The following is a 226,965-nucleotide window of genomic DNA, read 5'->3' as shown; positions in this document are numbered from 1 at the left end:
CGCAGTCCTGATGAGAGCCGACTCCTCCACACGATGACGTAGACGGATCTACTTCCCCAACCCGCAATAGCAGATCGGTAGAGTTCGCTTCCCGCATTCGAGACTGAATGCGGAGGTAGCGATGAAAACAACAACAGCGTTCACATCAACCGGATCTACATCGGGAATAGCCCGGCAGCGTCTGGGGCGAGACGGCGAGGAATGGGCTGTAGGGGTCCTGCGCTCGCGGGGATATCTGGTTCTTGCCCGAAATTGGCGTGGCCACGACGGCGAGCTTGACTTGATCTGTGTCGAGAGCGGCGCCGTGGTGGCCGTGGAGGTCAAGACCCGGCGTAGTCACGACTACGGTCATCCCGCAGAATCGGTGACACCGGAAAAACTTCGCCGGATAGAGCGCTTGCTCCTTTGCTGGGTGCACACTCAGCGGCCCGCTTGGCTTCGGGCGCGTCGTCGAGTCGATGTCATTGCCTTGACTCTGGACACACCCAGTGGTTCCGTAATTGAGATCCGACGGGACGTGGGTCATGGATGAGAGCCTGCTCGGGGACATCAGCACGGTCATTATCGACGACCAACCCACTCGTCTCGGTAGAGCCCACTCCGTGGCGCTGACCGGGATGTCAGGGTCGATCGTGGAAATCGAGGCCGACATTGGGCAGTCATTGCCAGGGTTTACCCTTTTGGGACTACCGGATCAATCATTGCAAGAAGCCAAAGATAGGATCAGGTCGGCTGCACGCAATTCCGGCCAGGAACTGACCCGTCGCCACCTTACGGTGAACCTCATTCCAGCGAGTTTGCATAAGCGCGGGTCCGTGTTCGACCTGGGTATCGCTATGGCAGCGCTGGCAGCCGATTGCCGCGTCGAAGGCGAATCACGCCCCGTTTTTCTCGCCGCGTTGGGCTTGGACGGCGCATTGCGCCACGCACCTGGAATCCTGCCGGCTGTGATGACGAGTGTTGCGCACGGGTTCACCGAGATCATCGTCTCGGAAGAATCTGCACGAGAAGCGCGCATGGTTCCGGGAGCACACGTACAGGCATTCCGACATCTCTCTGAAGTGATTCGCGCGTTCGGCGGATTCGCTCGTGCCACCGTTAAGACAGACGAGATAAAACGACCGGCGATGGTCGATAGCGTTGTGCCGCGCCCTACTCTGGATTTATCCGACGTAGTTGGCCAGCACGAAGCACGATTCGCCTTAGAAATAGCCGCAGCCGGGGGACACCATCTGATGCTGGAAGGGCCACCTGGAGCAGGGAAAACCATGCTCGCCGAGCGTCTCCCAAGTATCCTTCCTGAACTATCCGACCGTACGGCATTGGAAGCTACTGCATTGCGGTCTGTTGCGTCGCCCGGAGGAAGCGTCTCGTCTTTGGTGCGCACGGCACCTTTCCAAGCGCCCCACCATTCTTCGACAATGGCATCGATCATTGGGGGTGGCAGCGGGATGGCTCGGCCGGGAGCCGTGTCGCTGGCACACGGCGGCGTGCTTTTCCTGGACGAAGCGCCAGAGTTCGACCGTCGTGTCTTGGACGCATTACGACAGCCATTGGAATCGCGACACGTCGAATTGCACCGTTCCATTAGCTCGGTGACCTATCCCGCTTCATTCCAGTTGGTTCTCGCCAGCAATCCATGCCCATGCGGCTGGGACGACGGAACCGGGCGCCGGTGCAATTGCACGTCACTACAACGCCGACGGTATACCTCACGACTCTCCGGACCATTGCTCGACAGGATCGATATTCAGGTCGTCGTTCCACGAGTCACTGCCAGTGAGGTGACGGGACCAGTTGCCGGAGAAACCTCAGCCCACGTGCTTGCACGGGTCCAACAAGCGGTGGACCGGCAACGAGAACGGCTGACTCCGCTCGGCGTCGAGAGCAACATGGAACTGACGGGCACGCTGCTCAAACACCCGAGACTGAGACTCCAACCGAAGGCGTTGACCGCGCTGGACGGCGCATTGGATCGTGGTGAGATGACGGCGCGCGGATACGCACGTGTACTCCGGCTCGCGTGGACCCTGGCAGACCTAGACGGTCGTGACTGGCCAGACGCAGATGAAATTGATACGGCCATGAATCTACGAATGCAACGCGAACGACTGAGGAACGGATCATGACCCAGGCAGGCAACGATAAACCCATCCGCATCGCCCGCGCCGCACTGACCCAGGTGATTGAACCAGCTGATACTTATGGTTCGGTTCTGGTAGACCGCTGGGGACCGGCGAGAACCCTCGATGTCATTCTCAGAAATGATCATCCCTCAGGAGCGGAGTGGCAGTCATTGGGGGAACATGGAGGAAAATTCCGGGATGCCCTCGGCAGATGGCAACGGAAGAAATCGTACGTCAATCCGGAACGAGCCCTGGATCGAATCACCTCGATGGGTGGCGGACTACTCATCCCAGAAGACCCAGAATGGCCCGTAGCACTCGATGATTTAGGACCCCAGAAACCATTGGGGCTCTGGTGGATCGGTCGGCCTGAGGTTCCCTCGTCGACAAAGACCATTGCCATCGTGGGAAGCCGGGAAGCGACGAACTACGGCACCCACGCGACGGAACGCTTTGTGCGATGGCTGGCCGCCCATCACTTCTGTGTGGCCTCCGGCGGCGCCTATGGAATCGATGCGGCAGCCCACCGCGCCGCACTAGACCATGGCACAGGAGAAAATATGCCAACGCTTGCTGTGCTCGCCGGCGGCCTGGATCAGTTCTATCCCGCGGGTAATCATCGTCTTTTGGAACAGATTGTTGAGCACGGCACCGTGTTGTCCGAACTACCACCGGGATTCAGGCCGAACCGCTATCGCTTTCTCCATCGGAATCGACTCCTGGCGTCCTTGTCGACGGCAACGCTGGTCGTTGAAGCTCGCTGGCGCTCCGGTGCGCAAAATACGGCCGGTCATGCACTGGAATTAGGGAGGGAAGTGGGTGCGGTGCCCGGTCCTGTCGATTCGGCTTCGTCAACGGGCTGCCACCGTCTCTTGCGAGAGACTCCGGCGCAATTGATCGCTGATGAGAGCGACTTAGCCGACCTGGTGGGTTGGGACGAGGATCTTCCAGTTGCTGTGGAACCGCACGGGACCGACGAGTCAGGTTCGGTGCTCGATGGGCTCTCTGATCAAGCTCGGATGATTTTTGAAGCCCTGCCGGTACGATCAGGTACCACCATAGATAAGCTCTGTTCGATCACGGGTAGTTCGGCGGGGGAGGTGATGCGCCAACTGGTCCGTCTGCAACGGGCTGGACGCAGCGAGAAAGTCGCCAGTGGGTGGCGCAAGATGGTGGCCTGAAGCGGTGTTGAGCCGCCTTCGCCTCGTCAACATGACACACTGAAAAGATGACACAGCCGGATCAGTCGGCGCCGCTCCTGGCGTTACGTGACGAAGAGTGGATCGAAGATTTCGTCGCGTACTTGCGGCACGAACAGCATCGATCGGAACAGACTGTTCGTGCCTATCGGAGTGACGTCCGCGGCCTGTTGCTGGATATTGCTACCCCTGATCTGGCAACCAAGAACGAAGCTCCTGAGCCACAACTTGGTTCGCTGACACTTCAGGACCTGCGTGGATGGCTGGCCGAGTTGAATCGACGAGGAGTCTCACGTGCCACCGTGGCACGGAAGACTGCCAGTGTACGCGGATTCCTGCGCTGGGCGCGTCGAGAAGGGCTCATTGACACGGATCCATCCGCCAAACTGATGACGCCGCGGAAAGAAAGTCGCTTGCCTCCGACACTGACGACCGCTCAGACGACTCGCATACTTGATGCCACCGCCGCACGGGCTACGTCTGTTCCGCAGGAGGGGCAGGACGAGGGGGAGGACCAGATACGGGCCGCCCTTGCCCTGCGCGATTTGGCCATGCTTGAACTGCTTTACGCCTCGGGCATCCGTGTCGCTGAACTTGTCGGAATGAATCTCTCGAGTGTTGACTCAGTCGATGGCAAGGTTACGGTCATCGGTAAAGGCGACAAAGAACGTGTGGTGCCCATCAACCGGCCAGCAGTCAATGCCGTGACCTCGTGGACGGAACGCGGCCGCCCGCTACTGGTCCGCGCCGAACATACTCCGCCGGATGCGCTGTTCTTAGGAAAACGAGGCGGACGTATCGGTGTTCGTCAAGTGCGGGACGTCGTCAATGATGTCTTGGCGGAGCTCGGAGATACCTCGGCCCGGGGGCCGCACGTTTTCCGGCATACCGCGGCCACCCATCTACTCGACGGCGGGGCGGATCTGCGTTCGGTGCAGGAAATTCTAGGACATTCCTCGTTGCAGACCACACAGCTCTATACCCATGTGTCGATTGAGCGTTTACGACGCGGGTATACCCAAGCGCATCCACGAGCCTGAAGCACAGAGGACCTGAATCGAACACGGACATCGGCAGGTGCGTGCCTCGTGGTGCGTTGCTGCCAGCTATCGTGCATAATGGTGATGAACGTAAGACCTCCTGATCAATGCGGGGATGTTGGGGAAGACATACCGCGCAGTTGAGGGAGGATCATATGTCTGACGCAATGGCTCGTGGAATCCTATACATCCACTCAGCCCCTGCAGCGCTGTGCCCACATATCGAGTGGGCGGTCAGCGCTGTTCTTGGTGCCCAGGACCAGTTGGAGTGGTCGCTCCAGCCGGCGGCCCCGGGTACGTATCGTGCCGAAATCCACTGGATTGCCGCGCCCGGCAGTGGTGCGCAGCTCGCGTCCTCGTTGCGCGGCTGGGCCCACCTTCGGTACGAGATCACCGAAGAAGCTAGCGCAGGCTGCGATGGCTCCCGGTGGTCACACACCCCCGAGCTCGGCATCTTCCAGGCCACCACGGACGTTGGCGGCAACATCATGGTGTCTGAAGACCGCATTCGCTTTGCCTATGAGCAGGGTGCCGGCGATCCTTCCGCCATCTTCCATGAACTGAGCTTGGCGTTGGGAGAAGCATGGGACGACGAACTAGAACCCTTCCGCCAGGCTGCCGACGGCGCCCCCGTGCGCTGGTTGCACCAGGTCGGCTAGTCGTCTAGATTTCGCGTCTCCCTCAACGACAGCGACCTCGGCACACCCGATAGACAGAGGCGGGGCGGATCAGCAAACACAACCTGATCCGCCCCGCCTCTGTATGCGAAATCGAGAGTCAGACGCTCCGGAACACGGCCACCGAGTTGTGACCGCCAAATCCGAATGAATTGCTGATGGCGACCTTCTGTCCCTCGGGAAGTGCGCGCGGGGTACCCGTGACGACGTCCAGCGGGATCTCCGGGTCCTGGTGGTCCAAGTTGATGGTCAACGGAGCCTTGCCTTCGTGCAGAGCCAGCACTGTGAGGATCGACTCGATGGCACCGGATGCCCCCAGGAGGTGACCTGTCTGCGACTTGGTAGCCGAGACGGCGATGTTGTCCACGTGATCGCCGAAGACGCTCTTCATTGCCACGTACTCCGGACGGTCACCGACCGGGGTGGAGGTGGCGTGAGCGTTCACATGGACTACGTCGGTGGGTTCAGCACCGGCGACGCTCAGCGCCTGACGCAGAGCCCGGGCGGCGCCTAGACCCTCGTCATCGGGTGCGGTGATATGGAAAGAGTCGGAAGTAACTGCGGTACCGGCGAGCTCACCGTAGATCCGGGCGCCGCGGGCCCGAGCGTGTTCCTCGGACTCGATGATCAACGCGCCGGCGCCCTCGCCGAGCACGAAACCGTCGCGGTCTTTGTCGTAGGGGCGCGATGCTGCTTGAGGGTCGTCGTTACGCTTGGACAGCGCCTGCATGGCGGCAAAGGCAGCGATCGGCAGCGGGTGGATGGCCGCTTCGGTGCCGCCGGAGATCACCACATCGGCTTCACCGTTTTCGATGAGGCGACGGGCCATATCCAGAGCTTCGGTGCCGGAGGCGCATGCAGAGACAGGAGTGCGTGCTCCACCGCGGGCACCGAGATCCAGCGAGATAGCTGCAGCAGGCCCGTTAGGCATGAGCATAGGCACGGTCATGGGGAGCACACGACGAGGCCCCTTGTTCCGGAGGGTGTCCCAGCCATCGAGCAGCGTCCACACGCCACCGATGCCGGTGCCGAACGAGACCGTCAGTCGTTCTGCTTCCACGGCGTCTTCGCTGAGGCCGGCGTCGGCCCAGGCCTCACGAGCGGCAATCACGCCGTACTGGGTGGTGGGGTCCATGCGCTTGAGCTCAACCCGAGAGAGTTTCTCACCGGGGGCTTCCGCGAGCTGCGCGGCGAATTTGACGGGAAGCTCGTACTCGGCCACCCATTCCTGTTCCAACGGACGGGCACCCGAAACGCCCTGGAGCGCGTTTTGCCAGAAGGTGGGGACGTCAGCGCCGATCGGGGTGGTGGCGCCGAGACCGGTAATGACGGCTTTGCGAGTCATGCAGATCTGCCTTCAATCCTGCGTGGTGCTCCGGATCAGCGGGAGCGGTGGTCAAGGTGGAACGAATCAGGCCCCGTGGTGCCGCGTACGGGTGACGCAGGCGGCACCACGATGGGATCGATTCACCGTCGCCCGAAGGCGAGGGAGGCCGTATCAGGCCTGTGCGTTGGAGATGTAGTCGACGGCGTCGCCCACGGTCTTGAGGTTCTTGACTTCCTCATCCGGGATCTTGACGTCGAAGCGCTCTTCGGCGTTGACGACGATGGTCATCATCGAGATCGAGTCGATGTCCAGGTCCTCGGTGAAGGACTTCTCGGTCTGGATCTCAGCGGTCTCCAGTCCGGTCTCTTCATTGACGATCTCGGCCAGGCCGGAGAGGATTTCTTCCTTGCTTGCCATGTGTGGCTCCTTCGATGGTGTCGATATGGGGTGTTCGGGAGGTTTCCCGGGTCTGTTGCAGAGGCCGGCTCAAGGGAGCCGTACCACCTGGGCGCCGTAGACCAGCCCGGCGCCAAAACCAATCTGCAGTGCCAGGGTGCCGGAGAGTTCCGGGTGCTCTTCGAGCAACCGGTGCATGGCCAGCGGGATGGATGCTGCAGAAGTATTGCCCGCATCGGCAATGTCTCGAGCGACCACGACGTTTTCGGGCAGCTTCAGCTGCTTGGAAAATTCGTCGATGATGCGCATGTTGGCCTGATGCGGGATGAACGCGCTGAGGTCCTCGGAAGTGACACCGGCGGCGTCGAGAGCTTGCTGTGCGACTTTGGCCATGGACCAGACGGCCCAACGGAAGACGCTCGGGCCATCCTGACGCAGGGTGGGCCACAGCTTGTTTTCGGGGTCCACTAGAGCGGAAGTGTCACCGGAGGTGCGTGCCTGTTCCAGGGCATCGCGCATATCCAGCTGGGAGCGCGTCATGGAGATGGTGTCCCAGCGTTCACCCTCCGAACCCCAGACCGAGCGGCCGATACCGGGCTCATCGGCGGGGCCCACGACGACGGCGCCGGCGCCGTCACCCAGCAGAAACGAGATGCTGCGATCGGTGGGGTCGACCACGTCGGAGAGCTTCTCGGCGCCGATCACCAGCACGTAACGGGCCACACCGGAACGCACCAGGGCATCGGCCTGGGCCACGCCGTAGCAATAGCCGGCGCAGGCGGCGGAGATGTCGTAGGCCGGAGCGGGGGAGGCGCCCAAAAGGTGGGCAACCTTAGCTGCCGCGGAGGGGGTGGCGAACGGAAACGTCACGGTGGAGACGAGCACCGCGCCGAGGTCGGAAGCGCTCAGGCCGGCGCGTTCTAACGCCTGTCGACCTGCCGTCACCGCGAGATCGATCAGGGACGTGTCGGCGTCGGCGCGCTGACGGGTGACGATCCCGGTGCGCTGGCGGATCCATTCATCGGAAGAATCGATGGCAGCGACGAGATCATCGTTGGGGACCAGCCGATCAGGGCGCCCGGCGCCGACGCTGATAATGCGGCTACCCGCGATGGGTTCCGACTGGTTCAACGTGACTGTGCTCAATGTGTGTCCTCTAATCGATGGTGCAGTGACTGTGGTGCTGGTGGCGTCAGCTGGTGTGTTCGGCGATGAAGTCGCGGGCGGCGTCGAGATCTTCGGGTGAGGTGATGGCCACGGACGGAACGCCGCGCATCGCCCGCTTGGCGAGTCCCTTCAGGGTGCCTCCAGGCAGCAGCTCAAGGATGCCGGTCACGTTGGCCTCGGTGAGTGATTGCATGCAGAGATCCCAACGCACCGGGGAAGTCACCTGCGAAACCAGCCGCTCGAGGGCATCGGTTCCATCGGTAACGGTGGCACCATCACGGTTGGACAACAAGGTCACGTGGGGGTTTTGGGGCTCCAGAGCCGAAGCCGTGGTCCGTAGCGCATCGACCGCAGGGGCCATGTATTCGGTGTGGAAGGCACCTGCCACCTTGAGCAGGATGACGCGGGCCTTGGCGGGCGGATCTGCGGCGAGGTCATTGAGGCGCTCGAGAGATCCTGCGGCTACGATCTGGCCGCCTCCGTTGATGTTGGCGGGGGTGAGCCCGAAGGAGTCGAGCTTTGACTGTACATCCTTGGCATCGCCGCCGAGCACGGCTGCCATGCCGGTTTCGGCTGCTGCAGCGGCGGAGGCCATCCCGGTGGCTCGGACCCGGACGAAGTCCAGGGCGGCGGCGGGGCTGAGCACCCCGGCCAGGGCGGTAGCTGTGATTTCGCCGACAGAGTGGCCGGCGGTGATCCAGCGTGTGGGCTCCAGCTGGTCGATGTTGAGCGCTTGTGCGGAGAGTAATCCGGCGGCCACGATCAGGGGCTGCGCGACGGCGGTGTCCTTGATAGTGTCCGCGTCGGATTCGGTGCCGTGGGTGACGAGGTCGATGCCGGTGGCGTCGGACCACGCCGTCAGGCTGTCCGCTGCGCCCTCGAGGTCTAACCACGGGGCGAGCATTCCTGGGGTCTGAGATCCCTGTCCCGGGCACACAATCGCAAGCATGCTTCTTACTCTCCCAAAATCCGGCGTCGCTGTTCGTCAGGCGGAGACACCAACCTGCGCACTCTAGATTGTAGGGTTTCTACAAACGTAGTGCAGCGCCGAAAGGTCACGCGCTGACAACAATGTCCTGTATTCGGCTTGTTTATGCCGAAGCATCGTCCTCCTGCAGTCTACCGACTGTCAGCGCGATTTGTAGGACATAGGCATCTCGAGGCGCGAGCGGATCCCAGCCGGTGAGCTCCGCAACCCGACGCAGCCGATAGCGGACCGTGTTGGCGTGGATGAACATCTCCCGGGCCGTGCCTTCCAGCGAATGGCCCAGATCGCAATAGGTGTCGACGGTCTCCAAGAGCGAGTTTCCGGCATCGAGCAGCGGCTGGTACACGCCGGTGCACAGCGCCTGCACGGCGGTGGGATCTCCGCGCAGCGCACGTTCGGGCAGCAAATCCGAGGCAGGCACGGGCCGTGGCGTGCGCGGCCAGGCGGGGGCAGCAGCAAGGCCAGCCAGGGTTTCCTTGGCGGAGGAGTGGGCATCGACCAGGTCAGGAACCACGGAGCCATAGACTACGGGACCGGGCGCGAAGCAGCGGATGAAACGTTCGGCGGTCTCGGTTGCATCGGTCACGGAACCGACGACGAGCACGAGCCGTTCGGAGTGCACACCGATGAGCACTTGGTAGCGGCCGCGGGTGGCCACGCGCCGGATGGACGCGAGCAGGGTGGGCTGGTCCTCATCTGGGGTGGGACCGGCGATGACGAGGTGTCCACAGGTGTTCTTCCATCCGACGGCGGCGGCTCGGGAACGAATCTCGTCGGGGTCCTCACCGCGTAGGACGGTGTCCAGCAACAGGGCTTCCAACCGAGAGTCCCACGCGCCGCGGGTTTCTGCGGCACGGGCGTAAACTTCGGCCAGCGCGAAGGCGATCTCGCGGGAGTAGAACAGGACTGCCTCGCGCACGGTGCCGCGATCGCGTTCATGGACCAGCGCGGGGGCTTGGTTTTCCACGACGTCGAGCACGGTGCGCATCAACTGCAGGGCTCGGTGCAGTGAGACGTAACGAGACAGCTCGGAAGGTGCCTCACCGAAGACCCGGGAGAGCACCATGTTCATGTTGATAGGCGTGGGGTTCGCCAGCCATTCCACGAAGGATTGCAATCCCTGTTGTGCGATGTCGCTGAGTGCGGACCGCTGATCGGCGGGCAGGGAACGGTACCAGGGCAGCGTGCCATCGAGTCGCTGCATGGTGGCGGTCTTCAGCGAGCCCAAATTCGCCGTTAGTCTGCTCAGCGCCTCCGGTGACAGAGGGCGCGGGGCGGCTGGCGAACGTGACTCGGGCATGTGTTGAGCATAAAGCAGAGGCCGGGGTGCGCACTGCGCACCCCGGCCCTGTGTCGCTGAAGGATCAGGCGTCTCCGCCAGCGGTTCCGGAGGTTCCCGCGTTGACGTCGTCGATGCGGTACTGCTGGAACGCCTTGGCGGCGGTTCCGGCCTCGATGGTGCCTTCATCCTCGAGCAGCTGCAGCGCACGAACCACCACGGAGTGGGAGTCGATGCCGAAGTACCGGCGTGCTGCAGCGCGCGTGTCGGAGAAGCCGAACTCGTCGGCACCCAGGGTGGCGAACCGGTTGGGCACGTAGGGACGAATCTGGTCGGGGAGGAGCGTGGCGTAGTCGGTGGTGGCCACGATCGGGCCCTCGGCGTCGGCCAACTGGCGGGTCACGAACGGAACCCGCTTCTCACGGTCCGGGTGCATGAAGGCCTCGCGCTCAGCGGCTACGGCTTCACGGCGGAGCTCGTTCCAGCTCGTGGCCGACCAGACGTCAGCGGAGACGTTCCAGTCCTCGGCGAGGATCTCGGCGGCCTCGATGACCCACGGAAGAGAGACGCCGGACCCCATGAGCTGGACCTTGGGGCCTTCCTGATCGGAGGCGGAGTACCGGTACAGGCCGTTGAGAAGTCCGTCGACGTCGAGGTTCTCCGGCTCATCTGGGTGGATGATGGGCTCGTTGTAAACGGTGAGGTAGTAGAGCACGTCCTTGCCGGAGGTTCCGTCCTCCTGCTTGCCGTACATCTCCTGCAGACCGTGGCGCATGATGTGAGCGATCTCGTAAGAGAAAGCGGGATCGTAGTGCTTCACGGCGGGGTTGGTGCCGGCCAACACGGGCGAGTGGCCGTCCATGTGCTGGGTGCCTTCGCCGGCCAGGGTGGTGCGACCGGCGGTGGCACCGATGACGAAGCCACGGGCCAGCTGGTCGGCGGCGGCCCAGAAGCCGTCACCGGTGCGCTGGAAGCCGAACATCGAGTAGAAGATGTAGACCGGGATCATCATCTCGCCGTGCGTAGCGTAGGACGAGCCGACCGCGGTCAGCGCTGCGGTGGCTCCGGCCTCGTTGATGCCCACGTGGTAGAGCTGACCCTGCGGCGACTCCTTGTAGGAGAGGAACAGGTCGCGGTCCACGGCCAGGTAGTTCTGCCCCTTCGGGTTGTAGATCTTCGCCGTCGGGAAGAACGAGTCCATGCCGAAGGTGCGGGCCTCATCCGGGATGATGGGCACGATGCGCTTGCCGATGTTCTTGTCCCGCATCAGGTCCTTGAGCAACCGGACGAAGGCCATGGTCGTAGCGGCCTGCTGCTTGCCCGAACCCTTGCGCGCCTGCTTGTAGGCGTTCTCGTCCGGCAACGGGAGGTGATCGAAAGTCTCCCGGCGCTCGGGGAGGAATCCGCCGAGCTCGCCGCGGCGCTCCATCATGTACTTGATCTCCGGGGCGTCGGGGCCCGGGTGGTAGTACGGTACGTTGTACGGATCCGCTTCGATCTGCTCATCGGTGATCGGAATACGGTGACGATCGCGGAACACCTTAATGTCCTCGATCGACAGCTTCTTCATCTGGTGGGTAGCGTTCTTACCTTCGAAGGACTTGCCGAGACCGTAACCCTTAACGGTCTGCGCCAGAATCACGGTGGGCTTGCCCTTGTATTCGGTGGCTGCCTTATAAGCGGCGTAGACCTTCTTGTAGTCGTGACCGCCGCGCTTCAGGCCCCAGATCTCGTCGTCCGACATTTCGGAGACCATTTCCTTGGTGACGGAGGAACGACCGAAGAAGTGCTCGCGGACGAAGCCACCGGACTCTGCCTTGTAGGTCTGGTAGTCACCGTCGAGGGTCTCGTTCATGATGCGCACGAGCTCGCCCTCGTTGTCCTGGTCCAGCAGCGCGTCCCATTCGCGGCCCCACAGCACCTTGATGACGTTCCAGCCGGCGCCACGGAAGTAGGCTTCCAGCTCCTGGATGATCTTGCCGTTACCGCGCACCGGGCCGTCGAGTCGCTGCAGGTTGCAGTTGATCACGAAGGTCAGGTTGTCGAGCTTGTCATTGGCGGCGATGTGCAAGGCGCCACGCGATTCGGGCTCATCCATTTCGCCGTCGCCAAGGAACGCCCACACGTGCTGGTCGGAGGTGTCCTTGATGCCGCGGTTGTGCAGGTAGCGGTTGAACTGCGCCTGGTGGATGGCGTTGAGCGGGCCCAGACCCATGGAGACGGTGGGGAACTGCCAGAAGTCCGTCATCATACGGGGGTGCGGGTAGGAGGGCAGGCCGTTGTCGCCCTTCGACTTCTCCTGGCGGAATCCGTCGAGCTCGTCTTCGGAGAGGCGACCTTCGAGGAAGGCACGGGCGTAGTTGCCGGGTGAAGAGTGGCCCTGGAAGAAAATCTGGTCGCCGCCGCCGGGGTGATCCTGGCCGCGGAAGAAGTGGTTGAGGCCCACTTCGTAGAGGGTGGCCTGACCGGCGTAGGAGGAGATGTGGCCGCCGACGCCGACACCGTCACGCTGGGCGCGCTGGACAATCATGGCAGCGTTCCACCGCAGGTAGTTGCGGTAGCGGCGCTCGAGTTCCTCGTCACCGGGGTACTCGGTTTCCTGATCGGCGGGAATGGTATTCACATAGTCAGTGGTGGTGACCATCGGGACGGCTACAGACTTCGTGCCGGCCCGCTGGAGCAGTTGGCGCATGATGTATTCGGCACGCTCGGTGCCGCGGGCGTCGATGAGTCCATCGAAGGACTCGATCCACTCACCAGTCTCCTGAGGATCCTTGTCGGGAAGCTGGTTCGTCAGACCACTCAGAATCTGGGAGCTCTCTTCGGCAGCGCTCACGGTGACCTCTCTATCGGCGGTTGATGTCCGCATCGGATCGGGGTGTCACGGCGGCGCGGGGGATTTTCCTGGCACGCCACCACACACCACAATGGGGTGTTTCCATCTCGAGACTACCGCGTCGGCGCCGGTGGAAAACATATGACGTTAATGTCACGGAAAGCAGTGGACTAAATCGGTGAAGTGCACCACAAGGCGCACCAGTGCCATTATGGTAGAGACACACCGGTATCGCAGTGCGTCCTGGGGCCAGTTTTCAGGGCGCTTCAAGATCTAGAAGGAGCGTTGTGAACCAGACAGAGTCCGCCCAGTCCGCCCAGGAATCTCCCGATGAGGGTGTGGCGGCGAAGCTGGGACTGTCCAGCGGAGACCTCGTGCAGGAACTCGGCTACGATTCCGACGTCGACTACGATTTCCGCGACGCACTGGAAGATGCTCTGGGCGAAGAGCTGCTGACCGAAGAGGACCAAGAGCCGGTGGACGCCGTCATCCTGTGGTGGCGTTCCGACGACGGTGATGTCACTGAGTTGACGGATGCCTTGGTGGATTCCCAGCGTTCGCTTGACGGCGGCCCCGTGTGGTTGCTCACCCCGCGCAATTCTCAGCCCGGCCACGTCAACCAAGCAGACATCACCGAGGCCGCCGGTACTGCAGGTTTCAATCCCACCACCACGGCCGGGGTAAGCCAGGACTGGCAGGCCACACGCCTGGAAACCCGCACCAAGCGGTGACCGAGGTCCCCGCACCCACCGAACCGCGGTTGCGTGACCAATTCGGTCAACCGTGGGCCTGGCCGCCGGCGGCATCGCCGGAAGGTGCGGCGGCCGACGCTGAGGCAGGATCTCTGAACGGGATCTGGCTGGTCTTTCTCCCCGGGGCGTTCACCCCGGTGTGCACCGTCGAGTTGCGGTGGATCGATCAGCTGGCGCAACTGTGCTCTCCTGAGCGCATCGGCGTGCGGGTGATCGCCCCGGACGCCGCCCCCGTGTTGCGGGCCGTCGCCGACGAGCACCAGATCACCACCCCGTTGCTCTCGGATTTCTGGCCGCACGGCGCAGCGGCACAGCGACTGGGCTGTTTCGATTCCGAGACCGGTCGGCCTTGCCGCACCAGCGTGTTGATCACCACAGATGGTGTCGAAATTACCCGTGTGGTGGGAGAACCCGCTCGCCCGCGTACGGTTGAGCAACACGTCGACGCGATGTTGTCAGCAAAACGTCCCGACGTCGGGTAAGATAGCTGGGGTCGCCACGGCGACATGGGTCTTTAGCTCAGCTGGTAGAGCAACTCGTTTACACCGAGTAGGTCATCGGTTCGATCCCGGTAGGACCCACGGCACCTGAACCCCCTGCTTCCCTTTGTTTATAAGGGAGGTAGGGGGTTTTCTGCTGACTGGGGAGGGTCGCTAGGATGCACTCAAATGGTGCATGGTGGTGCATCTTGTTGTCTCCTGTTGCGGCCCAACCGCCACAAAACCGCCACAAGAAGAAGGCTCACCACCCCTGCCCCAGATACCAATCCACGTCGTCATATGGATCCTGCACATCCGCTTCCGCCCGTTTGATTCGGGTGACGTGTTCGGCGTCCATCCAGAGCTGCTGGACGTCGGTGCCGGTGTTGTTGGTCCATCGGAAGTAGACGCGATTACTGGTCCAGGCGGTGACTTTGCCATCTCTGGTGGTGCCGTCGGGGAGTGTGGCGCGCGCGTACGGGTAGCGGCGGTACTGGCCCCTGGTGACTGTGCCGTGGTCAGGGATCCAATCGGGGTAGTACATGGGGCGAGTGTATCCGGGCACAGAAAAAGCCCGCCCCGCCCACCGTCGTCATGACAGTGAGCGGGGCGGGTTCTTTGCGCGGTGGTGGGTGGTCACTCGTCCTCGTGGCGGGCGAAGTCCACAGAGCCGTCTTCGACGTCGGCGAGGGTGTCGGTATCTTCAGCGCGTGGCGTGTAGGTGGTGGCGGTGATGCCTACCGCGCCGCCAACGAAGGCGTACACCGACAAGGCGACAGTGAGCCACGTGGGCTGCCCGAGTTCTGCGGATGCGTACCCCACCTGGATTGCGCCTATGATCACACCGAGGACGGCGTATCCGGCATAGATGGCTTTCCGGTATGCACCGGGGATGGTGTCACGGATGATGGCCTGAGTCATGATTTCTCCTTAGTTGGGGTAGTTGGCGATGCCGAGCATGCGGCAGAACACGGGCCCAGCTTTGCCGTCGAGCTTGCCCTTGTAGGCGCCGCCGTGGTTGCGTCGCTGGAGGTCGAGTACGCGGGCATGAGTGAGTGCCCGGTAGTCGCCGTCCTCGGGGATCTTCGTCCCGGCCCAGTCGTTCATGCGGCGCTGGAGCACGAGCGTCCACCGGTAGTGAGCGTCGGTCTTTGCCCCCCACACGCTGTCGTGGACGAGGGTGAATGGGCGCACCTGCCGGTGCTGGTATCGCTGGATGAGCAGGAACGTGCTGTTGCGGGTGTTCCCGTGTCCGGCTTTGATGCAGATCTGCCGGATGCTCGTCTCATTCCGGACGTGCTTTCCGGTGGCTGGCTTCGGCTTCGGCTTTGGCTTCGAGGTGGAGGCTGTTGAGGTGTTGGATTCTGGCTTTACCGGAGTGTCCGTGCCGACGGTGATGCCCTTGGAAGCCAACCAGGCGGCCGGGTTAATCCAGCCCGGCGCGCCACGCTTACCGGCTGCCGCAATCGGTCGCCCGTGATTCTGTGCGACACCGATGTGACCATGGATTGCGAAGTCGTTCTCGCCGTTCGCACCAGATCCGCCCATGATGCCGATCTGCTGGCCGGCCACTACAGTGTCACCGGCTTTCACATCGATGCGTGCCAGGTGGCCATAGTAGATTCGCATCCGGTCGCCGCCGTGGGTGCCAATGTCGAGCCATACGAATCGGCCGGAGTGGTAGGGGATGCGGTCGCCAGCGCGACCCCGGCCGCGACCAATAGCGGCCACGGTCCCGGCGTGGACGGCGTGCACGGTCACACCAGCCTGTCCGGGGGAGGGTGGCCCGTAGTCAGTGCCAGCGTGCAGGGTTCCCCACCGGGCGCCAAAGGCTGATGTGAAGCGACAACCGCTAGGGAAGGGGGAAGACCACTTACTCATCGGTGTCCGCCTCCTCGTATTCGGCATCGTCGTCGATGGGTTGCTCTGTCGCGTCGAGAGGGACCGCGTTAGATACCCTGTCGGCTTCGTCGATGTCGTCCTCATCGATGTCAGGGACGCCGAAGAGGTCTTCGTCAGTGATGTCGTGCTCAGTCATGACTGCTCCTTAAATGCGAAACCCCCGGCTTAGCGGGGGTCGTCGTCGGGTGTCGGTGGGAAAGTCGGTGGCGGGGTGCCGTGCTGGATCGCGTAGTAATTCCAGGCGGCTTGCGTGCTACTCAGTGCGGTGATCCAGCGCTGCTTGCGGCGGTACACCTCGCGTAACTCTCGCCGGAGCCGGTCGCGCTCGGTGGCGATGGCCTGGGCTTCGAGCTTCTTGCCTTGCCTGGCTTCTTTCCAGGAGTCGTAGAAGCGGATGCCGATGCCGCCGCCGATGAGGGTGACGATGGGAGTGATGATCTGCGCGAGATCCACGGGGGACCTCCTAAACGGTCGGCATCCGGCGCGGGTTGTAGGGTCTGGCGTTCACCCAGTGCAGTCGGACTGCAATGAATAGGACTGCCAGCGTGAGTGCCATGAGTTGCATCCACCGGTTCCCCTCGGCGGTGACGGCAAGGTATGCGGCCATGAGCCAGTACCCGCCCAGTCCGAGCAGGCTGACACCGACTGCGGTCCTCTCCGCCCAGTAGGCCCCGTTAGCGACGGTGATGATTCCGATGAGCCCGCCGAGTGCACAGCACCCGGCGATGATCGTCATGAGAACACCCCCGGCGACATGGTTGATGGTGCCGGGTGGGTGGACGACACTGATTGCGCCGAGAATGGTCATGATGGTGTAGGCGCCGCCGTAGACCGCTGAGATGATCCGGGGTTCATGGAGTCGCGCCCATGCTCTGCGTGGCCACCCATACCCTGCGGCGCGGCGGATGTGTGATTGGGTCATGATTTACCGTCCCAGTAGCTCACAACGCCGACCCAGATATTGGAGGTCGGGCCTTTCACTCGGCCGTAGTGACCGGGCAGGTTGAGGTTTAGCTTCTCGCCGATGCCCATGTCGGCTCGGGAGAGGCGGACGATGCATGTACTGCCACCCCCGGAGATGCCTCCAGCGATTTTCCGGGCCACTAGGGTTTCGTCGGCGGATGCCCAGAGGGTGACCACTGGCAGGGACCGATCCATCCTAAATTCAAGGTCACCAGTGTTATTGATGCGTACCGAGGATGGGATGATCCCGATCGACTGATGCGAGGAGTTGACGTGCAGCTCCGGCCTATTACCAGAGAAGCGAATCACCCCACCCCGGAAGAGCGTTCCCGGCTTGTCGGGGAGGATGGTCGCGTGCGCGTTCTGCCCGTGTTCGTGTGCCATTAGCCCAGCACCTCCGCCACGTCATCCCAGGCCGAGTGGACCACGTACCGGATGTCATCATCGGCCACGGTGGAGGTGTCCCAGGTGCCCCCGGTGTAGTCGATTGCGGCGAGGACGGTCGGGTTTGCGATGACTCGCTCTACCATTTCAGGCCGCACCGTAGTGGGGGAGTCGAGCACGAACCGGGCGTAATTCCGGGCCGGGTCGCGGGGCGGGGCGGTGACGGTCTCCACCTGCTCCCCGTCCTCATCCTCGGTCACCGTGACGGTGGGCTCGGGTGCGGGCCCTGCGGTGATCGACAGGGCATGCTCGATCACCGCACCCTGGGTTCGGTGGCGTAGTTGCTCGTCGGTTTGGATCTCGAAGATTTTCAGTAACTCAGACATGCCAGTCCTTTCTTATCGGTGGTAGCGCAGTCGTAGGATCGGCTGGTCCGTGATTTTGGCGTCCACACCCTCCAGTGCGAAATATGGTTGCTGCGACCCGGTTGGGTGGAAGCTGAAGCCCCGGAAGGTGCCATTTTTAATCGCGTCCAGGCAGGCTTGCGGCAGGTTGAACATTGCACGGGATCCGGAACTAACCGGGATTCCCGCCGATGGCCCTACCCGGTTTGCGACAGGTGGTGCCGCATTGAAAGTGGCTGGACTGGTGTTGTTGGTGTGCCAGTACGGGCGAATGTTTCCACCGCTCGCTGCCGGTGACGCCCTCAGTGTCACGGTGAGAGTCCCGGTTATCAGTTCAGCCCCGGAGAGTGCTTGCGCGATGGTGCGCCCGTTCTCTCCAGCGGCCACTCCACCGACAGAGAGGGCCGAGGTGTAGCCGCCCACCTGTGAGCTGTAAATAGTTCCACTGGGGTGCCTGCCCTGCAGGGGTATCGGCCAGGTGTATTGTGCCCCGTTCTGGTAGGTCTGGTACCAGGTGGGGGTCCAGGAGGTGTGGTAGTCCCTTGTCAGGCCGACCGCATCTGGGTTGCCCGAGTAAGAGTTGCGAGGCATTCCAGTGCCGCTGGAGGCGAGCCCCATGTCGAAAATTGACATCCTGACCTCCGCGAAGCTGCTCGGGAAGCTGATGCCAGTGCCAGAGCGGCGGAGCTGCAGGCCGACGCGGAGAATCCCATCAGACTCAGGCGTGTACCTAATCGACCCTTGAAAGGACCTGCTGGATACGCGCAAGATACCAATAGTGGGGGACGCGAGCACGGGCGCAGACCCATCAAGGGTGGCTTTCAGGTCCAGGAACATTGACACGTCCTCATTGACCGAGAAGGGCCCAATATTGATGAGGTAGGACCGCCCCTTAGCGACGTGGCGCGCCTCACCTTCCATGAATATCACCGCGTTTGAGCTTGACAGGCTGAGGTTTGCCATATTGCGATACCCGTAAGACACCTCAGACCGGGAGAGCGTGTCTAGGACCGCCCCGTCATTGCGGCTGTCGGCCAGATCCCCGAGCAGGTCTTGCCCGCCGAGCAGATACCCTTCCCTTGACGAGACGACCTCGCCACTGATCTGCCCGTCGTGAGTGATCGAGCCGGTCGAATTGCCGTCCGCGTCCCAGAAATTAAGCCCCAGCTCCCCGCCACCGAGGGCGACGGCGGGTATATTCTCTCCCGAGTCGTCGGTGCGGAGGACTTCGAGCCCCTGACCGTTGACCCGGGTCTGATAGGTGGCATCGGATGACCCGAAGTAGGCCTCGTTCTGCCAGGTGGAGTTGGCCCAGATCTCGTCGGCCTGGAGCTTACGCGCCTGCACAGTGCCATCCACCAGGAATTGGCCGTCCGCTAACGACCTGATACTGGGTGACCGAAAAACTTGCTCCGTCTGAGAGCTCGAAGGAGGCTGGGCGCCGTGGCCAAGCCACATCTGCAACTGCGCATAATATACCCCTGTGGCAGGTACCGAAAACGTTCCCTCAGCGCCTACCCAGTCACCCCACCCGCCTGACTCGCCGGTCATAGAATGCACCACACCGCCACTGTCCTGGCTCAGTACCCGGAAGCGGTAGAGCGCACCCGCGGACTGAGCCATCGACTCAATTTTTATCCGGTAGGTCTCCCCCGCTGATAGCGTGAACCTTTCTGGGAAAGCCTCAGTGCCTGCCCCCCTGAAAAGGAACCCTCCCCAGAAACTCGTGTAGACGAAACGTCCAGATGCAATGCTGATGCGGTCAGAAGCCTGGGTGAAATCTACGCCGGGAAGCAAATTAGGTGCGGCCACAATCGCCCGCGACATTGTTGCCACGCGCGCCACAAAATCATTTGCCCAAAACGTGTCAGCAAAAGCGTCAACAAAATTCGCCTTCTCCGTGACGCTCAGGTTCTGTAGTGCCGCGTTCAGTGCGGTCACGTGATTGGCGAACAGGTTGCCCTGGACGATCAACTCATTGACGAGCCCGATGTCCGCGCTGAAGATTTTTGTGATCAGCTCACGGGTCGCCTGGATCTTGCCAACCGTGATCTCATTGTCACCGATCATCGCGCCACCAATGAAAGCCTCCACTGCCTGTAGCCGCTCGGTGACGGTCAGCCGCGACCATAGCGTTTCAAGATACCCAGGGTCGCCGGTGACCATGTGCTCCAGCGCGCCCAGGTTCTCGGCTGCCTCCTGCGCGTTCGTCTCGATCGTCGTCTCAGCAGTCTCCAGCTGCTGAGTCACGTCCCCCAGCGCTTCGACGGCATCCCTGGCCCGCTGGACGGCGGTCTCCAGCTCCAGTGGCTCCGGCATGGACTCGAAGAGGTCTTCGGCGGCCTTGATCCGCGCCTTCGCGTCGGCAATGGCGTCCTGGTATTCCTGCTCACGGACGGCGAACTCAGCCCACTTCTGGTCAGCCTCAGCGCGCGCGTCGTCCAGGTCAGACATGTCCACCATGGGGTCCACCTCTACGGACACCACCGGCGACACCTCGGACTCTTTGCCAGACAGGGTGAGCCACTGGACACAGCAGTGCCAGGTGCCCGCCTGGATGCTGATTGCGACTGTTGAAGTGCCAGGGATCAGCGAGCCGACGACGGTCGCGTACGACGGGACGAAATCAGCCTCCAAAGAAGCATGCACACGACACAGGCGCGCATCAGCAGGCTCAGCACCATCACCCAGAGTCACCCGGATCACGCCCGCCCCGCCCTCAATCAGCGGCTCACCCGGTGCGTCAGGGATAGGACCATCCAAGTACTGCACCAGGTCACTGCTGTACCCATACGCGCCAGACCCGCCGATCCGGGCCACCGGCTTACCCTCACCGTCCACGAAGTTGATCGCGTCATTCGGACCCAGCGTGGTCAGACGAGTGTCCTGCGCCCGTGCGATCCGGTCAATCTCACGACGATACCCAGCCAGGATGCCATACAGCTCGTCAATGGACCGCTTCTCACGCGGGGACAGTTCGCTCATGCTGGCTCCACCTCAATTTCAATGCTTGTGCCCGGGTTGCCGCCATCCCAGGTGCGCGTAATTTCCATGACCCGGACGCGCTGTTCCAAGTCAGATCCGTCAGACAGTTCGCCACGAATATCAATCAGGTCACCCAGGCCGATCTGATCAATCGGAGCACCAGGGGAGTCGGTGACCACCAGGGAAGTAAACTGGAACTCCAGCGCGGCCTTAGCTTTAGCAAGCTCGCGGTCTGCGGCCCGGTCCACCAACTGCTGTGTGCCATGCGAGGACTCGGAGACGGTGCGAGACTTCCGGACCAGACGACGGTGCGACCACTCCCGATCCGCCATCAACGTGGACTCACCCTCACCAGCACCCATAGCGGTGACATGGGTGGCAATATCCCCTCGAGACAGCTCGGGGTGCGAGTGGATGTTCACGCCCAGCTCGAACAGCAGACCACTGCGCACGGTCCCGGCTTTACGGACGGCGCGAATCTCAGGGACCAGCCGGTCCTGGTCATCCCAGGTTGCGGTCTCCCACCAGTCGAACCCGCCCAAATCCCTGATCTCCTCCAGATTCGCGGAGAGGTCACGGGACGACCACGCGTTCAGCTCGTACGGTTCAGGTCCGGCGTCAGGGTGGTGTTCTTCCAGCCAGTTCTCCAGATCGTTCTTCCGTTGCTCGTAGGTCGGGTACAGTTCCTTCGCCCGATCCCTGGACCCCAGAGTCGCCAAATACCGGTCACCAGCAGTAAGCACCCTCTCCGTGGATCGCTGAGTCCACGACCCAGCTCCAATGCCCTCCCATGCCCAATAGAAGACACGCACAGCCCCCGACGCTCCCGTCTGAATATGGATGCCATTCGTGCGCCCCTCACTGGTCGCAGGCCAGCCATTTGACGTAGAGACCTCGCCGACAGTCTTCCGACCGCCAGCCTTAGCGAGCTCCAGGGTGCGCTGCACTAGGCGCTGTTCCCACACGTCCACCCGGTTATCGCGCCGGTCCAAGAACACCTGAGCTTGAGCGATCTGGCCCTGGACGCGCTGCCACATCGCCGACGCCGCCTTACCAACACCCACACCGGCAGTCTCGTCCCCTGTGATGTGCAGCCGGGGGACACCAGAGCGCTCGATGACCCGGTTCCAGATGAACCGCCAAGCACGCAACGCGTCGTAGCCTACCCACTGCTGAGGTGATCGGGTCCACGGCTCATCCTTCGAGAGCGTGGAGAGCCCGAGTGCGCCCGCCTGGAAGTCCTCGGCCAGCGAGTCCGACGACATCAGCGCCGGAGTCAGCCGCCCATTGTCCTCCTCGACAACCAAGATCGTGCCGTACTTCAAGAGCACTGGGTCGCCAGCGGAGTCCTTGCGAGCGTGATACGACGCCGGGACCGTCACGTCGATCATGCACGAGGTGTTCAGTGACCGAGTCAGAGACACCTGGGTAGCAGGCACCTCCCAGTCGAGGACGCCACCACCACGAGCATCCACAGCAATGACGCGCACCAGATCACCAACCCAAATCGATGTTCTCTTCGAAATCCACGCGCAGGTGCACAGCCGAACCGGAGTTGATGCCAAAATTCGACCCGGTGCCGTTGTTCGTGGCACGCAGACGGAAATCTTGCACAGTGCCACGACGGGCAGCCGACACATTCACTTCACCAGTGACAACCAGTGTCGAGCGAACGTAAATACCAGACTGGGCATTCGTGTTGATGTCGATGTCCCAGTTCGTCTGCTGCAGAGATTGACCCATCGACAGGCCAGAGAGCAGACCCGACGACGACACACCCGAGTTGTAAGCACCCATGACAATGGCGGTGATCGTGGCATGAGTCGCCCACGGTGGCACGTCGAAATAGAGGCGCGGACCAATATCCTGGAACGCCGTATTTTGGCCAATGTGGTCCCGTGCCACGACGTTGAGGATCTGCTGGTGCGTGTCCTTGCGGGCCGCGATAGGCCAGGCGAGAACGTCCACCGTGTTGATCGCGGACTGATTCGCGGCGACGTTCACGATGCCGAGCAACACGAACGGGTAGGTGATCGACCGCCACGCAGCGATGCCGTCCTCCGTGTAGCCAGTGGAACTGGGCACGCCTTCCAATACCTGCGGTTCCCAGTAGTCCACACTGTTCGGGTCTTCTGGGATCGTCTCACCCGACACAGCCCGATCACGCACCCGCAAGATCACCGCATCAGTACGACCACCACCAGACCCAGCGGCCCGGATCTGCACATCCACAGCAGACGGCACCCGGAAGCTATACGACTGATTCACGTGCCCCGGATAGCGCGACACGGCCACCACCGAGCACGGCAAAATCCGAACCGACGTCGAATCACCCGGGGTACGAACCAGACCGCCACCACCCGACGCCACCAGACCCGACACTCCACCCGTAGCCACATACGTCAGGGCACGAGCATCAGCAGCGGCATGACGCACACCCGGGGTATCCAACGCCCACACAGCACGATCAGACATTTATTCCTCCTATTGCATGGACGTGAAAGCATCACGCCAAAAAACATCGACATAGCTGGTGCCCGTGGTGTCGTCAGCCTCAAACCATAGATTCGACGTACCAGGCGGGACAGTGAGCTTCGACAAGCGGGTCTTACGAGTCACAGAGCCCGCAACATGCCGAGGCGAGCGACCACCACCACGAAGAATCGCCGTCATCTCCCGACCATCCAAAGTCACCGACTGGTCATGAGCGAGACTGCCCCGATAGCCCGCCTCAAACCCATCAGCCCACACACGCGGATTCGTGCACGGGCCCTGGAAACGGACTCGCACCACAGCCGGACGGTCACCGGCGTTCACAACCGATCCGGCACGAGGCTCGCCCGACACTGTGGACACCAGTGGGAACTCAAACGGGGTCAACCAGCCATCCGTGGACGAAGCAGCCACCACATTCACGCGGGTCGTAGACTCCGACGACCGATAATGCAGCGGGTCTAATTGCTCGAATTGCAGGTCAATCTGGCCGCGACCCAACGCAGCCTGCCAATCAGCCCGAGGCCCAGTAAAACGACCCGGACGACCATAGACCCGATACCAAGTGCCGCCATGGTCAGTGGAATACTCCAGGGCCACCAGCTCACCCGGCCCTGACAAATCCTCCCGCCACGCCCGCTCCAGATGCTCAGCAGACGCCAACACCTCCGCCGTTGACCCCTCTCGGATCGACAGCCCGAAATTCCAGACAGCAGAGCGCGCAAAATCTCGACCAGCAGCGACACCCGACCGCCCCAACCGAGCTGTACGATCCGTGTCAAACTCCATCGTCGGGGGCTCATAATCCGCGATATACAGGCTGTCGTCGCGTTCGCACCCAATCTCAATACCGGCGAATCTAATGTGCATTACTAAGCCCTTCCCGCCTTGCGCTGGGCATGATCGAATGCTGACACGATCTCTCCGACGCCAGCACCCTGCGGCACCTGCATGGTGACGTTCAAGACACTGCCGCCATTAGAGGCGATGACCTTGCCGAGCCTGTCGTAGTCAATGCTCGCCCCGCTCGAATACGAGGCCACAGCTTGCGCCGCCGACCACTGCCGGCCAACACTGCCCCCGGACTCGTAAGCGGCCAGGTGCTGGATGGCTGGGTGGTCTTGGTTGATCAGATCCAGTGCGCGGTCGTATTTCCGGGCATTCTCTTCCCGGATCACCCATTCGCCGTCATCAACTCGCGCGGTGGGCAGGCCGTGGGAGCCGATTCCCAGGATCATGTCTGTTCCCAGGCCCGTATAGGGGAGACGGCCGCCGGTAGCGCGGCGGGGCAGGCGGCCACCGGTGGCGCGGTTGAACTCGGGGCGGAGGATCCCGCGCCCACCCGAGGGTGCCGGAATATTCAGTGTGGTCTTCAACAGGTTCTGACGCACCGTCTGAGTGATCGTCGATGTGCGGTCACGAGCCGTGTGGTTCAGCTGGGATTCAGCCTGTGCCGTGTTCGCGTCGGCGTGCACGGTGGCCTTGCCGTCCTTGATGCCGTCAATGTCCTTCTGCACACCCCACACGGTGCCGTTGTCGTCGACGAGCACGGTCCGGTTCACGCCGTTGATGTTCTCGATACGCTCCTGGACCCGGTGCGTGGTGCCGTTGTCGTCGACCACCACCAGCTCGGTCTTGCCGGTCACCTGGTTGATCTGCTCTTGTACTTCACCCGCGGTCCCGTCCTCGGTGACCACTACGTCGACTTTCTTCCAGTCGGTGATCTCATCGACCGCGGTACCGGTGGCGGTGGCGATCTCCATGGCCGCCGTAGACATCCACGATTCGATGTCCACGCCGGGCGGGATGCCGAGGATTTGCCCGGCGAGTTCGGCGGCCTGGTCCCCGGTCATGCCCATGCCCTCGGCGGTGGTGACGAGGGTGTCGTAGGTGTCCTGGAGGGTGCCCTGCAGCTCATGGTTGGTGGCTCCGGCCTCAGCCTGCGCGGTGGCGAGAGCCCACCCGGAGTCCGCCAGGTCGAGGAAGGCGGCCTGGTTGGCGCGCCCCTTCTCGGTGGTCACGTCCAGGGTGTTTCCGTTTTCTTTCAGGGACTCGGTGAGCCCGTCCATGGACGCCTCAAAGTCGGCGGTGGCCTGCATCTCACTGCGGTTGATCTGGCCGAGCAGGGTGAGTGCGGCGATAATGTCATCCAGGGATGCGGCGGCGTCCTCCGCCGAGTCACCCAGGTCATCCATGCCACCGGCAGCAGCCTCGGCCCCGTCGCCCGCCTCTGGGCCAGCAATTGCGACCTCGCCCATGGCTACGGCCAAGAGCTCCTGTTGGGTCAGGCTCTCCCCGGCCGCGTTCGCGGTGTTGAGGATCGCGTCACGGTACGCGGGCATGGCGTTCAGGGCGTCCTCGGCGCTATAGCCTGCCTCCTCGAAAGCTCCGGCCAGCTCGCGGAACATCTCGGACGCTTGTTCTGTTTGACCACCGGCGAACATGTCAGCCATGGCGGTACCAATATCAGCGAAACGCCCCTCCAAAACCTGCATCTCGGATTCAACACCGATAATCCCGGCCGCCCAGCCGTCGAGACCGTCTATCCAGTCCTTATTCATGACCCGGTCGATAGCCTCACCGATGGTGTCCACGCCGGTGGATACACCAAGGTACTCGTCGTAGTTACCGAAAAGGTTGTCGAGGTTGATCTCGTCGGCGGCCTGTGACATTTCCAGTAGACGGTTGGTGATCGTTTGGACGGTGTCGCCGTTCTTATCCGAGATAACCTCGTCGAGGATTCGGAGCCCGGCGATAGCGATCGCGGCCACACCCGCGGCAATACCCAGGTTTTTGATGAACCCGGCGGTGCGGGGGAAACGTTGGTTCGCCTTGGCGATCTTGGGGAGGAGTCGACCGAACGCGTCTACGGTGTCCATGACGCGGGGTGCCACCAGCAGGAGCCCGCCAGCGGCGGCGAGGCCGACACCTGCCACACCGGACAGGGCGGTGATAGCACCAGTGACTGGGGCGGGCAGGTCAGCGAACCAACCGGCAACGTCGGCGATAGTGTCCGCCACGTCAGCGATCACCGGGAGGATCACAGAGCCCGCGTTGATGGCGGCGTCCTTGATGTTGTTCCAGGCGATAGCGATCTTCGACTCGGCGGTCTCATACCGGAGCTCGGCCTCAGCGGCCAGCGCCGTGTTGTTGGCCCATTCCTCCGAGCCCATGGCGAGCGCGTCGGTGAGCACACCAGAAGCAGAAGCGAGGGACAGCATGGTCGCGGATTCGCGGATGCCCCTCACGCCCAGGTCGCCCAGGATGGCGTTCACGTCGCCACCAGCGGCCGCAGTCTCACCCAGTCCCTGGGAGAGAATCTGCATGGCCTCAGCGGGGCGCTCCTGCCACTTAGCGGCGAAATCTTCGGCACTGACACCGGCGGCGTCAGCCCACCCGATCAGGCTGTCCCCGCCCTCGCGGACGGCGGCGTCAATCTTCCGCATCACCATGGAAATGGCGGTACCACCAGCTTCAGCGTTGATGCCCACCGACGACATGGCGGTTGCCATGGCCAGGGTGTCAGCCTCGGTCATGTTGAGGATCCGGCCCACCGGTGCGATGCGCTGCGCCATGTCCACGATTTCTTTCTCCGTGGTGGCGAAGTTGTTACCCAGGCCGACGATGGTGGAGCCGAGCCGGTCAGCGTCGGAGAAGGCCGTTCCCATGACGTTGGAGAACCGGGCCAGGGCGGTGGCTGCCTCGTCAGCGGAGAGGTTCGTGGTCTCGCCCAGGTCGATCATGACCCGGGAGAAGGACGCCACATCGTCCACGCCGACACCGAGCTGACCGGCCGCTTCGGCGGTGGCCGCGATCTCGGTGTGGGTGGCGGGAAGGGTGCGCGCGAGTTCGCGGAGGTCGCCCTCGAGCTGTTCCATTTGGGCTGCGGTGCCGTCGTTGGTTTTCTGCACCCCGGCCCAGTCGGACTGCCAGTCCATCGCGAATTTTGCGCTGGCTCCAGCGACCGCGGTGATCCCGGCGCCGACCACGGTGAGCCCGGTGCCCACGGTCTGCATGTCCGCGGAATTGTCGCGGATGGCCTGTCCCATGCGGGTCCACCCGGAGGTGGACTTGTTCGCGTCGTCGCCTAGCTTCTTCGTGGATTGGCCGGTCTTGTCGGCGGCGTCGCCCAGCTTGTTGGTGGCCTTCTCGGCCTCACCCATCGCCTTGATGTACCCGGAGGCGTCCGCCTCAAATTTGGCGCGCACCGTGTTCTCGGCCATGACCACCTCCAGGTGTTGTTATTCGGTTGGGGAGAGCCCCTGTTTTTCGAGCCACCAGTCAGGCGCGGACGCCACCGTGGCACTGTCCTGTGCGCTGGTGGCGGGCACCGGGTACGCCTGGGTGCCGTGCGGGATGTCCTTGGTCTGCTCCCGCCACTGGCCCAGGGCTTGGGTGACACCACACACCCGGGTCTCGACCTGATAGCTGGTGGTGGAGCAGGTCTCCCTTGGTTGCCCACAGTCGGGGCAGAGCAGGTCTTGGTAGATGGTCCAGGCGTGTGTGAGCAGGTGATCTTGTGGGGTCCATGACCCGTCACCACCGACCCAGGCGGACGGGGGCCGCTGCCATTGGATGGCGGTGCGGATGAGTGCCCGGGTGGTGGCGGCGTGCTCTTTGGTCAGGACCGTCGCGAGAAAGGCGCGGTGACCTCGGGCTTGCTGTAGGTGGCGGTGGACCAGGCGTTCATGATCTTGATCATTTGGCCTTCACCGATGGTGTTGTGGAAGGCTGCCCACTGGTCGGCGGTGAGTTTCACCCCGCCTGGGAATTCGACGGCGTCGGCGAGGATCCGGTAGTCCCGGAGCGGGTCACCGTTTTTGACGCCCACACCGGCCTTGTCGATTTCGGGGCCAAGGCTGGCGTACACGGTGAGGGTGACGCTGGTGGCTTTGATGCGTTCTGATAGTTCGGCTCCGCGGGCCTCCAGGTCGGACACGTCGACCGTGCTGGCCTCACCGACGGCCAGGTCAGCCTTGACGTCGTCATCGTTCGCCGCCTTGTTGTGGAGTTCGCGGCGAGCCCACTCGTCTTTCAGCTCCTGGATTTCGGCTACCAGTGCCGGGTCGTGGCGTTGCACGGTCACTGTTTCGCGGCGCCGGTGCTTCTTCTCCCCGACCGGGGTGAGCCAGTCTGCGATGTCGAAAGTGTCCGGGTCCGGGGTGTGAGTCTCGGTGGTTTCAGGCGTGTCAGTCACGGGGTGCTCCTAACGTGATCATGGGGCGGGATGGGGTTGTGGGGGTGGCCGCACCGCACCCCATGAAACGGTGCGGCCACCCGGTCTTGAGGGGTCAGGGTCAGCCCTGACCACCACCGGTGCCGGCGGCGACCACACCGTTCTGCTCGGCCTCCTTGACGGTCACCGGGTGGGTGGCCTTGATGTAGCCAGCCACCTGGTCGGCGGACTTCTGCCAGTTGTCGACCTCGATCCGGTAGGCGGTGTATTCGTCACCTGCGGCGAATGGCTCGTCCCACTTCTTGTTGCTATGGCGCTCCACCCAGACAGCCGGGGTTCCCTTCACCTTGAGGGCCTGGAAGACGGCGTCGCCTTCCGGGTCAGCTCGGCCCGGCTCGTCGACGTCGAAGAACCGGAAGGACTCGATGGTGCCTTCGTAGTTGGAGGCGCCGAACGTCTGAGTGTTCGCTTCCTCACAGATGGCGGCTTCGTTGATCGTCTCGGAGCCGGTGGCGCTGATCCGGGTGTTGGCCTGGGTGGTACGGCAGGACGCGTCAATCACGGACGCGCCGTTCAGCTGCTCGGGGGTGAGCCCCTGCAGGTTGGCGACGGGTTCGGTGATGAGCACGACGCGACGGTTCTGTTCGGCGAGGCTGCGCGGGGGGAGTTGGGCGAGAGTGGTAGCCATTACTTGGCCTCCTTCTTAGGAATGTTGTTCGGTGTTGGTTCCTCCACCCGCTGCGTGGTGGTGGCCTTTTTCGCTTTCGCGGATGGGGCAAGTTCGAGGTTGGGGTTCATGGCGACGAGGTGGGCGGGCCACCGGAACACCTCACGATTTGGGTCGTTCTTCCGGTAGGCGCGCACGTAGCCGTCCTGGGTGTGCTGAGACATGGTTGGCTCCTTAGAGTCGTGTGATTTGGGTCCACCAGTCGGTGGGCATGTAGTGGCGGGCTGGCCGTATGTCCGGATCGACCAGGGGGCGGACACTGTTCTGCTGCTCCACGTCTGGGCGGATGATGCCGTCACCCACAGGGCACCCGGTGAGTTGGGGGCGTATGTCGTCGAGTACCCGGAGCACGGTGGTCGGGTCGTGGGCGACCGCTGTGATCGTGAATCGCACGTGCTGCCCGGTCAGGTCGGGGCCGCCGGCCACGGGTTCGTCGTCGATGGCGGTGCCAGGTGAGGGCCACACGACCAGGTAGGGGCGGGGGAGCCCGTTACTGTCGGGGATGGTGGGGTGGCTGTCGGGGACGTGTCCCAGGTAGACGATGGCGCGGGTGCCGACAGCGGCGCGGAGGATCGTGTCGATGTGCGTGTATAGGTCTGCGGACCGGACCGGCATGCTCATTCACCGCCGATCTGTTCGAGTGCTGCCAGCCAGGCCGGGGTCATGGATTCCTGGGCGGGGCGGATGCTGGGGCGGGGCGCCATCCGGGACGTGCCGTGCTCGAGGTAGACGGCGTAATCGGCCCCGGCTGTCACGGTTCCTGTGACGGTGGTGGTGGTAGCGCTGGTGGTGCCGGTGATTGCGGACCGGTGAAACCCGGTGTCCACGGGGGCGCGGCGGCGCGCATCAGATTTCGTGTCCGCCACGGTTTTGATCGTCACGGCCTTGATTCGTGCGACCGCTTGCTGGCCCCGGGCACGGAATGTGCCAGCGTGGGCGCGGATCTCAGAACCAGACACGAGGCCTCCTAGCTGTTGGTGAGGTCGTCCACGCAAGTGAGGTCCCGCTCCCACAGGAGGGTCCCGTGCTGCACGTTGAGCACCCGGAGCGGGCGCCCGAGAAGGTGAGGGTCGCCGTCGTGGCCGTCGGCGTATCCGGTGACAGTGACCACCGGGCCGGCGTCCGTGATCGTCAGATTGGGCACCTGGTCGAGGGGGAGAGTGACCAGGTACTGGCGGGTGTCCACGAGCTGCCCGGCGGCGTCGGCTCGGGCCTCCCGTTTAAGCTCCTGCACCCGGCACGGCACATCCGCTACCAGGGTTTCGCCTGGGGCGAGCTCCCCGGTCTCGTAGTCGTACCCGCCGGCAGGGCCAGTCAGCGTGCAGATGCCGGTCATGGTGGAGTTGGCGACCGGACGGTGGTGAGCGGCCCAACCTTCGGGGATCACAGGCAGGTTCAGAACCATTCGATGCCCCCGTACACGCGCCGCTCCTCAGCCTCACGGCGCCGCCCCACCTCGTCTGCCACGTAAGCGGCGAAGTAGGTTTCGCCCGCCTCCGTATCAGCCTGAGCCTTGTAATAGTCCGCGAGCTTCATCAGCGACGCGGCCACGGCAGGCCCGTCGGTACTGAGGTCCTGAGTGGTGATCTTCTTCGACAGCAGCGCCTCAGACATGGCAATCGTGAGAAGCGCCTTATGGGTCGCCCAGTTCGAGGACCCGTCCCGCTCGTCCAACCAGATCTTGAGGGTGTCGTCGTCAATCAGGTGAGTGGACTCGTCGGCCGGGTTCTCACCCAGGTTCGCCCGGATCAGGCGTAGCTCGGTCGCATAATCCACGGCCACCACCTCCAAGAGAGTCTTTGGGGCGCACGAAGGGCGCTGGCCCGCTATATGACCAGCGCCCCACGCGCGTATTCAGTTATGAGATAGAAGGGGGTCAGCCGCCGTTGGAGGCGTACGTGCCTTCCTTGAAACCGGGGTCAATACCCCAGATGTCACGGCCGCGCCACCAGATGGTGTCGTCGTTGAAGGACCCCTGGTCGACGGGGACCTCGCCACCGCCCACGTAGGAGCCCTGGTCCTTCTTCACCCGGATGTCCAGGCCTTCCAGGCCTTCCACCTGGGTGCGGATCAGGGACGGCAGATCAGACGTGTTCGACTTCAGCAGAGCCCACGCGTTCTGGTTACCGAGACGGTCGGCCAGGGTGTCAGACTGCAGGCGGTGTGCGATCTTCCCATTCAGCGGGTTCGCCTGGGTGGTGACGATGGTCTCGTCATTGGCGCCCGGGCGGCGCACCTCCTCCGTGGTCGGGTTCAGCAGGGCGTCCACGGTGTCGACGAGGCCGTCACCGTAAACGAGGACCAGCTGGTCGCCGCCCACACGATCACCGCGGTGGTTCTTCCGCTCCCGCACCTTCTTCACAGCGGCCAGCAGAGACTCACGGGACAGGGCCACGTTCTCCACTTCCTGGAAGAAGGATGACTGCCAGGCGCCCGCCTGGGTGAGGAGCAGCCCGGTGACGGCGTTCTTCTGTCCGCGCACCGAACCGTTCGCCAGGTAGCGGGGGAAATCCGCGAGCTGAGAGAACAGTCCGTTGATGCGCAGCTCGAAGGTCAGGCCGTAGGTGCGGCCATGCTTCTTGGCACGGTGGAGCAGCTTCTCGATGTACTGCAGGGTGCCAGCCTTGTACTCCTCGCCCTCCTTGACTTCCTCGAACGCGTCCCCGGACCACAGGTCGACCAGCTTGTGGTCGTTGAAGTCGTTGACCTTCATGTCGAACAGGACGGGCTCGAACTCGTTGGTGATGTTCTGGGCGATGGCCAGGGCCTGCAGGGTGAAACCCTTGGCTAGCAGGGCGGTGAAGTCGCTGGTGGTGAATGCCTCCAGCAGTCGGGCGCGGGCGGTGAAGTTCTGTGCGGCCTTGCCCTCCTTGAAGAGCTTCACCGCTTCCAGTACCCGCTCGTTTTCGGTGGGTGCGGCGCGGAATCCTTCGCGCGCCAGATCAATGGTGCTCATTGAAGTGTTCCTCTCTCTGTCAGGCGCCGGACCCGGCGGGGGTGGGGGTGATGATTCCTGCGGGGGCGACCTCTGCCACCCCGGTGCCGGTGCCCTTGGGGGCCGCGGCGACGCCGAAGAAGTTGTCGCCTGCGGTGGCGGTCAGGGTGTTGTTGGCGGCCACGTAGACGGCCTGCCCCTCGGTGAGGGCGCCGGAAACCTCCAGGTCGTAGGAGCCGTTGAGCCAGATCGTGACTCGTTCGCCCTCGACTGCCGTGGTCTGGGCGACGCCGGCGATCTGACCGACACGGACCGGTTCACCGGATTCGATGTCGCGTGGAGCGACCACGGTGATGTGTTCAAAGTGGGTGTAGCGCTGGTTCGTTGCCATGGTCAGGCCTTCTCTCCGAGCTCGGCGAGGATGTCCTCGCTGGTGACAGTCTTGGACTCGGTTGCGGTGCTACCGCCTCCGAGGTTGGGGGTGCCCGCGTCCTGGGCGGCGACGGCGGCCGCCTCAGTGACCTGCTCGGTGAATGCGGCGTGGTCGTAGTCAGCGGACTCGGCTGCACGGTCAGCGGCGGCCAGGTAGAACGCGGGGGCGTCCTTCCCGAAAGCCTCACGCACCGCGTTGCGGGCCTGCTCCTGACGTGCTTCCAGGGCGGCCTTCTCGGCGGCCTCCCGTAGCGTCTTGTTCTCTGCTGCCAGCTGGTCGCGTTCGGCGGCCAGTTCCTTGTTGGTGGCCTCCAGCGCGGCGGCCCGGCTGTTGGCCTCCTCGGCCCGGTTCAGGGCCTCGGTGATGTTGGTGTCAGCCATAATGGCCTCCTCCTCTTCTCGGGGTGCCCCAGCCGGGACTGGCGGGGGATTCTGTTCCTGGATGCGCTGTGCGGCCTCCAGGACGGCTTCTACGCGCCCGCCCCGTCCTGCGACGGTGACGAAGTCTGCGCGATTGAATGGGTCAGGGATGATGCGTTCAATGACGCGGCCGTTCTCGCTCTCGGAAACCTCAGCGACGGCACTAATGGACACACCGATGAACTCGCCGAAGTCATCAATGAACGAGCGCCACTGAGATCCGACTCTCGCCTCGGCAATGAGAGCACCGTCCTCGTAGCGGGCATCCTCTGTGAGAACTCCGACCAGGTTTCGCAGTGACCCTTCTGGACGTTCCATAGTGTCGGCCGCCGTGGAGTGATCCAGGTGCATTTGGGTGCCCCGGGAGAATGCCCGGTCCTGGGCCGCCTGCTCGAGTACGGCGGCGGAGTAGAAACCCGTCGACCCCTGGCCTTCGTCGATAATCCGCACCTTGATGCGGCCGGGGCTGGACTGTGAGACGGTCCCGGTGACCTCTCTGACTGTGGTCTGCATAGCACTCCTCCGGGCATAGAGAAGGCCCCGCCGTAGCAGGGCCTTTCGTTCGTTATCGGTTATTCGCTGCGATACCTCATGCGATGGCATTCACGGCAGACTCGCCAACCTTGTTTCTGGATATAGGTGTTGGCCGGGGTGTACCCATGGCCCTTTGGGCAGTGAGTCTTACGGGCGTTTTGCGCGGCTGGCCCTTCGCCTCGCATCGCGTTCACGCCAGCGGCGACGGGCTCCAGATGCTCGGGGTTGATGCACTGCACGTTTCGGCAGAGATGATCCAATGTGAGACCGTGAGGGATGGGGCCGACTTGCTCCTCGTAGGAGATCCTGTGGGCGAGGCGTCCAGTGTTGTTGACACTGATTATTCCGTAGCCCTCGCGGTTAGTTGCTCCAGTCCATTGCCAGCACCCGTTGTCTAGCTTCAGGTGCGACTTGAGTAGTCGTGTGGCGATAGGTGCGCCCAGAGATTTGAGCGGTTTCTCTATTCCGTCTGCGCCATTCTTTGCCCACCTCGTGTAGTGGGTGGCGCAGTATCCGCGTGCACGGTGAGGCTTTTCGCATCCTTCAATTGAGCAGGTACGCTTTGTGGTAGCCAAAGCAACTCCTAAGTCAGTTGTGGCGGTTAGGCCCGCGCTGAGGTTGCACCCTCTGCGTGGGCCGTTGTTGTAGGTCCAAGTATATCCGATGAGGCTATAGGCTGGTCTGATGGAGACGAACGCGGCGGGCGAGGGGTGCACCCCTGATGGGCACCAGTACCGTGTCGTCGGCGTGGATCTGAAAAGGTTCGGCGGGGCGATGACTCTGGAATGCCGGATCTGCGGTGAGCTGGTGTTCTCACCGGCCGAGAATTACCGGCGGCACATGCTCGACGGCGACTAGCTCGCATGTCATACTGGATGACATGGATACACTACAGCCGGAAGATTCTTTGACAGCCGACATTGCCGCTCGGATCGTATCTCTCCGAGAGAGGGACAACCTGAGTGGCCAATACGTAGCAGATACCTTGACTCAGGCGGGATACAAGATGCTGCGCACGACTTTGGCGAATTTGGAGCGTGGACTACGGAAATCTGTCAGCGCGGCGGAACTTGTTGCCTTCTGCCAATTGTTCAAAGTCCCATTGGAGTACCTGGTCCATGGGACGGGTCTCTGTGAGCATTGCCAGAACAACCCGCCATCGGGTTTTCGTTGCGAGTCATGCGGGCGGATCGGGGACTAGTCCTGCAGGTCTTTGAGCGGGGTCTCGATATAGTGATCCATCCACTCCGGGTTTCGTCTCAGCGTTGACATATCCGACCAGCTGATGTCCCCGTTACGGAGAAGGTCGGCGCGTGCCTTACCAAGCGTTCGATCCTGTGCTTCCGGGGTCAGGTTTTCCCACCAGTCATCTCTCTCAGCAGCGAGGTCCATGTCCGGTTCCTCAATGCCAGTGAACCCGAGTTCCGCCCAGCTCTTCGTCTTGTCCACGAAGACGCAACGCCCTTGTGGATGATCCTCGGGCCCGTAGGCGTCGACCGGCCATTCGGTGCCGTGTTGGGCGAGGCAACTCGAGCAAGTCCGCGCATCCAGTGTTGAGAGCCAGATCCGCGCCGTGATGAGATTGCGATTCTTCAGCGCCGTGTCTTGGTCGGCGATGCGGTGAGCTGTCAACATCTCTGTGCGTGCGATGCGGGTTGCCCGGACTAGGCCACCGTTGAAGGCTCCTTCGGTGCGGCGTAGCATCCGGCGTGCCACCACGTTGGGGTTTGACCCCACCGTGATCCCCCGGATGAGTTCGGCACGGACGGCGGCTGCAGCGGAAGCGGAGAGGCCCACGGCGGCGGAGGTGATCTGTTGTGTGGTGCGAGCCACGATGGCGTCCAGGGCTTCGTCATCCAGGCGACCCAACAGTGCGCCGGGCGCCTCCGGTGGAAGCTGAGACTGCAGGGACGTGTACCGGGTGTTCACGGCGTCCAGGACAGCGTCTCCAACGTCCACGGTGACCCGTGTGCCTGTGTAGACTTCCAGCTCGTCCAACGCCTGCCGTGATCGGGTGAGCGCCTGCGTGAGCCGCTGGTCACGTGCCAACACGCTGGCGGGGATGGCGCCGTCCGCGGTGCTGAGCAGCCGGGCCAGGGCGTCCTCGAACTCAGGGGCCAGCGTGTCCCAGGACTCTATCCACGCCCGGGTGAGGTCCACGACCTGCTGGTCGGTGAGGGCCACGGTGCGGTCGCGGGAGGCACGTACCAGGCGCACCAGATCAGGGGTGATCGTCACGGGTCACCGCCTTACAGGATGGTGGACGGGTCGCCGCCTCGCCGGAGCAGGTCAGCCGCGGACTGGCCGGCAGCCCCTGCTGCGGTGGCGTAGGGGTCCACCCAGTTGCCGTCGTCGTCGGTCACCTGGTCAAGGATCCCGGTGGGGTCTTCGTACCCGAATGCGGCGAGGATCAGCTTCAGCGTCTCCAACGGCGGGAGCTTGTTGGTTGCGTCAGCCTTGCTGATCGCTTCCATCATGCCGTCGGTGTTGATGTCTTCCAGCTCAGCCATGGTGATCTCCACGGCCGGGTCTGTCTTGTCAACGAAAACGGAGACCTGCCGGTCGTCGCGTTGCTCGATACGGCCCTTCAACGGCCCGCGGGGTGCCCGTACGGCGGCCTCCACAGCGAACGCGCACGCGGCACGCAAGTATTTGGCGTGCACCTGTTGGCGGGCCTGCATCTCCAAACGCTGGGGCCGGTCCAAGGTCTCAGCCACAGCGCGGGCGCCCTCTTGGCCCGGGTCTGCGGTGAGGATCGTGACCGTCACACCCAGCGCAGAGGCCACCATGGACGCCACCGGACGACCGGAGTTCGCGTCGAACCGGGCGCCCTGGGTGGAGGGGGCCTGCAGCTCCATCGTCCCGTAAGCGGTGCCACCGGCCTGACCCTGGTAAGCGTCAGCGGCGGCCCGCGCCATCTGGGATTTCCCGCCCTTGTCCTGCATGTGCCAGGCAATCCGGGACAGCGCCCGCATCAGGCGGGTCCAGTCCTCCAGGAACTCCTTGTAAGCGCGCGCCCACGGCATGGCGGCGGCACCATCACCGACACCCCAGGTGCGTTCACGTCCGGCGGCGTTGACCTTCAGGTGGTAGACGGCCGCACCAGTCCCGTACCCCGGGTACCGTTTGCCCGGCCACAGGATCGGCTTTCCCTCCAGGGTGCGGATCTCGTTCACTGGCTGGTGAGACAGTGCCGGATACCAGGCGGCCTTCTGGACGGGCTGCGAGTCGCCGGGTAGTTGCTCCGTCCATTCGCGCAGGTAGAACCACGGCACGAGGTCGTCGCCGGGTTTCTTGTAGATGCGGGTGACCTGGTCGAACATGATCTGTCGCACCTGCACGGCCCCGGTCATCGGGTTCACCCAGTGCCCGTAGAACACGTTCCCATCATCGAACAGGTCGTTCTCGCGGGCCAGGTGAGCATCATGCCCGAACACGGACTCCTGGTTACGCTCATCACCGATGAACGCCTCCACCACGGCGGCCACATTCTGGTGGCCTTCGTCCTCGCCTTTGTCACGGGCGGCGATGGTGATCCCATCACCCACCACGTACCCGGCCCGCACCACCTTGCCCCGCTTCATCAGCGGGTTCATGGTGGAGAACGCGCGCACCAAGTTAGCCTGCGCGAGCAGCTGACCGCGGTCGACGGTGCCGGCGGCAAGGGACGCCCACCCCTGGTCTTCGGCCTGCAGGCGGCGCAGCGTTGCGGCTGTCGCTTCCTCGAGGCGCAGCTCCAGGGTTTCGAGGGTGCCGTTATCGACCAGGGTTTTCCCTTCCGGGATTGCGGCCTCGGTGGAGGTGGTGTCATTACCCAGGATCCAGTCAGTGAGACGTCCCATCATGCCACCTCCAGGTCTTTAGTACGGGCTGATCTGCCAGTCATCGTCGTCGTCGAATAGGTCTTCCAGGTCGCCACCGCCCCGGGTAAGCGGGTGGAGGAGTAGCTGGTTGATCGCCTGCGTCATCGCGTCCACCGTGTCGTCATGGCCACCACCGGACCCGAAGTTGAACATCTCTTCCCGGAGGTCGGACACGTTCGGCACCAGTGCCGCGTTCGGCAGGTGCACGTTCCCCGAGTAGAAGAACGGGGACACGGCGTGGCCGCGCGCGACCTTCCCACCCTCCGGCTCCACCGGGATGATCCCTGGGATAGAACGTTGCAGGCTGTTGATGACGGCAGGCCCGTTCGCTTTGTTCTCCACGAACTTCTGTGTCGCCTGCGGCCATTTCGCTGCCAGCTCTTCGACCGCGCGCACGGACCGGTTGAAGTCCATGCGGCCGCGCACCTGATCCACCAGGTAGACGTCGGCGCCGATCCGCAACCACACCTGGCCGACCACATAGTCGGAGTGCTTGCCGTCAGTGAATGTCAGGTCGAAGGACAGGCACATTTCCTGGTCGGGTCGGTCCATGCCTGGCACCAGGTGGGTGCCGTCTGGGCGGACAGTCCACAACGCGGTGTCGTAGGTGGGGATATCGGCCGGGAAGACGCCGCCCTCGTCGGGGGTAGGCCTACCCATGTAGAGAGACGCCCATGACTTCGGCCCGGTGTCTCGGCGTCGCCGCTCCCACTGTGCTGCCGTCATGCCCCGGGTGGTCTCTAGCCATTCGCCGGGTGCGCGGCCGAGCGGGTCTGTCTCACCTTCGTCCGGGTTGTGGTCTGCGATGGCTGGCACGTTGATGACTCGCCAGTCACCACCGCCGTTCTCCGGTTTGAGGACCATTCCGCCCAGGTCGTCGTGCGCCCACCTTGTCATGGTGATAATGGCGGGGGCGCCGGGGGCGAGTCGGGTCATGGCGACTTCGCGCCACCAGTCCCAGTTGCGCCGCTGGTACACCTCTGATGCGGCGTCTCCGCGCCCCTTGGTTGGGTCGTCGACGATCATCAAGTCAGAGGGTCGCCCAGTGAGAGCTGACCCAATACCAGCAGTGAACACGCCGCCGTCTGACCCTGCGAGCATCCATTCCGATTGGCTGGATACGTCGTCGCGGATAGTGAGTCCTACCTGGTGACCGTGCTCGCGCACGTCGTCGCGGACTGCACGGCCCCACCGGCGGGCCACGCCCGTCTCATAGGATGCGATAGTGATGCGCGTATCCGGCCGTTGTGAGAGCACCCACATCGGGAATCTTCGGGATACGCGCTGGCTCTTCCCCTGCTGCGGCGGACAAGTTATCAGGAGGCGGGCGTCTGGGGTGTTGAATGCCCAGACGAGGACCTCGTCGAACAGGTCCATGAGCGGGGTCTGCTTAGTGGTCGGGTCGAGGGCTTGCGCCATGAAGCCAGGGGTTTCCCAGCGGACGGCGGGCGGGTCGAATTGCTGGGCGACGAGTTCCCAGACGGACGGTGCGGACATCGTGTGCCCTCCGTCCTCCTCAATGCTGTTCGCTCCGCGCCCAGGGTTCGAACCTGGACTGCCAGGGCCAAAACCTGGTGACCTGCCGGTTAGTCGAACGCGGATCGGGGGCACGCGCTCGCAACTGTTTGCGGGGTCGCGAATTACCCGCTATGTCACAGTCTACACTAACCGTCACCCTGATGGGTGCAGGGTGGTGTATGTTCAGGCAGCGGGTTCGCGCTCCATGCTGTCGAGGGTGCGGAGCACGTCGACCGGGTGGTACCAGGAGTACCCGCCTTTCGGTGATTTGATGCGCGGCTCAATCAGCCCCCGCTCCCTCCATTTACGGATCCGTGCCGCGGACACCCGGAGGCCGAGGTAGTGGTGGAGCCATGCGGACAGGTCGGCGGCCCGCATGACCCGAATCTGGCTCATGCGCCATTGCAGGTAGTCGTCCGTGTGGGTGGACTCGTCCTGTGCCTCGGTGAGCCTGTGGGCTGTGCTGACGCCCTGGTGGATGCGGTGCAGGATCTTCGCGGCGTCCGGGTCACGGTGCAGGGTGGGGAGCATCCGGGGCCATTCGATACCGATGTCCCGGGCGAGTTGCCACACCGCAATATTGAGCGCATCCCGGCGCTCGATGCCGCCCCCGCCGCCTTCTTTGTTCCTATTGGCGGGCCGGGCTTCTCCGCGGGCGATGAGGTCCAGGTCGAGGCGCTGTTCGGGGGTGACCTCGTCGAGCCTGGCCTGGGTGTCGTCGATGCACTGGTAGCACACGTAACCGTAGGGGGCTGGCCGCCCGCACTTGGTGGCCCCGGCCTCGCATTGGTGGGTTTCTTCGTCTACTCGCATCCGGTGGCTCCTTGCTGGTTGAGGGTGATGCTGGCGGCGAGCCGGTGGAGTGGGCATAGGTGGGCGTGCCACGCTATCCGGCACCCGCAGAGGTTGGTTTGGTGGCGGATGTAGAGGCGGCCGGGGCGCCCGCACCCGGAGACAGCGCAGGTCATGCCGGGGCCTGTTGTTCGAGGGCCCGGTCCAGGTCGTTATGGGTAAACAACTCCAACCGCTTAGCTCGCGCCGCCTCTCCGGCTTCTTCCGCGGTAACGAATAGCCCGAGGTGGTGCGTTTCCCCTTGATGTCGCACTGCGGCCGCGAACTTGCCGGTTAGCTTGTGGCGAGTCACGCCGCGCAGCCCTGTCGTGCTGTTCTTTCGCTCCGGGCGGAGATGTTGCATATTCTCGCTCCGCGTCACCAGCCGAAGATGGTCAATGTTCACGCAGGTGCGACGGTGGCATCTGTGGTCGATTTCCATTCCCGCCGGGATAGGCCCGCGCTCCTTTTCCCATGCGTACCGGTGGACCTTGACTGCCTTCCCGCCTGTGAAAATCACTCCGTACCCGTCGCCGGTTCGCCACCCTTGCCCTGACTGCGATCCGGTCCAGATGAGGCAGTCTCCTTCACGTTTCACCCTTGACCGCATTGCCTCTGCCGGATCGATGTACCTCCCGGAAGCCACGGGGTCGCCGGTAGCTTTCCACCTGCAGTAGTGCTTGTTGCACCACCCGCGAGCGGTAACGTTCTGTCCGCATCCTTCTATCGAGCACGTGGTCGGGGTGCTGATTACTCCGGCCGACCGCGCTTTCTGGTAGTGCTTCCTGCAGTACCCCTTGGCATAGAAGTTTCGGGTGCATCCCTTTTCGCCGCACTGCTTCGGAATCGTCATACTGCTGCACCTTCAAGCGCTCGGAGTTCTTCGGGGACGATGGTGGCGATCATGCTGGCCTGTTCGGGGGTGAGCTGCAGGCGTTGAATGATCCTGTGTATAACTCCGGCGAACGCGAGCGCTTCGGCCTCCCGGATCTTCACCTGCCGCTCGTCGATGCCAGCCTTGGCGGCGGCGGCAGTCCAGGTTGCCAACTGGTTCTCGGCCTCCCTGAGTAGCTTCCACCAGACGTTCTGCTGCGCTGATTCCACCTTCTTGTCTATTGGCCCCTCGGCGCTCATACCGTACTCGTGCTGCACGACACCCCATGCGAGTTCTTGTTCGCGGAAGTCGCGGACGACGGAGCGTAACCAGATCACTTCGGCGTGCTTGTACTGGATGAGCTGCAGCAGGGTTTCGACAGGGTGGAGTTGGGGCGCGCTGGGGTCAATGGTGCCGAGGACTTCGCGGACTTCGGCTTCCACGACGCGTTCGGTGGCTTTGCGTTTGGCTTGGGGACTGGCGCCGCCGTGGCGTCGGCATCGGGTTGCGCCGCGGGCGGGGTGGGCGCCGCAGGGCTCGCCGTTTTTCTTGCGCGCCCCGCAGATGGTGCGCCCGTTCACGGTCTGACCGGCGGCGAACTTCTTGCTGGTGGTCACTAGTCCTCACCTCCGCTATCGCCGTGGAGCTGGTGCACATTCCCGTCATCGTCAACGTATTTCCAAGTGTCGGAGAGTTTGGGCGCTGTGTCGCTGGTGCATGGCCATGGTTGTAGGTGGCGCACGCACATTTCGTCACTGACCGCGAACGTGCCGGCCTCGTCGCGTACGGCTACTCTGCCTAATTCGTGCTCGCCGCTCATGCCCGGCCTCCTGCCGCCACCCCGCGCACCGGTGTCCCGACGACACTGCATGTCTCGTCGCCGGTGAGTCGTAGTTCGTGGTCGCTTAGGGTGATGTGGACGCCGTCGAGGTATGGTCCGCAGACGACGTGTTCGGTGGTCACGCCGAGGTCTTGTAGCACCCCGGTCACGTCGAGCCCGTCGGCTTGGACGTGGATGCGCTGCCCGATCATGGCGGGGGACAGGTCACGGGTTCTCATGGTTGGGCTCCCAAAGGACGGTGGCAGGCAGTGCGAGTTGGTTGGCGTACCAGTGTCTTTCCGAGTACCAGTCGTTCGGGTCTCTACGGCTCATTTGTGCGACAATTTCGTCAGCGTCGATCACGGCACTGCCCAGGGGTAGTGCACGGAGTTCGTCTACTGTGGTCACTCTTTTCTGCAGGTACGGTAGGGCGGCTTCGAGTGCTGCCCGGGCCTTTGCTGTTGAGTTTTCCCACTCCAGGGTGGTTGCATCTACGGTTTCGCCGGGGTATTCGATCTCGTAGATTGCCCAAGTCGCTATCTCGATGGCCAGTTCGGGGATCTTCATTTCTGCCTCCTTCCGCAGTTGGCACACGTGGTGCGCTGGTCGTCCGGCCCGTAGTCGTGCCCGAAGATCAGGCAGTCGGCTTCTCGCACGTTGTCTTCAATCCACCCGAAGATGCCCACTGTCGCCTCCGTTCGCGTGGTGGTTGAGCCTGGTCAGGCTGGTCTGGTGGTGGGGGAGGGGCTGGTGGAGTTCCTGGTCGAAAGCGAATGAGGCCCTGTTTAGTACCTCTGCGGTTGCTTCAGCCGTCTTGCCGAAGCGAATGAAAAGGTCAATCGATTCCCTGATTGCTTGCTCGCCTCGCAGCCCGTAATACTGAAGCGCTTTAGCCATATCGAGTACCCGGTTGCTCACGTCTCGCCTCCCAGGCGCATGGTGATTGCCATACGGAGGACGGCTGCATGGTTTATGAGGCGACCCGCGTCAACCTGCATTCTGACCGCCATATCTTCGGGTAATCCCTCGGCCTCGCTCATCGCCGCGTGCCCCCACTCCTCCCAGTGGCCACACACCTCCAGCACGGCTTCGAGCGCACGGGCCAACTGCGGGGCGAGATGCCTGTACTCGGCGATCAGGTCGGCGTCCTCATTATTGGTCGGCAGGGATATTTCACAGGCGTCATTGACCGGGTATCCCGTCCACCCTTCCGCATAGACTCGCGCCGGACGGTAGTGAAGGCCGTTATCTGAAACGCTCTCAGGGTCCATCACCCACGGCCCGTCGGTCGCTTTCTCGTCCAGTTCTTTCACCCGTGCCAGCAGGGTGCGGATTGGGTCAGTCATGGTCGGCCACCGCCTCATAGGTCGCCTCGAAGATGTCAGGCTTGCAGGGGTAGAACTCGCCCTGAACTCCGCGGATGATCCAGTCACCCAGGCTTGCCGTCATCGTTCCTTCGAGCGTGTGAATGAATAGCCTCTCATCGAATTTGCTCATCACAACTGGGATCACCTGCCCCTCAGGCGTGACACTCTCTGCCCACCGGCAAATCGCCAGGTGCACACGAATGTCGTCCAAGACCTGCATCGCCTCAATCTCCACAGGCTTCTTGCGGTACTTCATTGGGTCACGCATTGTCTTCTCCGTTCAGTCCGAGGCGGGCAATAATCGCGTTGCGCACCTGGTCCGCCTGTCCTGGGAACATAGCCGAGCCGTTCGCGTAGGTGGCGACGCTCAGCGCGATCAGGTTCGCCGTGCGTTGCTCGTAGGCGAGGGCGAGGGTGGCTTCGGTATTGCGGGCCAGCTCGGATAGCAGCACGGTTTCGTCGGTTAGGCCAGCCTCCGAGATGTAGTGGTCGTTGATCGTCTCGGGGGGAGCGATCTGCGGCCCCTCGTACACGTGCGGATTGCCCTGCATGTCACTCATCGTTCTTTCCTTCCTGCTCTAGCTGGTCGGCGCGGTAGTTCGCGGCCACTTCTCGCATCAGATCACCCACATACACGGGCGAGCCGTCATCACGGCGAAACACGACGAAGGGCATTCGGGTTGAGTCTGCAAAGTCGCACAGCGCCTCCGCTTTCGCTTCCCGGCGCACCTGGTCGAGGAGGCGGTCGAGTGCTTCACTCGGGTCAGCGCTCGTCAGCTCTGGGCGATATGGGCGCGATGTCCACATCCAAGCCTCGAGAGCGTCGCGCACCTCTCCCGTCGTCGGGATATAGTCATTCATTTATGCCCTCCGTACTTGTGATCCAGGTGATTGTGGCAACGCTTGCACCGGGGGTCGTATTGCGATGTATCGGTACTGAAAACAACTAGATAGTCGCCCCGTAGCTCCGTAATCTCGCTAACTCCGCTTCTGCTGTATGACCAATCATTGGCGGGCTTTCCGCAGTCCTTGCAGTCGCGACCGCTAGCAGGTCCTAGCTCCCTGGCAATGCGTAAGTGCACCGCGTTATATGAGGCAGGGTTGGGCGCTGACCTCCAGTGCCCGCAGGATTTTGTTACCCCTGAGCGGAGGTGCGTTCCGTATGTCTCGAAAATTACTCCGCAGTCGCACAAGCACTTCCACTTGCGGGTAGTAATCCTCTCAATGGTTACAATCGCCCCATATCGCTCTCCTGGCTTCATCCACTTGTATCCGGATGGTGGTTTCTCTGTCGGCGTGTACTGCTCACTCACCCTGCTCACCTACTTCCTCTACGTCTGTGACTTCACCGTCGAGCGACTCACTGATGTCAGGCGCATAGTCTGACCAGATTCGCCGCGCTTCCTCGGCGCCTTCAGCCTCCACGAAGTAGATCTCCCTTACGCGTCCCTCCCAGGTGACCTGGAACTCAGGCATCGTTCTCACCCCGCACTTTGTCGAGGTCGAGCACGCCACCAAACGAGGTGATGCGCTCTGGCTTGAGGGTGAGGCGGATGTGTGTTTCGGCATCAAGTCCGGTCCAGTACCCTTCCCTGTCTCGCGTAAGGACTGTCGCAGAAACCCCTTCACCCAAATCCACGTCATAGATAACTGACCCCGGCGTGTCAGGTAGCTCTGGTTTCGGCTGGTGGTCGATCCCCAGGGCGGTGAGAAGGCGACGGAAGCTGGTGACCTCTCCATCCATGACAACATCGCCGCGACTGAGATGGTCGATGGAAACCGAGAACCCATCTGCCACCGCCGCCTCGTGGATCGCCGCTCGTAGTTCGTCGTCTGTCCAGGCCATGTCAGTCCTCCTCCTTTGCGACGATCTTCGCGGGGGACCATCCGGGGCTGAAATCTCCGCTGCCCCGATGCCCCCCGCCACCGGGTTCTATCCACAGCTCCTCGGAATCGCACCAGGCCCACGGGTTGCCACCCGCGTCGAGAATGACTTCGTGGTACAGCGGATCTGGCGGGGTTGTCGATGCCTGCGAGGCTTGCTTGCCCAGGTCGTAGGCGGCGCGGGCGAAAGACGAAAACAGAATCTTGGAGTGCTTCCCCAGGTCATCAAAGAACGTGGACTTGTCTTGGCTCGCGTCCCACAGCTCGGCGATCTTCTCTTCTGTCAGCTCGTGCTCGGTCATGGGGTTTTTCCTTTCGAGGTTTTGCCCGAGTACCAGGGCAGGGCGAGTCCGTCGTTCTCCTGTCGGGGTACAACGTGGACGTGAAGGTGGAAGACGGATTGTGTGGCAGCTGGCCCGATGCTGGTGATGATGTTCGCGTCACCGAGGATGCCCTGGGAGCGAGCGTGGGCAATGTAGGTGGAGGCGTCGTGCATGACCTCCGCCGTGACGGACGGGTCCTCTGCCGCGTCGCGCACATGCTTGCGGGGCATGAAGATCACGTGCCCCTCGGTGACCGGGCTGAGGGGCACGATGCCGAGCGTGGAGATGCCGTTCCACACGGTCTGGTGCGGCTCTGTGCCGTACAAGATCTCACAGAAGATGCAGTTCACGATTCGACCGCCTTCCGGTGTTTGCCTTGTGGTTCTGGTGCCAGGTATTCCCGCCGCGCAAAGTCTGCGCGGTCGAGGGTGGGCTGTATCGCGGCCATGATGAGGGCGCGAATCTGTGCGGGGGTCATGCCTCCACCGCCATCTGATGACCCCACTGTGCGGCGGCACTATCGAAAGTCTCGCCACACGTGCAAGCAGGGAACTGCTCGGTCTCGGTGTAGTCGTGGCAATAGGCGGGGGCCAGAAGATTGTTCATTGGGGTTTCCCTTTCACGGGGTGGTTGTTCCGGTGGTGGTTCACCGGGTGGGTGTTACACACCCAAGCATACACTAACCTGCACTCTTGCGGGTGGTGAGTAGTGCATTTATGGTGCCGTCCTGCAGGTGGGTGGGGCGCCACACGTGGACCTCCTGGCCGGCGGCTTCCAGGTCAGCGATCCACGCTTTCTGATCGGCGGTGAGACGCCCCGACGCCCGCTTCAGCTCAGCCCAGATCACCCGCTGCTGTGTCGGGTGCACCATGACCAGGTCGGGGAACCCGGGAACGGTCCTTCGTGAGTCTGTGACGTGATACCAGCGCCACCCGTGGAGTGTGGCGAGCTGCTGCACCGACCCCTGCAGCTGCCGCTCCGTCATCTGAGCCGCCAACACCGTCGAAGCCACAGAATCGATTCTGGCGGGCTTCACTTCAGCACCGACCCGGTGAGCGAGAAGCGGTCCCGTGAGTTGCGGCGCGCGTTGTTGCACTTGGCGTGAGTCAGTCGGAGGTTTTCGATTACATGGGCGGAGCGGGGGTCACTCACGGGGATGATGTGGTCCATCTCGACCGGCGGATACAAGGGTTCCCCGCAGATCTGACAATCGTTGCCGTCCCTGTCGAGCAGGTCAGCTTCCGTGACTAACTGATTCCCTAGTGGTGGCAGGTTCACCGTCTTCCGAGCTGCTTTGTAGCTGGCCAACCTGTATCGCTCTGGTTTCAGCGATGCCCTGCTCTTGCATTTGCTGGTGCAGTACTTTGCGCTCTTCCTAGATCCGGGCATTTCTCGTCCGCATGCGGCGCACGTTTTCATTGTCGGTCCCTTCTGGGGTGATTCGTCAGATTCGATTCTGTGGGGCTACTGAAGCTGCGGACGAGGAATCCCCCTCACCACGGTTCCCCGTCGCTCTCAGCCCCGGTTCTGTCCGTCCTTGACGGTGTTTCATCGTCTACACCATTCGACACCACAAAATGCACTCCCAGTTTGTCGAGGGGCCGGTCACCGGCTTTGATGTCCGCCCAGCACCCTCCACAGTCGGTTGCTCCGCGGGGGTCGTAGGGGTGGTCGGGGCATGGGGTTGTGGGTTGGGCTACGCCGGGGTGTGGTCTGGTGGTGTCCCAGTGGGGGCCGTCGTTCACGTATAGGTTGGGGGTTCTCATTCGGGGGTCGTCTTGGAGTGCGTAGGCGGTGAGGGCGGCGTGGGCGTGGTGGTAGTTGGCGGCGTGGGGGAGGTCGATGGTTCGGGGGCTGCCTCCGGACGTGGCTGCCCAGGTGGGTCCGGGTTGGTTGGTGGTCCAGTCGGGGCGGAGGGCGAGTGCGTGGTAGTGGAGGGCGTTTGCTTGGTCGGGTGTGCATTGGTGTGGCATTGCGGGGTGTCACCCTTTCGTGTGGTGTGGGGGTTTCTTTTTTCGTCGGTCGTGGCGGTTCTCGCGCCCGTTACGTTCCGTAACGATTTCGACGAAGGAAATCTCATGTTGGTGATTAGAGACCAACGGAACCTTGGTCTACCAAGGTGAGTTAAGTAATCGTTACCGTTACCGTGCATCAATTGGTGCGTAGCGAATTGCGGGGTTGCATTGCGGCCCGGTATGCGGCCCGCATGGGTTATGTGGGGTCTTTTTTCTGTTTGTCCCAGCGGGCGCGTGCCGCTTCTGACCTTTGTTTCTTTACCCTGTCGACGTACTGGCGGGATGGCTGGTAGTCGTCCCAGTCGTGCACTTTGTAGCCTGTTTCGGTGGCCGTCCAGAGACCGACCTTGACGAGTAAGTTGGCCTCTCTTTTTGTGGCGTGCAGGAAGGGTAGTGCGGCGCTCGGAATATCTCCGAATGTGCCCTTGTCTCCGCAGTAGGAGAGTCCGCAAATGTAGGCGAATGCGGCCTTGTGTCCACCGGTGCGGGAGAGCAGTTCTAGGACTTTCGGGTTCGATGGGAGGCGGCTGTCGAGGCGTACCCATGGGAGGACGCTCATTCTTCACCTCCGGGGATTTCGATGACGAGATCGTAGATGGTGTCGTCGTTATCGATGGGCTGGAATGCTGGCTGACTGTCGGGGGCTTCCCCGATGTACTCGATGAGGTCGAGGGTGCGTTTCAGTTCTCCGAGGGTTGTTTTTCCGGGGATGATCTCGAGCTTGATGGTGATCACCGCTTCCTCCTGTGTTCGTAGTGTCTGGTGGTGAGTGTGGTGCCGTCGCCGTAGTAGTCGGCCCATTCGACATCCACGGCCCGCCTGTCTACCCAGTGCAGCCAGACCCAGCCGGTCGATGTGCGGACGGGCCAGAGTGCGAAGAATGAGTGCCAGTCGCTCACTGGTCCTCCTTGGGGTCTTTGACGATGAAGATCGTGTGCGTGTCGTAGTGGCTGGGGTAGGTGCGCTCAGCTCCGGGGCGGAGCACGTCGACCTCGAATTGTCGTGGCCCTTCCATGCGGATCGCCAGTGTGGTGCTCGGGTCAAGCCCGAGCGCTTCCACGGCTTCGATGAGTTGACTGTGGGTGATCTGATGGGGGACTGGTCGGGTGTGCATCAGTAGTAACCTCCTGTGAGTGCTTCTCGGCATCCCATGCGTAGGGTGCTGTTCGGTTCGCCCGCGTGCCGTGCCTCATGGCAGTTGGGGCAGGTGCGGGTGCGTGGTGCGCACAGGTGAAAGCGCGTTTTCATGAGCACGAGCATGTTGGTGGTCTCGATGGCCCCGCATTCCTGGCATTGCAGGTCCCACTCGGTGCGCTTGCCCTCCTGCTCTCGCTTGCCGACGATGCCTGTTGTGCACCCTGGGAGAGTGGGTAGGAGGGCGGGGAATAGTGTGTCCTGCATTAGATCGCCTCCACCTGGTGGTCGAAGCACATGACAGGCTTACGGCGCAGGTGGAATGCGACCAACCAGACTTGTGTGCTCTCGCAGGGCAGGAAGCATGGAGGGTCGCCGTAGTGGTAGTACTCGGTGACGCCTTGCTGGATGGTCCGCCACCCCACAATTACGCCGGTTTCTGCCGGTGCTTCCAGCTCGACGAGACGGGTTCGGAGTAGGCCATACTCGGTACGTCCTGGCTCGGATTTGATCTGGTCCCAGGCAGCCTGTGCTTCGGTGTATATGTGGGCACTGTTCGCAGGCCTCCATGTGATCCGGTCGCGGACCTTATCGGCCGTCCCGCTGATTCGGATCTGCTGGCCCAGGGTGAAGGTGGTCATTTTTCCTCCAGCATGTCGAGTGCGTCGGTCTGGCCGGGCACTTCTTCGTCGATGAATGTGAGAGAGGTGGTTTCGACGTAGCTGTCGTGATCCACGCTCCACGTAATGGTGTTGCCGTCGCGGGTGACCTCATTCCCGGCGTCGCGTAGCTGTTGTGCACGGCGTGTGCATGCAGCCTGCGCGGTGCCATCTGACCAGTGCTTAGCGGCCCTTTCGGTGATTGCTCTACTGACCCTGACTAGGCTCATCACAAATATCCGCTCTCTCTCGCGTGCGGGTGGGTGGCGAATCTTTCCCACACCTGAATGAATTTCTGTAGCTCGGCCCCACTGGTGAATACGGGGGTGGTGCTGCACATGTCTGCCCGCGCCCGCCAGTACTCTGCGGCGCACTCAGCGTCGGTGAGCGATTTCCACCCGGCCAGGGTGTCGCCGTAGCAGGTCAGTGGCACTCCGCCCTGGTGGTAGTGCGGCTCGGCGACGCTCTCGCAGTTGCACAGTGGCAGCGGATCATATTGCATCTCTTTCACGTCCTGACTCCTTTCGCGTGGTGTCCGGTGGTGTGGTCCCAGGTGGTCCCGCATCGGCAGGTGAGCCACGTGCATTGTTTGCAGTGCGGGTCTGCCCAGGTGAAGTCGGCGCCACAGGATGGGCAGTGCTTGTGCTGGATTCCCTTCATCGCAGGTGATCCCGTTCTTGTTCTGCGGCGTCGATGGACTCGATGATGAGTTCGGCGTCATCTGCGTCGAGCTCGTACACGCGGCCGTCGATCATGGTGATGGTGAGCGTGTCCGTGCCCGTCGAGTAGGTGGTGTGCTTGATGCTGCTCATGGCTGGTCCCCGATTTTGTAGCGGCCGTCCCGGATGGCGTGCAGGTGCGCATTCAGACCGTGCTCATCCCGGCAGGGCATGCACACGCTGGTGTCGATGGGGAGGCCGCTCTCGTCCCAGGTGTGCGTGCTGCCTGCGAATTGTCCGCCGCAGTCGCGCAAGCACCACCCGCATGTCGTGCCATGCCCGCGCCACACCGTCAGGACCGGCAAGACAGCCTCACCAAGCAGGTCGTCAAACGTGGCCTGGTCAGTCATGCCGCCACCGCCTTGATAACCGCGCTCCGGGGTCGGGTGGCTTCGTAGAGTGCGTCCCGGCGTAGTGCGCAGATTTCGGGGCTGTCATCCTCGTGCAGGGCCGGGCGAGCCGTGCGCTGTTCAAGGGTGAGGGTGTCCCGGTAGGGGACGTGTGGTTCTGGTGGCCTTGTGAGCAGGTAGATCCGTTGCTCTTGCTCTTGGGCGATGATTCGTAGCCGTGCCACCTCTTTCTCGAGCCATTCGACACGTGCCCGGGCGTCGATGGGCCACCGGTCTCGTGCTGCTCCACGCTGATAGCTCACGGTTCTCTCCGTTCCTGGTCGAGTCGTTCTTGTTCCCGCTGCCACACTTTTTCGAGCCGGGATTCCTCCAGCCGCTCAGCGGAATGACACGGGCACTGGTTCTGCCGGCCACATGAGTACGGGGTCCAGCAGCAGGAGCGCTTACACGTGTTCATTGCCGGACCTCGAATCCGCGTGCCAGCTCGGCGACCTCGGGGTACTTGGTGCGCTGGTCCGCATCGGTGGCGCGGTGCAAGTGGTAGGCGTTGCCCCGGTCGTTGCCAGGGCCGGGTAGCGGGTAGGTCTGGTGGCCGTGAGTGTCGTGGACGGTCCCCATTACGCCACCTCTTTCGGGAAGTGCTGGGCTACCCGGTGGATGTCGAGGCCGTGCCAGTGGTCGATGAGCTGGCCGTCCTGATGGATCTCGATGACGGGTGTGCCGCTGTAGCCGAGTGAGCGGACGCGGGCCAGCGCGTCAGCGTCCTGGGTGATGTCGATCTTGTTGTACGCGGCCCCAGCGGACTTCAGTGCCCGCTCCAGTCCGATGCACGGACCACAGCCCGGTTGGCTATACAGGACGGCTACGGGCTTATCCGCGCTGATCTGCTCGGCTCTCGTGGTGGTGATGTCGGTGATCGTCAAAGGTGTCTCCTGAATGCTCTGATGTTGGTGGGGTGGTGCCCGCTCCGCGGCTTGCACGCGGCGCCCAGCTCGGTCCTGGTGCGGGCTGCAGGTCAGAAAGCGGGGTCTTCCCACCCGCCCGTGCTGCGCGGCTGTGCCGGTTTGATGAGGTCCACGCCGATGGCCCGCACGTCGAGGCTCATCCCGGGGCCGTTCTGCGACTCGTAATCGCGGCGCCACAGATCACCCGCAACGCGGACACGCGCGCCCTTGAGGACATGATTCGCTAGAGCTTCGGCGACCGGGCCGAAAACGGAGACGTCAAACCACTGTTGGCGCAAGGTTTCCCACTCGCCGTTGTCGAGCTTCCTTGAATGAGACTCGCTGACGCTGAACGAAAGCACTGGGTCGTTATTCTTCGTCCATCGGAGTTCCGAATCACGGCCCACGTTTCCGGTAAAAATAATCTGAGCCATGATCAGGCCACTCCTTCTTCATCCTCGGACTGGGAGGCCAGCACGATGTCGCTGACCGCTTGCAGAATGTCGTCGTACCGGTCAGCTGGGATGTCCTTCCACGCGGTGAGCTTGATCCCGGTGACTTCGGCTGCCAGCGCGCCCATTTCTTTGGCGTCCTTCCCAGCGGCCGCGCCCGCCTTCTTCAGGTCGTTCCACTGGTCCTGGGTGATCGTTGCGGGGGCATCCACCGCCTCCTGCGCGGGTGCCGCCTCGACGGCGCGCGGGGTGCGGGCAGGACGTGACGGGCGTTCACCCATGTCCTCCAGCTCCACCTCTTCCACCGCATAGGCGGCCACACCAGTGAGCACGTCCGGGGCGATAGTCCGGCACGCCTCCGCCTGCGCTTTCGCGGTAAGCATCGCGATTGGGTCAGTCTGATACTTCGCGTTGGAGGTATACCCGGCCTTCTTGGCGCGGTCGATGGTCCACGTGAACTCTTGCCACTCGGAGTCACCGCGGCGACGGGCCTGCACGGTCACAGACTTGTCGGTGGCCTCGGCTCGAACCAACTGGTGCCCGGCAGAGAGGACGATAGCGACCATGGTGCGGGCGTAGAGCGCAGGTCGCCCATGCACCACGAAAATGTTCGACAGGCTATTCATCGGGTCGAGACCGAGAGCCTTTCCAGCGAGGATCGCGGCGGCGGCCGCCTCCGGTTTGCCCCGAAAATCCTTGGGCACGAAGTCGGTCTGGCATAGGGCGGTGCCCAGCCGGTGGGCTGCGTCGAGTTCCTGCGCCCACTCGGCTAGCTGCACGGTTCCAGCGGTCGGGCTGGACAGGATCGTGGCAGGGCTGGTGTCCAGGCCGGTGGTGTCTCGGGTTGCAATCTCGCTCATGACTGGTTCTCCATTTCCTCGTTCTTGATGCGCTCCCACGCGGTTAGGTTTTGCTCGTAGATGCCCGTGTACCCGGGCCAGGTGTTTGTGCTGGTGGCGTCGCGCCACCGGTGTAGGGCGTAGCTGATGCGGTGCTGCGCGGCGGCCAGGGCGTCCGGGTGGAGCCGGTGCACGGACACCGTGAACGGCTCCGTTTTCTGTGCGGTCACGAACAACCAGTCCGGGGTGAACCCGGTGACTTCCCGCACCCCGTTCAGGTAGTGGGCGGCCTGGATGTAGTAGCCGAGGTCGCTGATCTGCTTCTGCACATCCGATGGGCGGGCGGAGCGCAACAGTTTCAGGTCCACGACCATGCCCCGGTCTGGGTGGTAGGCGTCGAGGCGGCCTTTGCAGGGCACGCCTTCCTGCTCCCAGAACAGCGACACCTCTGGCTGATGCCCGGTGAAGAGTGGTCCCGCGACAGGGTGCGCCATGACGGCGTCACGCATAGCTTCCACGGGGGTCAGGATGGTCTCGACCTCAGCGTTATTGATAGGGATCAGACCATCGTTGTAAGCCTGGTCTCGGGCTTCCTTCGCGGCGGTGGACCGGTAGCTGTCGGCGTCAATACGGGCCACCAGGTCATCCAGGGAGCCCTCCAGGATGAGGGCGTGTCCGAGGGTGCCGACGTCGTACACTCGCTTGTGCTCGTCCGTGCTCATCATGTGACGGGCTTCGGCCATGCTGATGTCCGGGTCGGACAGGGTCTTGATGCTGGTTGATCCGAGCCCTTCGGCTGCGTGGTACTCGGGTGCGGGCATCCCGTAGACGAGGTCCTGGGGGAGTGTCGTGATGGTCATGCTTTTACCTCTCCGTCTTCGATGATGATTCCGGTGCCGTCGCCGTTACCGACGACTTCCATCCACACCTGGTAGTCGTGCTCGGCGGCCATGTCTGCCACGATCTTGAGGTTGTCCTCGTCGAGCAGCGATCCTTCGGCGATGCGGATGACCCGTAACCCGGGGTTGAGTGCCATTGCCATTGCGAGGCTGACGCGGATCTGGGATGCGGTGTTGGTCTGCTTGAACGGGATTCCCTCGAAAGTGACGCCGTTCTCGTCGAAACCGAGCCCGGGGACGGGCATCTCAGCGGAGGCGAGGCCGTCAGCTTTGCGCTCATTGAGTACGTCCAGGGTGGATGTGAGTGCGTCCCAACTGCGTTTCAGTTCGGCCTTCTGCTCTGCCTTTTCGCGTGCCACGTTGTTGGCTCGGATCGCCGCGTTCGTGTCCTCCACGCTGGCTAACTGGGCTTCCAGGTCGGTGGTGTCCTGCACGTCGCCCAGGTGCGCCGCTTTCGCCTGAGCGTCACGCTGTGCTTGGTCAATGAGTTCCAGCCGCTCTTGCAGTGCCTGGATTTGGGCGACCACGTTGCGGCGCTCATCCTGGTAGCTGACGACCTCGTCGGCGATACGCTCGATCTGCCGGTTGCGGTCACGAACATTCTCGATCTGGTTGAGGATCTGCACAGCCGACTGCTCTTCGGTGGGCAGGCCCTCGTCTACGGCCACGTCGCCGATAGCCTTGCTCTGCCGGCCAATCTCGGTGCGTTGGTCGTAGATCCGCTTGCGCTCGGCTTCCAGCTCTGCCGGATCGAAAGGCAGATCGACCAGGGACAGCAGGGTTTCGAGCTGGTCCTTTTCGGAGAGCTGGGTGAATGCCAGCGGGTCCAGGGACAGCTTGCCTAACAGGTCGTTGAGCTTCTGCTGGCCCTTTGGGTATTTGGCGCCGTCACGGCTGGTCACGGTGAGGGTTGACCCGGATGCGGTGAAACGTCGTGTGACGATCAGGTCCTCGGTTTCGAGAACGATCTCCGCGTGATCCTCACCATCGCGAATTGGCTTCGGCGTGGCTTTCTTGTCCACGCCACCCAGTGCTGCGGTGATGCTGTCGAGTACGGATGACTTGCCCGCCCCGTTCTTGCCAGCGATGGTGATCACATTGCCCTCCGGCGTGATCTCCACGGCCTTCAAGCGCTTGTAGTTAGTGGATGACAGTCTGATGATCTTGCTCATTGGGTGTCCTTCCAGACGGTCCGGGCTACCAGTGCGGTCAGGCCCAGGGTGATGGTGATACCGGCGATGGTCAGGGCCGGGTGAGAGTGGTCAATCAGGTGGATCAGCACCTGTGGTGTGGCAATCACGGCGGCCACGGCGGCGCCGACCAGGACCGGGGTGATGGTGAGACGGGCGAGGATCTGATGCCACGGCATGAGGGTCACCGCCCCGCCGAGACGTCAGCCAAAAGGTCCGCCATGTAGGCGTCGTGGTGGTGGCGTTCGCACAGACCCGAGTCCTCCACCGCCGGCCAATCGCACACCTCGTCCGGCTCCCACCGGGCACCCTCATGGATGATGAAGCTGCAGGTGCTCATACCGCGCTCCGGTTGATGAAGTGATTCACGGCGGACTCGGTCGCGAACCAGTGCGCGCGGGACCCGGTGCCCTTCTTGATTCCTTTGATCTCGCCGCGACGAAGACGCTTCCGGGTGGTCTGGGGGTTCTCACCCAGCACCTCCGCGATCTTCTTCGCGGACAACAGCTTGGTCGGCATCTCAGACCACCGCCTGGAGGCTCCGGCGTCGCAAACGCTCCGTGTCGATGACCGCTATCGCCTCATCCAGGTCCCCGTACTTTTCGAGCACCCGATCCAAGAGGCGACCGATAGCCTGAGCTCCCGGTGGTGTCACCTTCAGCGTGTGGTCCACCTCGCCCTTGAATCGTGGGGCGTCGTGCACCATGACACGGTTGAAGTGGGATTTGTGGTTCGCGCGCTCCGAGTACCGGTACTGGGGAACCTTCGCCTTTCGCTTCTCCGAGTAGCGTTCTGAGGTCTCCCGGTAGATCCATTCGCAGGCGATGAGCAGGGCACGCAGCTGGGATTCCTTGACGTCCAGACGTGAGGCGACGGCGCTGATCTTGAGGTTGTCGCCGTCGGCCACGAACTGGTCAACATAGTTGGCCTTCGGTGCCGCGGCTTCGACCTCACGACGTAGCTCATTGTTCTCAGCCTCGGACTCCAGGACCATGCGGGCCAGATCGGCGCGGGTGAGCTCGACGGCCGGGCGGGACTGTATGGCTTGCGCCATCTCGTAGAACGCCTTGACGAGGGCGACCTTGAAGCGCTTCACCTGCTCCGTGTTGCGGAGGTAGGTCATCAGTAGGGTGGACTGCTGCTCATTCAGAAGCGCGACGCGGACAGGGTGCCCGCCCCCTGGGAGCGGTCGCATTTCAAATGCGACCGTCCCGAAGGTCTCCAGGTCATCGACGTTCTTGCCGATCATCTGCAGTACAGCGCGGTGCTCGACACCTGCACCCTCGGCGATGGTCTCCGATGAAACGGCGAGTCCCTGACCGGTGCGTTCGATAGTTGGTATGATGTGCATGACTGGCTTTCCTTTCTGATAGCAGTCGTTCATTGGGAGCCCTCCGGGTTTCGCAAGGCCCCGCTGGTGGTTCGGCGGGGCCTTTCCCTTTGCCCCGAACCGCGAGTTATGCGGCGTTGGCCACAACGGTAAACACTTCCGGGAAAAAAATAAGGTTGCCAGGGCACTTCAGTACCTTCTCCATGCTTTTCGCCGTCGACACTCGGACGTGCGTCTTCTTGCTATCAGTGAGCATCTGTTGGACGAGAGTGTGTGAGACCTTGGCGCGGCGGGCAAACTCCCGCTGGCTCATTTCCGACGCCTCCAAGTAGTCCCGGAAGCCTTGCTTATTGATTCGCATCGCGATTCGCTGATTCATTTTCACCTCCATCTAGCGTTGGGCATAACACTACACACCTTGCCAGGGCATGGCAAGTCGGCAAGTTTCCCGGCAAGTCGATTAGCCTATAAGTCATATAGGGGTAGGCGAATTACAGGGTTGTAATTGGTTGCCACCCTCGGCAACCAAGAATTTGCGCGACCGAAACCATGCATGGAGAGTTGACCCGTGGACGAACTGGCAAAGCTGATAGACGACGCGATGACTGAGAAGGGCATCGGCGTGAACGCACTCAATCGAGCCGCGGAACGCGCCGGCCTCAAACTCTCTGCATCCACCATCAGCCTTTACCGAAGAGGCGCATTCCCAAAGAGTGTTCCTGCTGAAACGCTCCACGCTTTCAGCGTGCTACTCGACATCCCTGAGCGCGACCTGCACCGGGCCGCATACGGCACGGGCGGTCCAACTGCCACTGCCGAGCGTGCCACTCTCGCAGAGTCGCTGGGGAAGCTGAGCCCACGCCACCGAAAGCTCGTGAGCCAACTGATACACGAGCTGAACCGAACCCAGGAAGATCCCAATGAATCAGAACCACAAGAATCTCGGGAAGACTATGGTCTTGCCGCCCACACCAGGAAGCCCGGCGACCCCGACCCAGACCAGGCCCCAGATTACTAATCGTGTCCGTGCCCTCAGTCAGGCTGGGGCGCATGAATCTCGACACGGTCGCCGAACGGCTGGGGTGCAGTATCGCCAGCGCGCACCCCGTCCTGGGGGACTGGGGGGAATACAACTCGGCCACGCACACGATCACCCTGCACCCAGCACTGTCTGGAATCCAGTACACGGCCACACTGGCGCACGAGCTGGGGCACGCCGCACACCGGCACGAGCAATCCACGCCGGCTACGGAGCGAGAAGCGGACTACTTCGCGCACTGGCTCCTCATTCCACTGTGCGGGTTCCTGCGAGCCGCTCAGGCGCACCACACCATGCAAGGGGTAGCGCACGAACTCGAGCTACTGCCATCCATGCTGGCCTCGTACGCGGGCAGGATTCGGGGGTGCTGTCATGAAAGGGCGCCAGGGGCCGGGCACGGGCGCGGTGCAGCGTCTCGTTCGGCAAGCACGGACACGACTCGAGCTGACACTCGATGACCTCTCCGCCCAGTCCGGGGTCGACCGGCGCACCATCATCAACATCGAGCAGGGGAACTCGGCGGGCTCAGCGACGACACGCCGCCGCCTCGAGCGGGCGCTCCGCATGACTGAGCACGTCCTCGACGATGTGGAGCAGGGCCCGAACCCGGAAGCCATCACCCTCGACCAGATCATGGATGCACACCCAGTTGTGGCGCTGTCCGACGCGGAACTGATCTGGGAACTAACCAACCGGCTGCAAGCACGCAACACGGAAATCGAGCAGCTGCGAGCACGCATCGCCGAACTCGAAAGCTAAACTACACGAACCACTCACACTTACCAGGGGAGAAGACTACCCAATGAGAACACGAACCACACTCACAGCGCTCACCGTTTCCGCCCTACTGCTCGCCGGATGCGGGGGAGAAGTTGACCCAGAACCGACTTCGACTCCGACAGAAAACCCAGTGGTTCAGGAGGCTGAGCCAACATCACTAGAGTATGAGCTCTGGTGGGAACCCGAGGACGGTTCAGATGCAATGCCCATCAACGGCCAATATCAGATCACCGGAATTGTGCCCGGCATCAACGAGGCTGGCGTCCTTATCCCGTCTGTTCACGATGACCCACCTCTTACTCAGGTTGGACTTCTCGACTCCGGGGCCACAAGTAGGCTTTACGTCACTACACTTGATCAGATTGACGGCGTCCTAGCCTGCGAGATCACCAACTATGACACGGGTGAAGTTGTCGATACCCAGAAGTCTGAGCCGGGGCCAGAACAGCAGGCTGTCTGCGAAGTGACCGCGGAATAGCCATGAGCCGAGTTGTTGACCTGTGGTTGCGGAGGGATAAGACGCGCACTGCCCGGTACGGCAAGGGGCTGCGCTGGCAGGCCGTGTGGACCGACGGGCGCGGCGGGGAGCTCAAAGAGTCCCACCGCACCAAAGACGCCGCACAGGCGTGGATCCAGGAGCAAGACGACAAGCGGCGACAGGGCTTCACCCCGGGCGGGCCACGCGTCACCGTCACCGAGGCCGGCCAGCGGTGGCTGACAGCACGGGTCGGGTGGGAGGCGAAAACCCGGCACGAGGTAGAGGCCACCTGGGAGAAGCGCATCCAGCCCCGCTTTGGTGACCGGCTCGTCGACCAGGTGACACGGGACGATCTGCGTGCCTGGGTGGCCGCCATGCAGTCTGAGGGCCTGTCAGCGCGCACCATCGACACCTACTTCGGGCGGGTCGTCGCGCTCTTCTCCTGGTGTGTGGCGGAGAAGATGCTGCCGGCTTCCCCGGCGACCGGGATTGAGTTGCCGAAAGCTAGGAAGCGGCCGCAGTTGTTCTTGCAGGTGGCCGAATTCTGGGCGCTTCACGGCGCCATGTCTGCCCACTACCAAGACGCGCTATGGCTGGACGTGACGACCGGGCTGAGGCCGGGGGAGGTGTGGGAGCTACGGGGCCGGGACGTTGGCGTCAGGCGCCGCCGGCTACGGGTCGAGCGGGCCGTGACCGAAGTGGACGGGAAGCTGGTAATCGGGTCAACCAAGACCGGTGAGCCCCGAGAGGTGCCGCTACTGGATGATGTGGAGACCATGCTGCAGGAGCGGGCGGAGCGGGCGGGGCCGGACGGGCTGCTATTCCCGACGGCCCGGGGATCCCAGGTGCGGGTCACGAACTTCAATACCCAGTACTGGACCAAGGCCGTGGAGCGGGCCGGGCTACCCGCCGGGCTGCGCATGTACGATCTGCGGCATACGGCGGCGTCGTGGGCGATCCGGTCGGGGGCGTCGGTGCTGTCCGTCCAGCGGATGCTCGGACACGCGACACCGACCGAGACCCTGAACACGTACGCCCACCTTTTTGAGGATGAGCTGGACCAAGTCTCGAAGGGGATCCGGGTGATGTTGGACCGCCACAAAACCGCCACAGGATCAGCGGATGCCGCATGATCATTGGGTGTTGGTACTCGTTTACACCGAGTAGGTCATCGGTTCGATCCCGGTAGGACCCACCACGAACACCGCGGGGTACCGTGCCAAGTGACTGGCACGGTACCCCCGCGGTCTTTGGTTCAGCCCGATCGGTAGAGGCCTATTCGCTTAGGAACCCAGCAGGAATCCCGAGAAGTAGGCGTCGAGCGTTGCGTAGTCATCCAGGGGCAGCACCTGGGCGACGTATTGGTCCGGACGCACCACGACGACGGCACCGGCATCACGGTCGATGCCGCGCAGCGAATAGATGTCCTCGGTGGCGGACAGTCCCGGAATCGAGCCGAGCAAGAACCCGTTGGTGACCTCGGCCGAGAACACCTTCTCGTGGTCCACCACCTGGAAAGGACCCTTGCGCGGATGCAACAGCTCGGGGAACGAGATCGGATCGACCTCGAGGTGCTTCTGCTGAACGATGGCGCGGACATCGAAGACGGCGTCGCGTTCGGCGTCGGCTGGAGTGAATTGGTTCAGTGCGGATACAGGGTCGGTGTCAAAACGCTCGCACCAGTTCCGGGCGGCCGAATCGGGGGCGAGCCCATTCCGGTCGGCGAACAGGTAGATCCGGAAACGACCGTCGGCGTCGTGGGTGTGGCCTAGCTGCAGCGGACGGGCATCCTCAACCCGAATCACCGGGGCGGAATGGAAACGCTTGCCGACCGGGTACCCGGGGGCCAGGTGCTGGTGCTCCGAGGACCCGGTGAGCAGCGACGGCTGATATTCGGTGGCGAAGCCGGCGGTGAAGGTGCCGCCCTCTACGAACTGGCGCTGGACATCGGAGGCTGAGACGGCGTCGTCGGAGGTAGTGTCGGCGGAACGAGAACCGACCATCTTTGACCAGCGCGTGTCGTAGTCGATGAGTTCGGCGGCGGTGACCTGGCGTTCCTGTGAATAGGTGTGGAGCAGGGACCCGGGTGCCCGTCCCTGCAGTACTGCGGCGAGCTTCCAGCCCAAATTGAAGGTGTCCTGCATGGAGACGTTCATCCCTTGACCGGCTTTGGCTGAGTGCGTGTGGCAGGCGTCGCCGGCGATGAAGATCCGCGGAGCATCGTCGCTCCGTCCGTCGACGTCGTCGAAACCATCCGCCAGACGCTGGCCGACTTCATAGACACTCCACCAGGCCACGTGTGCCACTGACACCGTGAAGGGGGTCATGATGCGGTTGGCCACAGCGATGACGTCGTCGACCTGCGTCCGAGTACGGAACTCGGAATCGGCGGGGTCAACGGTGCCCAGATCAACGTAGAAGCGGACCAGGTGACCACCCTCGCGGGGAATGATGATGATTGATCCCTGTTCGGAGCGGATCACCGACTTCTTGCGGATATCCGGGAAATCGGTGTCGACCAGCACGTCCAACACACCCCAGGCGTGATTTTGCGCGTCCCCCTGAAGCGCGCGGCCAATGGACTCGCGGACCGCGGAGCGGGCGCCATCGCAGCCGACCACGTAGCGGGCGCGAAGGGTGCGCGTGGTGCCGGTGGGCCGGTTGTCCTCGTCGGTTTCCGCGAGCGTGACTTCGACGGGATAGTCCTGGTCCCGATCGGTGGTCTGTGAGAGGTAGTGGTATCCGTAGTCCACTTGCAGGCGGGAGGGGGAGCGGGCCGCGTGGTCGAAAAGCAGCTCCTGCATGCGTGCCTGGTTGACGATGACATGCGGGAACTCGCTGAGCCCATCGGCGACATCTTGAATCGTGTCTGTGCGTTCTATTTCGGTTCCATAATGCGCGCTCGGAGCCCAGAATGTGGTCTCGTTGACCCAGTAAGCCTCATCGAGCAGTCGTGAGGCGAGTCCGAATGCGTTGAACATCTCCACGGTGCGGCAGGCCACGCCGTCGGCGTGCCCGCGCTGCAAGGCAGACTGGCGACGTTCGACCACGCGCGTGGTGATTTCAGGGAAATGGGAGAGCTGCGCGGCCAGGACGGCTCCGGCCGGTCCGGTCCCAACGATGAGCACATCAACCTGATCGGGCAGTGGACCTTGCTGATCGGTGTGGCCCGGGGCAGGAGCGGCAATGGCAGGATCGCCGTAGGTGTATCCGTCGAGATGGTACTGCATCGATAACCTTCTGTATACGTTCTAACTAGGATTCAGTGTACGCCGTGATCGTGACTCACGCCACTGAGCGATTGACGCGAGTCGTTTTAATTCCTCCATTGTCACGCCAGGTGTCGGTTATATGGGGTTCATTGGTATACGTTGTTCTTTCAGGTGCAACTGCGTCCAGTGGGGGTGAGAATCTCGCCACGGCCGGCGCGAAGTGTGGGCAAGTGCAAGGAAAGAGTGGGGAAGGCGGAGCCGATGGATCTGAGTCGTGCGGTAGGGCACCTGTTGCGCCGGGCGCAGCAGCGTCACGCGGAACTCTGGGCTGAGCTCGTGGACCCGGACCTGACCTCCTCACAGTTCGCAGTGCTGGAGGCTGTGGTCCACTGGGCAGACGACTGGGGTATTAGGGATCAGGGCAGCGTGGCCGGCCGTGCCGGACTAGACGTCTCCACCGGCGCCGAAATGATGCGCCGACTTGAGGCGCAGGGCTGGTTGCAACGGGTGCCGCATCCGCTGGATTCCCGGCGACGGGTGATTGAGCCCCGCCCGCCTGCTGCGGTGGTCGTGCGGGTCGTTCAGCCTGCCGTCCGTCAGGTGCAGGAACGCTTGTGTTCACCACTCGCGTCGGCGGATCTGGATTGGGCGATGCCCCGCTGGTTCGCGCTCGGTGACACTCAAGATGCGGCCGAGGCGCCGGGGCGGCCTGGGCAAGTATTTCGCCTAGCCCAGCAACGGCATTCACGGCTGTGGGGTCAGCTCGTCTCGACTGACACCACCTCGGTGCAGTTCGCCGTCTTGACCAGTCTGGAAACAGGGGAGCCGACCAAGCAGTCAGATTTGGCAGTACGTGCCGGGGTGGATCGCTCGACCGCGTCGTCGGTGATTCAACGCCTGGCGCGTCGCGGCCTGGTGGAACGCCAGGAAGGCCGCGATAAGCGGGAAAGGATGATCGGGCTGAGCGATGAGGGGCGCGCACTGCTCGGGGAGCTGACTCCCGCGGTGGAGGTGCTGCAGCGTGAGCTGCTCACGCCTCTGAATGAAGATGATCACCACCGGGTGATCGCGCTGTTGGCGCGGCTCGTCACGGAGGGTGACGGCTAAATAGCGCGGGGATCGTTCACCAGCTGTCTCCCCGTTGTCCACCGAAGCGTTGACGCATGCTGTCCCCACTGTCTATTTGTGGGAGACAATAGTGGGTGGTGTCATCGAGGCACCCGCTTGTCGTGAAGGAGACCCATGAAGCTGCTGAGTCCGGATTCCCCGCGCGAAAATCTTCGCGAGTTCATCGACAAGATGCGCGAAGGCGGATACACCATTGCCGATGGTCACACCCCGGACCCGGATCTGATCGATCCTCAGGGCAAAGCGGTCGAGACTTGGCAAGAGGATTACCCCTACGAGACGCGCCTGACACGGGAAGAGTACGAGCTGGAAAAGTACAAGCTCCAGATCGAGCTGCTCAAGCTGCAATACTGGGGCGAGGACACCGGCCAACGGCTGATCCTAGTTTTCGAGGGCCGCGACGCTGCCGGTAAGGGCGGCACTATCAAGCGGTTCACTGAGCACCTCAACCCGCGCACCGCCCGCACCGTGGCACTCAATAAACCCAATGAACGCGAGCGCGGTGAATGGTATTACCAGCGCTATATTGATCATTTCCCCACCGAGGGCGAGATCGTGCTCTTCGACCGTTCCTGGTACAACCGTGCCGGCGTGGAGCGCGTGATGGGATTCTGCACCGACGATCAGTACCACTCATTCATGGAGCAGACCCCGCTCTTCGAGAAGATGTTGGTCGACGATGGTATCCACCTCACTAAATTCTGGTTCTCGGTCACCCAGACGGAGCAGCGCACCCGCTTCGCTATCCGTCAGCTGGATCCGGTGCGCCAGTGGAAGCTGTCTCCCATGGACCTCGAGTCCCTGGACCGCTGGGAAGACTACACGGACGCTAAAGAGGCGATGTTCTTGCACACGGACACGGACCACGCGCCCTGGATCACCATCAAGTCCAATGACAAGAAGCGTGCCCGGCTCAACGCGATGCGCTACTTCCTGAGCCAGTACGATTACGAGGGCAAGGACCACGACGTCGTGGGTACTCCGGATCCGTTGATTGTGCGGCGCGGTCGCGAGGCCGTCGGCGACTGATTCGCGATGGTGTGAGGTGTGCCCTCGCACCGTGGGGCGGCGTGCCAAACCGGGCGCGGGTGCGTAATCTGGAGTGCAGCAGAACGATACCCAGAGAAGACGATCGTCTTCATCGAAGGAGTGAACATGAGCGGTGCTCAAGCAGACATCGGTGTGACCGGACTCGCCGTGATGGGCGCGAATCTCGCCCGGAACTTCGCACGCAACGGATACACCGTCGCTCTCCATAATCGCACCGCGCAGAAAACTCATGATCTTATGAGTGCCCACGGTGATGACGGCGAGTTCGTTGCCACCGAGTCGCTGAAGGAACTGGTCGATAGCCTCAAGGCCCCGCGCCGCGTGCTCATCATGGTCAAGGCCGGTGCCCCCGTGGACGCCGTCATTGATCAGCTGGTCGATCTCCTCGACGACGGGGACATCATTATCGACGCCGGTAACTCTCACTACGAGGACACGCGCCGTCGTGAGGCCGCCCTGGCTGAAAAGGGATTGCATTTCGTGGGCGTCGGCGTGTCTGGCGGCGAGGAGGGCGCCCTGAACGGTCCGGCCATCATGCCCGGCGGTTCGCGGGAATCCTATGTGGCACTTGGCCCGCTGCTGGAATCCATCTCCGCTGATTTTGAGGGTGAGCCCTGTTGCGCCTGGATCGGCCCCGACGGTGCTGGCCACTACGTCAAGATGGTGCACAACGGCATCGAATACGCCGACATGCAGGTCATCGGCGAGGCCTACGACCTGTTGCGCCAGGTCGGTGGCCTGGAGCCACGAGAACAGGCCGGGGTGTTCCGCGCCTGGAACGAGACCGAACTGGCCAGCTACCTGATCGAGATCACCGCCGAGGTACTGGAACAGGTTGATGCCGCCACCGGTCAGCCGCTCGTGGATGTGATCGTTGACGAGGCGGGCCAGAAGGGCACAGGCCGTTGGACGGCTATTTCCGGGCTGGATGTGGGCTCACCCATCGGTGCGATTGCGGAATCGGTGTTCGCTCGTTCGCTGAGCTCGCAGCGCGCGGTCCGTGATGCGGCTTCCTCTGCGCTGGTGTCCGGCACCGAAAACGTCCAGATTGCTGACGTCGGGGCTTTCGTAGAAGACGTCCGACTGGCCCTGTATGCCTCGAAGCTGGTGTCCTACGCTCAGGGCCTGGACATGCTGCGTGCCGCGGCGTCCGAATACGGCTGGCCGTTGGACATTGGCACGATCGCTTCGGTGTGGCGTGATGGCTGCATCATTCGGGCGGACCTGCTGGATGACATTATGCGTGCCTTCGGTGGGCGTGACACCACCCGCCACCCGGAACCCGGCACCACGTCTGCCGATCAGCCCGCGAACCTGCTGTTCGCGCCGTTCTTCGCTGAGGCAATCGGTGCAGCCGTTCCTGCATTGCGACGTGTGGTGAGCGTAGCTTCGGCCGCGGGCGTGCCGATTCCGGTGTTCTCATCGGCTCTGAGCTACTACGACGGGCTGCGACAGGAGCGCCTGCCCGCTGCACTCACCCAGGGGCTACGTGACTACTTCGGCGCCCACACTTATCGCCGCGTTGACCGCGAAGGCACCTTCCACACGCTGTGGTCGGGGGACCGTACCGAAGTCGAGGCCTAAGCCTCAGACCGGGTCAAACCCGCGCAGATCTCCTTAGATCCACATCGCCGGGTCAACGTACTCGGCAGGGTCAACGGCAGGCTTCTTTTCCTCCGTGCCCCGCCGGGCCCTGAAGGTCGCCGGCACACCGGTGGCGATCGAGTCAGACGGGGTGTCCTTGACGACGACGGCGTTGGCGCCCACCGCGGTGCCAGCGCCGATGTCGACGGGGCCGAGGATCTTCGCCCCGGCACCCACCACCACGCCGTCGCGCAGGGTGGGGTGGCGCTTGACCTTCTCCAGGGACTGACCGCCCAGGGTGACTCCGTGGTAGATCATCACGTCATCGCCGATCTCGGCGGTTTCACCGATGACCACGCCCATGCCATGGTCGATCACGAACCGGCGGCCAATCGTGGCGCCGGGATGAATCTCAATGCCGGTCAACGACCGGGAAATCTGGGAGAGCACCCGCGCCGGAGTGCGCAGTTTCTCGTTTTGCCAGAGGCGATGGGACACCCGGTGCATCCACACCGCGTGCAGACCGGAGTAGACGAGCGCTACTTCCAAATTGCCGCGTGCGGCCGGATCGTGCCCGCGCACCGCTGAGATGTCTTCCTTCATGCGCGAGAAGATGCCCATGCTTGCCTTTCGCCTGCCTGCAGATGAGGTGATGTGAGCGCGTCCGTTGAGGTGGTACGCGAACGTGCCCGCTGTTGTGGTGCAACAGCGGGCACGTTATCAGTATTCCAGGTGTGGAACCGCGGTCAGCCGCGGATGTCTTCGTACAGCACGGTGGAGATATAGCGCTCACCGAAGTCGGGGACGATGGCGACGATCAGCTTGTCGCGGTTTTCCTCGCGGCTGGCCTGGTCCAAAGCGGCGGCGATGATCGCACCGGTGGAGATGCCGCCGAGGATGCCTTCCTTCACGCCCAGATCGCGGGCCGCGGCCACGGACTCATCGAGGGTTGCGGCGTACACCTCGGAGTAGACCTCGGTGTCGAGGACCTCGGGCACGAAGTTGGCGCCGATGCCCTGGATCTTGTGAGGGCCTGGGTTGCCACCGGAGAGGATGGGGGAGTCAGCAGGCTCCACGGCCACCGCGGTGACCTCGGGCTTCTGCTCTTTCAGGTAGCGGCCGGCGCCAGTGATGGTGCCTCCGGTGCCGATGCCGGACACGAGAATGTCCACGGCGCCATCGGTGGCGTCCCAGATTTCGGGGCCGGTGGTGTCGTAGTGGGCGGCGACGTTGGCCTCGTTGGCGAATTGCTGAGCCCAGATCGCGTTGTCGGACTCGGCCACGATCTGCTGCGCCTTCTCGACGGCGCCACGCATGCCATCGGCACCCGGGGTCAGGACAATCTCGGCACCATAGGCGCGCAGCATGACCCGGCGCTCATTCGACATAGTCTCGGGCATGGTCAACACCACGCGATAGCCGCGGGCCGCGCCCACCATGGCCAGGGCGATACCGGTGTTACCGGAGGTGCCCTCCACGATGGTGCCGCCGGGCTTGAGCTGACCAGACTTCTCGGCGGCGTCGACGATCGCCACACCAATGCGGTCCTTCACCGAGTTGGCCGGGTTGTAGAACTCCACCTTGACCGCGATGTTGCCGGGCAGATCCTGGCCCACGCGGTTCAGGCGGACGAGCGGGGTGTTGCCGACCGCTTCGGTGATGTTGTTGAGCAGAGAGGCCATGAATGAGGTCCTTTCAAAAGAGGGTTGGGGCACAAAGCTTCCAGGATTCCAATTTAGGCGGTGGTGTGCGAAAACGTCATGTTTCCAGCCACGCTGAGTAATGTTGCCGCACTCGGGCGAGTTTCGGATTGATGATGACCTGGCAATAGCCGACGTCGGGACGTTTCCGGTAAAAGTCCTGGTGGATGTCCTCGGCCGGGTACCAGATATCGGGTTGTTCGATCGTGGTGACGATGGGGTCATTCCAGAGTTGCTGGGCGCGCTCGATGGCGTCATGGAAGAGCTGGGCCTGTGCGTCATCATGCGGGAACATGGCCGACCGGTACTGGGTGCCGACGTCGTAGCCCTGCCGATTCAGGGTGGTCGGATCGTGGGAGGCGAAGAAGATGTCGAGAATAACCTCCGCGGGAACGATGTCCGGGTCGAAACGTACCCGCACCGCCTCGGCGTGTCCTGTCTGCCCGGTACACACGGCTTCGTAGTTCGGATTCGGCCAGGAGCCGCCGGTATAGCCGGACTCGACGAAGCTCACGCCGCGCACGGTGCGGTAGATGGCATCCTGACACCAGAAACATCCACCGGCAAGATCGAACTCGACGGTGGTTTTCTCGGGACTGTGTGGATTCAGCACGTTCACACCCTGTACAAGTCGGGACCGGCCCAGAACATTCCTGAACGGGCCTGTTGAGATCACCGCATGTGGCTGCGGGGAAGTGCAAGAATGGGAGCTATGAGTGTCGAATCATCGTCGCGTACCATCCACCGCCCCGACGACGCCCGCGCCCCGCGACTGTCTGAGGTGCTGGAGGTGCTCGAAGAACTCTGGCCTGCCGCGCTGAGTGAAGACTGGGACGCGACTGGGCTGGTGGCAGGGCGCCCGGACGCCCGGATCAGGCGCATCCACTGGGCGGTCGACCCGGTGCAAGCGGTGGCCGATGAGGCGGTGCATCACGCAGCTGATCTGTTGATCACCCACCACCCACTGCTGCTCAAGCCCGTCAACTCGGTGGCAGCCACCGGATTCAAAGGGCGGTTGATTCACACGCTGATCGAATCTGGGTGCGCCCTGGTGACCGCCCACACCAACGCCGACTCTGCGGTGGGTGGGGTGTCGGACGTGATTGCCCGGATTCTGGACTTACGCGATATTCGACCGTTGCAACAAGCTGGCGCCGGCCTAGACGAAGAAGGCATCGGGCGCGTGGGAGAACTTCCCGCGGCCCAGACGCTACAGGAATTCGCCACCGCGGTGTTCTCTGCGATGCCCTCAGTGGCCGGCGGAGTCCGCGTTGCCGGAGACCCGACCGGTCTGGTGTCGACCGTGGCCGTGTGTGGCGGGGCAGGGGACTCACTCTTCGACGCCGTCCGCGCGGCCCAGGCAGACGTGTATGTCACCGCGGACCTACGACACCATCCGGCCTCCGAAGCGCGCGAGGCTGCGGGGCTGACCGGGGACCGGCCGTATCTGATCGACGTCTCCCATTTCGCCTCCGAATGGTTATGGCTTCCCGAGGCCGCCGAGGCCACCCAGCGGGCGTTGGCAGATCGCGGGTACGACGTCGAGTGCGCGGTGTCCTCGGTGAACACCGACCCGTGGGACTTCATCTTGACCCCCGGACGCTAAGGACGCTATGGGCTCTGACAACGCTGACAGTACGACCGCAGTACGGACGCAGTATCGTGCCGACATTGTCGGATTTCCCGCAGACGAGAGGACCAGACCATGGCATTGACCGCAACCCTCGAGGAACAACAGCGGCTGCTGGAACTGCAGCGCCTCGATTCCGACACCGACGCTGCCCGGACTCAGATGGGGCGCCTGCGCTCGGACGAGCAATTACGGGAGCTCAATACCCAGGCGAATGCGATCGCGGCCGAAGAAACCGAACTCTCCGGTGCCGCAGACACCGCACGAACGGAGCTGGCCACTGCCGAAGAACGCGTCGAACGCACCCAGGCCCGACGCGACCAGACCCGCTCGCGCCTCGACGCCGGACAGGGTGGCGCCAAGGAACTGCAGAACATGGGACATGAACTGGAAACCCTCGAGTCGCTATTGCAGGACCACGAGGAGCAACAACTTGCTGCGATGGAGAACGCCGAAACAGCCGAGGACGCGCTGGCTGAGGCCAGCACCCGCCTCGCCGCCGTCCGCGACCAGGTGAATGCGCGGGAGCAACACGTCCAAGCAGAACTGCAGGAGGTTGCTGGCCGCGGCAAGGCACTGCTCGCCCAGCGCGCAGAACTAGCCGCCTTGCTGCCTGAAACTTTGATAGCTGCCTATGAACGGGCGCGTGAGCGTAACGGTGGGATCGGTGCTGCACGACTGGAAGGCAACATTTCGGGTGCCTCCGGTATGGCACTGTCACCGGTTGAGCTCGAAGCCATTCAGGCGCTGGAACCCACTGAAGTGGCCCGGTGCCCCGAAACCGACGCGCTGCTGATCCGCCCCTGAACGACGACACCGATGTGAAAGGCCAGGCTACCGCCCGATGAACCCTCCTACCGATGCCGCCACGGCACCGACGCACCTGATCGTAGAAGCCGACGGCGGCTCCCGCGGTAACCCCGGGGTGGCCGGCTACGGAGCCCTGGTTCGCGATCCGAACTCGGGCGAGTTGCTGGCCATCGATGCTGCTCCTTTGGGCATAGCCTCCAACAACGTCGCCGAATATTCGGGGCTGATTGCCGGGCTGACCATGGCGCGTGACCTTAATCCGAACGCCATGGTCCGGGCACGGCTGGACTCGAAGCTGGTGGTCGAGCAGATGACGGGGCGCTGGAAGATCAAGAACGCCGATATGAAGCGGTTGGCGATGGAAGCTCACGCGGTTCTGCCCGCCCATCAGGTCAGCTATGATTGGATCCCTCGGGAGAAGAATAAAGACGCCGACCTGCTCTCCAACGAGGCCATGGACGCCGGGGCAGCGGGCACCGCATGGGTGGAAGCAGATTCAGCACTCAGCGTGGCGTCGTCGCCGAACACGCCGGACACCACGGCCAGCGCGCCCGCAGCACCACCGCGCCGACTCGGACGACTGCATCACGTGGAGATCTGGGTGCCAGACCTGGCCCGGGCCCGCGACACCCTGGGCTGGCTGTTGACCGAACTGGGCTATGAGATCAGTGGCGAATGGTCCGAGGGCACCAGCTACCAGGGGGCCGGGGAGTACATCGTGCTCGAGCATGGCTCCGACGTCACGGAGGTGGCACACGAGCGGCGCCGGCCAGGGATGAATCATCTTGCCTTCTACGCCGGACCCCGCGAAGCGGTCGACGCGCTGACCGAGGATGCCGTGCAGCGGGGCTTCACCCTGATGTTCCCGGATCGTCACCCCTACGCCGGGGGACGCCGTCACTACGCCGCTTACCTGGAGTCACCCGACGGTTTCGAGGTCGAACTCGTCGCCGACTAGGCCTCTTCGGGCAGAACCACCCGCAACACGCCCGGGCGGGACCCCTGGCTGGGCACATGGTTGATGCTCCAGCGGTCTTCGGCGTCGGGGTTCTCGGCGCTACCTACCCAGTTCAGATATTCCACGACGGCGTTGGGAGTGCGCACCCGGCGCGCATCGGCGTGGAGCAGGGCGCGGGCCACCCGACCCCGAGTGTGCTTGGCCCAGTGCGAGACGACCTTCATCTCGCCGTCGCGCATCTGGAACACATCGACAGCCAGGGTCTTCGGTGCCGGAGCCTTCCACTGGGCCGCATAGCCGCCGGACCGGCAGTCCACGATCACTCCGGACCGGGACGCTAACAGATTCAACCCCGGGGTCAGCCGCGGCCGCCACCAGGCGCCCAAACCTCCAATAGCCGGGAGTTTCGCCGACGTCGAGAGCCGATAGGCGGGAATCCGGTCGGCCACTCCGGTGGCACCGAAGAGCGCAGAGAAGATGACCACGGAGGACCGGGCCCGGCGCTTGGCGGTGCTGGAGAGGCTGGCATAATCCAGGGCGTCGTAGAGGACACCGGTATACACCTGGTGAGCAGGGGCTGCTGGATTCGTGGTGAGGTGAAGATTTGCCTCTACCTCAGCGGCGAGCGAGGCGCCCACCCCGAGCACCTTGAGCGCCCCGGGGGTGCCGGATACCGATTCGAGCGTGCCCATCAGGGTGTGGCGTTCTCCGCTGAGCTGCGGCAACAGCAAGGAGTCGAGATCGATCGGAGTACCCGAGGCGGGCGCAGATTTACCTTCGGACGGAGGGAGAAGAATCAGCACGCTTCCACTGTACCGTCAGCAAGATGCGCCGCCGGCGTTAGACTAGTTCCCGGGATGGAGCGGCGGATGGCCGCGTGCCGCACGTTGATCGTGACGGTACGAGGAACGTCCGGGCACCACAGAGCAGGATGGTGGGTAACGCCCACTCGGGGTAACCCGCAGGACAGTGCCACAGAAAGCAGACCGCCCCGTCACGGGGTGAGGGTGAAAGGGTGGTGTAAGAGACCACCAGCGGTCCAGGTGACTGGATCGGATCGGTAAACCCCATCCGGTGCAAGACCGAACAGGATGTGCTTGACGGCGGCTCGCCGGAGCATCCGGGTTGGTCGCTCGAGCGCGTCGGCAACGGCGCGCCTAGATGGATGGCCATCACCGGGGAGCGGGTAACGGCTCCCCGGGACAGAACCCGGCGTATGCCCGCTCCATCCCGCCCACCTCAGCCCGTGAGCGTCTGCAGCGTCGCTCCCGTCACGTCTAGGGCGAGTATCCAGCTACGATCCCCGCGCCGCAGCCGCAGCGTGAATTCCTGATCGCACGCGGTCTCTGTGTCCTCACGGGTGATCTCGAGCGGCTCTTCGAGTTCCGGGGAGATCGCCACCGCCAGGGTCGTTTCCCAGCCGGAGGCGCTCGCGGTCACCACGGTGGACGGTTCCTGGGTTTTCCACCGAGTGCCGATCCAGCCGCGCAGGTCGCCTGCTTCGGTCTTCTCCGCCTCGACGGCGCGGTGCACGTCCAGGTTCACCGGGCGTAGCCACTGCAGATGCACCCGGGGTTGCCGGGCGTTCACCGTGCCACTCAGCACCACCCGGTTCTGGTCTGGGTGCTGCTCCACGGTGGCGCCGATCTCCACCAGCCAAGGTTGGATGAGCGCGGTGGGCACGGCCGAGCGCCCGTGGTCGATCACCAGCAGGCAGTCGGGGCCTGAGCAGTACACGATGCGACGCGTGAGCATCGCCGCCGTGTGGCCGTCGTCGAGCAAGAGCAGTTCATCGACGTCGTCGGAAAACCTGCAGCGCACCACGGGAACCTCATCCGGGGAACGATAAGGCAGGTCCGGGAACATCGGCACGTTGTGCGCAGACCGGGAACGCAGAAAATCACGCACCGGATCATGGTGCTGATAGCTGTGGAACCCGCCGTCGACGAGCCAGCGCAATCCCTCGGTGGCGTAGTGGACGCTGAGCCGGTCCTGGTGCGAATGCCGCAGCAACTCGGCACCGTGGCGTACCACCATATGTGTCTCCCGGTTGAGCGCCCGACGCCGACCCCAGCCGGAGCGCAGCACGGTGAGCCCGCGTTCTGTGTGCAGCACGCGCTGGTCCGGCCGGGTGCCGGATTTACCGAGGGTCGCCACGAAATCGGTGTGCGGATGCAGCCCGGTGCGGACTTTGGCTCGCACCGAATCCCCGATCTGGGGGAGCTGACCGAACGGCAGACTCAGGTGGGCCAGTACGGCCCCGGCGCGTTCCAAACGGTGATCGGCATCGGGGCCCAGATCGAGCCCCTCGGCACGGAGTCGGGCCACCGCCTGTGTCCACCACACCAGGTTGGACTGATGGTAGGCAGCTGAGCCCTCCTCATTGATCCCCTGGGTGTCGAACGCTTCCCGCAACTGCGCCTCTAACCGGTCGCGGGCCAGTTCCTGTCCGGGGCGATCACGCAACACCGAAGCCGTGAGCAGCAGTCCCAGATGTTGGAAGAGCCCGTGGTTGCCGCCCACCAGGTGCTGTTCATCGGCAAGCCAGTCACGGTGATATTGCAGAATCTGACGGTACCGTGCCTCCTGTGCCGCGGGGACCAGGGCCACGCCCAGGCTGAGCTCCGTGGCGCGGAGCCCATCCGCCATGTCGACCCAGGCAAACGACGACGGTGCCTGGGTGGCGGGAATATTCGCGTCGGCCCACGATTCCACGGTCGCCCACCAGAACGCCCGGGCCGCCTCGTCGCCGTCGAGTCCGTGCCAGCGCACCGGGTTCAACCAGCGCAGCGCATGGAACTGAAATTGCCAGTTCCGGTCCCCGAAAGGATCCGCAGCCCAATCGTGCAGATTGCCCGTCCAGACGGGGTGCGGGGGCAGATTCAGCTCTCCGTTCAGCAGTTTCTGAGTGCTCTGTGCGGCGTGGGCCGGCCGTTCGGCGTGCTTGCCAAAAGATTGGCGCTGCCCGACGGTGCGGTCCAGGCCAGGGTGGGGCTCAGCGGAGGAAGTCATGAAGCATCGGTGTCCGAAGGCAGACGCTTCTCCAGATCATCCAGGCGTGCCTCCAGGCGGGCCCGAGCGGTGGCCAGAGCGATTTCCTCGGCAGCGAGCTGGGCCACCACAAGGCGGAGCTGGGCGGTGGCATCACGTTCGCCCCCGGGCGGAAGGCTGAGGCGGGCGGCATCGCCGGAGCTGGCGCCCGACAGGGTTGCACTCAGTTGGGTGTGCTGACGGCGCAGCCCCAGGACCAACAGCACCGGCAGTCCCGCCACCGAGAAGGCTAGCAGTGTCAGTCCGAGCAGTGGCGACCCCAGGGCGAAGGCGAGTGCGGAGCCGACAGCGACGACGCTGATCGCGCCCCCAGTCCCGGCGAACCTATTCAACATGGGCAATCATCCCTCGTCGTCGTGTGTGAGATCCGTGAAGGTTTCCTTGGGGATCACGGTAGCTCAGGTCCCGGTTCAAGAGAATGCGGTCACGGCGTGTCCGGGCGTTTAGACTGGACGAACAAGCTGACGAACCGATCGGCAGAGTCGCCGGTCAGGGAGGAAAACCTTTGGCAGACAACACTGCATCACCTGAGGGCCAGCTCGAGGCGTGGAGCCATCGCGAGGAGCTGGCGGAGAAGATGGTCCCCCTGGTGGGATCCCTCTACCGCGACCATAACGTGGTGACCTCCATCTACGGGCGCACGCTGGTGCACCAGTCGGTGATCGACATCATCAAGGCACACCGATTCGCCCGTCAGATTGACGAGGAGATGCTGCCGCTCGAGGACACCTACCCGCTGGTGGAAGCCCTGTCTGAGATGAACCTCGGGGCCAGCTCCATTGACCTGGCCCTGCTGAACAAGAAGTTTAAAGCTGTCGGCGGCGATGTGCGCGAGTTCCTGAACACTGAGCTGACTGAGGTTGTCGGCGGCGATGGCGCCGGTGTGGATTCCACCCGTGACGTCGTGCTCTACGGTTTCGGTCGCATCGGTCGTCTGCTCGCCCGCATTCTGCTCTCCCACGCCGGTGGCGGCTCCTCGTTGCGCCTGCGCGCCATCGTGGTGCGCAAGAACTCCGACGACGACCTGATCAAGCGTGCCTCGCTGCTGCGCCGCGATTCCATTCACGGTCCCTTCGACGGCACCCTCTCCGTGGATGCGGCGAACAACACCATCACCGCCAACGGCACCGTCATCCAGGTGATCTACTCCTCTGATCCGACCACCGTGGACTACACCGCCTACGGCATCAACAACGCCATCGTGGTGGACAACACCGGTCGCTGGCGCGATGAAGAAGGACTGGGCCAGCACCTGCAGGCCACCGGTGTCTCCAAGGTGCTGCTGACCGCTCCCGGCAAGGGCGACATCAAGAACATCGTGTTCGGTGTCAACGACGGCGACATTGTCGAGTCCGACTCGATTCTCTCGGCGGCTTCGTGCACCACCAACGGCATCACCCCGGTGCTGAAGGTGCTCAACGACGCCTACGGGATCGATCACGGCCACGTGGAGACGGTGCACGCCTACACCAACGACCAAAACCTCACCGACAACTTCCACAAGGGTTCGCGCCGTGGACGTTCGGCGGGTCTGAACATGGTGCTCACCGAAACCGGTGCTGCCAAAGCCGTGGCAAAGGCACTGCCCGAGCTCAAGGGCAAGCTCTCCGGCAATGCGATCCGCGTGCCTACCCCGAACGTGTCGATGGCGATCCTGAACCTCGAACTGGAGCAGCCCACCACGGCCGAGGATCTGAACACGCTGCTGCGCACCGAGTCGCTGACCGGTGAACTGCGCGCCCAGATCGATTACATCAACTCACCCGAGGTCGTCTCCTCGGACTTCGTCGGCTCCAACCGCGCCGGCGTGGTGGACGGTCTGGCCACGATCGTGAACAACGGCACCCACGCCATCGTGTACGTCTGGTACGACAACGAGTACGGCTACTCCTGCCAAGTGGTCCGTGTCATCGAGAAGATGGCCGGCGAGGACGTTCCGCACTTTCCACGCGCCTAATCACGGGCATGGGCCGACATGGCCCAGCTGAACCGGTAACGACCCCGGGGCCAGCCACCAGAAAGGTGGCCGACCCCGGGTCGTTCAGTTAATGGGCAGGGTGGGCTATTTCGATTCCTCTGCGTTGGCAGTATCAACGTCGTCGTGTTCGTGGTCGACGTCGTCGTGTCCGAAGGGATCCGCGTCCACACCGGGCATCCACGTCCGCCCCGCCTCATTCCAGCCCTCGCGCCGCAGCGCCTTTTTCCAGCGCCGCGCCCACTTGTCCTTGAGCCGGTTGACGTAGAGGTAGCCGTCGAGATGATCGTGTTCGTGCTGCATGATCCGGGCGAACCAGCCGTGCGCCTCGAAATCGATCTCCTCTCCGTCGACGGTGAATCCTTGGAGCCGCACGTGGTCCGAGCGTTTCAGAGGGAAACCATAGCCGGGCACGGACAAGCACCCCTCGGATTCGGAGTCGGCGTCAGGGGACTCCTGGGAGACCTTGCCCAAGAGCGTGAGCACCGGGTTGATGACCTCGCCCTGGTTCGGCGCCTCGCCCGTGTCTTCGTAAGCCCAAGTGAAAATGCGCAGTCCCACACCCACTTGCGGTGCGGCCAGACCCACACCGCGGGCAGCCTGCTGCGTGAGGTGCATGTCCGCCACGAGCTCACGGATGTGCTCGTCGATCTCCTCCACCTCCGCGGCACGGCGGTGTAGTACGGGCTCACCGTGAATGGTGATGGGGCGGATGCGCGGCGTATACGCCATAGTCAAGGTGCTCCTGTGGATGCCGGTGGTGACAATGCTGCCCCACAGTCTAGTGACTGCGGGGCAGCTCAAGGGTATCGGGTCGGGGAGACTTACTCGGATGCAAGCGCTTCCAGGTCCACGATTTCAAACGCCATGGTGGTGGCCATGGTGGAGATCGGGGTGGGGCGGGGCCCGGACTCACCCTGGGCGTTGTGGCGGTGGGCCAGCCATTCCTGGTAGTTCTCCTCGGTGTCGAACTGGGTGACCACGTAATAGCGGTCTTCACCTTCGACCGGGCGCAACAGCTGGAAGCCTACGAAACCGGTGACCGTGCTGACGTCATTGCGGCGGGCGGCGAAGCGGCGCTCCAACTCGGCTCCCTGTCCTTCCGGAACGGTGAGGACGTTGATCTTGACCACGGACATGAGGTGACTCCTTCGTCGAGTTGTGTCAGTACGGGCGGCGAGTGGTGCCTCCCCAGGCTATCCTGGGTGCTGACACCTTGGCAGGGCCGATCTCACCGGATGAGATGGGCGAGAGGAGAGCTTCACCCCATGACGCCGACGTCCGATCACGGGATGAAGTCCGACGACGCCGGTCAGCGGGGCCTGGGACCGGGACTACTGACCCTGCTGGGCTTCCTCGCTGCTGTGGGGCCCTTCGCCACCGACATGTACCTGGCGTCGTTCACGGATATCGCCAGCTCGCTGGGGGCTCCGGCGTCGTCGGTACAGCTCACCCTCACCGCGTTTATGGCCGGTATCGCCAGCGGACAGCTGATCCACGGGCCGCTCTCGGACCGGCTGGGGCGCCGGCCGGTGTTGCTCACCGCCATGCTGCTGTTCGCCCTGACCTCCATCCTGATGGTGTTTTCCCCGAACATCGAAGTGTTCATGGTGCTGCGAGTGGTGCAGGGCTTCGCCGGTGCAGCCGGGATCGTGCTGGCCCGAGCCATCGCGGTCGATCTGAGTTCCGGCGGCACCGCGGTGCGCGCGTTGAGCCTCATCTCCACTGTCGTCAGTGTGGCGCCGCTCATCGCACCCCTGGTGGGTGGTGCGGTCGCCACGTTCTTCGGCTGGCGCGGCGTGCTGGCGGTGCTCGCGGTGATCGCAACCCTGATGTTCCTCGTTACTCTTGTCGGCGTCCCCGAAACCGTGCCCGCCCACGATCGGCGCACCGGTGGGCTGGGGGCGATGTACCGGCCGATGTGGGATCTGGTCCGTGTGCGGTTCTATGTGGCCCACGTCGGCGCCTTCGCCATGGTGTTCGTGGCCATCATGTCTTATGTCGCCGCATCGCCCTTCGTCGGACAACGGATCCTGGGCATGAACGAGATCCAGTACGGCATGTCCTTCGCCGCCGGAGCCGCCGCGCTGATCGTGGCCAACCTCATCAACGCCCGCGTTGCTCCGCGCACGGGTCCGGCGCGCATGCTGCTGCTGGGTAATGTGCTCGCGCTGAGCGCCGGAAGCGCGATGGCGCTGCTGGTATTCATCGACACGCTGAGCATCCCCACCTTCATCGCCTGCGCCTTCCTCCTGAGCGGCGGAGCCGGACTGGTGATGTCCAATGCCTCCGCCCTGGCATTTACCGTCACGGCCCGTTCCACTCGCGGTGCAGGTGCCGCACTCATGGGTGCCTCGCAGTTCATTTTGGGCGGTATCGCCACCCCGCTGGTGGGCCTGGGCGGGGAAGAGACCGCGGTGCCGATGGTCGTGTGCATCCTGTTTGGCGTTGTGGTGTCTCTGTTGTTGACCTTGATCGCCCGCGGGGGACGGCGGCCCGCGCCGGTCGGCCCCCATTCCTGACCCACACCGGGACATTCAGGTCGTGTTCAGGAAGTACTCGGACGCGCCCGGTACAGTCCACTGCCGAACGCGCCCCACTGTGTCACCACACCACGGGCCACCTGAAGTCTCGACGTCGGGAGTACCTCATGACCTCGTCCCAGCGACGGCACGGCCTCGTGCCGATCTACGGGAAGATCGCGCTCTTTTTCGGTATTAGTGCCCTGTGTGGAGTGCTGGTGGCCGGGTTCTTCCTGCCGTGGGCTTCCACCGGTGCCACCATGGCCCAGGGCGGCAACCAGATTCTGGAGGAGAACCCGGCTGAACTCGAGGAGGCCTCTATCGGTGTGCCTTCACGCATCCTGGCCTCCGACGGCACCGAGATCGCCACGTTCTATGCGGAGAACCGGCAACCCGTAGAGATCGACGAGATCGCCGAGGACCTGCAACACGCCGTCGTCGCGATTGAAGACGAGCGCTTCTACGAGCACAACGGAACCGACCTACGTGGCATCGCACGCGCTGCGGTGTCTAACCTCACCAGCGACACCACTCAGGGTGCCTCCACCATCACCCATCAGTACGTCAGCCAGCTCATCCTCAACGCCGACCAGTTGGCCGGCGAAGAAGATCTCGCGATGTCCGGCTCCACCACGGTGGCCGATCGCCTCAACGAGGCCCGCATCTCCGTGGACCTCGAAGAGGAGATGAGCAAGGACGAGATCCTGGCCGGATACCTCAACATCGTCTTGCTGGGCGGCCGCAACTACGGCGTCGAAGCCGCCTCACAATACCTGTGGGGGATCCCGGCATCCGAATTGAATCTGGCCCAATCGGCCCTGCTGGCGGGCCTGATCCAGAACCCGAACGGCCTCAATCCGGAGGAAAATCCGGAAGGGGCATTGGAACGCCGGGACGCGGTGTTAGAGGCCATGGTCCGCAACGACTACATCACTGAAGCCGAGCGTGATGAAGCATCCGCACAGGACCTCGACCTTGATATCCACCAGCGCTCCTCGGGGTGCCAATCGGCCGCTTTCGGACCGTACGTGTGCGACTACGTGGTCCGTTCCATCCAGGGCGACGAGGCTTTCGGGGACAGCGTCGAAGAGCGGGAGGCGCTGTTGAACCGTGGCGGCCTCGAGATCACCACCACCCTCGATGCCACGTTGCAACAGGAAGCTGACGCTGAAGTTGCCAGGACCGTACCCGCCGATGATCCCTCCGGAGCTGGCGCCTCGCTGGTGACCGTGCAGCCGGGGACCGGCAACATCATGGCCATGGCGCAGAACACTACCTACTCCACCGCTGATGAGGCCGGCGCCACCACCTTGAACTTCAACGTGGACCAGAACATGGGCGGGGGTAACGGTTTCCAGGCAGGCTCCACCCTCAAGCCGTTCGTCGCGGCCGCCTGGATCGACGCCGGGAACTCCATGACGGACACCGTTGACGCCTCCCGCGATGAGTACGAGCAGGGCGCGACCTTCGACGCCCAGTGCCAGCCCGGGGGAGAGGTGGCGATTCCCGACGAAGATGGGTGGAACATCTCCAACGCCATCGAGGATATGAACAAGGAGATGACCGTCGACTACGGTCTCTACTGGTCGATCAACACCTCCACCGTGGCCACCCTGGCCGAACTCGATGTCTGTGATGTCACCGAGTTGACCACGGACCTCGGAATTCACCGGGCAGACGACGGCGAACCGTTGAACCCTGCCAACCCGTCCTTCGTGCTGGGTGCGGAAGAGGTTTCCCCGCTCACTCAAGCGTCTGCTTTTGCTGCGTTCGCCGCCGACGGCACCTACTGCCGCCCTCGGATTCTCAGCGATGTCACCGACGCCGCAGGAAATAACTACGAGGTCCCTGCCGAGGACTGCACCGAGGCCGTCGACCCCGACACCGCGGCCCAACTCAATGAAACTCTCGGGCTGATCGCTTCCGAGCGTGTGGCCGAAGGGGAGGCCTCGTTCCCGATGGCGGGCAAGACCGGTACCAACAATAATGAGTCCTCCACCTGGTTCATTGGCTACACCTCCGGCTTGGCCACCGCATCCTGGGTCGGCAGCTACACCGAACTGTCATCGCTGGCCGGAGTACCGATCAACGGCACCGCGCACGAGGACTTTTGGGGATCCACTCTGGCGGCACCGCAGTGGCTCAACTACATGAACGCGGTGGGCGAAGAACATCCCACGGAGGAGTTCACCGCGCCAGAAGAATCGGACTTCGACGACGTCGATGATCTCGATCGCTATGACCTCGACCACGACGGCTCCGAATAGAACGTGATCTGGGGCAACGGTATTTCGGCGCGGTGAAGATTCTGTTGCCGTGATGCAGACACGCTGGGATGTCCTGTGCCCGAGTATGCGACCCCGTTAGTATGACGACCATCACTGACACCGGGTCCTCGTTTCCGCGAGGCCCCTCCACGCTCGGAGGCATCATGGTTTCCCCACAGGTCCAGGCTTACCTGGACAACGTGAGCTCTTATATCTGGGGCATGTTCTTTCTCATCCCGCTATTGGTCGGTACCGGTCTGTACTTGACCTTCCGGTTGCGCGGGTTGCAGTTCCGCAAGCTTGGAAAAGCACTCAAACTGGCCGTGTTGAAGCGCAAGGGTGCCGACGACGACGCAGGCGATATCTCCCAGTTCCAGGCGCTGGCCACCGCAATGGCCGCAACCGTCGGCACCGGCAACATTGTGGGTGTTTCTACCGCGATCGCGATCGGTGGTCCCGGTGCTCTGGTCTGGATGTGGGTCACCGGAATCTTAGGCATGGCCACCAAATACGCCGAGTGCTTCCTCGCCGTCCGCTTCCGTACCACCGATTCCAAGGGCGAGAAATCGGGCGGACCGCAGTACTACCTTGAACGCGGTATCAAGGGGCCCTTCGGGAAGATTCTCGGCTTATCCTTCGCGATCTTCGCCGTCATCGCCTGCTTCGGCATTGGCAATATGACCCAGGGCAATTCCATCGCGGAGAACCTCAACAACACGTGGTCGATGCCGCACTGGCTCACCGGTGTGCTGTTGGCACTGTTCACCCTGATTGTGCTGGTGGGCGGCATCAAGTCCATCGGCCGTGTGAGCGCCAGTATCGTCCCCGCCATGGTGGTGCTGTACCTGGTGGCTCAGACCATTGTTCTGATCTTCCACTTCGACGCCATCCCGGCAGCTTTCGTCACCATTTTCACTGACGCCTTTACCGGAACGTCCGCTGTTGGCGGGTTCGCCGGCGCCGCCGTGATGCTGATCGTCCAGACGGGTGTGGCACGTGGACTGTTCTCTAACGAGTCCGGTCTCGGATCCGCAGCGATGGCCGCGGCGGCAGCCAAGACCAGCCACCCGACTCAGCAGGGCCTGGTCCAGATGACACAGACCTTCATCGACACCATCATTATGGTGAGTTTCACTGGCGTCATGCTGGTGGTGACCGGCGTTTGGCAGACCCCCGACGCCGACGGGAATCAGATCAGTCCGGCCCTGATGGTCGGCGAGGCATTCAATACTGTGCTCCCGGGTACTTCCGGATTCTGGCTGGTGTCGATCTGCGTGCTGCTGTTCGCCTCCACCACCATCATCGGCTGGTCCTACTACGGTGAGCGCAATGTGGAGCGCCTCTTCGGTCGCCGCGGTGTGATGCCGTTCCGTGTCATCTTCTCGGTTGTCGTCTACTTTGGCTGCACCGTGGAGCTGGTTGCGGTCTGGACCTTCTCCGATATCGCTAACGGCCTGATGGCCCTGCCGAACCTGATCGGACTCATCGTCCTCTCCGGGCTGGTTGCAAGGGAGACCAAGCACTACCTCGAGAACGACCCGCAACTCAACGCTGGGCACGACGAGGTGGAGAAGTTCATGGCTGGTCGGCCCGGATGGGCAGATTGGAAAGCCGGCGACGTGATCGGCTCCAGCCGTACGCTTACGGGCCGTGTCCCGAGTAAGCGTCTGAACGACTCCGATGGACCGGAAGGAAGCTCAGGGGTTGGCTCCGCAGTGCACTAAACCCTCTCATCACCGCACCTGAGTGGGCGGTGGACTGGCCTGGTCAGTCGCGCGCGGAGGAACGATCGAGTGCTCTCTTGATGAGCACGTAGAGCACCACCGCGACAATGGCGACGAAGACGAGTCGGACCACCGCCCACAGTGCACTCCACAAAAAGCCAACCAGCCACCAGGCTACGACGACAGCGACAATGACGATTAAGACCGTAACCACGGTGTTGCGCTCACCCATGCCAGCAGTATCTCACGCGCCAGTACTCCATCGTTTTGCTAGGCTGGGCAACGGCACCTACCGTGCCCTCGCGCAGTCGATGACGAAGTGCTCGTCTGACACATTCGCGGAGGGGACTGGCCCCGGCCAGGACACGTCTGCGACGGAGATTGCGCAACCGGCCCCGAGACCCGGGGTCCGTTGTGTACACCCTGCCGCGAATGCGGCGCGAGAGAAGGGCGGGACGAGATGTCCGCGACCACGAAAGACTCATCGAGCAAAGATCAGAAGGATCAGCAGGCCGTTCTGAAGAAGATTGCCGGATGGCCCGAACCCTTCGCCTCGATCGGCGCTCAACTCCACGCGACGATCCTGTCCGCCGGGCCGAAGGTGAAGCCGCGAATCTGGTACGGGATGCCGGGCTACGCTACAGGACGCAGCACCCCGGTGCTGGTGTTCTTCCGACTCGATGACGGCGTGATGTCCTTCGGAATTTCCGAGAAGGCCACGGTTGAGCGTGAGCCCGACACTCTACTCAAGCCGTCGGCCTGGTTCCTGGACGACATGGATGAGGCGACCCTGGCGAAAATCTCAGACCTAGTGCGCACCGCGTTCTCCTGATTTCGTGGTTGTTCGTAGGGGACTCTTCAAGCCATGCTGTCGCCAATAGCCAGAGTCGCTAGAAGGGCCCATTATCGTCATGGAACTAATCGTGGCAAAGGGAAACCCGGCCCTACAGGGGACGGGTACTGGAGACAAAGGTTTGCGCCCGCGTTCGACCGTGATGGCTTCGACAAGCGAAGCGCTTGAGATGGCAGATTCCTCTGAATGAACACAAAGAACGTTGTCCCCGAGCTTCTTGCTCGGGGACAACGTTTCTCTTCGGGGTGCCTGGATAGCACGTCTGGCAACTTCGCCCGCAAGACAAAAAACCCTGGTCAACCGGCTAGACCGCGGGGTCTACGCGGTCTCCCAACGTCCCCAGAGTACCGCTCCGAAGGACGATCGTGGCCCCGTTGTGAACACTGTCGAGACGGCTCAAACTTTTCTCACCGCCGCCGAGGTGGACGCCCTCGACGGCGCCTACCTGGCCGGGATGAGTGTCCAGGCGCTTGCTGAGAGGTACGGCATCCACGCAGTGACGGTGTTTTCTGGCTCTTTGCATTTAAGCGTGTAGCTGGGGGTCTGAGTCCCCCGGTTAGTAACACACTCTGAGCGATGTAGTTCCTCAGATTCTTGAATCCCAGAGTTCTACCACGCAGATGCTTGAGACGAGCATGGATCGTTTCGGTAGGCCCGTTGCTGGTGCCAGGACGATTAAAATCCGCCAGAACGTCAACCGCTCGGTGTTTCAGCGTACGACCTAACTGACGAATCTCTATCAGCGCCTGAGGACCACCAGCGGTGATATCAACGATCAGCTTCTTCATCAACGAGCCTGGATGCTTAGATTCGGGATGCCGATAAGCAGCGATCAATCGTTGATAAATCCCCCACGTCGTTTCGAGTTGATCGTGACGGTCCTCAATGAATAGTGCCTCCAGCCTGTTGCGTTGCTTCTCAGTCAGTAGAGATTCTCCGGTATGCAAGGTACGACGGGCGCCATCGAGCGGATCTCCAGAGCGCCCACGACGTGTCAGCGTCTCGCGTTGGATCCGGCGTCGATACTCGACCAAAGCATGACCGGCAAGTTCAACGACATGTAAGGGGTCCATCACCGCTGTTGCAGGGGACACCTCCTCAGCAGCAGCAGTTTTGAATCCTGAGAATCCATCCATCGCGATCGTGTCTACTCGTTTCCGCCACGAGGTGGGGCGTTGAGCCAGCCATGATTTGAACACCGCTTGGATCGTCCCTCAACCATGTCCAGTAACCGGGCTGGCCCGGTACCAGAACGGTACGCCATGCGACTCCCAACCCTGCAGCAGCTGGGGGAGATAGAAAGGAGATCGATCACGATCGCTTCCCACGCCCACCGAGTCACCCGGTGCGAAAGCTTCGATCGTGGATGAGCCGCCCTAGCGAGGTCTTCGCGCCACTAATGCCCGCCATGTGGGCAGTGATAGCCGCGCACCCGGACTCACAAAGTGGTGGGCCGGTGACCGAAGGGCTCATAAGCCAGACGCCGGGCACTGGTGCCTCGTGAGCTGGCCTGTCCTCCGCAGTGGTGACACCACGGATCCCGCTGAACTCGTCGGCATTCCAGCACAGCCCTATCTGAGCTGAGGTGCTGGCCGGTGGCTTCGAGGCCGAGTTCGTCGACTCGGCAGAATGCGCTCAGGTCAGGGGCAGAGAACCTTTGCTGGGACAGGTCTAGGTCTTTCGGATGGTGAGTGTAGGAACTTCCATCATCGGAAGGCCTCGACCTCTATCCACGGCCCGCCACGCCCGCCCTCGGCCCCAACCCTGATCTACCCCCTCAAATGCGAAGAGCCTGATACCGAGCACAAGGACGAATGGCGCGACCACCGCAAGCGTGTACAGAGCCTATGCCCTGGGATCGAGCAGCGGACCCGGGCACTATCCCCGCTCGATCGCTACACATCAACTCGAAGCGAGCCCCTTGACACGTGATTCCTGGGGGGCGTTCACTGGCAAGTGATGGGGCCGGCGTCGGAGAGGCCTTGCCAGAAAGACAACGAGCAACACCATCGGATCGGAGTAGAAATGAAAGCAGTGGTGTACGAGGGACCTCGTCAGGTCAGCACGAAAGACGTCCCGGACGCGAAGATCGAGCGACCCACCGATGTCCTGGTCAGGGTCACGACGACCAACATCTGCGGCTCGGACCTCCACATGTACGAGGGGCGCACCTCCTTCGAAGTAGGCCGCACGTTCGGCCACGAGAACATGGGGGAGGTCATCGAAGTCGGTAGTGGCGTGGAGAAGGTCAAGGTGGGCGACCGGGTCGTGCTGCCCTTCAATATTTCCTGCGGGTTCTGCAAAAACTGCGAGCGCGGCCTCACGAATTACTGCCTGACCACGCAGCCTGACCCGGCCGCCGCCGGTGCGGCATACGGATTTGCGGACATGGGCCCCTACGGCGGAGGCCAAGCGGAGCTACTTCGGGTCCCCTTTGGCGACCACAACGCGCTGCGCCTGGGCGAGGATGCGCAGGAGAAGGAGAACGACTACGTCATGCTCTCCGACATCTTCCCTACCGGCTACCACGCCACCGAGATGGCCGGCGTGGTACCCGGCGACAGCGTTGTGATCGCTGGCGCGGGTCCGGTCGGATTGATGGCCGCCCTGTCCGCGACGATCAAGGGCGCAGCAAAGGTGATGGTGGTCGATCGCCACCCTGACCGGCTCGCGCTAGCCGAACAGATCGGTGCGATTGCCATCGACGACTCCAAGGTCGACCCGGTGCAGGCTGTGCTTGACGAGACGATGGGGCTCGGAGCTGACCGTGGTTGCGAATGCGTGGGCTACCAGGCCCACGATCCCCAGGGCAACGAGGACATCGCCGCCACGCTGAACATGCTCATCAACGCGGTGCGCTTCACCGGACGAATCGGCACCGTCGGCGTGTTCGTCCCCCAGGACCCCGGAGCCAAAGATGACCTCGCCAAGCAGGGCAAGGCGGCCATCGACTTTGGCACCCACTGGTTCAAGGGGCAGACCATGGGCAACGGTCAAGCCCCGGTCAAGCGGTACAACCGTCAGCTGCGAGACTTGATCGCCGCCGGCAAGGCGACCCCTTCCTGGATCGTCTCCCACGAAATCTCGCTGGACCAAGCCGCCGACGCCTACAAGAACTTCGACGCCAGGTCCAAGGGTTGGACCAAGGTCCTCATCAAGCCCGGCATGTCGACCGAGAAGAAGGCGGACTGATATGACCGAGACGCTACAGGGCAAGAGAGTCGCCATCCTCTCCGCCGACGGAGTCGAACGCGTCGAGCTTGAGCAACCCCGCGAAGCACTGGAACGGGCCGGCGCTCAGACCGAGGTCCTCTCGATCCACAACGGCGAGATCAAGGCCCGTAAGAACGACCTGGATGAAGCGGGTACGTTCACCGTCGACGGGTTGATCGCCGACGCCTCAGTGGGCGACTACGACGCCCTGTTGCTTCCCGGCGGCACGGTGAACCCCGACCAACTTCGGGTCGACAAGGACGCCGTTTCCTTCGTCCGCGACTTCGTCGAAAGCGGCAAGCCCGTGGCGGCGATCTGTCACGGACCGTGGACGTTGATCGAGGCCGGCGTGGCCACCGGTCGCACCCTGACGTCCTTCCCGAGCATCCGCACGGATCTGCGCAATGCCGGCGCGAATGTTGTCGACCAGGAGGTCGTGGTCGACAAGAATCTCATCACCAGCCGCTCGCCGGAGGACCTGCCGGCGTTTTCCGAAGCGATCGTGTCCCAACTCGCGGGCACCACAACAAAGGAAGAGGAGACATCATGAGTGTGACCAAGGGATTGCTGGTCAGGTTTGACGCGTTGCCCGGCAAGGAGGACGACGTGAAGGAGTTCCTTGACAGCGGCCGTGCGCTTGTTGAGGAAGAGCCGGCGACCACCGCGTGGTTTGCGATCCGTCTCGGCCCGTCCTCATTCGGGATCTTCGACGTGTTCCCCGATGATGCCGGCCGCGACGCGCACCTGTCCGGCGCAGTCGCTGCCGCTCTCGGCGAGCAGACCGGCAAACTGTTCAGCGAACCGACGATCGAGAAATTGGACGTCCTGGGTTCCAAACTCCCGGCCTGACACCACAGACCGGGAGTACTGGCCCAGACAGGAGGGGACGCTGCGCGCGGTGACTTCGGGCTAACACAGCCCGCTGCCGTCGTGGCAGCGTCCCCTTCTCTTGCAACCTATTGCTAATCACCAACAGATCGGGGAACCGCGATGACAGGAACTGACCACGGCGTTGCCACGACGCGTTCACCCGAGGTAGCGGTGATCGGGGGCGGGATCGTCGGTTTGTCGACGGCGTACGCGCTGCGTGAGCAGGGCGTGCCGGTGCGCTTGTACGAGGCTGGTCTGCCCGGGACGGGTCAGTCCGCAGGCGAGTCGCGCATCTTCCGGCATGCCCACGACGACCCGCGACTCGTCGCTTTCGCGCGCGAAAGCCGCGGCGTATGGGATGAGTGGGCCGAACACTTCGACGTCGAGCTGGTCTCATCAGACGGTGTCCTGGCGATCGGAGACAGCGCCCTGGAACGGTTGCGGGTGCTCGACCAGGTCGGCGGCGTGGAAGCGCACGAGATCGACGCGGCCGAGGTCGCTCAGCGGATGCCGCTGCTTGCTGGGTACTCGGGGCCAGCGGTGCTCGACGAGTCGGGCGGCGCGATCCGTACCCGAGCCGCCATCACGGCACTCACGGGTGCCCTCGGAGATGCGGTCACCACCGGTGAGGTCATCTCCATCGATCCCCGCGCCGACGGGACGGTCGAGGTGCGCAGTGTCGCCGACCGGGCTGTTTACTCCAAGGTCGTCGTATGCGCTGGCCGCGAAACCGCGCGCCTGGCACGCAGCGTCGGCCTGTCGCTGCCGGTTCGCCTTGCCGCACACGTCAGGCTGACCTTCGACGTGAAAGTCGCCGCCCCGGCACGAGTCGCATGCCTGCAGGACAGCAGTGGCGTCTTCGGTGAAGTCGGCGTCTACGCGACGCCGCTACCGGGCAACAGCAGCTATTCGGTCGGACTCAGCGACACCGTCGGCGTCCGCGACGACGGAACTTTCATCGACCCGGCGGCGATTCGATCGCTGGACGAACGCGCACGCGAATACGTGACACGGGCGCTGCCCGGTCTCCACCCAGAGCCGCGCGACTTCCTTCACTGCTGGGTGACCGACCTCCCGTGGAGTGACGACGGCGTGGCCGTGTGGGAGGCAGGCTCTGTCCTTTTTGTGGCCGGTCACAATCTGTTTAAGCAGGCACCTGCGCTGGGTCGCGCTCTTGCCCGGGCTGCGACCGGCGGCGGTCTCCGCGCCGAGCTCAGGCCCGAAGCGCGCCTCGGCGAGCCCCAGAGCTAGGGCGTGTCTCCCAATCGAGGGGGGTGACCCGCGATTCTGGCCGACACACACATGACATTGGAGTCACGTTGGTGTCTGCCTGCAGTGCGGCGGCAAGGTAGCCCGCGGAAGCACCGACGCCCTTGTCCGCGACGTGCTCCAGAGAAAGCCGTAGTACTTGTCCGTCTGTGCGTACATCTCTGTGAGGGCGGTCAGACCTCGCTCGCGCCGCACATTGAGATCCTCGGATTCCAAGATCCACACCGCCTGGGATGCGCCGACCAGGGCTCCTCGCAGCACAGGGGCCTGATGCGGGAGAACAAAAACGCCATCGACGACCAACTCGAAGACGCCCGCGCAGGCGACGAACGCCACCTCGCTGTCGAGGTCGCCTGGCACTGCGCACAGCAATTGCGAGCCTGCTACCACCAGGCCAGCCACTGCGAAGGACACTCGCTCGCCATCCGGGTCCTCGCCTCGTTCTCGAGCTGCCCGATCCCGGAAGTCGCGCGTCTCGGCCGGACGCTACGAACCTGCCAGCGCGAGTTCCTCGGCTACTTCGACACTGCCGGAGCGAACAACGGTGGTACCGAAGCCATCAACGGCGTCATCGAGCTCCACCGACGCATCGCCCGCGGCTTCCGCAACCGCGACAACTACCGCTTGCCCATGCTGCTCATCGGCGGCTGGTTATTCGCATGACCCACACTCGACGGCGAAGAGTCGAAGCCGATAAGCTTCCCGCATGACCAGTGAGCAGAGGGAACGGCGCAATATTCGGCGAATGGTTCGCACGGAGTCGGGTTCGGCTCTGCTCTTGGTGGTCGTCGCAGCGGTCGCCTTGCTCTGGGCGAACTCGCCACTCTCTGAGGCCTATTTCGGGCTGTGGGACGTCGAGATCGGGTTCGATGTCGGCGGGTTCGGACTGCACATGAACCTGCACCACTGGATCAACGACGGCCTCATGGTGGTCTTCTTCTTCGTCGTTGGCCTCGAGGTGCGACAGGAGTTCGCGCATGGGTCGCTCCGAGACGCCAGCCGCGCGCGTCTCGCGTTGATCGCTGGCGTCGCTGGCGTGGCAGTGCCCGCAGCTTTCTACATCCTGATCGTGGCCGCCGCGGGCGGCGACGGGCTCGGTGGATGGGGAGCGGTGGTCGGTACCGACACCGCTTTCCTGTTGGGTGCCCTCGCGATCGTCGGCCCGAAACTCTCCGGCCAGTTGCGGGTGTTTCTACTCACGCTCACCGTCGTCGATGACTTCCTCGCCGTCTCCATCATCGGCATTGTCTACAGCGACGAGATCCGGCTCGTTCCGCTGCTGATCGCAGTTGCCTGCCTCGCCGGGTTGTGGCTTCTGGGTCGTTCGCGGCAATGGAGCGCAACACCGTACGTGCTGATTGTCATTGTGCTCTGGTTCGCGACCATAAATTCCGGAGTCCACGCCTCCCTCGCAGGCATGGTCGCAGGACTCCTTATCCCCGCCTACCCGACGCGTCGGCACAAGGTGGTCGCGGCTCGTCAGCTATTCCGCGACTTCTGGCAGTCGCCGAGCGCGGCATCGGCCCGCGCAGTCGATCGAGGCTTGGCGGGAGGTATCTCGGTAAATGAACGCATGCACGAGGTCTTGCGCATGCCGACCGCGCTCGTCATCGTCCCGATCTTCGCACTCGCGAACGCTGGAGTCGACCTGCGCGGCGGCGTGCTCGTCGATTCCTTCCAGTCCTCCGTCACGTGGGGAGTCATCGTGGGTCTCGTGCTCGGCAAACTTCTCGGCATCGGTCTCGCCACCTTCGTTGCTGTGAAGCTTGGAGCCGGTCGGCTACCCGAGGGTGTCGGGATGGGCAGCGTGTTTGGCGGCGCGGCGCTTTCGGCGATCGGGTTCACCGTGTCGCTCCTGGTGATCGGCCTCGCGTTCGGCTCGACGTCCGACCTGGGTCGGCAAGCGACCGTCGGCGTGTTGGTCGCGATGGTCCTCGCTACCGCGCTTGGTTGGCTGATTTTCCGGGTTGCTGCGAAACGCTGGGGAGAGGAGACGGCAGATCTGCCGATGGTGCTCACACCACCCGTTGATCCTGAAGTCGACCACATCCGCGGACCAGAGGACGCCCAGCTCACGCTCGTCGAGTACATCGACTTCGAATGCCCCTATTGCGCGCACGCAACGGGTTCCTGGGAGGACCTTCGCAGCCGGTTCGGGGACGATCTCCGGTATGTCGTTCGCCAGCTGCCGCATCACCCTCACGGCCCCATAGCCGCACGAGCGTCGGAGGCGGCATCAAATCAGGGGATGTTTTGGCCGTGGCTGGACTTCGTCTTCACGCGGCAAGATGCGCTCGAGCGCGAAGATCTGATCCGCTACGCCGAAGAGCTGGGCCTGGATGTCGCTCAGTTCACGGCTGACCTCGATAGTGCCGCCGAACGTGCCCGTGTGGAGCGGGATCTCGAAAGCGCCGATGCAAGCGGGGCGCACGCCACCCCGACGTTCTTCGTAGACGGCCGACGGTTGCTGGGTAGCTACGATGCTCGAACGCTCACCTCAGCCCTCGAAGCCAGCCGCCGAGGCACACGAACCCAGGAAGTGCGCTCCTGAGTCGTCAGGCGTCGCGGGGCGCGTCGGTACACCTGCCCGAACGAACAAGAACGCCCGATGGCAGGGCGCTCGTCACTCTCGACAGCGTTGGCGCGGGGATGTACCTCCGCGTTGTGGCACTTTTCCTCATCCAAATTCGCGGATTCTCAGTTGCGGACTCGGGCCTCGCATGGGACTGCTGCACGGATAGGTGACATCTGAGTTGGCTAGCTCGTTGGGCTGGCGTGGAAGGATGTCATCATGCCCAAGCCCTTTCCTAAGGAGTTCCGCGATGACGTCGGCCGTGTCGAGGATGGCGAGCAGCCTGGCGTGACTCGCGCGGAGAGCGACGAGGTCCGTGAGCTGAGCAAACGCAACCACCTCCTCGAGCAGGAGAACGAGGTGCTCCGGGGTGCAGCAGCGTATTTCGCACAGGCGCATCTGCCGGGAAAAGGTACTGCCCGCTCGTGACAGAGCTCGCCGCGGGCGTGATCCCCGTGACGGTGACGTGCTGGATTCTCAAGCTCTCCCGCCAGCCCTATTACCGGTGGCTGGCCGACCCGATCAATGAAGCTGAGCTTGTGGAGGCGTATCGTGCCCACGTACTGTTCGACTCGCACCGCGACGACCCCGAGTTCGGGCACCGGCTCCTCACGGACCAGGCCCGCGAGGAGGGCGAGCCGATGGCCCCGCACCCACCGCGGTGTTCGGCGGACGGCGCCGGAACTGGTCCACCTGGTTGAAGGGCTCGCCCTCACCAAACCGCGTCCGTCCTTCGCCACCGTTCATCATCAGGTCGACGTCCACTGCGCCGAGCGGGGACTGCGATCGCCGTCGTACTCCGTTGTGCAGTCGATCGTGAACGGTCTTGATCCCGAGATGGTGACGTTCGCGCTCGAGGGGCCTACGTCGTACCGGTACAAGCACTAGCTGCTGCTCCGACGTCGCGCGGATCGTCCCAACGCGATCTGGCACAAGCCTGAGCCGGACTGACCCGTCTGCGGGATCCCCGGTCGTGCTCTACACGGACCACGGTCCCGACTTCATTAGCCACCGAATCGGCGACACAGCAGCCGTACTGCACCTCCGTATCATCCACTCGTAGGTCGCTCGCCCCCAGGGCCGCGGGAAGATCGAGCGGTTCTTCGGCACCATCAACACGTCCATCCGCCGCTACCACGCCCGCATCCACCGCGAGCTCCGGGAGAGCCCACGTGAAGCGTGGTCGCAGAGGGGTGGCTGCCACGACTGCCGGACTCCCTCGCGCAGCTCGACGGGTTTTTGCTCACCGTCCCCACCACGAGCGTCGCGCAACGAGACGGCATCCACTTCGAAGGGGTCCGCTTCACCGAAACCACCCTCGTCATCGGCACCACCTAACCCGACACCGATCGCAGGGAAAACGACGACACAAAGCGAAGCTGCTCACAGGCCAGTATGATCCAGTCATGACTTCGTCTGATTCTTCACCCGCCGCCGACGCGCAGGTTCGGGTCTCGGGTGCTCGGGAACACAACCTGCAGAATGTGGACCTCTCCGTTCCGCGGGACTCGTTAGTGGTGTTCACGGGTGTGTCGGGTTCCGGGAAGTCATCGTTGGCGTTTGGGACGCTGTACGCGGAGTCGCAACGTCGGTATTTGGAGTCGGTGGCGCCGTACGCTCGCCGTCTGATCGACCAGGCGGGCGTTCCCGATGTTGACTCCATCACCGGGATGCCGCCGGCCGTGGCGTTGCAGCAGCAGCGTGGAGGACGCAGTACCCGGTCCACGGTGGGAAGCATCACCACGGTGTCCAGTCTCGTGCGGATGCTGTACTCCCGCGCCGGGGACTATCCGGATGGGCAGCCGATGCTCTACGCGGAGGATTTTTCTGCGAACACGGTGCAGGGGGCCTGTCCGGAGTGTCACGGCATTGGTCGTGTCTACGCGGTGCCTGAGGAACGGATGGTGCCGGATCCGTCGCTCACGATCCGGGAGCGCGCGATCGCGTCCTGGCCGACGGCATGGCACGGACACCAGCTCCGCGACGTGTTGGTGGCCCTCGGCTATGACGTTGACGTGCCATGGAAAGATCTGCCACGAAAAGACCGGGACTGGATCCTTTACACGGATGAGACCCCGTCCGTTCCGGTCCACTCGCGGTTGACTCTTGCTGAGGCTCGTGCCGCGACCAAGGCCGGGGTCGAGCCGAGCTACTCGGGCACCTTCGTCGGAGCCCGCCGGTATGTGTTGGACACATTCGCGAACTCGAAGAGCGCGTCGATGAAGCGTCGTGTCGCGCAGTACCTCGAGGCTGCCCTATGCCCGGTCTGTCACGGGAAGCGGCTGAAGCCTGAAGCGCTCTCGGTCACGTTCGAGGGCCTGGACATCGCGGAGTTCTCGCAGTTGCCGCTTCGAGAGCTTGCTGACATGCTCTCCGACGTTGTTGCGGGAGCGCAACAGGCCGAGACCGTTCCGAATGGTGCTGTGCCGCATCCCAATTCCCGTCGCGCAGCCACGGAGAAGCGCGCCGCTGCGTCCCGGCTCGCTTCCGGGCTGATCGAGCGACTCCGCCCACTGACCGATCTTGGCCTCGGGTATCTGTCGTTAAGTCGAACCACCCCGACCCTGTCGGGTGGCGAGTTGCAACGAATCAGGCTCGCCACACAGCTCAGCTCCGACCTGTTCGGCGTCGTCTATGTTCTCGATGAACCATCCGCAGGCCTCCACCCACAAGACGTGACAGCGCTCTTGAAGATCCTCGACGGACTCAAGAGAGGCGGAAACAGCCTGTTCGTCGTCGAACACTCCGTCGATGTCATGCGGCACGCGGACTGGCTCGTAGACATCGGCCCCGGCGCGGGCGAGCGTGGCGGCCGCGTTCTCTACAGCGGTCCTACCGCTGGACTTGCCGACGTCAAGGACTCAGTGACACGCGGCTACCTCTTCGGTGGCAATGGACTGCCCTCGCACACCCCTCGCGACCCGCGCGGGTGGCTCCATTTGAAGGACGTGACTCGTAACAACCTGCACGGCGTCTCCATCGACATTCCCACGGGTGTTTTCACCGCGGTCACCGGAGTCTCGGGTTCCGGCAAGTCGAGCTTGGTCAGCCAGGCCCTCCCGGCTCTCGTCGGTGACCGCCTCGGTCAGAGCATTGCGGCGGAGGACGAACCGACCGGCGACGAGCTGCTCCTTGCCGATACCCCAGAGCGGCTGGACGGCGTCCTCGACGGCTCTCTTGAAGGGATCCGGCGGGTTGTCAACATCGATCAACGGCCCATCGGCCGAACCCCCCGATCGAACATTGCAACATATACGGGCTTGTTCGACCACGTCCGTCGACGCTTCGCTGAGACGCCCGAGGCTCGCTCGCGTGGGTACAAGCCCGGCCGTTTCTCCTTCAATGTCTCCGGCGGCCGCTGCCCCACCTGTGAGGGCGAAGGGTCCGTGATGGTCGAGCTACTCTTCCTCCCATCCGTGTACACCGAATGCCCCGACTGTCACGGGACCCGGTACAAAGCCTCGACCCTCGAGATCACTTGGCGGGAGCGCACCATCGCTGATGTGCTCGCGATGAGCGTTGAGGAAGCCCACCCGTTTTTTGACGGTGAAGACGACATCACCCGCTCACTAGCTGCACTGTCAGACGTGGGTCTCGGATACTTGCGACTCGGACAACCGGCAACCGAGCTCTCTGGAGGTGAGGCACAACGCGTGAAGCTCGCAAGCGAGCTACAGCGCGCACAACGAGGGGACACCTTGTATGTTCTCGACGAACCAACTTCGGGCCTGCACTGCGCTGACGCTGACCGGCTCGTGACGCATCTGCAAACCCTCGTGGACGCAGGAAACACCGTCGTCGCGGTGGAACTTGACATGCGAGTGGTGGCAGCAGCCGACTACGTCATCGACCTCGGACCCGGCGCCGGCGATGATGGCGGCGCAGTCGTTGCCGCTGGAACTCCTGCACAAGTTGCCGAGAGCGGCGTCGGCGCGTCCGCGCAATACCTTGCCGCGGCGATCAAACTGGCGGTTGCGGCTACCTGAGCAGAAGAAGCGACGCTTGACAACCGATGACCCGGTACGCAGTCACAAGACCACTGTGCAGCCAAACTTTCCACAGGCGAATCAGGTGTGTACAGACCTCAGGGATCGGCTACCGGTCGTTTGCACTGATGAACGCCCAAGCTCAGTGGAGGCCAGCTTTCCCCGACTTGAGCCAGGGGATGACGTCGCGCAGGTCCTTCGTGTCAACGGCGGCGAACAGCGGAAGGTCGGACAGACTAACACCGATGGCGAAGCAGTGATCGATCGAGACGCCGTGTTCCGCCGCAGGGAATGCCTGCACGGTTAGGTGGCAGGTTCTAGTCACGCCGCCAGTGCGACGGTCGTGTTCATGATGGTCTCGAACTCGATCGGCGTCAAACGACCTAGGCGCGCCTGACGGCGTAGTCCCCGTTCGATCCGACTCTGCCCAGGCTCCCGACCATGCGGTGAAGGGCAAGAGGGCGCAGGAACTTCCTGCTCTGAAATTGACTGCCCCTGTCGCTGTGCACGATGCAGCCGACGACGTCGCCGCGTATCGCGACAGCATTCTCGAGCGCCTGAACGGCCAGGCGGGACTTCATTCCCGAGTCGATCGATTACCCCACGATCCTGCCTGAGCACGCGTCCTTGATGGCGCAGCAGTAGAGCTTGCCTTCCGCGGTCCGGTGCTACGTGATGTCCACGAGCCAGAGCTGGTTCGGGGCTTCGGCGGCGGACCCTGCTTCTTTCCGTTACGTCCCCGCTTCTTCCCGAACGCGGACCACCAGCCGTTTGCGGAGGTTATCCGCCACGCGGTCCGGTCAGACATCGCCTCACCTGCGTCACGGGCATCGTCGGAGAGGAGCCGGTGCCCGAATTCGGGGTCATCCTTGTGCGCCTCGTCCAGCGCGTTCGCGCGGTACGCCTCCACGACCTCGTTATCGGTGATGGGGCCGGCCAGCCATCGGTAGTAGGGCTAGCGGGAGAGCTTGAGCGCCCGGCACGTTATTGTCACAGGGATCCCTGCTTCGGCGAGCTCCGTCACCAACGCGGGAGTGCACGAGGCGCTCGTCCCCAACGAGGTGTGGGATCAGGTGTACACCCTCCTCGGCACGCACCGCTCGGCCGCGGATGCGACGCAAGTTCATGAGTGCTACTTGAAGGGCACCGTGTTCTGCGGGCAGTACCGGTCGCGGCTGCTGATGTGCACCGCCAAGAGTAGTCAGGGCACGACCTAGCCCTACTTCATCTGCGCCATCCGTCACGGCGGCAGAAGAAATTGCACCCGGCAGGCGATGCTCATCGAGGAGGTTGAACGCCTTATCGAACTCACTGACCTGGCGACACGAAGAACCCAACTCGAAGGCGAGCAGCACAAGCTGCTCCAAGCTCACTATGCCGGAGTCATCCCGTCCGACCTGCTCAAGAAGCAGCAAGACCGGATCACCGCGCACCTGGGCCACTACGCCGCTGCGCGAGAGAACTCCGACGACTCCCTGAGCTGGGTCGTCGAGGCGAAGAAAATGGGCCAAGCGCGAACCGCAACCAAGGGCGGACCCTTGGTTGCATGTTCACACCTGACCCGTGTGGGGTGAGTAACGGGGCTTGAACCCGCGACCTTCTGGACCACAACCAGACGCTCTACCAGCTGAGCTATACCCACCATGCGAGACGATCCCCGGTTCTCACCTTGCGGTGGTTCTCGGTGTCTCGCCGCTTTGACAGCGGATACCAATATACACGGATTCTGAAGAACGAACCAATCCGCGGAATCGGTGTTTCACTGGGTGTAGAAATCCACGCTTTCGCGAATGCGCTGCGCCTCAGAATTTGTGGGTCCGGGAGCATCGACCATGACCGCTGCCCGGAAGTAACGCAATTCATTGATGGAGTCGATGATGTCACCCAGGGCACGGTGATTGCCGGTCTTTTCGGGGGAGTGGCGCTTGGCTGCCGGGTACCACCGCCGGGCGAGTTCCTTGATGGTGGAGACATCCACAACGCGATAATGCAGGTGCTCGATGACTTCAGGCATCTCCTTGCTGAGGAACAGCTTGTCCTGACCGATCGTGTTGCCCGACAGTAGCGCGGTGCGCGGGTTTGGGCAGTGCTTCTTGATGTAGTCGAGTACCTGCTGGGTGGCATCCTCGATGCTCAGTCCCTGTTCCCATTCCTCGATCAGCCCGGAGTTGGTGTGCATGGTGCGCACAAAGTCCACCATCTGATCCACCGCAGCCTGCGGGGGCTTGATCACGATGTCGATACCCTCGTCGAGAACATTGAGCTCGGCATCGGTGATCAACACCGCGACTTCAACCAGTGCATCGACCTCCGGATACAGGCCGGTCATCTCACAATCAACCCAGACGAGGTTCTCGTCGGGGTTCGTTGGACGGGGCTCAACAGCGGATGATGTCATGTGTGGGTATCTCCTGCTCATCATGGAGTGGGGGCGAATACGGTTCTGCTTCCAGGGTAGACGGTGTGCGCGGTGATATTCTGCGAGCCATGGCCAGCCCCCCTGCTACGAGTGAGACCAGTGTGTCCACGCGCGCGTCGTCGTCGCTGTGGATCGCCCTCATCGTCGGCTTTTTAGGTTCCTGTGCCATTACCGCGGGAAGTTTCTCGATCGGGTGGCTTGCCTCGGCCTCACCCATCCATCGTTGGGACTGGCTACTGCCGTGGCGGACCACCGAGACCGGGGTCATCACCGGCACCATCGTGTTTACCTTCGGCTGTTGGCTGATGTTCTGGGCGTGGATCCGACTCGGGCTGGTGATGCGCCGTCGCACGAGCAAGGACGAGGGCTACTATCGCTTCCCGCCGAAATCGTTGCGCACGGTCAACCTGGCGACGCTGTTGTGGTGTGCCCCGCAGATGCTGTGTCTGCCGATTTTTTCCCGCGATATTTTCGCCTATATCGGGCAGGGACGCCTGGTGTTGGCCGGCCAGGACCCGTATGTGGACGGAATCTCGACGCTCAACAACTGGTTCCAGTTGGGCACCGACACCACCTGGGCACAGTCCGAGACCCCTTACGGCCCCATGTTCCTCTGGATTGAGGCCGCGGTGGTGGCGATCACCGGCCCGGACAATCCGGATGCGGCAATATTCTTGTTCCGAGTGGTGGCGCTGATCGGCGTGCTGCTGATGATGTACTACGTGCCGAAACTGGCGGAGCACTTCGGGACCGACGCGGCTCGAGCACAGTGGATTTCTGCGGCGAATCCGCTGTTCATCATTAGTTTTATTGCCTCCGGTCACAACGACGCGCTGATGGTGGGCCTGGCACTGGCCGGCGTGTGGTTCGCCCTGCAGGGCCGGGGGGTTGTTGCCATTCTGTTGGTGATGGCCTCGGTGGGGATCAAACCCATTAGCCTGGTGATTCTGCCGTTCATTGCATTGTGGTGGGCAGGTGCTCAAGCGAGCTGGCTGCGCCGGTTTGTTTTCTGGGGCATGAGCGCGGGCATAGCCGCCGTCGTGATGGTGATTGTCGGACTGCTGAACGGGTACGGCTTTGGTTGGCTGGCCGTGATGGCGGGTACGGGTACCGGTTCGGTGCCGTGGTCGCCGGTGGGCATCTTGACGAACATGGTCTCCGCGATTCTTTCGTCGGTGGGGATTCCGACTTACTGGGTGCTGGACACGTTCAAACTTGTAGGCCGTATTGCCTCGGTGCTGATCGTGCTGCTGCTGATGTTCCGTGGCAAGCACGAGAACCTGTTATGGCGGATGACCTGGGCCTTCGCGGCTCTCGTGGTGCTTTCACCGGTCATCCAGCCTTGGTACCTGTTGTGGCTGCTGCCGTTCTTCGCAGTGGCCGGGATTCAGGGGAACTGGCAGCTGAAGTGGGTGATCTTCACGGTCGCGTTCTTCGTGGCTTTTGGCGCTGCGGATCAGCTCTTTGTCTGGCAGTTCCTGGAGATCGAGGGATTGGTGGCTGTTCTCTCGACCGTGATCTCGTGGTGCTGCCTCGTATGGATTCTGTTGTTGGACCCGTTCACGTCGCGCATCGTCAAGGAAGACTGGCATGTCCGGGCAGCTCTGCGCCGCGTGTGGGTACGACGTCGCGCTCGGAAGCAAGATAAAGCGGCTGTGGAGGCCGCGGGGGAGCGGTGATGCTGGGACTGAGCACCTCCGGTCACGTGCACCCGCGACGGCACGTGACCGTCGGAACGCTCGGCTCGCTGTTAATTATGGTTGGCTCTTGGGGAGTGGGCTGGTTGCCGTCCAACCAGCTCTCCTGGTTCGCTCACTCTACGATCTTGAACCCGCTGAGAGTGGAGACCTCCGGAGTGATCAGCTGCGCGGTGGCCATGATGCTGGGCTGTTTGCTGTTGATTCGCTCGTGGCTTCGCCTGGGCCAGGATCTGCGGTTGCCGACGCTACGGATACCGCCGTCGTCGATCGTGTCGGGGGAACCGCACGTACACGCACGGCGATACCTGAGCCACGCGATGATCGCCTGGATGGCCCCGCTGATGCTGGCGTTCCCCATTTTCTCCCGGGACGTGTATTCCTATCTGGCGCAGGGACGGGTGCTTCACACGGGGCTGAACCCTTACGAGCACGGGGTGTCTTCGCTGTCCGGGTGGTTCATGCAAGGAGCGGACTCGATCTGGGCAGAATCGCCATCGCCGTATGGGCCATTGTTCCTGCTGATGGCCCGGGGTATTTGGGTGGTGACCGGCGGTGTTCCGGAAGCGGCGATCCTGATCTTCCGGCTGATTACCGTGTCCGGGCTGGTGCTGTGTTGGTGGGCGGTGCCGCGGCTGGCGCGTCGTTTCGGCTCGAACCAGGAATGGGCGCTGTGGGTGGCGGTGCTGAACCCGCTAACGGCGTTCTACCTCATGGCCGGCGTGCACAACGACTCCCTCATGACGGGACTCCTGCTGGCCGGGTTCTTGCTTATCGGTGCCGGTCGTGATCGATGGGGTGCCAGCACCGCGGGACTGGTGCTGATCGGTGTCTCGATCGCTATCAAACCGCTGACGGTGTTGACGTTGCCGTTCGCCGGGTTGCTGATGCTGTATCGGCCCGGCCAGGCGCGGGTGCGCTACCGGCACCGTGCGGCCGCCTGGGTGTGGTGTCTGGTCGTGGTCGGTGCGGTGATGACGGTGGCCGGTGCCGTATCTGGCCTCTGGTTCGGCTGGATCCCCGCCATGCTCACGTCCGGGGATGCTGCGTTTCCGTATGCCCCCTTTGGCCTGCTGGGGCTGGGGTTCGGCTGGCTCGTGGATGTGGTGTTGAACACCGGTCTGCGTCCGGTAGCAGACGTGGTATACACCTTGGGAACTGCGGCCTCCCTGGGGCTGGTGGCCTACCTAGCGCTTCGTCGTCGTGTGATCAATCCGCTGGTGTCAACGGCCCTGGCGCTGACCGTGACCATTTTGCTGGCTCCGATCATCCAGCCTTGGTATGTGCTGTGGGTCATCCCGATTTATGCGGTCACCCGCGTGTGGCGTGGAACCATGGAGTGGCAGTCATGGACCGTGTATCTGATGGTGGTTGCGTTGGCCGTGGTGGGAGTGATCGATCAGGTGTCCGTGGCCCAGTGGATCCCCATCCTGCTGGTGCGCGGCATCATTTTGGTGGTGGGAGTGGCCGGTATGGTGTACTTGGTGCTCTTCGACCGCGCTACCGCCTGTTTGTTCCCGTTTCGCAGAGACGCTCGCCAGGCCATGCGCCGCCGCGAGCCACCCAGTGAATTGACGACGACGAGGGAGTCCGAGTGATCCGTTCATCGAGGCAGACGAGCCGCCCGGGAGCACCGGACCGCCGCTGGGTGTTGATCCTGTTGGGCATTACCCTCATCGCCGGCATTGTTGCGGTGCTGACCAAACAATGGTGCCGCATCAACGGGTGGGCGGCACCCGATGTGCACATCCACATGTGTTACTCCGATTTCGGACAGCTCTTCCCGACGCGCGGTCTCGCCGAGGGGTACTTCCCGTTCTACACACCGTTGCCCGAAGATCAGTGGATGGAGTATCCGGCCTTACTCGCCGTGGTCGCCGGGGTGACCGCTTGGCTGGTACCGGGCAGTGGTGATGGCCATGAGCGCACACTGATGTACTTCGATATTAATGCGGCCGGTGCGCTGCTGTGCTGGATGATCGTCGTGGTGGCCACCGCGTACTCCGCCCGTGGTCACTCCAAGGATGCGCTGTTGGTGGCGATTGCCCCGGGCATCATGTTGACCAGCTATCTGAACTGGGACTTGTGGGCCGTGATGCTGGCCGCCCTGGCACTCTGGGCATGGAGCTCCGACAAGCCTCTGCTCACCGGGTTCCTGCTCGGGTTGGGCACGGCCATGAAGCTCTATCCGTTGTTCTTCTTCGGCGCGATCCTGGTTCTGTGTCTGCGAAGTCGCCGGCTGGGAACTTTCTTCTCCTCACTGGCGGTAGGCGTCGCTACGTGGCTCGCCGTCAACGTGCCCTTCATGCTCACCGCGTTTGACCAGTGGTCCCGGTTCTATACATTCTCGGGGGACCGAGAGGTTTCCTTCTCTTCTATGTGGTTGGCCTTCACCTGGACCGGTCTCGATGGCTCTGCGTTCTCGCTGATCTCCAACGGGCTCTTCGCATTGTGCTGTGTCGGTATCGCCTGGCTCGGACTGGCTGCCCCGCAACGGCCCCGGATGGCGCAATTGTGCCTGCTCATTGTGGCCGCGTTCTTGTTGTTGGGCAAGGTGTATTCACCACAGTTCGTGATGTGGTTGATTCCGCTGGTGATCCTGGCCCGCCCAAACTGGAAGCAGTTCTGGATCTGGCAGACTGCCGAGGTCTACCACTGGGGTGGGGTCTGGATGGAGTCCGCCCGGATCACGTCCGGTGGCGAGTTCGGCAACGATGTGCTCATCGCACTCTGGTACGGCTCGGGGATCATCGTTCATATGGCTGCGGTGATCTGGATTTGTGTGAGTGTCATCCAGGATATTCTGCACCCAGAACAAGACACAGTGCGGCAAACATCCGTCACCATCGGAGTCGCTGAGTCCACCTCTGACTTGGCTTCCGATCCACTGGCCGGGACCGTGCGCACCTCGCCGGACGCGCTGTTGCTGCCACCGGCGTCTCGCACAGGGGGACGGCAGCTTAGTCCCCGGGCAGATAGCTTGAGCACACCGGGTCCACCGGCGCATCCCGCTGAAGCACCCACACACCGTGATCGTCTTCGGTGACGACCTCGAAGCCGAGTCGCTCGGCACGTACGAGTGCTTCATCCGGGGTGAGCGGATCCCAGCCACCGAGTTCTTCCACATCGGTGTCGATGATCATCCACGTGGACAATGTATCGCCGATCACCCCGTGCAAGCTGACATAGGTGCGGTCCACCAGATGCGGAATCGCATTATCTGCAGCCTCGACACATACATCGTCTGGAATGAGATCGACGGCGCGCTCGAAGGCCTCTGCCTTCTCCTTCTTGGTCCACAGCTCGCCTGAGAACGTGCGGTGGAACGGGAAGACCTGCGGGAAGAAAGCAGTCCCCACCACGGCACAACCCACGACGGATGCCGTAAAGATAGTCATCATCCGACTCCGGGTCTTTCCTCGCTTGGCCCACCAGCCCACAGCACGATGCAATCCGTCGATGGCCGCCATCAGGAAAACGACCGAGATGATGGCGTCGTATTGGTAGACCGGCGCCCAGAGGTTCAACCGGTCGTTGAACAGACGGGATAGCAACAGCGGTGCCGCCATCAACGTGTACGGGGAAAGGAAGGGCAGGAACCAGAGTGGCACAAAATGCAGCAACCACAGACCCACTTTGAGCGGGTGGTCGAACAGTACGGCCAAAGCGGCGAACGGGTTGGTGATCATATAGAGCAGAGAGCTACTCATGTCGGGGCCGAGGGCGGTGAACTGCCAATATCCAAACTCACCATCGGGGGAGTAATGGGGAATCACGACTTCGGTGGCGAAGTAATAACCCAGCACGCCAGCCACCACGAGCAACGCGGTCTGTGCCCATGCTTTGCGCAAGGCCAACACCAGGGCGATGGCAATCAGCGTGACGCCCATGTCTTCGCGCACAGTGAGCAAGATCAATGACAGTCCGGCGGCCAGCCAGTGCCGACGCGCGTCGATGGCCCAGACCACCCACCCCATCACCGGCACGCCGAGGGTGACTTCGTGGAACTCCCAATTGACCATGGCTTGGAAGGGCCACCAGGCCAGCACAGCGATCGCAGCAAGCAGACTGGCAACATGGGAGCCACGGCGTCGAGTGAACAGATAGATCGGAATGGCACAGGACGCTAAAGCCAAGGCCATGACAATCCCGAGCATCCGAGGGTCGTCCCAGACCCAATAAAACGGCGCAAGCAAGGCCAGAATCGGATGGAAGTGGTCACCGAGCAAGTGGAAATCTACGCCCTTGATGGGAACGATCGGGGCGTTGAACAAGGCATACTGTCGGACCGCTTGGTCGAAGATGCCGAGGTCGTATCCCTTAGCGTCGAAGTTCCGAAACCGCAACAGAGAGTGTGTCACGTAAACGGAGACCGCTACGGCAAGCACGATCCCCAGATGGATCCATTCGCGCCGATTCAGAGACGGGGCCGGTACGTTTTCGGTCTCTTTGCTTTGCGCTGTTCCGGACTTCGTTCGCTTCCCCACGGTCTCCTCATGATGACCAACCCCTGCACTGGGTGCAAGGTTGACGAGTGCCCCAGGAGGGATTCGAACCCCCGACCCACGGATTAGAAGGCCGTTGCTCTATCCAGCTGAGCTACTGGGGCGTGAGCATGAACCAGTGTACCCGCTGAGCACAGAGACGTGCCTCCTCCACAGATTCCTTCCCGCGCCGTGTCGGTGACCACGATCCACAGCCTTGTCGACCTTCGGGCGTGTGAGATTCCTTCACCGCCTGTACTGGAGGGACCTCGATGAAAGGAGAATGCGATGAATCAACTCATCACTATTCGCGGAAATCTGGCAGCCGACCCCAAGAGCAAGATGTTGCCTGATGGCATCACAGAAGCCGTGGAGTTTCGCGTGGCCAGTACCGAGCGGCGGTTCGACCGCCAGACCGAGAGTTGGATCGATATCAATACCAGCTGGTTCACGGTGAACTGCTACCGCGGACTGGCACGCAATGCCCGCCGCAGTCTCTCAAAAGGTCATCCCGTGGTGGTCACCGGCAAACTGTCGGTGCGGAACTGGAAGACCAAGGAACCGGACGGGGACGTGCCGAAGACCGGCACTACGGTTCAGATCGAGGCCGATTCTGTCGGTCATGATCTCTCACGTGGCTGGACGGACTTCGTGCGGACGGGTGTTGAAGGAGAAAGCCTGCAACGTGCACCACGAGCAGAAACTTCTGAAGACTCCACTCGTGTTGACTTCGGAGAGTCCTCGGCCTCGTGGGCTTCTGCTCGAAGCGGGGATGACCTTACACCGCAGCGCGTTCCTGATCCCGTGCCCCATGACGATGATGCAGCGGCGGCCATGTACGCGATGGCAGGAGACCACGATCTGGTTCGACACTGAGCCAGACCCCTCCTGCACGATCGGCTGTCGGTGGTCGTTGGATGCTCGTCCTTCGTGTTGATGTTCAGCACAGTGAGAGACCTATCTCCTGTCGTCTGGGCGCGGAGTATGCAGAACCCGGCGACCACCGACTAGCCTTATGGATATGGCGGAATTTATTTACACGATGGTCAAGGCCCGCAAGAAGGTCGGCGACAAGGTCATCCTCGATGACGTGACGATGTCGTTCTACCCTGGAGCCAAGATCGGCATGGTCGGCCCCAACGGCGCCGGCAAGTCAACCATTCTGAAAATTATGGCTGGATTGGACCAGCCCTCGAACGGCGAAGCACGACTGTCGCCCGAATACTCCGTGGGGATCCTGATGCAGGAGCCGCCACTGAACGAAGAAAAGACCGTCCTGGGCAACGTCCAGGAAGGTGTCGGCGAGATCTACGAAAAGATCCAGCGTTACAACCAGATTTCTGAAGAAATGGCCAACCCCGACGCGGATTTCGACGCGCTCATGGCCGAGATGGGCAAGCTTCAGGAAGACATCGACGCCGCGGACGCCTGGGACATCGACTCCCAGCTGGAGCAGGCGATGGATGCACTGCGGTGCCCCCCGGGTGACTCGCCCGTGACTCACCTCTCGGGTGGTGAACGACGTCGTGTTGCCTTGTGTAAGCTGCTACTCTCCAAGCCTGATCTGCTGCTGCTCGATGAACCCACTAACCATCTCGACGCCGAATCGGTGCAGTGGTTGGAGGGACACCTCGCTAGCTATCCCGGTGCCGTCCTAGCCGTGACTCACGACCGTTACTTCCTGGACCACGTCGCTGAATGGATCTGTGAGGTCGACCGCGGCCGCCTGTACCCCTACGAAGGCAACTACTCCACCTACTTGGAGAAGAAGCGCGCTCGTATGGAGATCCAGGGCAAGAAGGACGCCAAGATGGCCAAGCGACTGGCCGAGGAACTCGACTGGGTACGTTCGAACGCCAAGGGACGTCAGGCCAAGTCCAAGGCCCGTCTGGCTCGCTACGAGGAAATGGCGGCGGAAGCAGAGAAGACCCGCAAGCTGGACTTCGAGGAGATTCAGATTCCTCCGGGACCACGTCTGGGTTCTCAGGTCATCGAAGCTTCGAACATTCAAAAGGGCTTCGGCGATCGCGTTCTCATCGACGGACTCAGTTTCTCGCTTCCGCGGAACGGCATCGTCGGCATCATCGGTCCCAACGGTGTCGGTAAGACGACACTGTTCAAAACGATCGTTGGCATCGAGCCGCTGGACGGCGGCGAGTTGACCGTCGGCGAATCGGTGAAGATTTCCTACGTTGACCAGAACCGAGCCAATATCGACCCGGAGAAGTCCCTCTGGGAGGTTGTCTCGGACGGACTCGACTACATCAACGTGGGCCAGGTGGAAATGCCGTCACGCGCCTATGTCTCTGCGTTCGGGTTCAAGGGTCCGGACCAGCAGAAGAAGGCCGGCGTGCTTTCCGGTGGTGAACGCAACCGCCTGAACTTGGCCCTGACGCTGAAAGAGGGCGGCAACCTGTTGCTGCTCGATGAGCCCACCAACGACCTCGACGTGGAAACCTTGGGCTCATTGGAAAACGCTCTTCTAGAGTTCCCTGGTTGTGCCGTGGTGATCTCTCACGATCGTTGGTTCCTGGACCGGGTGGCTACCCACATCCTCGCCTACGAAGGCACCGACGAAAACCCGTCGAACTGGTACTGGTTCGAGGGCAACTTCGAGTCGTACGAGGCGAACAAGGTCGAGCGCCTTGGCCAGGATGCTGCACGTCCGCACCGCGTGACACACCGCAAGCTCACTCGCGACTGATCAATCAGTCCCGAGATGATTGTGGCTCCCTCGGCACTGCCGGGGGAGCCACAATCGTCAATGCGTCAGTCCGCAGGTCAGTTTTGCTCAGCGAACTCCGGGAGCCGGACCATTCCTTCCTGGCCCACGGTTGCTACCAGGATGCCGTCGCGGGTGTAGATCCGGCCGAGTCCCAATCCACGAGCGGACTGTGCCGAGGGTGATTCTTGCACGTAGAGAAGCCATTCATCCACGGCAACCGGGCGATGGAACCACATCGAGTGGTCGAGTGAAGCCACCGAAAGATCACGTTTTGCCCAGGCGACCCCATGCTGACGCAAAATCGGCTCCAACAAGGTGTAATCCGAGGCATAGGCCAGCGCGGCGGCTTGAGCGTTGGCGGAAGAGAACGGTCCGTCGAAAGTAATCGGAGTGAACGTCTTCATCCAAGCGATGTTTTCTGGCCGTTTTTGCTCATCGGGGCGCAGGTAGATCGCCGGATACACGTGGCGGACATCGAAGGGCCGGGCCCGGGCGAACTCTTGAGCCACCGGAACATCCAGGTGGCCGAGGAGGTCGGCGGCGGTGGGCAGATCCTCTGGGCCAGGAAGGCCCTCCGGCATCGGAACCTGGTGTTCCAGTCCGGGGCTGGGTTGCTGGAAGGAGCAAGTCAGCGACAGGATGACCTTGCCGTGTTGCCACGCCTGAACGCGGCGTACTGAGAAGGAACGCCCGTCACGAGGGGACTCCACCACGAAGTCGATGGGCTCTTTGGCGTCGCCGGGACGGATGAAGTAACTGTGCATGGAATGCAGCAACCGGTCATCGTCGATCGTCATTGATGCCGCCAGCAAGGACTGAGCCAAGACCTGGCCGCCGAAGACTCGTCCACGAGCCTGGGGAGGGGTATCGCCTGTGAAGCGCCGGAAACCGGAGTCATCCAACCCGTGGTCTTCGAGCTGTAGCACGGAGCGCAGGATGTCGGTCGGGTCATCCGGGTAGAGGTTCGTGTTCATCATGAAGGTGGCGTTTCCTCAAGGTGGTCGGTCACTGTGACATTCTGCTCGATTCTACTAGTCGGTATCGCGCTTGGGTGGAATCCCTGGTTAAGCCCGGGGCAATGTGGCAGGAAATTCAGTGAGCCACTGGGCATAATGGGCGGTATGCCCGTTTTTTCGCATGACTCAGCCAGGCGAGTCCACCCGAATCGAGACACTGGCCTGCCCCTGGCGAATCGCGAAGCAGTGCGTGATCTAGAGCAATTGGCCTCCAGAACCAAGACCATCGGCACCACCGGAATGAGGTTCCAGGTGGTCTCCGACATGCTGGCCACGTGGGTTTCGGTGATGCACCCGGCCGGGTTGGGAGATGACGTGCCGCTCGTACTGGGCTTGCGTGCCCAGCTACTACCGGGTCAGCCCGAAGCGGGTCTGGACCCCGGATTCTGGGACGGGCTTGACGTTGTCTTCGATCTGGAGGCGGTGACAGAGCGTACGGCGCGCATGGTTTCCCAAGAATCCGCTTGGTTTTCGTTCCCGCCACGCCAGCTACGCGTGACATGGACCGCTATCACGCCTCCGCGCCAGGGATGGGAGCTACGGGCCACCGTCGACGACGATGACATCAGCACCGTCGCACGGGCTGGTATCGAAGAACTTGCTCAGAGCCTGCCGACCAACCCGGGAGAATCACTCGTGTCACGGGCTCGGGCGCAGGTATGGAGCCGCATGCTCGGAGATGCTGAACGAGCCCAATTTCCGGCCGGGGCAGCCATGGGCGCCTACACCCTCGGGTTCCTGGAACCCGGAGGTACGACCACTGTTCACCAGACGGGCGTGTGGACTCGGCTATCGAGCCGGCGGGGCACCATTCTGACGCGCCGCGCCGTGGCACTGTAATGCGGGGGCAGCGGGGAAGCTCAGCTAGGCGTTGACCATGGCGTGTGCTGCGCGCTCAAGGTAATCCCACAGAGTTTCCTCTTGGAGAGGGGGAAGCTCCAGCGAGTCGACGGCGACGCGCATGTGCTTGAGCCAGCGGTCTCGTGCGTCGAAATCCACTCGGTACGGCATGTGCCGCATGCGCAACCGGGGATGTCCTCGTTGCTCGGAATAGGTGCCAGGACCGCCCCAGTATTGTTCCAGAAACAGCAACAAACGCTCTTCTGCCGGACCGAGATCTTCCTCCGGATACATCTCGCGTAGCACCGGATCTTCCGCAACTCCTTCATAAAACACTCGGCAGAGCTTGGCGAAGGTGGGACGTCCGCCGATCTGCTCATAGAAACTGGTGGGCTTTGACGTCGGCTCCGGGGTCTCATCCTTGGCGGGAGTGCTGGTGCGCTGAAAAGGGGGAGTGAGTGCCGTTTCCGCAGCTGTAGGGCGGTTCTCTAGCCCAGTCACCTGGCTGGGGCGCTTAGCCTGACGCGGGCGCAAGACCGCAATCGGGGCCCCCAACCGTGAACTGAAGTCCGGAAGCTGTTTACCACCACCAGAGAGGTGACGCTGTGGTTCGATGGTCACCGGGAAATTCACCGACCGCGCTATGAAGCACTGGCGATGGGCTTCTTCGTGCAGGGCATCCAGCTGCTCGTGCGTGACGGAATCGTCGTCAACCCACACTTCCGGGCGTAGCGTTGCTGCACTGATCTGACCGCCTTCAGCCGTGTGGGTGAGAATGAGCTCGGCACGACAGCTCATTTGCGTTACCCGGACCTGAGAGCTCATCGCGACGAAGAGGTAGGACAGAATGTGGCACTCGGCCAGCGCACCGAGTAGCAACTGCTCCGGGTTCCACCGTCGGTAGTCCCCATGAAAAGCACTTGCAGCAGAGCCCAGAATCTCACCTGGGTCCTCGGCCTGTATGACGACGTCCCGGTCAAAATCCCGGGGTCCTGAGGTACCGGTGCCCCGGTTGCCGGTCCATTCTGCGCGCAGAGAAAAGCGATGTTCCACGCATGACACTCTACCGCTAGCTGCGGATCAAGACACCCGCAGCCAGCGGTGATCAGGACCGCCGAGCGTTGAGCGCCCGGTGTAGATCATCGGTGGCCTCCAACAACACCCGACGCAGTCCAGCGAACTCGGTAGCTTCCTGTGCGGCCTCAGCAGCCTGGATCGTCTCGGTGGTCACCGACCAACTTGGAAAGAGCCCGACGGCTGCCGTCTCGGCCATCTCATGTGAACGTGAAGCCCACAGCCGATCGATTTCCGCGAAGTAGGCGTCGGCGTAGGGGTGCAAGAGAGCCTGATCGTGAACTCGGTTGAACCCGAGGACGACGCTGCGTTGGGTGGAGTTCGATAGCTCTCCGGCGACGATCTGATCCCATGCCTGCTGCTTGGCCTCGGCGGTCGGAACGGCCGCCCGTGCTTTGGCTGCGGCGAGAGCACCGGTAGCGGTGTCGTCCTTGCTCAGTGCGTTCTCAATCTGAGTCTCATCGGCACGACCGCCAGCTACCAAAGACGTCAACAGTTCCCACTTTAGATCTGTGGTCAGGTCCAGGCCGGGAACCTTGTTGACGTCGCCTGAGTAAAGCACCTGCACAGCATCCAGCTGGTCACCGCGCGCCTGCGCAGCGTAGGCAGTGACGAACTGAAGCTGCTGATCGGAGCCAGCCTCGGCCTCCTGCGCGAGCGTCCAGAGTCGCTCGGCCACCTCCCGACGCAGTGACGAAATCTGTTCCTCCGCCGTAAATTGCGATACCGCTGTGGCCAGCTGACGCAACAAGGTCTGAACCACCGAGGAATCTGTTTCCGAGCCGATATGGCGCAAGACGACATCCACAAACCAGGCAGAGCTGGCCTCACCGTCACGTGCGGTATCCCAAGCTGCACCCCAGAGCAGGGTGCGAGGCAGCGACTCCGCGACCGAGGACAGGTCCGCGGCGGCACGCTCCCAGGACTGGTCGTCCAGGCGGATCTTGGCGTATGCGAGGTCGTCGTCGTTGATCAGAATCACTTCCGGACGCTGGATTCCGGCGGCCTCAGTCACCACCGTCACCTCGCCGTCGACATCGAGCTCGAATCGCTCCTGCCGCGCCAGGGCAGAGTCTGCGCCGGGCTGCTGTCGGTAGAAGCCCACGGCGAGTCGGTGCGGTCGCAGCAACTGGTCCCCGGGGAATCCGGGTTCGCCGGAGGGTGCGGTCTGCACGATCCGCAGCTCGGTGATGCGTCCGTCGCTGTCGGTGTCCACTTCCGTGCGCAGCGCATTGACGCCCGAGGTCTCCAGCCAGAGTCGGGTCCAGTCCGTCAGATCGCGCCCTGAGGCGGATTCGAGTTCAGTCATCAGGTCGGAGAGTTCGGTGTTGGACCAGGCGTGCTTGTCGAAGTAGGCGCGTACACCGGCCATGAAGTTCTCTTGACCCACCCAGGCCACCAGCTGGCGCAGAACCGAGGCGCCCTTGGCATAGGTGATGCCGTCAAAATTCACCAAGACATCGTCGAGGTCGCGGATCTCCGCGGTGATGGGGTGGGTGCTGGAGAGCTGGTCCTGGCGATAGGCCCAGTTCTTCTCCATCGACGAGAAGGTGGTCCAGGCCCCGGTGTACTGGGTGTTCTCGGCCGCGGCGAGGGTGGACATGAACTCCGCGAAGGACTCATTGAGCCACAGATCGTTCCACCAGCGCATGGTGACCAGGTCACCGAACCACATGTGGGCGAGTTCGTGCAGCACCGTGATCGCCCGCCGCTCGACCATGGCCTCGGTGACGGTGCCGCGGAATACGTAGTTCTCCAGGAACGTCACGGCCCCGGCGTTTTCCATGGCGCCGGCATTGAACTCCGGAACGAAGAGTTGGTCGTACTTTTCAAATGGGTAGGGGGTGCCAAATTGGGCTTCAAAGAACTCGAAACCCTGTCGAGTCAAGGTGAAGATGTTTTCAGCGTCCAGGTGCTCGAACAGTGAGGCGCGGCAGTAGACACCCAGATCAATACGGCGGCCATCGGAACTGGTCAGATCCGAATGCACCGACCGGTAGGGGCCCGCGATCAGGGCGGTGATGTACGAGGAGATCCGCGGGGTCGGGGTGAACTCGTAGAGCACTGCAGAGTCCCGATCTGCCACGGAGAAGTTCACATGATCGATTGGAAGCGGGGCGGGAGTCGGCTGGTTGGACACCACGGACCAGTGCTGAGGGGCAACGACCACAAACTGGAAGGTGGCCTTCAGGTCGGGCTGCTCGAATACGGCGAACATCCGGCGGGAATCCGGGACCTCGAACTGAGTATAGAGATACGTCTCCTCGTCCACGGGATCGATGAACCGGTGCAGACCCTCACCGGTGTTCATGTACACGCCGCGTCCGGCGACGATGAGTTCATTCTCGGCGGCAAGGGGGCCGACGGTGATGCGGACGCCGTCCGATGCTTCCGAACCTAGCTCCTCGCCGTTAAGAAGGACCGAGGTCACTTCTGAAGAGACAAAATCGATGAAGGTGGAGGTTCCAACCGCCTCTTCCGTTGCGGAAAAACGCACGGTGGTGGTGGAACCGAAGGTGTCCTGCGAGCCGGTGAGGTCGAGCTCGACCCGGTAACTGTCCACCGAGACGGCGGCCGCGCGGGCCGTGGCTTCGTCGCGGGTGATGTTCAGGGCCGATGACGCGGGCTGGGGTGCAGACACATGTCCTCCTGGGAGTCGCTACGCTGGGGTATAACAGTCCACTCTAGACGCAATCCACTGTGAAGCGTGACCCAACCCACAGCGAAGGAGACCTCTGTGCGCGTACATATTGCCACCGATCATGCCGGGCTTGACCTGAGCCGATACCTCATCGAGCAGCTGAGCGACGCCGGTTACGACATGGTCGATCACGGCCCGCAGGAGTACAACGCATTGGATGATTACCCCTCGTTCTGCATCAACGCGGCACTGGCTGTGAAGAAAGAACGCGAGGCCGGTGCAGATTCACTGGGCATCGTTCTGGGTGGGTCCGGCAACGGCGAACAGATGGCGGCCAACAAGGTTGAGGGCATTCGTGCAGCCTTGGCATGGTCCGTAGGCACCGCGCAATTGGCTCGCGAGCACAACAACGCGCAGGTGGTGGCCGTGGGCGGGCGCCAGCATTCTCAAGAAGACGCCTTGGAAATTATCACCGCGTTCCTGACCGCAACCTGGTCGGACGAAGAGCGTCACAGCCGCCGGATCGCCCAGATGAACGAGTACGAGCGCACCGGAGCCATTGCGGGACATGAGTTGGGAACGGACGGAATCGAGAAGTAATGCCCGAAGGGCACACGATACATCGCGTCGCGCAGCAATTCACCGACACTTTCGTCGGGCAGCGACTCCGGGTGAGTTCACCGCAAGGGCGATTCGTGGACGGCGCGGCGCTTTTGGACGGGCACACCCCGGTCTCCGCGAGGGCGCACGGCAAGCACTTTTTCCTGACGTTCGACCACGAACTCATCCTCAACGTTCATTTGGGGATGTACGGAGCGTGGACGCTGGGTGGTGATGAGACGTTCACCGCGGCGTCATCATTAGGCGCACCGCGGAAGATCGGCGAGCAGGAGATCGCCCGTGGTCACGACGACGGTGATTCCTATTCCGGACCACCGGAACCCAGGCCGACCACCCGGGTTCGGTTGGTGACCGAACACGGTTGGGCTGACCTCGTCGGAGCCAGTGTTTGCCGTGTGCAGACCCCCGCGGAGATGGCCGGTACCGTCGCTGCGATGGGGCCGGACCCGCTGGGGGACGAACCTGGAGTAGAGGACTTCTTGCATCAGTGTTCGTCGACCCGTACCGCCATCGGAACGGTGCTCATGGATCAGTCCCGAGTAGCCGGGATCGGCAATATTTATCGTGCCGAAGGACTCTTCAGGGCAGGGATTGACCCTTATCGGCCGGCGAACGAAGTTGATGAGACCACGTTGCGATCCCTCTGGGATGACGAAGTGTTTCTCATGCAGCTTGGTGTGGAACACGGACGCATTATTACCACCGCGCCGGAACACCGCCCAGGCGTGGACTTAGCCGAAGCGTGGCCTGAGCATGCCTATTACGTGTATCAGCGACAAGGGATGAGCTGCCGTGTCTGCGCCAGCGACTCGATCGTGATTTCGTCCATGGCCGCTCGAAAACTGTACCGGTGTACCGTATGCCAGCGCTGAAACCTCTCGCTCCTTACCGGGGAGCCACGGTCACATCATGACACGAGTGGAACCATCGGGTGTTCTAGCGCGTTAGCCTGAGGGCGTGCGAGTGGTGAATCTCTTGGACCGTGGACTCACGGCATATCAGGATGCCGATATTCGGCAACGTTCCATCCATGCTGGTGTCGCGGACGGAACAGAGCCGGACACCTTCCTGGTGTTCGAATCCAACGCGACCTACACGGCAGGTCGACATACTCGCCCCGGTGACATCACCGACCCGGATCTCCCGATCGTGGACACTGACCGGGCAGGATCCATCACCTGGCATGGCCCCGGGCAGCTGATTGTCTACCCGATCGTGAAGCTCACTGAGCCCGTCGACCTGCACGCCTATATTCGCGCTGTCGAAGGGTCCGTGCTGGACACCCTGCGTGATCATTGCGGCCTCGATGTCGTGCGTATCGACGGACGTGCTGGAGTTTGGCTCCGCAACACGGACCGGAAAATCAGCGCTATCGGTTTGAAGATCAGCCGTGCGGCCACCTTGCACGGAATTTCCTTGAACGTCAACACCGATTTCACCTCAGCATTCTCAGGCATCGTCCCCTGCGGAATTAACGACGCCGGAGTGACCTCCTTGGCGCAGGAGGGCATCAGCATCACTTTGGACGAATTAGTCGAGCCCTTGACGGCAGCTCTGCGACATCGTCTGGCCCCGCTGCTTGCTCGTGGCGCCGGGGCCGACACCAGCACCGAGAAATTGACGGCATCCAGCATCCGATAAAGGAGCAACCGACGTGTCAACTCTTCCTAAAGTCGAGGGCCGCAAGCTGCTGCGTATCGAGGCGCGCAACAAAGAGGTTCCGCGCGAGGAACGCCCCGAGTGGCTCAAGACCCGCGCCACCGTGGGTCCCGAATACCAGAACATGCGCGAGCAAGTGCGCAAAACCTCGCTCAATACCGTGTGTGCAGAGGCGAACTGCCCCAATATCTACGAGTGTTGGGAAGACCGCGAAGCTTCGTTCCTCATTGGCGGTGCCGTCTGCACCCGCCGTTGTGGTTTCTGCGACATTGCCACGGGCAAGCCGGGGGAGTACGACCGGGAAGAGCCCTACCGCGTCGCGGATTCCGTGGAACAGCTCGGTTTGCGCTATGTGACCGTGACGGGCGTGGCACGCGATGATCTCGAAGACGGCGCCTCCTGGCTCTACGCCGAAACCTGCCGTGCTATCCATGAGCGCACTCCCGGCACCGGTGTCGAGTTGCTCGTGGACGATTTCCGCGGTGGGGATGCACCCCTGGAGGCTGTGTTCGAGGCCCGTCCCGAAGTGTTCGCGCACAACCTAGAGACCGTGCCGCGGCTAATGAAGACCATCCGCCCCGCATTTTCTTACGACAAGTCGCTCTACGCGATTTCCAAAGCCCGGGACGCCGGCCTGATCACCAAGTCGAACTTGATCCTGGGCATGGGGGAGACCACCGAAGAGATCGAGTCCACGATGCGCGACCTGGCCGATGCCGGGGTCCACATTCTCACGGTGACCCAGTATCTGCGGCCGTCGCCGCTGCACCATCCCGTGGACCGCTGGGTCAAGCCCCAGGAATTCCTGCGCCTGCGTGACGTTGCCAAGGGAATGGGTGTCGCTGCCTGCATGTCGGGCCCGTTGGTGCGCTCCTCGTACCGTTCGGGCAAGCTCTGGGTCGAAGCCATGCAATCTTTGGGTCGCGACATCCCGAGCCATCTCACCCAGCTGGCCGAATTTGCCGCTCAGGGCTCAGCGCGTCAGGAAGCAGAATCTGTGTTCAACCGATTCCGCAAAAACGACGACGAGAGCTCTGCGGATGTTCCCGCCCAGTCGGGCCTGCAGGGTCGTGTGTCACTGCCGCTGTCACCGGTCGGAGTCCCCGTCGGCGGCAGTGGCGGTTGCTGCGGCGGAAGCTCCGCAGGATCATCGGGCGGTTGCGGTTGCTGATGTTCCTGGGCGTTCAGTGAGGCCACTGCAGGCCACAAAAGCAGGTTTCAGGGCTCAAGACGCGACTCAGGCCGGGAAGAAATTCCCGGCCTGACGTGCTCTTTTTAAGTGGTCTATTTAATCGGAGGGGATGACGGGAATCGAACCCGCACCACCAGTTTGGAAGACTGGGGCTCTACCATTGAGCTACATCCCCGTAGCTGCAAGCAGCGAAGTCGAGCATACCCGACAAGCGCAATGATCCGCAAAATGCGAAATCCGGATGAACTATGCGTAGAATATTCGATGGCCGGTGTTCGTGCAGGCCATTTGGTCTGTCTGAGCCATGAGCGTGTCATAGCAATTGATTCAGGGCACGACCGCCACGGACGGGGTGTAGCTCAGCTTGGTAGAGCGCGCGCTTTGGGAGCGTGAGGCCGCAGGTTCAAATCCTGTCACCCCGACATCATGGTGATCGGCAGTCCGGTCACCAGAACGGCCGTTGATCCCACATCAACAGCCCTTGAACCAAGAAGATCAATCCACAGGAGTCCTACGTGGTCAAGAGCACCGCAGAAACCCTCAACCCGACCCGGGTGAAGCTGGACGTCGAGGTTCCCTTCGATGAGCTGAAGCCACGTATCGATGAGGCGTACAAGACCATCGCGAACCAGGTCCAGATCCCAGGCTTCCGCAAGGGCAAGGTTCCGAACCGTCTGATCGACCAGCGTATTGGCCGCGGTTACGTGATCGAGACCGCCATCAACGAAGGCCTCAACGGGTACTACCAGGAGGCTCTGCGCGAAGCTGAGATCACTCCGCTGAACCGTCCTGAGGTTGACATCACCTCTGCACCGGGTGCTGAAGGCGACGCCGAGGCTCCGCTGAAGTTCACCGCCGAGGTGGACGTGCGCCCGACCATCGAGCTGCCTGATTACAAGGGCCTTAAGGTCACCGTCGATCCCGCCGCCGCATCCGCTGAGGACGAGGAGAAGGCGCTCAACGACCTGCGTTCTCGCTTCGGCACCCTGAAAGAGACCGACCGTCCGGCCGGCAAGGATGACTTTGTCACCATCTCCCTTACCGCCACCATCGACGATGAGACTGTCGATCAGGCCGATGATCTGTCCTATCAGGTGGGCGCAGGTACCATGCTCGAAGGCCTCGACGAGGCTCTTGAGGGCCTGTCCGCCGGCGAAGACGCTATCTTTGAAACCACCCTGTCCGGTGGCGAGCACTCCGGTGAGAAGGCCACCGTCAAGGTCGTCGTTTCTGCCGTGAAGGACCGCGAGCTGCCCGAGGCTGACGACGAGTTCGCACAGCTGGCCTCCGAATTCGACACCATTGCTGAGCTGAAGGAAGACCTGAAGAAGCAGGCGTCCGAGCAGGCCATCACCGAGCAGGGCGTCGAGGCCCGCGACAAGGTGCTCGAGGAGCTCGTGAAGCTCATCGAGGTTCCTGTTCCGGATTCGGTCGTTGAAGAACAGGTCGAGCAGCACTTCTCCCAGGGAGGACACTCCGAGGGCGACGACCACGACACCGCAGATCACCGCGAAGAGGTCACCGAGAACTTCCGCGAAGCCTTCCGCAATGAGGTCATCCTCGATGCTGTGGCTGACGCCGAAGAGGTCGGCGTGGAACAGTCCGAGCTGATCGAATACATCATCTCTTCCGCCTCGCAGTACGGCATGGACCCGAACCAGTTCGCCCAGATGCTGGATCAGGCAGGCCAGGTGCCCCTGATCATGGGCGAGGTTCGTCGTCGCAAGGCTCTGGCCAAGGTGCTGGAGTTCGCCGAGGTCACCGACACCGACGGCAACGCTGTAGACCTGACCTCGTTCGTGAAGCCCGCCGGCGAGCAGGAAGGGGACGCTGCCGAGGCTGCCGACTCCGATGACGCCGAGGCGCCGAAGGAAGAGAAGAAGGCCCCTGCGAAGAAGCCTGCTGCGAAGAAGGCTCCCGCCAAGAAGGCTCCCGCGAAGAAGGCAGCTGAGAAGGCAGAGGATGCTGACGAGGCTGAGGAGAAGAAGCCTGCTGCGAAGAAGCCCGCCGCGAAGAAGGCTCCGGCCAAAAAGCCTGCAGCCAAGAAAACCGCAGAAGACGAGGGCACTGAGGCCTGAGAATTCGTCGGCACGCCGTGAACCTCGCGTTCTCGACACCGTGCCTCACGGGCGAGGGGCTCGCTGATCGACACTCCGTTGATCAGCGAGCCCCTCGTTTGCTTTCGGGATGGGTTCGATGAGGATCGGTCCCGCCATCAGCGAACAGCGGGCAACATGCGTGCCGAACCACGGCGACGCACAGTAGTCTCAATACAGATCGTTCGGATCAGTCGCACCACACGCAGTGCCTTCGAGCTCGAACGTGTTTCAGTCAGCCAGTTGAAGGAAGGTAAGGACGTCATGACCGAATCGTCCCCCGCACCTCGCATGCAGTCGGTAGACCCGGCGCAGCGCGAAGACTACATCTACAATCGCCTGCTCAAAGAGCGCATCATCTGGCTCGGCTCTGAGGTCCGCGACGACAATGCCAACGCCATTTGCTCGCAGATGCTGCTGCTCTCGGCCGAAGACCCAGAGAAGGACATCTACCTCTACATCAACTCGCCCGGTGGTTCGGTGACCGCTGGTATGGCCATCTACGACACCATGCAGTACATCCCCAACGATGTCGTCACCGTGGCGACCGGCCTCGCGGCATCCATGGGTCAGTTCCTGCTGTCGTCCGGCACCAAGGGCAAGCGCTACGCGACGCCGCACGCACGTATCCTGATGCACCAGCCATCGGGCGGCATCGGCGGTACCGAGTCCGACATTCGCATCCAGGCGCAGCTCATCCTGCACATGAAGCAGGTTATGGCTGAGCTGACTGCTGAGCAGACCGGACAGACCGTCGAGACGATCCTGAAGGATAACGAACGCGACAAGTGGTTCACCGCCCAGGACGGCCTGGAATACGGATTCTTCGACCACATCGCCGAGCGTTCCGGCAGCGTCACCGGTGGTGGCGGCGTCCAGCAGTGACGCCCGGTTCCGCCACCCCACATACCATCTCGACCCACGCGACGTCGCCCTCAGGAGAGACATCATGAACCACATGCCCACCGGAATGCCGACCGGTGCCGACATTCCGGCACCGAGCTCGCGCTACATTCTTCCCCAGTTCGAAGAGCGCACCCCCTATGGTTTCAAGCGTCAGGACCCCTACGCGAAGCTTTTCGAAGACCGCATCGTTTTCCTCGGCGCCCAGGTGGATGACGCCTCGGCCGACGACATCATGGCCCAGTTGTTGGTACTGGAGTCGATGGACTCCGAGCGCGACATCACGCTCTACATCAACTCGCCCGGTGGTTCCTTCACCGCGATGACGGCCATTTACGACACGATGCAGTTCATCCGTCCCGAGGTGCAGACCGTGTGCCTCGGCCAGGCAGCCTCTGCCGCTGCTGTGCTGCTGGCCGCCGGCGCTCCCGGAAAGCGCCTGGCGCTGCCGAACGCCCGCGTGCTGATCCACCAGCCCGCTATGGGCGGCGACCGTGGTACCGCCACGGACCTTGCTATCCATGCTGAAGAAATCAACCGGATGCGTGTGTGGATGGAGCATACTCTGGCCAAGCACAGCAACAAGTCTGCCGAAGAGGTCTCCCGCGACATTGACCGTGACAAGTTCCTCTCCGCAGACGCGGCGTTGGAATACGGTCTGGTCGATGAGGTCCTTCCTTCGCGCAAGATCCAGCGCAGCTGACCACCGCACGATCAGTAGACACACTGCTGATTAGCCGGTCTAAGCGCAACGTGGCGCACCGAGAGTAATCTTCTCGGTGCGCCACAGCTATGACCGGGCGACGTTACCTTCGTCGATTCACCGCCTCTACCCACTATGCTGTGGAGGTACCCCGTCTTGAGGAGATCCCCGCATGGCACGCATCGGAGAAAGCGCCGACCTGCTCAAATGCTCATTCTGTGGCAAGAGCCAAAAGCAGGTCCGTAAGCTGATCGCCGGTCCCGGCGTTTACATTTGCGATGAATGCATCGAACTCTGCAATGAGATCATCGAAGAAGAGCTCACCGAAGTCGTCGAATCCGGCGAAGTAGAGCTACCGAAGCCTCACGAGATCTACGAGCATCTCGAGCAGTACGTTATTGGCCAGACCGCAGCCAAGCGCGCTCTTTCGGTTGCCGTCTACAACCACTACAAGCGCATTCGCAATGGCGAAGCGCCCAAGACTCCCTTCGGCCAAGAATCAGACCTCGCCGACGTCGAAGTCGGTAAGTCCAACATCCTGTTGGTGGGCCCGACCGGCTCCGGTAAAACCTATCTGGCACAGACTCTGGCCCGGAAACTCAACGTGCCCTTCGCTGTGGCCGACGCCACCTCGCTGACGGAAGCCGGCTACGTCGGTGAAGACGTCGAGAACATTCTGCTGAAGTTGATTCAGGCTGCGGATTATGACGTCAAGAAGGCCGAGCAAGGCATCATCTACATCGACGAGATCGACAAGATTTCGCGAAAGTCGGAGAACCCTTCAATTACCCGTGACGTCTCCGGAGAAGGCGTGCAGCAGGCGCTGCTGAAGATCCTCGAGGGTACCGTTGCCTCTGTGCCACCGCAGGGCGGACGCAAGCATCCGCACCAGGAGTTCCTGCAGATCGACACCACCAACGTGCTGTTCATCGTTGCTGGTGCTTTCGCGGGCTTGGACGAGATCATCGGTTCTCGTGCGGGACGCAAGGGCATCGGCTTTGGTGCTCCCTTGCACCACATCTCCAACGAGACTCCTTCGTATGCAGATGTTCAGCCCGAGGATCTGCTCAAGTTTGGTCTGATCCCCGAGTTTATCGGTCGACTTCCCGTGGTGACCGCTGTCGATTACCTCGATGAGGAATCGCTGATACGCGTGCTCACCGAGCCGAAGAATGCACTGGTGAAGCAGTACCAGAAGATGTTCATGCTCGACGGCGTGGAGTTGGTCTTTGAACGCTCGGCACTCGAAGCGATCGCCGGTCAAGCCAATGATCGTGGAACCGGTGCCCGAGGACTGCGTTCCATTCTAGAAGACGTCCTGCAACCGGTCATGTTCGATCTGCCCGCTCGGGATGATATTGCCCAGGTGGTCATCACCGGCGAAGCCGTTCGCGGTGAAGAAGAACCAACGCTCATCTCTCAGGAAGTTGCCCGGAAACGCCGGAATAAATCCGCCTAAGGCCAGGTTGTGGCAGATGCCATCCGCGCCGCGCCTTCCCGTGCGCGGTCCTGCGAATCATCGAGGAGGACGAATGCCTGAAGCCACTACCGAGAACCCCGAGATCGTTGATTTCTGGTTCGACCCGATTTGCCCCTTTGCCTGGATCACGTCCCGGTGGATCAAGGAAGTCGAGCGGGTACGCAACATCACGGTGCGCTGGCACATTATGTCTCTCTCGGTTCTTAACGAGGGACGCGACCTCGACGAAGGATACCGCGAACTGATGGACCGGGCCTGGCTTCCCGCACGTTCCGTGGTGCAGGTGCGTGAGCGTCACGGCGAGGACAAGATTGGCGACTACTACACGGCTCTGGGCACCGAGATCCACAACAACGGCAACAAAGACTTCGAATCTGCCGTGGCCAACGCGCTGAACGAGCTCGGCCTCGACGCCGATCTGCTGGATGACGCACGCACCGATGCGCTCGACACGGAATTGCGCGCCTCGCATCGGGAAGGGATCTCCAAAGTGGGCGACGACGTCGGAACCCCGGTGGTGGCCTTCAACGACACCGCCTTCTTTGGTCCGGTTCTCACCCGTATCCCGCGCGGAGAGACCGCCGGTAAGATCTTCGACGGTGCTGTGGCACTGGGCTCCTACGAGTACTTCTACGAGCTGAAGCGTTCTCGGACCACCGACCTGCAGTTCGACTGACCTCTCGTCTTAACGGCAGTGGCGGCCGCGATCCATGATCGCGGCCGCCACTTTTTCGTGCCCTCTGGCAGGGCTGGCACTAGGAGGCTGGGGTCTCCTCGGCCAGTGCCAGCTCCACGTCAGTCACCTCAAGATCCGACTCCGGGTCGGTGAGCTCGGGGCTGTACTCCAGGTGCTCGACATTGCCAGCCGCCTGCAGGTCGGCGACGCCGCCTCGCAGCTGAGCCAAACGTGACTCCGTACCGCGGATGGTCGCGGTCATGACGGCGGTGCGCTGCTTGACCTTGGCCCTGGACTTCGCCTTGCGGATACCTGCCAGCGCCCGAGCCACCACGGTGAGTACCTCGGGATCACCCTCGGAGCCGGCAGCGGTGATGCCCGCGATGGTGTCGCCGTGACCGGGCCAGGCCGTGTGGTGGACCGAACCGGTGCGCCACCAACCCCAGACCTCTTCGGTCGCGAAAGGCTGGAATGGTGCGAGCAGTCGTAGTAGCGCATCGAGAGTGGTAGCTAGGGTGGCGACCACGGATTCCTTCTCGCCCTCACCATGACCGCCGTAGGCCCGGTCCTTGATGAGTTCGACGTAGTCGTCGGTGAACTGCCAGAAGAAGGACTCGGTCACATTTAGTGCCCGAGCATAGTCGTAGCGATCAAACGCCGCGGTGGCCTGCTGGACGGCGTCGGTGAGCTGACGCAGCAGTGACCGATCGAGCGGGTTCGTGATCACGGCCGCGCCCTGGGCGTCACGCACCACGGAGTCTGCGGTGGCACCCAGATTCAGCACGAACTTGGAGGCGTTGAGCAGCTTGATGGCTAGGCGGCGTCCGATCTTCATCTGGGCCACTTCGTACGCAGTGTCGGCACCGAGCTTGGCGGAAGCCGCCCAGTAACGAACCGCGTCAGAGCCGTACTCAGCGAGAATGTCCGAGGGAACCACGACGTTGCCCTTGGACTTCGACATCTTTTTCCGGTCTGGATCCAAGATCCACCCCGACAGTGCCGTGTTCCGCCAGGGGGCGGCGCCGTTGAGAGCGTCGGCGCGCACCACGGTGGAGAATAGCCACGTGCGGATGATGTCGTGACCCTGGGGGCGCAGGTCGAAGGGGAAAACCTTCTCGAAGAACGCGTCATCGCGTGACCAACGCCCCACAATCTGGGGCGTCAACGAGGAGGTTGCCCAGGTATCGAGCACGTCCGGGTCGCCCGTGAAACCATCGGGAACATCACGCTGATCGGCGGTGTACCCGGGTGCGGGTTGGGCAATCGGGTCGATGGGCAGCGCCGCGTCGTCGGGGACGATCGGGTGCTCGTAGTCCGGTTCCCCTTGAGCGTCGAGCGGATACCACACCGGGATCGGCACACCGAAGAACCGCTGACGCGAAACCAGCCAGTCGCCGTTGAGGCCATCAATCCAGTTCGTGTAGCGGGCCTGCATGTGCCCCGGGTGCCAGGTGAACTCGTTGCCGCGCTCGATCAGGGCGGCTCGGCGATCGGCGTCGCGACCACCGTTGCGCAGGTACCACTGGCGGGAGGTCACGATCTCGAGTGGCTTGTCGCCTTTCTCGAAGAACTTCACCGGGTGAGTGATCTTGCGCGGTTCGCCTTCCGTTTCACCGGTCTCGTTGAGCATCTCGATGACGGCTTTTTGTGCCGAGAACACCGTGGCGCCAGCGAGACGCTCATAGCGCTGCCGACCGGCCTCATCAGTGATCCACTCCGGGGTCTCGGCGGCGAAACGGCCATCGCGGCCGATCAGCGCGCGCGTGGGTAGGTTGAGTTCTCGCCACCAGGTGATGTCGGTGGAGTCCCCGAAGGTACAGATCATGGCGATGCCGGAACCCTTGTCGGGTTGAGCCAGTGGGTGGGCCTTCACCTCGACCTCGACGCCGAAGAGCGGGGAGGTCACGGTGGAGCCGAACAGCGGCTGGTAACGCTCATCATCCGGATGCGCCACCAGGGCCACACAGGACGCCAGCAGCTCCGGTCGGGTGGTCTCGATCCAGATGCGGCTCGAAGCCTCATCAGCGGCGTCGTGCCGGTGGAAGGAGATGCGGTGGTAGGCGCCGTCGCGCTCCTGATCCTCCACCTCGGCCTGGGCCACAGCGGTGCGGAAGGTGACATCCCACATGGTGGGTGCTTCGGCCAGGTAGGCGTCTCCCTGCGCGAAATTCTTCAGGAATGCCCGCTGTGAGACGGCCCGGGAGACGTCATCGATGGTGCGGTAGGTGAGGTTCCAGTCCACCGAGAGACCCAACTGGGTGAAGAGGTTCTCGAAGACCTTCTCGTCCTCTACAGCGAGTTCTTCACACAGCTCGATGAAATTCTGGCGGGAGATCACATCCCAGTCGCGCTGGTTCTTGGCGGGAGTTTCCGGCGGGCGGTATCCCTCGATGTAGGGCTTGGTGGGGTCGCAACGCACACCGTAGTAGTTTTGCACGCGGCGCTCAGTGGGTAGGCCGTTGTCGTCCCAACCCATCGGGTAGAACACGTTCTTGCCGCACATGCGCTGGTAGCGTGCCATGACGTCGGTCTGCGTATATGAGAAGACGTGGCCGACGTGCAGGGAGCCGGAGGCCGTGGGCGGGGGAGTGTCGATGGAGTAGACGTTCTCACGGGTGGTCTCGGGGTCGAAGGTGTAAGTACCCTCGGAGCGCCACCGGGCGGTGAGCTTGTCCTCAAGGCCCTCGAGGCCGGGTCGATCGGGAACGGTCACGGATGCGGGCGCGTCTATGCCCTGGTTCAGTTCAGCCATGGTGGACATTGTCCCATAGAAGGCGCGGCGAACCGGCCCAGGTGTCCTCCTTAGACCGGTGAGTGTGGGCGTCGCGCAATCACCTCGTCAGCCACCGAGTTGCTCGTTTAGGGTGGAAACATGACTGAACCCATCACCGACGCACCTGCCGCGTCTATTTCCATCGATCGTTCCCGTTCCGCCATTGTCACCGGAGCCTCCTCCGGTATTGGCCGCGCCACCGCCCTTCAACTGGCCGAGAACGGTTGGCGCGTATTTGCGGTGGCTCGTCGGGCCGACCGGCTGGAGAGCCTCGTGGAAGAGGCAGCCGGCTACGACGGCGTCGTCGTCCCACTGGCCGCGGATGTCACCGACGCCACCGCGGTGGAATCGGTGCGTGAAGCGGTCGAGCGTGCTGGTGGAGCCGACACCCTGCTGAACATTGCCGGTGGAGCCCTCGGTACTGACACGGTGGGTGCCGGGTCCGTGGACGACTGGGAATGGATGTTTCAGGTCAACGTCATCGGGACCCTGCGGGTGACCCAGGCGTTCTTGCCGATGCTGCGGGACTCCGGTAAGGGCACCATCCTGAATCTGACCTCGACCGCCGGTGTGGTCGCGTATGAGGGCGGCGGTGGTTACAACGCCGCCAAGCATGGCGCGCACGGACTGACCGGGGCACTGCGTCTCGAGGAAGCCGAGCACAACATCCGCGTGGTCGAAGTGCTGCCCGGCATGGTGCACACCGAAGAATTCTCGGTGAAGAGGTTGCGCGGCAACCAGGAGGCTGCGGACAACGTGTACGCGGGTGTCGAGAAGCCGTTGACGGCCGAAGACGTGGCTGACGTGTGCTTCTACGCGGTGTCCCTGCCGCATCACGTTAACCTGGATCAGATTGTGATGCGCCCGGTCGCCCAGGCCGCACAGCACAAGGTGATCCGAGGCGCCGGTGCATGAGTGAGGCCATGACGATGTCGGTGACGACGAAGCGACTCCGTGGGGCGGTGCTCATGGGTGCCACCACCGCAGTTGCCACCGCGATTCCACTGGGACGACTGCCTCTGGGTCGCACTGCCGCCGTATCGGCCGTGCTCGGTGCCGCAGCGATGGGGGCCGGTCTGCTCGTGGCGCGCGCCCGCGATGCCTCAACTCCGGTTGCGACATGCGATCATGAGGCTCCCGCAACAGGTCCCCATCGTTCCCGCACCATCCAGGGTGTGGCGATCTTGACGGTGGCAGCCGGTGCCGTCGCCTCTTTCGGGATGACCACCTCTGTGCTGGCAGACCGCTGGATCGAAAAGGGCGTGCGCGCCCTGGGGAGCCAGCATCCGCGTCTCTGGATGATCGCTGGGGCCGGAGTACTGGGGACGATGCTGGAATGGTTCGATCAGCCCGCGCCGTCATCAGATTCGCCCGAGGCCTCCCCGGAGGCATAGAATGCACCGTAGAAGCGATGAACCGGCTATCACCGGGGAGCTGCCGGAAGAACCGCACCGTCATCACGGCGCTCAGTAGAACCGGCCGGGTCAGCCCGAGACAGCTGTCACAAGTGGTTTTTCCGCTCTTGAGGTGGAGAAACAAGCAGGGTGGTACCGCGCGAGTATTTGCGTCCTTGCACCAATGGACATTGTTGCTGTCGTGACACCTCGTCACGGCCGATGCTGAACCTGGAAGGCGCACCGTGTACCCCCTGGCGAGTTCTGATCCCCACACCGTCGGCTCCACCCCAGCCACGCCCCGATTCCCTGAGATCGAAGAGCGCGTGCTGCGCTACTGGGACGAGGACGGCACGTTCCTGGCCTCCGTCGATCAGCGCCCGGCTGAGAATCCCGACGGCAGCCCGAATGAGTTCGTCTTCTATGACGGCCCGCCCTTCGCCAATGGTCTGCCGCACTACGGCCACCTGCTGACCGGCTACGTGAAGGATCTGGTGGCCCGTTACCAGACCCAGCAGGGACGCCGTGTGGAGCGCCGCTTCGGCTGGGACACCCACGGTCTGCCCGCCGAACTTGAAGCCATGAAGCAGTTGGGTATGAACGACAAGGCTCAGATCGAGTCCATGGGCATCGACAAGTTCAACGACGCCTGCCGGGCCTCCGTGCTCAAATACACCGAAGAGTGGAAAAACTACGTCAACCGGCAGGCTCGCTGGGTCGACTTCGAGAACGACTACAAGACGCTGAACCCCGAATTCATGGAGTCGGTGCTGTGGGCGTTCAAGTCCCTGCACGAGAAGGGGCTGACCTACCAGGGCTTCCGGGTGCTGCCCTACTGCTGGAAAGACGAGACTCCGCTGTCCAACCACGAGCTGCGCATGGACGACGACGTCTACCAGAACCGCCAGGATCCCTCAGTGACGGTCGCCTTCGAGATCCTCGGGGCACCGGAGGATGCCTCGCTGATCCCCGACGGCGGCATCGATGCAGCGACCGCCGCATCACTGACCGGGGTGCGAGCCCTCGGCTGGACCACCACGCCCTGGACCCTGCCGACGAACCTGGCCCTGGCCGTCGGCCCCGAAGTGACCTACGCCGTGGTTCCGATCGGACCCAACGGTGCCAGCGTCGAGACCTTGAGTGGGACGCGGTTCCTGCTGGCCGAAGACCTGGTCGGCGCCCACGCCTCCGACTTGGGCTACGCGTCTGCGGAGGACGCCGTCGCCGCGGTGACCGAGCGCTACGTCGGCGCCAGCCTCGCCGGACTGCGCTACGCGCCGCTGTTTGACTATTTCACCGACGCCGAGAAGTACGGCACCGAGGCCGCCTTCCGATTCCTTGCCGACGACTACGTGACCACCACCGATGGCACCGGCATTGTGCACCAGGCTCCCGCCTACGGTGAGGACGACCAGCGGGTGACCGAGGCGAACGGGATCCCCGTGGTCCTCTCCGTGGACGAAGGCGCGCGCTTCCTGCCGCTCTTTGGCGACAAGACCGTTGGGGGCGGCGTGCTCAAGGACATCGCCGGAGTCCAGGTCTTCGACGCCAACCGCACCATTATCCGGGCCCTGCGTGCCCAGGGTCAGCTGGTGCGCGAAGCCTCCTACGAACACTCCTACCCGCACTGCTGGCGCTGCCGCACGCCGCTGATCTACCGTGCGATCACCTCCTGGTACGTCTCGGTCACCGAGTTCAAACAACGAATGGTGGACCTGAACCAGGAGATCAACTGGATCCCCGAGAACGTCAAAGACGGCCAGTTCGGCCGGTGGCTCGAGAATGCCCGCGACTGGTCGATCTCCCGTAACCGGTACTGGGGTTCCCCGATCCCCGTCTGGGAGTCCGATAACCCGGAGTTCCCCCGTCGTGAGGTCTACGGGTCTATCGCCGAGATTGAAGAAGCGTTCGGCACCCTGCCGCGCAACGCCGACGGCGAGGTCGACCTGCACCGCCCGTGGATCGACGAGCTGGTGCGCCCGAACCCGGACGACCCCACCGGTGCGTCCATGATGCGTCGCGTACCCGACGTGCTCGACGTCTGGTTCGATTCCGGCTCCATGCCGTACGCCCAGGTGCACTACCCGATGCAGAACAAGGACTGGTTCGACCCCCACCATCCGGCGGACTTCATTGTCGAGTACATCGGACAGACCCGTGGCTGGTTCTACACCATGCACATCCTCTCCACGGCGCTCTTCGACCGACCCGCCTACAAGAACGTGATCTCTCATGGCATCGTGCTGGGATCCGACGGGCAGAAGATGTCGAAGTCGCTGCGCAACTACCCGGACGTCTCCGAAGTCCTGGATCGCGACGGCTCCGATGCCATGCGCTGGTTCCTCATGTCCAGCCCGATTCTGCGTGGCGGCAACCTCATCGTCACGGAGGAAGGCATCCGCGAGGCCACCCGCCAGGTGATCCTGCCGGTCTGGAACGCTTTCCATTTCTTCACCCTCTACGCCAACACGGCCACCGTCAACGGCACCCGCCCCGACGGCTACCGCGCTCAGACGCGCTACAGTTCCGATGACCCGCTGGACCAGTACATCCTGGCCGCCACCGGAACCATGGTGCGTGAAGTGAAGACCGCGCTGGACTCCTACGAGGTCTCCGATGCATGTGACGCGCTGCGCACCTACGTCGACGTGCTCACCAACTGGTACATCCGCCGGTCCCGCACGCGTTTCTTCGACGAAGACCCGGTGGCCTTCGACGTGCTCTACACTGTGCTCGAAGCCACCGTGCGCGCCGCCGCACCGCTGATGCCGTTGGTGGCCGAGGAAATCTGGCGCGGGCTCACCGGAGGCCGCTCCGTGCACCTGACGGACTACCCCGACGCCGAGCTGTTCCCGAGCGGCCCGGAAGCCGAACGGATGCAGGAGCGCATGGATCTGGTGCGTACTATCACCTCGGCTGGCTCCTCACTGCGTAAAACCGCCCAGCGACGCGTGCGTCTGCCCCTGCGTGAGCTCAGCGTGGTAGTTCCCGACGCCGCCGGACTCGAGGGCGCCTACCGCAGCATCATCGCCGACGAACTCAACGTGCAGTCAGTGAACCTGCTCGATGCCTCCGAAGCCTCGCCGGAAGATTTCGGCATCACTCAGCAGCTGGTCGTCAACGCCCGTGCCGCTGGTCCGCGTCTGGGCAAGAACGTGCAGACCGTAATCAAGGCGGCGAAGTCGGGGGACTGGTCCATCGACGCCGACGGTGCGGTCGTCGCCGGAGGCCTGGAATTGGTCGAAGGCGAATACGCCCTCGCCACTCAGGTCGACCCGGCAGCCTCCGAGGGCGAAAACGTAGTGTCCGTGATTCCCGGCGGATTCTTGATGCTGGCTACAGACGTCGACGATGTTCTCGCCGCTGAAGGCGTGGCCCGCGACACCGTGCGAGCCGTGCAAGCCGCGCGCAAGGCCGCCGGTCTGGAGGTTTCCGACCGTGTGACCACCACCATCTCCGGTCCCGCGACGGTGATTGCCGCCATCACCGCTCACCGCGACCTTATCGCCGACGAGACACTGAGCACCGAGGTCGAGTTCGTCGAGAACGGGGCTGAAGACAAGCGCGCCTCGCACACCGATGACGCTTCCAAATCCGTGCAGGTCACGGTGACCCGAGTCGAAGGAACATCATGAGCGCCGAAGACCCCACCACCACCGGCGAGCGATCCACCGCCGCGGAAGTCTACGCAGACCTACTGGACCGGGCCCCGGAAAACCGCATGGAGCCGCGCATGGAACCCATGCGCCGGATCATGGAGCTGCTGGGCGAACCCCAGCGCTCCGCCCCGGTCATTCACCTGACCGGCACCAACGGGAAGACCTCCACCGCTCGGATGATCGAGGCACTGTTGCGAGCCCACGGGCTACGCACGGGACGCTACACCTCGCCGCACCTGGTCTCGGTCACGGAGCGGATCTGTCTCGACGGCGAACCGGTCGAGGAAGAAACTTTCGTGCGGGTGTGGAACGAGATCCTTCCACTGGTCACCCTCGTTGACGCTGAGTTGATCGAGGCCGGCGAGAACCGGCTCACCTACTTCGAAGCGGTCACGGCGCTGGGCTTTGCCATCTTCGCCGATGCCCCGGTGGACGTGATGATCCTCGAGGTCGGTCTCGGCGGGGTGACCGATGCCACCAACGTCGCCGACGCGCAAGTATCGGTGATCACCCCTATCTCCCTCGACCACACCGAGCTATTGGGCGACACCGAAGGCGAGATCGCCGAGGAGAAGTCCGGCATCATCAAGCCCGGTGGCTTCCTCGTGTCGTCCCGCCAGGACCCGGACGCCGCCCAAGTGCTCTTGGATCGGGCGCGCGAAGTCGGCGCCGCCTTCCGGTTCCAGGACATCGAGTTCGGTGTCAGCGAGCGAAACGTCGCGGTCGGTGGTCAGCAGGTTACTCTCGCCGGGCTGGCCGGTACCTACGAGAATCTCATGCTGCCGATGCACGGTGCCCACCAAGCCGAAAATCTATCGGTCGCCGTCGCTGCGGTCGAAGCGTTCATCGGCGGGGGAGAGACCGAACTCGGCGAGGACGTGCTGACGCAAGCCTTGACGCTGATGTCCTCACCGGGTCGGCTCGAGGTCCTCAAAACCAAGCCGCCACTGGTGATTGACGCCGCCCACAACCCCGCAGGTATCCGGGTCGCCGCCGCCGCGGTGCAGGAAGCTTTCGGCTTTAGCCGCACCGTACTCGTGGTGGGCATCCTGGCCGAAAAAGACTCGCTCGGCATCCTTACGGCACTGCAAGAAGAATTCGACGGCGCACTGCTCTGCCTGACCGCCTCCGACTCGCCGCGTGCTGTTTCCGCCGAGGAACTGGGGGAGACCGCGCTGGACGCCGGCTGGGATGAAGACGATATCCACGTTTCCGACGACGTCGTCGGCGCGCTGCGCTGGGCGGTCGACCAAGCACAGAACATCACTGCGGCTCAGCCCGAGGGCGTTGGCGGCGGAATCCTGGTCACCGGATCGATCACCCTGATCGGACAGCTGCGTGACCTGTTGGGCCCCGGACCCGACCAGGCCGACGCCGGCGTCGTGGTGGACCCCCTGGACGTCTCGGCCGAGCTCGCCGTGCTGGAAGCCATGGAGCCTCCAGCGACGGACGAAGATTCGGATGAGGACTCGGAGGGTGAGGCGTGAGCGAAAAGGAACTACCCGGCCAGGAATCCTGGCGCCCGGCGCGCGAAACGAAATCTCAGCGCAATTGGACGCCCGGTCAGCTCAAGAAGCGGCGCTCCCTGCGCACCATGTTCTCCTCGGTGGTGCTCACCTTCGAGGCTATTGTGTTGTTCTTCGTTGCGCTGACGATTTTCAACCTGAACCGCGACGCCGAATGGGCGTGGTGGGCGTTGGGCGGAACCCTGTCTTTGGCCGGGCTGTGCATCGCCACCTGCGCCTGGCTGCGCCACCCCGTCGGGTACGGCATCGGCTGGGGCATTCAGGTACTCTTCCTGGCCCTGGGTTTCATCGAGCCGATGGTCTTCCTGGCTTCCATCGGATTCGTTGCGGCCTGGGCCTACGCCGTCATTAAGGGGCGCACCCTTGATCGCGAAAATGCGGTACGTGATGCCGCCGAAGAAGAGTATCGACGCACGCATCCGGAGTGACCCGCGGGTCACCGAAGCGATGTTGGATATAGTGAGACCGGTCCCCAGAACAAACCGATGCACCCGGTGCACGCCGGGCTGCCATCACGGAAGAACGAGGTATTCGTGAGCACCACCGAACGCACCCTGATCCTCATCAAGCCAGACGGCGTCGAGCGCAACCTGACCGGCGAGATTCTCAGCCGCATCGAGCGGAAAGGTTACACCATCGTCGAACTGGCGATGACCACCCCCGACCGCGAGGTTTTGGCCGCCCACTACGAAGAGCACCAGGGCAAGCCGTTCTACGAGCCGCTGCTCGAGTTCATGTCCTCCGGCCCGGTCGTGGCCGCTATCGTCGAAGGTGACCGCGTCATCGAGGGCATCCGCTCCCTGGCCGGCACGACCGACCCCACCGTGGCTGCCCCCGGCACGATTCGCGGTGACCTGGGCCGTGACTGGCCCGGCAAGGTGCAGAAGAACCTGATCCACGCCTCCGACTCCACGTTGTCGGCCGATCGCGAAATCGAGATCTGGTTCGGCTGATCCACCACGGATCCTGACCACTGACAGACAGTTGCGCCCCTTCCTTTCCGGAGGGGCGCAACAGGTTTAACCCAGTCATTAGATGAAGGCGTTGGAAAAGCGCAGCAGAATCGAGGCGGCGACGGCGACGTACAGCAGCACGATCACCGGCCAGGCCAGCATGGAAGCCAACGACGCCGCCCGCTCCGACACCGGCAGCACACCACACACCATATTGCGCACCGTCACCAGCACCACCATCGGAATCATGGCGGCCCAGACGATTATGCAGTACAGGCACAGCACGGAAATCACGAACACCGACTGCGACCAGAGCCAGACGCAGAAAATAAAGCCCAGCGCCACGCCCAAGTTCAGGCTCAGCCAGTACCAGCGCGGCAGCCGTGCCCCTGCGAACAGGGTCATCGCCACGGTAATCACGATCGGAAACGCCACCATACCGATGAACTGGTTCGGGAAACCGAATAGTGTCGCCTGCCAGTTCTGCATTACCTGGCCACAGGACACCCAGGGGTTGATATCGCAGCTGGTCACATGGTTCGGATCCATCCACAATTGCACCCGTTCATACACCAGGGTGATGGTGGCTCCCATGCCGATCAGGCCGGTGATCAGTAGCGTCCAAGCCATCCCGACACGCCGGGCGTCACCGGGAGCGTTCGTGGTCTCGTCTTCAGTGGTGTTCACATGCGTCGTCACCACTTCAGCATACGCGCGCCACCTCGTCTCCAGCGGGGAATCGTCTTGTGTGAGAGAATGGTCATCGACCCGATGGCGACCACACCGTCATCGAGATCCTACGGACGGCCGCTGAGCCGCCAGACAAGACCCGGAGCGCCGGTGGAGGAACAAGACCCCCGGATGCTCGGTCAGCACGGTCGCATTTCGGCCGAGCTGACCCCTCACAACTGCTGGGTGGACGGGCCAGGACTGGCCGCCGTTGGTTCTGTCGGTCAGCGCCCCGCATCCAGTGGGGACTGCCACGACAGTTCATTCACGACTTTGAGTTCGCGGTGTGTATCGAGCACCTAAGGACGCCGCACCGGCGTCGGCCGATCCACGGACCACGCGAACCGGACAGCCCCAGGCTGCGGGGTGTGGCCCAGCGAGGGGCAAGGAGGCGCTGCCATGGCAGCCACACCATCGAACGAGACAACTGAATCAACCACCGAGAACACCACCGCGCAGCCGGCCGTGAGCGAGATGGACTTGCTCTTCCAGGCTCCGGATTTCTCGCACCTTCCGCCCGTCAAAAAGCAGAAGCCGGCACCGCAGGACGCCGACGATGACACTTCGGACGACTCCGACGACGAGCGCGACGGGGCGTCCCGCTCCGGGAACCGGTCGCGTCGGCGCCGTTCCCGCGGCAACCGCACCGCCGACTCCGACCAGAACCGCAACGATCGCCACGATGCGGAAGCTTCCGCCGATTCCGACGAACAGGATTCCTCCGACCACGACGCCGAGGATCAGGACCAGGGGTCCGGTGACTCGCGTGACGGTGATGACCAGAACTCTGGCTCCGGGGTAACCCGTCGTCGCCGTCGTCGCCGCCGTGGTGATTCCGATATGGAACTGGATGGTGGTTCCGAGGGCGACCCTGAGAACACCGTGACCCGCGTGCGTGCTCCGCGCCAGGCCGCCTCTACCGGGCCCGACGCTGTGACCAGCCTGAAGGGCTCCACTCGTCTCGAGGCCAAACGCCAGCGCCGTCGCGACAACCGCGGCCAGCGCCGCCGTCATGTGATCACCGAGGCAGAGTTCCTGGCGCGCCGCGAATCCGTGGACCGGAAGATGATGGTGCGGCAGCACGAAGACCGCATCCAGATCACCGTGATGGAAGACGGTGTACTCGCCGAGCACTTCGTGTCCAACACCACCCAGGACTCCCTGATTGGCAACGTGTACCTCGGCAAGGTGCAGAACGTGCTGCCCTCTATGGAAGCGGCTTTCATTGATATCGGTCGCGGTCGCAACGCCGTCCTCTACGCCGGCGAGGTCAATTGGGACGCCGCTCAGCTGGACGGCAAAGCGAAGAAGATCGAGAACGCGCTGAAATCGGGCGACTCTGTGCTCGTCCAGGTCACCAAGGACCCGGTGGGTCACAAGGGTGCGCGCCTGACCAGCCAGATCTCGCTGCCCGGTCGCTATCTGGTGTACGTCCCCGGTGGTTCGATGACCGGTATTTCCCGAAAGCTTCCCGACGTCGAGCGCAACCGGCTGAAGAAGATCCTTAAGGATCACCTCCCGGAGAACGCCGGCGTCATCGTGCGTACCGCCGCCGAAGGTACGTCCGAAGATGAACTGATGCACGACATCAACCGCCTGCGCGCCCAGTGGGAGACCATCGAGTCGAAGTCCACCTCCAAGAAGGTACTCGCACCGGAGCTGCTTTACGCCGAACCGGACTTGACGATCAAGGTCGTCCGCGACGTCTTCAACGAGGATTTCTCTTCCATGGTGGTGCAGGGCGACGCCGTCTGGGACAACATCGAGGCGTATGTCACCTACGTGGCACCGCATCTGCTGGATCGACTCGAGAAGTGGGAGCCGAACGCCCACGACGATCAGGACCTCTTCGAGGCCAACCGTCTCGATGAGCAGCTACACAAAGCACTGGAGCGCAAGGTCAACCTGCCCTCGGGTGGTTCACTGGTGATCGACCGCACCGAGGCAATGACCGTGGTCGACGTCAACACGGGCAAATTCACCGGCTCCGGCGGCAACCTCGAGGAAACCGTCACCAAGAACAACCTTGAGGCTGCCGAGGAAATCGTCCGGCAGCTCCGTTTGCGCGATATTGGCGGCATCATCGTGATCGACTTCATCGACATGGTGCTGGAATCCAACCGCGACCTCGTGCTGCGCCGCCTGGTGGAGTGCCTGGGACGGGACCGCACCAAGCACCAGGTCGCTGAGGTCACCTCCCTGGGGCTGGTGCAGATGACGCGCAAGCGCATGGGCACCGGCCTGGTCGAGGTCTTCTCAGAATCCTGCGAGCACTGCAACGGCCGCGGCATCATCATCCACGATGAGCCCATCGAGCACCGTCGCAGCCACGACTCCCACGGCAACCCGCGCTCAAACAAGTCGGGCCGCGGTCGTCAGAACAACCGCACTAACGACCAGGGTGGGCGTCAACAGAACGAGCACCATAACTCCCAAGATCAGGATCAGCAGGAGAACTCATCCGCCTCCTCCGGTTCTCGTCGTGGACGTCGTCGTCGCGGTTCTTCGGATCAGCAGTCCAACGGCCAGGATCAGCAGCAGACTCAGGACCAGAGCGTTGTTGCCCATGAGCCGGAGGAAACTCCGGAGGAGAAGGCAGATCGAGAGGCACGCGCCGAACAGACCCGCAACGCGCTGGCCAGCATTGCCGCGGCCAGCCACCTCGCCACCTCAGGGGAGGACGACGTCAAGGGCTCGACCGAGTCGCCTGAGTCGCCTGAACCCGCTGAGACCCTGACCATCGGGGGAGAGCCCGTGGAGGTGCCGCAGAAGCGTTCCTCGCGGTCGCGCCGTTCGCGTCGGTCTGCCTCATTGCCGGCACAGAACCAGTCGACCCAGGGCAACGATTCGACGCCGGACGCTGGAGCGACGTTGAACGAACTGAACTCCGCACTCGACCAAGCCGAAGAGCAAAAGGAGAAGCAGACCCGCACTCTGGGTGCCGCCGCATCCACCACGCGTCCACGGCGCCGTCGTGCTGCGTCGTCGGACGGCGCGAACGTCACCGTGCAGAGCGCGGATGACGCTCAGTCCGCCGGTGAGGGATCCAGCTTCACGGCCACCGCGAAGGCTCCCAGCGCGGCGGCTACCGGATCCGCTGCCCCGCAGGGTGCTGCCGCGCCGGTCATGCTGGGTGTAGGTGTCAAAGCCGAGGAGATTTCCTCACCCGGTCGTGATTCCTGACACATCCATGGAACTCGGGCGCGCCATTTGGTGATGCCGCCGGGCTGTGGGTACTATAGATGACTGGTGCTGTGATAGCTGACAGTGTTGGTGTGCCCGGAGACTCGCGAAACCGTGACGTCTCGCCCCTTGAGAATTGACCGGCTCTACGGCCGTGATTCGGCCAGGCGGTCTGCCCCGGTCCCATCGGATGAAGTCACAAACCAACGTGCTCGAGAATGCACAGTAAGTAAACATTGAACGTCGAGAGAAGTGAGTCCCAAGTGGTGTACGCGATTGTCCGCGCTGGCGGCCGCCAGGAAAAGGTTTCCGTGGGAGACCTCGTAACCCTTGACCGCGTTCCCGCTGAGGCCGGAAGCTCCGTTGAGCTTCCCGCTCTGATGCTGGTGGATGGGGACAAGGTCACCTCCGGTGCTGAAGATCTTTCCAAGGTCAAGGTCAGCGCCGAGGTTATCGAGCATTCCCGTGGCAAGAAGATTGTCATCCAGAAGTACAAGAACAAGACCGGCTACAAGAAGCGCCAGGGTCACCGTTCTGAGCTGACCACCGTCAAGGTCACCGAGATCAAGTAAGCTTTTTGCAGTCACCGCCGCGGTGGTGAATGCGACATCTGACAACGAAGGAAGTATGTCATGGCACATAAGAAAGCTGGCAGCTCCAGCAAGAACGGCCGCGACTCGAACGCACAGTTCCTCGGCGTGAAGCGGTACGGCGGTCAGACCGTCTCCGCCGGCGAGATCCTCGTGCGCCAGCGCGGCACCAAGTTCCACCCGGGCCGCAATGTCGGCATCGGCAAGGACGACACCCTCTTCGCTCTGGAAGCCGGTTCTGTGGCTTTCGGTTCGCGCCGCGGCCGCAAGGTCGTCGACATCGTGCCAGCTGCCGCTGAGTAATCAGCGCCCAGCTACTACGCTCCAGCGGGGGCGGACCCATGCTGGTCCGCCCCCGCTGTCGTCTTAATAACAGTCCCCGACCCACAGGAGTTCCGATGGCCGCGTTCGTCGATCGCGTCACCCTGCACGCCACTGCCGGTAACGGCGGTCACGGATGCGTCTCCGTGCGTCGTGAAAAGTTCAAGCCGCTGGGTGGGCCCGATGGTGGCAACGGTGGCAACGGCGGCGACATCACCCTCGTGGTGGATGCCCAGACCACCACGCTGCTGTCCTACCACCACCTGCCGCACCGCACCGCGGGCAACGGCGAGCCCGGTAGAGGCGACAACCGCCACGGCAAGAACGGTGAAACCCTACGTCTGTCCGTGCCTGATGGCACCGTGGTCAAGGACGCCGACGGCAACATCCTGGCCGACCTGGTGGGGGAGGGCGCCGAATATGTGGTGGCCCATGGCGGCGTCGGGGGCCTGGGCAATGCCGCCCTGGCCTCTCCCAAGCGCAAAGCACCCGGTTTCGCCCTGCTCGGTATCCCCGGCGAACACGCCGACGTCGTCCTCGAGCTGAAGACCGTCGCCGATATCGCCCTCGTTGGCTTCCCCTCGGCTGGAAAGTCCTCGCTCATTGCCGCCCTGTCTGCTGCGCGACCCAAGATCGCCGACTACCCGTTCACCACGCTGGTCCCGAACCTCGGTGTGGTGCAGGCCGGGCAAATGCGTTACACGGTGGCCGATGTACCCGGGCTGATTCCCGGCGCCTCACAGGGGAAGGGCCTCGGGCTCGAGTTCCTCCGTCACGTCGAACGCTGTGCCGCACTCGTGCACGTTTTGGACTGTGCCTCCTTGGAAACCGACCGCGACCCCTTGTCTGATCTGGAAGCGATCGAAAACGAACTAGCCGCGTACTCAGTGGAACCCACCTCGGAACAGCAGGCCGAGGATCTCATTCCGTTGCACGAGCGCCCTCGCTTGATCGCGCTGAACAAGACCGACTTACCCGATGGCACGGAAATGGCCGACATGGTGCGCGAACAGCTTGAAGAGCGCGGCTACCGGGTTTTCGATGTGTCCGCACTTGCTCACCAGGGCTTGGACCCGCTCAAGTACGCCATGGGTGAGCTCGTGGAAGAATCCCGAGCGAGACAGGTACCGGTGGAAGCCTCACCGGTGGTCACCATCGAGCCGAAAGTGCGCCGCAAAGGCGGACGTCCCGAAGAGTTCACCCTGCGTCGCGAAGAGCGCAACCTTAAGCCTTTGTTCCGGATCCGCGGTATCAAGCCCGAGAAGTGGGTGGCTCAGACCGACTTCACCAACGACGAGGCCGTGGGTTACTTGGCGGACCGCCTGCACCGACTCGGCGTCGAAGATCGTCTATTCTCCGACGGCGCCCGTCCCGGGGACACTGTGGTGATCGGCGACGACGAGACCGGCGTGGTCTTCGACTGGGAGCCGACCATCTCCACCGGATCCGAGGTTCTGTCTGGTCCCCGCGGTTCGGACTTGCGGATGGAGCAAACGTCGCGGCCCACGCGCGGAGAGAAGCGCAAAGAATACGAAGACCTCAAGGCTGCACGTGCTGGTGTGCGTGCGGAGATGGACGAGGAACGTCGCAGTGGTTTGTGGACCGACTACGACTCCGAGACTCAGAACTGAGGCATCAGGAGAGAAGGCAGCACGGCGCTGTGAGCACCAAACACCCCAATAACGTCAACCCCGTGCAGGGACGCAGCACCATCCGTCGCGCCCGGCGGATCGTCATTAAGATTGGTTCCTCCTCGCTCACCTCATCTGAGGGGGTGCGCCAGGAAGCGATCGACTCGTTGACCCGGACCATCGCCGATTTGCGCAGGCAGGGCAGCGAAGTGGTGCTGGTCTCCTCCGGGGCCATCGCTGCCGGACTGAAGCCGCTGGGTCTGGAACGACGTCCCAAAGATCTGGCGACCCAGCAGGCCGCCGCCGCGGTGGGGCAAGGGTGGCTGCTGGCCGAGTACTCGGAATCGTTCTGGAAGCACGGGCTCTCCGTAGCTCAGGTGCTGCTCACCGCCGAAGAACTGATGCGGCGCACCCAGTACAACAACGCGTTCCGGGCCCTGAACCGCCTGTTGGATCTGGGAATCGTCCCCATCGTCAACGAAAACGACGCGGTGGCCACCCAGGAGATCCGTTTCGGTGATAACGACCGGCTCGCCGCGCTGGTGGCCAATGTCATCAAAGCCGACATGTTGCTCCTGCTCTCCGATGTGGACGCGCTTTACGACGGCCCACCCTCCCGTGAAGGATCTCGACGCATCACCCTGGTCCGCGGCCCGCAGGACCTCGAGGGAGTCACCATTGGGCGCGCCGGACCCGCCGGAGTAGGCACCGGGGGCATGGTGACCAAAGTCGACGCCGCCGAGATCGCCACCGGCTCCGGAATCCCCACGCTGCTCACCTCGGCCCCCAACGCCCAACTGGCCATTGACGGGGAGGACGTGGGCACCTGGTTCGCCGTCTCGGGCCGGCGGAAATCCGCACGCGCCGCCTGGCTGGGGCTGATGGCCGAAACCCGCGGTCGCATCACCATCGACGACGGCGCGGTGGCAGCGGTCGTGGATCGCGGACGCTCACTTCTGCCGGCTGGCATAACCGGTGTCTCCGGACGTTTCGAATCCGGCGACGCCGTGGAGATCGCCGACTCCACCGGCGAGGTCATTGCGCGCGGTCTGGTGAACTACTCTTCGACGGAACTGCCTGCCATGGTGGGGCGCTCCACCGCCGAGCTACGTGCCGAACTCGGGCCAGAATACGACCGGGTCGTCGTCCACGCCGATGATTGCGTCCGACTACGACGTCGCACAGCCACGCGCACTAGACTGAACTCATGACCATCGAGCTCACTGAGATTGATCAGCGCATCCTCTCCATGTCCCGGCAGGCCCGCGAGGCCGCGCGCGAACTGGCTACCGCTTCGCGCGCCCGTAAAGACTCCACCCTGCGGGTGATGGGCGAGACGATCCTGGCGAATCAGGAGTACATCCTGAAGCAGAACGCCGAGGATATTGCCGATGCCAGCGCTGCCGGCCTCGCCGAATCGATGATCGACCGCCTCACTCTCACTCCCGAACGGTTGCAGGGTCTCAACGACGCGCTCATTGAGCTGGCCGCACTGCCGGACCCGGTGGGGAGTGTGTTGCGGGGACAGAACCTTCCCAACGGCATACGTATGCAGCAAATTCGGGTGCCCCTGGGCGCCGTGGGCGCGATATACGAGGCCCGTCCCAACGTCACCGTCGACATCGCGGGCATTGCGCTGAAATCCGGCAACGCCGTGATCCTGCGTGGCGGCTCCGCTGCGATCAAGACCAACACTGCGCTGATCGCCGTTCTTCGCGAGGCCGCGGAAAAACAAGGCTTCCTACCCGCGATCATTCAGGGCATCGACGAATTCGGTCGTGACGGCGCGACCTCGCTGATGACCCAGCGAGGCAGCGTCGATGTACTCATCCCGCGCGGTGGCCGCGGACTCATTCAGTCCGTGGTGCAGAACGCCCGGGTTCCGGTCATCGAAACTGGTGAGGGCAACGTTCACGTCTTCGTGGATGCCTCCGCTTCGGTGGACATGGCGGTCAATATCGTCAAGAACGCCAAGACTCATCGCGTTTCCGTGTGCAACTCGGCCGAAACGCTGCTGATCCACCAGGACGCCGTCGAAGCCGGCAGGGAAGTGCTGCGCATGCTGGTGCGCTCCGGCGTTCAGCTGCACGTCGACGAGGCCGCACGACAGTGGCTACCCGAGGGCGCAAACGCCGCTACCGCCACGGACGAGGACTGGGGCACCGAGTACCTCGAGATGGAGATGGCGGTGCGTACCGTCGCCTCACTCGATGAGGCCATCGAACACATCAACACGTGGTCCACCAAACACACCGAGGTCATCGTCACCAACAACCTGAGCAACGCGGAGACCTTCATCGATCACATCGACGCCGCGGCAGTCATCGTCAACGCTTCCTCACGGTTCACCGACGGCGGCCAACTGGGCTTGGGGGCCGAGGTGGGCATCTCCACCCAGAAGACCCACGCACGAGGGCCCATGGGTCTGGAAGAACTGACCACCAGCAAATGGGTACTTCGCGGCAACGGTCAGACCCGCGCCTAAAGTGGCACGGTGCACTCGTGCAGTAGACTGGCTATGGCTTTTACCGATTTCGAGGGAGAATCACCGATCATGCTGAATCTGATGACCGTTCTGGCCGAGGGCGGCCACCACATCGTCAACGAGCTGCCGTTCCCCGCGTGGGTCTTCGGCGTGGCGATCTTCGCGATCTTCATGTTCCTGCTGCTGGCAACCCTGTCCCTGCGCTCGGTCTCCCAGCGCCACGAGAGCCCCTCCACGGATGTGGAACACCACGGCGGGTCTGCAGGGCACGGTTCGGGCCACTGAGCCTGAGCCATCCACCTGTCGAACAACGACGCACCGAGCACAGTGGCCGCAGCTACCAAACATCGCGACGTACCTGATCGCGCCGAAGCTCGGCGATTCCGCCTGGGCATCATGGGCGGAACCTTCGACCCGATCCATCACGGACACCTCGTCGCGGCCTCAGAAGTTGCCAGCGAGTTCGACCTCGACGAGGTTGTTTTCGTCCCCACCGGCGAACCCTGGCAAAAATCCGGACAGCAAGTCTCGGCCGCTGAGCATCGCTACTTGATGACGGTGATCGCCACGGCCGCGAACCCGAGATTCACCGTCTCCCGTGTGGATATTGATCGGCCAGGCCCCACCTACACAGCGGACACGCTGCGTGATCTCGCTCAGCTGCGACCCGACGCGGAACTGTTCTTCATCACCGGCGCCGACGCCATGGAACAGATCATGACCTGGAAGGACGTCGACCGCATCTGGGATCTCGCACATTTCGTCGGCGTGACGCGCCCCGGTCACGAGCTCAACGACTTCGGGCGCAAGACGGACATTTCGCTGATGGAAATTCCTGCCATGGCCATCTCATCCACCGACTGTCGTCGGCGCGTGGAGGCGGGGAAACCCGTGTGGTACCTGGTTCCCGACGGGGTCGTTCAGTATATCGGCAAGTATGGCCTGTATACTCCGAAACTTAGCGAAGTCGGCGCATCGGGGCCTGAAACTCTTCACACCCCGGCTGCCGCCCTGTCCCGTAGCAGTGAGGTGAACCCGTGACCCCGTCCGACCACTCCGAGGCTCTGCCTTCTCGTCGAGAGCTCCGACGCCGTCGCGAGCAACAGGCAGAAGACACGGGGACCACCCCGCTCGTCGAATCGGAACCGGAGTCCACGGAAGCGCCAGAGTCGTCACGGGCGCGCCGCGCCGCCAATTCACCGGTCGATGCCCCCTCCACTACCGCATCGCAGAATGTCATCGCTGGCGCTGACCACCCACGACGTCGATCCCGTCGTGCTGATGTCGGCGTCACCAGTCATCCTAAAGATGCCCGCATGGCAACCTCGTCCATTCCGATCGTCTCAGCCGAAGAAGAACCGGTACCGGCGGCAGATCCTGTAGCAGCCGATGGGCAGGTTGCCGGCGAGCGTCCATTGACGCGACGCGAACTGCGGGAACGCCGTCGTCACGACGTGACCGGCGAGTCCGAATTGAGGGAGACTGCCGAGGAAGATTCGCAGGCTAGTGATTCCGCAATGGAGGCGTCCCCGGTCTGGGACGAGTCGGGGGTGACCTCGACGCAGTCCTTCAAGGTCGCCATGGGCATCTCCGATACCGGGATGCTGAACTCGATTGACGCCGAGCGTGAAGCCATTGCCCGCGAAGCCGCGGCACTGAACCAGAAGATTCAGGAACACGGCGCGTCGAACCCGCACGACATTGATCCAGAACTGCTGCGAGAGCAACAGGCTCTGGCCGAACGTGCCCGTGCCCTGGCGGAGCGGAACGAGTCGGAAAACTTTGACGACGCCGATTTCGCACCCGCTGGAGACCAAGCTCCCTCGGAGCCAGCACCGGAATCTGTGCCGGCACCTGTCGAGGAAGCCCCCGCGGAAGAACCTGCGCCGGAACCTGAGCTCACGTCGTCGGCCCCTCGCCGTCGAAGTGACGTCGAGCAGACCCGCAGTACCTCGGCCACCGCAGAGCGTTCCGAGGCACCAAGCAACGAACCCATTGGCGCGCAGACGGCCCACGGACTCGACCCACTGGATACCCGTGAGTGGACGTCGCGTGAGCGGACCTACATGATGGTCTCCGCGATCGTTTTCGCCATCGGCATCATTACCCTGATCATCGGAGTGATTCTGATGTCACGCTAGCCACCAGGCAGCTCCGTTCAATATACATTTCAGCACCAAGGAGATTCGTGACCGTTCCTGACTCCACCCGGCAATCACTCATCATCGCGGCGGCCGCCGCCGCGGACAAGCTCGCAGAGAATATCTCCGCCGTCGACGTGGCCGAGCGGATCGGCATCACCGACGCCTTCATGTTCGCCTCCGCCGAATCGGATCGTCAGGTGAAGTCCGTCGTTGAGGCCATCGAAGATGCCCTGCGCGACCACGAAGATCTCAAGCCGATCCGTCGAGAAGGCGTCGACGCCGGGCGTTGGGTGCTCCTGGACTTTGGGCACTTCGTCGTTCACGTCCAGCACGAAGAAGAGCGGGCACTCTACGCCTTGGACCGGCTCTGGAACGACAGCCCGCGGATCGAACTCAACCTTCCGGAGAGCGGTACCGAGGGCAATACGGCATGAAGCTCGTCTTGCTTCGGCACGGCCAGACTGACTGGAATTTCGAAGACCGGTATCAGGGCCGCAGCGACATTCCGCTGAACGCAGTTGGCCAGAGACAGGCTCTCGAAGCGGCCGCCCGGTGGACGAATGTCGAATTCGATGCTGCGTTGGTCTCACCCCTGCAACGTGCATACGACACCGCCTCCGCTGTCGTGGGGCACCGCTCGATCGAACGACACGTCATGGACGACCTCATGGAAACCGCCGGCGGGGATTGGGAGGGGCTGACCTTCCCGCAGATTCGCGAGCAGTGGCCCGAGATTTTTCGTGACTGGCGTGCATCAAACCGCGACGCGGGCCCGGTAAACGGTGAGACTCCCCGTCAAGCTGGTCATAGAGTAGTCACGGCCGTGACCGAGTGGATTTCGATGCAGTCATCAGTTCGCAGCCTGCTGGTGGTTGGGCACGGAAGTGCGCTGCGCGCAGCAGCTGCACAATTGGCTGGATTTTCGGATGAAACGTACCCAGAATTGTCACGTCTCGACAATTGCCACGCACACGTTCTGACGCAGAACGGCGCCGATTTTGGGCGTTGGGAACTCGTCGAACAGAATGTCTGAGAGTCGATTTGCTCAACGCTCGATTCAGTGTGTATATTAGATGAGTTGCTTCCGGAAGGAAGCGAAAAAACCTTCGGGGGTATGGCGCAGTTGGTAGCGCGTCTCCATGGCATGGAGAAGGTCAGGGGTTCGAATCCCCTTACCTCCACTCATGTAATGTCCTGGGACATCGTGCAAACGATGTCCCAGGACATTCGTGTTTTCTGGCTACGTTTTGGCTGGCCCCGCGGATTTTCCGAGGACGAAGATGCTTCGAGTCTGGAGTGCTTTCACGCCGGCGTATCTGGCCACGCGGGTGCCGCGCGAGATTCTTGTTGCTCACCGTGTTCACAGAATTTTCGACGGGGCACGATGTTGCTGCTTAGGAGGCAGGCAGTTCGTGTTGCCTTGCCCTGCTGCGCTCGGGGCGTTCTTTGGACGTGTGCGGGTGTGCCTGCGGTGACTGTGCCTGGTTGTCGCCTCGGGCTGTGCATGTAGTTGTAGGGCTTCTGCCGCCGACTGGGTGGCGAACGATGTCTGTGGACATTAGGTGAAGGATCTCTAGGTGCTTCCAAGCCTCCGATTGAGTGGTCCTGGATAGCGAAGGATGTCTCAGGACATGGGTGAACGATGTGTTGAGATCACACACCCTTACCTCCACTCAAGGAAATCAAAGGCCTCGCTCACAGAGCGAGGCCTTTGTCGTTGGGGCGAAGCCCGAGGGCTACATCAGCGCTTGTGATAGAGCTGTTTGCGCTGATAGACGGCATCCGAGGTGACCAACATTCCGAGGTTGCGGAAGATGCCCTCATCCACGGTGCCCAGGATGGTCGTGGTGTGCACTTCACAGTCCTGCAGGTTTTGCAGCTGATCAAGGGCGGCACGTGCCTGCTCCGAGGACGCAGCTTCCACAGACAGAGCGATAAGCACCTCGTCGGTATGCAGGCGCGGATTCCGGGAACCGAGGTGGTTGGTCTTCAGCGTCTGAATCGGCTCGATTGAGCTCGGGGAGAGCAAATGCACATGGTCGTCGATGCCGGCCAAATGCTTCAACGCATTCAGAAGCATGGCAGCGGAACAACCGAGTAGCTCCGAGGTCTTACCCGTGATGATAGTTCCATCAGCAAGTTCCACTGCCGATCCGGGGGCCTCCGTGGTCTCTGCGACCGCACGCGCCGGTTGGACCACTGCGCGGTCTTCGGGTTCGGCGCCCACCTTGGTCATGACCACACGGATGCGCGACGACACTTCGTGGTCGAGATTATCGCGTCGTTCGTCCACGAGTGCCTTGAAGTAGCGGCGGATGATTTCCTGGCGCGAGGCTTCGCGACAGACGTCGTCGTCGGAAATGCAGGCACCGACCAGATTCACTCCCATGTCGGTGGGGGACTGGTAGGGCGAGGAACCGTAGAGCTTCTCCAACATGGAGCGCAGCAGTGGGAAAACTTCGACGTCACGGTTGTAGCTCGTGACCTGTTTCTCGTAAGCGGCCAGGTGGTAGGGGTCGATGACGTTGATGTCATCCAGATCGGCCGTGGCTGCTTCATAGGCCAGATTGACCGGATGATCCAGTGGGAGGTCCCAGATCGGGAAGGTCTCGAACTTGGCGTAGCCGGCGCGGATGCCGTTCTGGTGATCGTGGTAGACCTGAGAGAGGCATGTGGCGAGTTTGCCGGAGCCGGGTCCGGGGGCGGTGACGACGACCAGATCCCGGGTGACGTGTGCGTGCTCATTGAGGCCGAAGCCGTCGTCGGAAATGATCCGATCGGAATCCGCCGGATAGCCGGGGATCACCCGGTGCTGCGCCACGGTGAGTCCGATGCGTTCGAGTTTGCGGCGGAACGTGTGGGCGATCTGATTGTCATCTTCTAGCTGGGTGATGATGACGTGCTCAACGAGGAATCCACGTTCGCGAAAAACATCAATGAGACGTAGGACGTCGTCTTCGTAGGTGATGCCGAGATCTGCGCGGACCTTCTGCCGCTGGAGGTCCTTGGCGTTCAGACAGACCAAGATCTCCACTTCGTCTCGGAGGCGCTCCAGCATGGCGATCTTGTTGTCGGGTGTAAATCCGGGCAAGACACGCGAGGCGTGCATGTCGTCGAAGAGTTTGCCGCCCAACTCCAAGTACAGTCGGCCGCCGATCTCGGCGCGACGCTGCGAGATGTGCTCGGATTGCAGGGTGATGTAGCGCTGTCGATCGAAGCCGATAGGGTGGGGCATGCTGATTCTCTCTGGGTCGACATGAGATTCTGCACCATCCTATGCGGTGTCGACCGCTAGCGGGCGGGAGGTCATCGGGGTGTTTGATTCGAGCGGAGGTGAGATGCTGGAAGTGATGACTACTTCGATAGAAACTGACCAGGTACATTCGCCTCGCCCATGGACCGCGCTGCTGCAGGATTCTGCGGTGTTGGCCCCGGTGCGGTTGGTCGCCTGCGACATGGATGGCACCCTGCTCGAGGAAGACGGCTCCGTTCCTGGGCCTTTCTGGGTCCTGGCTCGGGCGCTTCACGAGAAGGGCATCAAGTTCGTGCCGTCCTCGGGGCGGCAGTTGGCAACCCTGCAGCACCTATTTAGCCCGGCATCGGGTCTTTCATTCGTTGCTGAGAACGGGGCCATCGTTGAGGCGGATGGCGAGGTGGTGTTTCGGCACACGCTCGACCAGAGCGCCGTCGACCAGCTCATTGACCGTGTTCGTGAGCTGCAGACTGAGGGCACCGATGCCGCGGTCATGGTCTGTGGCAGCGACATGGCGTACATGGAGTCGACTGAGGCTCATCACCAAGCCGCGGCCATGCCGTACTACCGACACTTCACGGTGGTCCCCGATGTGAAAGACGTCACCACCGATGTGATGAAGGTGGCGGTGTACGTGGGCAATGCGGCTGCTGAAATGACGGACGAACTGCGCGCGGTGTCTGGGGACGCTTGCCGCACGGTGCATTCGGCGCCGCATTGGGTGGATGTGATGAACATCGACACCAATAAGGGTCGTGGACTCCAAGAGCTCATGGATATTCAAGGACTGAACTCGTCCGAGGTGCTGGCCATCGGCGACTTTATGAATGACGTCGAGCTTCTTGAGGTAGCAGGGGTTGCCTGTGTGGTGGCCAACGCGCACCCAGATCTGGCCGCCCACGCCGACTACGTCATTCCCGCCAACACCGATCACGGGGTGCTGCAACTATTGGACCGCCTGCTCCAGGTGGTCTAACCCGTCAGCGCGGACCGTTCTAGGCTCCCGTTGCATCGGGCTGCGGTTCGAGTCCGACGCTGCGTGGATCCAGCGGGACCACCATCGGTGTCTGGGTGACTGGGTCGGGAACCACGCGGCAGGCCAGACCAAAGACGTCATGCATCATGGTCTCGGTGATGACCTCACCCGGTCGACCGGTGGCCACCACCTCGCCAGATTTCATCACGATGAGATGGTTCGCGTAGCGGGCCGCCTGGTTCAGGTCGTGAAGAACGGTGATGACCGTCTTGCCCTGGACATGGAATCCACGCAGGAGCTCGAGCAACTCGTACTGATGGGAGATGTCGAGGTAAGTGGTCGGCTCATCGAGCAGCATGATGGGGGTCTGCTGGGCCAACAACATAGCCACCCAAGCACGTTGCCGCTGACCGCCAGAGAGTTCGTCGACCATGCGGGCGGAGAGGTCTTCCAACCGGGTGGCCGATAACGCTTCCGCCACGGCCTCACGGTCGGAGGGCCGCCACTGCTGGATCATGGACTGATACGGGGCACGCCCACGGGCCACGAGATCGGCCACCCGAATGCCATCGGGCGCCAGGGACGTCTGGGGGAGTAGCCCCAACTCTCTGGCGACCTGCTTGGACGGGTAAGAATGGATGGCTTTACCATCCAGGCAGACGGTGCCGGCGGTGGGCCGCAGGACGCGGGCGAGCGCGCGCAGCAGCGTTGACTTGCCACAACCGTTGGGGCCGATGATGGCGGTAAATGCGCCGTCGGGAATGTGTGTGGAAAGATTCCGGCTAATCACCCGCTGGTCATAGGCCAGCGTGGCGTCCTCGACGACGAGGCGTCCGCTCTTCTCGGTCATGATGTTCTGGGTTCCTTCCAACAAGTTTCGGTCAGACGGCCGGGCCGAACTGACGGCGAGATTCACGCACGAGCAGCCAGATGAGGTAGATGCCGCCCACAGAGACGGTCACCAGCCCCACCGGGACGGAAGCCACGTACATGCTCAGCAGTAGAGAGACGATGTGGGCGAAGCCGAGCAATGCGGCCCCCATGGCGGCAGCGGGCAAAAGCCCCGCGCCGGGGACACGTGTGAGTCGGCGGGCAAGTTGTGGTGCGACGAGGGCGATGAATCCAATCGGTCCGGCCGCTGCCGTGACGATCGCCGTCGTGGCGACACCGAGCACCAACAATACGAGTCGAGCAACGTTGGGTCGGGTGCCGAGAGTGGTGGCCGCGTCATCGCCGAGTTCCAGTCGCTGCAAGGAGGGCGACACGAGGGCAATACCGAGGACCACGACGAGGGCAATCAGCGCGGTGGGAACCAAAGACTCCCAGTGCACCCTGTTGAGTGATCCGGCGCCCCAGAAGCCCACCACCATGGCGTCTTCCACGTTCGCTCGGGTAATCAGGTAGGAATTGAGCGATCCGAGCACAGCGGCCACACCGATGCCGACGATGATCAGCCGGAATCCTTGGATTCCTTTGCGATAAGCCAGTAGGTACACCACGAATGCGGTGAGCAACCCGCCCACGATCGAAGCGCTGGCCATAGTCCAGTAGCTGCGCTGTCCGACGACGAGAACGGCGATCACGACGGCGGTGTAAGAGCCGGCGTCAAAACCGATCACATCCGGGGAACCCAGTGGGTTACGGGTCAGCGACTGGAAGATCGCGCCGCCGAAGCCCAACAGTGCACCGAAGAGTACGGCAGACAAGGCCACGGGGAGACGCCACTTCATGACGATCGTCTCGTGGAAGCTCGCCCCATGACCCATCAGGGTGGCCGTGACTTCGTGCAGGGTGAGCGGGTAGTCGCCCAGCGTTACGGAGATCAGCGCCAAGGCAGCTCCCGCGGCGAAGAGCACCGCGGATACGACTAGCGAGCGTACGGGGTAGCGACCGGAGGCCAGCGGGTTGTTCAGCGATGCGGCTTTGTATCCGAAATCGATGCTCATAGTCCGCTCGCCTTTCTGCGACGTACCAGCGCAATCAGCACCGGTGCGCCGATCACTGCGGTGAGGATGCCGACCTGAATTTCCTGGGGCGGTGCGATCACGCGTCCGATGACGTCAGCCAAGAGCACCAGTACCGGGGCGGCGAGAATGGAATACGCCAAGATCCAGCGTTGATCCGGACCGGTGAACCACCGGACGATATGGGGAACCATCAAGCCGACGAAGGCGAGCCCACCGGTGAGGGCGGTGGCGGCGCCAGCAAGAAGCGTCACTGCCAAAACTCCCAAAGCCCGCACCGTGCCGACTTTCACACCGAGGGAGGCTGCGAGGTCGTCGCCCAACGCTAAGGAGTTGAGTGAGCCAGTCAGGGAGAGCGCCAGCACCAGGCCCACCACAATAAACGGCAGTATGTGGACGATGTCGGGCATATCGGCCCGGGCTACCGAACCTACACCCCAGGCGCGAACAGAGCGGAAGGTATCCGGGTTGAGCAAGCTGAGGAACGTGCTGAATCCACCGAGCACTGCGCCCAGAGCGACACCGGCCAACACCAGGGTGACAGGATTCGCGGTTCCCTGGCCCACGGCACCGATGAAGTAGACGAACATGGTCGCGCCTGCGGCTCCAATCAAAGCGAACCAGATGTAGTCTGAGACGGCGGTAACCCCGAAGATCCCCACACCCAGAGACACGGTGAACGTTGCGCCGGCGTTGACGCCCAAGATCCCGGGATCGGCTAGAGGATTGCGTGTGAGCGCTTGGGTGAGCGCACCTGCCACACCGAATGCGGCGCCAGCGACGGCAGCCAAGATGGTGCGCGGGGCACGAGACGACCAGACGATGGTGGATATCTCGGAGGAGGAAGGCTCTACCAGGCCCTGCCAGGTGGCGGAGAGGCTGTGCATATTCGCTCCGACAGCGATGCTTGCAGCTGCGGCGATCAGGCAACCGACCACGAGCACGAAGAAGCCAACGACACGTCGACGTCTCCAACGCTCCGCCGGCGGCCCGATGGCGGGCGTTGCAGGCTCCGCCGAAGCCACTGTTGTCACGGTGTCCTGCGCTTTCGTCGTTGGGAGAGATACACGAAGTAGTAGCCCCAGTGTAGAGGCAAGGTAAGGCTCACCTTGGCGGTCAAGTTTATCGTGTCCGTACTTACGAGGAAGATGGTCGAACCGGGTCAATCCAAAGGGGGTGAAAGTCGATATATGGGTCAGACACGCCCAGCGCAGAATCAATTTTCTCGTGCACACCTGCTGGTTGAGCGGCTCCACAGGTTGTGGACGACTGTTTGATCGAAGGGCTGGAACCGCGTGTTCTCGCGCTTCTCAGGTGCCCGTTAAGACGGTGTTCATCCACACGTACTGTGGAAACCGGTCCGGCAAATCACATCGATGTAAGCACATCATCTAGTGGTCGCTTGCGATCTGCTTCCCTAGATGTAGTATTAACTCCGAAAGGTCTTCACAAGAGCTTGAGGGTTCTGTTGGCCACTTCCACTCGTGGATGTCAACACCTGTCGGGCCCTTTCGAAACACATCAACGATTCCAGGAGTAGTCATCATGGCCGTCACCGTTTACAGCAAGCCAGCCTGCGTCCAGTGCAACGCGACCGCTCGTGCCCTCGACAAGCAGGGAATCACCTACAGCGTCGTGGACATGTCTCAGGATGCTGACGCCCTGGAGCGCGTGCGGGCGATGGGCTACATGCAGGCCCCCGTCGTTATGACCGACTCGGACCACTGGTCGGGCTTCCGCCCGGACAAGATCGCCGCTCTAGCCGAGACCGCCGCTAGCTCCGTCGCCTGATCCATTCCGAGGAGGGGATCCATCATGACCACCTCGGTCATTGACGGATCGATGGTGAAGAATCCGGAAGGACAAGTTCTCCAGGAAACTCACGCCCGACTCATTTACTTCTCGTCAGTTTCTGAGTACACCCATCGATTCGTTAGCAAACTGAATCTAGATACCGACGAAACTGCGAGACTACCGCTGAAGACGCGGGAGCCGACGTTGATCGCCCAGGAACCCTTCGTCTTGTTGCTTCCCACGTATGGGGGCGGAAACGGTCAGGGGGCGGTCCCAAAACAAGTCATCAAGTTCCTCAACGTAGCGAGGAACCGCGAGATGATCCGAGGCGTTATCGCTTCGGGCAACACAAATTTTTACGAGGCTTACTGCCTGGCAGGGGACATTGTCTCTAGAAAATGCCAGGTCCCGGTCTTATACAAATTCGAACTCATGGGCACCGCTGGAGATGTGGACCGCGTTCGCGAAGGATTGGAACAATTTTGGCAACAGCACTCACTGAACAGGAACTGATTCAGTCAGCGAAGCAGCTACCGCAGGCATGGCAGAACCTCGGCTATCACGAGCTCAACGCCATGCTGAACCTCTACGGCCCCAATGGCGAGATCCAGTTCGAAGCAGATCACGCGGCCGCACGTCAGTACTTCCTGCAGCACGTCAACAACAACACGGTCTTCTTTCACGACCTGGACGAGAAGCTGAAGTACCTGGTCGACAACGACTACTACGAGGCCGAGACCCTGGCGCAGTACTCACAGGAGTTCCTGCACCAGTTGCAGAAGCGCGCCTACGCACACAAGTTCCGTTTCCCCTCGTTCCTGGGTGCCTTCAAGTTCTACACTTCTTATGCGCTGAAGACCTTCGACGGCCAGCGTTACCTGGAACGCTACGAGGACCGTGTCTTCATGGTCGCACTCCACCTGGCACAGGGCGACGAGACCCTGGCAACCAATCTGGTGGACGAGATCATCTTGGGCCGCTTCCAGCCGGCGACTCCGACCTTCCTGAACTCGGGCAAGAAGCAGCGCGGCGAGCTTGTGTCCTGCTTCCTGCTGCGCGTCGAGGACAACATGGAGTCGATCGCACGCGGTATTAACTCCTCCCTGCAGCTGTCCAAGCGCGGCGGCGGTGTGGCGCTGTCCCTGACTAACCTGCGTGAGCACGGTGCACCGATCAAGCAGATCGAGAACCAGTCCTCCGGCGTCGTGCCGGTGATGAAGCTTCTGGAAGACTCCTTCTCCTACGCCAACCAGCTCGGTGCCCGTCAGGGTGCCGGCGCGGTGTACCTGAACGCTCACCACCCGGACATCTACCGGTTCCTGGACACCAAGCGCGAGAACGCGGACGAGAAGATCCGCATCAAGACCCTCTCACTGGGTGTGGTCATCCCCGACATCACCTTCGAGCTGGCCAAGCGCAACGAGGATATGTACCTCTTCAGCCCGTACGACGTTGAGCGCGTTTACGGCAAGGCTTTCACCGAGATTTCGGTGACCGAGAAGTACTACGAGATGGTCGATGACGCCCGCATCAAGAAGACCAAGATCAGCGCCCGCGAATTCTTCCAGACTCTCGCTGAGATCCAGTTTGAGTCCGGCTACCCCTACATCGTGTTCGAGGACACCGTGAACCGGGCCAACCCGATCAAGGGTCGCATCTCGATGTCGAACTTGTGCTCCGAAATCCTGCAAGTCTCCGACGCCTCCACCTTCAGTGATGATCTGAACTACGATCACGTGGGCAAGGACATCTCCTGCAACCTGGGCTCCATGAACATCGCGAAGACCATGGATTCGGGCAACTTTGGCCAGTCCATCGAGACTGCCATCCGTGCGCTCACCGCAGTGTCGAACATGTCCGATATCGTCTCAGTTCCCTCCATCGCCAAGGGGAACGCTTCCTCCCACGCGATCGGCCTGGGCCAGATGAACCTGCACGGGTACCTGGCACGCGAGCACGTTCACTACGGCTCCGAAGAGGGCATCGACTTCACGAACATGTACTTCTACTCTGTCGTGTACCACGCGATCCGTGCCTCGAACCTGATCGCTCAGGAGACCGGCGAGAAATTCGGAGGATTCGAGGATTCCCAGTACGCCTCGGGGGAGTTTTTCGATAAGTACACCGAGCAGGAATGGAAGCCGGCCACCGAGCGCGTGGCGCAGCTGTTCGCCGAGGCCGAGGTGGAGATCCCCACTCAGGATGACTGGCGGGCACTGAAGGAATCCGTGATGAAGCACGGTATCTACAACCAGAACCTGCAGGCTGTCCCGCCGACGGGCTCCATCTCCTACATCAATAACTCCACCTCCTCGATTCACCCGGTGGCGTCGAAGATCGAGATCCGAAAGGAAGGCAAGCTGGGCCGTGTCTACTATCCAGCTCCTTACCTGACCAATGAGAATCTCGAGTACTACGACGACGCCTACGAAATCGGCTACGAGAAGATCATCGATACCTACGCTGCCGCTACGCAGCACGTGGACCAGGGTTTGTCGCTGACGCTGTTCTTCAAGGACACCGCCACGACTCGTGATCTGAACAAGGCTCAGATTTACGCCTGGCGCAAGGGCATCAAGACGATGTACTACATCCGCATCCGTCAGATGGCCCTGGAAGGCACCGAAGTCGAGGGTTGCGTTTCCTGCATGCTCTAACGTTGTGACGACGGCATGCCGCCTCCACTGTTCGGAGGCGGCATGCTGTCTGCAATGACCAACCACACATCACTGACCGACGTCGCACGAAGGACGCTGAAGCTCATGGCTGACGAGGCCCAGAACAACCCATTCGAACAGTTCAACGCCATCAACTGGAACCGCATCGAGGACGAGAAGGACCTGGAAGTCTGGCAGCGCCTGACCTCCAACTTCTGGCTGCCCGAGAAGGTGCCACTGTCCAACGACCTGCAGGCGTGGTCCAACTTCACCGATGACGAACGCGACGTCACCATGAAGGTGTTTACCGGCTTGACAATGCTGGACACCATCCAGGGCACCATCGGCGCCATCTCCCTGATTCCGGACGCGCTGAACCAGCACGAGGAAGCCGTGTACACCAACATCTCCTTCATGGAATCGGTGCACGCTAAGTCTTACTCGTCGATCTTCTCGACTCTGGCCTCGACTAAGCAGATCGACGAAGCCTTCCGGTGGTCCCGCGAGAACAAGGAACTGCAGACCAAGGCACGGGAAATCGTCAAGTACTACGAGGGCGACGATCCGCAGCAGCGCAAGATCGCCTCCGTGATGCTGGAATCGTTCTTGTTCTACTCGGGCTTCTACTGGCCGATGTACCTATCCTCGCAGGCCCGTCTAACCAACACCGCAGACCTGATCCGTCTGATCATTCGTGACGAAGCGGTGCACGGCTACTACATCGGTTACAAGTACCAGCGGAACCTGGAAACCGAATCGCAGCAGCGTCGCGATGAGCTGAAGGACTTCACCTTCACGCTCATGTACGAGCTCTACGAAAACGAAGTGCAGTACACCCATGACATCTACGACCGCCTGGGCCTGGCGGAGGACGTCAAGAAGTTCCTGCACTACAACGCCAACAAGGCGCTGATGAACCTCGGCTACGAAGCCATGTTCCCGGACACGGTGACCAACGTGAACCCGGCCATCCTGTCTTCTCTGAGCCCGAACGCCGACGAGAATCATGACTTCTTCTCCGGGTCAGGATCCTCCTACGTGATCGGCAAGGCAGAGAACACCGAAGACGACGACTGGGACTTCTAAGCCTTGATCTAGTCTGACGCCCGCAAGGGTGTGGGACAGGCGCTGGACCTGCAGAATGCTGCAGGTCCAGCGCCTTTTTCCTGCGTCGTTTTCGATGTGTCGCAGGCCGTAAGGTGTGAACGATGTGACATCTGCGACAGGGCTTTGACAAGATGAGCTCATGACAGATGACACGGCTTACTTCCGGCGGACTGCTCCTGCCGACACCCACACGTCAGAAACGGCGACGCGGGTCAGCCTCTTCGAATCCACCCGGCACGCCCAGGGCACCTGGCAGGAGGACGAGTTACACATGGCGCCGGTCTCCGGGCTGGTGGTGGCTGAGCTCGAGGCGCACGAAAAGCGGGACGACTTCGTCACGGGACGGCTGAGCTTCGACATCCTCGGCAAGCTCCACGAAGGCAAACAGAAGGTGACTACCCGGACGATTCGCCCGGGTCGGACCATCGAGCTGGTCGAGTCCACCCTGGAATCCGGCGGACGCACCGTGCTGCGCGCCCGAGCCTGGCGTCTGCAGTGCCAGAAACTGGACCCCGAAGCGATCCTGCCGTCGCCGTCCAACCTCACACCGGTCGAGGAATGTGTCGCCGACGATCGGCTTCAGCAGTGGCCTGGTGGCTTTATCGCCAGTGTGCAGACCCGTGTTGCGCATGACCACGCTGCCGGACACGGTCGCGGCTGGATCGCCAGCGGGGTCGAGCTGATCGAGGGCGAGACTACCAGCTCATTGGCGAGCCTGATGGCCTTGGCCGATACGGCCAATGGTGTGGCACCTGTGCTACCCGCCGGCAAGGGCGGCTACGTTTTCCCGAACGTGGACCTCACGCTGCACCTGGTGCGCGAGCCGGTGGGCGCGTGGCTAGGATTGGCGACGTCGACCGTCGTCGGTTCCGAGGGTCTCGGCATCAACTCGGCTGAACTGTACGACGAGCGCGGCTTCTTCGGCCGTTCCGAGCAGCTGCAGACGGTGCGACCCGTGCCCTGAGGTTCGGGAGGTGCAGCGGTTAAACACACGGTGGCCCGGTCGAAACCGGGCCACCGTGGTGTCGTATCGAGTACGGCCTAGTGGCCGCGGTCGATCCACTCCTGCAGGTGAGGCGCCTCGTCCCCGATGGTGGTGGCGTCACCGTGGCCGGTGCGCACCGAGGTGGTGGGCGGCAGGGTGAGCAACCGGTTCTGGATGGACTCGATGATCGTTTCGAAGCTCGAGTAGGAACGGCCGGTCGCTCCCGGTCCGCCCTGGAACAGGGTGTCGCCGGTGAAGACCACGCCCTCTTCCAGCTCGGGAGCGTGGAAGCAGACCGAACCGGGGGAGTGCCCGGGGGTGTGCAGGGCGTGCAGGGTCACGCCGGCGATCTGGAACTCGTCGCCGTCGTTGATCTGCCCGTCCGGGGCGTCCTCTGGATAAACCGCATCCCAGAGCATCCGATCGTCCGGGTGCAATAGCACCGGGGCGTCGACGAGTCCGCGGAACTCCTTAACGGCGCGGATGTGGTCGTCGTGGCCGTGGGTCAGCAGGATGGCTTCCACGGTGCGACCGCCGACGGCGTCCTTGACCGCCTGGGCGTCATGCGCCGGGTCGATGACCACGCAGCGTTCGTCGTCGCCGACGATCCACACGTTGTTGTCCACCTCCCAGGTGCCGCCGTCGAGGGAGAAGGTGCCGGAGGTCACCAAATGATCGATGCGAGCCATCAGAGCACCACCACCGAACGCAGCACCTCACCGGAGTGCATCTTCTCGAATGCGGCGTCGATCTCGTCCAGGCTGATGGTCTCGGTGACGAACGCGTCGAGATCCAGTCGACCCAGTCGGTACTGATCCACGAGCATCTGGAAGTCGTGGGAAGGCAAGCAATCGCCGTACCAGGAGGACTTCAGCGATCCGCCGCGGCCGAACACATCCAGCAGCGGCAGTTCCAGGGTCATCTCCGGGGTGGGCACGCCGACGAGCACCACACGACCGGCGAGATCGCGGGCGTAGAACGCCTGCTTGTAGGTCTCCGGGCGGCCGACGGCGTCGATGACGACGTCGGCACCAAAACCGCCCGTAAGCGCCTGAACGGCTTCAACGGCGTCGGTCTCTTTGGAGTTCACGGTGTGGGTGGCACCCAGCTCCAGTGCCTTCTCCAACTTGCGGGGGTCGATGTCGACGGCGATGATCGTGGTGGCCCCGGCCAGCTTCGCTCCCGCGATGGCCGCGGTACCGACACCGCCGCAACCGATGACGGCCACGGACTCGCCGCGCTTGACCTCGCCGGTGTTGATGGCCGCGCCAATGCCGGCCATGATGCCGCAGCCGAGCAGGCCCACGGCAGCATCCTGGTCATCGGAGACGCCCTCGACCTTGGTGCACTGACCGGCGGCGACCAGCGTCTTCTCGGCAAAGGCGCCGATCCCCAGGGCTGGAGACAGCTCGGTGCCGTCTTCCAGGGTCATCTTCTGGGTGGCGTTGTGGGTGTTGAAGCAGTACTTTGGTTCGCCCTTGCGGCACGCGCGGCACTCGCCGCAGACGGCGCGCCAGTTGAGAATGACCTTGTCACCCACGGCAACCTCGGTGACGCCGTCGCCGACCGCGGAGACGATGCCGGTGGCCTCGTGGCCCAGCAGGTAGGGGTACTCGTCACCGATGCCGCCCTGAACGTAGTGCAGATCGGTGTGGCAGACGCCGCAGGTCGAGATGTCGACGACGGCCTCGCCCGGTCCTGGATCGGGGATGACGATGGTGGTGATCTCCACGGGCTGGTCCTTGCCGCGGGAGATGACCCCTTTAACGGTTTGAGACATGGTTGGGCCTCCTTGGTGGGGGACTGTTGACGGTGTGGCCGTCATAGTTCCTCTTCATCTCATCACACCGAGTGGCGTAGCGGGAATGGGACATTCGCCGATGACCGTGTGTGACAAAGGTTACGTCTTGGTCAGGAGGTGTTTGCGGCGGGCCGGTGCTGACATACTGGGCCCATGTGTGGACGGTTTGTGATGGCGAGAGCGGTGGGCGACCTGGTTGCGCAGGCCGGTGCCGTGCCCCCGGAAGCGGATTTCGAACTGCGGGAGAGCTACAACGTGGCACCGACCGCGGATGTGGCCGTGGTGCTGGAACGCCTGGTGGAGGAGACCCCACAGCGTGAGTTGCACCGAGCTCGCTGGGGATTGTTGCCCGGATGGGCGAAGGATCCGTCGTTCTCCTCGCGGACCTTTAATGCCCGTTCCGAGACGGTGGTGACCAAGCCGAGCTTCCGTTCCGCGGTGCGGGCCCGGCGGTGTGCGGTGCCCGTGGATGGCTATTACGAATGGCTGAAACCAACGAAGGGCTCGGGAAGCCAGCGGAAGCGACCTTTTTATGTGCACCCGGAAGACGACTCCGTGATGTTCTTCGCCGGACTGTATGAATGGTGGAAGGACCCGGAAGCGGAAGCAACGGGGGAGCCCGCCTGGGTGTTGTCGACGACGATCCTCACCGGGGCCTCCCCGGACGACGCTGAACAAGACGGCGTACTGGGGGAGCTGGGGCGGCTGCATGACCGGCTGCCGCTGCCGATGGGACCGGAGATGATGGAGGCGTGGTTGAACCCGGAGAAGCTGGATTCGGCGGACGAAGCCGAGGCACTGGTGCAGCGGGTGCGTGAGCGGGCATTTGCGGTGGCTGGTGGTTGGCGGCTGGACGAGGTGGGTCCGGCGGTGGGTAATGTGCGCAACAACGGTCCCGAATTGCTGGAACCGGTGGCTGGCGACCCCCAGGAGTCGCTGCTGCCGTGAGTTCGCTGAGCGCCGCGGGTTCGATGAGCGCACCGTCGTCGGTCGAGCGTCACCAAGTGTGGTGGTATCTCGGCGCGGTGATGCTGGGACTGGCGGTTGGTCTGCTGGCACCGGGCGTCGGACCGTTCGTTGAGGTGCTGGTGTGGCCGGTCCTGGCGGTGTTGCTACTCGTGGTGTTCTTCTTGACCCCGTGGTCGCAGCTCCCCGGTGTGCTGGCCCGGCCGCGCTTTCTGCTGGCCGCGCTGGCGGGCAATGCAGTCGTGATGCCGCTGATCGCCGTGGCGCTGGTGCACCTGGGGCCGGAGGATCCGGTGCTGCGCTTCGGTTTGCTGTTGGTGCTGGTGGCGCCGTGCACCGACTGGTTCATGACCTTCACCCATGTCAGCGGCGGTGACACTGCGGCCGCTTCGGCGCTGATCCCGGTGAACCTGATGGCGCAATTGGTGCTGATCCCGGTGTATCTGTGGCTGTTTGCCCCGGAGATTCCAGGTAGCGGTGAAGCGAATCCGGCGACGGGCGTCCTGGCTGGGGCTGCCGTGCTGATTCTGGGGTCGATGCTGTTGGGCGCGACTGTGGCCTGGTGCGCCCAGCGCCGCCCGGCGCTGGCCCGGGTGCGCGCCCGTGCGGAAGTGGCCCCGGTGCCGTTGTTGGCCGTCGTGTTGTTCCTGGTGGCGGCGTCGCAGGCATGGATTGTGCTGGACGCGGCCGGGAGCCTCCCCGGGATCGCGGCGGTGGCGCTGGGCTACCTGGTGTTGGCTGTGCTGGTGGCCTGGGTGCTCGCGCGACTGACGCGGGTGCCTCGCGAGCAGGGGATCACCCTGACGATGACCCTGGCCACCCGCAACTCCTTCGTGGTGCTGCCGGTGGCCCTGGCGCTACCGGCAGGGGCCGAGGTAGCAGCCGTGGCGGTCGTGTTCCAGTCTCTGGTGGAGCTACTCGGGATTCTGGTGCTGCTGTGGGTGTTGCCCCGGTGGGTGTTCCCCCGTCGCGTCTCGTCCACGGCTTCAGCCTAGTGTGGCCGGCGGGGTAGACGTTTCGCCGCGGACGTGGACGTCGAGGAAGTCCAGTACGGTGCGGTACCAGGACTCGGCATTGCCGCGCTTGAGGATCCAGTGCCCCTCATCCGGGTAATAGAGATAACGGTGGACGGTGGCGCCGTCGTCGTCGAGCAACTGCGGGGTCCGGGTGTGCAGGGCATGCCAGAGCTCCAGTGCCTGACCGATCGGGACGCGGTGGTCCTGGTTGCCGTGGATGACGAGCAGGGGCACCTGGATCTGCTCGGCGTAGAGATGTGGCGAGAACTCGGCTGACTGTTCCGCCATGGCCCGGTCCCACTCGGCATTGTCGGTGGTGCGGCCCATCGAGGTGGTGTCCCAGAGCGAGGCGTGGGTAACGATGCAACGGAACCGGTCTTCGGTGTGGCCGGCCATCCAGTTCGCCATGTACCCGCCGTAGGAGCCACCTGCAAGGGCTGTGCGGCTCTCGTCGATTTCCGGGCGGAGGAGAGCAGCGTCGGTGAGGGCCAGAATGTCGGTGTAGGGGGTGCCACCGAGTTGCTGCTGGCCGCGGTCGATCATTGACTGGCCGTAGCCGGTGGAGATCGCCGGGTCCGGCAGCAGCACCGCGTAGCCGGCCTCGACGAAGGCGCCCGGGTTCCAGCGGTAGGTCCAGGCGTTCCAGGAGCCCCAGGGTCCACCGTGCACCAGCACCGCGAGTGGGTGCGGGCCGGGGCCCTCGGGGGTGACCAGCCAGGCACGCAGTTCGGTGCCGTCTTCGGCAGTGGCGGTGACGGAACGCAACTGACCGGGGGAGCGCAGCGGGGTTCCAGGGTGGGCCAGCGGCAGGATCTCGGCGGTGTCGGTCGCTAGTGTGAGCACGATTGGCTCCGGGGCCTGCGTGATGGCATCGGCCAGGGCATACAGGCGGATGGGGGTGGTGTTGGTGTCGTCGAGCGTCGCATCCGTGCGCGGCAGGGTGGTCAGTCCGGAGTAATGCCGGGCGGTCACCAACGTGTTGGGGGTGTCGGTGTAGGTGTCGACCTGAGGAGTCATCCGCTGCGGCGCAGCATCGTCGTCGGCGCCGTACCAGATGGCACCGGCTCCCAGATCATCGCTGGTGGCGGCCAGCTGCCGGTTGGTGACCCAGATGGGGTCGACCCAGCGGTCGAGCTCGGGCCACAGCCGGGTCTCGTTCTGTGCGTTCTGCTTGTCGAGGGAGAACAGATGGGTGCTGGCCTGCAGGTTCTGCTGCGGCGTCCAGCGCTGGTGACGGTGCAGCACCACGCGGGTGCCATCCGGACTGATCTGCCCGGTGCTGACGGAGGTCTCGGGGGTGGAACGGATCAGCTCGGTGGTCTCCCCTGAGGGTAGGTCGATGCGCACAGCCACGGTCGCATCCACACTGGCAGCGGTGTTCTGCTGCAGGGTAGCGACGACGAACGAGCCATCGCGGCTGAGGTCCCAGTCCAGCAGCCGGCCCTGTGGCAGCGCGACCCACCGGAATTCGGGTGCCTGGTCCGCGGTGGCGGGTAGCTCGGCTACTCCCAAGACGGTGCGTCCGGCGGGCAGATCATGATCCCAGTAGCGCGAGGGGTAGGTGGTGTGCAGGATGCCGCTGACCGAGGCCGTGGTGCGCTGTTCCACCAGCTCGGCGTGCTGGGAATCGTTCTCGGCCTGACTGTGCACGCGGAACGTGGTGACGAGATGGCGCTCGGAGGCGCGGAGGTCGTTGAATCCCCAGGGGCGGGTGAGCAGACGCTGTGCCTCGCCGCGGCCGGGCAACACCCAGAGAGATGCGCCGGGGGAGTGCTCGGTGGCGTTCGGATCGGTCTCTGCAGCGGGGCGGGACGAGAGGAAGTAGACGCGCCCGTCGGAATCCTCGGTGGTGAGGGGGGAGACCGCAGAGACGGATTCATCGGAGCGGGTCAGTTGCACGCTGGTCCCCGGAGACGCCATTTCGTCGGCGGTGAGCTCGTGGAGCTGGGTCACATAGTCGGTGCCCTTGCCGTTGAGTTGTTGGACGGTGGCCAGAATCCGGCCGTGAGGCCCGGGCAACACCGCGGTGATGCGGGCGGCGTCGAGCAGGGTGGTGATGGCATCGGGGGCGGTTGAGGTATCTGGGGTGTCTGTCGTCTCACGCGGTTCGCTCATGCTGGCCAGTCTACGGGGCGGACTTATCGTGTCACACCCTAGTTCTAGATTCGTCGACTGGCGGGGGTACGCATGTTCCCTTAGACTGGAGGGGACGATCGGCCTTCCCAACGATCACACTTCCCACCGCCACCCCTGACGCTGCCTGCGTCTAGGGGAATCACGGCATAGAGGGGTACACATCATGGGAATGTTCACACAGTCGGTCGCCGTCAGCTGCACCACCACGGGCATGCCGTTGCACGTGGAAGTGCAGGGGCGCAGTTACACGGTGGCCGCACCGCCGCGGCGCTGGTACGAGCGCCGCCGCTGGTGGGCCGAGGAGTACCGGGCCGAGCGCGGCCGCGGTGCCGGGCTGGTCGATCACGAGGTCTGGCGATTGCAGGTGCGGCTGAGCCGAGCCCGCACGGCGCCGCTGCTGACCATCGACGTCGCCCACCACCTGGATTCCGGACGTTGGCGGCTGATCCGCGTCCACGATGCGGGCGCCCTGACCCTGCGGGAGACGGCATGAGCCCAGCCACAGCGTCAACCCCGTTCCCGCACCTGCATGTCTCCAGCGCCTTCTCCGCACACTACGGGGTGTCCTGGCCGCAGGAACTGGTCGAGGCTGCCGCAGCGCAGGGTGCCCAGACGCTGGCGTGCACGGATCGGGACGGGCTTTACGGCATGGCCAAACACTTGAGTGCATGCCTGGCCTCCGGAATCTCCCCGATTGTCGGGGTGAATGTGGCGGTGCGCTGGAACGAAGAACAGAGTGCCGGACGGGTGGTGGTGCTCGCCCGAGGCCACGACGGCGGGGCCGGCTATCACGCCCTGGTTCGACTGATTTCCGCCGCCCACGCCCACACCCGGGGCGGTGCCGCCGGCGGCAGCCCCTGGGTGAGCCTGACCGAGCTGGCCGAGCACATGGCGCCGGACCCCGGTGCACCCCGGTTGCTCGTGCTGATCGGCCCGGATTCTGATGTGGGCCGGATGCTGGGATCTCGGCGCTACGCGGCCGGACGCACCCGGCTCAAGCATTGGCGCAAGGCACTGCCCTTAGGCGGGGTGCGGGTGGAAGTGGTGAGCCACCTGGCCGCCCCCGGTCAGCGACTCTCTGCCGCGCACGCCGCCAAAATGTTCCGGGTCGCCCGGGAACTGGAACTGCCCGCCGTGCTCACCAATGCGGTGCGCTACGCCAGCCCCGATGGCGCGGCCACCGCCGATGTGCTGGACGCGGTCCGGGCGCTGAGTTCCCTCGACACCGTGGCCGATATGCAGCCTAACGGCCAAGGGTGGCTGAAATCCACGGAGACGATGCACCTACTGGCCCGCGAGATTGTGCACGACGCCGGCTACGGGGCGCACGAGATTCAACGACTGCTGGACGACACGCACGCCACCGCTGAGGCCTGCCGTATCGACCCGGCCGGCGATATTGGTTGGGGGCAACCCCGCGTGCCGGAGGCCTCCGTGATCGGGCTGGAGCAGCACTCGTACCGGGAACTGCGCGAACGCTGTCTGGCCGGGATGGGGCAGCGCTACCCATACCTCGGCCCCGGCACCCCCGCGGAGGCTTCCGTGCTGGGGCGCCTGGACCATGAGCTGGGGATCATCCAGAAGCTAGGGTTCTCCAGCTATTTCCTCACCGTGGCCGAGGTGGTCTCCATGATCGAGCAGATGAACGTCCGCGTGGCAGCCCGCGGCTCGGGGGCATCCTCCTTGGTGAACCACCTACTCCGAATCTCCGCGGTGGACCCGATCGAGCACGACCTGATCTTCGAGCGTTTCCTCTCCCAAGACCGTTCCACCCTGCCGGATATTGATATCGACGTGGAATCCGCCCGGCGCCACGAGGTCTACGACGCGATCTTCGCACGCTTCGGCACCGAGCGCACCAGCCTGATGAGCATGCAGAACGGCTACCGGGCCCGTGGCGCCGTCCGCGACGCCGGGTTGGCCCTGGGCCTAGAATCCGAGCGAGTGGACGAGATCGCCAAACAGCTGTGGCGGTTCTCTGCCTCCAGCTTCCGCGAGGCCATGGAGCGCATGCCGGAGCTGCGGGGATTCTCCGACCGGCTGCAGCAACAGCGCGCCCAGGGGGAAGCGCAACTGGACTTGTTGGTAGACCTCACCGAGCGCCTGGACCGGTTGCCCCGGCATATTTCCATGCACCCCTGTGGGGTGATCCTCAGCGACCAGACGCTGCTGGACCGCACCCCGGTGCAACCCTCCGGCATCGGGCTGCCGATGAGCCAGTTCGATAAGCACGACATGGACCCCATGGGGCTGCTCAAGCTCGACGTGCTGGGGGTGCGCATGCAGTCGACCATCGCCTACACGATCCAAGAAATTGAGCGCACCACGGGGGAGAGCATCGACTTAGAGCAGGTGCGACTCGACGACGAACCCACCTTCGAGATGATCCGTACCACCCACACGCTGGGCTGCTTCCAGATCGAATCTCCGGGGCAGCGGGAGCTGCTGGGCAAGCTGGGCCCCACCGAGTTTAACGACCTGATTATCGACATCTCCCTGTTCCGTCCCGGACCGATGAAATCCGATATGGTGCGGCCCTTCCTCGATTACCGGCACGGCGACGACGTCGCCCACTACCCGCACCCGGATTTGCGCCCGGTGCTGGAAGAAACTCACGGGGTGACCGTCTTCCACGAACAGGTCTTGCGCACCTTCGACACCATGACCGGGTGCGGGCTGGCCCGCGCCGATGAGTTCCGCCGCGCCATCGGTTCCTCCGGCGAGCACCAGGTCGAGGAGTTCTTCCGCTCCGAGGCTCTGAAGCGTGACTACCCGCTGGACGTCATCGACGCGGTCTGGAGCACGTTGCAGGCGTTCGGATCCTTCGGGTTCTGCAAGGCCCACGGGGCGGCCTTCGCTGTGCCCACCTACCATTCGGCCTGGTTGAAAACCCACCACCCGGAGGCGTTCTTCGCCGGGATTCTGGAGCACGACCCGGGGATGTACCCGCGACGACTCATGGTCGCCGAAGCCCGCCGGCTGGGCATCCCGGTGCTACCGGTCGACATCAACCGCTCCACCCAGCAGATGCGTATGGAATGGGTGCCTGCCCACCCCGAGATCGAGCAGAGCGGCCGGTGGGGCATCCGCCTGTCCTTGACCACCGTCTCCGGGCTCAGCGAGGCCGAACGCCAGCGAGTGGTGGCCGGACAGCCTTACACCAGCCTGGCCGATATTCGTGACCGTGCCCGTCCCAGTCGACGCAACCTGGAGCGGCTGGCCGAACTGGGTGCCCTCGATGGGCTGCTGCCCGCGGGCGGGGCCTCGCGCACCGACCTGGTGCATCATCTGCAGCTCACGCATCAGCGCTCCAGCGCACCGCGCACCCGGCCCATTGAAGGTCAGCTGAGCTTCGAGCTACCGGATACCGAACTCACCGCACTGGCCCCGTTGTTCCCGGACCCCACCGTGGCCGAGCAGGTGCGCTCCGAACTGGATCTCACCGCCATGGACATCACCGGGCACCTGATGCACTCGCACGAGCCCTATTTACACGCTCTCGGCGTCACCCCGGCCGAGCAGTTACTTTCCCTGCGCAGCCAGACCCGCGTGCTGATCGCCGGGGTACGCGTGGCCACCCAGACCCCGCCGATGCGCAGCGGCAAACGCGTGGTCTTCATCTCCGTGGACGATGGCACCGGGGTCGTAGACACCTCCTTCTTCACCGAAGCTCAGCATCAGAGCGGGGAAATGCTGTTCTCAGCACGACTGATGCTCATCGAAGGCACCACCCGCCGTACCGGAACCCGAGCGGTCAGCGTCCAGGCCATCCGTGCCTGGGATCTGCACCAGCCACACACGTTGCCCGACCCCGACTACCTCAACTCCACCCGGGACCAGTGGACCGCTTGGCTGCGTCGGGACCGCGCCCATGCCCCCGACGACGTTCCCCATCACGCCACTGGCTCCTGGCCCGTCAAACGCGGCAGCCTGCCCGCCATCCCCGTTCCGCACCCCGACACCTGGGAGATGTTGCCCACACCGGATACTCTGGAGACATGACGACGCACACCCCGAACCGCTCGTGGCAGCCCACCCGCAGCCGCACCGCCGCAACCGCGCTGTTGGCCGCCGCCGCCCTGGCCCTGAGCGCCTGCACCGGGGCAGACGACCCCGAGGAGTCGACCCCCAGCACCTCCGAGGCCACCGCGTCGGCCACGGCCAGCCCTACCACCGAAGACACCGCAGCCCCGAGCCCCTCCGAGACCACGGAGGAGACCACTTCGGCCGCTCCGGACGCCACCGAAACGGACACCGACCCCGACGGCGACGATTTCACCACCGGTGAGCAGAGCACCGACAACTTCCCGGACACCGACACCACCAGCACCGGGTGGTTCCCCACCGGGGTGCGCGCCTCCGCCCACGACGGCTTCGACCGTGTCGTCATTGATCACGCCGGCAGCGGCCACCCCGGATTCCTCGCCGAATACACCACCGAGGCACTGGCCCCCGGCTCCGGCCACCCCGCCGACCAGGACGCACCCGCCTACCTGGCCGTGCACCCGGTCGGACTCGCCGGGCACGAGGAGATCGACACCGACGTCGCCCTGCCCAATGGCTACACCGTGACCGAGCTCAACACCAGTGTCGTCACCGGGGTCACCACGCACCTACCCTTCGAGGCCGCCTCCAGTTACTACATCGGACTCGACACCGAGCGAGCCTACCGAGTCTTCACCTTGGATGACCCGGCGCGCCTGGTGATCGACATCGCCACCGATTAACCCGTGCACCTGCCGTAGAATGACCTGTGGCCGCGTGGTGTCCTCCGTATGGCACCCCGTCGAAAACCCAGGAGAGGACCATCCCTTGCCCGAAAACCAGATCAGCATCACCGTCGACGACCAGCAGCGTCAGGTCGCCATCGGAACTACGGGCAGCGAGCTCTTCGCCGAACAGAAGACCATCGTAGTGATGCGCGTCGACGGCGAACTCCAGGACCTCTCCCGCATCCTTAACGACGGCGCCGTGATCGAAGGCGTCGACATCAGCGATGAGGACGGCCTCAACGTCCTGCGCCACTCCACCGCCCACGTCATGGCACAGGCCGTCCAGCAGCTGTGGCCGGAAGCCAAGCTCGGCATCGGCCCTTACATCACCGACGGCTTCTACTTCGACTTCGACGTCGAGAACCCCTTCACCCCGGAGGATCTGAAGAAGATCGAGAAGATGATGCAGAAGATCATCAACTCGAACCAGACCTTCGCCCGCCGGGTCGTCACCGAAGACGAAGCCCGCGAGGCCATGTCCGCCGAGCCCTACAAGCTGGAACTGCTAGGCAAGAAGAATGACGCCGAGAACGCCGGCGAAGGTGCCTCGGTCGAGGTCGGGGCCGGTGAGATCACCATTTACGACAACGTGGATCGCAAATCCGGTGACGCCGTGTGGTGCGACCTCTGCCGCGGCCCCCACTTGCCCAACACCAAGCTGATCTCCAACGCTTTCTCCCTGACTCGTTCGGCCGCCGCCTACTGGCTGGGCAATGAGAAGAACAAGCAGCTGCAGCGCATCTACGGCACCGCCTGGCCCACCAAGGAAGCCCTGAAGGCCCACCAGGAACGCATCGCTGAAGCCGAGCGCCGTGACCATCGCAAGCTCGGCTCCGAGCTGGACCTCTTTTCCTTCCCCGACGAGCTGGGCTCCGGGCTACCCGTGTTCCACCCCAAGGGCGGCATCATCCGCAATGAGATGGAAGATTACTCCCGACGCCGCCACACCGAGGCCGGCTACGAGTTCGTCTACACCCCGCACATCACCAAAGAGAACCTGTACCAGATCTCCGGACACCTGGACTGGTACGCCGATGGCATGTTCCCCCCCATGCACATCGACGAGCAGCGTGATCCCGTCACCGGCGAAATCACCCGGCAGGGGCAGAACTACTACCTCAAGCCGATGAACTGCCCTATGCACAACCTGATCTTCCGCTCTCGTGGACGTTCCTACCGTGAGCTTCCGCTGCGGCTGTTCGAGTTCGGTGCGGTCTACCGCTACGAGAAGTCCGGTGTCATCCACGGGCTCACCCGTGTGCGCGGGATGACCCAGGACGACGCCCACATCTACTGCACCCGCGAGCAGATGAAGGACGAGCTGACCAGCACCCTGAACTTCGTGCTGGACTTGCTCAAGGACTACGGGCTCAACGACTTCTATCTCGAACTGTCCACCAAGGACGACGAGAAATTCGTGGGTACCGATGAGGCGTGGGATGAAGCCACCCGCACCCTGGAGGAAGTGGCCACTGCTTCCGGTCTCGATCTGGTTCCGGATCCAGGAGGTGCGGCGTTCTATGGTCCGAAGATCTCGGTCCAGGCCCGCGACGCCATCGGTCGTACCTGGCAGATGTCCACGATTCAGCTGGACTTCAACCTGCCGGAGCGCTTCGACCTCGAATACCAGGCCGCAGACGGTAGCCGTCAGCGTCCGGTGATGATCCACCGCGCCCTCTTCGGCTCCATCGAGCGCTTCCTCGGTGTGCTCACCGAGCACTACGCCGGAGCATTCCCCGCATGGCTGGCCCCGGTGCAGGTGCGCGCCATTCCGGTGGCCGAGGCATTCAATGACTACCTCGGTGAGGTCGTGGACAAGCTGCGCGCCGAAGGCATCCGGGTAGAACTCGACACCAGCTCCGATCGATTCCCGAAGAAGATCCGCACCGCATCCAAGGAAAAGATTCCCTTCGTGCTCATCGCCGGTGGCGAGGATGCCGAAGCCGGGGCCGTGTCCTTCCGATTCCGTGACGGAAGCCAAGACAATGGTGTCGCCGTGGACGACGCCATCGAGCGCATCGTGGCCGCCGTGCGAGACCGTCAGCCCTCCGCCTAGTATGAGCGATGAGCCGATGACACCAGCGGACGATGCTTTTGGCTCGTCTGCTCCGGGGGAGCACCGGGTCGACGACTTCGAACTGCCCGGAACCCCGGACGGTTTCGACCGCCTGTGGAACCCGCATCGGCTGGCTTATGTGAGCCGCGGACAGCACCAGGTCAAAGACCGGGACTCCTGTCCGTTCTGCGCGGCACCCCAACGCGACGACACCGACTCGCTCATCATTGCCCGCGGGACAACCTGTTTCGTGGTGATGAACGTGTACCCCTACAATCCGGGACACCTGCTCGTTTGCCCCTACCGTCACGTTCCCGACTACACGGATCTCACGGTCGAAGAGACAACGGAATTCGCTCGGCTCACCCAAATCGGCATGACCGCGTTGCGGTCCTCCGGTCGACCTGCCGGGTTCAACTTGGGTATGAATCAGGGCACCGCCGGGGGAGCAGGTATTGCCGCGCACCTGCACCAGCACATCGTGCCGCGCTGGAATGGTGACGGGAACTTCCTGCCCATCATCGCTCAGACCAAGAACATCACCGCCAGCCTCGATCAGCTCCACGCCACCCTGCACGCCGTGTGGGACGAAGCGGCCGCAGAATTCGACCGGAAGCAGACGGACCGTGATTCGGCGCCGGCACCGGGGCGGGGCGACTGAGAACATGCTCAACAAGTACGCCCGCGCCCTGTTCACTAGGATTTTCACGCCGGTGGCCCGCCTGTTGCTGGCCCTGCGCCTTACCCCCAATATGGTCACCGTCATCGGGGCCGCCGGGGTGTCGCTCGCAGCCCTCATCTTCTACCCTGTGGGTGAACTTTTCTGGGGCACCGTGGTGATCACCCTGTTCGTGTTCTCCGATCTCATCGACGGTGTGATGGCCAGGCTCTCGGGCAAGACCGGTCCCTGGGGTGCGTTCCTGGATTCCACCTTCGACCGGGTCCAAGACGCCTGCGTGTTTCTGGGGTTGATCTTCTGGTACTTCGGCGCCGGTGATGACCCGGTGATCGCCGCGGCGGCCGGAATTTGCTTGGTGTCCGGCATGCTCGTGTCTTACGTGCGTGCCAAAGCCGAGGCGATGGGGCTCGACGCCGACGTCGGAATCGCGGAGCGTCCCGAACGTATGGTGGCCACCCTGGTGTTCACCGGGTTTACCGGACTGGGATTGCACCCGATGGTGCTCACCGTGGTGCTCTTCTTGTTGGCGGCGGCTTCCATTTTCACGGTCGGCCAGCGAATCATGCGTGTCCGCCAACAACTCCACCGCGATCCTGCGAGCGGAACGTCGGCCGCTGGGGAATAATGGCGCCATGACCACCACCGAGAATACGGGTCGTCCGTTCAACCTCCCTGAGTATTTTCTGCTCCTGGCGCTGGATTCCGGAGGGCGATTTCGTGTGACCGAACACGACGTGGACATGGGGCTCGCCGGAGCGGTGCTGGCAGACCTAGCTCGTCGAGGACGGATCGTGGTCACGGAAAACCGTGTCGAGATTGCGGAGGACCCTGCATCGATTCTGGACGCGGGAGACGCTCCCGAGGGGTGGCAGCCCGAAAACGCGCTGGAACATCCGCTGGATCGGGTGCTGTTGCTGATGAACGATGTCCCCGAACCCATGGACGCGGAGCAGTGGGTGAACCGACTGGCTACCCGCCAACTACGAGAGGTCGTGGTCGAGGCCCTGGTTGAGCGCGGCGCCATCCAGGTGAAGCAGATCAGACGCTTCGGGCTGCTGAAACGTACCCGCCACTTCAAGAACGAGACTTTCTACGAGCTAGACCTCAAAGTGCGGCTGGGTGTCGTGATGAACCGTGAGGAACCGCTGGACCTAGTCACCTGGCCGTTGCTGTCGTTGATGCATGTCACTGGACTGTTGGAGCGGCTTTCCCCTGAATCCCGTCGGCCCAAAATCACTGATCTACTCGAGGAAAAATACGAGTCCTTGGAATCCGCTCAGGAGAAATCGATCTACGAATCGCTACACGCCGTAGAGAACGCGATTTCTGAGCAGCTCGTCGCCACTCGAGGCGGTCCCTCCGGGCTGAATGCCTGAGAACGTGCTGGCAATTGGACAACCTGGTAGGCACTCATATGTGGTGACCTACCGCACTAAACGACGGGCAAGGTCACGTTAATCGGAAGTGCAAGTCCGCGCGGGCACCGTTTCGTCGATGACAAGAATCTGAGAGAGCCATCATGGTAAATGTTCATCTTATGATGAACGTGTGGACGTGCGATGAGAACGCTTCATAGGATTTCTGCAACCTGCGTGTCGATTGCCGCCGTCCTTCTGCGGTCTCCGCCAGCACACTCTTCTGTGTCTGAGCCTGGTGGTCGTCTGTCTTGCAGTCATCCAAAACGAATTATTGTCGAAGGATTCTTGGGTTTCCCCGGAAACAGTTCGTTGCAGTTGGATGGAATCCCACAAGACTCCGGCTACTTTGTCGGAAGCTTCTTCTTGACCACTGGTCATGGGAAGAGTTCTGGGTATTGGACGATTAGCACGAGTGGGGAAATTTCTTCGGTCAGCGTCAGGTGCGGTGATTTTGGCCCCATGAATATCGAGCCCGGTGAATCGACGTCGATGGCGGGGGATGGAAACGGGTGAACGATTCCGTGTAGAGAATTAGCCTGGATGTGCCAGTAGCACCGAGTGGAACGATTCGGTCACCTAAGCTCATGAAGAAGTATCGGCAAATCCTCGATGCGTTGGACATCCCAGCAAGAATTGATTTCACCGGCGTACGCTACGGGAGATGAGTGAAGCTGATGGTCAATTCGTCGGGCAAGTCATGGAACTCGTAAACGCACGGTTTCCGGATGTCTACGCTGATCCGGCATGGGACAACTATACCTATCGAAGACCGCCCCCCTTCGAGGTCCTGTCGAAGAATAGTCGTGGTTTGAGTTCTGGTAACAATCAACGCGTCGGCTTAAATGTCCGATTGCCATCCACTTCACTCCACTCGGATGCTTCACTAAGACTCTGCGGTAACGGTGAACCGAGAACCGTCGAGGAGCCACGGTGGCGGAGAGGAAGAGATCATGAAGTTCACTCAGCGTATCGCTGGAGCTGGAGCCGCTTTGGCCGTCCTCGGGGGCGTAGCGTTTGCTGCACCTGCACAGGTTGCCGCCGAAGTAACCGGAGCCGATGCCACCGAATGCAATAACAAGTTCACCTGGGCTGTGCACAATTACGAGCAGCAAGACTACAAAGTGTTCGTGGAGCCCTGCAGCTTCAACACCTGGTCATGGCATAAAACCACTGATTACTTGGGTAACTACTCAGTGGTGAAGAAGTCCGTCTAAGCCTCGATCCACCGACGCGGGTTCAGGCCGGAGTGTGATTCCGGAAGCACCGGGTGAATCGATTTTGGGCGTGAGGAAGTAACCGGCCTCGCTGCCGGTGGTGTTCCACTGTTGGTCCTTCGGTCGTGCCGGGGCGCAGCGTTCGGTCGGTTGGCTATGCCGATTGTGGTGGCGGGTGGATGGCGGTGAAGAGCCGTTCGAGTCCCTGTTGCCAGGGCCAGGCCTCGGGCAGTCTGATTCGAATTTTGCGGGCGCTGGAGGCGATTCGGGCCGGGATGTTCACGAGTCTGGCCCGGATGGTGCCGGTGCGGGCTTTGGTGAAGGTGCCGGCGGCGAGGATCCCGGCGGTGCGGGTGAGGTTGTAGGCCATCACCGCGCAGACCAGCCAGGCGCTGTTGGCCCCGAAGTGGCCGGAGGGCAGGTGGGCCAGGGCGCTGTCTTTCAGGTCGGCGTTGACTTGCTCGATGATCGCGTGTTGCCGGTGGGTCCGGTCCGCGGCCACCGTGTCCAACACTTCCGGATCCACGGTGGTGAAGAAGGCGTGGAACCGGTGCGTGTCGAACAACGTCGGCTGCCCGTCGTCCTGCCTGAGGTTCAGTTCTGGGATGCGGCGCACCACCAGCCGTCCGGGGATCCGTTCGGCTTTCTTTCTCGAGGTGAACGCGGTGAAGGACACCTCGGCGACCTCGGCTTTGGAGGCCCAGGTGCCGGTGGTCTCGTCGTAGATCGCCTCGGGGTATTCGATGCCGGTCCAGGCATCGTCGGCGATGGTGGCGATGGCGGCCTTGACCGCCAGATTCATCCGCACGGTGACCGAGACGTCGGCACCGGCTTTCAACGCGGTGGCCACGGTGGCGTGCCCGTAGAAAGCCGAGTCGGCACGGACCAACATCCGGGCGCCAGAGTCCGGAGGCAGTCGCTTGAGCGTGGCCAGCGCGTCGGCGATCAACCGGCAGGCCCCGCGTGGGGAGCCCACCGCTCCGCGACGCAGACGCTGACCCAAGATCACCGGGGCCGCAGTCTCGGTGCTCGCCGTGGCCAGCAAGGCGTTGAGTCCACGCACGCCCGAGTATCCGTACCCGGAGCCCTGCTTCTGATAGCCGTGGACCTCGATGATCGTGTCGTCCACATCCACATAGACGAACTGTCCGGCGCCGGGGCTTCCCAGCACCGATGCCCTGACGGAGAGGTTGGCCAACAGTCCGGAGGCGACCGCGTCGAGCTGGCGGACGTGCCCGAAGGTGAACGCACGCAGGAACGAACCCAGGGTCGAGGGCGCGTAGCAGGCGTTGAAGATTCGTTTCATCGCCCCGTGGCGCAGGATGGCCATGTCGTCGATCGAGTCGGCTCCGGCGCACATGCCGGCCACCAGGGCCGCGATCTTGGCCCCGGCGTTGGCGCCCTTGTCGGTCGGCACCGTCAATCGCCCCTTGGCCAGCTGGTGCAGGCCGGCCTCGGCGGCCAGCTCCATCATCGGGACCAGTCCGGCGGAGCCGATGAGGTTCGGCTCGTCGAAGGAAGCTGACAGTGCGGAACGGGTGTGGGAAACTTGCATCTGCGAGATGCCCTCTCATCGCGGTGGAACGGAACCCTGAACAAGTGCCATTCTTCCCGGTCAGACGGGCATTTCGTTCTTAATTACGTACCAGTACCAAGCATGCTCATCGGTGGATCAAGGCTAAGTGACCGGAACGGATCAGGCGCCAGCGAGATGCTCCGTGATGTTGCGTTTGATCCGTCCCAAGAGGGCGCTCATACCACGCAGACGCAACGGGGTGAGCGCCCGATTGAGACCAAGACGGTTGGGTACGTCGTCAGGTACGCCGAGAATCTGAGACGCAGGTAGCCCTGACAGCCCCTGAACGATGACGGAGCCGAAGCCACGTGTGGTCGGCGCCTCGGCAGGAGCCGAGATGATCAGCGTCGTGGCAGGATCGTCCGGATTGGTGGAGTCATCAAACTCGACCGCCAAGAACAGCGGGGTCTGACACTCCGTGACCTGTTCCATCTGGTCTTCGTGACCGGCGTAGCGACTCGGCACCTCGGGGAGCTCTTCGGAAAATTCGAAGAGCAGCTCCAGGCGCTCGGCCTCGGGGACCTCTTGAAAGTCTTCAAAGATGTTCGCGAGTGCCGCAGGAATGGACGCGTCGGTCACGGTGGTTCCTCCACTAACGATGAAAAATTGCTGGGGTGCGTGATGGCACGCACCCCAGCATAGTGTCTGATTAACGCTGTTGCGCCTCGCCGGGCTGCTCGCCCACGACGATCGGCAGGCGCACCGAGTTACCCCACTCGGTCCAAGAACCGTCGTAGTTCCGCACGGATTCATAGCCCAGAAGGTGACGGAGCACGAACCACGTGTGGGACGAACGCTCGCCGATACGGCAGTACGCGATCACCTGATCCACGGTCCCTAAACCGGCCTCGTCCCGATAAATTTCCTCGAGCTCAGTACGCGACTTGAAGGTGCCATCTTCTCGGGCGGCCTTGGCCCACGGAACGGAGGCAGCGGTCGGGATGTGACCGCCACGCAAAGTGCCTTCCTGGGGGTAGCCGGCCATATGCGTGGTCTCACCGGTGTACTCAGGGAAGGAACGCACGTCGATAAGCGGCAGATTCCCGATGCTGTTCAACGCGTCTTCGCGGGACGCGCGCTCGGTGGTGTCGTCCCGCTCGATCACGGGGTAGTCGACTGCTTCGACAGGAGGGACCTCTTTGGTAACCTCGCGCTCTTCAGCGAGCCACTTGTCGCGTCCGCCGTTCATGAGGCGTGTGTCCGGGTGGCCGTAGAGGGTGAAGACCCACAAAGCATAGGCAGCCCACCAGTTGGACTTGTCGCCGTAAAACACCACGGTCGTGTCGCGGGTGATTCCCTTGGAACCGACTACACGGGCAAATTCTTCGGGACCGATGAAATCGCGGGTCACCGGATCGTTGAGCTCCGTGTGCCAATCGATCTTGATGGCACCCGGTATGTGACCGGTGTTGTACAACAAGGTGTCTTCGTTGGACTCCAGGATCACCACATTGGCCTCGTCCTTGTGCGCTGCAACCCATTCGGTCGAGACCAGCTTCTCGGGATGGGCGTACTCGCTGTCCTCGATGGGGGCGCGGTCTGCATTGTTGAGCGTCGTCATGGAAGCGCTGCCTTTCTGTTGGCTTCGGATGCCTGTTTGCCGTCAGGATGGTGCCGGTCGGAAGCATCCGCTGAGTACTGTCCAGCCTAGGCAATAGTTCCCAACGGAGACACTTTGGGAAACATCATTCGATTCATACAACGCCATACAGCCCCTACGGCATTCCACAAGTCTGGCTGTCCGGGCAGAAAACTCCCGTTACCCTGCGCCCGCGCTGTAGAGTTGAGGCGCGCACTACCCCTCAACTGATGAACGGAACTGCACTGTGCCCGAGACCGTCCACCTCGCCGAGCGGAGCCCTCTGGTTTCCCCCGAAGAACTGCTTTCGGGATTCCACCCGTCCTATCGTTTCGGGGAAGTGTCCTTCGATACGTACATTCCGGATCCGACTCATCCCTCACAAGCGGGCGCGGTGGAACGACTTCAGCGGTTCGCGGCATCCATTAACGGACGCAAGTCGAAGGAATCGGGCGGACTATTCGGGTTTTTGAAGTCGAACAAGAAGAAAGCTTCATCGGAGCCCACCGGGCTTTACCTGGACGGCGGGTTCGGTGTGGGCAAGACCCACTTGCTGGCTTCGCTTTGGCACGCAGTTCCCGGTCCTAAGGCTTTCGGTACTTTCGTTGAGTACACCAACCTGGTGGGTGCGTTGTCCTTCCGCCAGACCGTCGACGTGCTCAAGGACTACACGCTGGTGTGTATTGATGAGTTCGAACTCGATGATCCGGGTGACACCGTGTTGATGTCGCGTCTGATGCGTGAGCTGGCCGACGCCGGCGTACGACTAGTAGCCACGTCCAACACCCTGCCCGGCGCACTAGGGGAGGGCCGCTTTGCCGCCCAAGACTTTAAACGCGAGATCCAGGTCCTTGCCGATCAGTTCGAGGTACTGCGAGTCGACGGTGAGGACTTCCGCCATCGAGGCCTGGTCGAGGCTCCCTCACCCTTGCCTGATGAGCAACTGGAGGGCGTGCTGGGTCAGAACTTCCCGACGGCCGGTGTGGTGGCTGAGGACGATTTTGAAGCCCTGACCGCCAATCTGTCGCGCGTACACCCGTCCCGGTATCGGGAACTGGTCAAGGACATCGATGTGTTGGTTCTGCACAACGTGCACACCATCACCGAACAGGCGATGGCTCTTCGTTTCGTTGTGTTCGCGGACCGCCTCTACGACAAAGACGTTCCGGTGATTGCTTCCGGTGTGCCCTTCGATCAACTCTTCACTGAGGAAATGATGGCCAGCGGATACATGAAGAAGTACTTCCGCACGGTTTCCAGGATGACGGCGCTGGTTCGCGAAGGTCAGCTCGCCGATCACAGCTAAGGCGGAAGTCGCCAGACCATCACCCGTTCTGACTTCGCGACATGATGGGTAATAAATCCCATGTGTTCTTAGAGTCGTTGTGCCGATTGGTGGTGTCCACGGACAGCGACACGCGAGAGTAGCGAGCTTCGGTGAGCTTCCGGAATAGGCCTTCCAATAAGGCTGTGCCCAGCCCGTTCCGGCGATGTTCGGGCGCTACGGCGAGGGCTAGATTCGGCGTGGCCGCATCGATCGTGCCATAAGCCGGTTCCTCGTCAGGACACAACCGAGACAAGGCCGCGCCGACCAGTTTCCCACAATCCTCAGCCACGAGCGCTACATCTCCTGCATGGTCGAAATTCGACACGAACCGGCTCCGTTCCGGTGTCTTCGTGATGCTGCGCGGGGGGCATGGGATTGCCAGGAGGGACGTGAATGGCCAGATAGAGGAAGTCGTCTAGCAGAGAACCCTCGGCGTCACGGTGAGTGCGTGCCTTCATTTCAGCACTGTCTTCCGAGATAGAAGTAAGCCGGAACGAAAAATCCCCGCCGATCTCACCGATATCGGTGATCCCAACGGGGTTATCCGAGCGGATGACGAGATTCGAACTCGCGACCTCCACCTTGGCAAGGTGGCGCTCTAGCCAACTGAGCTACATCCGCAAAAGCATTTTACATAATGCTTTGTGCGCGATACTGGGTTCGAACCAGTGACCTCTTCCGTGTCAGGGAAGCGCGCTACCGCTGCGCCAATCGCGCTCATGCCGATCGGTGACCCGATCGTTTGAGTAGTGCAGAACCAGTGTTGTTTTGGCTTCATGCGAGGTGGGGACGGGATTCGAACCCGCGTAAACGGCTTTGCAGGCCGCTGCCTCGCCTCTCGGCCACCCCACCATTGAGGTGCTGCGAGCGGATGACGAGATTCGAACTCGCGACCTCCACCTTGGCAAGGTGGCGCTCTAGCCAACTGAGCTACATCCGCGGGGGACATCCGGTGATCAGAACTTCGATCTCCGTATTCCAACGAGTAGCAACTCTAATACAGATTCTCGCCCGTCGTCCAATCGACGTACAGGCCGGTGTGTCGAGTGGAGATTCGGGCGGTGGAAAGTCTCGATTTTTTGCGACAATACTGGCTATGACTCAACCACTGCTGGCGCATCAGACGGAATTCGGGCGCATGTATTCGCGCACACTCAGCGGCGTCCCGGAGGTACCGTCTATCACGACGGTGATCGCTCAACAACCAGCGGACCTGACTGGCTGGGCCGGACACATGGCTGCCCAGGCGGTCATCAATGATCCCCGGCTCCCCACCGCGGTGCATGCTCCGGGACAGCTGAAGACTCTGGCACGTCATGCTAGCTCGGCTGCCGAACGGTTCCGAGACGATGCCGCCGCACGCGGAGACCGAGTGCATCAGTACGCGGAGCAGGTAGCTCTGCGGGCCCTGGGGGAACCTCATGACATGAGCGGCGCCCGATCGGCATTAGCTGAGCACAACGAGTCTGCTTTCGCCGATCGTTTCGATGAGTGGTGGGACCTCTATGAGGTGCGCCCCCTGGCCGCCGAAGTCACGGTGTGGAACCAGAGCGTGGGATACGCCGGAACATTAGATCTGGTGGCATCGATTGGTGGACGTACCTGCCTCATCGATTACAAAACCAAGGGGACCGACCGTAATGGTCGGGTCAAAACCCTGGACCCGAAGGTCGTGATGCAACTGGTGGCCGGGCTGAAAGCCGAAGAATCGTTGATCGATCCTGAGGCTGGGACCTGGGGTCCCTGGGCACACGCTGACGCAGCCATCCTGATGGGTGTGGCTGTGGGGGAGACTGAGGTGGTTGCGTACCAGGCGAACCCGCAGGTCCTTCCAGAGTATTGGCGTCGGTTCTGGTCGCTGCGCCAGGCCTGGGATTACGGGCAGCAGGCCGAACGTGCCGGTCAAGCTCTTCGGCCGATCGCGCCCCCGCCGTCGTCAACCAATCAGCCGGTAGGGTGAGACGGTGAGTATTCTGTCCATTCGCACCGTTCCTGATCCCGTGTTGCGCACCGTGTCTGATCCTGTTCCCGCCGAGCGCTGGGGCACGGAGAAGTTGCATGCGCTGATTGCCGACATGTTCGAGACCATGCGTGCTGTGAAGGGCGTCGGCTTGGCCGCGCCTCAAATCGGTATCAACCAGCGCATCTTCGTCTTTGATCTGGAACGTGAGAGCGGAGTGGTGATTAACCCCACCCTTGAGCTTTCCGAGGAACTCACGGAGGAACCGGGCGAGGGATGTTTATCTGTACCTGAATTGCACTATCAGCCACCGCGCGCCTTCTCCACAACGGTTCGGGGCGTCGACGCCGACGGGGCTGAGATCAGTTTCTCGGGTACCGGATTGCTGGCACGCTGCTTCCAGCACGAAGTGGATCATTTGGACGGGAAACTCTTCGTGGATCGGCTGGTGGGGGAACAACGCAAAGAGGCGCGTCGTCGGATGTCGGCACCGGACTATGGGGCGGCTACCGCCCAGACCCAGGCAGGACGCGAGTCGGGTCTGACTTCTAGTTTCGGGCTCCGTGGACAGGGGAGTCGCTGATGAGTACTCGTGTTCTTTTTGCCGGAACTCCCCAGACCGCTGTGCCTTCGCTCAACGCGCTGATCGACGCAGGAATAGATGTGGTGGGGGTTTTGACCCGCCCGGATGCGCCGGTGGGACGGAAACGGGTACTGACGCCATCACCCGTGGCCGCGCGAGCCGAAGCGCTTGGACTGCCCGTGATCAAAGCCTCGCGTCTGAGCGGTGAGGATGGACTAGCCGCACTGGAACAGCTTCGCGCCTGGGAACTCGACCTGGCCGTAGTCGTCGCTTATGGCGGCCTGGTGCCGGAATCCGGACTGAATATTCCTCGGCTGGGCTGGGTGAACCTGCACTTCTCGCTGTTGCCCGCCTACCGCGGTGCGGCCCCAGTGCAGCACGCGGTGATCCAGGGGGAAACCGTCACGGGTGCTTCCGTGTTCCAGTTGGAAACTGGCCTGGATACCGGTCCAGTCTTTTCCACTATCGAGCACCCCATTGCCCCCGACGCCTCCTCCGGAGAGGTGTTGGCCGCCCTCGCCGATTCCGGGGCTGCATTGCTGGCCCGAACGACAGGAGAGATCCTCGCTGGAGGTGCTGTCGCCGGGTCTCAGGTTGGCGAGCCGAGTTTCGCACCGAAACTGAGCCTAAACGACGGGGCGATCGATCCAACGGAGTCGGCCGGTGCAGTGGCAGCGCGCATCAACGGCGCCACCCCAGAGCCCGGCGCCTGGGCGCTACTCGGCCCGGGTGGGTCTGCCCGGATTAAGTTCGGCGCGGTGTCTCCAGCTCCGCACGTGTCTGTGGACGGGCTAGCTCCAGGGGCACTGATACGAGAAAAGCGAGCCGTGCATTTGGTGTGCGCGGATGGCGCGGTGACGCTGGGCCAGGTGCAGCCGGCCGGGAAGAAGATGATGAACGCGGTGGATTGGGCTAGAGGCCTCGCCGACGACGCCCGAATCGAAGCAGGTGCCACAGGATGAGCCAGTCTCCACGCCAGGGCCAATCGGGCAGGCCAGACCGCCGAGACCGCTCTGGCGGTGACCAACAGCGACGCAATGCCCAGGGGCGCACCCGTAACCGAGGCACCAGCGGTGGTCCGCGCCAATTCTCCGCGAACGCGCCGTCGCAACGTCGTCGGACGGCTGATCCGTCTCGTCTTGTGGCGTTTGAGGTGATGCGTGCGGTAGCTCGGGATGATGCCTACGCAAACCTGGTGCTCCCGCATCGGATTCGCCAGTATCGACTCGATCATCGTGACGCCGGGTTTGCCACCGAGCTCACCTACGGGGCGCTGCGCCTGCAAGGCACTTATGATGCGATCCTGACTGAGTGCGTGGACCGACCGCTGAAGGACCTCGACGTGGATGTGCTCGTCGCCTTGCGGTTGGGTGGCCACCAGTTGCTGAGCATGCGAGTTCCCGCTCACGCCGCATTGGATTCCACGGTGGCCTTGGTCCGCAGTGAAATCGGCGCAGGGCCGTCCGGGCTGGTCAACGCGGTGCTGCGCAAAGTCTCCGCGAAGGACCTGGACACCTGGCTCGCAGAGGTGGCTCCTGGCGACACCGATGACGCTGTGGCCGTGCGTAGCGCGCATCCGCGGTGGATCGTCCGCGCACTACGCCAGGCACTCGTGAGCCATGGCCGCCCGGCTGACGAGCTCGCCGATCTACTGGCGGCCAACAACACGGCACCCATCGTTAACCTGGTATCCCTACCAGGCCTCGGCGACCTAGAGCCGGTGCTAGAGCAGGGGGCCCAGCCCGGACCCTTGGCGCCGGACTCGGCCCTCTACCGCGGTGGTGATGCCGCTCGGCTCCCCGGCGTTAAGGAGGGCACCGTGCGTGTTCAAGACGTCGGATCCCAGATGACGGCGCGGGCGCTCGTGGCCACACCGCGTGCCGCTGGGTCTCCGGAGACGGAGACCACGCGGGAAGGCGAAGTGTGGTTGGATCTGTGTGCCGGGCCCGGCGGTAAGGCAGCACTGCTGGCTGCACTGGCCGCGGAACAGGGGGCCACTTTAGTGGCGAACGAGGTGGCGCCGCATCGTGCCCGGCTCGTCGAGAATGCCCTGGCCCCGGTACCGCACGATTCCTGGACCGTGCGCACGGGTGAAGGGCAGAGTATCGGTGCTGATTATCCGGATGGCTTTGATCGGATTCTGCTCGATGCGCCGTGTACCGGGCTGGGTGCCCTGCGGCGGCGCCCAGAATCCCGGTGGCGTCGGCAGCCCAGCGACCTACCCACGCTGACCAGCCTGCAACGCGAACTGCTCGAGGCAGCAGTGGGTGCCCTGCGACCCGGTGGCGTGCTGGCCTATGTGACCTGCTCACCGCACCAGGCCGAAACCATGCTTCAAGTACACGATGTGCGTCGTCGTCACCCCGACTTGGAGCTGCTGGATTCCCAAGCCACCCTGGCCGGCGTCGCGGTGACCACGGAGGACGGCGAATCCACGCTTGCCCTGGAATTGCTGGGAGCGCGTCCCGAGACCGGCACCGGAACCACCGCTCAACTGTGGCCGCACCTGCACGCCACGGATGCCATGTTCCTAGCGCTTTTCCGTAAAGCCTTGACCTCTGCTGATGACCTGGAGGATTCATCCGATGGCTGAGCTACAGCGTTCCGTTCACCTGCACCCATCGATCCTGTCCGCCGACTTCTCCCAGCTGGGTGAGGAGATCGCGCGCATTCCTAGCGCTGATGCAGTGCACGTGGATGTCATGGACAACCACTTCGTGCCCAATCTCACGCTCGGGTTGCCGGTCGTGGAAGCCATTCGACGCGCCACGAGCCTGCCGTTGGATATCCACCTGATGATCTCCGACGCCGATCGCTGGGCTCCCGGCTACGCCGAGGCCGGGGCGGAATCAGTGACCTTCCACGCAGAAGCCTCTGGCGCACCTATTCGTTTGGCCCGTGAGTTGCGCGCCCGCGGTGCCCAGGCCGGGATGGCGCTCAAGCCAGCCACCGCGCTGGAGCCGTACCTCGACATGCTCACCGAGCTGGACATGCTGTTGCTCATGACGGTCGAACCTGGTTTCGGCGGTCAGGCCTTCCTCGAGGTGGTCCTGCCGAAGATCCGTCGAGCGCGTCAGGCCGCCGATGATGCGGGCGTTCCCGTGGCCGTGCAGGTCGACGGTGGGATCTCGGCACAGACAATCACTGCGGCCGCCGAGGCGGGGGCCGATGTTTTTGTGGCGGGATCGGCCGTGTATGGGGCTGATGATCCGGATGCAGCCCTGATTGCGTTGCGTGATCAGGCGGCAGCGGCTCAAGGAAGTTGCGGATGAACTGGCTCATCGACCTCTTCAACTGGACCATCCCGGTGGGTGGTGGCGGACTGCTGATGCGCGAAGTGGTCGGCAACGTCTTCGGTCTGGCTTCGGCCCTGGGAGGCATGCGCCGAAAAGTGTGGGCCTGGCCGATCGGCATCATCGGTAATGTTCTGCTGTTGACTGTGTTTCTCTCGAGTTGGTTCGGTACAGAGGGCGCGGTGGACCTGCTGGGCCAGGCGGGCCGCCAGATCATGTTCATCGCCGTGTCCATTTACGGTTGGCGTCAATGGCGAGTTGCACGCCGAGAACGCGCTGTATCACAGTCCGAGGGGGCATCATCGACGGCCATCACTCCGGAATGGGCCGGTTGGCCAACCCGGCTGGGTCTGATTGCGGCCCTGGTGATCGGTACCGTCGCCCTGACCCCGGTGTTTCGAGCACTGGGCTCATGGGAACCGGTGTGGGCCGACGCCTGGACCTTTGTTGGTTCACTGCTGGCGACCTGGGGGATGGCAAAAGGCTGGGTGGAGTTCTGGCTGATCTGGGTGGCCGTCGACATTGTCGGTGTGCCATTGCTCTTCAGCGCCGGCTACTACGCCTCCGCCCTGATGTACCTCTTCTACGGCGGATTCACGCTCGTCGGTTTCTTCGTCTGGGCTCGAGCCCGGGCTAACGAGAAACCCGAAGTCGAAACGGTCATGCCCGATCCAACCCTGCAACGTCGACAGCGCACCGAGTCCGGAGACTAAGAGGAGGGCGGGCAGGGACCTGTCCCGTGAATGATGAAGGAGTCGCCGTATGAGCGCACCGGAAGTTCGCAGGAACTGTCTGATCGGTCCCACCTCATTGGCCGGTGTCTTTGTAGGGTCGTTGTTCGCGATCAGCGCTTGTGCCGATGAGCCGCCACGGGCCGTGATGAACGACTATCTCGTCTTCTCACAGGAATCACCAGAGGACGACGCTGAGCTACTCGAGCGGTTCCAGGGGTTCGCCTCCGATCTCGATCTCAGCACCCTGCGCCAGGTAGGTTCCGATGGCGATGTCCGATTCTTCACCGGGATGGCCACCACGGAAACCGAGGTTGAGGCCGATTCAAGTGACATCGCGGCAGACCAGCTGTGTTTCATCATCGACCACGGTCCCGATTCTGCTGCGTCCATGACATGCCCGACCATCGAAGGGTCCGAGCAGCCCGTCGCCTGGCTCTGGTCCAGCACCACCACCGGCAGCGTCGAAGCGTATCTGGTGCCCGACCAGAACCAACTCGACCTCCCTGAGGGGTGGCGTCAGATCAGCCCGAACATCCTCGTGATCGCACGCTCCGAGAGCACAGCCGACGCGGCCACCGTGATGATCGACAACGAACAAGTCGAGCTCACACGCGGCGGTAAATCTTAACAGGGGGCCTTGAGTTCCGACTCCGGGGCAGACATGGATACTCTATGACAGTGAAAACCTTCGAAGAGCTCTTCGCCGAACTGGCTGACAAGGCCCAGAACCGCCCCGCTGGTAGCGGCACCGTTGCCGAACTGGACTCCGGGGTCCATGGGATCGGCAAGAAGATCGTCGAAGAGGCGGCCGAAGTCTGGATGGCGGCCGAGTATGAGTCCGACGACGCCGCGGCCGAGGAAATCTCGCAGCTGCTCTACCACACCCAGGTGATGATGCTGGCCAAGGGCCTGACCCTAGACGACGTCTACCGACATCTCTGAGCGAGAACGTAGCCAAGCTACGTCGTTGTGACTGATCGAATCATCTGACCGCCGCTGAATCCCAGGAGAACCACATCTATGCTGCGCATTGCCGTGCCGAACAAGGGCGCCCTGTCTGAAGCCGCCCGCGACATCCTGCAAGAAGCCGGATACCGCCAGCGTCGTGACACCAAAGAGCTGGTGATGATCGACCCGGAGAACGAGGTCGAATTCTTCTATCTGCGCCCCCGCGACATTGCCGTCTACGTGGCAGGCGGATCGCTGGATGTTGGTCTGACCGGCCGAGATCTGTACCTGGACGCCCAGGTGGGCGACGACGCCGAAGAGCTACTGTCGCTGGGCTTCGCCCGCTCGACGTTCCGCTTTGCCGCTCCCGCCGGGAAGTACACCTCGCTGGAGGACCTGGCCGGTAAACGCATCGCCACCAGCTACGACGGATTGCTGGAGGACTACCTGAAGGGCCAGCACATTCAGCCCGAGCGCATTGTGCACCTCGACGGCGCCGTCGAGTCGGCGGTGTCCTTGGGCGTGGCCGATGCTATTGCGGATGTCGTGGAAACCGGTAACACCCTGAAGGCCGCGGGCATGGAGACCTTCGGCGAGGCGATCATGACCTCGGAAGCGATCCTGATCGGGCAAACGGGTAAGACCCCGGAAGGTCTGGATGTGCTGATGCGCCGTCTCCAGGGTGTGCTCGTGGCGCGCCGGTACGTGATGATCGACTACGACGTACGTCGGGAGCACCTGGACGAAGCCAGCGCGGTGACCCCGGGTCTCGAATCACCCACCATCTCTCCGCTTCAGGACGAAGACTGGGTCGCGGTGCGCTCCATGGTGCGCAAGGATCAGATGAACAAGGTCATGGATCAGTTGTATGCGCTGGGGGCACGGGCCATCCTCGCCTCGGCTATTCACGCCATCCGCATGTGATGGTGACCTCGCTGTACGCCGCTAGCTGAAGGAGTCAGAATGACCGTAGCCATCCGAGTGATTCCCTGCCTCGACGTCGATGCGGGGCGTGTGGTGAAGGGCGTTAATTTCGCCGGACTGCGCGACGCCGGAGATCCCGTCGAATTGGCACGCCGCTACAACGTTGCCGGTGCCGACGAGATCACCTTCCTCGACGTCACCGCCTCTTCCGGCGACCGCCAGACCACCTACGACGTCGTCTCCCGAACCGCCGAGGAGATCTTCATCCCGTTGACCGTGGGCGGGGGAGTACGCACCGCTGACGACGTGGACCGCCTGTTGCGCTACGGCGCCGACAAAGCGTCCATTAACACGGCTGCCGTTGCTCGTCCCGAGGTGATCGACGAAATCACCCAACGCTTCGGCTCCCAGGTCTTGGTGCTCTCCCTGGACGCGCGCCGCACGAACAACCCAGAGGTTGTTTCCGGCTTCGAGGTCACCACGCACGGCGGGCGCACCGGCACCGGCATCGACGCCCTGGAATGGTGCCGCACCGCTTGTGAGCGCGGGGTCGGGGAAATCCTGCTCAATTCGATCGACGCCGATGGCACCCGGGAAGGTTTCGACCTGGAGATGATCCGAGCCGTGCGTCAGGTGACCACTGTCCCCTTGATTGCCTCCGGTGGCGCCGGTGAACCTCACCACTTCCCGCCCGCTATCGATGCCGGAGCTGATGCGGTGCTCGCCGCCTCGATGTTCCACTTTGGACCCGACGATATGATCGCTCAGGTCAAGGACGCTATTCGCGCTGCGGGTCACCCTGTGCGCTAAGACTGCTGGCCGAGCTTAGGCGGCGTCCACCAATACGAGTGCGTGCTCGGTTCGACCGAAAGCGTGCATCACCAGTTCACCGGCCGGACCTGAAATATAGGTGCGTGACCCCACGGCCCCAGTCGCAGAGGTCGCGCGCCGTGCGCCAGGGACGAGCGTTTTCAGCGGATTCACCTCAATGCTGTCACCGTTGGTCCGCACCAGCGTGGTGCCATGGGTCGTTTTCCGGTAATGCACCCGGGCCACCGCACGTAGTTGCCGGAACAGCGCGTCCGCGTATTCCTCGGACAGCCGACGCGGAGCCCAGCGCGGCTGTGCGCGTCGCACGTCCTCGGTGTGGACATAGAACTCCAGCAGATTCGACAGTTCAGAAAGGCGGCGGGCCGGTCCGGTGCTACCCAATCGAGTCAGCACCCGGGAACCCCGAGCGCGGGCCGCCACCGGGGGACCGGTGGCAATGCGTTCCACGAGGGCGGAAAACTCGTGCGGGGTGGAGGCGCGATCTCCCAAGGCCATCGTCTTCCCGCCCAGGGGCCGGGAGAGGGGACGGACCAACAATCCCGCGGCCAGTGGGGACATTTCGCGCAGGTGAATATGTGCCGCGAGGTGTTGCGTCTGCCACCCTTCACACAGCGTGGACTGATTCGGCCCGGCTGCTAACAACGCGGAAACGAGAGCATCACGCGAGGCAAGGACGAGGTCTTCATCGTCCGGATGGACGTCGTCGTGGTCCTTCACACCTCGAAACGTAGCACGAAGCCATGACCAGCGTCAGCACGGTATCGCCCCTAGACTAGAGAGATCATGACAACACCTACGCTCGATCCGGCCATCGCCGAACGCCTCAAGCGCAACGACGCCGGACTGATTGCCGCCATTGCCCAGCAGCACGACACCGGGGAGGTGCTGATGCTCGGTTGGATGGACGATGAGGCGCTACGCCGTACCCTGGCCACCGGACGAGCGACGTACTATTCCAGGTCGCGGCAGGAATACTGGCGCAAGGGCGATACGTCGGGACACATCCAGGAAGTTCTCTCAGTGTCGCTGGATTGCGATGGCGACGCGCTGTTAGTGCAGGTGAATCAGCATGGTCCGGCCTGCCACACCGGCACCCGCACCTGCTTTACCGGGCGGGAGCTGCCCCATGCGTGATCTCGGAAACGTACACCCCCACCGCGGAGAGTTCCAGGCCCTGTCGAACCAACACACAGTGATTCCGGTCACGATGACAGTGTTGGCAGATGCGATCACCCCGGTCGGGCTCTACCGGCGTCTGGCCAACGACCGCCCTGGCACTTTCCTGATGGAATCCGCTGCCCAGGGTGGCGTCTGGTCGCGCTACTCCTTCGTCGGGGCCGGCAGCGCGGCCACCCTGACCGAGCTCGACGGCGAAACGGTCTGGCAGGGCACGCCCCCGGCGGGAGTGCCCATCGAGGGCGACCCGCTGGATGTCCTCGACGCCACGCTACGCTTCCTGGCCTCGGATGCCCGCAACGCCGTCGCCCCGGACCTGCCCAACCTCGTGTCGGGTCTGGCCGGGTACCTGGGCTGGGAGACCATCCGGCACTGGGAGAAGCTGCCCGAACCGCCGCCCCAAGACGTGAACCTGCCGCTGCTGGCCATGAACCTGATCACCGACCTGGCTATTCACGATCAGGTCGACGGCACAGTCACCCTCGTCGCCAATGCGATCAATCTCAACGGGCTGGAATCCGGGGCCGAACAGGCTTATGACGATGCGGTGGCTCGGCTACACTCGATGGCGCAACAGCTCGCCCGAGGTGCGGATGACCCGGTCTCGGTGGCCCCTGTCGGTTGGCTTGACGTCGACGTGACTTCCCGAGTGCACGACTCCTGGACCAAACAGAGCTTCCTGGACGCTCTGGATGATGCGCATCAGGCGATTGTCGACGGCGAGATCTTCCAGATCGTGCTCTCCCGCCGCTTCTCGACTGAGACGGAGGCTTCCGGACTCGATGTCTACCGGGTGCTGCGGGCCATGAACCCGAGCCCCTACATGTATCTGTTCACGTTCGACCGCCCGGATGGTTCCGGCACCTTCCAAATTGTCGGGTCTTCCCCGGAAGCCCTGGTCACCGTGAATAACGGACACGTCGTCACCCACCCGATTGCCGGCTCGCGTCCCCGTGGCGCGAGCGTGGAAGACGACCGGCTACATGAGAAGGACCTGTTGCACGACGACAAGGAGCGCGCCGAACACCTGATGCTCGTCGACCTCTCCCGCAATGACCTCTCCAAGGTCTGCACTCCGGGGACCGTACGCGTCACCCAGTTCATGGAAGTGGAACGGTTCAGCCACATCATGCACCTGGTCTCCCACGTGGAGGGCACCATGGAGTCCGGGCGTACCGCACTGGATGTGCTCGGGGCGACCTTCCCAGCCGGCACGCTTTCCGGAGCGCCAAAGCCGCGCGCCCTGCAGTTGCTGGAGCAGTGGGAACCGCAGCAGCGCGGGGCCTATGCTGGGGTGATCGGATACTTCGATCTGGCCGGCAATATGGACATGGCCATCAATATCCGTTCTGCCACGCTCATGGACGGCGTCGCCTATGTTCAGGCCGGTGCTGGTATCGTGGCCGATTCCGACCCGGAAGCAGAGGCCGCCGAAACCGTGGCCAAAGCCAGCGCTCCCTTACGAGCCGTAGTGGCGGCGTCCAGGCTGACCAGTCTGGACAGCACCGGACAGTCATCATCCTCAGGAGACGCGTGAACCCGACGAACGAGACCACTTCGGTCCCGGACACCCAGCCGACGCCGAAGATCACCCGAGGGCGCGCCGTGCTCGTGGTGCTGATCGCCGGTGCGATGGCGTTGCTGGCCTCCACTCAGGTGTGGCTGGTCGCCACCGACATCGAAGCACTACCCGACACCGCGGTGGAATCCACCGGCCAGCAAGCGGCCGGTGCGGTGACTGCCATGGCGCTGGTGGCCATGGCCGGTGGCGTTGCACTGTCGATTGCCGGGCGGATCGCCCGCGTTATCATCGGGGTCTTATTGGCCGCCTCGGCTACATTACTGGCGGCTTCCACCCTCGGCGTCGTCATGAACCCCGTGAACGCAGCGCAACCGCGGGTGGCGGAACTTTCCGGGCTGACCGACCCGGCGGGACAGGTCACCATGACCTGGGCTCCGTGGCTGGCGCTCCTCGCATCGTTGTTGATGCTGCTCGCCGCCGTCATCGTGATCATCAGCGGGCGCCACTGGCAGACCACCCGCAAGTACGACTACGACACGGCGGCCCCCGCAGAGGAGGACTCGGAGAGCGACACAGACACCGTGTTACGCCCCGAGGCGGTTACCACCCCGTCCCGTCAGGACCGTCCCGACGCCGCGCGACGCGCCCAATCCCGGGTGGAGGAGATCGACGCGTGGGACGAACTGTCACAGGGCAAAGATCCCACGTGATCTTCCCGCTTCTCAGCGGGGTTCATGGCAGAATGGAAGCAGATCGCACTCGCATACGGTCGGCCGCGGCGCCGGGCCAGAGGTACTGAAGGAAAAGGAAGTTCGATGACGACGCAGGAATCTGTGCACACCGACCAGGTCACCATCACCGAGGACGGCCGGGTGCTGAACGACCCCACCCACTCCGAACCGATCGGCCACGGCAATTCGCCGGCCGCCTGGTCCATGGTGTTCTTGGTGCTCGCCGGCGTGCTCGTTGCCGGTGTGGGCATGCTGATGTGGAACATGGTGATCGTCGGTATCGGCGCCGCCATCGCCGTCGGTGGTGTCGTGCTCGCGTTCGTGCTGCGCCAGCTGGGTTACGGCGTCGGCGGTTCGAAGACGAAGTCTCACCACTGATGACCACAGGATCCCTGAGCGGCACCGTCCTCGACAGTATCGTTGAGGGGGTCCGTGAAGACCTGGCCGATCGCCGTCGCTCCCTGCCTTTGACCGAGGTGCAGCGCGCGGCTTCGGAGGCAATCCCGGCTCTGGATGCCCACGCCGCCCTGCAGGGTGGCCGGGATGACACATCCGGAGTGCGCATCATCGCCGAGGTCAAGCGTTCCAGCCCCTCGGCCGGAGCCCTGGCCGAGATCAGCTCACCGGCGGATCTGGCACGGTCTTACCAAGCGGGAGGCGCTGCAGCGATTTCCGTGCTGACCGAGCAGCGCCGATTCGGCGGTTCGCTAGCCGACCTTGACGCCGTCCGTGCGGCCGTCTCCATCCCGGTGCTCCGTAAAGACTTCATGGTCGATGAGTACCAGTTCCACGAAGCCCGCGCCCACGGTGCCGATCTCGTGCTGCTCATCGTCGCCGCTCTGGATGACGCCCAACTGCGTGATTTCCTCGCGCTGAGCCACGAGCTCGGCATGAACGCCCTGGTGGAAACCCACACCGTGGAGGAAATCGAACGGGCCATGGCCGTGGGCGCCCGCATCGTCGGTGTCAACGTGCGTAATCTCAAGACCCTCGACGTCGACGTCGACCACTACTCCGTACTGGCACCCCACCTGGATGATTCCGTGGTGCGGATCGCCGAATCCGGTGTGCGTTCGAAACGCGAGGTGGCCGATTATGCCGCCCGGGGCGCCGACGCCGTGCTGGTGGGGGAAGCCCTGGTCAAACACGGCGACGCCACCGCAGCCATCCGGGATTTCCGGGCCGCCTCGCGCCCCTGAACCCCGGACCCCTCCACCGGCCGGAGCTGATCCGGTCGCCCCAAGCAAGGGAAGTGACATGACAGATTCTCGCGACCACCGTCCAGCAGGGTCCCTCGACCACGAGGGCACCTATCGCCATGCCGAGGGTCCGTACTTTGGCCCCTACGGCGGACGATGGATGCCGGAATCGCTGATCGCCGCCCTCGAGGAAGTGGAGCGGACCTTCAACGAGGCCCGTCAGGACCCGGAATTCAACGCGGAGCTGAACGCACTGTTTACCTCCTATGTGAACCGGCCGTCGCTCCTCACTGAAGTGCCGCGCTTCGCCGCTGACAGCCCCGGGGTTCGGATCTTCCTCAAGCGCGAAGACCTTAACCACACCGGCTCCCACAAGATCAACAATGTGATCGGTCAGGCGCTGATCGCCCGGCGCATGGGCAAAACCCGTTTGATCGCCGAGACCGGTGCTGGCCAGCATGGTGTGGCTACCGCGACGGCGGCCGCTTTGTTTGGTATGGAATGCACCGTGTACATGGGCGAGGAAGACACGCGCCGCCAGGCGCTGAACGTGGCGCGCATGGAGATGCTCGGCGCCACCGTGGTGCCGGTGACGTTCGGAGCGCGCACTTTGAAGGATGCCATCAACGAGGCCCTGCGGGATTGGGTCGCCTCTGTGGATACCACCCACTACCTGCTCGGCACCGTCACCGGGCCGCACCCGTTCCCCGCTATGGTGCGCTATTTCCACCAGGCCATTGGCGACGAGGCGCGGGCTCAGATCCTGGAGCAGACCGGACGCCTGCCCGACGCCATCGCCGCTTGTGTGGGTGGCGGTTCCAACGCCATCGGACTCTTCCATGGGTTCTTGGACGACGCCGAGGTAGAGATTTTCGGTTTCGAAGCCGGCGGTGACGGCATGGACACCGGACGCCATGCCGCCCCGATCACGCAGGGGCGCACCGGAGTGTTGCATGGGGCCCGCACCTACCTGATGCAGGACGAGGACGGCCAGACCGTCGACTCCCATTCCATCTCCGCGGGCCTGGACTATCCAGGGGTGGGCCCCGAACATGCCTTCCTGCACGACACCGGCCGCGCCCAGTACGAGCCGATCAACGACGTCGAATGTATGGATGCCTTCCGGCGCCTCAGCCGCACCGAGGGCATTGTGCCAGCCATCGAGTCCTCGCATGCCCTGGCCGGTGCACTGAAGATCGCCCAGCGCTGGCACGAGGCAGGCCTGGTCTCAGAATCGACTCCAGCCGAGGAGCAGCGCACTATTATCGTCAGCCTGTCCGGCCGCGGCGATAAAGACGTGTCCACCGCAGCGAAGTATTTCGGGATGCTCCCGGACGAGACCACCCCCGACGGCGAAGACGAAGAGGCCATCGCCGCCCGCCCCGAAGGAGCACAGGACTGATGACTACTTCCACTTCACGCTGCACCGAGGCCATCGAAGCCGCCCGCGCCGCCGGGCGCACGGCCCTGATCGGTTATCTGCCCGCCGGATACCCCACGCTTCAGGACTCCATTGAGGCCGCGGTGGAGTTGGGTAACAACGGTGCCGACATCATCGAGATCGGCATCCCGTACTCCGACCCAGTGATGGACGGTCCCGTCATTCAGCACGCCACCAGCGAAGTGCTCGCCGCCGGATTCCGTGTCGACGACGTGTTTACCTTGATTTCGGCGATCACGCAGCGCACCGACGCCGTCGTCGTGGTGATGACCTACTGGAACCTGGTGGACCGGATGGGTGTGGACGTCTTCGCCCGCCGCCTCGCCGAGGCCGGGGGAGCCGGCATCGTCACCCCGGATCTGGTTCCAGAAGAGGCGGAGGAGTGGTTCGCCGCCTCCGACCGCTACGGACTCGACCGGATCTTCCTCACCGCGCCCAGCTCCACTGATGAGCGGGTCACTAAAGTGGTGGAAGCCTCCCGCGGTTTCGTGTACGCCGTCTCCGTGATGGGCGTGACCGGGGCTCGCTCCGAGGTCTCCACCGCCGCCGAACGGGTGGTGCAGCGTGCACACGACGCCGGCGCTCCGCGCGTCTGCGTCGGACTCGGCGTGTCACAAGCGGAGCACGTGCGTGAGATCGGCGCCTACGCCGACGGAGCGATTGTCGGCACCGCCCTCGTCGCCGCCCTGCGAGACCACGGACCCCGCGCGGTCGGCGAGCTCGCCGCAGAACTCGCCCGCGGTACCCACCGAACAGCAACAACCCAGAGGTGAGCATGCTCTCCACCACCGCGTCCGCCCTGCTGAACCCGGTGATAGCCGCCATTCCTGCCCCCACGATCAGCGAAATCCCCTTCTGGCCGCGGCCCATCCAGCTGTACGCGCTCTGTCTCATCACCGGTGCGGTTGCCGCGTTTATTCTGGGTAGCCGGCGCTGGAAGAACCGCGGCGGACACGAAGGTGCGATCATCGACGTCGGCATTATTGCCGTGGTGTTCGGCATCATCGGTGCCCGGCTCTACCACGTCTTTTCCTCACCGGATGCGTATTTCGGGCCCGGTTTTGACGGCACCGGGGATCCCCTCAAGATTCTCTACATCTGGAACGGTGGACTCGGTATCTGGGGCGCGATCGCGCTTGGCGCCGTGGGCGCGTGGATCGCCTGCCGGATTCACGGGATTCGGTTCTCCGCCTTCGCCGACGTGGTGGCCCCCGGCCTCCTGTTGGCTCAGGCGATCGGCCGACTCGGCAACTATTTCAATCAGGAACTCTTCGGCGGCCCCACGGAGGCTCCCTGGGGCCTGACCGTGGACCCAGATCACCCGAACTTCCCGGCGGAATTCCCCGCGGACACACTGTTCCACCCCACGTTCCTGTACGAAATGGTCTGGAGCCTCGTCGGTGTGGCTCTGCTGTTGTTGCTGGACCGCCGTTTCGCGCTGCGCCGCGGCATGATGGTCTGGCTCTATGTCGCCTGGTACACCCTGGGGCGTACCTGGATCGAGATGCTTCGTATCGACGACGCCCAACTGATCACCTTCTTCGGGATCGAACAGCGCCTGAACGTGTGGACATCGCTGGCCATGTTCCTGTTGGCTATAGGGTTCCTCGTGTACCTGTGGGTGACCCGTCCGCGGACCCCAGAGGCGCGCACCAGCGCCGACGCGATCTACGTGCCAGGTCGTGAACGCGGCCCCGAGGGCGCAGAGATCACCTCAGATACCGATACCGCTACGGATACTTCCATCGAGTCCGAGACAACGGACCAGCCCCGGCGCGGCTGAGTTGCACCGACATCATCCGGTAACATAGATTTAGCGCAGAAAATTTTTCCCGGTGCGTGGCCGGGCCCGATACTCGGGCTTGGGACGGACCGCTGGGGCCAACGGCGTCCCCTTTTGGAGAGCACAGCTCACACAGAAGGGATGCAGTATGACGGACCCCGAGAACTCTCTCAACCCGTTCACCCGCTTCGCTCAGATTCCGCCGGCTCAGGGGCTTTACGATCCCGCCACGGAAAAGGACAATTGCGGGCTAGCGATGATCGCCACCCTGCGCGGCGGACCCACCCATCAGGTCGTTGACCACGCACTGACCGCCCTGCGTGCCCTCGAGCACCGCGGTGCGGTGGGAGCGGACGAAGGCACCGGTGACGGTGCCGGCATCTTGCTGCAGATGCCGGACGGTTTCTTCCGCGCCGTCGTCGATTTCACCCTTCCCGAGCCTGGCCATTACGCCGTCGGCATCGCCTTCCTGCCCCAGGAAGAGCCGAGTTGTGCTGCCGCCGTCGCCGAACTCGAAGAACTCGCCCAGGACGAAGATCTCCAGGTGCTCGGTTGGCGTGAAGTACCCGTGGACGAAGACACGCTCGGTTCCGGTTCGCGGGCCACCAAGCCCACTCTGCGGCAGTTGTTCGTGACGATGGCGCCCGGCACCGAAGATCGAGTGGATGAATCCCCGATTGGTGCCAGCCTCAGCGCCCGGGTGTTCCGACTGCGCAAGCGGGCCCAGAACAAGCACGGGGTGTACTTCGCATCGCTGTCGACCAGCACCATCGTCTACAAGGGCATGCTCACCACCGCCCAGCTGGAGCCGTTCTACCAGGACCTCTCCGATGAGCGTTTCGCCACTCGCCTAGCGATCGTGCACTCTCGGTTCTCCACCAACACGTTCCCGTCCTGGCCGCTGGCCCAGCCGTTCCGCACGATCGCCCACAACGGTGAAATCAACACGGTGAAGGGCAACCGGAACTGGATGCGGGCCCGGCAGTCCCAGCTGCTGTCCCCGCTGTTGGGAGATGAGCCGGAGTCGCTGTTCCCGATCTGCACCCCCGGTGCCTCGGATTCCGCCTCGTTCGATGAAGTCGCCGAGCTGCTGATGCTCTCGGGCCGGCCGCTGCCGCAAGCGATCATGATGATGATCCCGGAGGCGTGGGAGAATCACGCCGCCATGGATCCGGACCGCCGGGCGTTCTACCAGTACCATTCCATGTTCATGGAACCCTGGGACGGGCCGGCCGCCGTGTCCTTCACCGACGGCGTGGTGGCCGGAGCCGTGCTCGACCGCAACGGCCTGCGGCCGGCCCGCTATTGGGAGACTCGCGACGGGCTCGTCGTGTTGGCTTCGGAAGTCGGCGTCGTGCGTATCGACCCGGCCGAGATTGTGCGCAAGGGCCGCGTGCAGCCCGGTCAGATGTTCCTCGTCGACACCGAACAGGGCCGCATCATCCCGGACGAGGAGATCAAGAACGACGTTGCCACTAGCCGGCCCTGGGCCCAGTGGGTCGAGAAGAACCTGCTGCCCTTGGAATCGCTACCCCAACGCGAGCACGTGCGCGCCTCCTCGGCGTCGGTGAAACTACGCCAGCGGACGTTCGGGTACACCACCGAAGAACTGCGCATCCTCGTGGGTCCCATGGCCCGCACGGGCGCCGAACCCCTGGGCGCCATGGGTACCGACACGCCGATTGCCGTGCTCTCGAAGCGTCCGCGGCTGCTTTTCGACTATTTCACCCAGTCCTTCGCCCAGGTCACCAACCCACCCCTGGACGCCATCCGTGAGGAACTCGTGACCTCCATGCGCACCGGCATCGGGCCCCAGGGCAACCTGTTGTCCACGGAGCAGGTGACCACCGAACAGATCAACCTCGACTTCCCGGTGCTCGACAATGTGCAGGTCGCCCGGATTCTGCACCGTCGCGACGAGCACGGTACCAAGCAGACTCTGAAGGTCCGCGGGCTGTACCGTCCCGATGGTGGGGCGGAAGAACTCCGCCGTCGGCTGCAAGAAATCTGCGAGCAAGTCTCGGCCGCCGTGAACCGCGGCGTGAAGTACGTAGTGCTCTCCGACCGCGATTCCAACGCCGCGTGGGCTCCGATCCCGTCGCTACTGTTAACCTCCGCGGTGCACCACCACCTGCTCAACTCTGCCAACCGGACCAAGACCTCCCTGCTCGTCGAGGCCGGCGACGTGCGCGAGGTCCACCACGTGGCCGTGCTGATCGGATTCGGCGCATCCGCCGTGAACCCCTATCTGGCCATGGAATCGGCTGAGGACCTGGTGCGCCGCGAGGAGATCACCGGGGTCAGCACCGAGGATGCCGTCAAGAACCTGATCAAAGCGCTCGGCAAGGGCGTGCAGAAGATCATGTCCAAAATGGGAATCTCCACGGTTTCCTCGTACTCCGGGGCGCAAACCTTTGAAGCCATGGGCTTGTCCCAGCGCCTGGTGGACCGCTACTTCACCGGCACGTACTCGCCAATGGGCGGAGTGGGCCTGGACGTGATTGCGGCTGAGGCTGCTCAGCGTCACCGGGCTGCTTATCCACTGGATGGCAACGACATCGACCCGTACCGCGAACTCGAGACCGGAGGTGAATACCAGTGGCGCCGCGAAGGTCCGCCGCATCTGTTCAACCCCGAGACCGTATTCCGGCTGCAGCACGCCACCCGCACCCGCCGCTACGACATTTTCCGTCAGTACACCGAGCTGGTAGACAACCAGGCCGCCGACCTGATGACCCTGCGCGGACTGTTGACCTTCAAATCAGGTCAGCGACCGGCGGTGCCGATCTCCGAAGTGGAACCCGTCTCCGAGATCGTGAAACGCTTCTCCACCGGGGCCATGAGCTATGGCTCGATTTCCCAGGAGGCGCACGAAACACTGGCTATCGCCATGAACCGACTCGGCGGTAAGTCGAACTCCGGTGAGGGGGGCGAAGATCCGGAGCGCCTGCTCGATCCGGAACGTCGCTCCGCTATCAAGCAGATCGCCTCCGGGCGATTCGGGGTCACCAGTTTGTACCTGGCGACGGCAGATGACCTGCAGATCAAGCTCGCCCAGGGCGCCAAGCCGGGGGAGGGCGGCCAGCTGATGGGCACCAAGGTGTATCCATGGGTGGCCAAGACCCGGCATTCCACCCCAGGGGTGACCCTGGTGTCGCCGCCGCCACACCACGATATCTACTCCATCGAGGACCTCGCGGAACTGATCTACGATCTGAAGCGCTCCAACCCGGCGTCGCGGGTTCACGTCAAGCTCGTTTCCGAGCACGGCGTGGGAACCGTGGCTGCCGGGGTCACCAAGGCCAAGGCCGACGTCGTGCTCATTTCCGGGCATGACGGCGGTACCGGCGCCTCCCCACTGAATTCGCTCAAGCACGCCGGTGCCCCGTGGGAACTCGGCCTGGCCGAAGCCCAGCAGACCCTGTTGCTCAACGGGTTGCGTGACCGGGTGACCGTGCAGGTTGATGGGCAGCTGAAAACCGGTCGTGACGTCGTGATCGCCGCTCTGCTCGGAGCCGAAGAATTCGGTTTCGCCACCGCGCCACTGGTGGTTTCAGGATGCATCATGATGCGCGTTTGCCACCTCGACACCTGCCCCGTCGGTGTGGCCACCCAGAACCCAACCCTGCGCAGTCGCTTCACCGGCAAGCCCGAATTCGTGATCAACTTCTTCGAGTTCATCGCTCAGCAGGTACGTGAATACCTGGCCGAACTCGGCTTCCGTTCCCTGGACGAAGCCATCGGTCACCTGGAAGTGCTTGACATGGACGCGGCCAAGCAACACTGGAAGTCGGAGGGACTGGACCTGGCTCCGATTTTGGAGGGGTACGACGCCGTGGCACTCACCGATCAGGGCACCGCGCTGCGCCGGGCCACCGGTCAGAACCATGAGTTGGACCAGCATTTCGACCACCAGCTGATCCACCACGCCGAACCGGCCATCGCGCACGGCACACCCACCGAGATCAGCCTCGACGTCATCAATACCGACCGGGCCGTGGGCACCATGCTCGGATACCACGTCACCTCTGCGCGCCTGGATGATGAGCTCGACGACGACGTGATCACCGTGCGGCTGCGTGGTGAGGCCGGTCAGTCGCTCGGGGCGTTCCTGCCCTCCGGGGTGACCCTACGCCTGTCGGGCGAAGCTAACGACTACGTGGGTAAGGGGCTCTCCGGCGGCCGCATCGTGGTGCATCCGGACGAATCTGCTGTGTTTGACCCGGGCGAGAACGTCGTCGCCGGTAATGTGATCGGCTACGGCGCGACTTCCGGTGAGATGTTCCTGGCCGGTCAGGTCGGGGAGCGATTCCTGGTGCGCAATTCCGGGGCCACCGCGGTGGTCGAGGGCATCGGCGACCACGGCTGCGAGTACATGACCGGGGGCACCGCGCTGATCCTGGGACCCACCGGACGTAACTTTGGCGCAGGCTTCTCCGGAGGCACCGCCTATGTCTTGGACTTCAAGCGGGAGCTGCTGAACCCGCTGGCGGTGTCCACCGGTGAACTGCTCGTCATCGACCACCTCGACTCCGACGACGTCGAACGGGTCACCGACCTGCTCACCCGCTACGCCGCCGAAACCACATCACAGCTGGCGCCGCGGCTACTCGCGGATCTCTCCGGCACCCTGAACCGCATCACCAAGCTGCTGCCCCGCGACTTCGCCGCCGTGTTGGAGGCACGTGACCATGCGATGGCGGAAGGGCTTGACCCCAACGGCGACGCCGTCTGGAACCGAATCTTGGAGGCTACTCATGGCTGATCCCCGCGGATTTTTGAAAATCACCGAACGTCAGGACCGTCCCTCGCGTCCCGTCCCAGTACGGATTATGGACTTCAAGGACGTCCACGTCCGGCCCAACGAGGCGACCGTGAAAACCCAAGCAGGGCGGTGCATGGACTGCGGCATCCCGTTCTGCCACACCGGCTGCCCGTTGGGGAACCTGATCCCCGAGTGGAACGACTTGGTGCGCCGCGGCCAATGGGAAGAGGCCGGGGCACGGTTGCACGCCACCAACAACTTTCCGGAGGTCACCGGGCGCATCTGCCCGGCCCCCTGCGAGTCCGCCTGCGTGCTGGGCATCAACCAGCCCGCCGTCACCATCAAGCAGACCGAGGTTTCCATCGCCGACCAGATCTTCGATCAGGACTGGCTGGAACCGGTGGTCCCACACCGGCAGAATCACCACACCGTGGCCGTCGTCGGCTCCGGCCCCGCCGGTTTGGCCGCCGCCCAGCAACTGACGCGCGCCGGATTCACCGTCGTCGTCTATGAGCGCGACGACCGTATCGGGGGACTGTTGCGGTACGGGATCCCGGATTTCAAGATGGAGAAGGACATTCTCGACCGGCGCCTGGCCCAGATGGAGGCCGAAGGCACCCAGTTCCGTACCCAGGTCGAGATCGGTACCGACATCGCCTGGGACGAGCTGCGCAACCGTTACGACGCTGTCATCGTGACTACGGGTGCGCCCGTGCCGCGCGAATTGCCCATTCCGGGCCGCGGGCTCGACGGCATCCACGTCGCCATGGACTACCTGGTGCAGTCCAACCGGGTGGTCAACGGGGACACCGTTCCAGATCAGATCAGCGCGGAGGGCAAGCACGTCATCATCCTGGGTGGCGGCGACACCGGTGCGGACTGCATCGGCACCGCCCACCGTCAGGGTGCGGCCTCCGTGACCACCCTGGCCATCGGCGTCCAGCCGCCCACCGAGCGCCCGGAGCATCAGCCCTGGCCCATGGCGCCGCAGCTATTCGAGATCGCCGAATCGCATGAAGAGGGTGGGGAACGCACCTATCTGGCGTCCACCGTCGAGTTCTTAGGTGACGAGAACGGACGCGTGCGTGCGCTGAAGGTCGCCGAAACCGAGTACCTTCCCGACGGTCGACGCGTTCCCAAGGCCGGCACCGAGCGCGAGATCCGCGCCGACCTGGTGCTGCTGGCCCTGGGATTCACCGGTGTGGAGACCGAATTGCTCTCCGCACAAACCTCGGTGACGACGACGCAGCGCAACACCATTGCCCGTGCCGCTTCTTACATGACCGACCACGAAGGAATCTTCGTGGCGGGCGATGCCGGCCGTGGTGCCTCCCTGGTGGTCTGGGCCATTGCGGAGGGACGCGCCTGTGCCGCCGCGGTGGACAAGTATCTCGAGGGCTGGTCCGCGTTGCCCTCACCGATCCCGGCGAATACGCAGCCGATCGGGCTGGGGGTCTGACTCCCATCGTGAACCGGGGGCGAACATCAAAAAAACCGGCTACGGCACGTTACTGTGGCGCGCCATCCGACATAGGGTAGAGGGTATGAGACACGCGAAGATCGTTGCCACATTTGGACCAGCCACCCAGGGCTATGACACCACCCGAGCGTTGCTCGAAGCCGGGGTCGACGTCGCCCGGTTGAACATGAGCCACGGTGACCACGCCGTGCATGAGGAAACCTACGCCACCGTGCGTCAGGCATCGGAGGATCTGAAGCGTCCTGTAGCGATTTTCGCGGACCTGCAGGGCCCGAAGATCCGATTGGGCCGTTTCGCCCAGGGGCCACACGTGCTGGCGCCGGGGGATCGGTTCACGATCACGGTCCGCGATATCCAGGGTGACCAGAAAATCTGCTCCACCACCTTCAAGGGCCTGCCCGGCGACGTCGAAGTGGGCGACCTGCTGCTCGTCGACGACGGCAAGGTCACCCTACGCGCCGTCGAGGTCACGGACGATTCTGTCGTCACCGAGACCGTGGTCGGTGGTGCGGTATCCGACAACAAGGGCATCAACCTGCCCGGTGTCGCCGTGAACGTGCCGGCGCTCAGCGAGAAAGACGAAGACGATCTCCGCTGGGCGCTGCGCACCGGCGTGGACATGGTCGCTCTCTCGTTCGTCCGCGACGCCGCCGACATCACCCGGGTGCACGAAATCATGGCTGAAGAGGGCCGCAAGGTCCCGGTCATCGCCAAACTCGAGAAGCCCCAAGCCGTGGAGCACCTGCGCGAGATCGTGGACGCGTTCGACGCGATTATGGTGGCCCGCGGCGATCTCGGCGTCGAGCTGCCCCTGCAGGAAGTGCCGCTGGTCCAAAAGGAAGCCATTGAGCTGGCCCGCCGCTGGGCTAAGCCGGTCATCGTGGCCACCCAGGTGCTGGAGTCGATGATCGACAACCCGCGTCCCACCCGCGCCGAGGCCTCCGACTGCGCCAACGCGGTGCTCGACGGCGCCGACGCTGTCATGCTCTCGGGCGAGACCTCGGTGGGGAAGTACCCGATCGAGACCGTACGCACCATGGCGGAGATCATCGAATCCACTGAGACCCACGGGCTCGAGCGCATCCAGCCGCTGGGCTCACGGCCGAAGACGCGCGGCGGTGCCATTACCCGCGCCGCCGTCGACATTGCCGACCGCCTCGACGTGCCGTTCCTGGCGTGCTTCACCCAGTCCGGAGATTCCGCACGTCGTCTGTCCCGCCTGCGCCCGCGTCAGATGGTGTACGCCTTCACCCATGTCCGCCACACCCACAACATCCTGTGCCTGTCGTGGGGTGTGACGCCGCGGATCGTTCCCTTCGTGGATTCCACCGACAAGATGACGGCGCAGGTCGATCGCGAACTGCTCAAGGAGGGGCTCGCCGATCTCAACGATCTGGTCGTGATCGCCGCAGGTTCGCCTCCCGGACAGGCCGGTTCCACCAACATTCTGAAGGTGCACCGCATCGGCGACCTGACCGATCTCAATAACACCCGAGTCGATCCCGAAACCATTGCCGAACCGGTTGAGCCGCCGTATCGCGAACCACTCGGTGTTTGGCCGGAGCGTTCCCCGCTCTGACACCCCCGTTTCTCAACAAGGTGGGCCCCTGGTCATATGACCGGGGGCCCACCTTTTTGCCCTGGCCGTGGCGGCAGAAACCCAGCAGGCCGTTATCTGGCGAGCAAAAACCCGCAACGTCGCCGAACCCTGCACCCCAGGATCCACTGCTTGGGGCTGCAACGGATAAGTCGGCACAGTGTTCGGCACAGTGTAGGGGAAAGTTTTACTCCCCCATCTGGTCGACGACGGTCTGTGCGACTTCACGCATAGTGAGACGGCGGTCCATAGAGGTCTTCTGAATCCAGCGGAATGCCTCGGGCTCGGTGATTTCCAAGGATGTCATCAGCAGGTTCTTCGCACGGTCAACGAGCTTCCGCGTCGCAAAACGCTCGTTCAGGTCGGTGACTTCGGCTTCTAATGCACGTAGCTCGTCGAAACGCGCCACGGCAAGCTCGATGGCGGGAACCAGATCCTTCTCGCTGAAGGGCTTCACAAGGTACGCCATGACGCCGGCCTCACGCGCTTGCTCGATCAGGTCGCGCTGGCTGAACGCCGTCAACATCACGACCGGGGCGATTTTCTGCTCAGAGATCAGTGCGGTGGCAGAAAGCCCGTCCATGATCGGCATCGAAATGTCCATCAGGATGAGGTCGGGGGAGAGCGCCTCTGCCAGCTCAACGGCTTTCTGGCCGTTGTCGGTCTGCCCGACGACGTCGTAGCCCTGTGATTGCAGGGTCTCTACGATGTCCAGACGGATGATGGTCTCATCCTCGGCAACGAGTACTCGAAGTTTCGCTGGGGCCTCGCCCGACACGTCGTGCTCCGCGGCGACCTGGTCAAAAGAATTCTGTTCGGACATGGATCTCCTCGAGACGGTCGGCGTCGATGGACTTACTAAGACTACTCGGTTTCGGCGGGACCCCGTGTGAGCATGTAAGATAGTCAAGTTGCCCCAGCCCGAATGGCGGAACTGGCAGACGCGCCGCACTCAAAATGCGGTATCGAAAGATGTGTGGGTTCGAGTCCCACTTCGGGCACACCGGCTGAAACAGCGCAAGGGAGCACTCCTCACTCACGAGGATGCTCTCTTGTTCGTTGTGGATGTACGCCTCAGCTGGGAGGGGTCGCGAAATATTTTCCCCACTTGGCTCACGGGCGTGGAGGGATGAGAGTCTCATCACGTACAGTGTGTAGCGGCGCGATACTGTTATCTCGCTGACCCTGTCCATTGGTCCATCAGAGAAAGGAACGATCTCATGTCTCACCCACAGTGCTCGAGCCATGGGTTCGTTCCAAAATTCTGGATTCTTCCACCCGAAGGTACGAACGGACACATCAACTCTTGGGGACCCCTGCTCTCTGGCCTTCCGCCGGTCTGAGTGTCGCTGAGCCGGTCCGTTTTCGTCGTCGATGATGATGTGAGGGACAGGTTCACCACGGACTGGTCCACACGAGACGACACAAGGCGGAAGAGTGCTCCTCGTATCAATACTTATCGTCGGCCTAGCGGTTCTGCTGGCCGCCCCCCTAGCCAAAGGCCTGGGACGCAACGCTGGATGGGTGCTGTGGGTACCCCTGGCGGGCGCGGCAGCGCTGCTCAGCGCTGAATGGTTCGGCGCAGAGGGCTCCCTCACCGAGAGTTACCCCTGGATTCCTGGCCTCGGCGTCGGGCTTCATCTACATCTGACCGGGCTGAGCTACCTGTTCTCGATGATCGTGCTGGTGATCGGCGCCGCCGTGCTGTTCTATTCGGCGCGGTACCTGGGATCGAAGAAGATCATCTCGTTCTACCTGTTGATGTGCCTCTTTGCCCTGGCCATGCTGCTACTGGTGCTGGCTGACGACCTGGTGGTGCTCTATGTGGCGTGGGAAGCGACGACACTGACGTCGTTTTTCCTGATTGCTCGATCTGGTGCCTTGGCCCGTCAGCCTGCCATCCGTACACTGCTCGTCACGGTTGCTGGTGGTCTCTGCCTGCTGACCGCGGTGTGTGTGATGATCATCGATTCCGGGACGACCCGCATCAGCGAGGTGCTCGCCTCGGACATGTGGCAGGATCCGGTACTGGCCGCCATGCTCGCCGTCCTGCTGGGAACGGCGGCACTGACGAAGTCGGCACAGTTCCCATTCCAGGCCTGGTTGCCGGACTCGATGGTTGCCATTTCGCCGGTGTCGGCCTACCTGCACGCAGCGGCCATGGTGAAGGCGGGCATCTTCCTGCTCCTGCTGTTCTCCTCAGCACTGTCAACGGTTTTGACCTGGAACATTCTGCTCATTGCGGCCGGCGGAATCACCGCACTTTTCGGGGCAGTGGCAGCGGTGCGTCGGTACGATCTGAAGGAACTGCTGGCGTATTCGACGATGAGCCAGCTGGGCCTACTCGTCATGCTGATCGGCATCGGCACGGCGACGGCCCTTCAGGCCGCGGTGGTGCACACCATTGCCCACGCCCTGTTCAAGTCAGCGTTGTTCATGGCAGTCGGCACGCTGGACCACGAAGCAGGCACCCGCGATATGCGGCTGCTGGCACACCAAAAGTTGCGTACCGGATCCACACACCTCGCCATCATTCTGGGCGCAACGTCTATGGCCGGGTTGCCGCCGTTGCTGGGCTTCGTATCCAAGGAATCGATGTTCGAAGCCTCGCTGGATGCTCCTTGGGGCGGCGGAATCGGCGTCCTGTTGACCGCCTGGATCGCGGTCACCTCGGTGTTCACGCTGACCTATTCGGGACGACTGGTGATCGGAGCCCTGGGCAAGTACCGTCCGGCCCCCAACTCGCCGCGCGCCCAGGCGCCGGACGCGTCGGCTCCGCGCGTCGTGACCGAAGCCCCGGTGACGTTCTGGATCATCCCCTGGATGTTGGCCGCCGCCGGCGTCGTATTGGGCCTCGCCCCGATGTTGCTGGACACCCTTGCCACTGACGCCGTAACGATAGTGTCCAACGCCGGCGCCGATGTGCATCTGGCCTTGTGGCACGGGGTGAACGCGCCGCTGCTGATCTCGGCATCGGTGTTCCTGGCCGGCGGGCTGCTCATCTGGCAACGTCGCAGGGTCGAGGAAGCGCTCGTTCCCCGCGGCATGAAGATTTCCGGGCTGCGTGCGGTGGAAAACATTCGTACCGCCATGATCGAGGTGGGCGTGCGGGTCGGTGGCTGGACCCCGGGGCAGAACCCGGGACTGCACTTGATCGTCCTGTGTGCTTGCCTGCCGGTGCTCGCCCTCGTCGGTGTGTTCGCGCTGGGACCGCTGCCCGAGGTGGTGGGAGAGACCGCGCAACCCCTGGACTGGCTGCTGGTGACCCTGGTTGCTGCGGGCGTGCTCACCACGGTGCGCGCCAAGACCCGCATTTCCGCCGTCGTCGTGGTGGGTGTGGTCGGTTTCGGCGTCACGCTCTGGTTCTTCGCGCTGGGCTCCGTGGACGTGGCACTGACCCAGTTGCTCGTCGAGATTCTCACCGTGTGCGTGATGGTGCTGCTGTTGAAGCGCCTCCCGGCACGGTTCGACACCGAGCGACGCGGCCGTGCCATTCCGGCCGCCGTGATTGCCGTGGGGGCTGGTCTTGCTGCCGGGCTCGGCGTGTGGGCGCTCACCGGTCGCCGCGATATTTCCGAACCGGCTCTGTACTTCTTACAGCACGGCGAGGAAACCACCGGCGGCGCCAACATCGTTAACACCATTCTGGTCGAGTTCCGTGCCCTGGATACCCTCGGTGAACTCACGGTGCTGGGCGTGGCCGGACTCGCGGTCGCCGCACTGCTGGCCTCACGGGATCCGGACTCGGTGCGCCAGACACCGGTGAATATGAAATCGGTGCTCGCCGACGCGGTGCCCAACAGCGTCTACATCCGCACGTTCACCAAGGTGGCGGCCCCGCTGATGTTCGTGTTCTCCCTCGTCACGCTGGTGCGTGGACACAACGAACCCGGCGGCGGATTTATCTCCGCGCTGATCGGTGGTGCGGCGTTCGCGCTGCTCTACATCGGCGCCCTGGACGACGAAAGCGCCCCGATCCGCTGGCCCTACCTCACCCTCATCGGCGCCGGCATTGTGACCGGCTCGGGCATCGGACTCGTCGGACTGGTGAAGGGCTCCTTCCTCACCCCGTTGCACACCGAACTGTTCGGCATCCACCTGAACAGCGCGCTGATTTTCGACGTCGGCGTGTACCTGGCGGTGCTCGGCGTCATTCTCGCCGCTTTCAACCTGCTCGGTCGCGAACGGCCCGGACGTCACGGCGTATGGGGTTCCTCGTCTCCACCCGTGCCTGAGGACAACCCGCGCACCGGGGCGATTCCGGTGATCTACCAAGACGCCCTGAACCAATCACGGCACGAATCCTTGATGATGACGGCGAACCGCCAGCGCGGAGACGCCGCGACCGAACAACAGCACACACCAGGGAAGGGGGAATCATGACCCTGGCGATCACCGTAGGACTGCTCACCGCCGGCGCGGTCTACCTCTTCACCAAGCGCGAAATGCTGCGAGTCATCCTGGGATTCGTGTTGCTGGGACACGCGGGCAACCTGATTCTGATGGCTGCCGGTGGCACGGACCGGCGTCAAGAACCCTTCGGCACCGCCGAGGACGTCTCCGTGATGGCCGATCCGCTACCCCAGGCGTTCGTGCTCACCGCCATCGTCATCGCGTTCTCGATCACCATCTTCATGCTGGTCCTGGCCGTCACCGGACGACGTGACGATCTCACTGTCGGGCGCCGAGACGACCTCAGCGTGGTGCAGGAAGCCGCCTCGGACGCTATCTTGCCCTCCACGGAGACCCACGTGCTCCAGGTGCTGGAACTCAAGGAGCAAGAGTCCCGCCGTCAACACGAAGAACAACGCGAACGAGAACGCATCATCAGAGAAGAACTGGAACGCAAGGGAGGCCACGAATCATGACGATCACTCCCGAATCACTCGACGCCGTGGCGGCCGGACTGCCGCTCTTCGTGGCCATCCCGATGCTGCTCGGCGGCATCCTAGTCATGGTGGGCAACCGGCTCCGGATCCACGCTATGGTGCTGACGGCCTATCAGGCGCTCTCGCTGGTGGCCAGCGTGGTGATGATCTACGCCTTCACCGACAACGGTGGCGCCATCGCCCACGCCGTCGGCCCCTGGCCCACCGGCATTGCCATCCCGTTCGCCGCGGATATGTTCACCGCGCTGATGCTGACCTTCACCAGCATTCTGCTGCTGGTGTGCACCTGGTTCTCCTATGCCTCCTACGCCGCGAACTCGATGTTCTTCGCGCCCCTGGTGTTGGTGCTGACCACCGGGGTGAACGGTGCCCTGTTGACCGCGGACCTGTTCAACCTGTTCGTGTTCCTCGAGGTTATGCTCTTGCCTTCTTACGGGCTCTTCGTGCTCTCCGCCAACCGTAAAACACCGCTGCGCCGTGTGGATGGGGCGCGCCTGTACGTCACCGTGAACCTCTTCACGTCCACCGTCTTCCTCGCTGGCGTCGGCTTCCTCTACGGCACCGCCGGCACGGTCAATCTGGCACTGCTGGCCGAAGCGGCCCAGCACGACGACACGGTGGCCATGGCTGGAGCCATCTGCCTGTTCGCCCTCGGAATCAAAGCCTCCGTCGTCCCGATGCACGGTTGGTTGGCCCGATCCTATCCGTCCACCTCACCGGCAATTACCGCGCTGTTTTCCGGACTGCACACCAAGGTCGCCATCTACGGGATCTACCGGATCTACTCCATTGTTTTCGGAGGCGACACCCGGTTCCTCTGGGTCGGCGTGGTGCTGTTCTCCCTGTCCATGGTGATCGGTGTGCTCGGCGCCGTCGGGGAGAAGACCACCCGGTCGATTCTGGCGTTCCACATGGTGTCCCAGCTGGGCTATATCCTGCTCGGCGTCGCTCTGTTCACCGAACTCGGGCTAACCGCCGGGATTTTCTACCTCATCCATCACATGGTGGTGAAGGCAGCGCTGTTCCTCTCCACAGGGGCGGTCGAGGTCCGTTACGGAACCGGTACCATCGGCGACCTCGGGGGAGTGGCCCGCGCCGAACCGGTGATCGCCGTCGCGTTCTTTATCGCCGCCCTATCCATGGCCGGGATCCCACCGTTCTCCGGTTTCGCCGCCAAGCTGATGCTGGTGCTGGCCGCCGTCGAGCGTGGGGAGATTCTCGCCGTCGTCTGCATGATCCTGGTGTCGCTGATCACCCTGGTTTCCATGATGAAGATCTGGGCCGGCATGTTCTGGGAGAAGAAGAACGACGACGAACTGCCCGACGTGATGCCATCCCGGTTCACCCCGGAGACGGCAGGTAGCTCGGCGCGGGGTGCAGCACCGCTCACCCAGACGCTGACGCAGTCACACACCGAGACAGCGGTCCATGCCGAGGAGACGCCACGACGACGCATCAACGCCTCACTGGCGGCACCGGCTGTGGTCCTCACATTGGTCACCATCACCTTCGGCCTGGGCGCACAATTGCTCTTCGGCTGGGCGGAGGTCGCCGCTGGCGGCCTGTTGGATCCCAGCGCCTACATTGAGGCGGTGATCGCGGGATGAGCTGGCTGACCTGGCCGTTCCGGCTGTTCGTGTTCTCCCTCTGGTACGCCAAAGCCCTGGTGGAGTCGAACCGGGCCGTGCTCAAGGACAATCTGACACCGGGCATCGACGCACGCTCGGGCATTGCGCGGGTGTCCACCCGGTGCACGACCGACACCGAGATCACGGTGCTTTCCGCCCTGATCACCCTGACCCCGGGCACCCTCACGATAGGAACCAGAATCGACGACGACGGCACCCGCATCCTCTACGTGCACTCACTCTACAACGACGATGCCGACGAGGTGCGCGCCGACACCGCGGTCATGGAATCACGCATGCTACATGCCTTGCGGCGGAAGGGGGACCGGGCATGAGCACCCTCGGACTCGATATCGGCCTCGCCCTGCTCCTGATCGTCTCGCTGGTGGCCGCCTACCGGATGTTGATCGGCCCCACGGAATCCGACCGTGCGGTGGCCGGTGACCTGCTGATGTTCGGCGTCGTCGGCATGATCGCCATATTCGGGGTGCGTATGGGCGGGACCTTCACCTTCGACATCGTGCTCATCGCCGCGATCGTGGGCTTCTTATCCGCGATGTCGCTGGCCCGCGCGCTCACCAGGGGGAAACGCTGATGGACCTGTTGACCGTATCTCAGATCATCGGCCAGGTGGTCGTCGTCGCCGGAGCGTTGATCTTCGCGACGGCGGCGCTGGGCGTCCTGCGCTTCACCGACCCGTTCATGCGCATCTCCGCGGTGGGCACCGCCGGCGGTATCGGCATCATCCTGGTCGTGGTGGGCGCCGTGCTGTACCAGCCCACCGTTCCGGATGTACTGAAACTGGTACTGATTATCTTCCTGCAACTGGGCACCTCCGCGGTGGGCACCATGGCCATCGCCCGTGCCAGCTACCTGATCGGCACAGAGATGCGACCCGGGTACTTTGACGAGCTCGCCGAGGACTCCGGGCTGCCCCCTCAGCTCACACCACCGGAGTCGCGCGCAGCTCAGGAATCCGGCGGGCCGGCGAACTAAACAGTCGGCTCGGCGGCCGAGCCCGCCCCGGGAACCGAGGATCCACGAGCGCGGTCTGGATCGAGAATCATATTCGTCATTCGGCAGCTAGAGATCACCCGCTGCTGCTCATCGCGCACGGTAATCAGGTGCGTGGTGAGAGTGGATCCAAGATGAATCGGCTCACAGGTGCCGATGACGATCCCCTCGCGGGCCGAGCGCAGGTGACTCGCACCCAGCTCCGTGCCGACCACCGGGCGCCCCTGGGAGTGCAAGAAGGCGGCGACGGAGCCCAGCGTCTCCGCTAGGGCGAGTGTCGCGCCCCCGTGGAGGAGTCCGAGGAATTGCTGGTTACCCTCGACTGGCATCGTGGCCACCACACGCTCCACGGTGAGTTCGGTGAAGATGATGCCGAGTTTGTGGGAGAGGGGCGAGCGGGAATTCAGGTCGTCGATGGTCATCCCGTCCCCAAGCCCGCCGAAGGGTGTGCTGTGTTGTTCCATACCTACTAGGCTTACACTCGTGACCGACCCGAGCAATGACACCACGCCCCACCGCCTTCTCGTTATCGATGGACATTCGATGGCGTTCCGCGCGTTCTACGCGCTGCCAGCGGAGAATTTCGCGACCGCGACCGGACAGCACACCAATGCGGTCTACGGTTTCCTGACCATGTTGCTGACCATGATCCGGCAGCAGCAGCCCACCCATGTCGCCGTCGCATTCGACCTGGATACCCCCACCCGGCGCTCTGAGGAGTACGCCGAGTACAAGGCCGGCCGGTCCGAGACGCCCCAGGAGTTCTACGGTCAGATCGACCTGATTGTGAAAGTCATGGAAGCCCTGCGCATCCCGACCATCACCCTCGACGGGTTCGAGGCCGACGACATCGTGGCCACCCTGGCCACCCTCTCCGAGGACGCCGGCTGGGAGACCCGCGTAGTGTCCGGCGATCGCGATGTCTTCCAGTTGATCACCGACCGCACGCTGGTCCTCTACCCGAAGAAGGGTGTCTCCGATATTCCGCTCATGGATGCCGCGGCGGTGGAGGAGAAGTACAAGGTGTCCCCGGCGCAGTATCCGGAGCTGGCGGCCCTCGTCGGCGAGACGGCGGATAATCTGCCCGGGATTCCCGGGGTCGGCCCCGGTTTCGCCGCCAAATGGCTCAAGGAGTACGGTGACCTCGACGGCGTGCTGGCCAACGCCGACAAAATCACGGGCAAGAAGGGGGAGTCGCTGCGGGAGCACATGGATAACGTGCACCGGAACCGGCGGCTCAACGCCTTGGTGCGCGACCTCGAGTTGCCTGTCACCCTCGAAGCGACCACGCTCGAGCAGCCCGACCGGGAGCAACTGGAGGAGCTTTTCGACGCACTGGAGTTCAACCGGGTCCGGCAGCGCGTCTTTGACACCTTCGACGAGCGCCTGGGAACCACCACCGAACCGGCACAGGATGATGTCACTCCCGACTTCACGGTGGCCGATTCCGCGCAGCAGGTCAACGATTTCCTGGCCGAGCACGGCGGCGAGCTGCTCGGCGTGTATGCCGAGATCACCGGTCCCGAGATGGTGGCCAAGCGCAAGATCCCGGTCCCGGGCGACTATGGCACGGTCACCGGTGTGTCCTTCGCGGCCGATGATGCCGGGCTGTTCGTCGACCTGACCTCGGACAGTGCCGCGGCCAAGGCAGCGCGTGACGCGCTGGCCGACCCCGCCCTGGACACCGCTGTTTACGACGTAAAGTCCATCATTAAGGCGTTCGGCAGCACCGCGAGCATCGACGGGGTCCAGGACGACGCCCTCATCTCTGCATACATTCTGCAACCGGACCGGCGCAGCTACGAGCTGTCCGCCCTCGTGGAGGGCTACCTCAATGCGAACCTCGACACGGGGGAGACCCCGGCCGCGGGCCAACAGGCGTTGGACCTCGACGGTGCCGAAGAGGAAAGCAAAGCCCAGCAGCGCGCCCATGATGCGGTGCGTGCCGCCTGGATGATTCGACGCCTCTCCCAGGTGTTTACCCCCGCGGTCATCGAGCGCGGCGCACAGCAGCTGTTACAGAACCTGGAGATTCCGCTGGCGGTCGTGCTGGCCGAGCTGGAGTTCGCCGGCGTCGCCATCGACGAATCACGACTGGACGAGCTGTTGCAGGAATTCAGCGACCAGGCCGGTGCCGCCCAGGAGTCGGCCTGGGCCGCCAATGACGGCGAGCAGGTCAACCTCGGTTCGCCCAAGCAGCTGCAGGTCGTGCTGTTCGAGAAAATGGACATGCCGAAGACCCGCAAAACCAAGACGGGCTACTCCACCGACGTCGACTCGCTCAACGATCTGCTGGAGCGCACCGGCCACGCCTTCTTGCAGAACCTGATGCTCTACCGCGATGCGACCAAGCTCAAGCAGACCGTGCAGGGACTGAAGGACGCCGTCGCCGAGGATCATCGGATCCACACCACGTTCTCCCAGACGACGGCGGCCACCGGTCGGCTCTCCAGCCTGAACCCGAACCTGCAGAACATCCCGGTGCGCACCGAGGCCGGACGCCAGATCCGCGACGTCTTCACGGCCGGCACACTCCCGACGGGGGAGCAGACCCAGCTCCTCACCGCCGACTACTCGCAGATCGAAATGCGCATCATGGCCCACCTTTCCGAAGACGAGGGCCTGATCACCGCGTTCAAGGACGGCGAGGACCTGCACCGTTTCGTCGGCGCGAACGTCTTCGATGTGGATCCCCAGGACGTCACCTCCGAGATGCGCTCGAAGGTCAAGGCGATGAGCTACGGTCTGGCCTACGGACTCTCCAGCTTCGGACTCTCTAAACAGCTACGCATCTCCGTAGACGAGGCCCGCGAGCTGATGAGCGCCTACTTTGACCGGTTCGGCGCCGTGCAGACCTACCTACGCGACGTCGTGAAGCAGGCACGCAAAGACGGCTTCACCGAGACCATGCTGGGCCGACGCCGGTACCTGCCCGACCTTACCTCGGACAACCGCCAGTTGCGGGACATGGCCGAGCGTGCCGCCCTGAACGCACCGATCCAGGGTTCCGCAGCAGACATCATCAAGCTCGCCATGCTCGGAGTGCAGCGCGAACTGACGGAGCAGCAGCTGCGTAGCCGGATGATCCTGCAGATCCACGATGAACTCATCCTGGAGCTCGCCCCTGGCGAGGAGGAGCAGGCGGAACGTATTCTGACCGAGCAGATGTCGAGCGCCATCGAATTGCGGGTGCCGCTCGACGTCCAGGTCGGGCGCGGCCGTTCCTGGAACGACGCCGCCCACTAGACACTCCCAGATCCTGAGGCACTCCCAGCCCCTCGACCCCTCGACACCGCCGGAAAGATGACATGATCATGTCCCTGAGCAGGCCCCTCACCCCCTTCACCCTCGCCGGTGACGACTTCATCGAGCCCAGCTCGCACGACGCCGACGGCGCAGAGAAGATCAAAGCCAGCGAAGCGTACCGCCACCTCCACCAGCAGGTGGAGCTGGGGTTCTATGTCGACCCCGGCTCCGCTGACCTGATCGACATCTGGGCCCGGCAGAATCGCGACATGGGGCTCGAGTTCCGGGGCTTCCGCGAGGCCGAACCACGCCCGGATTTCCTGCCGAGGTGGCAGCGACCCGTGGGCACCATCGGCGGACTGCCCTCCACCCTCAACGTGGGCTCGAAGATCCTGCCTGCCTGGCTGATCACCGCGGTGGGCGTGGCCCCAACGCATCGACGGCGCGGCATCCTGCGCCGGATGATCACCGAGGAACTCACCCGCGCCCAGGAGCAGGGGTATCCGCTGGCGGCACTGACCGTGTCCGAGGGCGGAATTTACGAGCGATTCGGCTTCGGCGTCTCCACCTACCAAGTGACGCAGACGATCGACCGCCGTCGTGGAATCCAACTACGTCCCGAGGTGCTCGAAGCGCTGAACACCACAGTCGGTCAGGTTTATGAGGTGAACCCGACCGAGCTCGTGGACCTCGCCGACCGTCTTGACCGCCAGTCGCATGAGGTCACCCCCGGTTCGATTCGTCGCCCCCGGCCGATTCAGGAGAACATGCTGGGCGCGGTGAACCTCTGGGGCGGTAGCTCCGAGGCACACCGCGAGCTCAAGGGGTACGTGTACATCACCGAAGACGGACCCGAAGCTCTGGCGGTCATCAGCCACAAGGGCTGGGAGAACGTGGAAGTGTCCACCGGTGTCATCCGTGATCTCCAGTTCTTCACCCGACGTGGATTCGCCGGGCTGATGGACACCGTGCTGAACCTGGATCTAGTCGATGAGCTGAAGTACCGCGAGGTCCCGGGGCGCGCTCTGGCCACAGCGATGATCGATCCGCGGGCGGTGAAGTCGACCTCAGAATCCGATCTGGTGTGGACGCGGCTGCTCGACGTCGTCGCTGCGCTGGAGTCCCGTGACTACGGTCAAGACGGATCCCTGGTCCTCGACGTCGAGGACGCGATGGGACTCGTCGACGGTCTTTACCGACTCGACGTCAGCAACGGATCCGCCCGGGCCGAGCGGATCGACGCTCCTCAGCACGATGGTGTGGATGCGGTAACTCTCGACGTCGCGCATCTGGCCACCGCACTCTTCCGCGGCGGGGGAGCGCTGGCCGAGGTCGGTCTAATCAACGGACCGGCCACAGAGCAGTTCCTGCGCATGTTCGCCGTCGTGAAAGAACCCTTCTGCAACTTCGGATTCTGACCCGGTGAATCCCCTGGCACACACCCTCGCCACGCATTGCGCGCGTTGGGCTGCTGGCGTATGATGGTCGGGTGCGTCGAATGCGCACATGTCCATAGATTGTTCAGTGGGTTTCGCTGACCGAAATCACAGGATCCGTTCCGGCTTCGGCCCCCTGAGTATACGAAAACTATCCACATCGGAGTCCCTACTACATGACCACCACCAAGACCGTCCCGCAGGTTGCCATCAACGACATCGGCACCTCCGAGGACCTCCTCGCAGCCATTGACGAGACCATCAAGTACTTCAACGATGGTGACCTGGTTGCGGGCACTGTCGTCAAGGTTGACCGCGACGAAGTTCTTCTCGACATCGGATACAAGACCGAAGGTGTCATCCCCTCCCGTGAACTGTCGATCAAGAACGACGTCGATCCCGACGACGTGGTTGCCGTGGGCGACTCCGTTGAAGCCCTGGTCCTCACCAAGGAGGACAAGGAAGGGCGCCTGATCCTCTCCAAGAAGCGGGCTCAGTACGAGCGCGCCTGGGGCGACATCGAGAAGGTCAAGGAAGACGACGGCGTCGTCACCGGTACCGTCATCGAGGTCGTCAAGGGTGGCCTCATCCTCGACATCGGCCTGCGCGGCTTCCTGCCCGCATCGCTGGTCGAGATGCGCCGCGTCCGCGACCTGGCCCCGTACATCGGCCAGCAGCTCGAGGCCAAGATCATCGAACTGGACAAGAACCGCAACAACGTGGTGCTGTCCCGCCGCGCGTGGCTCGAGCAGACCCAGTCCGAGGTCCGCTCGAACTTCCTCAACAACCTCGAGAAGGGCCAGGTGCGCAACGGCGTGGTCTCCTCGATCGTCAACTTCGGTGCCTTCGTGGACCTGGGTGGCGTCGACGGCCTGGTGCACGTCTCCGAACTCTCCTGGAAGCACATCGATCACCCGTCCGAGGTCGTCGAGGTCGGTCAGGAAGTCACCGTCGAGGTGCTCGAGGTCGACATGGACCGCGAGCGTGTCTCGCTGTCGCTGAAGGCCACCCAGGAGGATCCGTGGCAGGTCTTCGCCCGGACCCACGCTCTGGGCCAGATCGTGCCCGGCAAGGTCACCAAGCTGGTGCCTTTCGGTGCGTTCGTGCGCGTCGAGGACGGCATCGAGGGCCTCGTGCACATCTCCGAGCTGGCTGCCCGCCACATCGACACCGCCGAGCAGGTTGTGTCGGTCAACGAGGAGCTCTTCGTCAAGGTCATCGACATCGACCTGGATCGTCGCCGCATCTCGCTGTCGCTCAAGCAGGCCAACGAGGGTGTGGACCCCGAGGGCACCGAGTTCGACCCGGCGCTGTACGGTATGGCTGCCGACTACGACGACGAGGGCAACTACAAGTACCCCGAGGGCTTCGATCCCGAGACTAACGAGTGGATGGAAGGCTTCGAGACCGAGCGCGCCGCTTGGGAGCAGCAGTACGCTGACGCTCAGGCTCGCTGGGAAGCTCACAAGGAGCAGGTTGTCCGTCACTCCGCTGAAGAAGTCGAGGCATCGACCGAAGCAGCCGAGGCCGGCAACACCTCTTACTCCTCCGAGGCTCCGGCCACGGATGCTGGCACCCTGGCTTCCGACGAAGCTCTGGCTGCCTTGCGCGAGAAGCTAACCGGCAACTGATACATTTCGGTTCTCCAGCGTGACTCCGCGCTGAATTAATCCGAGCAGGAAGCCCCGCACCGATTCGGTGCGGGGCTTCCTGCGTGTTAGCGAATGGATTCAGTGACAGTGAATCGCCGGTCGCGGGCCAGCTGCGTGGTCCGGCCCACCACGCGGTCCAGTTCGTCGCGATAGCGCAGATGCGAATTCCAGACACACCACAACCGACCGCCGGGCTTCAACGTGCGGGCAGCCTCGGCGAAGAGATGGTGCGCAATATCGGTCGTCACGGTGCCGCCATCATGGAAGGGCGGATTCAGGACGATCGCGGACAGAGAAGCATCGGCGTGATGTTTCAGTCCATCGACGTGAGTCACCTGGACGCGGTCGGTGTCCAGCCCATTGGCCGCGGCGGTGTCCCTGGTTGAACGCACCGCTGAGGCGGAATCATCGCAGGCGTAGAGCAGGGGAATGCTGGTTGCCAACCCTAAAGCCGCGGTGATCGTGCCGTTGCCGCAACCGAGATCAACCACACTGTCGAGCTGGTCGATCGCGTCACGGCGACCATCGGGACCTGAGGAGAGCAGTGTGGTGAGCAACAGTGCGGTGCCGGGATCCAGCCGTGCCGCACCGAAAGTCATCCCGTAGGCACGCAGTTCGAGCTCGCCCACGGGCGCCACCGATACGCGTTGTCTTCGCGGGATCCGCTCTGGTAGCTGGTGCTCGGTGAGGGATTCCTTCGGTGCCGAAGCTATCAGCGCACGAGACTTGTAGGCCCCGCGGCTTGCATGGACCCGTTGGAAGCACCGTTCCAGCACCGCGTTCATGCTCCGATTCAGGTGCTTTTCGCGTGCGGCACTGATCATAACGACGTCGGACGTAGCCCAACGGGCCACATGCCAGGCTGTTTCTTCCAGCGCCTCCAGGGGCCGGGCCAGCAAATGAATGACCCAGCCAACCCCGGACAGACTCACTTCGTCGGGCCCGGTGAAGAGCCGCCAGGCATCAGGTACCTTAATCTGCTCGGCTCGACTGCGAGAATCCAGGATGAGCCGACCGTTGAGACCCAGCTCTGACAGATGCTGGCTCAGCGCACCGGTCTCTTCATTAATCACCGCCACCGGGAGCTCACGTAACTCCGGGCGTTGCTCGAGAAATGTCTCGATCTCCATGATCAGGAGCCGTTCGACGGGGCTGGGTTGAACCTCGGTTTGCGACGCCATCACAGGTCTGTCCATTCCACATGGGTGGGCTCGACCTGTCCGGCACCGGAGGTGATGGCTGCGAGGTCTGCCTTCAGACGTTCTGCCGCCATGTCGTCGTCGACACTGGCTAGTGTCAACAACGCTGAGGCACCCGCGTAGTCAGTGGCACCGAGGTGCCACCCAGTGGCGCGCAATTCGTTCTCCCAGCGTCCCGCTACAGCGTGCGGTGCAGGAATGCGGTACCAGAGCATCCGTTGCCGGACCGTCCAGGTGACCTGGTCAAGGGTCTGGGACACAGCGTCAGAATAGGCACGAACCAGTCCGCCGGCTCCGAGTTTCACCCCGCCGAAGTAGCGCACCACCACTGCCAGCACGTCGGAGGCGTCTCGCAGCTGTTCCGCGCCGGTTCCTTCTGCGCTAACGAGCACCGTCTCGCGCTGGGCGATCGCTTCCAACATCGGTGTTCCGGCGGTCCCGGCGGGTTCGCCGTCGTCGTTGGAACGCATTACTCGCCGGTCCGGGCCCAGCAGAAATGCGCTACAGGTGTGTCGGGCCAGATGGTGCTCTTTGCGCAGCGCGCTCACGTGTTCCCTGACGTCTTCCTCCGCTTCGACCCGGAAAAGGTAGCCAATAAATCGCGACCGTTTAATCTCGATTTCATGCACCACCGGAGTGTGGCGCTGGGCCGCCGGGAGCACGCTGTATCGACGCGCGTGGGAATCATCGACGAGGGTGGAATCGGAGTGCTGTGACATCGTCGATAGTCTAGCTTCCTCCCTGCGGTGCACCCGGGTTGGGAGTTGGTTAACTCACGGGTAAGGTAGGCGGTCGTCCACCACTTTATCCTCGGCGTTGATCGTGATCCTGTTCACCCTGGCCATGGGATTCTTCCCCGGGCCGGTTCAGTCTGGGTTCGGCGCGCTGGCCGATGTGATGCGTTACGACATCGGCTGGGTGTTTACGCTCGGCGCCACCGCGATGCTGGTCTTCGCGGCCGGTGTCGGAGCGATCCTGATGTTTTTCGGCGTCGCCGAGCCGATCAACCATGATGCGGTACCCCCAACGATCGGTACGTTCCACTTCGGCTTCCAGCTCTGGGCTATTCAAGTGGTGCCAGGGCTGGCCTTCGCCTACTTCACGTACAAGCGAAACCTCCCTCCGCGGGCTTCTTCGGCATTCCAACCGTTTATCGGCGATCGGATCCACGGCCCCTGGGGCAAGGCCATCGACATCATGGCCATTGTGGCCACCGTGTTCGGTATCGCAGTGTCCATCGGATTGGGCGCCATGCAGATCAACGCCGGACTCACCTATGTCTACGGGGTGCCCATGCAGGGTTGGATCCAGGCGCTCACCATCGCCTTGATCACCGGCGCCGGCCTCACCTCGGTGCTCCTGGGTATGGACAAGGGCGTGAATCGGCTGTCGTACCTCAACATCCTCATGGCCGTCGCACTGATGCTGTTCGTGCTGATGTGGGGAGCGACAATGGACACCTTCCGAGGCGTCGTTGAGACGGCGGGACGCTACCTGTACAACCTGCCGGTGCTCTCCTTCTTCAATGACTTCTCCGGATCGGGACAGTGGACCGGAGACTGGACCGTCTTCTACTGGGCCTGGGCGGTCACCTGGTCGCCCTTCGTCGGGATGTTTATCGCGAAGATTTCCCGAGGCCGTACCATTCGCGAGTTCGTGATCGCCACCATCGGCATGCCCACCAGTTTCGTCATCGTGTGGATGTCCGTGTGGGGCATCTCCGGGATCGTGCAGGACCAGGCCACCGCTACTTCTGGGGTCAGCGGGGAGCTCGTGGAGACCGTCGTCGACGACGGGAACATCGAGGCCGCGCTGTTCCAGTTCCTCCAGGGCTACCCCGCATTCGGCTTCGTTGCGGTGTTTACGCTCATCGTCATTGTGATTTTCTTCGTCACCTCCATGGACTCCGGTGCACTGGTGATGGACGGGATCGCGTCGGGACACGAGGACGCCGGACCGAAGCGGCAGCGGGTGTTCTGGACCGTGTCCATTGGTGCGGTGTGCACCGTCATCCTCGTCACAGCGGGAGAGAACGGGTTCAATGCCATGCAGGAAGTGATCATCGTGATCGGGCTACCGCTGATGATCCTCACCTTCATCATGATGCTCTCGCTGCTGCAGGCGGTTCGCGAAGACTACGGCTCCGCGCGTCCCATCCGCACCCGGCAGTGGAGGCGGGTGCTTCCCCTGGAAGAGTTCCACCGCCGCGCCCAGGAGGAGCCCAGCGCCACCGAGGAGTTCGTGATCTGCTCCGAATACGAGGTGGGAACCGAACCGGACTTCGATACGCATCAACCGCAAACCTGGCATTGGCAGCGCGGTGATGGCACTGTGGAAGAAAATGATGCCTATCAGAAGGGGCAACAGTCATGAGCAGAGTGGCTCCCGTCAGCATTGGGCTCACCGGCGGCATAGCGTCGGGTAAGTCCACGGTCTCCGCCATGCTGGCCGAACTCGGCGCCATCGTGATCGATGCCGATGCGTTGGCCCGCCAGGCGGTGGCCCCCGGGACCGAAGGGCTAGCTGAAGTAGTGGCACGCTTTGGTGGGGGAGTCCTCCACGAGGACGGCACCCTGAACCGTCCCGCCCTGGGTGCGATCGTCTTCGGCGATGACGACGAACGAGCCGCTCTCGACGCGATTATCCACCCACGCGTACGTGCAGCATCTGCCGAGGCCCGAGAACAAGCCCAAGCAGACGACATCGTCGTCGAGGACATTCCGTTGCTGGTGGAGACGGGACAGGCCGATCGGTTCGAGTTGGTCCTGGTGGTGCAGGCGGAAGAAGAGGCTCGCGTGCGCCGGATGATCGAACACCGGGGGATGGCCGAGGACGACGCTCGCGCCCGTATTCGGTCCCAGGCCAGTGATGCCGAACGCGCCGCGGTGGCGGACGTGATCTTGCACAACGAGGGCACCGTGGAAGAACTGCGCGCCAAAACGGAGGAGCTCTGGCGCACCATCATCGAACCGTTGCGCCACCAGTAACTCCGGGACTCTGCGCAGAGAGACGTTCCGGCGTAACCTGGAGGTATGAGTCTGGCACAGAAGATCTCCCGACAGATCGCACCCTTCGAGGTCGTCTCGCCCTTCCAGCCCTCGGGCGATCAGCCGAAGGCCATCGCCGAGCTCGCCGAACGCGTGCAGGGCGGCGAGAAGGACGTCGTCCTGATGGGTGCAACCGGCACCGGTAAGTCGGCAACCACCGCCTGGCTCATCGAGAAGTTGCAGCGTCCCACCCTGGTGATGGTGCAGAACAAGACCCTGGCCGCCCAGCTGGCCAATGAGTTTCGGGAGTTGCTGCCCAACAACGCCGTCGAGTATTTCGTCTCCTACTACGACTACTACCAGCCCGAAGCGTACGTGCCGCAGACGGATACCTTCATTGAGAAGGATTCCTCCATCAACGAGGAAGTCGAGCGGCTGCGACACTCTGCCACGAACGCGCTGCTGACTCGCCGCGACGTCGTCGTCGTGTCGACCGTGTCCTGCATCTACGGTCTGGGCACCCCCGAGGAGTACATCGCCCAGATGGTCACGTTGCACCGCGGCCAAGAGCTGGACCGGGATGAGCTCCTGCGGCAATTCGTGAACATGCAGTACGTACGCAACGACACGGACTTCCACCGGGGCACTTTCCGGGTGCGCGGGGACACCGTCGAGATCATCCCGATGTACGAGGAGCTGGCGGTACGCATCGAGTTCTTCGGCGACGAGGTCGAATCCATTCAGACGTTGCATCCGCTCACCGGACAGGTGGTCCGCGAGGAAGACGAGATGTACATCTTCCCCGCCTCGCATTATGTTGCCGGCGACGAGCGGATGCACCGCGCCATCGGCGAAATAGAGGAGGAACTGCGCATCCGGCTAGAAGAACTGGAGTCCCAGGACAAGCTGCTGGAGGCGCAGCGGCTGCGGATGCGCACCACCTATGATCTCGAGATGATGCAGCAGATGGGTTACTGCAACGGCATCGAGAACTACTCACGCCACATCGACGGCCGTGAGGCCGGCTCCGCCCCGCACTGCCTGCTCGATTATTTCCCGGATGATTTCCTCCTCGTGATCGACGAGTCACACGTCACCGTGCCTCAGATCGGCGGCATGTACGAGGGCGATATGTCGCGCAAGCGGACACTGGTGGACCACGGATTCCGTCTGCCATCGGCGATGGACAACCGCCCGCTGAAGTGGGACGAATTTCTGGAACGTATCGGCCAGACCGTTTATCTTTCAGCAACCCCGGGCAACTACGAACTGGGCCAAGCCGACGGCGTGGTAGAGCAGATCATCCGCCCGACCGGCCTGATCGACCCCGAGGTCATCGTCAAGCCCACCAAGGGGCAGATCGACTCGCTGATGGAGGAGATCACTGCCCGCACCGAGCGGGACGAGCGGGTGCTTGTCACCACGCTGACCAAGCGGATGGCCGAGGATCTGACCGACTATCTGCTCGAGCATGGGGTCAAGGTCCAGTACCTGCACTCCGACGTCGATACGCTCAAGCGCATCGAGTTGCTGCGGGACCTGCGCAAGGGCGTTTTCGACGTGTTGGTGGGCATCAACTTGTTGCGTGAGGGACTCGACCTGCCAGAGGTGTCGTTGGTGTCGATTCTCGACGCAGACAAAGAGGGCTTCTTGCGATCCTCGAAGTCCCTCATCCAGACCATCGGCCGTGCGGCCCGTAACGTGTCCGGCCAGGTGCACATGTACGCGGACACCATCACGGATTCCATGCGACAGGCCATCGACGAAACCAACCGCCGTCGGGAAATCCAGCAGAAGTACAACAGCGATCACGGCATCGACCCGACACCGCTGCGCAAGAAAATTGCGGATATCACCGACCAGCTCGCACGCGAAGACGCCGATTCTGCTGATTTCCTCGCGGGCATGGCGGGCGTCAAAACCGGTTTCGACTATGGTGCGGGACGCCGCGGTTACACCGCAACGATCGCCGAAGAGGTGCCCGGAACCGCCGCCGAAAACGAGGTGGGGATGGACACGGTGGCGAAAATGGCGGCCCTGCCAGCGAAGGATCTCCAGGATCTCATCGACCAGATGTCGGCCCAGATGCACCAGGCGGCCGTGGACCTGCAGTTCGAGCTCGCCGCACGGTTGCGTGACGAAGTGTCCGAGTTGAAGAAGGAGCTCCGCCAGATGCAACGTGAAGGTCACGCATGACCTGCTAGACTTCAGCATTGCAAGGGAGTATCCCCGAACCCCGTGGACGTCAGCACGTCTGGTATCGAGACCAGACCGGACGCGGAGGCCGCTCACCAGCGGTGGGAGAGACTTGTGACGTCTGTTCTATCCGCAGGAGGCTCCCTTTGGAGATCAACGCGTTAACGTGGACCATCACCATTGCGGTGATTGTGGGTCTACTGCTTTTCGACTATTTCGCGCACGTGCGTAAGGCGCACACCCCAACCATTAAAGAAGCGGCCATCTGGTCTGCCATCTATGTCGGCATCGCCCTCATCTTCGGTCTCGTCTTCTTCGTCTTCGGCGACACCCAGCACGCGATCGAGTACTACGCGGGCTACATCACCGAGAAGGCCCTCTCGGTGGACAACCTCTTCGTGTTCCTCGTGATCATGGCGAGCTTCCAGGTACCGCGTGAGTACCAGCAGAAGGTGTTGCTCTTCGGCATCACCTTCGCTTTGATCTCCCGCACCGTCTTCATCCTGCTGGGTGCAGCCATCATTGAGCTGTGGTCAGACGTGTTCTACCTCTTCGGTATCGCATTGCTGTTGATCGCCGGCCAGCAGCTCAAGGGTGAATTGGCTTCCTCGGAGGAGAAAGAAAACCAAGCGGACAACATCATGGTGCGCACCGCTAAGCGCGTGCTTCCTTCGACCGACCAGTACCACGAGGACAAGTTGTTCGTCCGCATCAACGGGAAACGGCTGATCACCCCGATGCTACTGGTGATGGTCGCAATCGGCGCCACCGATGTGCTGTTCGCCTTCGACTCCATCCCGGCTATTTTCGGTCTGACCCAGGAACCGTACATCGTGTTCACCGCAACGGCGTTCTCGCTGATGGGTCTGCGCCAGCTGTACTTCCTCATCGACGGACTGCTGGACCGCCTCGTCTACCTCTCCTACGGCCTCACCGCCATCCTGGGCTTCATCGGAGTGAAGCTGATCTTGCACGCCCTTCACGAGAACAACCTGTTCTTCATCAACGGTGGCTCCGATGTGCCGGTGCAGACCATCCCGACTCACATCTCGCTGATGGTCATCGTCGCGATTCTGATCGTGACCGTCATCGCCTCCCTGACTAGCCCGAAGGGCAAGGCCCTGCGCACCCTGCAGAACGCCGAGAAGTACGCGTACCGCTACACGAAGCTCGACGAGTCGGCTTCGGCCGACGAGCGCCGGGACGCCGAAGCCAAGATGGATCGCTGGACGCGCGAGGCCGAGGGCCTGAGCCAGAAGTGGCGCGACGCCCTAATCGACAACAAGGATCGCTACTCGTCCATTATTCGCACCGCGCACGAGACACGCTGGGCTGAGGCACAGTCCAACGGCAACGGTCACGACGCCAATGTGTCCAAGGAGATCGTGGAAAAGCAGGGTCCCACGGTCTGATAAGTTTCGAGCATGACCGACTCGACATCTGACGATCCCCAGGATGTTCCTGCGCAGGACAGCTCTCAGCTGGACTCGCAGGAACACTGGGGCTCGTTGTTGCGTAGTACCGGTCTAGTCCTCACGGTGGCGGTCATGCTCTGGCTCGCTCTCAACGTGCGGCTTCCCTCGCTCAGCCAACTGCATTCCACCATCGAGGCGTGGGGTTGGTTAGGTCCCTTAGCCTCGATCCACCGACGCGGGTTCAGGCCGGAGTGTGATTCCGGAAGCACCGGGTGAATCGATTTTGGGCGTGAGGAAGTAACCGGCCTCGCTGCCGGTGGTGTTCCACTGTTGGTCCTTCGGTCGTGCCGGGGCGCAGCGTTCGGTCGGTTGGCTATGCCGATTGTGGTGGCGGGTGGATGGCGGTGAAGAGCCGTTCGAGTCCCTGTTGCCAGGGCCAGGCCTCGGGCAGTCTGATTCGAATTTTGCGGGCGCTGGAGGCGATTCGGGCCGGGATGTTCACGAGTCTGGCCCGGATGGTGCCGGTGCGGGCTTTGGTGAAGGTGCCGGCGGCGAGGATCCCGGCGGTGCGGGTGAGGTTGTAGGCCATCACCGCGCAGACCAGCCAGGCGCTGTTGGCCCCGAAGTGGCCGGAGGGCAGGTGGGCCAGGGCGCTGTCTTTCAGGTCGGCGTTGACTTGCTCGATGATCGCGTGTTGCCGGTGGGTCCGGTCCGCGGCCACCGTGTCCAACACTTCCGGATCCACGGTGGTGAAGAAGGCGTGGAACCGGTGCGTGTCGAACAACGTCGGCTGCCCGTCGTCCTGCCTGAGGTTCAGTTCTGGGATGCGGCGCACCACCAGCCGTCCGGGGATCCGTTCGGCTTTCTTTCTCGAGGTGAACGCGGTGAAGGACACCTCGGCGACCTCGGCTTTGGAGGCCCAGGTGCCGGTGGTCTCGTCGTAGATCGCCTCGGGGTATTCGATGCCGGTCCAGGCATCGTCGGCGATGGTGGCGATGGCGGCCTTGACCGCCAGATTCATCCGCACGGTGACCGAGACGTCGGCACCGGCTTTCAACGCGGTGGCCACGGTGGCGTGCCCGTAGAAAGCCGAGTCGGCACGGACCAACATCCGGGCGCCAGAGTCCGGAGGCAGTCGCTTGAGCGTGGCCAGCGCGTCGGCGATCAACCGGCAGGCCCCGCGTGGGGAGCCCACCGCTCCGCGACGCAGACGCTGACCCAAGATCACCGGGGCCGCAGTCTCGGTGCTCGCCGTGGCCAGCAAGGCGTTGAGTCCACGCACGCCCGAGTATCCGTACCCGGAGCCCTGCTTCTGATAGCCGTGGACCTCGATGATCGTGTCGTCCACATCCACATAGACGAACTGTCCGGCGCCGGGGCTTCCCAGCACCGATGCCCTGACGGAGAGGTTGGCCAACAGTCCGGAGGCGACCGCGTCGAGCTGGCGGACGTGCCCGAAGGTGAACGCACGCAGGAACGAACCCAGGGTCGAGGGCGCGTAGCAGGCGTTGAAGATTCGTTTCATCGCCCCGTGGCGCAGGATGGCCATGTCGTCGATCGAGTCGGCTCCGGCGCACATGCCGGCCACCAGGGCCGCGATCTTGGCCCCGGCGTTGGCGCCCTTGTCGGTCGGCACCGTCAATCGCCCCTTGGCCAGCTGGTGCAGGCCGGCCTCGGCGGCCAGCTCCATCATCGGGACCAGTCCGGCGGAGCCGATGAGGTTCGGCTCGTCGAAGGAAGCTGACAGTGCGGAACGGGTGTGGGAAACTTGCATCTGCGAGATGCCCTCTCATCGCGGTGGAACGGAACCCTGAACAAGTGCCATTCTTCCCGGTCAGACGGGCATTTCGTTCTTAATTACGTACCAGTACCAAGCATGCTCATCGGTGGATCAAGGCTTAGTGTTCATTGGCCTCTATGCCCTCGTCGCCATCACCCCCATACCGGTCACGGTGATGGCTGTCGTGGCGGGGCTGCTGTTCGGCGTCGCCATCGGCAGTGTGCTGTCCCTGATTGGCGTGCTCATCGGGTGCTGGGGTGCGTATTGGCTGGCCCGCGCCGTCGGACGAGATGCCACGCGCCGCCTGCTGGGTCGACACCGCGCCTCCATCGAGCGAAATCTGAGCCATGCTGGTTTTCAGACGGTGTTCATGCTTCGTCTGCTTCCTGGGTTTCCCTATTGGCCGGTGAATTATGGCAGCGGGGCGTTCGGCGTATCCCAGCACGCTTATCTGTCCGCTTCGGCCCTGGCCGTGCTGCCCGGACAAATCTCACTCGTGGCGATCGGTGATTTCGTGGCCGAACAGTCCATCCTCAACGGCGCCGTGGTCGTGGTGTCCTGGATTGCCGTCATTGTGCTGACCATCTGGTCGTATCGCCGCTGGAAGCAAGCTCGTCGTCATTCCTCCGATGACGAGGCCGACGGGGACGACACCATGTCGTAGAGCCGTCGGAAGATGCCTGCACCGTCTTCGGCCAGGCCGTCGTGATGGTGCGCCGCTGTCTGCCACACCTGAAGCCCAGCCACGCGGGCCGCGGTTTCCACCGACAATTCGGCATCTACGTAGACGTCATCCCGATACACAGCCGCCGCGACTGGCACGGTGTTCACGGCCAGTTGATCCAGATCGTAGAGCGGCTCCCACCCAATGCGTTGAGCCAGATGCTCGGCCACGTCGGCCAGGGGTTGCAGACCCGGATCTAGTTCCGCGTACCAGGGAAACACCATCTCCCCGGTCAACAGGGGAGTACGAGAGCGCTCAGGATCAAAATCCGGATGATCTGCCAGCACCCGATGGGCCGCCCAGTCGGTCGGCTCCGCCTCCGGCTGCGCGTAGATCGACTCGTGCATCACCATGTACAGCGGACGGGAAAGATGCCCGATTAGGCCATGGGCCTGTTCGAGAAACGCGTCGCTGAGCCGGTCATCGCCCTCAACAAAGGCTTCCTGCAATAGGTAGTGCAGTTGGTCAATCCGGGTATTGCCGCCCAGATACATGCCCAACATCTGCAACCGCCCCACGGTGACCGGGGAACCATCCGGAAAGCGCTGCTCGGAATGTCGTCCGAGGCGCACGATGCGTTCCCAGAACGGCCAATCCTCGGGATAACGCTCGAAGAACTCACGATTCCGCGCCCGCATCCGCCGGTACGTGGCCTGGTATACCCGGTCGGCCGGTCCCGTGATCGGCGACAACCCACCGGTGATCATGCTCGCCCGCAGCCCCTCGGGGTGAAATGAGAGATAGCTCAGCGTGCAGAATCCGCCATAGGACTGCCCCAGGGTGGTCCAAGGTCCGGAGCCCAGAGCCAGACGGAACTGCTCGGCGTCGCGCACAATATTCGGCGCACGGAAATGGCTCAGATAATCGGCTTGTTGCCCGCCGTCACCTTCCCTCGGCAGTGAGGTGCGGGTGATCGGGGTCGAGCGACCGGTGCCGCGTTGGTCCAGCATGAGAATCCGGAATTCGGAGCTCGCCTCCGCCATCCAACCCGACAAAGGACCGGAACGGACCCCTTTGCCTCCGGGACCGCCCTGCAGATACAACAACCACGGACGGGAGCCACCACCGTCAGCGGTGTATTCCCGGGCGAAAACAGTGATACGCCGCCCCTGCGGTTGGTCATAATCCAGCGGCACCTCCAGGAAATGATCACGGATCACGGTGCCGTCAAAGAGGCGCGACGCTGTTCCGCTACGCAAAGTGGAGATCAACACGTTCGAGGTGCTTCCGGTACTCATGGACTCAGCCTACGCTCCCGGTGCCCCCACGGAGAGGACCAGGATCGAGGGGGAGCCCTGCTCATCAGAACGGTCGAGGTTCACTACGGCGTTGATCCCGAAATCAAGGTTGCCCTCCGGGTCCACCAGAATCTGGCGCACCGTCCAATACCGTGACTCCGCTATGCCGGAATCGGCGCGTTCCTGGTCCGTCAGGTCTGGTTTCCGATTCACCTGGAAATACTGCTGACCGCGTGCGGTCGGGGAGTCGTCGATATCCTCGTACTCGCCGAAATATTCGTCGAGAGCATCAGCCCAGTCGTCCGCAGTGAAGGCGCGGGCACGGTCCGGAACATCGTCGAGTTCGGCCAGTCGCGCGTCCTGTTCGGCGCCGAACAGCTCCACGCGTCGGAACATCGCGTTGCGCACCATCACGGTGAAGACCTGCTCGTTGTCCGTGAGTCGCGGTGGCGCCGGAGGAGCTAGGGTCTCGAAGTCTTTGCGCAGCTCTTCAACGTCGCCGGCGACCAGGTCTTCCCACTCCTCCAGCAGCGACGAGTCGGTGTGCTTGATCAGGGCCTCGAGCCATTCCTGGATCAGGTCCAGTGTCTCGGTCCGAGTGTCTTGAGGGATGGTCTGCCGCAGTGCCTTGGTGGCGTCGGTGAGATAACGCAACAACACACCCTCGGAGCGAGCGATCCCGTAGAAATTAACGTAATCGGTGAATCCCATGGCGCGTTCGAACATGTCGCGGACCACGGATTTTGGATCCAGCTCAAAATCGGACAGCCACGGCGCACCCTGGCGATAGTTCTCGAATTGTTGCTCCAGCATCTCCGCCAGCGGGCGTGGATGGGTCACCTCATCGAGTGCCTTCATTCGCTCCGTGTACTCCAGGCCCTCGCTCTTCATCGCGCTCATGGCTTCGGTTTTCGCCTTCTTCACCTGAGCCGAAATCACCTGCCGCGGCGAATCCAAGGTGGCTTCCACAATGGACACCAAGTCCAGAGCGTAGGTGGGCGAATCCGGATCGAGGAGCTCGAATGCCGCCAGCGCGAAGGGGGAGAGCGGCTGGTTAAGGGCAAAGTCCGGCTGGAGATCCACCGTGACGTCGATCATTCGGCCAAACTCATCAGGTTCGGGACGGCGTACCACCACACCGGTGACCATGAGCTCTCGCAAGATGCCCAATGACTGCCGCAACAGTCCGGCCTGCTTGGCTGGCGGTTCGTGGCTGTTGCGCACCAAACGGCGTACCGCGCGAATCGGGTCGCCCGGCCGACTCAGCAGGTTCAACAGAATGGAGTGGTTGACCTTCAGTTGGGAGACCATCGGCTCCGGAGTGGCCTGGACCAGTTTCTCGAAGGTCGCCTGACCCCAGGAAACAAAGCCTTTCGGAGGCGTCTTCTTGGGGCTGGACTT

The 226,965-nt window shown here is 63.0% G+C and carries 227 protein-coding genes, 12 tRNA genes, 1 other RNA gene and 3 pseudogenes (2 of these 243 only partly in view); 127 read left to right on the top strand and 116 right to left on the bottom strand.

Annotated elements, in window-relative coordinates; translation table 11 throughout:
* The 6 genes from O1A05_RS12375 to O1A05_RS12350 all read left to right on the top strand — a co-directional run.
* On the top strand, positions 1–11 hold the 3' end of the coding sequence (locus O1A05_RS12375) for a DUF2469 domain-containing protein (RefSeq protein ID WP_270107586.1). Its footprint begins 328 nt before the window's first position; only the last 11 of its 339 coding nucleotides appear in the window; its start codon lies off the left edge, out of view; it ends in the stop codon at positions 9–11.
* A gap of 110 nt (positions 12–121) precedes the next feature.
* Complete coding sequence (locus O1A05_RS12370) at positions 122–532, top strand: YraN family protein (RefSeq protein ID WP_270105508.1); 411 nt, start codon at positions 122–124, stop codon at positions 530–532.
* Positions 525–2,129: a YifB family Mg chelatase-like AAA ATPase gene (locus O1A05_RS12365; RefSeq protein WP_270105507.1), complete on the top strand. Its 1,605-nt coding sequence runs from the start codon at positions 525–527 to the stop codon at positions 2,127–2,129. Before O1A05_RS12370 ends, O1A05_RS12365 begins: the two co-directional genes overlap by 8 nt.
* Complete coding sequence (dprA, locus tag O1A05_RS12360; RefSeq protein WP_270105506.1) at positions 2,126–3,307, top strand: DNA-processing protein DprA; 1,182 nt, start codon at positions 2,126–2,128, stop codon at positions 3,305–3,307. Before O1A05_RS12365 ends, dprA begins: the two co-directional genes overlap by 4 nt.
* Positions 3,308–3,354: 47 nt before the next feature.
* Positions 3,355–4,365, top strand: coding sequence for a tyrosine recombinase XerC (locus O1A05_RS12355; protein ID WP_270105505.1), 1,011 nt, complete (start codon positions 3,355–3,357; stop codon positions 4,363–4,365).
* A 155-nt stretch (positions 4,366–4,520) separates the two neighbouring features.
* Entirely contained in the window at positions 4,521–5,024 is a 504-nt protein-coding gene (locus O1A05_RS12350; protein ID WP_270105504.1) for a DUF3145 domain-containing protein, read from the top strand.
* 118 nt (positions 5,025–5,142) lie between these two features.
* Here O1A05_RS12350 and fabF read toward each other — a convergent pair whose 3' ends face one another.
* The 6 genes from fabF to aceE form a co-directional block, all read right to left on the bottom strand.
* Positions 5,143–6,387: a beta-ketoacyl-ACP synthase II gene (gene fabF / locus O1A05_RS12345; RefSeq protein WP_270105503.1), complete on the bottom strand. Its 1,245-nt coding sequence runs from the start codon at positions 6,385–6,387 to the stop codon at positions 5,143–5,145.
* 153 nt (positions 6,388–6,540) lie between these two features.
* Positions 6,541–6,786: an acyl carrier protein gene (locus O1A05_RS12340; RefSeq protein WP_270105502.1), complete on the bottom strand. Its 246-nt coding sequence runs from the start codon at positions 6,784–6,786 to the stop codon at positions 6,541–6,543.
* Between the two features lie 69 nt (positions 6,787–6,855).
* On the bottom strand, positions 6,856–7,911 hold the full coding sequence (locus tag O1A05_RS12335) for a beta-ketoacyl-ACP synthase III (RefSeq protein WP_270105501.1): 1,056 nt from the start codon (positions 7,909–7,911) through the stop codon (positions 6,856–6,858).
* A gap of 46 nt (positions 7,912–7,957) precedes the next feature.
* Positions 7,958–8,881: an ACP S-malonyltransferase gene (locus O1A05_RS12330; protein ID WP_270105500.1), complete on the bottom strand. Its 924-nt coding sequence runs from the start codon at positions 8,879–8,881 to the stop codon at positions 7,958–7,960.
* 142 nt (positions 8,882–9,023) lie between these two features.
* Complete coding sequence (locus O1A05_RS12325) at positions 9,024–10,220, bottom strand: PucR family transcriptional regulator (protein ID WP_270105499.1); 1,197 nt, start codon at positions 10,218–10,220, stop codon at positions 9,024–9,026.
* Positions 10,221–10,284: 64 nt separating this feature from the next.
* Positions 10,285–13,035 (bottom strand): pyruvate dehydrogenase (acetyl-transferring), homodimeric type, encoded by a 2,751-nt coding sequence (gene aceE, locus O1A05_RS12320; protein ID WP_270105498.1) that lies wholly within the window; start codon positions 13,033–13,035, stop codon positions 10,285–10,287.
* Positions 13,036–13,322: 287 nt separating this feature from the next.
* Between aceE and O1A05_RS12315 the strand changes: the two genes are divergently transcribed.
* The 3 genes from O1A05_RS12315 (at position 13,323) to O1A05_RS12305 (ending at position 14,368) form a co-directional block, all read left to right on the top strand.
* Positions 13,323–13,766, top strand: a complete 444-nt coding sequence (locus O1A05_RS12315) for a DUF3052 domain-containing protein (protein WP_270105497.1) — start codon at positions 13,323–13,325, stop codon at positions 13,764–13,766.
* Positions 13,763–14,269, top strand: a complete 507-nt coding sequence (locus tag O1A05_RS12310) for a redoxin domain-containing protein (RefSeq protein ID WP_270105496.1) — start codon at positions 13,763–13,765, stop codon at positions 14,267–14,269. The genes O1A05_RS12315 and O1A05_RS12310 overlap by 4 nt, the downstream gene beginning before the upstream one ends.
* A gap of 26 nt (positions 14,270–14,295) precedes the next feature.
* Positions 14,296–14,368, top strand: a tRNA-Val gene (locus O1A05_RS12305).
* A gap of 160 nt (positions 14,369–14,528) precedes the next feature.
* Here O1A05_RS12305 and O1A05_RS12300 read toward each other — a convergent pair.
* From O1A05_RS12300 to O1A05_RS15770, 24 genes are all read right to left on the bottom strand, one after another.
* Positions 14,529–14,810: a hypothetical protein gene (locus O1A05_RS12300; protein WP_270105495.1), complete on the bottom strand. Its 282-nt coding sequence runs from the start codon at positions 14,808–14,810 to the stop codon at positions 14,529–14,531.
* Between the two features lie 92 nt (positions 14,811–14,902).
* Positions 14,903–15,187, bottom strand: coding sequence for a hypothetical protein (locus O1A05_RS12295; protein WP_270105494.1), 285 nt, complete (start codon positions 15,185–15,187; stop codon positions 14,903–14,905).
* 9 nt (positions 15,188–15,196) lie between these two features.
* On the bottom strand, positions 15,197–16,147 hold the full coding sequence (locus O1A05_RS12290; protein ID WP_270105493.1) for a M23 family metallopeptidase: 951 nt from the start codon (positions 16,145–16,147) through the stop codon (positions 15,197–15,199).
* Positions 16,140–16,304: a hypothetical protein gene (locus O1A05_RS12285; protein WP_270105492.1), complete on the bottom strand. Its 165-nt coding sequence runs from the start codon at positions 16,302–16,304 to the stop codon at positions 16,140–16,142. Before O1A05_RS12285 ends, O1A05_RS12290 begins: the two co-directional genes overlap by 8 nt.
* Positions 16,305–16,333: 29 nt before the next feature.
* Positions 16,334–16,621, bottom strand: coding sequence for a hypothetical protein (locus O1A05_RS12280; protein ID WP_270105491.1), 288 nt, complete (start codon positions 16,619–16,621; stop codon positions 16,334–16,336).
* 10 nt (positions 16,622–16,631) lie between these two features.
* Positions 16,632–17,090 (bottom strand): hypothetical protein, encoded by a 459-nt coding sequence (locus tag O1A05_RS12275; RefSeq protein WP_270105490.1) that lies wholly within the window; start codon positions 17,088–17,090, stop codon positions 16,632–16,634.
* Positions 17,087–17,515 (bottom strand): hypothetical protein, encoded by a 429-nt coding sequence (locus O1A05_RS12270; protein WP_270105489.1) that lies wholly within the window; start codon positions 17,513–17,515, stop codon positions 17,087–17,089. Before O1A05_RS12270 ends, O1A05_RS12275 begins: the two co-directional genes overlap by 4 nt.
* Positions 17,515–17,901, bottom strand: a complete 387-nt coding sequence (locus tag O1A05_RS12265; protein ID WP_270105488.1) for a hypothetical protein — start codon at positions 17,899–17,901, stop codon at positions 17,515–17,517. The genes O1A05_RS12270 and O1A05_RS12265 overlap by 1 nt, the downstream gene beginning before the upstream one ends.
* A 12-nt stretch (positions 17,902–17,913) precedes the next feature.
* Positions 17,914–20,904, bottom strand: coding sequence for a hypothetical protein (locus O1A05_RS12260; protein WP_270105487.1), 2,991 nt, complete (start codon positions 20,902–20,904; stop codon positions 17,914–17,916).
* A complete protein-coding gene (locus O1A05_RS12255) occupies positions 20,901–22,394 on the bottom strand; it encodes a hypothetical protein (RefSeq protein WP_270105486.1) in 1,494 nt (497 codons plus the stop codon). Before O1A05_RS12255 ends, O1A05_RS12260 begins: the two co-directional genes overlap by 4 nt.
* A gap of 4 nt (positions 22,395–22,398) precedes the next feature.
* Positions 22,399–23,379, bottom strand: a complete 981-nt coding sequence (locus tag O1A05_RS12250; protein WP_270105485.1) for a hypothetical protein — start codon at positions 23,377–23,379, stop codon at positions 22,399–22,401.
* A gap of 890 nt (positions 23,380–24,269) precedes the next feature.
* Complete coding sequence (locus O1A05_RS12245) at positions 24,270–27,620, bottom strand: phage tail tape measure protein (protein ID WP_270105484.1); 3,351 nt, start codon at positions 27,618–27,620, stop codon at positions 24,270–24,272.
* An 18-nt stretch (positions 27,621–27,638) separates the two neighbouring features.
* A complete protein-coding gene (locus O1A05_RS12240) occupies positions 27,639–27,806 on the bottom strand; it encodes a hypothetical protein (protein WP_270105483.1) in 168 nt (55 codons plus the stop codon).
* A 212-nt stretch (positions 27,807–28,018) separates the two neighbouring features.
* The gene (locus O1A05_RS12235; RefSeq protein WP_270105482.1) at positions 28,019–28,594 is read right to left on the bottom strand and encodes a hypothetical protein; all 576 of its coding nucleotides are present in this window, start codon (positions 28,592–28,594) and stop codon (positions 28,019–28,021) included.
* Positions 28,595–28,694: 100 nt separating this feature from the next.
* Positions 28,695–29,261: a phage tail tube protein gene (locus tag O1A05_RS12230; protein WP_270105481.1), complete on the bottom strand. Its 567-nt coding sequence runs from the start codon at positions 29,259–29,261 to the stop codon at positions 28,695–28,697.
* Positions 29,261–29,464 (bottom strand): hypothetical protein, encoded by a 204-nt coding sequence (locus O1A05_RS12225; RefSeq protein ID WP_270105480.1) that lies wholly within the window; start codon positions 29,462–29,464, stop codon positions 29,261–29,263. Before O1A05_RS12225 ends, O1A05_RS12230 begins: the two co-directional genes overlap by 1 nt.
* A gap of 10 nt (positions 29,465–29,474) precedes the next feature.
* Complete coding sequence (locus O1A05_RS12220; protein WP_270105479.1) at positions 29,475–29,915, bottom strand: hypothetical protein; 441 nt, start codon at positions 29,913–29,915, stop codon at positions 29,475–29,477.
* 2 nt (positions 29,916–29,917) lie between these two features.
* A complete protein-coding gene (locus O1A05_RS12215; protein ID WP_270105478.1) occupies positions 29,918–30,259 on the bottom strand; it encodes an HK97-gp10 family putative phage morphogenesis protein in 342 nt (113 codons plus the stop codon).
* Between the two features lie 8 nt (positions 30,260–30,267).
* Positions 30,268–30,705 (bottom strand): DUF6093 family protein, encoded by a 438-nt coding sequence (locus O1A05_RS12210; RefSeq protein WP_270105477.1) that lies wholly within the window; start codon positions 30,703–30,705, stop codon positions 30,268–30,270.
* Positions 30,696–31,076, bottom strand: coding sequence for a hypothetical protein (locus O1A05_RS12205; protein ID WP_270105476.1), 381 nt, complete (start codon positions 31,074–31,076; stop codon positions 30,696–30,698). Before O1A05_RS12205 ends, O1A05_RS12210 begins: the two co-directional genes overlap by 10 nt.
* Positions 31,077–31,176: 100 nt before the next feature.
* Positions 31,177–32,256 (bottom strand): phage major capsid protein, encoded by a 1,080-nt coding sequence (locus O1A05_RS12200; RefSeq protein ID WP_270105475.1) that lies wholly within the window; start codon positions 32,254–32,256, stop codon positions 31,177–31,179.
* A 19-nt stretch (positions 32,257–32,275) separates the two neighbouring features.
* Entirely contained in the window at positions 32,276–32,626 is a 351-nt protein-coding gene (locus O1A05_RS12195) for a DUF2190 family protein (protein WP_270105474.1), read from the bottom strand.
* Positions 32,627–32,628: 2 nt separating this feature from the next.
* Complete coding sequence (locus O1A05_RS12190) at positions 32,629–33,600, bottom strand: hypothetical protein (protein ID WP_270105473.1); 972 nt, start codon at positions 33,598–33,600, stop codon at positions 32,629–32,631.
* 59 nt (positions 33,601–33,659) lie between these two features.
* Positions 33,660–34,337, bottom strand: coding sequence for an HNH endonuclease signature motif containing protein (locus O1A05_RS15770; protein WP_442867636.1), 678 nt, complete (start codon positions 34,335–34,337; stop codon positions 33,660–33,662).
* Between O1A05_RS15770 and O1A05_RS12185 the strand changes: the two genes are divergently transcribed.
* Positions 34,306–34,479, top strand: coding sequence for a hypothetical protein (locus O1A05_RS12185; RefSeq protein WP_270105472.1), 174 nt, complete (start codon positions 34,306–34,308; stop codon positions 34,477–34,479). The genes O1A05_RS15770 and O1A05_RS12185 overlap by 32 nt on opposite strands.
* A gap of 339 nt (positions 34,480–34,818) precedes the next feature.
* On the opposite strand, the gene O1A05_RS12180 is transcribed toward O1A05_RS12185, so the two are convergent.
* The 40 genes from O1A05_RS12180 to O1A05_RS11990 form a co-directional block, all read right to left on the bottom strand.
* Positions 34,819–35,859, bottom strand: coding sequence for a phage minor head protein (locus tag O1A05_RS12180; RefSeq protein WP_270105471.1), 1,041 nt, complete (start codon positions 35,857–35,859; stop codon positions 34,819–34,821).
* An 11-nt stretch (positions 35,860–35,870) separates the two neighbouring features.
* The gene (locus O1A05_RS12175) at positions 35,871–37,466 is read right to left on the bottom strand and encodes a hypothetical protein (protein WP_270105470.1); all 1,596 of its coding nucleotides are present in this window, start codon (positions 37,464–37,466) and stop codon (positions 35,871–35,873) included.
* 15 nt (positions 37,467–37,481) lie between these two features.
* Positions 37,482–38,981, bottom strand: a complete 1,500-nt coding sequence (gene terL / locus O1A05_RS12170) for a phage terminase large subunit (RefSeq protein ID WP_270105469.1) — start codon at positions 38,979–38,981, stop codon at positions 37,482–37,484.
* A 32-nt stretch (positions 38,982–39,013) separates the two neighbouring features.
* Positions 39,014–39,085, bottom strand: a tRNA-Gln gene (locus tag O1A05_RS12165).
* A 100-nt stretch (positions 39,086–39,185) separates the two neighbouring features.
* The gene (locus tag O1A05_RS12160) at positions 39,186–39,815 is read right to left on the bottom strand and encodes a hypothetical protein (RefSeq protein WP_270105468.1); all 630 of its coding nucleotides are present in this window, start codon (positions 39,813–39,815) and stop codon (positions 39,186–39,188) included.
* 151 nt (positions 39,816–39,966) lie between these two features.
* Positions 39,967–40,197, bottom strand: a complete 231-nt coding sequence (locus O1A05_RS12155; RefSeq protein WP_270105467.1) for an AP2 domain-containing protein — start codon at positions 40,195–40,197, stop codon at positions 39,967–39,969.
* Positions 40,198–40,682: 485 nt separating this feature from the next.
* Positions 40,683–41,324 (bottom strand): HGGxSTG domain-containing protein, encoded by a 642-nt coding sequence (locus tag O1A05_RS12150; protein WP_270105466.1) that lies wholly within the window; start codon positions 41,322–41,324, stop codon positions 40,683–40,685.
* A gap of 199 nt (positions 41,325–41,523) precedes the next feature.
* Positions 41,524–41,766: a hypothetical protein gene (locus tag O1A05_RS12145; RefSeq protein ID WP_270105465.1), complete on the bottom strand. Its 243-nt coding sequence runs from the start codon at positions 41,764–41,766 to the stop codon at positions 41,524–41,526.
* Positions 41,753–42,094 carry a hypothetical protein gene (locus O1A05_RS12140; RefSeq protein ID WP_270105464.1) on the bottom strand — a complete coding sequence of 114 codons (342 nt, stop codon included), beginning with the start codon at positions 42,092–42,094 and terminating at the stop codon, positions 41,753–41,755. Before O1A05_RS12140 ends, O1A05_RS12145 begins: the two co-directional genes overlap by 14 nt.
* Before the next feature lie 347 nt (positions 42,095–42,441).
* Positions 42,442–42,873, bottom strand: a complete 432-nt coding sequence (locus O1A05_RS12135) for a hypothetical protein (protein WP_270105463.1) — start codon at positions 42,871–42,873, stop codon at positions 42,442–42,444.
* Positions 42,866–43,150: a hypothetical protein gene (locus O1A05_RS12130; protein WP_270105462.1), complete on the bottom strand. Its 285-nt coding sequence runs from the start codon at positions 43,148–43,150 to the stop codon at positions 42,866–42,868. The genes O1A05_RS12135 and O1A05_RS12130 overlap by 8 nt, the downstream gene beginning before the upstream one ends.
* 4 nt (positions 43,151–43,154) lie before the next feature.
* Positions 43,155–43,454, bottom strand: coding sequence for a hypothetical protein (locus tag O1A05_RS12125; protein WP_270105461.1), 300 nt, complete (start codon positions 43,452–43,454; stop codon positions 43,155–43,157).
* Positions 43,447–43,755, bottom strand: a complete 309-nt coding sequence (locus tag O1A05_RS12120; RefSeq protein ID WP_270105460.1) for a hypothetical protein — start codon at positions 43,753–43,755, stop codon at positions 43,447–43,449. The genes O1A05_RS12125 and O1A05_RS12120 overlap by 8 nt, the downstream gene beginning before the upstream one ends.
* A gap of 444 nt (positions 43,756–44,199) precedes the next feature.
* On the bottom strand, positions 44,200–44,370 hold the full coding sequence (locus tag O1A05_RS12115; protein WP_270105459.1) for a hypothetical protein: 171 nt from the start codon (positions 44,368–44,370) through the stop codon (positions 44,200–44,202).
* Positions 44,363–44,740, bottom strand: coding sequence for a hypothetical protein (locus O1A05_RS12110; protein ID WP_270105458.1), 378 nt, complete (start codon positions 44,738–44,740; stop codon positions 44,363–44,365). The genes O1A05_RS12115 and O1A05_RS12110 overlap by 8 nt, the downstream gene beginning before the upstream one ends.
* A 1-nt stretch (position 44,741) precedes the next feature.
* Positions 44,742–45,080, bottom strand: a complete 339-nt coding sequence (locus tag O1A05_RS12105) for a hypothetical protein (protein WP_270105457.1) — start codon at positions 45,078–45,080, stop codon at positions 44,742–44,744.
* A complete protein-coding gene (locus tag O1A05_RS12100; protein ID WP_270105456.1) occupies positions 45,077–45,451 on the bottom strand; it encodes an HIT family protein in 375 nt (124 codons plus the stop codon). The genes O1A05_RS12105 and O1A05_RS12100 overlap by 4 nt, the downstream gene beginning before the upstream one ends.
* The gene (locus tag O1A05_RS12095) at positions 45,448–45,579 is read right to left on the bottom strand and encodes a hypothetical protein (protein WP_270105455.1); all 132 of its coding nucleotides are present in this window, start codon (positions 45,577–45,579) and stop codon (positions 45,448–45,450) included. The genes O1A05_RS12100 and O1A05_RS12095 overlap by 4 nt, the downstream gene beginning before the upstream one ends.
* 201 nt (positions 45,580–45,780) lie before the next feature.
* Positions 45,781–46,113 carry a VRR-NUC domain-containing protein gene (locus O1A05_RS12090; RefSeq protein ID WP_270105454.1) on the bottom strand — a complete coding sequence of 111 codons (333 nt, stop codon included), beginning with the start codon at positions 46,111–46,113 and terminating at the stop codon, positions 45,781–45,783.
* A 20-nt stretch (positions 46,114–46,133) separates the two neighbouring features.
* Positions 46,134–46,271 carry an HNH endonuclease gene (locus O1A05_RS15765; RefSeq protein WP_442867691.1) on the bottom strand — a complete coding sequence of 46 codons (138 nt, stop codon included), beginning with the start codon at positions 46,269–46,271 and terminating at the stop codon, positions 46,134–46,136.
* 1,041 nt (positions 46,272–47,312) lie between these two features.
* The gene (locus O1A05_RS12085) at positions 47,313–47,675 is read right to left on the bottom strand and encodes a hypothetical protein (RefSeq protein ID WP_270105453.1); all 363 of its coding nucleotides are present in this window, start codon (positions 47,673–47,675) and stop codon (positions 47,313–47,315) included.
* Positions 47,672–47,851 (bottom strand): hypothetical protein, encoded by a 180-nt coding sequence (locus O1A05_RS12080; protein ID WP_270105452.1) that lies wholly within the window; start codon positions 47,849–47,851, stop codon positions 47,672–47,674. The genes O1A05_RS12085 and O1A05_RS12080 overlap by 4 nt, the downstream gene beginning before the upstream one ends.
* Positions 47,848–48,015: a hypothetical protein gene (locus O1A05_RS12075; RefSeq protein ID WP_270105451.1), complete on the bottom strand. Its 168-nt coding sequence runs from the start codon at positions 48,013–48,015 to the stop codon at positions 47,848–47,850. Before O1A05_RS12075 ends, O1A05_RS12080 begins: the two co-directional genes overlap by 4 nt.
* Positions 48,012–48,230: a hypothetical protein gene (locus O1A05_RS12070; protein ID WP_270105450.1), complete on the bottom strand. Its 219-nt coding sequence runs from the start codon at positions 48,228–48,230 to the stop codon at positions 48,012–48,014. The genes O1A05_RS12075 and O1A05_RS12070 overlap by 4 nt, the downstream gene beginning before the upstream one ends.
* 286 nt (positions 48,231–48,516) lie before the next feature.
* The gene (locus O1A05_RS12065) at positions 48,517–48,891 is read right to left on the bottom strand and encodes a hypothetical protein (protein WP_270105449.1); all 375 of its coding nucleotides are present in this window, start codon (positions 48,889–48,891) and stop codon (positions 48,517–48,519) included.
* A gap of 247 nt (positions 48,892–49,138) precedes the next feature.
* The gene (locus tag O1A05_RS12060) at positions 49,139–49,420 is read right to left on the bottom strand and encodes a hypothetical protein (protein ID WP_270105448.1); all 282 of its coding nucleotides are present in this window, start codon (positions 49,418–49,420) and stop codon (positions 49,139–49,141) included.
* Between the two features lie 145 nt (positions 49,421–49,565).
* Positions 49,566–49,721 carry a hypothetical protein gene (locus O1A05_RS12055; protein WP_270105447.1) on the bottom strand — a complete coding sequence of 52 codons (156 nt, stop codon included), beginning with the start codon at positions 49,719–49,721 and terminating at the stop codon, positions 49,566–49,568.
* Entirely contained in the window at positions 49,718–49,978 is a 261-nt protein-coding gene (locus O1A05_RS12050) for a hypothetical protein (RefSeq protein WP_270105446.1), read from the bottom strand. The genes O1A05_RS12055 and O1A05_RS12050 overlap by 4 nt, the downstream gene beginning before the upstream one ends.
* The gene (locus tag O1A05_RS12045; protein WP_270105445.1) at positions 49,975–50,280 is read right to left on the bottom strand and encodes a hypothetical protein; all 306 of its coding nucleotides are present in this window, start codon (positions 50,278–50,280) and stop codon (positions 49,975–49,977) included. Before O1A05_RS12045 ends, O1A05_RS12050 begins: the two co-directional genes overlap by 4 nt.
* A gap of 151 nt (positions 50,281–50,431) precedes the next feature.
* Complete coding sequence (locus O1A05_RS12040; RefSeq protein ID WP_270105444.1) at positions 50,432–50,596, bottom strand: hypothetical protein; 165 nt, start codon at positions 50,594–50,596, stop codon at positions 50,432–50,434.
* Positions 50,596–50,901, bottom strand: a complete 306-nt coding sequence (locus O1A05_RS12035) for a glutaredoxin family protein (protein WP_270105443.1) — start codon at positions 50,899–50,901, stop codon at positions 50,596–50,598. Before O1A05_RS12035 ends, O1A05_RS12040 begins: the two co-directional genes overlap by 1 nt.
* Before the next feature lie 92 nt (positions 50,902–50,993).
* Positions 50,994–51,356 carry a single-stranded DNA-binding protein gene (locus tag O1A05_RS12030; protein WP_270105442.1) on the bottom strand — a complete coding sequence of 121 codons (363 nt, stop codon included), beginning with the start codon at positions 51,354–51,356 and terminating at the stop codon, positions 50,994–50,996.
* A gap of 2 nt (positions 51,357–51,358) precedes the next feature.
* Positions 51,359–52,234, bottom strand: coding sequence for a hypothetical protein (locus O1A05_RS12025; protein WP_270105441.1), 876 nt, complete (start codon positions 52,232–52,234; stop codon positions 51,359–51,361).
* Entirely contained in the window at positions 52,231–53,073 is an 843-nt protein-coding gene (locus O1A05_RS12020) for a PD-(D/E)XK nuclease-like domain-containing protein (RefSeq protein ID WP_270105440.1), read from the bottom strand. The genes O1A05_RS12025 and O1A05_RS12020 overlap by 4 nt, the downstream gene beginning before the upstream one ends.
* Positions 53,070–54,284, bottom strand: a complete 1,215-nt coding sequence (locus O1A05_RS12015; protein ID WP_270105439.1) for an AAA family ATPase — start codon at positions 54,282–54,284, stop codon at positions 53,070–53,072. Before O1A05_RS12015 ends, O1A05_RS12020 begins: the two co-directional genes overlap by 4 nt.
* A complete protein-coding gene (locus O1A05_RS12010; RefSeq protein ID WP_270105438.1) occupies positions 54,281–54,481 on the bottom strand; it encodes a hypothetical protein in 201 nt (66 codons plus the stop codon). Before O1A05_RS12010 ends, O1A05_RS12015 begins: the two co-directional genes overlap by 4 nt.
* Positions 54,482–54,486: 5 nt before the next feature.
* Entirely contained in the window at positions 54,487–54,642 is a 156-nt protein-coding gene (locus tag O1A05_RS12005) for a hypothetical protein (RefSeq protein WP_270105437.1), read from the bottom strand.
* Positions 54,639–54,821: a helix-turn-helix domain-containing protein gene (locus O1A05_RS12000; protein ID WP_270105436.1), complete on the bottom strand. Its 183-nt coding sequence runs from the start codon at positions 54,819–54,821 to the stop codon at positions 54,639–54,641. Before O1A05_RS12000 ends, O1A05_RS12005 begins: the two co-directional genes overlap by 4 nt.
* Position 54,822: 1 nt before the next feature.
* A complete protein-coding gene (locus tag O1A05_RS11995) occupies positions 54,823–55,653 on the bottom strand; it encodes a Rha family transcriptional regulator (protein ID WP_270105435.1) in 831 nt (276 codons plus the stop codon).
* A 106-nt stretch (positions 55,654–55,759) separates the two neighbouring features.
* The gene (locus O1A05_RS11990) at positions 55,760–56,011 is read right to left on the bottom strand and encodes a helix-turn-helix domain-containing protein (RefSeq protein WP_270105434.1); all 252 of its coding nucleotides are present in this window, start codon (positions 56,009–56,011) and stop codon (positions 55,760–55,762) included.
* Positions 56,012–56,200: 189 nt separating this feature from the next.
* On the opposite strand from O1A05_RS11990, the gene O1A05_RS11985 reads away from it, so the two are divergent.
* From O1A05_RS11985 to O1A05_RS11970, 5 genes are read left to right on the top strand one after another with little or no spacing between them, the layout of a single operon-like run.
* Positions 56,201–56,650, top strand: coding sequence for a hypothetical protein (locus tag O1A05_RS11985; RefSeq protein WP_270105433.1), 450 nt, complete (start codon positions 56,201–56,203; stop codon positions 56,648–56,650).
* Between the two features lie 32 nt (positions 56,651–56,682).
* Positions 56,683–57,129, top strand: coding sequence for an ImmA/IrrE family metallo-endopeptidase (locus O1A05_RS15760; RefSeq protein WP_442867635.1), 447 nt, complete (start codon positions 56,683–56,685; stop codon positions 57,127–57,129).
* Positions 57,044–57,430 (top strand): helix-turn-helix domain-containing protein, encoded by a 387-nt coding sequence (locus O1A05_RS11980; RefSeq protein ID WP_270105432.1) that lies wholly within the window; start codon positions 57,044–57,046, stop codon positions 57,428–57,430. The genes O1A05_RS15760 and O1A05_RS11980 overlap by 86 nt, the downstream gene beginning before the upstream one ends.
* Positions 57,431–57,473: 43 nt before the next feature.
* A complete protein-coding gene (locus O1A05_RS11975; protein ID WP_270105431.1) occupies positions 57,474–57,929 on the top strand; it encodes a hypothetical protein in 456 nt (151 codons plus the stop codon).
* A gap of 2 nt (positions 57,930–57,931) precedes the next feature.
* Positions 57,932–59,062, top strand: a complete 1,131-nt coding sequence (locus O1A05_RS11970; protein WP_270105430.1) for a tyrosine-type recombinase/integrase — start codon at positions 57,932–57,934, stop codon at positions 59,060–59,062.
* 150 nt (positions 59,063–59,212) lie between these two features.
* On the opposite strand, the gene O1A05_RS11965 is transcribed toward O1A05_RS11970, so the two are convergent.
* Positions 59,213–61,159, bottom strand: a complete 1,947-nt coding sequence (locus O1A05_RS11965; protein WP_270105429.1) for an FAD-dependent monooxygenase — start codon at positions 61,157–61,159, stop codon at positions 59,213–59,215.
* Positions 61,160–61,402: 243 nt separating this feature from the next.
* Here O1A05_RS11965 and O1A05_RS11960 point away from each other — a divergent pair, with 243 nt between their 5' ends.
* The 3 genes from O1A05_RS11960 to gndA all read left to right on the top strand — a co-directional run bounded on the left by O1A05_RS11960 (position 61,403) and on the right by gndA (position 64,903).
* The gene (locus O1A05_RS11960; RefSeq protein ID WP_270105428.1) at positions 61,403–62,248 is read left to right on the top strand and encodes a MarR family winged helix-turn-helix transcriptional regulator; all 846 of its coding nucleotides are present in this window, start codon (positions 61,403–61,405) and stop codon (positions 62,246–62,248) included.
* 135 nt (positions 62,249–62,383) lie between these two features.
* Positions 62,384–63,298 (top strand): polyphosphate kinase 2, encoded by a 915-nt coding sequence (gene ppk2 / locus O1A05_RS11955; RefSeq protein WP_270105427.1) that lies wholly within the window; start codon positions 62,384–62,386, stop codon positions 63,296–63,298.
* A gap of 126 nt (positions 63,299–63,424) precedes the next feature.
* Entirely contained in the window at positions 63,425–64,903 is a 1,479-nt protein-coding gene (gene gndA / locus O1A05_RS11950; protein WP_270105426.1) for an NADP-dependent phosphogluconate dehydrogenase, read from the top strand.
* Positions 64,904–64,936: 33 nt separating this feature from the next.
* Here gndA and epsC read toward each other — a convergent pair whose 3' ends face one another.
* The 3 genes from epsC to msrA all read right to left on the bottom strand — a co-directional run bounded on the left by epsC (position 64,937) and on the right by msrA (position 67,222).
* Entirely contained in the window at positions 64,937–65,524 is a 588-nt protein-coding gene (gene epsC / locus O1A05_RS11945) for a serine O-acetyltransferase EpsC (protein ID WP_270105425.1), read from the bottom strand.
* A 125-nt stretch (positions 65,525–65,649) separates the two neighbouring features.
* Positions 65,650–66,585, bottom strand: coding sequence for a cysteine synthase A (gene cysK / locus O1A05_RS11940; protein WP_270105424.1), 936 nt, complete (start codon positions 66,583–66,585; stop codon positions 65,650–65,652).
* A gap of 76 nt (positions 66,586–66,661) precedes the next feature.
* The gene (gene msrA, locus O1A05_RS11935) at positions 66,662–67,222 is read right to left on the bottom strand and encodes a peptide-methionine (S)-S-oxide reductase MsrA (RefSeq protein ID WP_442867634.1); all 561 of its coding nucleotides are present in this window, start codon (positions 67,220–67,222) and stop codon (positions 66,662–66,664) included.
* Positions 67,223–67,315: 93 nt separating this feature from the next.
* Between msrA and O1A05_RS11930 the strand changes: the two genes are divergently transcribed.
* The 3 genes from O1A05_RS11930 (at position 67,316) to O1A05_RS11920 (ending at position 70,001) form a co-directional block, all read left to right on the top strand.
* Positions 67,316–68,209: a Nif3-like dinuclear metal center hexameric protein gene (locus O1A05_RS11930; RefSeq protein WP_270105422.1), complete on the top strand. Its 894-nt coding sequence runs from the start codon at positions 67,316–67,318 to the stop codon at positions 68,207–68,209.
* Between the two features lie 99 nt (positions 68,210–68,308).
* Positions 68,309–69,040, top strand: a complete 732-nt coding sequence (locus O1A05_RS11925; protein ID WP_270105421.1) for a zinc ribbon domain-containing protein — start codon at positions 68,309–68,311, stop codon at positions 69,038–69,040.
* 37 nt (positions 69,041–69,077) lie between these two features.
* The gene (locus O1A05_RS11920; protein ID WP_270105420.1) at positions 69,078–70,001 is read left to right on the top strand and encodes a reverse transcriptase-like protein; all 924 of its coding nucleotides are present in this window, start codon (positions 69,078–69,080) and stop codon (positions 69,999–70,001) included.
* Here O1A05_RS11920 and O1A05_RS11915 read toward each other — a convergent pair.
* Positions 69,998–70,804: a YaaA family protein gene (locus tag O1A05_RS11915; RefSeq protein WP_270105419.1), complete on the bottom strand. Its 807-nt coding sequence runs from the start codon at positions 70,802–70,804 to the stop codon at positions 69,998–70,000. The two genes, O1A05_RS11920 and O1A05_RS11915, sit on opposite strands and share 4 nt — an antisense overlap.
* Positions 70,805–70,858: 54 nt before the next feature.
* Here O1A05_RS11915 and rnpB point away from each other — a divergent pair.
* Positions 70,859–71,234: RNase P RNA component class A (rnpB, locus tag O1A05_RS11910), an RNA gene on the top strand.
* Between the two features lie 6 nt (positions 71,235–71,240).
* Here the strand turns inward: rnpB and O1A05_RS11905 are convergent.
* The gene (locus tag O1A05_RS11905) at positions 71,241–73,013 is read right to left on the bottom strand and encodes a heparinase II/III domain-containing protein (RefSeq protein ID WP_270105418.1); all 1,773 of its coding nucleotides are present in this window, start codon (positions 73,011–73,013) and stop codon (positions 71,241–71,243) included.
* Positions 73,010–73,387, bottom strand: a complete 378-nt coding sequence (locus O1A05_RS11900; protein WP_270105417.1) for a hypothetical protein — start codon at positions 73,385–73,387, stop codon at positions 73,010–73,012. The genes O1A05_RS11905 and O1A05_RS11900 overlap by 4 nt, the downstream gene beginning before the upstream one ends.
* 242 nt (positions 73,388–73,629) lie before the next feature.
* On the opposite strand from O1A05_RS11900, the gene O1A05_RS11895 reads away from it, so the two are divergent.
* A complete protein-coding gene (locus O1A05_RS11895; protein ID WP_270107585.1) occupies positions 73,630–75,009 on the top strand; it encodes a glyceraldehyde-3-phosphate dehydrogenase in 1,380 nt (459 codons plus the stop codon).
* A gap of 105 nt (positions 75,010–75,114) precedes the next feature.
* Here the strand turns inward: O1A05_RS11895 and def (O1A05_RS11890) are convergent, their stop codons facing one another.
* Positions 75,115–75,759 (bottom strand): peptide deformylase, encoded by a 645-nt coding sequence (gene def, locus O1A05_RS11890; RefSeq protein WP_270105416.1) that lies wholly within the window; start codon positions 75,757–75,759, stop codon positions 75,115–75,117.
* A 92-nt stretch (positions 75,760–75,851) separates the two neighbouring features.
* Positions 75,852–76,166: an antibiotic biosynthesis monooxygenase family protein gene (locus O1A05_RS11885; RefSeq protein ID WP_270105415.1), complete on the bottom strand. Its 315-nt coding sequence runs from the start codon at positions 76,164–76,166 to the stop codon at positions 75,852–75,854.
* Positions 76,167–76,295: 129 nt separating this feature from the next.
* On the opposite strand from O1A05_RS11885, the gene O1A05_RS11880 reads away from it, so the two are divergent.
* From O1A05_RS11880 to O1A05_RS11870, 3 genes are all read left to right on the top strand, one after another.
* Complete coding sequence (locus O1A05_RS11880) at positions 76,296–77,549, top strand: multidrug effflux MFS transporter (protein ID WP_270105414.1); 1,254 nt, start codon at positions 76,296–76,298, stop codon at positions 77,547–77,549.
* Between the two features lie 128 nt (positions 77,550–77,677).
* The gene (locus O1A05_RS11875) at positions 77,678–79,816 is read left to right on the top strand and encodes a transglycosylase domain-containing protein (protein ID WP_270105413.1); all 2,139 of its coding nucleotides are present in this window, start codon (positions 77,678–77,680) and stop codon (positions 79,814–79,816) included.
* Between the two features lie 164 nt (positions 79,817–79,980).
* Positions 79,981–81,540 (top strand): alanine/glycine:cation symporter family protein, encoded by a 1,560-nt coding sequence (locus tag O1A05_RS11870; protein ID WP_270107584.1) that lies wholly within the window; start codon positions 79,981–79,983, stop codon positions 81,538–81,540.
* Positions 81,541–81,583: 43 nt separating this feature from the next.
* On the opposite strand, the gene O1A05_RS11865 is transcribed toward O1A05_RS11870, so the two are convergent.
* The gene (locus O1A05_RS11865; protein ID WP_270105412.1) at positions 81,584–81,772 is read right to left on the bottom strand and encodes a hypothetical protein; all 189 of its coding nucleotides are present in this window, start codon (positions 81,770–81,772) and stop codon (positions 81,584–81,586) included.
* Between the two features lie 228 nt (positions 81,773–82,000).
* Between O1A05_RS11865 and O1A05_RS11860 the strand changes: the two genes are divergently transcribed.
* Together O1A05_RS11860 and O1A05_RS11855 are read left to right on the top strand one after the other, a co-directional pair.
* Positions 82,001–82,372, top strand: coding sequence for a DUF1801 domain-containing protein (locus O1A05_RS11860; RefSeq protein WP_270105411.1), 372 nt, complete (start codon positions 82,001–82,003; stop codon positions 82,370–82,372).
* Positions 82,373–82,769: 397 nt separating this feature from the next.
* Positions 82,770–82,928, top strand: a complete 159-nt coding sequence (locus tag O1A05_RS11855) for a hypothetical protein (protein WP_270105410.1) — start codon at positions 82,770–82,772, stop codon at positions 82,926–82,928.
* Positions 82,929–82,932: 4 nt separating this feature from the next.
* On the opposite strand, the pseudogene O1A05_RS11850 reads toward O1A05_RS11855, so the two are convergent.
* Positions 82,933–84,062: pseudogene (locus O1A05_RS11850) on the bottom strand (transposase); the annotation flags it as partial.
* Positions 84,063–84,418: 356 nt separating this feature from the next.
* Between O1A05_RS11850 and O1A05_RS11845 the strand changes: the two are divergent.
* The 10 genes and pseudogenes from O1A05_RS11845 (at position 84,419) to O1A05_RS11800 (ending at position 94,303) form a co-directional block, all read left to right on the top strand.
* The gene (locus O1A05_RS11845; protein ID WP_270105409.1) at positions 84,419–85,585 is read left to right on the top strand and encodes a glutathione-independent formaldehyde dehydrogenase; all 1,167 of its coding nucleotides are present in this window, start codon (positions 84,419–84,421) and stop codon (positions 85,583–85,585) included.
* A gap of 1 nt (position 85,586) precedes the next feature.
* A complete protein-coding gene (locus O1A05_RS11840; protein WP_270105408.1) occupies positions 85,587–86,156 on the top strand; it encodes a type 1 glutamine amidotransferase domain-containing protein in 570 nt (189 codons plus the stop codon).
* Positions 86,153–86,455, top strand: coding sequence for a putative quinol monooxygenase (locus O1A05_RS11835; RefSeq protein WP_260073655.1), 303 nt, complete (start codon positions 86,153–86,155; stop codon positions 86,453–86,455). The genes O1A05_RS11840 and O1A05_RS11835 overlap by 4 nt, the downstream gene beginning before the upstream one ends.
* A 141-nt stretch (positions 86,456–86,596) precedes the next feature.
* Positions 86,597–87,727 (top strand): NAD(P)/FAD-dependent oxidoreductase, encoded by a 1,131-nt coding sequence (locus O1A05_RS11830; RefSeq protein ID WP_270105407.1) that lies wholly within the window; start codon positions 86,597–86,599, stop codon positions 87,725–87,727.
* A gap of 318 nt (positions 87,728–88,045) precedes the next feature.
* Positions 88,046–88,408: pseudogene (locus O1A05_RS11825) on the top strand (ISL3 family transposase); the annotation flags it as partial.
* A gap of 43 nt (positions 88,409–88,451) precedes the next feature.
* Complete coding sequence (nhaA, locus tag O1A05_RS11820; RefSeq protein ID WP_270105406.1) at positions 88,452–90,296, top strand: Na+/H+ antiporter NhaA; 1,845 nt, start codon at positions 88,452–88,454, stop codon at positions 90,294–90,296.
* 240 nt (positions 90,297–90,536) lie between these two features.
* On the top strand, positions 90,537–90,746 hold the full coding sequence (locus tag O1A05_RS11815; RefSeq protein ID WP_270105405.1) for a hypothetical protein: 210 nt from the start codon (positions 90,537–90,539) through the stop codon (positions 90,744–90,746).
* Positions 90,743–91,018, top strand: a complete 276-nt coding sequence (locus O1A05_RS11810) for a hypothetical protein (protein WP_270105404.1) — start codon at positions 90,743–90,745, stop codon at positions 91,016–91,018. The genes O1A05_RS11815 and O1A05_RS11810 overlap by 4 nt, the downstream gene beginning before the upstream one ends.
* A gap of 478 nt (positions 91,019–91,496) precedes the next feature.
* A complete protein-coding gene (locus O1A05_RS11805; RefSeq protein WP_270105403.1) occupies positions 91,497–91,655 on the top strand; it encodes a hypothetical protein in 159 nt (52 codons plus the stop codon).
* A 68-nt stretch (positions 91,656–91,723) separates the two neighbouring features.
* Positions 91,724–94,303 (top strand): excinuclease ABC subunit UvrA, encoded by a 2,580-nt coding sequence (locus O1A05_RS11800; RefSeq protein WP_270105401.1) that lies wholly within the window; start codon positions 91,724–91,726, stop codon positions 94,301–94,303.
* A gap of 142 nt (positions 94,304–94,445) precedes the next feature.
* Here the strand turns inward: O1A05_RS11800 and O1A05_RS11795 are convergent, their stop codons facing one another.
* Positions 94,446–94,604, bottom strand: a complete 159-nt coding sequence (locus O1A05_RS11795) for a hypothetical protein (RefSeq protein ID WP_270105400.1) — start codon at positions 94,602–94,604, stop codon at positions 94,446–94,448.
* 667 nt (positions 94,605–95,271) lie between these two features.
* Between O1A05_RS11795 and O1A05_RS11790 the strand changes: the two genes are divergently transcribed.
* Together O1A05_RS11790 and O1A05_RS11785 are read left to right on the top strand one after the other, a co-directional pair.
* Positions 95,272–95,520, top strand: coding sequence for a hypothetical protein (locus O1A05_RS11790; RefSeq protein WP_270105399.1), 249 nt, complete (start codon positions 95,272–95,274; stop codon positions 95,518–95,520).
* A gap of 57 nt (positions 95,521–95,577) precedes the next feature.
* Positions 95,578–95,877, top strand: a complete 300-nt coding sequence (locus O1A05_RS11785) for a hypothetical protein (protein ID WP_270105398.1) — start codon at positions 95,578–95,580, stop codon at positions 95,875–95,877.
* Here O1A05_RS11785 and O1A05_RS11780 read toward each other — a convergent pair.
* Both O1A05_RS11780 and orn read right to left on the bottom strand, forming a co-directional pair.
* Positions 95,870–95,945: transfer RNA gene (locus O1A05_RS11780), tRNA-His, on the bottom strand. The genes O1A05_RS11785 and O1A05_RS11780 overlap by 8 nt on opposite strands.
* 117 nt (positions 95,946–96,062) lie before the next feature.
* The gene (gene orn / locus O1A05_RS11775) at positions 96,063–96,701 is read right to left on the bottom strand and encodes an oligoribonuclease (protein ID WP_270105397.1); all 639 of its coding nucleotides are present in this window, start codon (positions 96,699–96,701) and stop codon (positions 96,063–96,065) included.
* 89 nt (positions 96,702–96,790) lie between these two features.
* On the opposite strand from orn, the gene mptB (O1A05_RS11770) reads away from it, so the two are divergent.
* Genes mptB (O1A05_RS11770) through O1A05_RS11760 form a run of 3 tightly spaced genes read left to right on the top strand, consistent with a single transcriptional unit; the run spans position 96,791 to position 101,465 of the window.
* Entirely contained in the window at positions 96,791–98,401 is a 1,611-nt protein-coding gene (mptB, locus tag O1A05_RS11770; RefSeq protein WP_270105396.1) for a polyprenol phosphomannose-dependent alpha 1,6 mannosyltransferase MptB, read from the top strand.
* Positions 98,401–100,017 carry a polyprenol phosphomannose-dependent alpha 1,6 mannosyltransferase MptB gene (gene mptB, locus O1A05_RS11765; protein WP_270105395.1) on the top strand — a complete coding sequence of 539 codons (1,617 nt, stop codon included), beginning with the start codon at positions 98,401–98,403 and terminating at the stop codon, positions 100,015–100,017. The genes mptB (O1A05_RS11770) and mptB (O1A05_RS11765) overlap by 1 nt, the downstream gene beginning before the upstream one ends.
* The gene (locus tag O1A05_RS11760) at positions 100,014–101,465 is read left to right on the top strand and encodes a glycosyltransferase family 87 protein (protein ID WP_270105394.1); all 1,452 of its coding nucleotides are present in this window, start codon (positions 100,014–100,016) and stop codon (positions 101,463–101,465) included. The genes mptB (O1A05_RS11765) and O1A05_RS11760 overlap by 4 nt, the downstream gene beginning before the upstream one ends.
* Here the strand turns inward: O1A05_RS11760 and O1A05_RS11755 are convergent.
* Both O1A05_RS11755 and O1A05_RS11750 read right to left on the bottom strand, forming a co-directional pair.
* A complete protein-coding gene (locus O1A05_RS11755) occupies positions 101,380–102,906 on the bottom strand; it encodes a DUF2079 domain-containing protein (RefSeq protein WP_270105393.1) in 1,527 nt (508 codons plus the stop codon). The genes O1A05_RS11760 and O1A05_RS11755 overlap by 86 nt on opposite strands.
* A 48-nt stretch (positions 102,907–102,954) precedes the next feature.
* Positions 102,955–103,028, bottom strand: a tRNA-Arg gene (locus tag O1A05_RS11750).
* Positions 103,029–103,191: 163 nt separating this feature from the next.
* Between O1A05_RS11750 and O1A05_RS11745 the strand changes: the two genes are divergently transcribed.
* A complete protein-coding gene (locus tag O1A05_RS11745) occupies positions 103,192–103,779 on the top strand; it encodes a single-stranded DNA-binding protein (RefSeq protein ID WP_270105392.1) in 588 nt (195 codons plus the stop codon).
* Between the two features lie 145 nt (positions 103,780–103,924).
* Positions 103,925–105,607, top strand: a complete 1,683-nt coding sequence (gene ettA / locus O1A05_RS11740; RefSeq protein ID WP_270105391.1) for an energy-dependent translational throttle protein EttA — start codon at positions 103,925–103,927, stop codon at positions 105,605–105,607.
* Positions 105,608–105,684: 77 nt separating this feature from the next.
* On the opposite strand, the gene O1A05_RS11735 is transcribed toward ettA, so the two are convergent.
* Positions 105,685–106,605, bottom strand: coding sequence for an acyl-CoA thioesterase (locus O1A05_RS11735; protein ID WP_270105390.1), 921 nt, complete (start codon positions 106,603–106,605; stop codon positions 105,685–105,687).
* A 144-nt stretch (positions 106,606–106,749) separates the two neighbouring features.
* Between O1A05_RS11735 and O1A05_RS11730 the strand changes: the two genes are divergently transcribed.
* Complete coding sequence (locus O1A05_RS11730) at positions 106,750–107,484, top strand: hypothetical protein (protein ID WP_270105389.1); 735 nt, start codon at positions 106,750–106,752, stop codon at positions 107,482–107,484.
* A 24-nt stretch (positions 107,485–107,508) separates the two neighbouring features.
* Here O1A05_RS11730 and O1A05_RS11725 read toward each other — a convergent pair whose 3' ends face one another.
* The 3 genes and pseudogenes from O1A05_RS11725 to pepN form a co-directional block, all read right to left on the bottom strand.
* A complete protein-coding gene (locus tag O1A05_RS11725) occupies positions 107,509–107,856 on the bottom strand; it encodes a globin (protein ID WP_270107583.1) in 348 nt (115 codons plus the stop codon).
* 297 nt (positions 107,857–108,153) lie between these two features.
* Positions 108,154–108,537, bottom strand: a pseudogene (locus tag O1A05_RS11720) (OsmC family protein); the annotation flags it as partial.
* 52 nt (positions 108,538–108,589) lie between these two features.
* Positions 108,590–111,199 (bottom strand): aminopeptidase N, encoded by a 2,610-nt coding sequence (gene pepN / locus O1A05_RS11715; RefSeq protein ID WP_270105388.1) that lies wholly within the window; start codon positions 111,197–111,199, stop codon positions 108,590–108,592.
* A 96-nt stretch (positions 111,200–111,295) separates the two neighbouring features.
* On the opposite strand from pepN, the gene O1A05_RS11710 reads away from it, so the two are divergent.
* The 4 genes from O1A05_RS11710 (at position 111,296) to lipA (ending at position 114,650) form a co-directional block, all read left to right on the top strand.
* Positions 111,296–111,799 (top strand): ribose-5-phosphate isomerase, encoded by a 504-nt coding sequence (locus O1A05_RS11710; protein WP_270107582.1) that lies wholly within the window; start codon positions 111,296–111,298, stop codon positions 111,797–111,799.
* Positions 111,799–112,692 carry an Fpg/Nei family DNA glycosylase gene (locus O1A05_RS11705; protein ID WP_270105387.1) on the top strand — a complete coding sequence of 298 codons (894 nt, stop codon included), beginning with the start codon at positions 111,799–111,801 and terminating at the stop codon, positions 112,690–112,692. Before O1A05_RS11710 ends, O1A05_RS11705 begins: the two co-directional genes overlap by 1 nt.
* Positions 112,693–112,777: 85 nt before the next feature.
* Positions 112,778–113,461, top strand: coding sequence for a lipoyl(octanoyl) transferase LipB (gene lipB, locus O1A05_RS11700; RefSeq protein ID WP_270105386.1), 684 nt, complete (start codon positions 112,778–112,780; stop codon positions 113,459–113,461).
* A gap of 13 nt (positions 113,462–113,474) precedes the next feature.
* The gene (lipA, locus tag O1A05_RS11695; protein ID WP_270105385.1) at positions 113,475–114,650 is read left to right on the top strand and encodes a lipoyl synthase; all 1,176 of its coding nucleotides are present in this window, start codon (positions 113,475–113,477) and stop codon (positions 114,648–114,650) included.
* A gap of 125 nt (positions 114,651–114,775) precedes the next feature.
* On the opposite strand, the gene O1A05_RS11690 is transcribed toward lipA, so the two are convergent.
* Positions 114,776–114,846 (bottom strand) — tRNA-Gly (locus tag O1A05_RS11690).
* A 173-nt stretch (positions 114,847–115,019) separates the two neighbouring features.
* On the opposite strand from O1A05_RS11690, the gene O1A05_RS11685 reads away from it, so the two are divergent.
* The 6 genes from O1A05_RS11685 to O1A05_RS11660 all read left to right on the top strand — a co-directional run bounded on the left by O1A05_RS11685 (position 115,020) and on the right by O1A05_RS11660 (position 120,529).
* Positions 115,020–115,093: transfer RNA gene (locus tag O1A05_RS11685), tRNA-Pro, on the top strand.
* Between the two features lie 93 nt (positions 115,094–115,186).
* On the top strand, positions 115,187–116,749 hold the full coding sequence (gene tig / locus O1A05_RS11680) for a trigger factor (protein ID WP_270105384.1): 1,563 nt from the start codon (positions 115,187–115,189) through the stop codon (positions 116,747–116,749).
* A 309-nt stretch (positions 116,750–117,058) separates the two neighbouring features.
* Positions 117,059–117,652 (top strand): ATP-dependent Clp protease proteolytic subunit, encoded by a 594-nt coding sequence (locus O1A05_RS11675; RefSeq protein WP_270107580.1) that lies wholly within the window; start codon positions 117,059–117,061, stop codon positions 117,650–117,652.
* Between the two features lie 64 nt (positions 117,653–117,716).
* Positions 117,717–118,373: an ATP-dependent Clp protease proteolytic subunit gene (locus tag O1A05_RS11670; RefSeq protein ID WP_270105383.1), complete on the top strand. Its 657-nt coding sequence runs from the start codon at positions 117,717–117,719 to the stop codon at positions 118,371–118,373.
* 172 nt (positions 118,374–118,545) lie between these two features.
* Positions 118,546–119,832, top strand: coding sequence for an ATP-dependent Clp protease ATP-binding subunit ClpX (clpX, locus tag O1A05_RS11665; protein ID WP_270105382.1), 1,287 nt, complete (start codon positions 118,546–118,548; stop codon positions 119,830–119,832).
* Positions 119,833–119,905: 73 nt separating this feature from the next.
* Positions 119,906–120,529: a DsbA family protein gene (locus O1A05_RS11660; protein WP_270105380.1), complete on the top strand. Its 624-nt coding sequence runs from the start codon at positions 119,906–119,908 to the stop codon at positions 120,527–120,529.
* Positions 120,530–120,608: 79 nt separating this feature from the next.
* Here O1A05_RS11660 and valS read toward each other — a convergent pair whose 3' ends face one another.
* Positions 120,609–123,281, bottom strand: a complete 2,673-nt coding sequence (gene valS, locus O1A05_RS11655; RefSeq protein ID WP_270105379.1) for a valine--tRNA ligase — start codon at positions 123,279–123,281, stop codon at positions 120,609–120,611.
* Between the two features lie 120 nt (positions 123,282–123,401).
* Between valS and O1A05_RS11650 the strand changes: the two genes are divergently transcribed.
* The 6 genes from O1A05_RS11650 to ndk all read left to right on the top strand — a co-directional run bounded on the left by O1A05_RS11650 (position 123,402) and on the right by ndk (position 130,834).
* Complete coding sequence (locus O1A05_RS11650) at positions 123,402–124,217, top strand: SDR family oxidoreductase (protein ID WP_270105378.1); 816 nt, start codon at positions 123,402–123,404, stop codon at positions 124,215–124,217.
* Positions 124,214–124,696 carry a hypothetical protein gene (locus O1A05_RS11645; RefSeq protein WP_270105377.1) on the top strand — a complete coding sequence of 161 codons (483 nt, stop codon included), beginning with the start codon at positions 124,214–124,216 and terminating at the stop codon, positions 124,694–124,696. The genes O1A05_RS11650 and O1A05_RS11645 overlap by 4 nt, the downstream gene beginning before the upstream one ends.
* Before the next feature lie 245 nt (positions 124,697–124,941).
* Complete coding sequence (gene ileS, locus O1A05_RS11640; protein ID WP_270105376.1) at positions 124,942–128,331, top strand: isoleucine--tRNA ligase; 3,390 nt, start codon at positions 124,942–124,944, stop codon at positions 128,329–128,331.
* Entirely contained in the window at positions 128,328–129,842 is a 1,515-nt protein-coding gene (locus tag O1A05_RS11635) for a bifunctional folylpolyglutamate synthase/dihydrofolate synthase (protein WP_270105375.1), read from the top strand. Before ileS ends, O1A05_RS11635 begins: the two co-directional genes overlap by 4 nt.
* A complete protein-coding gene (locus tag O1A05_RS11630; protein WP_270105374.1) occupies positions 129,839–130,309 on the top strand; it encodes a DUF4233 domain-containing protein in 471 nt (156 codons plus the stop codon). The genes O1A05_RS11635 and O1A05_RS11630 overlap by 4 nt, the downstream gene beginning before the upstream one ends.
* Before the next feature lie 105 nt (positions 130,310–130,414).
* Positions 130,415–130,834, top strand: coding sequence for a nucleoside-diphosphate kinase (gene ndk / locus O1A05_RS11625; protein ID WP_270105373.1), 420 nt, complete (start codon positions 130,415–130,417; stop codon positions 130,832–130,834).
* Positions 130,835–130,912: 78 nt separating this feature from the next.
* On the opposite strand, the gene O1A05_RS11620 is transcribed toward ndk, so the two are convergent.
* On the bottom strand, positions 130,913–131,464 hold the full coding sequence (locus O1A05_RS11620) for a vitamin K epoxide reductase family protein (protein WP_270107579.1): 552 nt from the start codon (positions 131,462–131,464) through the stop codon (positions 130,913–130,915).
* Between the two features lie 465 nt (positions 131,465–131,929).
* Here O1A05_RS11620 and O1A05_RS11615 point away from each other — a divergent pair, with 465 nt between their 5' ends.
* From O1A05_RS11615 to O1A05_RS11560, 12 genes are all read left to right on the top strand, one after another.
* Positions 131,930–134,746 carry an Rne/Rng family ribonuclease gene (locus tag O1A05_RS11615; RefSeq protein WP_442867633.1) on the top strand — a complete coding sequence of 939 codons (2,817 nt, stop codon included), beginning with the start codon at positions 131,930–131,932 and terminating at the stop codon, positions 134,744–134,746.
* A gap of 263 nt (positions 134,747–135,009) precedes the next feature.
* Entirely contained in the window at positions 135,010–135,318 is a 309-nt protein-coding gene (gene rplU, locus O1A05_RS11610) for a 50S ribosomal protein L21 (RefSeq protein ID WP_270105371.1), read from the top strand.
* Positions 135,319–135,378: 60 nt separating this feature from the next.
* Positions 135,379–135,639, top strand: a complete 261-nt coding sequence (gene rpmA / locus O1A05_RS11605) for a 50S ribosomal protein L27 (protein ID WP_270105370.1) — start codon at positions 135,379–135,381, stop codon at positions 135,637–135,639.
* A 95-nt stretch (positions 135,640–135,734) separates the two neighbouring features.
* Positions 135,735–137,288, top strand: coding sequence for a GTPase ObgE (gene obgE, locus O1A05_RS11600; protein WP_270105369.1), 1,554 nt, complete (start codon positions 135,735–135,737; stop codon positions 137,286–137,288).
* Positions 137,289–137,317: 29 nt separating this feature from the next.
* A complete protein-coding gene (gene proB, locus O1A05_RS11595; protein ID WP_270105368.1) occupies positions 137,318–138,499 on the top strand; it encodes a glutamate 5-kinase in 1,182 nt (393 codons plus the stop codon).
* Positions 138,496–139,773, top strand: a complete 1,278-nt coding sequence (locus tag O1A05_RS11590) for a glutamate-5-semialdehyde dehydrogenase (protein WP_270105367.1) — start codon at positions 138,496–138,498, stop codon at positions 139,771–139,773. Before proB ends, O1A05_RS11590 begins: the two co-directional genes overlap by 4 nt.
* A gap of 33 nt (positions 139,774–139,806) precedes the next feature.
* Positions 139,807–140,058 (top strand): hypothetical protein, encoded by a 252-nt coding sequence (locus tag O1A05_RS11585; protein ID WP_270105366.1) that lies wholly within the window; start codon positions 139,807–139,809, stop codon positions 140,056–140,058.
* Between the two features lie 111 nt (positions 140,059–140,169).
* Positions 140,170–140,814: a nicotinate-nucleotide adenylyltransferase gene (gene nadD / locus O1A05_RS11580; protein WP_270107578.1), complete on the top strand. Its 645-nt coding sequence runs from the start codon at positions 140,170–140,172 to the stop codon at positions 140,812–140,814.
* Positions 140,811–141,914, top strand: coding sequence for a hypothetical protein (locus O1A05_RS11575; protein ID WP_270105364.1), 1,104 nt, complete (start codon positions 140,811–140,813; stop codon positions 141,912–141,914). The genes nadD and O1A05_RS11575 overlap by 4 nt, the downstream gene beginning before the upstream one ends.
* Before the next feature lie 47 nt (positions 141,915–141,961).
* A complete protein-coding gene (gene rsfS, locus O1A05_RS11570) occupies positions 141,962–142,351 on the top strand; it encodes a ribosome silencing factor (RefSeq protein WP_270105362.1) in 390 nt (129 codons plus the stop codon).
* Entirely contained in the window at positions 142,348–142,950 is a 603-nt protein-coding gene (locus O1A05_RS11565) for a histidine phosphatase family protein (protein ID WP_270105360.1), read from the top strand. The genes rsfS and O1A05_RS11565 overlap by 4 nt, the downstream gene beginning before the upstream one ends.
* 75 nt (positions 142,951–143,025) lie before the next feature.
* Positions 143,026–143,098 (top strand) — tRNA-Ala (locus O1A05_RS11560).
* Between the two features lie 560 nt (positions 143,099–143,658).
* Here the strand turns inward: O1A05_RS11560 and O1A05_RS11555 are convergent.
* Positions 143,659–145,152, bottom strand: coding sequence for a DUF1846 domain-containing protein (locus tag O1A05_RS11555; RefSeq protein WP_270105359.1), 1,494 nt, complete (start codon positions 145,150–145,152; stop codon positions 143,659–143,661).
* 115 nt (positions 145,153–145,267) lie between these two features.
* Between O1A05_RS11555 and O1A05_RS11550 the strand changes: the two genes are divergently transcribed.
* Positions 145,268–146,146 (top strand): HAD family hydrolase, encoded by an 879-nt coding sequence (locus O1A05_RS11550; protein WP_270105358.1) that lies wholly within the window; start codon positions 145,268–145,270, stop codon positions 146,144–146,146.
* A gap of 19 nt (positions 146,147–146,165) precedes the next feature.
* Here O1A05_RS11550 and O1A05_RS11545 read toward each other — a convergent pair whose 3' ends face one another.
* Genes O1A05_RS11545 through O1A05_RS11535 form a run of 3 tightly spaced genes read right to left on the bottom strand, consistent with a single transcriptional unit; the run spans position 146,166 to position 149,144 of the window.
* Complete coding sequence (locus O1A05_RS11545) at positions 146,166–146,996, bottom strand: ABC transporter ATP-binding protein (protein WP_270105357.1); 831 nt, start codon at positions 146,994–146,996, stop codon at positions 146,166–146,168.
* Positions 146,997–147,027: 31 nt separating this feature from the next.
* Entirely contained in the window at positions 147,028–148,092 is a 1,065-nt protein-coding gene (locus O1A05_RS11540) for a FecCD family ABC transporter permease (RefSeq protein ID WP_270105356.1), read from the bottom strand.
* Positions 148,089–149,144 (bottom strand): FecCD family ABC transporter permease, encoded by a 1,056-nt coding sequence (locus O1A05_RS11535; RefSeq protein ID WP_270105355.1) that lies wholly within the window; start codon positions 149,142–149,144, stop codon positions 148,089–148,091. The genes O1A05_RS11540 and O1A05_RS11535 overlap by 4 nt, the downstream gene beginning before the upstream one ends.
* 511 nt (positions 149,145–149,655) lie before the next feature.
* Here O1A05_RS11535 and nrdH point away from each other — a divergent pair.
* The 5 genes from nrdH to O1A05_RS11510 all read left to right on the top strand — a co-directional run bounded on the left by nrdH (position 149,656) and on the right by O1A05_RS11510 (position 154,632).
* Positions 149,656–149,901, top strand: coding sequence for a glutaredoxin-like protein NrdH (gene nrdH / locus O1A05_RS11530; protein ID WP_270105354.1), 246 nt, complete (start codon positions 149,656–149,658; stop codon positions 149,899–149,901).
* A gap of 51 nt (positions 149,902–149,952) precedes the next feature.
* Positions 149,953–150,417 (top strand): class Ib ribonucleoside-diphosphate reductase assembly flavoprotein NrdI, encoded by a 465-nt coding sequence (gene nrdI / locus O1A05_RS11525; protein WP_270107577.1) that lies wholly within the window; start codon positions 149,953–149,955, stop codon positions 150,415–150,417.
* Positions 150,384–152,561, top strand: coding sequence for a class 1b ribonucleoside-diphosphate reductase subunit alpha (nrdE, locus tag O1A05_RS11520; protein WP_270107576.1), 2,178 nt, complete (start codon positions 150,384–150,386; stop codon positions 152,559–152,561). Before nrdI ends, nrdE begins: the two co-directional genes overlap by 34 nt.
* Positions 152,562–152,666: 105 nt before the next feature.
* The gene (nrdF, locus tag O1A05_RS11515) at positions 152,667–153,647 is read left to right on the top strand and encodes a class 1b ribonucleoside-diphosphate reductase subunit beta (protein WP_270105353.1); all 981 of its coding nucleotides are present in this window, start codon (positions 152,667–152,669) and stop codon (positions 153,645–153,647) included.
* Positions 153,648–153,807: 160 nt separating this feature from the next.
* Entirely contained in the window at positions 153,808–154,632 is an 825-nt protein-coding gene (locus O1A05_RS11510) for a thioesterase family protein (RefSeq protein ID WP_270105352.1), read from the top strand.
* Between the two features lie 77 nt (positions 154,633–154,709).
* Here the strand turns inward: O1A05_RS11510 and O1A05_RS11505 are convergent, their stop codons facing one another.
* Together O1A05_RS11505 and O1A05_RS11500 are read right to left on the bottom strand one after the other, a co-directional pair.
* A complete protein-coding gene (locus O1A05_RS11505) occupies positions 154,710–155,342 on the bottom strand; it encodes an MBL fold metallo-hydrolase (RefSeq protein ID WP_270105351.1) in 633 nt (210 codons plus the stop codon).
* Positions 155,342–156,433: an S-(hydroxymethyl)mycothiol dehydrogenase gene (locus O1A05_RS11500; protein WP_270105349.1), complete on the bottom strand. Its 1,092-nt coding sequence runs from the start codon at positions 156,431–156,433 to the stop codon at positions 155,342–155,344. Before O1A05_RS11500 ends, O1A05_RS11505 begins: the two co-directional genes overlap by 1 nt.
* 174 nt (positions 156,434–156,607) lie before the next feature.
* On the opposite strand from O1A05_RS11500, the gene O1A05_RS11495 reads away from it, so the two are divergent.
* Complete coding sequence (locus O1A05_RS11495; RefSeq protein ID WP_270105348.1) at positions 156,608–157,402, top strand: SOS response-associated peptidase; 795 nt, start codon at positions 156,608–156,610, stop codon at positions 157,400–157,402.
* Positions 157,399–158,415: an arsenic resistance protein gene (locus tag O1A05_RS11490; RefSeq protein ID WP_270105347.1), complete on the top strand. Its 1,017-nt coding sequence runs from the start codon at positions 157,399–157,401 to the stop codon at positions 158,413–158,415. Before O1A05_RS11495 ends, O1A05_RS11490 begins: the two co-directional genes overlap by 4 nt.
* Here the strand turns inward: O1A05_RS11490 and O1A05_RS11485 are convergent.
* The gene (locus tag O1A05_RS11485) at positions 158,407–160,551 is read right to left on the bottom strand and encodes an alpha/beta hydrolase family protein (protein ID WP_270105346.1); all 2,145 of its coding nucleotides are present in this window, start codon (positions 160,549–160,551) and stop codon (positions 158,407–158,409) included. The genes O1A05_RS11490 and O1A05_RS11485 overlap by 9 nt on opposite strands.
* Before the next feature lie 184 nt (positions 160,552–160,735).
* On the opposite strand from O1A05_RS11485, the gene O1A05_RS11480 reads away from it, so the two are divergent.
* From O1A05_RS11480 to O1A05_RS11445, 8 genes are all read left to right on the top strand, one after another.
* Positions 160,736–161,065 (top strand): DUF6504 family protein, encoded by a 330-nt coding sequence (locus O1A05_RS11480; protein WP_270105345.1) that lies wholly within the window; start codon positions 160,736–160,738, stop codon positions 161,063–161,065.
* Positions 161,062–164,574, top strand: coding sequence for a DNA polymerase III subunit alpha (locus O1A05_RS11475; protein WP_270105343.1), 3,513 nt, complete (start codon positions 161,062–161,064; stop codon positions 164,572–164,574). Before O1A05_RS11480 ends, O1A05_RS11475 begins: the two co-directional genes overlap by 4 nt.
* Positions 164,571–165,299 (top strand): AMIN-like domain-containing (lipo)protein, encoded by a 729-nt coding sequence (locus O1A05_RS11470; RefSeq protein ID WP_270105341.1) that lies wholly within the window; start codon positions 164,571–164,573, stop codon positions 165,297–165,299. Before O1A05_RS11475 ends, O1A05_RS11470 begins: the two co-directional genes overlap by 4 nt.
* 190 nt (positions 165,300–165,489) lie before the next feature.
* Positions 165,490–167,400 (top strand): threonine--tRNA ligase, encoded by a 1,911-nt coding sequence (gene thrS / locus O1A05_RS11465; protein ID WP_442867690.1) that lies wholly within the window; start codon positions 165,490–165,492, stop codon positions 167,398–167,400.
* Between the two features lie 16 nt (positions 167,401–167,416).
* Complete coding sequence (locus O1A05_RS11460) at positions 167,417–168,061, top strand: HIT family protein (RefSeq protein ID WP_270105339.1); 645 nt, start codon at positions 167,417–167,419, stop codon at positions 168,059–168,061.
* A 4-nt stretch (positions 168,062–168,065) separates the two neighbouring features.
* On the top strand, positions 168,066–168,704 hold the full coding sequence (gene pgsA / locus O1A05_RS11455) for a phosphatidylinositol phosphate synthase (protein ID WP_270105338.1): 639 nt from the start codon (positions 168,066–168,068) through the stop codon (positions 168,702–168,704).
* A 7-nt stretch (positions 168,705–168,711) separates the two neighbouring features.
* On the top strand, positions 168,712–169,455 hold the full coding sequence (locus tag O1A05_RS11450) for a GOLPH3/VPS74 family protein (protein WP_270105337.1): 744 nt from the start codon (positions 168,712–168,714) through the stop codon (positions 169,453–169,455).
* A 992-nt stretch (positions 169,456–170,447) separates the two neighbouring features.
* Positions 170,448–170,711: a hypothetical protein gene (locus O1A05_RS11445; protein ID WP_270105336.1), complete on the top strand. Its 264-nt coding sequence runs from the start codon at positions 170,448–170,450 to the stop codon at positions 170,709–170,711.
* 154 nt (positions 170,712–170,865) lie between these two features.
* Here O1A05_RS11445 and O1A05_RS11440 read toward each other — a convergent pair whose 3' ends face one another.
* The 3 genes from O1A05_RS11440 to O1A05_RS11430 all read right to left on the bottom strand — a co-directional run bounded on the left by O1A05_RS11440 (position 170,866) and on the right by O1A05_RS11430 (position 173,848).
* Complete coding sequence (locus O1A05_RS11440; protein WP_270105289.1) at positions 170,866–172,266, bottom strand: IS1380 family transposase; 1,401 nt, start codon at positions 172,264–172,266, stop codon at positions 170,866–170,868.
* Positions 172,267–172,407: 141 nt separating this feature from the next.
* Positions 172,408–172,866 carry a SufE family protein gene (locus O1A05_RS11435; RefSeq protein WP_270105334.1) on the bottom strand — a complete coding sequence of 153 codons (459 nt, stop codon included), beginning with the start codon at positions 172,864–172,866 and terminating at the stop codon, positions 172,408–172,410.
* A gap of 70 nt (positions 172,867–172,936) precedes the next feature.
* On the bottom strand, positions 172,937–173,848 hold the full coding sequence (locus O1A05_RS11430) for a sulfurtransferase (protein WP_270105333.1): 912 nt from the start codon (positions 173,846–173,848) through the stop codon (positions 172,937–172,939).
* Between the two features lie 265 nt (positions 173,849–174,113).
* On the opposite strand from O1A05_RS11430, the gene zapE reads away from it, so the two are divergent.
* A complete protein-coding gene (zapE, locus tag O1A05_RS11425; RefSeq protein WP_270105332.1) occupies positions 174,114–175,172 on the top strand; it encodes a cell division protein ZapE in 1,059 nt (352 codons plus the stop codon).
* Positions 175,173–175,191: 19 nt separating this feature from the next.
* Here zapE and O1A05_RS11420 read toward each other — a convergent pair whose 3' ends face one another.
* From O1A05_RS11420 to O1A05_RS11400, 5 genes are all read right to left on the bottom strand, one after another.
* Positions 175,192–175,518 (bottom strand): GNAT family N-acetyltransferase, encoded by a 327-nt coding sequence (locus O1A05_RS11420; protein WP_270105330.1) that lies wholly within the window; start codon positions 175,516–175,518, stop codon positions 175,192–175,194.
* 222 nt (positions 175,519–175,740) lie between these two features.
* Positions 175,741–175,814, bottom strand: a tRNA-Gly gene (locus tag O1A05_RS11415).
* Positions 175,815–175,838: 24 nt separating this feature from the next.
* Positions 175,839–175,910 (bottom strand) — tRNA-Val (locus O1A05_RS11410).
* A 64-nt stretch (positions 175,911–175,974) separates the two neighbouring features.
* Positions 175,975–176,045 (bottom strand) — tRNA-Cys (locus tag O1A05_RS11405).
* A gap of 14 nt (positions 176,046–176,059) precedes the next feature.
* Positions 176,060–176,133: transfer RNA gene (locus O1A05_RS11400), tRNA-Gly, on the bottom strand.
* Positions 176,134–176,289: 156 nt separating this feature from the next.
* Here O1A05_RS11400 and O1A05_RS11395 point away from each other — a divergent pair.
* The 10 genes from O1A05_RS11395 to hisF all read left to right on the top strand — a co-directional run bounded on the left by O1A05_RS11395 (position 176,290) and on the right by hisF (position 184,445).
* Positions 176,290–177,153, top strand: coding sequence for a cytochrome (locus O1A05_RS11395; protein ID WP_270105328.1), 864 nt, complete (start codon positions 176,290–176,292; stop codon positions 177,151–177,153).
* Between the two features lie 4 nt (positions 177,154–177,157).
* Positions 177,158–177,736, top strand: a complete 579-nt coding sequence (gene def, locus O1A05_RS11390; RefSeq protein ID WP_270105327.1) for a peptide deformylase — start codon at positions 177,158–177,160, stop codon at positions 177,734–177,736.
* The gene (fmt, locus tag O1A05_RS11385) at positions 177,736–178,698 is read left to right on the top strand and encodes a methionyl-tRNA formyltransferase (protein WP_270105326.1); all 963 of its coding nucleotides are present in this window, start codon (positions 177,736–177,738) and stop codon (positions 178,696–178,698) included. The genes def (O1A05_RS11390) and fmt overlap by 1 nt, the downstream gene beginning before the upstream one ends.
* The gene (locus tag O1A05_RS11380) at positions 178,695–180,329 is read left to right on the top strand and encodes an RsmB/NOP family class I SAM-dependent RNA methyltransferase (protein WP_270105325.1); all 1,635 of its coding nucleotides are present in this window, start codon (positions 178,695–178,697) and stop codon (positions 180,327–180,329) included. The genes fmt and O1A05_RS11380 overlap by 4 nt, the downstream gene beginning before the upstream one ends.
* On the top strand, positions 180,322–181,008 hold the full coding sequence (rpe, locus tag O1A05_RS11375) for a ribulose-phosphate 3-epimerase (protein WP_270105324.1): 687 nt from the start codon (positions 180,322–180,324) through the stop codon (positions 181,006–181,008). Before O1A05_RS11380 ends, rpe begins: the two co-directional genes overlap by 8 nt.
* Positions 181,005–181,742, top strand: coding sequence for a nicotinamide riboside transporter PnuC (gene pnuC / locus O1A05_RS11370; protein ID WP_270105323.1), 738 nt, complete (start codon positions 181,005–181,007; stop codon positions 181,740–181,742). Before rpe ends, pnuC begins: the two co-directional genes overlap by 4 nt.
* Positions 181,743–181,791: 49 nt before the next feature.
* The gene (locus tag O1A05_RS11365) at positions 181,792–182,391 is read left to right on the top strand and encodes a hypothetical protein (protein WP_270105322.1); all 600 of its coding nucleotides are present in this window, start codon (positions 181,792–181,794) and stop codon (positions 182,389–182,391) included.
* 50 nt (positions 182,392–182,441) lie between these two features.
* Positions 182,442–182,705 (top strand): phosphoribosyl-ATP diphosphatase, encoded by a 264-nt coding sequence (locus tag O1A05_RS11360; RefSeq protein ID WP_270107575.1) that lies wholly within the window; start codon positions 182,442–182,444, stop codon positions 182,703–182,705.
* Between the two features lie 78 nt (positions 182,706–182,783).
* Positions 182,784–183,635: an ATP phosphoribosyltransferase gene (hisG, locus tag O1A05_RS11355; RefSeq protein ID WP_270105321.1), complete on the top strand. Its 852-nt coding sequence runs from the start codon at positions 182,784–182,786 to the stop codon at positions 183,633–183,635.
* Between the two features lie 39 nt (positions 183,636–183,674).
* Complete coding sequence (gene hisF / locus O1A05_RS11350; RefSeq protein ID WP_270105319.1) at positions 183,675–184,445, top strand: imidazole glycerol phosphate synthase subunit HisF; 771 nt, start codon at positions 183,675–183,677, stop codon at positions 184,443–184,445.
* Positions 184,446–184,460: 15 nt separating this feature from the next.
* Here hisF and O1A05_RS11345 read toward each other — a convergent pair whose 3' ends face one another.
* A complete protein-coding gene (locus O1A05_RS11345; protein ID WP_270105318.1) occupies positions 184,461–185,183 on the bottom strand; it encodes a TIGR03085 family metal-binding protein in 723 nt (240 codons plus the stop codon).
* A gap of 66 nt (positions 185,184–185,249) precedes the next feature.
* Here O1A05_RS11345 and hisI point away from each other — a divergent pair, with 66 nt between their 5' ends.
* The 11 genes from hisI (at position 185,250) to pyk (ending at position 200,142) form a co-directional block, all read left to right on the top strand.
* A complete protein-coding gene (gene hisI / locus O1A05_RS11340; protein WP_270105317.1) occupies positions 185,250–185,600 on the top strand; it encodes a phosphoribosyl-AMP cyclohydrolase in 351 nt (116 codons plus the stop codon).
* Entirely contained in the window at positions 185,593–187,179 is a 1,587-nt protein-coding gene (locus O1A05_RS11335) for an anthranilate synthase component I (RefSeq protein WP_270105316.1), read from the top strand. The genes hisI and O1A05_RS11335 overlap by 8 nt, the downstream gene beginning before the upstream one ends.
* A complete protein-coding gene (locus O1A05_RS11330) occupies positions 187,176–187,874 on the top strand; it encodes a Trp biosynthesis-associated membrane protein (protein WP_270105315.1) in 699 nt (232 codons plus the stop codon). The genes O1A05_RS11335 and O1A05_RS11330 overlap by 4 nt, the downstream gene beginning before the upstream one ends.
* 105 nt (positions 187,875–187,979) lie before the next feature.
* Positions 187,980–188,273, top strand: coding sequence for an HGxxPAAW family protein (locus O1A05_RS11325; RefSeq protein ID WP_270105314.1), 294 nt, complete (start codon positions 187,980–187,982; stop codon positions 188,271–188,273).
* A complete protein-coding gene (gene trpC / locus O1A05_RS11320) occupies positions 188,273–189,094 on the top strand; it encodes an indole-3-glycerol phosphate synthase TrpC (protein WP_270105313.1) in 822 nt (273 codons plus the stop codon). The genes O1A05_RS11325 and trpC overlap by 1 nt, the downstream gene beginning before the upstream one ends.
* 58 nt (positions 189,095–189,152) lie before the next feature.
* Positions 189,153–190,496, top strand: a complete 1,344-nt coding sequence (gene trpB, locus O1A05_RS11315; protein ID WP_270105312.1) for a tryptophan synthase subunit beta — start codon at positions 189,153–189,155, stop codon at positions 190,494–190,496.
* Entirely contained in the window at positions 190,496–191,308 is an 813-nt protein-coding gene (trpA, locus tag O1A05_RS11310) for a tryptophan synthase subunit alpha (protein WP_270105310.1), read from the top strand. The genes trpB and trpA overlap by 1 nt, the downstream gene beginning before the upstream one ends.
* Before the next feature lie 2 nt (positions 191,309–191,310).
* Complete coding sequence (gene lgt / locus O1A05_RS11305; RefSeq protein WP_270105309.1) at positions 191,311–192,318, top strand: prolipoprotein diacylglyceryl transferase; 1,008 nt, start codon at positions 191,311–191,313, stop codon at positions 192,316–192,318.
* Between the two features lie 148 nt (positions 192,319–192,466).
* The gene (gltB, locus tag O1A05_RS11300; RefSeq protein WP_270105308.1) at positions 192,467–197,083 is read left to right on the top strand and encodes a glutamate synthase large subunit; all 4,617 of its coding nucleotides are present in this window, start codon (positions 192,467–192,469) and stop codon (positions 197,081–197,083) included.
* On the top strand, positions 197,076–198,542 hold the full coding sequence (locus tag O1A05_RS11295) for a glutamate synthase subunit beta (RefSeq protein WP_270105306.1): 1,467 nt from the start codon (positions 197,076–197,078) through the stop codon (positions 198,540–198,542). Before gltB ends, O1A05_RS11295 begins: the two co-directional genes overlap by 8 nt.
* Positions 198,543–198,627: 85 nt before the next feature.
* Positions 198,628–200,142, top strand: a complete 1,515-nt coding sequence (pyk, locus tag O1A05_RS11290; protein ID WP_270105305.1) for a pyruvate kinase — start codon at positions 198,628–198,630, stop codon at positions 200,140–200,142.
* 205 nt (positions 200,143–200,347) lie between these two features.
* Here the strand turns inward: pyk and O1A05_RS11285 are convergent, their stop codons facing one another.
* On the bottom strand, positions 200,348–200,983 hold the full coding sequence (locus O1A05_RS11285) for an ANTAR domain-containing response regulator (protein WP_270105304.1): 636 nt from the start codon (positions 200,981–200,983) through the stop codon (positions 200,348–200,350).
* Between the two features lie 96 nt (positions 200,984–201,079).
* Here O1A05_RS11285 and O1A05_RS11280 point away from each other — a divergent pair.
* The 7 genes from O1A05_RS11280 to O1A05_RS11250 all read left to right on the top strand — a co-directional run bounded on the left by O1A05_RS11280 (position 201,080) and on the right by O1A05_RS11250 (position 207,673).
* Positions 201,080–201,161 (top strand) — tRNA-Leu (locus tag O1A05_RS11280).
* A gap of 436 nt (positions 201,162–201,597) precedes the next feature.
* Positions 201,598–204,543, top strand: a complete 2,946-nt coding sequence (locus tag O1A05_RS11275; protein ID WP_270105303.1) for a DUF4040 family protein — start codon at positions 201,598–201,600, stop codon at positions 204,541–204,543.
* A complete protein-coding gene (locus tag O1A05_RS11270; protein WP_270105302.1) occupies positions 204,540–205,028 on the top strand; it encodes a cation:proton antiporter subunit C in 489 nt (162 codons plus the stop codon). The genes O1A05_RS11275 and O1A05_RS11270 overlap by 4 nt, the downstream gene beginning before the upstream one ends.
* The gene (locus tag O1A05_RS11265) at positions 205,025–206,656 is read left to right on the top strand and encodes a monovalent cation/H+ antiporter subunit D family protein (RefSeq protein ID WP_270105301.1); all 1,632 of its coding nucleotides are present in this window, start codon (positions 205,025–205,027) and stop codon (positions 206,654–206,656) included. Before O1A05_RS11270 ends, O1A05_RS11265 begins: the two co-directional genes overlap by 4 nt.
* The gene (locus O1A05_RS11260) at positions 206,653–207,012 is read left to right on the top strand and encodes a Na+/H+ antiporter subunit E (RefSeq protein ID WP_270105300.1); all 360 of its coding nucleotides are present in this window, start codon (positions 206,653–206,655) and stop codon (positions 207,010–207,012) included. Before O1A05_RS11265 ends, O1A05_RS11260 begins: the two co-directional genes overlap by 4 nt.
* Entirely contained in the window at positions 207,009–207,272 is a 264-nt protein-coding gene (locus O1A05_RS11255) for a monovalent cation/H+ antiporter complex subunit F (RefSeq protein WP_270105299.1), read from the top strand. Before O1A05_RS11260 ends, O1A05_RS11255 begins: the two co-directional genes overlap by 4 nt.
* Positions 207,272–207,673 (top strand): cation:proton antiporter, encoded by a 402-nt coding sequence (locus O1A05_RS11250; RefSeq protein ID WP_270105298.1) that lies wholly within the window; start codon positions 207,272–207,274, stop codon positions 207,671–207,673. Before O1A05_RS11255 ends, O1A05_RS11250 begins: the two co-directional genes overlap by 1 nt.
* Here O1A05_RS11250 and O1A05_RS11245 read toward each other — a convergent pair.
* Entirely contained in the window at positions 207,670–208,155 is a 486-nt protein-coding gene (locus O1A05_RS11245; RefSeq protein ID WP_270105297.1) for a hotdog fold thioesterase, read from the bottom strand. The two genes, O1A05_RS11250 and O1A05_RS11245, sit on opposite strands and share 4 nt — an antisense overlap.
* 79 nt (positions 208,156–208,234) lie before the next feature.
* Here O1A05_RS11245 and polA point away from each other — a divergent pair, with 79 nt between their 5' ends.
* The 3 genes from polA to rpsA all read left to right on the top strand — a co-directional run bounded on the left by polA (position 208,235) and on the right by rpsA (position 214,004).
* Positions 208,235–210,937 carry a DNA polymerase I gene (gene polA / locus O1A05_RS11240; RefSeq protein WP_270107574.1) on the top strand — a complete coding sequence of 901 codons (2,703 nt, stop codon included), beginning with the start codon at positions 208,235–208,237 and terminating at the stop codon, positions 210,935–210,937.
* A gap of 68 nt (positions 210,938–211,005) precedes the next feature.
* Entirely contained in the window at positions 211,006–212,355 is a 1,350-nt protein-coding gene (locus O1A05_RS11235; protein WP_270105296.1) for a GNAT family N-acetyltransferase, read from the top strand.
* Between the two features lie 194 nt (positions 212,356–212,549).
* On the top strand, positions 212,550–214,004 hold the full coding sequence (rpsA, locus tag O1A05_RS11230; RefSeq protein WP_270105295.1) for a 30S ribosomal protein S1: 1,455 nt from the start codon (positions 212,550–212,552) through the stop codon (positions 214,002–214,004).
* 86 nt (positions 214,005–214,090) lie between these two features.
* Here the strand turns inward: rpsA and O1A05_RS11225 are convergent, their stop codons facing one another.
* Both O1A05_RS11225 and O1A05_RS11220 read right to left on the bottom strand, forming a co-directional pair.
* Positions 214,091–215,206 (bottom strand): class I SAM-dependent methyltransferase, encoded by a 1,116-nt coding sequence (locus O1A05_RS11225; protein WP_270105294.1) that lies wholly within the window; start codon positions 215,204–215,206, stop codon positions 214,091–214,093.
* Positions 215,206–215,943, bottom strand: coding sequence for an IMPACT family protein (locus tag O1A05_RS11220; RefSeq protein ID WP_270105293.1), 738 nt, complete (start codon positions 215,941–215,943; stop codon positions 215,206–215,208). Before O1A05_RS11220 ends, O1A05_RS11225 begins: the two co-directional genes overlap by 1 nt.
* A 103-nt stretch (positions 215,944–216,046) precedes the next feature.
* Here O1A05_RS11220 and O1A05_RS11215 point away from each other — a divergent pair, with 103 nt between their 5' ends.
* The 4 genes from O1A05_RS11215 to O1A05_RS11200 all read left to right on the top strand — a co-directional run bounded on the left by O1A05_RS11215 (position 216,047) and on the right by O1A05_RS11200 (position 221,819).
* Positions 216,047–217,597 (top strand): BCCT family transporter, encoded by a 1,551-nt coding sequence (locus O1A05_RS11215; protein ID WP_270107573.1) that lies wholly within the window; start codon positions 216,047–216,049, stop codon positions 217,595–217,597.
* A complete protein-coding gene (coaE, locus tag O1A05_RS11210) occupies positions 217,594–218,211 on the top strand; it encodes a dephospho-CoA kinase (protein ID WP_270105292.1) in 618 nt (205 codons plus the stop codon). Before O1A05_RS11215 ends, coaE begins: the two co-directional genes overlap by 4 nt.
* A 45-nt stretch (positions 218,212–218,256) precedes the next feature.
* A complete protein-coding gene (gene uvrB / locus O1A05_RS11205; RefSeq protein WP_270105291.1) occupies positions 218,257–220,407 on the top strand; it encodes an excinuclease ABC subunit UvrB in 2,151 nt (716 codons plus the stop codon).
* Positions 220,408–220,553: 146 nt separating this feature from the next.
* Positions 220,554–221,819 (top strand): TerC family protein, encoded by a 1,266-nt coding sequence (locus O1A05_RS11200; protein ID WP_270105290.1) that lies wholly within the window; start codon positions 220,554–220,556, stop codon positions 221,817–221,819.
* Positions 221,820–222,195: 376 nt separating this feature from the next.
* Here the strand turns inward: O1A05_RS11200 and O1A05_RS11195 are convergent, their stop codons facing one another.
* Entirely contained in the window at positions 222,196–223,596 is a 1,401-nt protein-coding gene (locus tag O1A05_RS11195; protein ID WP_270105289.1) for an IS1380 family transposase, read from the bottom strand.
* A 112-nt stretch (positions 223,597–223,708) separates the two neighbouring features.
* Between O1A05_RS11195 and O1A05_RS11190 the strand changes: the two genes are divergently transcribed.
* Positions 223,709–224,266 (top strand): TVP38/TMEM64 family protein, encoded by a 558-nt coding sequence (locus O1A05_RS11190; protein ID WP_270105288.1) that lies wholly within the window; start codon positions 223,709–223,711, stop codon positions 224,264–224,266.
* Here the strand turns inward: O1A05_RS11190 and O1A05_RS11185 are convergent.
* Both O1A05_RS11185 and O1A05_RS11180 read right to left on the bottom strand, forming a co-directional pair.
* Positions 224,221–225,564 (bottom strand): alpha/beta fold hydrolase, encoded by a 1,344-nt coding sequence (locus O1A05_RS11185; protein WP_270105287.1) that lies wholly within the window; start codon positions 225,562–225,564, stop codon positions 224,221–224,223. The two genes, O1A05_RS11190 and O1A05_RS11185, sit on opposite strands and share 46 nt — an antisense overlap.
* A 9-nt stretch (positions 225,565–225,573) precedes the next feature.
* Positions 225,574–226,965, bottom strand: partial view of a DEAD/DEAH box helicase gene (locus O1A05_RS11180; RefSeq protein WP_270105286.1) — the 3' portion only. 1,251 nt of this gene lie beyond the right edge of the window; 1,392 of the gene's 2,643 nt are visible here — the last part of the coding sequence; its start codon lies off the right edge, out of view; it ends in the stop codon at positions 225,574–225,576.

Origin of the sequence: Citricoccus sp. NR2 (genome assembly GCF_027594385.1) — a bacterium.
In the GTDB taxonomy this organism is placed as follows: domain Bacteria; phylum Actinomycetota; class Actinomycetes; order Actinomycetales; family Micrococcaceae; genus CmP2.
Note: the sequence above shows the minus strand (reverse complement) of the source record. Positions and strands in the feature narration are given on the sequence as shown.

What these genes read in the sequence shown, in the direction of transcription:
- O1A05_RS12370 (WP_270105508.1), top strand. Translation starts at nt 122, where the DNA reads ATGAAAACAACAACAGCGTTCACATCAACCGGATCTACATCGGGAATA.
- O1A05_RS12365 (WP_270105507.1), top strand. Translation starts at nt 525, where the DNA reads ATGGATGAGAGCCTGCTCGGGGACATCAGCACGGTCATTATCGACGAC.
- dprA (WP_270105506.1), top strand. Translation starts at nt 2,126, where the DNA reads ATGACCCAGGCAGGCAACGATAAACCCATCCGCATCGCCCGCGCCGCA.
- O1A05_RS12355 (WP_270105505.1), top strand. Translation starts at nt 3,355, where the DNA reads ATGACACAGCCGGATCAGTCGGCGCCGCTCCTGGCGTTACGTGACGAA.
- O1A05_RS12350 (WP_270105504.1), top strand. Translation starts at nt 4,521, where the DNA reads ATGTCTGACGCAATGGCTCGTGGAATCCTATACATCCACTCAGCCCCT.
- fabF (WP_270105503.1), bottom strand. Translation starts at nt 6,387, where the DNA reads ATGACTCGCAAAGCCGTCATTACCGGTCTCGGCGCCACCACCCCGATC.
- O1A05_RS12340 (WP_270105502.1), bottom strand. Translation starts at nt 6,786, where the DNA reads ATGGCAAGCAAGGAAGAAATCCTCTCCGGCCTGGCCGAGATCGTCAAT.
- O1A05_RS12330 (WP_270105500.1), bottom strand. Translation starts at nt 8,881, where the DNA reads ATGCTTGCGATTGTGTGCCCGGGACAGGGATCTCAGACCCCAGGAATG.
- O1A05_RS12325 (WP_270105499.1), bottom strand. Translation starts at nt 10,220, where the DNA reads ATGCCCGAGTCACGTTCGCCAGCCGCCCCGCGCCCTCTGTCACCGGAG.
- O1A05_RS12300 (WP_270105495.1), bottom strand. Translation starts at nt 14,810, where the DNA reads ATGTACTACCCCGATTGGATCCCTGACCACGGCACAGTCACCAGGGGC.
- O1A05_RS12295 (WP_270105494.1), bottom strand. Translation starts at nt 15,187, where the DNA reads ATGACTCAGGCCATCATCCGTGACACCATCCCCGGTGCATACCGGAAA.
- O1A05_RS12290 (WP_270105493.1), bottom strand. Translation starts at nt 16,147, where the DNA reads ATGAGTAAGTGGTCTTCCCCCTTCCCTAGCGGTTGTCGCTTCACATCA.
- O1A05_RS12285 (WP_270105492.1), bottom strand. Translation starts at nt 16,304, where the DNA reads ATGACTGAGCACGACATCACTGACGAAGACCTCTTCGGCGTCCCTGAC.
- O1A05_RS12275 (WP_270105490.1), bottom strand. Translation starts at nt 17,090, where the DNA reads ATGACCCAATCACACATCCGCCGCGCCGCAGGGTATGGGTGGCCACGC.
- O1A05_RS12270 (WP_270105489.1), bottom strand. Translation starts at nt 17,515, where the DNA reads ATGGCACACGAACACGGGCAGAACGCGCACGCGACCATCCTCCCCGAC.
- O1A05_RS12265 (WP_270105488.1), bottom strand. Translation starts at nt 17,901, where the DNA reads ATGTCTGAGTTACTGAAAATCTTCGAGATCCAAACCGACGAGCAACTA.
- O1A05_RS12260 (WP_270105487.1), bottom strand. Translation starts at nt 20,904, where the DNA reads ATGAGCGAACTGTCCCCGCGTGAGAAGCGGTCCATTGACGAGCTGTAT.
- O1A05_RS12250 (WP_270105485.1), bottom strand. Translation starts at nt 23,379, where the DNA reads ATGTCTGATCGTGCTGTGTGGGCGTTGGATACCCCGGGTGTGCGTCAT.
- O1A05_RS12245 (WP_270105484.1), bottom strand. Translation starts at nt 27,620, where the DNA reads ATGGCCGAGAACACGGTGCGCGCCAAATTTGAGGCGGACGCCTCCGGG.
- O1A05_RS12230 (WP_270105481.1), bottom strand. Translation starts at nt 29,261, where the DNA reads ATGGCTACCACTCTCGCCCAACTCCCCCCGCGCAGCCTCGCCGAACAG.
- O1A05_RS12225 (WP_270105480.1), bottom strand. Translation starts at nt 29,464, where the DNA reads ATGTCTCAGCACACCCAGGACGGCTACGTGCGCGCCTACCGGAAGAAC.
- O1A05_RS12220 (WP_270105479.1), bottom strand. Translation starts at nt 29,915, where the DNA reads ATGCCGGTCCGGTCCGCAGACCTATACACGCACATCGACACGATCCTC.
- O1A05_RS12210 (WP_270105477.1), bottom strand. Translation starts at nt 30,705, where the DNA reads ATGGTTCTGAACCTGCCTGTGATCCCCGAAGGTTGGGCCGCTCACCAC.
- O1A05_RS12200 (WP_270105475.1), bottom strand. Translation starts at nt 32,256, where the DNA reads ATGAGCACCATTGATCTGGCGCGCGAAGGATTCCGCGCCGCACCCACC.
- O1A05_RS12195 (WP_270105474.1), bottom strand. Translation starts at nt 32,626, where the DNA reads ATGGCAACGAACCAGCGCTACACCCACTTTGAACACATCACCGTGGTC.
- O1A05_RS12190 (WP_270105473.1), bottom strand. Translation starts at nt 33,600, where the DNA reads ATGCAGACCACAGTCAGAGAGGTCACCGGGACCGTCTCACAGTCCAGC.
- O1A05_RS12185 (WP_270105472.1), top strand. Translation starts at nt 34,306, where the DNA reads ATGGAGACGAACGCGGCGGGCGAGGGGTGCACCCCTGATGGGCACCAG.
- O1A05_RS12175 (WP_270105470.1), bottom strand. Translation starts at nt 37,466, where the DNA reads ATGATGGGACGTCTCACTGACTGGATCCTGGGTAATGACACCACCTCC.
- terL (WP_270105469.1), bottom strand. Translation starts at nt 38,981, where the DNA reads ATGTCCGCACCGTCCGTCTGGGAACTCGTCGCCCAGCAATTCGACCCG.
- O1A05_RS12160 (WP_270105468.1), bottom strand. Translation starts at nt 39,815, where the DNA reads ATGCGAGTAGACGAAGAAACCCACCAATGCGAGGCCGGGGCCACCAAG.
- O1A05_RS12155 (WP_270105467.1), bottom strand. Translation starts at nt 40,197, where the DNA reads ATGCAACATCTCCGCCCGGAGCGAAAGAACAGCACGACAGGGCTGCGC.
- O1A05_RS12145 (WP_270105465.1), bottom strand. Translation starts at nt 41,766, where the DNA reads ATGAGAACCCGTGACCTGTCCCCCGCCATGATCGGGCAGCGCATCCAC.
- O1A05_RS12140 (WP_270105464.1), bottom strand. Translation starts at nt 42,094, where the DNA reads ATGAAGATCCCCGAACTGGCCATCGAGATAGCGACTTGGGCAATCTAC.
- O1A05_RS12135 (WP_270105463.1), bottom strand. Translation starts at nt 42,873, where the DNA reads ATGACTGACCCAATCCGCACCCTGCTGGCACGGGTGAAAGAACTGGAC.
- O1A05_RS12130 (WP_270105462.1), bottom strand. Translation starts at nt 43,150, where the DNA reads ATGAAGTACCGCAAGAAGCCTGTGGAGATTGAGGCGATGCAGGTCTTG.
- O1A05_RS12125 (WP_270105461.1), bottom strand. Translation starts at nt 43,454, where the DNA reads ATGAGTGACATGCAGGGCAATCCGCACGTGTACGAGGGGCCGCAGATC.
- O1A05_RS12120 (WP_270105460.1), bottom strand. Translation starts at nt 43,755, where the DNA reads ATGAATGACTATATCCCGACGACGGGAGAGGTGCGCGACGCTCTCGAG.
- O1A05_RS12115 (WP_270105459.1), bottom strand. Translation starts at nt 44,370, where the DNA reads ATGCCTGAGTTCCAGGTCACCTGGGAGGGACGCGTAAGGGAGATCTAC.
- O1A05_RS12110 (WP_270105458.1), bottom strand. Translation starts at nt 44,740, where the DNA reads ATGGCCTGGACAGACGACGAACTACGAGCGGCGATCCACGAGGCGGCG.
- O1A05_RS12105 (WP_270105457.1), bottom strand. Translation starts at nt 45,080, where the DNA reads ATGACCGAGCACGAGCTGACAGAAGAGAAGATCGCCGAGCTGTGGGAC.
- O1A05_RS12095 (WP_270105455.1), bottom strand. Translation starts at nt 45,579, where the DNA reads ATGACCCCCGCACAGATTCGCGCCCTCATCATGGCCGCGATACAGCCC.
- O1A05_RS15765 (WP_442867691.1), bottom strand. Translation starts at nt 46,271, where the DNA reads ATGGACCACATCATCCCCGTGAGTGACCCCCGCTCCGCCCATGTAATC.
- O1A05_RS12085 (WP_270105453.1), bottom strand. Translation starts at nt 47,675, where the DNA reads ATGAGCGTCCTCCCATGGGTACGCCTCGACAGCCGCCTCCCATCGAAC.
- O1A05_RS12070 (WP_270105450.1), bottom strand. Translation starts at nt 48,230, where the DNA reads ATGCACACCCGACCAGTCCCCCATCAGATCACCCACAGTCAACTCATC.
- O1A05_RS12065 (WP_270105449.1), bottom strand. Translation starts at nt 48,891, where the DNA reads ATGACCACCTTCACCCTGGGCCAGCAGATCCGAATCAGCGGGACGGCC.
- O1A05_RS12055 (WP_270105447.1), bottom strand. Translation starts at nt 49,721, where the DNA reads ATGAGCAGCATCAAGCACACCACCTACTCGACGGGCACGGACACGCTC.
- O1A05_RS12050 (WP_270105446.1), bottom strand. Translation starts at nt 49,978, where the DNA reads ATGACTGACCAGGCCACGTTTGACGACCTGCTTGGTGAGGCTGTCTTG.
- O1A05_RS12040 (WP_270105444.1), bottom strand. Translation starts at nt 50,596, where the DNA reads ATGGGGACCGTCCACGACACTCACGGCCACCAGACCTACCCGCTACCC.
- O1A05_RS12030 (WP_270105442.1), bottom strand. Translation starts at nt 51,356, where the DNA reads ATGGCTCAGATTATTTTTACCGGAAACGTGGGCCGTGATTCGGAACTC.
- O1A05_RS12025 (WP_270105441.1), bottom strand. Translation starts at nt 52,234, where the DNA reads ATGAGCGAGATTGCAACCCGAGACACCACCGGCCTGGACACCAGCCCT.
- O1A05_RS12020 (WP_270105440.1), bottom strand. Translation starts at nt 53,073, where the DNA reads ATGACCATCACGACACTCCCCCAGGACCTCGTCTACGGGATGCCCGCA.
- O1A05_RS12015 (WP_270105439.1), bottom strand. Translation starts at nt 54,284, where the DNA reads ATGAGCAAGATCATCAGACTGTCATCCACTAACTACAAGCGCTTGAAG.
- O1A05_RS12010 (WP_270105438.1), bottom strand. Translation starts at nt 54,481, where the DNA reads ATGCCGTGGCATCAGATCCTCGCCCGTCTCACCATCACCCCGGTCCTG.
- O1A05_RS12005 (WP_270105437.1), bottom strand. Translation starts at nt 54,642, where the DNA reads ATGAGCACCTGCAGCTTCATCATCCATGAGGGTGCCCGGTGGGAGCCG.
- O1A05_RS12000 (WP_270105436.1), bottom strand. Translation starts at nt 54,821, where the DNA reads ATGCCGACCAAGCTGTTGTCCGCGAAGAAGATCGCGGAGGTGCTGGGT.
- O1A05_RS11995 (WP_270105435.1), bottom strand. Translation starts at nt 55,653, where the DNA reads ATGCACATCATACCAACTATCGAACGCACCGGTCAGGGACTCGCCGTT.
- O1A05_RS11990 (WP_270105434.1), bottom strand. Translation starts at nt 56,011, where the DNA reads ATGAATCAGCGAATCGCGATGCGAATCAATAAGCAAGGCTTCCGGGAC.
- O1A05_RS15760 (WP_442867635.1), top strand. Translation starts at nt 56,683, where the DNA reads ATGAATCTCGACACGGTCGCCGAACGGCTGGGGTGCAGTATCGCCAGC.
- O1A05_RS11980 (WP_270105432.1), top strand. Translation starts at nt 57,044, where the DNA reads ATGAAAGGGCGCCAGGGGCCGGGCACGGGCGCGGTGCAGCGTCTCGTT.
- O1A05_RS11975 (WP_270105431.1), top strand. Translation starts at nt 57,474, where the DNA reads ATGAGAACACGAACCACACTCACAGCGCTCACCGTTTCCGCCCTACTG.
- O1A05_RS11970 (WP_270105430.1), top strand. Translation starts at nt 57,932, where the DNA reads ATGAGCCGAGTTGTTGACCTGTGGTTGCGGAGGGATAAGACGCGCACT.
- O1A05_RS11965 (WP_270105429.1), bottom strand. Translation starts at nt 61,159, where the DNA reads ATGCAGTACCATCTCGACGGATACACCTACGGCGATCCTGCCATTGCC.
- O1A05_RS11960 (WP_270105428.1), top strand. Translation starts at nt 61,403, where the DNA reads ATGGATCTGAGTCGTGCGGTAGGGCACCTGTTGCGCCGGGCGCAGCAG.
- ppk2 (WP_270105427.1), top strand. Translation starts at nt 62,384, where the DNA reads ATGAAGCTGCTGAGTCCGGATTCCCCGCGCGAAAATCTTCGCGAGTTC.
- gndA (WP_270105426.1), top strand. Translation starts at nt 63,425, where the DNA reads ATGAGCGGTGCTCAAGCAGACATCGGTGTGACCGGACTCGCCGTGATG.
- epsC (WP_270105425.1), bottom strand. Translation starts at nt 65,524, where the DNA reads ATGGGCATCTTCTCGCGCATGAAGGAAGACATCTCAGCGGTGCGCGGG.
- cysK (WP_270105424.1), bottom strand. Translation starts at nt 66,585, where the DNA reads ATGGCCTCTCTGCTCAACAACATCACCGAAGCGGTCGGCAACACCCCG.
- O1A05_RS11930 (WP_270105422.1), top strand. Translation starts at nt 67,316, where the DNA reads ATGAGTGTCGAATCATCGTCGCGTACCATCCACCGCCCCGACGACGCC.
- O1A05_RS11925 (WP_270105421.1), top strand. Translation starts at nt 68,309, where the DNA reads ATGGCATTGACCGCAACCCTCGAGGAACAACAGCGGCTGCTGGAACTG.
- O1A05_RS11920 (WP_270105420.1), top strand. Translation starts at nt 69,078, where the DNA reads ATGAACCCTCCTACCGATGCCGCCACGGCACCGACGCACCTGATCGTA.
- O1A05_RS11905 (WP_270105418.1), bottom strand. Translation starts at nt 73,013, where the DNA reads ATGACTTCCTCCGCTGAGCCCCACCCTGGCCTGGACCGCACCGTCGGG.
- O1A05_RS11900 (WP_270105417.1), bottom strand. Translation starts at nt 73,387, where the DNA reads ATGTTGAATAGGTTCGCCGGGACTGGGGGCGCGATCAGCGTCGTCGCT.
- O1A05_RS11895 (WP_270107585.1), top strand. Translation starts at nt 73,630, where the DNA reads ATGGTCCCCCTGGTGGGATCCCTCTACCGCGACCATAACGTGGTGACC.
- def (WP_270105416.1), bottom strand. Translation starts at nt 75,759, where the DNA reads ATGGCGTATACGCCGCGCATCCGCCCCATCACCATTCACGGTGAGCCC.
- O1A05_RS11885 (WP_270105415.1), bottom strand. Translation starts at nt 76,166, where the DNA reads ATGTCCGTGGTCAAGATCAACGTCCTCACCGTTCCGGAAGGACAGGGA.
- O1A05_RS11880 (WP_270105414.1), top strand. Translation starts at nt 76,296, where the DNA reads ATGACGCCGACGTCCGATCACGGGATGAAGTCCGACGACGCCGGTCAG.
- O1A05_RS11875 (WP_270105413.1), top strand. Translation starts at nt 77,678, where the DNA reads ATGACCTCGTCCCAGCGACGGCACGGCCTCGTGCCGATCTACGGGAAG.
- O1A05_RS11870 (WP_270107584.1), top strand. Translation starts at nt 79,981, where the DNA reads ATGGTTTCCCCACAGGTCCAGGCTTACCTGGACAACGTGAGCTCTTAT.
- O1A05_RS11865 (WP_270105412.1), bottom strand. Translation starts at nt 81,772, where the DNA reads ATGGGTGAGCGCAACACCGTGGTTACGGTCTTAATCGTCATTGTCGCT.
- O1A05_RS11860 (WP_270105411.1), top strand. Translation starts at nt 82,001, where the DNA reads ATGTCCGCGACCACGAAAGACTCATCGAGCAAAGATCAGAAGGATCAG.
- O1A05_RS11845 (WP_270105409.1), top strand. Translation starts at nt 84,419, where the DNA reads ATGAAAGCAGTGGTGTACGAGGGACCTCGTCAGGTCAGCACGAAAGAC.
- O1A05_RS11840 (WP_270105408.1), top strand. Translation starts at nt 85,587, where the DNA reads ATGACCGAGACGCTACAGGGCAAGAGAGTCGCCATCCTCTCCGCCGAC.
- O1A05_RS11835 (WP_260073655.1), top strand. Translation starts at nt 86,153, where the DNA reads ATGAGTGTGACCAAGGGATTGCTGGTCAGGTTTGACGCGTTGCCCGGC.
- O1A05_RS11830 (WP_270105407.1), top strand. Translation starts at nt 86,597, where the DNA reads ATGACAGGAACTGACCACGGCGTTGCCACGACGCGTTCACCCGAGGTA.
- nhaA (WP_270105406.1), top strand. Translation starts at nt 88,452, where the DNA reads ATGACCAGTGAGCAGAGGGAACGGCGCAATATTCGGCGAATGGTTCGC.
- O1A05_RS11815 (WP_270105405.1), top strand. Translation starts at nt 90,537, where the DNA reads ATGCCCAAGCCCTTTCCTAAGGAGTTCCGCGATGACGTCGGCCGTGTC.
- O1A05_RS11800 (WP_270105401.1), top strand. Translation starts at nt 91,724, where the DNA reads ATGACTTCGTCTGATTCTTCACCCGCCGCCGACGCGCAGGTTCGGGTC.
- O1A05_RS11785 (WP_270105398.1), top strand. Translation starts at nt 95,578, where the DNA reads ATGCTCATCGAGGAGGTTGAACGCCTTATCGAACTCACTGACCTGGCG.
- orn (WP_270105397.1), bottom strand. Translation starts at nt 96,701, where the DNA reads ATGACATCATCCGCTGTTGAGCCCCGTCCAACGAACCCCGACGAGAAC.
- mptB (WP_270105396.1), top strand. Translation starts at nt 96,791, where the DNA reads ATGGCCAGCCCCCCTGCTACGAGTGAGACCAGTGTGTCCACGCGCGCG.
- mptB (WP_270105395.1), top strand. Translation starts at nt 98,401, where the DNA reads ATGCTGGGACTGAGCACCTCCGGTCACGTGCACCCGCGACGGCACGTG.
- O1A05_RS11745 (WP_270105392.1), top strand. Translation starts at nt 103,192, where the DNA reads ATGAATCAACTCATCACTATTCGCGGAAATCTGGCAGCCGACCCCAAG.
- ettA (WP_270105391.1), top strand. Translation starts at nt 103,925, where the DNA reads ATGGCGGAATTTATTTACACGATGGTCAAGGCCCGCAAGAAGGTCGGC.
- O1A05_RS11735 (WP_270105390.1), bottom strand. Translation starts at nt 106,605, where the DNA reads ATGATGAACACGAACCTCTACCCGGATGACCCGACCGACATCCTGCGC.
- O1A05_RS11730 (WP_270105389.1), top strand. Translation starts at nt 106,750, where the DNA reads ATGCCCGTTTTTTCGCATGACTCAGCCAGGCGAGTCCACCCGAATCGA.
- O1A05_RS11705 (WP_270105387.1), top strand. Translation starts at nt 111,799, where the DNA reads ATGCCCGAAGGGCACACGATACATCGCGTCGCGCAGCAATTCACCGAC.
- O1A05_RS11675 (WP_270107580.1), top strand. Translation starts at nt 117,059, where the DNA reads ATGCAGTCGGTAGACCCGGCGCAGCGCGAAGACTACATCTACAATCGC.
- O1A05_RS11670 (WP_270105383.1), top strand. Translation starts at nt 117,717, where the DNA reads ATGAACCACATGCCCACCGGAATGCCGACCGGTGCCGACATTCCGGCA.
- clpX (WP_270105382.1), top strand. Translation starts at nt 118,546, where the DNA reads ATGGCACGCATCGGAGAAAGCGCCGACCTGCTCAAATGCTCATTCTGT.
- O1A05_RS11660 (WP_270105380.1), top strand. Translation starts at nt 119,906, where the DNA reads ATGCCTGAAGCCACTACCGAGAACCCCGAGATCGTTGATTTCTGGTTC.
- valS (WP_270105379.1), bottom strand. Translation starts at nt 123,281, where the DNA reads ATGGCTGAACTGAACCAGGGCATAGACGCGCCCGCATCCGTGACCGTT.
- O1A05_RS11650 (WP_270105378.1), top strand. Translation starts at nt 123,402, where the DNA reads ATGACTGAACCCATCACCGACGCACCTGCCGCGTCTATTTCCATCGAT.
- O1A05_RS11645 (WP_270105377.1), top strand. Translation starts at nt 124,214, where the DNA reads ATGAGTGAGGCCATGACGATGTCGGTGACGACGAAGCGACTCCGTGGG.
- O1A05_RS11635 (WP_270105375.1), top strand. Translation starts at nt 128,328, where the DNA reads ATGAGCGCCGAAGACCCCACCACCACCGGCGAGCGATCCACCGCCGCG.
- O1A05_RS11620 (WP_270107579.1), bottom strand. Translation starts at nt 131,464, where the DNA reads ATGGCTTGGACGCTACTGATCACCGGCCTGATCGGCATGGGAGCCACC.
- rpmA (WP_270105370.1), top strand. Translation starts at nt 135,379, where the DNA reads ATGGCACATAAGAAAGCTGGCAGCTCCAGCAAGAACGGCCGCGACTCG.
- obgE (WP_270105369.1), top strand. Translation starts at nt 135,735, where the DNA reads ATGGCCGCGTTCGTCGATCGCGTCACCCTGCACGCCACTGCCGGTAAC.
- O1A05_RS11590 (WP_270105367.1), top strand. Translation starts at nt 138,496, where the DNA reads ATGACCATCGAGCTCACTGAGATTGATCAGCGCATCCTCTCCATGTCC.
- O1A05_RS11585 (WP_270105366.1), top strand. Translation starts at nt 139,807, where the DNA reads ATGGCTTTTACCGATTTCGAGGGAGAATCACCGATCATGCTGAATCTG.
- nadD (WP_270107578.1), top strand. Translation starts at nt 140,170, where the DNA reads ATGGGCGGAACCTTCGACCCGATCCATCACGGACACCTCGTCGCGGCC.
- O1A05_RS11565 (WP_270105360.1), top strand. Translation starts at nt 142,348, where the DNA reads ATGAAGCTCGTCTTGCTTCGGCACGGCCAGACTGACTGGAATTTCGAA.
- O1A05_RS11555 (WP_270105359.1), bottom strand. Translation starts at nt 145,152, where the DNA reads ATGCCCCACCCTATCGGCTTCGATCGACAGCGCTACATCACCCTGCAA.
- O1A05_RS11550 (WP_270105358.1), top strand. Translation starts at nt 145,268, where the DNA reads ATGACTACTTCGATAGAAACTGACCAGGTACATTCGCCTCGCCCATGG.
- O1A05_RS11545 (WP_270105357.1), bottom strand. Translation starts at nt 146,996, where the DNA reads ATGACCGAGAAGAGCGGACGCCTCGTCGTCGAGGACGCCACGCTGGCC.
- O1A05_RS11540 (WP_270105356.1), bottom strand. Translation starts at nt 148,092, where the DNA reads ATGAGCATCGATTTCGGATACAAAGCCGCATCGCTGAACAACCCGCTG.
- nrdH (WP_270105354.1), top strand. Translation starts at nt 149,656, where the DNA reads ATGGCCGTCACCGTTTACAGCAAGCCAGCCTGCGTCCAGTGCAACGCG.
- nrdI (WP_270107577.1), top strand. Translation starts at nt 149,953, where the DNA reads ATGGTGAAGAATCCGGAAGGACAAGTTCTCCAGGAAACTCACGCCCGA.
- nrdF (WP_270105353.1), top strand. Translation starts at nt 152,667, where the DNA reads ATGGCTGACGAGGCCCAGAACAACCCATTCGAACAGTTCAACGCCATC.
- O1A05_RS11510 (WP_270105352.1), top strand. Translation starts at nt 153,808, where the DNA reads ATGACAGATGACACGGCTTACTTCCGGCGGACTGCTCCTGCCGACACC.
- O1A05_RS11505 (WP_270105351.1), bottom strand. Translation starts at nt 155,342, where the DNA reads ATGGCTCGCATCGATCATTTGGTGACCTCCGGCACCTTCTCCCTCGAC.
- O1A05_RS11500 (WP_270105349.1), bottom strand. Translation starts at nt 156,433, where the DNA reads ATGTCTCAAACCGTTAAAGGGGTCATCTCCCGCGGCAAGGACCAGCCC.
- O1A05_RS11495 (WP_270105348.1), top strand. Translation starts at nt 156,608, where the DNA reads ATGTGTGGACGGTTTGTGATGGCGAGAGCGGTGGGCGACCTGGTTGCG.
- O1A05_RS11485 (WP_270105346.1), bottom strand. Translation starts at nt 160,551, where the DNA reads ATGAGCGAACCGCGTGAGACGACAGACACCCCAGATACCTCAACCGCC.
- O1A05_RS11480 (WP_270105345.1), top strand. Translation starts at nt 160,736, where the DNA reads ATGGGAATGTTCACACAGTCGGTCGCCGTCAGCTGCACCACCACGGGC.
- O1A05_RS11475 (WP_270105343.1), top strand. Translation starts at nt 161,062, where the DNA reads ATGAGCCCAGCCACAGCGTCAACCCCGTTCCCGCACCTGCATGTCTCC.
- O1A05_RS11470 (WP_270105341.1), top strand. Translation starts at nt 164,571, where the DNA reads ATGACGACGCACACCCCGAACCGCTCGTGGCAGCCCACCCGCAGCCGC.
- thrS (WP_442867690.1), top strand. Translation starts at nt 165,490, where the DNA reads ATGCGCGTCGACGGCGAACTCCAGGACCTCTCCCGCATCCTTAACGAC.
- O1A05_RS11460 (WP_270105339.1), top strand. Translation starts at nt 167,417, where the DNA reads ATGACACCAGCGGACGATGCTTTTGGCTCGTCTGCTCCGGGGGAGCAC.
- pgsA (WP_270105338.1), top strand. Translation starts at nt 168,066, where the DNA reads ATGCTCAACAAGTACGCCCGCGCCCTGTTCACTAGGATTTTCACGCCG.
- O1A05_RS11450 (WP_270105337.1), top strand. Translation starts at nt 168,712, where the DNA reads ATGACCACCACCGAGAATACGGGTCGTCCGTTCAACCTCCCTGAGTAT.
- O1A05_RS11445 (WP_270105336.1), top strand. Translation starts at nt 170,448, where the DNA reads ATGAAGTTCACTCAGCGTATCGCTGGAGCTGGAGCCGCTTTGGCCGTC.
- O1A05_RS11440 (WP_270105289.1), bottom strand. Translation starts at nt 172,266, where the DNA reads ATGCAAGTTTCCCACACCCGTTCCGCACTGTCAGCTTCCTTCGACGAG.
- O1A05_RS11430 (WP_270105333.1), bottom strand. Translation starts at nt 173,848, where the DNA reads ATGACGACGCTCAACAATGCAGACCGCGCCCCCATCGAGGACAGCGAG.
- O1A05_RS11395 (WP_270105328.1), top strand. Translation starts at nt 176,290, where the DNA reads ATGACTCAACCACTGCTGGCGCATCAGACGGAATTCGGGCGCATGTAT.
- fmt (WP_270105326.1), top strand. Translation starts at nt 177,736, where the DNA reads ATGAGTACTCGTGTTCTTTTTGCCGGAACTCCCCAGACCGCTGTGCCT.
- O1A05_RS11380 (WP_270105325.1), top strand. Translation starts at nt 178,695, where the DNA reads ATGAGCCAGTCTCCACGCCAGGGCCAATCGGGCAGGCCAGACCGCCGA.
- rpe (WP_270105324.1), top strand. Translation starts at nt 180,322, where the DNA reads ATGGCTGAGCTACAGCGTTCCGTTCACCTGCACCCATCGATCCTGTCC.
- pnuC (WP_270105323.1), top strand. Translation starts at nt 181,005, where the DNA reads ATGAACTGGCTCATCGACCTCTTCAACTGGACCATCCCGGTGGGTGGT.
- O1A05_RS11365 (WP_270105322.1), top strand. Translation starts at nt 181,792, where the DNA reads ATGAGCGCACCGGAAGTTCGCAGGAACTGTCTGATCGGTCCCACCTCA.
- hisG (WP_270105321.1), top strand. Translation starts at nt 182,784, where the DNA reads ATGCTGCGCATTGCCGTGCCGAACAAGGGCGCCCTGTCTGAAGCCGCC.
- hisF (WP_270105319.1), top strand. Translation starts at nt 183,675, where the DNA reads ATGACCGTAGCCATCCGAGTGATTCCCTGCCTCGACGTCGATGCGGGG.
- hisI (WP_270105317.1), top strand. Translation starts at nt 185,250, where the DNA reads ATGACAACACCTACGCTCGATCCGGCCATCGCCGAACGCCTCAAGCGC.
- O1A05_RS11335 (WP_270105316.1), top strand. Translation starts at nt 185,593, where the DNA reads ATGCGTGATCTCGGAAACGTACACCCCCACCGCGGAGAGTTCCAGGCC.
- O1A05_RS11325 (WP_270105314.1), top strand. Translation starts at nt 187,980, where the DNA reads ATGACGACGCAGGAATCTGTGCACACCGACCAGGTCACCATCACCGAG.
- trpC (WP_270105313.1), top strand. Translation starts at nt 188,273, where the DNA reads ATGACCACAGGATCCCTGAGCGGCACCGTCCTCGACAGTATCGTTGAG.
- trpB (WP_270105312.1), top strand. Translation starts at nt 189,153, where the DNA reads ATGACAGATTCTCGCGACCACCGTCCAGCAGGGTCCCTCGACCACGAG.
- trpA (WP_270105310.1), top strand. Translation starts at nt 190,496, where the DNA reads ATGACTACTTCCACTTCACGCTGCACCGAGGCCATCGAAGCCGCCCGC.
- lgt (WP_270105309.1), top strand. Translation starts at nt 191,311, where the DNA reads ATGCTCTCCACCACCGCGTCCGCCCTGCTGAACCCGGTGATAGCCGCC.
- gltB (WP_270105308.1), top strand. Translation starts at nt 192,467, where the DNA reads ATGACGGACCCCGAGAACTCTCTCAACCCGTTCACCCGCTTCGCTCAG.
- O1A05_RS11295 (WP_270105306.1), top strand. Translation starts at nt 197,076, where the DNA reads ATGGCTGATCCCCGCGGATTTTTGAAAATCACCGAACGTCAGGACCGT.
- pyk (WP_270105305.1), top strand. Translation starts at nt 198,628, where the DNA reads ATGAGACACGCGAAGATCGTTGCCACATTTGGACCAGCCACCCAGGGC.
- O1A05_RS11285 (WP_270105304.1), bottom strand. Translation starts at nt 200,983, where the DNA reads ATGTCCGAACAGAATTCTTTTGACCAGGTCGCCGCGGAGCACGACGTG.
- O1A05_RS11270 (WP_270105302.1), top strand. Translation starts at nt 204,540, where the DNA reads ATGACCCTGGCGATCACCGTAGGACTGCTCACCGCCGGCGCGGTCTAC.
- O1A05_RS11265 (WP_270105301.1), top strand. Translation starts at nt 205,025, where the DNA reads ATGACGATCACTCCCGAATCACTCGACGCCGTGGCGGCCGGACTGCCG.
- O1A05_RS11260 (WP_270105300.1), top strand. Translation starts at nt 206,653, where the DNA reads ATGAGCTGGCTGACCTGGCCGTTCCGGCTGTTCGTGTTCTCCCTCTGG.
- O1A05_RS11255 (WP_270105299.1), top strand. Translation starts at nt 207,009, where the DNA reads ATGAGCACCCTCGGACTCGATATCGGCCTCGCCCTGCTCCTGATCGTC.
- O1A05_RS11250 (WP_270105298.1), top strand. Translation starts at nt 207,272, where the DNA reads ATGGACCTGTTGACCGTATCTCAGATCATCGGCCAGGTGGTCGTCGTC.
- O1A05_RS11245 (WP_270105297.1), bottom strand. Translation starts at nt 208,155, where the DNA reads ATGGAACAACACAGCACACCCTTCGGCGGGCTTGGGGACGGGATGACC.
- polA (WP_270107574.1), top strand. Translation starts at nt 208,235, where the DNA reads ATGGCGTTCCGCGCGTTCTACGCGCTGCCAGCGGAGAATTTCGCGACC.
- O1A05_RS11235 (WP_270105296.1), top strand. Translation starts at nt 211,006, where the DNA reads ATGTCCCTGAGCAGGCCCCTCACCCCCTTCACCCTCGCCGGTGACGAC.
- rpsA (WP_270105295.1), top strand. Translation starts at nt 212,550, where the DNA reads ATGACCACCACCAAGACCGTCCCGCAGGTTGCCATCAACGACATCGGC.
- O1A05_RS11225 (WP_270105294.1), bottom strand. Translation starts at nt 215,206, where the DNA reads ATGGCGTCGCAAACCGAGGTTCAACCCAGCCCCGTCGAACGGCTCCTG.
- O1A05_RS11220 (WP_270105293.1), bottom strand. Translation starts at nt 215,943, where the DNA reads ATGTCACAGCACTCCGATTCCACCCTCGTCGATGATTCCCACGCGCGT.
- coaE (WP_270105292.1), top strand. Translation starts at nt 217,594, where the DNA reads ATGAGCAGAGTGGCTCCCGTCAGCATTGGGCTCACCGGCGGCATAGCG.
- uvrB (WP_270105291.1), top strand. Translation starts at nt 218,257, where the DNA reads ATGAGTCTGGCACAGAAGATCTCCCGACAGATCGCACCCTTCGAGGTC.
- O1A05_RS11195 (WP_270105289.1), bottom strand. Translation starts at nt 223,596, where the DNA reads ATGCAAGTTTCCCACACCCGTTCCGCACTGTCAGCTTCCTTCGACGAG.
- O1A05_RS11185 (WP_270105287.1), bottom strand. Translation starts at nt 225,564, where the DNA reads ATGAGTACCGGAAGCACCTCGAACGTGTTGATCTCCACTTTGCGTAGC.